This is a genomic window from Helicobacter pametensis ATCC 51478 (assembly GCF_000518225.1).
In the GTDB taxonomy this organism is placed as follows: Bacteria; Campylobacterota; Campylobacteria; order Campylobacterales; family Helicobacteraceae; genus Helicobacter_G; species Helicobacter_G pametensis.
The window spans coordinates 1-190,121 of the sequence record NZ_JADE01000006.1 but is presented as its reverse complement, the minus strand read 5'-3'; the positions used below and the strand labels follow the sequence as shown (position 1 = coordinate 190,121).

General features: G+C 40.5%; 175 protein-coding genes, 9 tRNA genes and 3 rRNA genes. 59 read left to right on the top strand and 128 right to left on the bottom strand.

Annotated features, from left to right (window positions below):
• Positions 1–311: 311 nt before the first annotated feature.
• The 10 genes from rrf to T391_RS0100965 all read right to left on the bottom strand — a co-directional run bounded on the left by rrf (position 312) and on the right by T391_RS0100965 (position 10,732).
• Positions 312–427 (bottom strand): 5S ribosomal RNA (gene rrf, locus T391_RS0101010).
• Between the two features lie 213 nt (positions 428–640).
• Positions 641–3,679 (bottom strand): 23S ribosomal RNA (locus T391_RS0101005).
• Positions 3,680–4,018: 339 nt separating this feature from the next.
• Positions 4,019–4,094, bottom strand: a tRNA-Ala gene (locus T391_RS0101000).
• A gap of 3 nt (positions 4,095–4,097) precedes the next feature.
• Positions 4,098–4,174 (bottom strand) — tRNA-Ile (locus T391_RS0100995).
• An 88-nt stretch (positions 4,175–4,262) separates the two neighbouring features.
• Positions 4,263–5,762 (bottom strand): 16S ribosomal RNA (locus T391_RS07515).
• The 16S, 23S and 5S rRNA genes sit together here with 2 tRNA genes alongside, the layout of an rRNA operon.
• Positions 5,763–6,906: 1,144 nt before the next feature.
• Positions 6,907–7,452 (bottom strand): 2-oxoacid:acceptor oxidoreductase family protein, encoded by a 546-nt coding sequence (locus tag T391_RS0100985; protein WP_027326777.1) that lies wholly within the window; start codon positions 7,450–7,452, stop codon positions 6,907–6,909.
• The gene (locus T391_RS0100980) at positions 7,449–8,270 is read right to left on the bottom strand and encodes a 2-oxoglutarate ferredoxin oxidoreductase subunit beta (protein ID WP_027326776.1); all 822 of its coding nucleotides are present in this window, start codon (positions 8,268–8,270) and stop codon (positions 7,449–7,451) included. The genes T391_RS0100985 and T391_RS0100980 overlap by 4 nt, the downstream gene beginning before the upstream one ends.
• A gap of 10 nt (positions 8,271–8,280) precedes the next feature.
• Entirely contained in the window at positions 8,281–9,402 is a 1,122-nt protein-coding gene (locus T391_RS0100975) for a 2-oxoglutarate synthase subunit alpha (RefSeq protein ID WP_027326775.1), read from the bottom strand.
• A complete protein-coding gene (locus tag T391_RS0100970; RefSeq protein ID WP_034583300.1) occupies positions 9,399–9,713 on the bottom strand; it encodes a 4Fe-4S binding protein in 315 nt (104 codons plus the stop codon). Before T391_RS0100970 ends, T391_RS0100975 begins: the two co-directional genes overlap by 4 nt.
• Positions 9,714–9,793: 80 nt before the next feature.
• Complete coding sequence (locus T391_RS0100965; protein WP_158654540.1) at positions 9,794–10,732, bottom strand: endolytic transglycosylase MltG; 939 nt, start codon at positions 10,730–10,732, stop codon at positions 9,794–9,796.
• Here T391_RS0100965 and T391_RS0100960 point away from each other — a divergent pair.
• Genes T391_RS0100960 through T391_RS0100930 form a run of 7 tightly spaced genes read left to right on the top strand, consistent with a single transcriptional unit; the run spans position 10,665 to position 16,406 of the window.
• The gene (locus T391_RS0100960) at positions 10,665–13,361 is read left to right on the top strand and encodes a YhdP family protein (protein ID WP_051420502.1); all 2,697 of its coding nucleotides are present in this window, start codon (positions 10,665–10,667) and stop codon (positions 13,359–13,361) included. The genes T391_RS0100965 and T391_RS0100960 overlap by 68 nt on opposite strands.
• A gap of 10 nt (positions 13,362–13,371) precedes the next feature.
• Positions 13,372–13,599, top strand: a complete 228-nt coding sequence (locus T391_RS0100955) for a FeoA family protein (RefSeq protein ID WP_027326771.1) — start codon at positions 13,372–13,374, stop codon at positions 13,597–13,599.
• Positions 13,596–14,234, top strand: coding sequence for an endonuclease III (gene nth / locus T391_RS0100950; protein ID WP_027326770.1), 639 nt, complete (start codon positions 13,596–13,598; stop codon positions 14,232–14,234). The genes T391_RS0100955 and nth overlap by 4 nt, the downstream gene beginning before the upstream one ends.
• An 11-nt stretch (positions 14,235–14,245) precedes the next feature.
• Positions 14,246–14,632: a chemotaxis protein CheX gene (locus T391_RS0100945; protein ID WP_027326769.1), complete on the top strand. Its 387-nt coding sequence runs from the start codon at positions 14,246–14,248 to the stop codon at positions 14,630–14,632.
• Between the two features lie 2 nt (positions 14,633–14,634).
• Complete coding sequence (gene fliN / locus T391_RS0100940) at positions 14,635–14,991, top strand: flagellar motor switch protein FliN (RefSeq protein ID WP_027326768.1); 357 nt, start codon at positions 14,635–14,637, stop codon at positions 14,989–14,991.
• Positions 14,988–15,593, top strand: coding sequence for a hypothetical protein (locus tag T391_RS0100935; protein ID WP_027326767.1), 606 nt, complete (start codon positions 14,988–14,990; stop codon positions 15,591–15,593). The genes fliN and T391_RS0100935 overlap by 4 nt, the downstream gene beginning before the upstream one ends.
• Positions 15,594–16,406 (top strand): energy transducer TonB, encoded by an 813-nt coding sequence (locus T391_RS0100930; protein ID WP_027326766.1) that lies wholly within the window; start codon positions 15,594–15,596, stop codon positions 16,404–16,406.
• Here the strand turns inward: T391_RS0100930 and T391_RS0100925 are convergent.
• The 8 genes from T391_RS0100925 to T391_RS0100890 are packed head-to-tail and all read right to left on the bottom strand — an operon-like array spanning position 16,403 to position 24,650.
• Complete coding sequence (locus T391_RS0100925; RefSeq protein ID WP_027326765.1) at positions 16,403–19,759, bottom strand: autotransporter outer membrane beta-barrel domain-containing protein; 3,357 nt, start codon at positions 19,757–19,759, stop codon at positions 16,403–16,405. The genes T391_RS0100930 and T391_RS0100925 overlap by 4 nt on opposite strands.
• Entirely contained in the window at positions 19,759–20,004 is a 246-nt protein-coding gene (locus T391_RS0100920; RefSeq protein ID WP_084340075.1) for a 4Fe-4S dicluster domain-containing protein, read from the bottom strand. Before T391_RS0100920 ends, T391_RS0100925 begins: the two co-directional genes overlap by 1 nt.
• Positions 20,004–21,371, bottom strand: a complete 1,368-nt coding sequence (gene hemN / locus T391_RS0100915; RefSeq protein WP_027326763.1) for an oxygen-independent coproporphyrinogen III oxidase — start codon at positions 21,369–21,371, stop codon at positions 20,004–20,006. Before hemN ends, T391_RS0100920 begins: the two co-directional genes overlap by 1 nt.
• 3 nt (positions 21,372–21,374) lie before the next feature.
• Positions 21,375–21,773: a DUF2603 domain-containing protein gene (locus tag T391_RS0100910; protein WP_027326762.1), complete on the bottom strand. Its 399-nt coding sequence runs from the start codon at positions 21,771–21,773 to the stop codon at positions 21,375–21,377.
• Positions 21,767–22,711, bottom strand: coding sequence for an ornithine carbamoyltransferase (argF, locus tag T391_RS0100905; RefSeq protein ID WP_027326761.1), 945 nt, complete (start codon positions 22,709–22,711; stop codon positions 21,767–21,769). The genes T391_RS0100910 and argF overlap by 7 nt, the downstream gene beginning before the upstream one ends.
• A gap of 21 nt (positions 22,712–22,732) precedes the next feature.
• Positions 22,733–23,338: a hypothetical protein gene (locus T391_RS07510; RefSeq protein WP_051420501.1), complete on the bottom strand. Its 606-nt coding sequence runs from the start codon at positions 23,336–23,338 to the stop codon at positions 22,733–22,735.
• 26 nt (positions 23,339–23,364) lie between these two features.
• Complete coding sequence (locus tag T391_RS0100895) at positions 23,365–24,066, bottom strand: LPP20 family lipoprotein (protein WP_027326760.1); 702 nt, start codon at positions 24,064–24,066, stop codon at positions 23,365–23,367.
• A 56-nt stretch (positions 24,067–24,122) separates the two neighbouring features.
• Entirely contained in the window at positions 24,123–24,650 is a 528-nt protein-coding gene (locus T391_RS0100890) for a hypothetical protein (RefSeq protein WP_027326759.1), read from the bottom strand.
• Positions 24,651–24,713: 63 nt separating this feature from the next.
• On the opposite strand from T391_RS0100890, the gene der reads away from it, so the two are divergent.
• A complete protein-coding gene (gene der / locus T391_RS0100885; RefSeq protein ID WP_027326758.1) occupies positions 24,714–26,099 on the top strand; it encodes a ribosome biogenesis GTPase Der in 1,386 nt (461 codons plus the stop codon).
• A gap of 24 nt (positions 26,100–26,123) precedes the next feature.
• Here der and T391_RS0100880 read toward each other — a convergent pair.
• From T391_RS0100880 to T391_RS08560, 3 genes are all read right to left on the bottom strand, one after another.
• Positions 26,124–26,200: transfer RNA gene (locus T391_RS0100880), tRNA-Met, on the bottom strand.
• Between the two features lie 30 nt (positions 26,201–26,230).
• A tRNA-Gln gene (locus T391_RS0100875) sits at positions 26,231–26,305 on the bottom strand.
• 95 nt (positions 26,306–26,400) lie between these two features.
• Positions 26,401–26,498, bottom strand: a tRNA-Sec gene (locus tag T391_RS08560).
• A gap of 59 nt (positions 26,499–26,557) precedes the next feature.
• On the opposite strand from T391_RS08560, the gene selA reads away from it, so the two are divergent.
• The 8 genes from selA (at position 26,558) to hsrA (ending at position 38,864) form a co-directional block, all read left to right on the top strand.
• Entirely contained in the window at positions 26,558–27,922 is a 1,365-nt protein-coding gene (gene selA / locus T391_RS0100870) for an L-seryl-tRNA(Sec) selenium transferase (RefSeq protein ID WP_027326757.1), read from the top strand.
• Positions 27,912–29,747: a selenocysteine-specific translation elongation factor gene (gene selB, locus T391_RS0100865; RefSeq protein ID WP_027326756.1), complete on the top strand. Its 1,836-nt coding sequence runs from the start codon at positions 27,912–27,914 to the stop codon at positions 29,745–29,747. Before selA ends, selB begins: the two co-directional genes overlap by 11 nt.
• A complete protein-coding gene (locus T391_RS07505) occupies positions 29,748–30,770 on the top strand; it encodes a hypothetical protein (protein ID WP_051420500.1) in 1,023 nt (340 codons plus the stop codon). It abuts the gene before it with no gap.
• Positions 30,771–30,772: 2 nt separating this feature from the next.
• Entirely contained in the window at positions 30,773–31,999 is a 1,227-nt protein-coding gene (locus tag T391_RS07500; protein ID WP_051420499.1) for a molybdopterin molybdotransferase MoeA, read from the top strand.
• 34 nt (positions 32,000–32,033) lie between these two features.
• Positions 32,034–33,152: a conjugal transfer protein TraF gene (gene traF / locus T391_RS0100850; RefSeq protein WP_027326755.1), complete on the top strand. Its 1,119-nt coding sequence runs from the start codon at positions 32,034–32,036 to the stop codon at positions 33,150–33,152.
• A 105-nt stretch (positions 33,153–33,257) separates the two neighbouring features.
• Positions 33,258–35,582 (top strand): tetratricopeptide repeat protein, encoded by a 2,325-nt coding sequence (locus T391_RS0100845; protein ID WP_027326754.1) that lies wholly within the window; start codon positions 33,258–33,260, stop codon positions 35,580–35,582.
• Between the two features lie 61 nt (positions 35,583–35,643).
• Positions 35,644–38,169: a flagellar hook-associated protein FlgL gene (flgL, locus tag T391_RS0100840; RefSeq protein ID WP_027326753.1), complete on the top strand. Its 2,526-nt coding sequence runs from the start codon at positions 35,644–35,646 to the stop codon at positions 38,167–38,169.
• 23 nt (positions 38,170–38,192) lie between these two features.
• Positions 38,193–38,864, top strand: a complete 672-nt coding sequence (gene hsrA / locus T391_RS0100835; protein WP_027326752.1) for a homeostatic response regulator transcription factor HsrA — start codon at positions 38,193–38,195, stop codon at positions 38,862–38,864.
• Here hsrA and T391_RS0100830 read toward each other — a convergent pair.
• Positions 38,846–40,168 carry a M99 family carboxypeptidase catalytic domain-containing protein gene (locus tag T391_RS0100830; RefSeq protein ID WP_084340073.1) on the bottom strand — a complete coding sequence of 441 codons (1,323 nt, stop codon included), beginning with the start codon at positions 40,166–40,168 and terminating at the stop codon, positions 38,846–38,848. The genes hsrA and T391_RS0100830 overlap by 19 nt on opposite strands.
• Positions 40,169–40,270: 102 nt before the next feature.
• Between T391_RS0100830 and T391_RS0100825 the strand changes: the two genes are divergently transcribed.
• Positions 40,271–40,708 carry a flagellar FLiS export co-chaperone gene (locus T391_RS0100825; protein WP_027326750.1) on the top strand — a complete coding sequence of 146 codons (438 nt, stop codon included), beginning with the start codon at positions 40,271–40,273 and terminating at the stop codon, positions 40,706–40,708.
• A 24-nt stretch (positions 40,709–40,732) separates the two neighbouring features.
• Here T391_RS0100825 and T391_RS0100820 read toward each other — a convergent pair whose 3' ends face one another.
• From T391_RS0100820 to T391_RS07495, 3 genes are read right to left on the bottom strand one after another with little or no spacing between them, the layout of a single operon-like run.
• Entirely contained in the window at positions 40,733–41,278 is a 546-nt protein-coding gene (locus T391_RS0100820) for a Fe-S-containing hydro-lyase (RefSeq protein WP_420806123.1), read from the bottom strand.
• 10 nt (positions 41,279–41,288) lie between these two features.
• A complete protein-coding gene (locus tag T391_RS0100815; RefSeq protein ID WP_027326748.1) occupies positions 41,289–42,134 on the bottom strand; it encodes a fumarate hydratase in 846 nt (281 codons plus the stop codon).
• A 2-nt stretch (positions 42,135–42,136) separates the two neighbouring features.
• Positions 42,137–42,541: a Fur family transcriptional regulator gene (locus T391_RS07495; protein ID WP_051420498.1), complete on the bottom strand. Its 405-nt coding sequence runs from the start codon at positions 42,539–42,541 to the stop codon at positions 42,137–42,139.
• 159 nt (positions 42,542–42,700) lie between these two features.
• Here T391_RS07495 and ffh point away from each other — a divergent pair, with 159 nt between their 5' ends.
• Genes ffh through T391_RS0100790 form a run of 4 tightly spaced genes read left to right on the top strand, consistent with a single transcriptional unit; the run spans position 42,701 to position 47,168 of the window.
• Complete coding sequence (gene ffh, locus T391_RS0100805) at positions 42,701–44,038, top strand: signal recognition particle protein (protein WP_027326747.1); 1,338 nt, start codon at positions 42,701–42,703, stop codon at positions 44,036–44,038.
• Between the two features lie 56 nt (positions 44,039–44,094).
• A complete protein-coding gene (gene gltS, locus T391_RS0100800; protein WP_027326746.1) occupies positions 44,095–45,294 on the top strand; it encodes a sodium/glutamate symporter in 1,200 nt (399 codons plus the stop codon).
• Positions 45,294–46,346 carry an undecaprenyldiphospho-muramoylpentapeptide beta-N-acetylglucosaminyltransferase gene (gene murG / locus T391_RS0100795; protein ID WP_034583289.1) on the top strand — a complete coding sequence of 351 codons (1,053 nt, stop codon included), beginning with the start codon at positions 45,294–45,296 and terminating at the stop codon, positions 46,344–46,346. Before gltS ends, murG begins: the two co-directional genes overlap by 1 nt.
• 3 nt (positions 46,347–46,349) lie before the next feature.
• On the top strand, positions 46,350–47,168 hold the full coding sequence (locus T391_RS0100790; RefSeq protein WP_027326744.1) for a helix-turn-helix transcriptional regulator: 819 nt from the start codon (positions 46,350–46,352) through the stop codon (positions 47,166–47,168).
• Positions 47,169–47,173: 5 nt separating this feature from the next.
• Here T391_RS0100790 and T391_RS07490 read toward each other — a convergent pair whose 3' ends face one another.
• From T391_RS07490 to recG, 5 genes are all read right to left on the bottom strand, one after another.
• The gene (locus T391_RS07490; protein WP_051420497.1) at positions 47,174–49,159 is read right to left on the bottom strand and encodes an LTA synthase family protein; all 1,986 of its coding nucleotides are present in this window, start codon (positions 49,157–49,159) and stop codon (positions 47,174–47,176) included.
• Between the two features lie 116 nt (positions 49,160–49,275).
• Positions 49,276–50,559 carry a M16 family metallopeptidase gene (locus tag T391_RS0100780; protein WP_027326743.1) on the bottom strand — a complete coding sequence of 428 codons (1,284 nt, stop codon included), beginning with the start codon at positions 50,557–50,559 and terminating at the stop codon, positions 49,276–49,278.
• A complete protein-coding gene (locus T391_RS0100775) occupies positions 50,556–51,605 on the bottom strand; it encodes a dehypoxanthine futalosine cyclase (RefSeq protein WP_034583286.1) in 1,050 nt (349 codons plus the stop codon). The genes T391_RS0100780 and T391_RS0100775 overlap by 4 nt, the downstream gene beginning before the upstream one ends.
• Positions 51,605–53,899 (bottom strand): outer membrane protein assembly factor BamA, encoded by a 2,295-nt coding sequence (gene bamA / locus T391_RS0100770; protein ID WP_233709521.1) that lies wholly within the window; start codon positions 53,897–53,899, stop codon positions 51,605–51,607. The genes T391_RS0100775 and bamA overlap by 1 nt, the downstream gene beginning before the upstream one ends.
• A gap of 45 nt (positions 53,900–53,944) precedes the next feature.
• Positions 53,945–55,750 (bottom strand): ATP-dependent DNA helicase RecG, encoded by a 1,806-nt coding sequence (gene recG, locus T391_RS0100765; RefSeq protein ID WP_027326740.1) that lies wholly within the window; start codon positions 55,748–55,750, stop codon positions 53,945–53,947.
• Positions 55,751–55,858: 108 nt separating this feature from the next.
• On the opposite strand from recG, the gene flgE reads away from it, so the two are divergent.
• Together flgE and T391_RS0100755 are read left to right on the top strand one after the other, a co-directional pair.
• On the top strand, positions 55,859–58,003 hold the full coding sequence (flgE, locus tag T391_RS0100760) for a flagellar hook protein FlgE (RefSeq protein ID WP_027326739.1): 2,145 nt from the start codon (positions 55,859–55,861) through the stop codon (positions 58,001–58,003).
• A gap of 139 nt (positions 58,004–58,142) precedes the next feature.
• Positions 58,143–58,886, top strand: coding sequence for an extracellular solute-binding protein (locus T391_RS0100755; protein ID WP_027326738.1), 744 nt, complete (start codon positions 58,143–58,145; stop codon positions 58,884–58,886).
• 97 nt (positions 58,887–58,983) lie between these two features.
• On the opposite strand, the gene T391_RS08640 is transcribed toward T391_RS0100755, so the two are convergent.
• From T391_RS08640 to T391_RS0100605, 29 genes are all read right to left on the bottom strand, one after another.
• Positions 58,984–59,334 carry a hypothetical protein gene (locus T391_RS08640; protein WP_027326737.1) on the bottom strand — a complete coding sequence of 117 codons (351 nt, stop codon included), beginning with the start codon at positions 59,332–59,334 and terminating at the stop codon, positions 58,984–58,986.
• Between the two features lie 21 nt (positions 59,335–59,355).
• Complete coding sequence (locus T391_RS0100745) at positions 59,356–59,634, bottom strand: cupin domain-containing protein (protein ID WP_051420496.1); 279 nt, start codon at positions 59,632–59,634, stop codon at positions 59,356–59,358.
• Between the two features lie 187 nt (positions 59,635–59,821).
• A complete protein-coding gene (locus tag T391_RS0100740) occupies positions 59,822–61,609 on the bottom strand; it encodes a mechanosensitive ion channel family protein (RefSeq protein ID WP_027326735.1) in 1,788 nt (595 codons plus the stop codon).
• Positions 61,610–61,629: 20 nt separating this feature from the next.
• Complete coding sequence (locus tag T391_RS0100735) at positions 61,630–67,362, bottom strand: autotransporter outer membrane beta-barrel domain-containing protein (protein WP_027326734.1); 5,733 nt, start codon at positions 67,360–67,362, stop codon at positions 61,630–61,632.
• Complete coding sequence (locus T391_RS0100730; RefSeq protein WP_027326733.1) at positions 67,359–74,768, bottom strand: hypothetical protein; 7,410 nt, start codon at positions 74,766–74,768, stop codon at positions 67,359–67,361. Before T391_RS0100730 ends, T391_RS0100735 begins: the two co-directional genes overlap by 4 nt.
• A complete protein-coding gene (locus T391_RS0100725) occupies positions 74,765–77,374 on the bottom strand; it encodes a pertactin-like passenger domain-containing protein (RefSeq protein WP_027326732.1) in 2,610 nt (869 codons plus the stop codon). Before T391_RS0100725 ends, T391_RS0100730 begins: the two co-directional genes overlap by 4 nt.
• Complete coding sequence (locus tag T391_RS0100720; protein WP_027326731.1) at positions 77,364–78,587, bottom strand: autotransporter outer membrane beta-barrel domain-containing protein; 1,224 nt, start codon at positions 78,585–78,587, stop codon at positions 77,364–77,366. The genes T391_RS0100725 and T391_RS0100720 overlap by 11 nt, the downstream gene beginning before the upstream one ends.
• Positions 78,584–81,553, bottom strand: a complete 2,970-nt coding sequence (locus T391_RS0100715) for an autotransporter outer membrane beta-barrel domain-containing protein (protein ID WP_027326730.1) — start codon at positions 81,551–81,553, stop codon at positions 78,584–78,586. Before T391_RS0100715 ends, T391_RS0100720 begins: the two co-directional genes overlap by 4 nt.
• Positions 81,553–82,482, bottom strand: coding sequence for an NAD(P)H-dependent glycerol-3-phosphate dehydrogenase (locus T391_RS0100710; protein WP_027326729.1), 930 nt, complete (start codon positions 82,480–82,482; stop codon positions 81,553–81,555). The genes T391_RS0100715 and T391_RS0100710 overlap by 1 nt, the downstream gene beginning before the upstream one ends.
• 236 nt (positions 82,483–82,718) lie before the next feature.
• Positions 82,719–84,467 (bottom strand): ammonia-forming cytochrome c nitrite reductase subunit c552, encoded by a 1,749-nt coding sequence (locus T391_RS07480; protein ID WP_051420495.1) that lies wholly within the window; start codon positions 84,465–84,467, stop codon positions 82,719–82,721.
• A gap of 9 nt (positions 84,468–84,476) precedes the next feature.
• A complete protein-coding gene (gene nrfH / locus T391_RS0100695) occupies positions 84,477–84,983 on the bottom strand; it encodes a cytochrome c nitrite reductase small subunit (protein ID WP_027326728.1) in 507 nt (168 codons plus the stop codon).
• 196 nt (positions 84,984–85,179) lie between these two features.
• Positions 85,180–86,124: a thiamine pyrophosphate-dependent enzyme gene (locus tag T391_RS0100690; RefSeq protein ID WP_027326727.1), complete on the bottom strand. Its 945-nt coding sequence runs from the start codon at positions 86,122–86,124 to the stop codon at positions 85,180–85,182.
• An 11-nt stretch (positions 86,125–86,135) separates the two neighbouring features.
• A complete protein-coding gene (locus T391_RS0100685; protein WP_027326726.1) occupies positions 86,136–87,356 on the bottom strand; it encodes a 2-oxoacid:ferredoxin oxidoreductase subunit alpha in 1,221 nt (406 codons plus the stop codon).
• A gap of 10 nt (positions 87,357–87,366) precedes the next feature.
• Positions 87,367–87,753 (bottom strand): 4Fe-4S dicluster-binding protein, encoded by a 387-nt coding sequence (locus tag T391_RS0100680; RefSeq protein ID WP_027326725.1) that lies wholly within the window; start codon positions 87,751–87,753, stop codon positions 87,367–87,369.
• 10 nt (positions 87,754–87,763) lie between these two features.
• Complete coding sequence (locus T391_RS0100675; protein WP_027326724.1) at positions 87,764–88,324, bottom strand: pyruvate flavodoxin oxidoreductase subunit gamma; 561 nt, start codon at positions 88,322–88,324, stop codon at positions 87,764–87,766.
• Positions 88,325–88,380: 56 nt separating this feature from the next.
• Positions 88,381–89,022 carry an HAD family hydrolase gene (locus tag T391_RS0100670; RefSeq protein WP_027326723.1) on the bottom strand — a complete coding sequence of 214 codons (642 nt, stop codon included), beginning with the start codon at positions 89,020–89,022 and terminating at the stop codon, positions 88,381–88,383.
• Positions 89,019–90,374, bottom strand: a complete 1,356-nt coding sequence (locus T391_RS0100665) for an MATE family efflux transporter (protein WP_027326722.1) — start codon at positions 90,372–90,374, stop codon at positions 89,019–89,021. The genes T391_RS0100670 and T391_RS0100665 overlap by 4 nt, the downstream gene beginning before the upstream one ends.
• Positions 90,374–91,093 carry a 3-deoxy-manno-octulosonate cytidylyltransferase gene (gene kdsB / locus T391_RS0100660; protein WP_027326721.1) on the bottom strand — a complete coding sequence of 240 codons (720 nt, stop codon included), beginning with the start codon at positions 91,091–91,093 and terminating at the stop codon, positions 90,374–90,376. Before kdsB ends, T391_RS0100665 begins: the two co-directional genes overlap by 1 nt.
• Positions 91,094–91,157: 64 nt before the next feature.
• A tRNA-Leu gene (locus T391_RS0100655) sits at positions 91,158–91,244 on the bottom strand.
• An 18-nt stretch (positions 91,245–91,262) separates the two neighbouring features.
• Positions 91,263–91,347 (bottom strand) — tRNA-Leu (locus T391_RS0100650).
• 35 nt (positions 91,348–91,382) lie between these two features.
• The gene (locus tag T391_RS0100645; protein ID WP_027326720.1) at positions 91,383–91,685 is read right to left on the bottom strand and encodes a F0F1 ATP synthase subunit C; all 303 of its coding nucleotides are present in this window, start codon (positions 91,683–91,685) and stop codon (positions 91,383–91,385) included.
• A 98-nt stretch (positions 91,686–91,783) separates the two neighbouring features.
• A complete protein-coding gene (locus tag T391_RS0100640; protein WP_034583281.1) occupies positions 91,784–93,862 on the bottom strand; it encodes a polyribonucleotide nucleotidyltransferase in 2,079 nt (692 codons plus the stop codon).
• A gap of 27 nt (positions 93,863–93,889) precedes the next feature.
• Entirely contained in the window at positions 93,890–94,540 is a 651-nt protein-coding gene (locus T391_RS0100635) for a hypothetical protein (protein WP_027326718.1), read from the bottom strand.
• Between the two features lie 14 nt (positions 94,541–94,554).
• Complete coding sequence (locus T391_RS0100630; RefSeq protein ID WP_051420494.1) at positions 94,555–96,747, bottom strand: LPS-assembly protein LptD; 2,193 nt, start codon at positions 96,745–96,747, stop codon at positions 94,555–94,557.
• Positions 96,740–97,192, bottom strand: a complete 453-nt coding sequence (locus tag T391_RS0100625; protein WP_084340072.1) for an RDD family protein — start codon at positions 97,190–97,192, stop codon at positions 96,740–96,742. The genes T391_RS0100630 and T391_RS0100625 overlap by 8 nt, the downstream gene beginning before the upstream one ends.
• A gap of 223 nt (positions 97,193–97,415) precedes the next feature.
• On the bottom strand, positions 97,416–98,435 hold the full coding sequence (locus tag T391_RS0100620) for an LptF/LptG family permease (RefSeq protein WP_027326715.1): 1,020 nt from the start codon (positions 98,433–98,435) through the stop codon (positions 97,416–97,418).
• Positions 98,428–99,141, bottom strand: coding sequence for a prepilin peptidase (locus T391_RS0100615; protein WP_027326714.1), 714 nt, complete (start codon positions 99,139–99,141; stop codon positions 98,428–98,430). Before T391_RS0100615 ends, T391_RS0100620 begins: the two co-directional genes overlap by 8 nt.
• On the bottom strand, positions 99,138–99,896 hold the full coding sequence (locus tag T391_RS0100610) for a carbon-nitrogen hydrolase family protein (RefSeq protein WP_233709523.1): 759 nt from the start codon (positions 99,894–99,896) through the stop codon (positions 99,138–99,140). Before T391_RS0100610 ends, T391_RS0100615 begins: the two co-directional genes overlap by 4 nt.
• The gene (locus tag T391_RS0100605) at positions 99,862–100,890 is read right to left on the bottom strand and encodes a ribonucleotide-diphosphate reductase subunit beta (RefSeq protein WP_027326712.1); all 1,029 of its coding nucleotides are present in this window, start codon (positions 100,888–100,890) and stop codon (positions 99,862–99,864) included. Before T391_RS0100605 ends, T391_RS0100610 begins: the two co-directional genes overlap by 35 nt.
• 190 nt (positions 100,891–101,080) lie before the next feature.
• Here T391_RS0100605 and T391_RS0100600 point away from each other — a divergent pair.
• The 7 genes from T391_RS0100600 to T391_RS0100570 all read left to right on the top strand — a co-directional run bounded on the left by T391_RS0100600 (position 101,081) and on the right by T391_RS0100570 (position 105,717).
• Positions 101,081–101,165, top strand: a tRNA-Leu gene (locus T391_RS0100600).
• Positions 101,166–101,225: 60 nt separating this feature from the next.
• Positions 101,226–102,308 carry a glycosyltransferase family 10 domain-containing protein gene (locus tag T391_RS08345; protein ID WP_051420492.1) on the top strand — a complete coding sequence of 361 codons (1,083 nt, stop codon included), beginning with the start codon at positions 101,226–101,228 and terminating at the stop codon, positions 102,306–102,308.
• Between the two features lies 1 nt (position 102,309).
• Positions 102,310–103,083, top strand: a complete 774-nt coding sequence (gene surE, locus T391_RS0100590) for a 5'/3'-nucleotidase SurE (RefSeq protein ID WP_027326711.1) — start codon at positions 102,310–102,312, stop codon at positions 103,081–103,083.
• Entirely contained in the window at positions 103,080–103,754 is a 675-nt protein-coding gene (locus tag T391_RS0100585; protein ID WP_027326710.1) for a tRNA threonylcarbamoyladenosine dehydratase, read from the top strand. The genes surE and T391_RS0100585 overlap by 4 nt, the downstream gene beginning before the upstream one ends.
• 2 nt (positions 103,755–103,756) lie before the next feature.
• A complete protein-coding gene (locus T391_RS08620) occupies positions 103,757–103,912 on the top strand; it encodes a hypothetical protein (RefSeq protein WP_169728200.1) in 156 nt (51 codons plus the stop codon).
• Complete coding sequence (locus tag T391_RS0100575) at positions 103,912–104,793, top strand: carbon-nitrogen hydrolase (protein WP_027326709.1); 882 nt, start codon at positions 103,912–103,914, stop codon at positions 104,791–104,793. The genes T391_RS08620 and T391_RS0100575 overlap by 1 nt, the downstream gene beginning before the upstream one ends.
• A gap of 243 nt (positions 104,794–105,036) precedes the next feature.
• Positions 105,037–105,717, top strand: a complete 681-nt coding sequence (locus tag T391_RS0100570; protein ID WP_027326708.1) for a F0F1 ATP synthase subunit A — start codon at positions 105,037–105,039, stop codon at positions 105,715–105,717.
• Here the strand turns inward: T391_RS0100570 and T391_RS0100565 are convergent.
• The 5 genes from T391_RS0100565 to recA are packed head-to-tail and all read right to left on the bottom strand — an operon-like array spanning position 105,695 to position 109,390.
• Positions 105,695–106,162 (bottom strand): shikimate kinase, encoded by a 468-nt coding sequence (locus tag T391_RS0100565; protein WP_267891633.1) that lies wholly within the window; start codon positions 106,160–106,162, stop codon positions 105,695–105,697. The genes T391_RS0100570 and T391_RS0100565 overlap by 23 nt on opposite strands.
• 23 nt (positions 106,163–106,185) lie before the next feature.
• The gene (locus tag T391_RS0100560; protein WP_027326706.1) at positions 106,186–106,782 is read right to left on the bottom strand and encodes an AMIN domain-containing protein; all 597 of its coding nucleotides are present in this window, start codon (positions 106,780–106,782) and stop codon (positions 106,186–106,188) included.
• The gene (locus T391_RS07470; protein ID WP_051420491.1) at positions 106,779–107,072 is read right to left on the bottom strand and encodes a hypothetical protein; all 294 of its coding nucleotides are present in this window, start codon (positions 107,070–107,072) and stop codon (positions 106,779–106,781) included. The genes T391_RS0100560 and T391_RS07470 overlap by 4 nt, the downstream gene beginning before the upstream one ends.
• Positions 107,072–108,346: a phosphopyruvate hydratase gene (gene eno, locus T391_RS0100550; RefSeq protein ID WP_027326705.1), complete on the bottom strand. Its 1,275-nt coding sequence runs from the start codon at positions 108,344–108,346 to the stop codon at positions 107,072–107,074. The genes T391_RS07470 and eno overlap by 1 nt, the downstream gene beginning before the upstream one ends.
• Positions 108,347–108,355: 9 nt before the next feature.
• The gene (gene recA / locus T391_RS0100545; RefSeq protein WP_027326704.1) at positions 108,356–109,390 is read right to left on the bottom strand and encodes a recombinase RecA; all 1,035 of its coding nucleotides are present in this window, start codon (positions 109,388–109,390) and stop codon (positions 108,356–108,358) included.
• A gap of 105 nt (positions 109,391–109,495) precedes the next feature.
• On the opposite strand from recA, the gene T391_RS0100540 reads away from it, so the two are divergent.
• The gene (locus T391_RS0100540) at positions 109,496–110,356 is read left to right on the top strand and encodes a menaquinone biosynthesis family protein (protein ID WP_027326703.1); all 861 of its coding nucleotides are present in this window, start codon (positions 109,496–109,498) and stop codon (positions 110,354–110,356) included.
• 75 nt (positions 110,357–110,431) lie between these two features.
• Here the strand turns inward: T391_RS0100540 and T391_RS0100535 are convergent, their stop codons facing one another.
• Together T391_RS0100535 and T391_RS0100530 are read right to left on the bottom strand one after the other, a co-directional pair.
• Positions 110,432–112,996 (bottom strand): molybdopterin guanine dinucleotide-containing S/N-oxide reductase, encoded by a 2,565-nt coding sequence (locus tag T391_RS0100535; RefSeq protein WP_034583274.1) that lies wholly within the window; start codon positions 112,994–112,996, stop codon positions 110,432–110,434.
• A gap of 11 nt (positions 112,997–113,007) precedes the next feature.
• The gene (locus T391_RS0100530) at positions 113,008–113,580 is read right to left on the bottom strand and encodes a hypothetical protein (protein ID WP_027326701.1); all 573 of its coding nucleotides are present in this window, start codon (positions 113,578–113,580) and stop codon (positions 113,008–113,010) included.
• 436 nt (positions 113,581–114,016) lie between these two features.
• Between T391_RS0100530 and T391_RS0100520 the strand changes: the two genes are divergently transcribed.
• The 5 genes from T391_RS0100520 (at position 114,017) to T391_RS0100500 (ending at position 120,310) form a co-directional block, all read left to right on the top strand.
• On the top strand, positions 114,017–116,644 hold the full coding sequence (locus T391_RS0100520; protein ID WP_084340071.1) for an FtsK/SpoIIIE family DNA translocase: 2,628 nt from the start codon (positions 114,017–114,019) through the stop codon (positions 116,642–116,644).
• A gap of 89 nt (positions 116,645–116,733) precedes the next feature.
• Positions 116,734–118,419, top strand: coding sequence for a carbon starvation CstA family protein (locus T391_RS0100515; RefSeq protein WP_027326699.1), 1,686 nt, complete (start codon positions 116,734–116,736; stop codon positions 118,417–118,419).
• On the top strand, positions 118,412–118,675 hold the full coding sequence (locus T391_RS0100510; protein ID WP_233709524.1) for a cory-CC-star protein: 264 nt from the start codon (positions 118,412–118,414) through the stop codon (positions 118,673–118,675). Before T391_RS0100515 ends, T391_RS0100510 begins: the two co-directional genes overlap by 8 nt.
• Positions 118,666–119,586 (top strand): ArsA family ATPase, encoded by a 921-nt coding sequence (locus T391_RS0100505; protein ID WP_027326697.1) that lies wholly within the window; start codon positions 118,666–118,668, stop codon positions 119,584–119,586. The genes T391_RS0100510 and T391_RS0100505 overlap by 10 nt, the downstream gene beginning before the upstream one ends.
• 31 nt (positions 119,587–119,617) lie before the next feature.
• Positions 119,618–120,310, top strand: a complete 693-nt coding sequence (locus T391_RS0100500) for a hypothetical protein (RefSeq protein ID WP_027326696.1) — start codon at positions 119,618–119,620, stop codon at positions 120,308–120,310.
• Positions 120,311–120,314: 4 nt separating this feature from the next.
• Here T391_RS0100500 and T391_RS0100495 read toward each other — a convergent pair whose 3' ends face one another.
• The 7 genes from T391_RS0100495 to T391_RS0100465 all read right to left on the bottom strand — a co-directional run bounded on the left by T391_RS0100495 (position 120,315) and on the right by T391_RS0100465 (position 126,826).
• Positions 120,315–121,508, bottom strand: a complete 1,194-nt coding sequence (locus T391_RS0100495) for an NAD(P)/FAD-dependent oxidoreductase (RefSeq protein WP_027326695.1) — start codon at positions 121,506–121,508, stop codon at positions 120,315–120,317.
• 65 nt (positions 121,509–121,573) lie between these two features.
• Entirely contained in the window at positions 121,574–122,419 is an 846-nt protein-coding gene (locus T391_RS0100490) for a damage-control phosphatase ARMT1 family protein (protein WP_027326694.1), read from the bottom strand.
• A 9-nt stretch (positions 122,420–122,428) separates the two neighbouring features.
• On the bottom strand, positions 122,429–122,872 hold the full coding sequence (locus T391_RS08340) for a DUF3972 domain-containing protein (protein ID WP_051420490.1): 444 nt from the start codon (positions 122,870–122,872) through the stop codon (positions 122,429–122,431).
• Positions 122,873–122,875: 3 nt separating this feature from the next.
• Positions 122,876–123,853, bottom strand: a complete 978-nt coding sequence (locus tag T391_RS0100480) for an HTH domain-containing protein (protein WP_027326693.1) — start codon at positions 123,851–123,853, stop codon at positions 122,876–122,878.
• On the bottom strand, positions 123,854–125,128 hold the full coding sequence (locus T391_RS0100475) for a peptidase U32 family protein (protein ID WP_027326692.1): 1,275 nt from the start codon (positions 125,126–125,128) through the stop codon (positions 123,854–123,856).
• Between the two features lie 22 nt (positions 125,129–125,150).
• The gene (gene prfB, locus T391_RS0100470) at positions 125,151–126,239 is read right to left on the bottom strand and encodes a peptide chain release factor 2 (protein ID WP_027326691.1); all 1,089 of its coding nucleotides are present in this window, start codon (positions 126,237–126,239) and stop codon (positions 125,151–125,153) included.
• Positions 126,240–126,325: 86 nt separating this feature from the next.
• Complete coding sequence (locus T391_RS0100465; protein ID WP_027326690.1) at positions 126,326–126,826, bottom strand: flavodoxin; 501 nt, start codon at positions 126,824–126,826, stop codon at positions 126,326–126,328.
• 502 nt (positions 126,827–127,328) lie between these two features.
• Between T391_RS0100465 and thrC the strand changes: the two genes are divergently transcribed.
• Entirely contained in the window at positions 127,329–128,777 is a 1,449-nt protein-coding gene (gene thrC / locus T391_RS07460; protein WP_084340078.1) for a threonine synthase, read from the top strand.
• Here thrC and T391_RS07455 read toward each other — a convergent pair.
• From T391_RS07455 to argB, 6 genes are all read right to left on the bottom strand, one after another.
• Entirely contained in the window at positions 128,752–128,985 is a 234-nt protein-coding gene (locus T391_RS07455) for a hypothetical protein (RefSeq protein ID WP_034583264.1), read from the bottom strand. The two genes, thrC and T391_RS07455, sit on opposite strands and share 26 nt — an antisense overlap.
• Positions 128,986–128,994: 9 nt before the next feature.
• Complete coding sequence (locus T391_RS0100445; protein ID WP_034583261.1) at positions 128,995–129,834, bottom strand: TIGR00282 family metallophosphoesterase; 840 nt, start codon at positions 129,832–129,834, stop codon at positions 128,995–128,997.
• Positions 129,835–129,865: 31 nt separating this feature from the next.
• The gene (gene rpsI / locus T391_RS0100440) at positions 129,866–130,255 is read right to left on the bottom strand and encodes a 30S ribosomal protein S9 (protein WP_027326688.1); all 390 of its coding nucleotides are present in this window, start codon (positions 130,253–130,255) and stop codon (positions 129,866–129,868) included.
• A 10-nt stretch (positions 130,256–130,265) separates the two neighbouring features.
• A complete protein-coding gene (rplM, locus tag T391_RS0100435) occupies positions 130,266–130,691 on the bottom strand; it encodes a 50S ribosomal protein L13 (protein WP_027326687.1) in 426 nt (141 codons plus the stop codon).
• An 80-nt stretch (positions 130,692–130,771) separates the two neighbouring features.
• Positions 130,772–131,251 (bottom strand): hypothetical protein, encoded by a 480-nt coding sequence (locus T391_RS0100430; protein WP_027326686.1) that lies wholly within the window; start codon positions 131,249–131,251, stop codon positions 130,772–130,774.
• Positions 131,245–132,093, bottom strand: a complete 849-nt coding sequence (gene argB, locus T391_RS0100425) for an acetylglutamate kinase (protein WP_027326685.1) — start codon at positions 132,091–132,093, stop codon at positions 131,245–131,247. The genes T391_RS0100430 and argB overlap by 7 nt, the downstream gene beginning before the upstream one ends.
• A 57-nt stretch (positions 132,094–132,150) precedes the next feature.
• Between argB and T391_RS0100420 the strand changes: the two genes are divergently transcribed.
• Positions 132,151–133,083 (top strand): D-2-hydroxyacid dehydrogenase, encoded by a 933-nt coding sequence (locus T391_RS0100420; protein ID WP_027326684.1) that lies wholly within the window; start codon positions 132,151–132,153, stop codon positions 133,081–133,083.
• Positions 133,084–133,173: 90 nt separating this feature from the next.
• Here the strand turns inward: T391_RS0100420 and rplQ are convergent, their stop codons facing one another.
• The 6 genes from rplQ to rpmJ are packed head-to-tail and all read right to left on the bottom strand — an operon-like array spanning position 133,174 to position 136,076.
• Positions 133,174–133,524 (bottom strand): 50S ribosomal protein L17, encoded by a 351-nt coding sequence (rplQ, locus tag T391_RS0100415; RefSeq protein WP_027326683.1) that lies wholly within the window; start codon positions 133,522–133,524, stop codon positions 133,174–133,176.
• An 11-nt stretch (positions 133,525–133,535) separates the two neighbouring features.
• Entirely contained in the window at positions 133,536–134,540 is a 1,005-nt protein-coding gene (locus T391_RS0100410; protein WP_027326682.1) for a DNA-directed RNA polymerase subunit alpha, read from the bottom strand.
• Positions 134,541–134,555: 15 nt separating this feature from the next.
• Positions 134,556–135,182 (bottom strand): 30S ribosomal protein S4, encoded by a 627-nt coding sequence (rpsD, locus tag T391_RS0100405; protein WP_027326681.1) that lies wholly within the window; start codon positions 135,180–135,182, stop codon positions 134,556–134,558.
• 10 nt (positions 135,183–135,192) lie between these two features.
• Positions 135,193–135,585, bottom strand: coding sequence for a 30S ribosomal protein S11 (gene rpsK / locus T391_RS0100400; protein ID WP_027326680.1), 393 nt, complete (start codon positions 135,583–135,585; stop codon positions 135,193–135,195).
• Positions 135,586–135,596: 11 nt separating this feature from the next.
• Positions 135,597–135,959 carry a 30S ribosomal protein S13 gene (gene rpsM / locus T391_RS0100395; protein ID WP_027326679.1) on the bottom strand — a complete coding sequence of 121 codons (363 nt, stop codon included), beginning with the start codon at positions 135,957–135,959 and terminating at the stop codon, positions 135,597–135,599.
• Between the two features lie 3 nt (positions 135,960–135,962).
• Positions 135,963–136,076, bottom strand: coding sequence for a 50S ribosomal protein L36 (gene rpmJ, locus T391_RS0100390; RefSeq protein ID WP_027326678.1), 114 nt, complete (start codon positions 136,074–136,076; stop codon positions 135,963–135,965).
• Between the two features lie 279 nt (positions 136,077–136,355).
• Here rpmJ and T391_RS0100385 point away from each other — a divergent pair, with 279 nt between their 5' ends.
• Positions 136,356–137,180 (top strand): hypothetical protein, encoded by an 825-nt coding sequence (locus T391_RS0100385; protein ID WP_027326677.1) that lies wholly within the window; start codon positions 136,356–136,358, stop codon positions 137,178–137,180.
• Positions 137,181–137,217: 37 nt separating this feature from the next.
• Here the strand turns inward: T391_RS0100385 and infA are convergent, their stop codons facing one another.
• From infA to rpsJ, 23 genes are read right to left on the bottom strand one after another with little or no spacing between them, the layout of a single operon-like run.
• On the bottom strand, positions 137,218–137,436 hold the full coding sequence (infA, locus tag T391_RS0100380) for a translation initiation factor IF-1 (RefSeq protein WP_027326676.1): 219 nt from the start codon (positions 137,434–137,436) through the stop codon (positions 137,218–137,220).
• 3 nt (positions 137,437–137,439) lie between these two features.
• Positions 137,440–138,198 (bottom strand): type I methionyl aminopeptidase, encoded by a 759-nt coding sequence (gene map, locus T391_RS0100375; protein ID WP_027326675.1) that lies wholly within the window; start codon positions 138,196–138,198, stop codon positions 137,440–137,442.
• Positions 138,198–139,451 (bottom strand): preprotein translocase subunit SecY, encoded by a 1,254-nt coding sequence (secY, locus tag T391_RS0100370; RefSeq protein WP_027326674.1) that lies wholly within the window; start codon positions 139,449–139,451, stop codon positions 138,198–138,200. Before secY ends, map begins: the two co-directional genes overlap by 1 nt.
• On the bottom strand, positions 139,451–139,849 hold the full coding sequence (gene rplO, locus T391_RS0100365) for a 50S ribosomal protein L15 (protein ID WP_034583256.1): 399 nt from the start codon (positions 139,847–139,849) through the stop codon (positions 139,451–139,453). Before rplO ends, secY begins: the two co-directional genes overlap by 1 nt.
• A gap of 11 nt (positions 139,850–139,860) precedes the next feature.
• A complete protein-coding gene (gene rpsE, locus T391_RS0100360; protein WP_084340070.1) occupies positions 139,861–140,301 on the bottom strand; it encodes a 30S ribosomal protein S5 in 441 nt (146 codons plus the stop codon).
• Positions 140,302–140,310: 9 nt separating this feature from the next.
• Positions 140,311–140,667: a 50S ribosomal protein L18 gene (gene rplR / locus T391_RS0100355; protein WP_027326671.1), complete on the bottom strand. Its 357-nt coding sequence runs from the start codon at positions 140,665–140,667 to the stop codon at positions 140,311–140,313.
• A 10-nt stretch (positions 140,668–140,677) separates the two neighbouring features.
• A complete protein-coding gene (gene rplF / locus T391_RS0100350) occupies positions 140,678–141,214 on the bottom strand; it encodes a 50S ribosomal protein L6 (protein WP_027326670.1) in 537 nt (178 codons plus the stop codon).
• Between the two features lie 9 nt (positions 141,215–141,223).
• Positions 141,224–141,619, bottom strand: a complete 396-nt coding sequence (gene rpsH / locus T391_RS0100345) for a 30S ribosomal protein S8 (protein ID WP_027326669.1) — start codon at positions 141,617–141,619, stop codon at positions 141,224–141,226.
• An 11-nt stretch (positions 141,620–141,630) separates the two neighbouring features.
• On the bottom strand, positions 141,631–141,816 hold the full coding sequence (locus T391_RS0100340) for a type Z 30S ribosomal protein S14 (RefSeq protein ID WP_027326668.1): 186 nt from the start codon (positions 141,814–141,816) through the stop codon (positions 141,631–141,633).
• 1 nt (position 141,817) lies between these two features.
• The gene (gene rplE, locus T391_RS0100335) at positions 141,818–142,363 is read right to left on the bottom strand and encodes a 50S ribosomal protein L5 (RefSeq protein ID WP_027326667.1); all 546 of its coding nucleotides are present in this window, start codon (positions 142,361–142,363) and stop codon (positions 141,818–141,820) included.
• 1 nt (position 142,364) lies between these two features.
• Complete coding sequence (gene rplX / locus T391_RS0100330) at positions 142,365–142,595, bottom strand: 50S ribosomal protein L24 (RefSeq protein ID WP_027326666.1); 231 nt, start codon at positions 142,593–142,595, stop codon at positions 142,365–142,367.
• Positions 142,595–142,963 carry a 50S ribosomal protein L14 gene (gene rplN / locus T391_RS0100325; protein ID WP_027326665.1) on the bottom strand — a complete coding sequence of 123 codons (369 nt, stop codon included), beginning with the start codon at positions 142,961–142,963 and terminating at the stop codon, positions 142,595–142,597. Before rplN ends, rplX begins: the two co-directional genes overlap by 1 nt.
• A gap of 1 nt (position 142,964) precedes the next feature.
• Complete coding sequence (gene rpsQ, locus T391_RS0100320; RefSeq protein WP_027326664.1) at positions 142,965–143,225, bottom strand: 30S ribosomal protein S17; 261 nt, start codon at positions 143,223–143,225, stop codon at positions 142,965–142,967.
• Positions 143,226–143,228: 3 nt separating this feature from the next.
• A complete protein-coding gene (gene rpmC / locus T391_RS0100315) occupies positions 143,229–143,417 on the bottom strand; it encodes a 50S ribosomal protein L29 (protein WP_027326663.1) in 189 nt (62 codons plus the stop codon).
• A complete protein-coding gene (rplP, locus tag T391_RS0100310) occupies positions 143,404–143,829 on the bottom strand; it encodes a 50S ribosomal protein L16 (RefSeq protein ID WP_027326662.1) in 426 nt (141 codons plus the stop codon). Before rplP ends, rpmC begins: the two co-directional genes overlap by 14 nt.
• 3 nt (positions 143,830–143,832) lie before the next feature.
• Positions 143,833–144,537 (bottom strand): 30S ribosomal protein S3, encoded by a 705-nt coding sequence (gene rpsC / locus T391_RS0100305; RefSeq protein ID WP_027326661.1) that lies wholly within the window; start codon positions 144,535–144,537, stop codon positions 143,833–143,835.
• A 2-nt stretch (positions 144,538–144,539) separates the two neighbouring features.
• On the bottom strand, positions 144,540–144,890 hold the full coding sequence (gene rplV / locus T391_RS0100300) for a 50S ribosomal protein L22 (protein WP_027326660.1): 351 nt from the start codon (positions 144,888–144,890) through the stop codon (positions 144,540–144,542).
• 11 nt (positions 144,891–144,901) lie between these two features.
• The gene (rpsS, locus tag T391_RS0100295; RefSeq protein WP_027326659.1) at positions 144,902–145,183 is read right to left on the bottom strand and encodes a 30S ribosomal protein S19; all 282 of its coding nucleotides are present in this window, start codon (positions 145,181–145,183) and stop codon (positions 144,902–144,904) included.
• A 9-nt stretch (positions 145,184–145,192) separates the two neighbouring features.
• The gene (gene rplB / locus T391_RS0100290; RefSeq protein WP_027326658.1) at positions 145,193–146,020 is read right to left on the bottom strand and encodes a 50S ribosomal protein L2; all 828 of its coding nucleotides are present in this window, start codon (positions 146,018–146,020) and stop codon (positions 145,193–145,195) included.
• Between the two features lie 11 nt (positions 146,021–146,031).
• Complete coding sequence (locus T391_RS0100285; protein ID WP_027326657.1) at positions 146,032–146,313, bottom strand: 50S ribosomal protein L23; 282 nt, start codon at positions 146,311–146,313, stop codon at positions 146,032–146,034.
• Between the two features lie 4 nt (positions 146,314–146,317).
• The gene (gene rplD / locus T391_RS0100280) at positions 146,318–146,932 is read right to left on the bottom strand and encodes a 50S ribosomal protein L4 (protein WP_027326656.1); all 615 of its coding nucleotides are present in this window, start codon (positions 146,930–146,932) and stop codon (positions 146,318–146,320) included.
• Positions 146,933–146,936: 4 nt separating this feature from the next.
• Positions 146,937–147,515 carry a 50S ribosomal protein L3 gene (gene rplC, locus T391_RS0100275; protein WP_027326655.1) on the bottom strand — a complete coding sequence of 193 codons (579 nt, stop codon included), beginning with the start codon at positions 147,513–147,515 and terminating at the stop codon, positions 146,937–146,939.
• Between the two features lie 19 nt (positions 147,516–147,534).
• Positions 147,535–147,849, bottom strand: a complete 315-nt coding sequence (gene rpsJ / locus T391_RS0100270) for a 30S ribosomal protein S10 (RefSeq protein ID WP_027326654.1) — start codon at positions 147,847–147,849, stop codon at positions 147,535–147,537.
• A 177-nt stretch (positions 147,850–148,026) separates the two neighbouring features.
• On the opposite strand from rpsJ, the gene T391_RS0100265 reads away from it, so the two are divergent.
• The gene (locus T391_RS0100265; RefSeq protein WP_027326653.1) at positions 148,027–149,088 is read left to right on the top strand and encodes an ATP-binding protein; all 1,062 of its coding nucleotides are present in this window, start codon (positions 148,027–148,029) and stop codon (positions 149,086–149,088) included.
• Between the two features lies 1 nt (position 149,089).
• On the opposite strand, the gene T391_RS0100260 is transcribed toward T391_RS0100265, so the two are convergent.
• Positions 149,090–150,322: a GNAT family N-acetyltransferase gene (locus T391_RS0100260; protein ID WP_233709526.1), complete on the bottom strand. Its 1,233-nt coding sequence runs from the start codon at positions 150,320–150,322 to the stop codon at positions 149,090–149,092.
• A gap of 44 nt (positions 150,323–150,366) precedes the next feature.
• On the opposite strand from T391_RS0100260, the gene T391_RS0100255 reads away from it, so the two are divergent.
• A complete protein-coding gene (locus T391_RS0100255) occupies positions 150,367–150,939 on the top strand; it encodes a ribonuclease HII (protein WP_027326651.1) in 573 nt (190 codons plus the stop codon).
• A gap of 189 nt (positions 150,940–151,128) precedes the next feature.
• On the opposite strand, the gene trmA is transcribed toward T391_RS0100255, so the two are convergent.
• The 3 genes from trmA to fliP all read right to left on the bottom strand — a co-directional run bounded on the left by trmA (position 151,129) and on the right by fliP (position 154,543).
• Positions 151,129–152,229 (bottom strand): tRNA (uridine(54)-C5)-methyltransferase TrmA, encoded by a 1,101-nt coding sequence (gene trmA / locus T391_RS0100245; protein ID WP_027326650.1) that lies wholly within the window; start codon positions 152,227–152,229, stop codon positions 151,129–151,131.
• Entirely contained in the window at positions 152,226–153,767 is a 1,542-nt protein-coding gene (locus tag T391_RS0100240; RefSeq protein WP_233709527.1) for an AbgT family transporter, read from the bottom strand. Before T391_RS0100240 ends, trmA begins: the two co-directional genes overlap by 4 nt.
• Before the next feature lie 65 nt (positions 153,768–153,832).
• Positions 153,833–154,543 carry a flagellar type III secretion system pore protein FliP gene (gene fliP, locus T391_RS0100235; RefSeq protein WP_027326648.1) on the bottom strand — a complete coding sequence of 237 codons (711 nt, stop codon included), beginning with the start codon at positions 154,541–154,543 and terminating at the stop codon, positions 153,833–153,835.
• A gap of 142 nt (positions 154,544–154,685) precedes the next feature.
• Here fliP and glmU point away from each other — a divergent pair, with 142 nt between their 5' ends.
• Genes glmU through T391_RS0100210 form a run of 5 tightly spaced genes read left to right on the top strand, consistent with a single transcriptional unit; the run spans position 154,686 to position 160,482 of the window.
• Positions 154,686–155,993 carry a bifunctional UDP-N-acetylglucosamine diphosphorylase/glucosamine-1-phosphate N-acetyltransferase GlmU gene (gene glmU, locus T391_RS0100230; RefSeq protein ID WP_027326647.1) on the top strand — a complete coding sequence of 436 codons (1,308 nt, stop codon included), beginning with the start codon at positions 154,686–154,688 and terminating at the stop codon, positions 155,991–155,993.
• Positions 155,990–156,997 carry an N-acetyl-gamma-glutamyl-phosphate reductase gene (gene argC, locus T391_RS0100225; protein ID WP_027326646.1) on the top strand — a complete coding sequence of 336 codons (1,008 nt, stop codon included), beginning with the start codon at positions 155,990–155,992 and terminating at the stop codon, positions 156,995–156,997. The genes glmU and argC overlap by 4 nt, the downstream gene beginning before the upstream one ends.
• Positions 156,987–157,700, top strand: coding sequence for a metallophosphoesterase (locus tag T391_RS07450; RefSeq protein WP_051420489.1), 714 nt, complete (start codon positions 156,987–156,989; stop codon positions 157,698–157,700). Before argC ends, T391_RS07450 begins: the two co-directional genes overlap by 11 nt.
• A gap of 42 nt (positions 157,701–157,742) precedes the next feature.
• Positions 157,743–159,983 (top strand): chemotaxis protein CheW, encoded by a 2,241-nt coding sequence (locus T391_RS0100215; protein WP_027326645.1) that lies wholly within the window; start codon positions 157,743–157,745, stop codon positions 159,981–159,983.
• A 10-nt stretch (positions 159,984–159,993) separates the two neighbouring features.
• Positions 159,994–160,482: a chemotaxis protein CheW gene (locus T391_RS0100210; RefSeq protein ID WP_027326644.1), complete on the top strand. Its 489-nt coding sequence runs from the start codon at positions 159,994–159,996 to the stop codon at positions 160,480–160,482.
• A 25-nt stretch (positions 160,483–160,507) separates the two neighbouring features.
• Here T391_RS0100210 and T391_RS0100205 read toward each other — a convergent pair whose 3' ends face one another.
• From T391_RS0100205 to mraY, 5 genes are all read right to left on the bottom strand, one after another.
• The gene (locus tag T391_RS0100205; RefSeq protein WP_027326643.1) at positions 160,508–160,828 is read right to left on the bottom strand and encodes a thioredoxin family protein; all 321 of its coding nucleotides are present in this window, start codon (positions 160,826–160,828) and stop codon (positions 160,508–160,510) included.
• Positions 160,822–161,961 (bottom strand): YeiH family protein, encoded by a 1,140-nt coding sequence (locus T391_RS0100200; RefSeq protein WP_051420488.1) that lies wholly within the window; start codon positions 161,959–161,961, stop codon positions 160,822–160,824. Before T391_RS0100200 ends, T391_RS0100205 begins: the two co-directional genes overlap by 7 nt.
• 57 nt (positions 161,962–162,018) lie before the next feature.
• Positions 162,019–162,094: transfer RNA gene (locus T391_RS0100195), tRNA-Phe, on the bottom strand.
• A 26-nt stretch (positions 162,095–162,120) separates the two neighbouring features.
• Positions 162,121–163,350, bottom strand: a complete 1,230-nt coding sequence (gene murD, locus T391_RS0100190) for a UDP-N-acetylmuramoyl-L-alanine--D-glutamate ligase (protein WP_027326641.1) — start codon at positions 163,348–163,350, stop codon at positions 162,121–162,123.
• Positions 163,347–164,405 carry a phospho-N-acetylmuramoyl-pentapeptide-transferase gene (mraY, locus tag T391_RS0100185; protein WP_027326640.1) on the bottom strand — a complete coding sequence of 353 codons (1,059 nt, stop codon included), beginning with the start codon at positions 164,403–164,405 and terminating at the stop codon, positions 163,347–163,349. Before mraY ends, murD begins: the two co-directional genes overlap by 4 nt.
• A gap of 256 nt (positions 164,406–164,661) precedes the next feature.
• Between mraY and gpmI the strand changes: the two genes are divergently transcribed.
• Together gpmI and T391_RS0100170 are read left to right on the top strand one after the other, a co-directional pair.
• A complete protein-coding gene (gpmI, locus tag T391_RS0100175; RefSeq protein ID WP_027326639.1) occupies positions 164,662–166,128 on the top strand; it encodes a 2,3-bisphosphoglycerate-independent phosphoglycerate mutase in 1,467 nt (488 codons plus the stop codon).
• 133 nt (positions 166,129–166,261) lie between these two features.
• Positions 166,262–167,974, top strand: a complete 1,713-nt coding sequence (locus T391_RS0100170) for an ATP-binding protein (RefSeq protein ID WP_027326638.1) — start codon at positions 166,262–166,264, stop codon at positions 167,972–167,974.
• A gap of 6 nt (positions 167,975–167,980) precedes the next feature.
• On the opposite strand, the gene T391_RS0100165 is transcribed toward T391_RS0100170, so the two are convergent.
• From T391_RS0100165 to T391_RS0100120, 10 genes are all read right to left on the bottom strand, one after another.
• Positions 167,981–168,415 carry a Dps family protein gene (locus tag T391_RS0100165; protein WP_027326637.1) on the bottom strand — a complete coding sequence of 145 codons (435 nt, stop codon included), beginning with the start codon at positions 168,413–168,415 and terminating at the stop codon, positions 167,981–167,983.
• 62 nt (positions 168,416–168,477) lie between these two features.
• Entirely contained in the window at positions 168,478–169,494 is a 1,017-nt protein-coding gene (locus tag T391_RS0100160; RefSeq protein ID WP_338041827.1) for a sensor histidine kinase, read from the bottom strand.
• Positions 169,494–169,763 (bottom strand): Rod binding protein, encoded by a 270-nt coding sequence (locus tag T391_RS0100155; RefSeq protein ID WP_420806125.1) that lies wholly within the window; start codon positions 169,761–169,763, stop codon positions 169,494–169,496. The genes T391_RS0100160 and T391_RS0100155 overlap by 1 nt, the downstream gene beginning before the upstream one ends.
• A gap of 34 nt (positions 169,764–169,797) precedes the next feature.
• The gene (locus T391_RS0100150; RefSeq protein ID WP_420806124.1) at positions 169,798–170,814 is read right to left on the bottom strand and encodes a flagellar basal body P-ring protein FlgI; all 1,017 of its coding nucleotides are present in this window, start codon (positions 170,812–170,814) and stop codon (positions 169,798–169,800) included.
• A gap of 65 nt (positions 170,815–170,879) precedes the next feature.
• Positions 170,880–171,857, bottom strand: a complete 978-nt coding sequence (gene selD / locus T391_RS0100145) for a selenide, water dikinase SelD (protein WP_051420487.1) — start codon at positions 171,855–171,857, stop codon at positions 170,880–170,882.
• 56 nt (positions 171,858–171,913) lie between these two features.
• A complete protein-coding gene (gene yedF, locus T391_RS0100140) occupies positions 171,914–172,519 on the bottom strand; it encodes a sulfurtransferase-like selenium metabolism protein YedF (RefSeq protein ID WP_027326632.1) in 606 nt (201 codons plus the stop codon).
• Positions 172,519–173,640 (bottom strand): succinyl-diaminopimelate desuccinylase, encoded by a 1,122-nt coding sequence (gene dapE, locus T391_RS0100135; protein ID WP_027326631.1) that lies wholly within the window; start codon positions 173,638–173,640, stop codon positions 172,519–172,521. Before dapE ends, yedF begins: the two co-directional genes overlap by 1 nt.
• Positions 173,640–174,350, bottom strand: a complete 711-nt coding sequence (gene cmoA, locus T391_RS0100130) for a carboxy-S-adenosyl-L-methionine synthase CmoA (protein WP_027326630.1) — start codon at positions 174,348–174,350, stop codon at positions 173,640–173,642. The genes dapE and cmoA overlap by 1 nt, the downstream gene beginning before the upstream one ends.
• Positions 174,347–175,732 (bottom strand): bifunctional ADP-dependent NAD(P)H-hydrate dehydratase/NAD(P)H-hydrate epimerase, encoded by a 1,386-nt coding sequence (locus tag T391_RS0100125; protein ID WP_027326629.1) that lies wholly within the window; start codon positions 175,730–175,732, stop codon positions 174,347–174,349. The genes cmoA and T391_RS0100125 overlap by 4 nt, the downstream gene beginning before the upstream one ends.
• On the bottom strand, positions 175,732–177,162 hold the full coding sequence (locus tag T391_RS0100120) for an acetyl-CoA carboxylase subunit A (RefSeq protein ID WP_027326628.1): 1,431 nt from the start codon (positions 177,160–177,162) through the stop codon (positions 175,732–175,734). The genes T391_RS0100125 and T391_RS0100120 overlap by 1 nt, the downstream gene beginning before the upstream one ends.
• 89 nt (positions 177,163–177,251) lie before the next feature.
• Between T391_RS0100120 and T391_RS0100115 the strand changes: the two genes are divergently transcribed.
• The 5 genes from T391_RS0100115 to rsfS are packed head-to-tail and all read left to right on the top strand — an operon-like array spanning position 177,252 to position 179,618.
• Positions 177,252–178,013, top strand: a complete 762-nt coding sequence (locus T391_RS0100115; RefSeq protein ID WP_027326627.1) for an undecaprenyl-diphosphate phosphatase — start codon at positions 177,252–177,254, stop codon at positions 178,011–178,013.
• 33 nt (positions 178,014–178,046) lie between these two features.
• Entirely contained in the window at positions 178,047–178,217 is a 171-nt protein-coding gene (locus T391_RS08615; RefSeq protein WP_169728199.1) for a hypothetical protein, read from the top strand.
• The gene (locus tag T391_RS07445) at positions 178,186–178,674 is read left to right on the top strand and encodes an ATP-binding protein (protein WP_051420486.1); all 489 of its coding nucleotides are present in this window, start codon (positions 178,186–178,188) and stop codon (positions 178,672–178,674) included. Before T391_RS08615 ends, T391_RS07445 begins: the two co-directional genes overlap by 32 nt.
• A gap of 8 nt (positions 178,675–178,682) precedes the next feature.
• Complete coding sequence (locus tag T391_RS07440) at positions 178,683–179,249, top strand: nicotinate-nicotinamide nucleotide adenylyltransferase (RefSeq protein ID WP_051420485.1); 567 nt, start codon at positions 178,683–178,685, stop codon at positions 179,247–179,249.
• Positions 179,250–179,288: 39 nt separating this feature from the next.
• Positions 179,289–179,618 (top strand): ribosome silencing factor, encoded by a 330-nt coding sequence (gene rsfS, locus T391_RS0100100; RefSeq protein WP_027326626.1) that lies wholly within the window; start codon positions 179,289–179,291, stop codon positions 179,616–179,618.
• A gap of 45 nt (positions 179,619–179,663) precedes the next feature.
• Here the strand turns inward: rsfS and T391_RS0100095 are convergent, their stop codons facing one another.
• Positions 179,664–179,942, bottom strand: a complete 279-nt coding sequence (locus T391_RS0100095) for a TFIIB-type zinc ribbon-containing protein (RefSeq protein WP_027326625.1) — start codon at positions 179,940–179,942, stop codon at positions 179,664–179,666.
• 64 nt (positions 179,943–180,006) lie between these two features.
• Here T391_RS0100095 and T391_RS0100090 point away from each other — a divergent pair, with 64 nt between their 5' ends.
• From T391_RS0100090 to T391_RS0100065, 6 genes are all read left to right on the top strand, one after another.
• Positions 180,007–181,212, top strand: a complete 1,206-nt coding sequence (locus T391_RS0100090; RefSeq protein ID WP_027326624.1) for a tetrahydrodipicolinate N-succinyltransferase N-terminal domain-containing protein — start codon at positions 180,007–180,009, stop codon at positions 181,210–181,212.
• Between the two features lie 53 nt (positions 181,213–181,265).
• Positions 181,266–182,351: a tetratricopeptide repeat protein gene (locus T391_RS08725; protein WP_051420484.1), complete on the top strand. Its 1,086-nt coding sequence runs from the start codon at positions 181,266–181,268 to the stop codon at positions 182,349–182,351.
• 154 nt (positions 182,352–182,505) lie between these two features.
• Positions 182,506–186,123 carry a DNA polymerase III subunit alpha gene (gene dnaE, locus T391_RS0100080; RefSeq protein WP_027326623.1) on the top strand — a complete coding sequence of 1,206 codons (3,618 nt, stop codon included), beginning with the start codon at positions 182,506–182,508 and terminating at the stop codon, positions 186,121–186,123.
• Complete coding sequence (locus tag T391_RS0100075; RefSeq protein WP_027326622.1) at positions 186,120–186,890, top strand: pseudouridine synthase; 771 nt, start codon at positions 186,120–186,122, stop codon at positions 186,888–186,890. The genes dnaE and T391_RS0100075 overlap by 4 nt, the downstream gene beginning before the upstream one ends.
• Entirely contained in the window at positions 186,877–188,145 is a 1,269-nt protein-coding gene (murA, locus tag T391_RS0100070) for a UDP-N-acetylglucosamine 1-carboxyvinyltransferase (RefSeq protein ID WP_027326621.1), read from the top strand. Before T391_RS0100075 ends, murA begins: the two co-directional genes overlap by 14 nt.
• Before the next feature lie 73 nt (positions 188,146–188,218).
• Positions 188,219–190,121, top strand: a 1,903-nt coding sequence (locus T391_RS0100065) for a heavy metal translocating P-type ATPase (RefSeq protein ID WP_027326620.1), incomplete at its 3' end; no start/stop codon positions are given.

Here is a 190,121-nt window from a genome sequence, read left to right as displayed (position 1 = left end):
AATCTAGATGCCCTCGATGCATCCACGGAAGCATCAATAGCACCGCTCCGCAAAGAATAATACCAAGATAGCTCAAGACAAGAATCTGTATGCTTTTTAGGCGAATCTCAAACATCTAATCCTCTCATCAAAAGATCAATTATACTCCCTTTTCAAGACACACTAAAACAAGCTAGATCCACTCAACTCAATAAGCAGAAGCAAGACAAGACAAGACAAGACAAGACAAGACAAGACAAGACAAGACAAGACAAGAATTAAAGCATAAATTAAAAGATAAAAAATCATAGAAGAAAAAAGAAGTAATCCCAACCCTGCATCGACCTACATTCCCACACTTGAAAAGTGCAGTATCATCAGCGATGAGGAGCTTAACTTCCAGGTTCGGAATGGAGCTGGGTGTGACCTCCTCTCTATAGACACAGGGAAAAGGGAGAAGAAGATAAGATCTTATCCTCTACTCCCTTTTCTAGGGATTAGAATTGTATCTTGTTTATAGCCCAATCTAAGAAAAATACAAACTAGTTTTTAAGCAAAAATTTAAAAACTTCATTTTCACTTTTCCTTTTTTAGTAATAAGCATACACTCAATAAGGCAGTGAAGACATCATTGACTAGCAATTCATATGCTTCTTTGAATAAAAATAAGCCAAACGGTCTATTAGTATTGGTCAGCTAAATGTATTACTACACTTACACATCCAACCTATCAAGCAAGTAGTCTTCTTGCGACCTTCAGGGAAAGTTTATCTTGGAGTTGGCTTCCCGCTTAGATGCTTTCAGCGGTTATCACATCCATGCGTAGCTACCCAGCGATGCTCTTGGCAGAACAACTGGTACACTAGTGGCATGTCCATCCCGGTCCTCTCGTACTAGGGACAGCTCTCCTCAACTTTCCTACGCCCACGGCAGATAGGGACCGAACTGTCTCACGACGTTCTGAACCCAGCTCGCGTACCGCTTTAAATGGCGAACAGCCATACCCTTGGGACCTGCTCCAGCCCCAGGATGCGATGAGCCGACATCGAGGTGCCAAACCTCCCCGTCGATGTGAGCTCTTGGGGGAGATCAGCCTGTTATCCCCGGGGTACCTTTTATCCTTTGAGCGATGGCCCTTCCACACAGAACCACCGGATCACTATGACCGACTTTCGTCTCTGCTCGACTTGTTTGTCTTACAGTCAGGCTGGCTTATGCCATTACACTCAACTTGCGATTTCCAACCGCAATGAGCCAACCTTTGCAAGCCTCCGTTACTTTTTAGGAGGCGACCGCCCCAGTCAAACTACCCACCAGACATTGTCCTGCTTGAGGATAACTCAAGCCAGTTAGCAGACAGAAACATTAAGGGTGGTATCTCAAGGATGGCTCCATCTCCACCGGAGTGAAGATTTCAAAGCCTCCCACCTATCCTGCGCATAATGCTCCCATCGGCAGTGTCAAGCTGTAGTAAAGGTCCACGGGGTCTTTCCGTCTTGCCGCGGGTAGGAGGAATTTTCACCTCCACTACAATTTCACTGAATCCCTGGTTGAGACAGCTCCCATCTCGTTACGCCATTCATGCAGGTCGGTATTTAACCGACAAGGAATTTCGCTACCTTAGGACCGTTATAGTTACGGCCGCCGTTTACTCGGGCTTCAATTCAAAGCTTCACCTTGCGGCTGACTAATCCTCTTAACCTTCGAGCACCGGGCAGGCGTCACACCTTATACTTCCTCTTACGAGTTTGCAAAGTGCTGTGTTTTTGGTAAACAGTCGGGAGGGACTCTTTGCTGAGACCACATTGCTGTGGCACACCTTATCGCGAACTTACGGTGCTAGTTTGCAGAGTTCCTTAACCAGAGTTCTTTCACGCGCCTTAGAATACTCATCTCATCTACCTGTGTCGGTTTGCGGTACGGGCAACATTAGCTAAACTTAGAAGCTTTTCTTGGCACGACGGTATCAGTGATTCTCTCTTCCATCCGAAGACTTCAAAGAGCCTGTCAGGTTTGTGATACAGGAGCGGATTTGCCTCTCTCCCAACTTACACCTTTCGACCAACTATTCCATCAGTTGGCTCACCTAACCCTATGCGTCCCTCCATCGCACACTAATGTTGGTATAGGAATATTAACCTATTTGCCATCGCCTACCCCTTTCGGACTCGGCTTAGGACCCGACTAACCCTACGATGACGAGCATCGCGTAGGAAACCTTAGACTTACGGCGAATATGATTCTCACATATTTTATCGCTACTCATTCCTGCATGCTCACTTCGCATCGCTCCAGCACTCCTTGCCGGTATACCTTCAACGCTGATACGAACGCTCTCCTACCACTACACGGCACAATTTAAACTATCTTGAGCATCAAATTTTTATTTGATTTTTTACTGATCCTTTTTCTTTGACTTCTTTTGAACAAGAAAAAGATTTCAAAATCAAATAAAAATAAAACTCTAAATTTTTTAAGTTTGACACAACTAGATAATCTAAATTGTGCCGTGTAATCTACAACTTCGGTGTCTATCTTAGCCCCGTTATATTTTCAGCGCGCAATCACTAGACCAGTGAGCTGTTACGCTTTCTTTAAAGGATGGCTGCTTCTAAGCCAACCTCCTGGTTGTCTAAGTAACTGTACATCTTTTTCCACTCAGAATAGAACTTTGGGACCTTAGTTGGTAGTCTGGGTTGTTCCCCTCTTGACGATTGATTTTATCACCCACCGCCTGACTCCCAAGATACGGTAATAGGTATTCGAAGTTTGACAGGGTTTGGTACCGCGGTGAGCAGCCCTAGCCCAATCAGAGCTCTACCCCCTATTACTATCACTTGAGGCTATACCTAAATATATTTCGGAGAGAACCAGCTATCACTGAGTTTGTTTGGCCTTTCACCCCTATCCACAGCTCATCCCAACCCGTTTCAATGGGTACGAGTTCAGTCCTCCATAAGCTATTACACTTACTTCAACTTGGCCATGGATAGATCACTCAGCTTCGGGTCTGCAGCATCTGACTAAGCGCCCTTTCAGACTCGCTTTCGCTACGGCTTCGCGTTTGCTTAACCTCGCCAGATACCACAACTCGCAGGATCATTATGCAAAAGGCAGTCCGTCACCCTGATATAAATCATAGGGCTCCGAATGATTGTAGGCAGATGGTTTCAGGTTCTATTTCACTCCGCTCACTGCGGTTCTTTTCACCTTTCCCTCACGGTACTTGTTCGCTATCGGTCAAAGAGTAGTATTTAGGGTTGGAGAGTGGTCTCCCCTGCTTCAGCCCGGATTTCACGTGTCCTGGCCTACTCTGGATCCTGCTACCTAGAAATAATCTTTCGTATACGGGGCTATCACCCTGTGTCGCCAAACTTTCCAGATTGTTCTACTAGATTATTTCAGTGGATGTTGCAGTCCTCAACCCCGAATGCAAGCATTCGGTTTGCCCTCTTCCCCGTTCGCTCGCCGCTACTAGGAGAATCTCGTTTGATTTCTTTTCCTCTAGGTACTGAGATGTTTCACTTCCCTAGGTTCGCTCCATTTAAGGTAATGCATATCTCTATGCATTGGGTTGCCCCATTCGGAAATCTACGGATCAAAGCTTCTTGACAGCTCCCCGTAGCTTATCGCAGTCTAGTACGTCCTTCATCGCCTCTCTTTGCCAAGGCATCCACCATCTGCCCTTAAAAGCTTATTTTCATATGCTTTCAAAGTCTCAATAAAACTGCTTATGAATCAATGATTTTCTAAGTCTCACTGCCTTATTGAATGTATGGACAATTTCATCTAAGAATTCCTTCCTAAATGTCTTCATTCTTACTTTCAATAAGATCAGAGTTATTGTAGTCTTATTACTATAGGCTATTAACAATGATAATTCAAATAACACTTAGACTTAAAGTCTAATTTAAATCTTTAATCTCCTAAGATTTAAAGAATCTCTTAGCTTTTTTCTAATCTTTTCTGAAATTTCTAAGATTCTTTATCTAAGATCAAAAACTTAAATTAGACTTCTTGAGATTAGATCCTCATCAAATGGTGGAGAATAGCGGGATCGAACCGCTGACCTCCTGCGTGCAAAGCAGGCGCTCTCCCAGCTGAGCTAATTCCCCTAATGGTGGGCTTAGGAGGACTCGAACCTCCGACCTCACCCTTATCAGGGGTGCGCTCTAACCACCTGAGCTATAAGCCCGCATGCACTAAAGATAAATAATCTCTGAAGACTAAGCAAAAGATGTCAAGCTGAAGCAAGATAAATGAATATCTGCTTATTTCTCTTGAAAGGAGGTGATCCAACCGCAGGTTCACCTACGGTTACCTTGTTACGACTTCACCCCAGTCGCTGCATCCGCCGTGGACGGTAGCCAGTTTAGCATCCCGGCTTAAGGCGAATACAACTCCCATGGTGTGACGGGCGGTGAGTACAAGACCCGGGAACGTATTCACCGTGACATGGCTGATTCACGATTACTAGCGATTCCAGCTTCATGTAGTCGAGTTGCAGACTACAATCCGAACTGAGAGATGTTTTTGAGATTTGCTCCACCTCGCGGTATTGCGTCTCTTTGTACATCCCATTGTAGCACGTGTGTAGCCCTAGGCGTAAGGGCCATGATGACTTGACGTCGTCCTCACCTTCCTCCTCCTTACGAAGGCAGTCTCCCTAGAGTGCTCAGCCGAACTGTTAGCAACTAAGGACGAGGGTTGCGCTCGTTGCGGGACTTAACCCAACATCTCACGACACGAGCTGACGACAGCCGTGCAGCACCTGTTTTCAAGCTCTGGCAAGCCAGCACTCCGCTATCTCTAGCAGATTCTATCAATGTCAAGCCTAGGTAAGGTTCTTCGCGTATCTTCGAATTAAACCACATGCTCCACCGCTTGTGCGGGTCCCCGTCTATTCCTTTGAGTTTTAATCTTGCGACCGTACTCCCCAGGCGGAATGCTTAATGCGTTAGCTGCATTACTGCAGAGACAAGCTCCACAACAACTAGCATTCATCGTTTAGGGCGTGGACTACCAGGGTATCTAATCCTGTTTGCTCCCCACGCTTTCGCGCATCAGCGTCAGTAATGTTCCAGCAGGTCGCCTTCGCAATGAGTATTCCTCTTGATCTCTACGGATTTTACCCCTACACCAAGAATTCCACCTACCTCTCCCATACTCTAGAGTAGTAGTTTCAAATGCAGTTCTATGGTTAAGCCATAGGATTTCACATCTGACTTACTACCCCGCCTACGCGCTCTTTACGCCCAGTGATTCCGAGTAACGCTTGCACCCTCCGTATTACCGCGGCTGCTGGCACGGAGTTAGCCGGTGCTTATTCGTTAGATACCGTCATAATCTTCTCTAACAAAAGGAGTTTACAATCCTAAAACCTTCATCCTCCACGCGGCGTTGCTGCTTCAGGCTTTCGCCCATTGAGCAATATTCCCTACTGCTGCCTCCCGTAGGAGTCTGGACCGTGTCTCAGTTCCAGTGTGTCCGTTCACCCTCTCAGGCCGGATACCCGTCATAGCCTTGGTGAGCCATTACCTCACCAACAAGCTGATAGGACATAGGCTGATCCCATAGCGAAAAACTTTCCCTCGTAAGGAGTATCTAGTATTAATCACCGTTTCCAGTGGCTATCCCAGACTATGGGGCACATAACCTATGCATTACTCACCCGTGCGCCACTAATCCACTCTCTAGCAAGCTAGAGAGCTTCATCGTTCGACTTGCATGTATTAGGCACGCCGCCAGCGTTCACTCTGAGCCAGGATCAAACTCTCCATAAAAACTTTTATGGAGTTTGTCCAAAGAAAAATCAATGGCTAAACTCTCCATAAAAATAGAATTGTTTGTCCTAAAACTCTGTTATGTCAAAAATCACAAGTTATAACTTCAATATAGAATAAATCTATACGGGTTATAAGAGTTGTAAATATATTAGACATCAGAATATTAAGTTTGTTTCTTTTAGTTTTAAGTCATAAAAGAAGACTTTACACTCAACATTCTTTTGCTTAGTTGTCAAAGATCATTATCTAAAGTTATTTGATTAAAGGTTTAAAATGAAAACTAAACTTAAGTCAATTTAGCTCTATAATAATTAGAGAGCAAACTAACATAAATGAAGAAGTTTCATTTATTTATCTAAAATCACAATAAAAATAAATAGAACACACCAACAAGGCAAAACAAAACAATCTTTCTAAAAAAGACAATAAGACTTTTAACCCTTAGAGTTAAAAGGTTACCGTCAAATCTTAGGGAGATTAAAGCGTCTCACCGACTTGGGAAGTGGAATAATACACTAAAAAAAATGAAAATGAGCAAGAAATTTTCAAAAAAATGAATTTTTTTAGAAAAGAGGGGGAAATGGGGAGGGGGAAGGGATATATAATTGGAGTTGATTGCGATATTTACAATATACATAGCGAATCATTAAAGTTGATTGCAAATCATTGAAATTGATTGCAATAAATATACATATGAAGTTTTCTCTAGATAGATATAGGACAAAAGATTCAAATCAAACAATAGCGCTCAAAATTTGAATGTGAGAATCAAAGAATATTAAAAGCTTGATCACCAAATCTAGAAATCAAAAGTTTTCTTAAAACAAGCTTTTGATATTTTGGAGAAATTTTGGCAAAACACTATGTGTATCACATACTTTGCGCATAAAAAATTAAAATAAACCTAACGGGGAAATACAAATGAGACCAAGTCCACCAATAATCACAGAATCACAAGTGGACTTGGGAAAAACACATGAAAAATAATAAATCTCGCAAGACTTTTGATGCCTCCTGCAATAAGGAGGCATCATAAAATCTTCCTGTTCTTTTTCTTGCTTTTAAATTTTTTTCAATTTTTCAAATCAAAAAATAAGGTGACCCACGAGATAAATACTCATGGGCCACCAATCTCACAATATCACTGAGCCTTGGCGTATTTTTCACCCACTTCAAAGGCTTTGATATTGAGATCCAAAACCTTGCTTGGGACCTTTTTCTTCATCATTTCAAAAACAAGATCTCGATCGATTGCTTTTGAAAGTTCTACAGCAATTCCTAGCGCGACAACAGATTGTGTCACCACATTGCCAATTTCATTTTTGGCAATAGAAATCATAGGAATCTCAATGACTCGAAATCTCTCCCTATCTTCATCGCTTGGCTTCACGAGATTGGAATCAATCACAATCAATCCCCCTTGTTTAATCCCGCTTTTAAATTGATCATAACCAATCTGAGCAGTTGAAAGCATAAAATCAATACTTCCTTCCATGGCATAAGGATAGAAGATTTCTTTTTCATCAAGCAAGATATCTACTTTTGTCGGACCACCGCGCACTTGACTTGTGTAACTCGATGCTTTTACTGCAAATCCACCACTCTCAATCTTGGCTTGAGCCAAAATCTCACCAGCGAGCAAAACACCTTGTCCCCCTACTCCACTAAAACGAAGCTGCTTTCTCATTTTCCACCCCCTTGAGCCTTAAGTCGCACCCCTTCATAGGCCTGAGTATATTCCATCCGTTCCTCTTGGTGCAAAACACCCATGGGAAATTTACCGACCTTCTCTTCTTCGCTCAATTGATCAAACTTTGTTTTTGAAAGCGTAATGGATTCAATCCATTTAAGATTTTGCACAGCCTCACCCATTTTGTTTTTGCGTCCAAGGTTGATGTGGCAGTTACTAAAAACTTCCATAAAACTAAAACCATTATGTGCAAACCCCTCACTCAAAATCTTTTCAATTCTCTTAGGATTGAGCACATTTTCACGCGCGACAAATGTCGCTCCAGCAGATTTGGCTAGAGAACAAGCATCAAAATTGGGGTCGATATTGCCATATTCAGCAGTCGCAGTCCAAAAACCTTGAGGAGTTGTAGGTGAAGTCTGAGAATTTGTCAGACCATAGATAAAGTTATTGACCAACACAAGATTGAGGTCAATATTTCGCCGACAAGCATGGATGGTGTGATTCCCACCAATTGCCAAAGCATCGCCATCTCCACAAACAACAATTACTTTTTTATCTGGATTTGCAAGCTTGATTCCTGTCGCATAAGCAAGAGCCCTTCCATGTGTTGTATGCACAGTATTGCAGTTGATATATGAACTCATTCTTCCGCTGCATCCAATTCCACTGACAACACATACATCTTTCATATTCCAACCATTCTCAGCAATCGCACGAATGATAGACTTCAAAATCACTCCATCCCCACATCCCCAACACCAAAGTGTAGGAAGCTTATCTGTCCGCAAATATTGATCATAATTAAATGCCATTTCTTCCTCCTTACATTTTCTTCAAAATCTCTTTAGCCATCACATCAGGATCAATCGGTCGCCCATCAAACTGACCAATAAACTCGACCTTTCGTCCTAGCATATGTTCTACTTCATAAACATATTGACCACGATTAAGCTCCACAACAATAACTTTTTGTTGAGCTCCAATCATTGAAGCAAAGCTTTCTTTAGGGAGTGGATAGAGAATCTTTGGAGAGAGGATTCCGACTTTTTTACCCATCTGACGCAAAATCTGAATAGCTTCCAATGCGGCAAGACAAACTGAACCATAAGCGACAATCACACACTCTGCATCCTCTAATGAATATTGCTTAAATTCTGCGATACGCTCAGCCTGACTTTCAATCTTCCCACACAGCCTCTCAACAAGGGATTGAGCCAAATGTCGATCCTCTGTAGGGAATCCAGCCTTGCCATGATGCAGCCCAGTCACATGATAGAAATACCCCTCAAAAAATGGATTTAAAACAGCAGGAGTATTTTCCTCGACACCATAGGGCATATAATCCTTTGGCTCTCCGACAAAACGCTTACGATTGACAATCTCCACATCCTTAGCATCAGGTAAGACAACTTTTCCATACATATGCCCAACGGTTTCATCAAGCACCAAAAATACAGGTGTCATCAATTCCTCAGCAAGATTAAATGCTTTGATTGTTTGAAAATAAACTTCCTCAAGACTTGATGGAGTTACAACCACAGCTTTAAAATCTCCATGTGTTGGATGTTTCAAAAACTCAATATCTCCTTGAGAAACACGCGTAGGAAGACCTGTAGATGGACCACCTCTCATCACATCTACAATGACAAGAGGAATCTCAGCCATAAAGCCATAGCCAATCTGCTCGGTTTTGAGTGAAATTCCTGGTCCAGAGCTTGCCGTCATCGCTTTTGTCCCACTCATGGATGCACCAAGAGCAACGCAAATCCCTCCAATCTCATCCTCCATTTGGATAAAAGTCCCATTATGTTTAGGAAGAAGATTACTCATAGAATGTGCAATTTCGCTTGAAGGAGTGATTGGATATCCCCCAAAAAACTTACATCCCGCATCAATTGCAGCAATTGCAACTAACTCATTTCCATTGATCACCAACTCTCTCATTTATTCTCCTTATACTCTTGAGGCATCAAAAAGCCATTTGCCTTGATTTGCTCACCTCGCATTTTTGCCTCTTGATTAATTTTTGCAAATTTGAAAGCATCTTTCTCAGCCACAAAAATCGCAAAATCTGGGCAATGCAACTCACACTCTTTGCATCCAATACAACTCTCAGGAAAAGAAACCTCAGCAACTTTTCCTAGAACCATCTTAGAATCCAAGCGCATTACAAGGACACCAGCAGGGCATACAGACACACAAATATCGCACCCCTTACATCGCTTCTCATCGACCCATACAGGAACATTCTCCATCTCTTCTCCTTGATTAAAATCAACCATTTTAAGGTTCACTAATATACAATAGGATTCAGATCCAAATAAATCTAAATTTATTACTTTGTAAAATTATTCTTATGATCTTGATAGGTTTCTGAAAAAGCATGTTTGCCATCGCGTGTCCTGACAAAATATAAATAAGGGACATTGGCAGGTTTTAGGGCAGCCTCTAGTGCCTCAAAACTCACGCTTCCTGAAGGCACTGGGGGGATTCCTTTGTATCGATAGGTATTAAATAAACTCATATCTTCTCTGATACGCTTAGGGGTGACCTTATCATGGGAATATTTGCCATAATTGAGTGATCCATCCATCTGCAAAGGCATGCCACGCTTGATGCGATTCTCAATCACTGCTGAGATGAGAGGCATTTCCTTGAGATCTGCTGCTTCTTTTTGAATAATGGCTGCCTTACTAAGAATCTGTCTCCACTTCTGACTCCCATACACAATCCCATGTTGTTTGGCAAAATCCCTATGCTTTTTCTGAGAATAATCAAGGAGAAACCAAATAATATCCTCAGGCATTGCACCATAGGGAATCCTATAAGTTTGAGGGATAAAGCTTCCTTCAATACACCGAGGGGATTTAGCACATGCATCCCACAGGGCTTGCTCTTCCACTTCAAAAACCTGTGCGATATCTTTGAAGAAAAAGTACATTGTTTCTCCAGGAATAAGTTTGATCTCCTTGAGCGCTGCTTTGGATTTGGTAAGCTTATAAAACAAATCACCCTTTGAGAGAGCTAGAGATCCAAGATCAATCCATCCGCTTTGAGGAGATCCAAAAAATCTCAAAATAAACGAATCCAAACGATTGGCATCAATGCTCTGAGCTGCGATGTATGTTACAATCTGATTGATTGTCCCCTTTGGGAGCATAATCACCTCTTTGGGGGTTTTAATATTGAGATTAAGATAGAAAAGAATGACCACACAACCAAAAAAGAAAAGAATCAAAAAACGATACATCATCCTAGCAGCTTTTCTTAGCATCATTCTTGCACTACTCATTGGGTGTTTTTATACTCTTTCAAAAGGGATTAGTGTTCAGCGATTTAAGGTCGCCAATATCGAATTCTTGGGATTGTATCTAAAACTCGACAATAAACTCACGCTAACCCTTGACTCCATCAAGATCAAGAAACAAGAAAGCAAAACTTCACTCAATATTCCAAAGACGATCAAATGGTTTCAAAATAGCCTAGTTGCAATTTCATACTTTGAAAGGATTGAAGTCAAAAACATTACTCTCCCAGACTCAACCAAAGCATCAATTTTTTATGATGGCAAGCGTTATCATCTTGATTTTCCTAGACTTCAAGCACTCTTTCAGATTCAGCAAAATCCTCAAAACATCTATCTCAAGATTCAAAAACTTATCGCACAAGATCTCAAAACACAGATCAATGGGCATATCCAATACAACATTCCACATGGAAAAATCACATTCTCTCTCATCGCACAAAACAACAACAATCTAAAACGCAATCAAGAAAAACTCATCATCAAAGGGGATTCCAATCTCAAAACCCTCAACATAAGTGCCTTTAGCACACCCTTCAAAGATCTCAAACCCTATGAAGAAGAACTTCAAAAAATCCCTACTCTTCATAAATGGCTTATCCAAAAAGCCTCTTTTGATTCTGTGCGAATTAAAAATCTTTTTTTTAGTGCGCCACTTGATGAAAATTTTGTCCCAAGGATGCTCAAAAGCCTCTATGCTGAAGTGGATCTTGAAAATGTGGCTCTCAAACTCGAACCAGAGCTTGCTCCCATCACAACCCCCTTTCTTAAGGTTAAATTTCAAAATGAAACACTAGGATTTGATCTCCAAAATCCTCTGTATGAAGGCATTGACCTGCAAGGAAGCTCTGTCGAACTCCACAATCTCACCAAACCCAACCTCGGTGTCAAAACACTAGTCTTTTTGAAATCCAAAAATGCCACATTAGATCAACGAATCCATCGTATCCTTCAAACTTATGATATTGATTTTGATGTCAATCAAAATGATTCTGTGCTTGACCTTGATCTCAAGCTCTCTTTCCTTGCTAAGCCAGATCACCATCTAGATGTAGAGGCACAAGGAGTATTTCAGGGGCAACAAACTCATCTTGAACTCTTTGGGATGCCCATCTATGCTGAGACGCTCAATGTCGTATTGGATCTCAAGCCAGATGCGCGTCATATCTTCATCAATAATACAATGGCAAAACTTGAAAATCCCCTAATTGAAGGACTAATCAATTGTGATATCGATCTTTTGGAGAAAAAACTCTATGGCCAAATTCACCCAAATTCAATCAAAATCCAAACCAAAACAGACACTCAATCTCCATTAGATCAAATTTTTATCCTTGATTCCAATGACTTATCTCAGTTTCAAATTGATGTGGATTTTTCTCATGCTCCCCTCATTACAATTCCAGAGTTTGATCTTACACTTCTTTTGGATGACACCAAAGAAATCATCATCCAAAACATTGCCAAACTCTACCCATACTCTCCACTCCTCAAACACCTTATGATCACAGATGGACATACCAAGATTGAGACAAAAGACTTCAAAAACTTTCTCATTAAGGGAGAGGTATCAGATCTCAAATATCCTATTTTTGACAAAACATGGAAGCCTATCAAGACATTGGGGATTCAAGCAAAGATTTCAGATCAATCTATCTCTCTTCAATCATCTGATCAAAGTATCGCTATAGATTATCAAGACCATGCCCTCAAGGTAATCTTCCAAAATAAAAACTTCGACCTCCTCGCACTCAAAAACAACAAAATCCCAGCACTTTCCATCAACTCTCTTCAAACACAACCCCAAGATTCCAAATCTAAGGATTTGCAATCTACAGCGCCCAAAGATCAATCCTTCTCTCTTTATTTAGAATCAAAAAATTCAGCTATTCGCTATCAAAACTTCACGATCCCTACAGATGAAATCATCACCAATATCAAAGATCAAAAAACCACACTTGATGCCACTTATAAAAACGGCATCCTCAATTTGGATCTTTATGATGATGTGATTCGCTTCAGAGCCAATAATTTCAGTGGAAATTTCATCAATCTCATCGCAGGCAAAGAACTTATCCAAGGTGGGCTTTTTAGCGGAAAGGGTCTCTACAAAAATAAAATTCTTCGTGCAGATATTGAGATGCAAAACACAATCTTTAAAAATTTCGCCACACTCCAAAATATCGTCGCCCTCATTGATACCATCCCCTCACTGATTGTTTTCAAAAAACCAGGTTTTAGTACAGAGGGTTATCAAGTCAAACATGGGCGTGTGGTTTTGGAACTCAAAGATCATTACCTTGGGCTTAAAAAAATCGATCTTATAGGGGATACAATCGATGTTTCTGGTGGTGGGATCATCGATCTTGACACCCAAGATCTCAATGTCTCCCTCACCATCTCAACCATCAAAGGACTTTCTGAGGTTCTAAGCAAAATCCCCATTGTTGGCTATCTTTTGCTAGGCAAAGAGGGTAAAATATCCACAAGCTTGATTCTGAAAGGAACACTGCAAAATCCACGCTCTGAAGTCACTCTAGCAGAAGATATCATCAGTGCTCCATTTAAAATTATTGAGCGTATTTTTATCCCAGATTAAGGAGAGACATATGACACTTTTTGATGGATGTGAAAATCAAACTTATAAAATCACTGCCATTAAGACCGAGGATGAAGCATTGAGACATAGATTATTTTCTCTAGGAATCACAAAGGATTGTCATATCTTTCTTGAGCGCTTTTCATCCAATAAAGCAACCCTAGCCATTCAAGTCAATCAAACAAAAATCGCCCTGCGAGATTCTGAAGCCCAACACATCTTTGTCGAGACGATATGACAAAGGCTCAAAAAACACAAATCATTAAGCGCAAGTTTCTTATGCATTATGGGGATGCCAAAACCGAACTCCAATACTCTAATCTTTATGAATTGCTTGTGGCTGTGATGCTATCAGCTCAATGCACAGACAAGCGCGTCAATCTCATAACACCTGCTCTTTTTGAAGCCTTTCCCTCCATTCATCTTCTTGCACAAGCCAATCTCTCTGATGTTAAAGCATTGATCAAGAGTTGTTCATTTTTCAACAACAAAGCCACACATCTTATTGCCATGGCACAAAAAGTAGTACAAGAATTTCAAGGAATCATCCCCTCTACTCAACAAGAACTCAAATCCCTCCCTGGAGTTGGACAAAAAACAGCCAATGTAGTCTTGATCGAATATTTTGGTGCAAATTTTATGGCTGTAGATACACATGTATTCCGCGTCTCTCATCGCCTAGGGCTCACTCAAGCCAAAACTGCTCAAAAAACAGAAGAAGAGCTAGTAAAATTATTCCAAGACAATCTGCATGCACTTCATCAAGGATTTGTTTTATTTGGGCGATATATTTGCAAGGCAGTTACACCAAATTGTAAAGATTGCTTTGTGAGTGATCTTTGCAAAACGAAGAAAAACTTCAAACCACAATAGTCGAGGAAAGAATGAAACTGATTATTCAAAGTTTTATCAATACTATTCAAACGATTGCAAATCTCACTCCCACATCCACTGAAACCCACGCTCATCAAGAATACTGCTCAAAGATTTCAATCCAAGATGAAACATATTATTTTGCATGTGACAAGGATTTTATGCTACTTTTGGCTCAGACTCTTTTGACTGAAAGCAATCCAAGTCAAGAAGAGATCCAAGATCTCTCTCAAGAGCTTGCCAATCTTGTCATCGGTCAAGCCAAAATGATGCATACTGATCCAAAAATCAAAGTCAGTCTTCCTATCTTTGTGTTGCCTCAAGAGATTCCGACAAATCTCACACAAAGCGCACATTTTCAAATCCAAAAAGGAACATGCAGCATCTATAAGGAGTAAAAATGCAGACAACCCCCATCCTTGATCAAAGCCAAGAACACAGCGAAAGAGAACTTCAACTTGCCCAAAGCTTTGAAAAAATGATGCAAGATTACACAGGTTTGCTAGATATGGATGTGATTTTTGATGCACAGCTTGCCTCAATCAAACTTACCCTAAGAGACATTTTACGATTAGAAAAAGGATCGGTGATTGACTTGCAAAAGCCAGCAGGAGAAGGGATCGAAGCATTTGTCAATGGTCGTGTTATCGGCAAGGGTGAGGTTATGGTTTATGAAAAGAATCTTGCAATCCGCATCAACGAGATCCTTGATTCTGATGCAATCATGTATTACATCACACGCGAGCAATTCTCTTGAGATTCTTGCTTATCCTCACTTGCTTCATCGCTCAAGTGTGGGCAGCTTTTGCTTCCAGTGATATCACCCTCTCTTTGACCAAAGATCATCTTCGATTTTCACTTCCCACTCAAGCTAAATTTACTATTCAAACCACTGCTCAAGGATTAGAAATTTTAATCCAAGATGATTTTAAGGAAAAAGAATGGAGCAAGGCTCTGATGCCTCCTTTTTCTCTTTTGCAGCTTCGCTCCATTCATCCCAATCAAACACTTCTTCTTATCCAAGCACAAAATCAAACCCTCTCCTATTCTTACTCCAAAGATTCAGATGCAATTCATTTTTCTGTTTGGGCAATCCCTTCAATTTCATGGTGGCGATACTTTGCCGTCCTTGCACTCCTCATTGTATTGATTGGTTTTTTACTCTTTCTCAAAAAGCGACAAAGGATCAAAAATCTACCTCAAACATTTCAATTTCATGAGTTTTATCTCAATAAATCTTCAAAAATCATTACACTCCAAAATCAAAATAAAGTCTTTACTATTTTTTCCAATGAGCAAGGCTGTGTCCTCCTTGAAAGCAAAGATCTTGGCAAGGAATTTACACTTAAAGAGGATTAGGTGAAGAGATATCGACTTGCTCTTACTTTTGTTGTCTCACTTCTCCTCCATGCCCTCCTCCTTGCTTTTTTGATCCACTCCAATACAAAAGGATTCAAAAAAGGAACAGGCGATAATCCCAAAATCAAAATTTCCTCATTTGAGTTTGCTCAATTTGATTCCAAAGCACAACTTCCATCCAATCCACTTCCTCAGCAACAACAAAAATCCTCATCCAAACAGACAAAAAACAAACCCAAAAACAAAGAAGATAAAAAACCAAAACCACCCAAAGAAACCCCATCCAAAACCACTCAAGCACCCAAACAAGATGCCAAAGATTCAGAACTCAAAGAGAATCAGCAAGAAAGCCTGCAAGAATCTTCTCCACAAGATATTCCCAATCAAACACAAGATTTGATGACACAGACCACCCCACAAATTCCTATTGAGCAAACTTTTAGCTACCAACTAGCAGACACACAAACCAAAAAAATCATTAGCGAATTTTATGGAGCAGAATTTGGTCAGCTTGGACGAGAGGAGCAAGAATATATTCTCAACAATCTTGCCTATATCGGAAGAATCACACAAAGCTATTTACGCTATCCCCCAAATGCTGGGATGCTGGCTCAAAGTGGGGGCAATGTTGTAGAGTTTTATCTACATCCCAATGGAGACATCAGCGATCTTAAGATTATCAAACCTAGTGGTTTCATTCTCCTAGATCGCAATAGCATTAAAACCATTGAGATTGCCTACAAAGACTATCCTCACCCCAAAAGCAAAACACTGATTCGCTTTTATATCAATTATTATTTGATTCGTCGTTAGGGAGCATAGATCATTGGAAAACTTTGTGGCACTTTGGATGTAATTTTTCCAAACAAAAACCTCATACCCACACTTAGATTCAAAAGTGGCTGAATCTTTCCTCCAAATCGCGTATCCATCCCAAAATACATCCTCATCACATCATTGATCAAGAGATTCCCCCCAGCTCTAATTTTCAAATTAAAATTATCATCATTATCAATATGAACTTGATTGAATGATGTGGAAATCATCTTGCCTCCACCAGCATGAAAAGTATATTCAATCCCAGCTCCCACAAATACATCACCCTTGATTTGATCACCATCAAATCTCCGTCCAAAATCCACACTCAATGAAGTATATAAAGGGAGAGAATCATCAACAAATCCCCAAAAATTATAATTTGCAATAGAGGCAAATTCCATTTTAAAAGATGGCAAATATCCAAGCGTGATTTTTCCCTCAGGCTTGAGATAATAAAAGCTTCTTTGAAAATCAGGTGTCATAATAGGCAAGCGAAATTTTTTCCCAGCCTCAATAGACATAATCAATCCATGGGTATTGAAGCTTTTTTTGTTTCCCTCAAGCTCCATATAAAACAAATCAAATGCATTTTGAGAGAAATAATATTTCAAATATGCATCGATATATAACCCATGATCAAACAAAAAGCTATCATAAACACTCAATCCATACAGGACAGAATCTCCTTTGAAATATGGCACTTGGATTCCCCCTCCAAAATCCCAAAAATTCATCACTTCAAAAGATAAACCCAAAAAGTTTCTTCCAGATGGAGTAAAAAAATTATAGTCAGACCCCAAGGCGATACTTGAATACATCTCAAGAGAATCCGTAGAGTGCAAGGTTTCTAAAGACAACATCAAACCATAGCGATACTTTAGCCATGCGCCGCTTAGGGCGTTGAAACTCCTCAGATCTCCCAATCTTGTATGCAAATTCTCCTCTTGTGCCAAAAATAGCTTAAATTGTGAAGACAAAAGAGAATTGATCACTCTAGCAGATGTCGACAAATTTGGCTTGACTGGTTGGATAGGTGGATCTGGTGGCACAGGATCTGGCGGAATAGGATCTGGGGGTGGTGGATCTGGAGGTGGAGGGTCTGGTGGGATAGGGGGATCTGGTGGGAGTGGATCCTCTTTTTTTACACCCAAAATCCAATCATACCCCACCACTTCTCCCGCTTCATTTTTGAGCTCAATCTTAGTCAGCTTGGTATCATATTCAAAAACTCCAAGAGAACTCTTAGCTCCGACAAATTCTCCTCCCCCAGCTGTGCTTGATTGAGATGCCACGACGATATAGTCATCATAAAGATTGGCTTGAAGCAGGGTTTGATCCAAATTGTTGGGATTCCAAAAAATTTGAATATGATGCCTTCCCTCCAAACTTCTAGTTTGGATTTGATCTGTTGCAAGTGTTTTGCCTCTTTCATCTTTCCCCCATGATGCGCGATTTAAAACGCCATGAAGCTTGAATATCCCTCCATCTCCCTTGATAGAATCTACTTTCAACAAAATGCGATTGTTTAGATTGATCTGATCGAGTGCTCTTTTGGTCTCAGAAAAAGGCTCAAACTGAAAATCTACGATATTTTGATTGGCAATTTCTAAAGTTTTAAGTGTTGAATTTTCTCCTATCAACCACTGAGATTGATTGTTCAAAGAAAGTGTTCCGCCTATGGGATTTTCTTGTATAAAAGTTCCATAAATTTTAGAATTTTCAAGCGAGAAATGGATCTTTTGCTCTTGAGTTTTTGAGAAATGCACCTTTGCCTTAAGGGTCGAATCTTGAGTAGCACTCAAAGACATTTTGGGAAAATCACTGACAAACATTTCAAAATTTGCCTTCATTCCACTCCATTCAATTTTATTTTCAGATCCCCCTCTCATTAAATTGATTTTTCCCTCAAATAGGCCTTGTTTTCCATAATATTCAAGCTTTTCTCCACTATCCCTCATAATCAAATCAGCCTTAATCGTGGAATACTCTTGTGTGATTTTTACTTTTGCAGAATCTTCAACATCAATTTTTCCCTGAAACAATGAATTGTGTTTCAAAGACATAGTGGTTTGAGCATTATTAACAAGCTTGATCTCTCCCTTCAGGCTTCCTTCAAGCAAGTCATAAACACCTTTTGCAAAATTTTTACCCTCCAAATTTCCATGCAAGATTGCCCCACTTGTGATCTTAAATTCCACCCTTGCTTCATCACTCAAAGATGTATCAAACTCTCCCTTGGCTCTTTGAGTGAAAGTAAGTTTAGATTCAGTGTTTAAATTTGCCTTAAGCCATCCTTTCAATAATGAATTCTCATCTATGATACTTGCCTGCACACTTCCCTTATTCTGCAGAGTGATTTCTGCCTCATAACTTGATCCACCAGAAACATTGATGATCGTATTTCCACTTGTTTGAATTGTGCTTTTGAGCTGACTTTGGGTAGACAGTGTGATGAAATTGGCATTTTGCTCACTCATAATATTAAATTCTCCACTAGAGTGATTAGCCAATTTTAGATCCAAAATCGCATTATCTCTTGATTGAAGAGATCCTTGAAGGGTGCTAGAATCCAAAGATAGATCGATACTTGATTGTCCGCTTGCCTCAATTTCTGAAGACATTTTTGAAGAAAAAAACTGCAAAGTTGTAATGGAATCATTCTCTAAGCGCATTTTCCCCTCAAAGAGCGAAGCTGTACTTTTGAAATTTCCCTCGAGAGTTCCTTGAGAAAAAATATCACCTTTCAAATAAATTGCATTAGAGGTTTGGTCAGGATTGATTTGGACATTTCCTCCAGCATTGAGATCAAAAATGCTTCTATATTTCCCACCCAAGCTCCCTTTTGCATGTGAAACATCGATGTTCAAATCATTATTAAACACTAGCCTCCCCCCACCAGCAATTCTAAAAATAGAAAATAATGAGGCACCAACTGGAATCATGACTGCCATTTTTGTATCAATGCTTAACTGCCCTCTCCCTCGTATATCAAAAAGACTCTTGATGTATTCTGTAGATATATTTCGAATATTGACAGAAAATGTGCCATTACCCTCAATACTTCTATTTTTTGATCCCTCTAAAATATATAGAGAAGTTGCACTTTCGTTGATAACTCCAGTAATAGATAGGATATCCACCCACAATCCACTTTCTAAAACCAAGCTCCCCCCATAACGAGAAGTACCTAAATCTGTAGCACTATTTAAATTAACACGCAAGACCGTATCTTTGGCACTGACATTGATCAAGTCCAATGATCCTTGTCCAGTTTTATCCAATTCCAGCCAGCTTGATGCTCCATACATCATCAATGCACAACAAGGAATTAAGATGATTTTTTTCATTATTTTAAAGCACTAGCAATCATTTGCACAATAGGCAAATCAATAGGACACAAAGGCTCACAATCTCCACACTGCGTGCAAGAAGAAAGGATTTGGACCACCTCATCCCTTAGCTGTATTTTTTGAGATTCTAAAAGAGTGCATAGATGAAGATATCCCCTTGGAGAATAAACCTCATCCAAACTCTCCATAAAAGTCGGACAGCTTGGATTGCATCGTGCACATTTTACGCAAACTGCATTCATCAAAGTGTTTTACTAAATCGATTCTGATCAGTGATCTTTGGAAGATAAGCATCAAATTCCATTGCAATATTGCGTATAAGCATCCCTCCTGTAGGAGTAGCCCAAAACCCATCTTCATTCATCTCCAAAAGACCAATCTCTTGATACTCCTTCAATGCCTCCAAAGCTTGAGCAAAATGGCTCTTGCAATCAATCCCAAAACGCTCATCAAACTTGGCATATTCAAGACGCATATTATTCATTATCTCCATAATCACCTCTTTTCTGAGGCGATCTTCACTGGAGAGCCAGATCCCCTTATGCACAGGAAGTTTCTCCAAATCAAGACTAGCCATATAATCTTTAAGATCTTTTTGGTTTTGGACATAATAATCCCTTCCCTCACCAATACTTGTCACACCAATCCCAATAGTTTGCGAGAATCCACGCGTTGTATATCCTTGAAAGTTGCGTCTCAATTCTCCATTTTGCATCGCCAAAAAGAGCTCATCATCACGCTTAGCAAAATGATCCATACCTATGAGTTCATAACCATTTTCTTTCAGAAATTCAATGCTTGATTTTAAGATCTTAATTTTTTCCTGAGGGGTTGGTAGGGCTTCTTGGGGAATCATTTGCATGGTTTTTTTGATCCAAGGCATATGTGCATAATTAAAAATTGCCAAACGATCTGGATCAAGAGAAATCACTGTATCCAAAGTTTCCAAAAAGCTCTTTTGATTCTGATAGGGAAGTCCAGAGATTAAATCAAAATTGATTGACTTAATCCCTGCATCTCTAGCAATCTTCACAGCATTTGAAACAAGCTCAACACTTTGGAATCGATTGATTGCTTTTTGCACGATTGGATTGAAATCTTGCACACCAAAGCTTACACGGTTAAATCCACCCTCTTTGAGCACCTTCATCTGCTCTGCATTGAAAAATCTAGGATCAATTTCGCAACTTGCCTCAATATTGGGAGCAAAATTAGGGAAAGCCTGATGCAAAAGTGAAATCACATATTCCAAATGCTTGGCCTGAAAAAATGTGGGCGTCCCTCCACCAAAGTGAAGCTGAATCACTTCTCGCTTGGTATCTAGATACCTAGCAAGCAACTCAAGCTCTTTTTTGATATAGGGGAGATAGCCCTGCTTCTTCTCTTCACTGCTTGTATAAATCACATTACAACCACAGAAATAACAAGCACTCTTACAAAATGGAAGATGGACATAAAGAGAGAGTGGAATATCTGTCTGATTGGATGCTTGCAAGGCACGAATATAGTCTGTCTCTTGGAATCCCTCATGAAACTCAACGGCAGTCGGGTAACTTGTATAACGAGGACCAGACTTAGAATACTTGGCTATTTTGTCAAAATCTATCATTTTTTATTTCCTTAGATATTCATCGATATTAAAAAACAAATTAGAGTGCTCACGCTTAATCTCCTCAATCAGCTCAGCAGAATCAACCTCTCCAAGCTCAAGATTGCGCTCTTTAAGCTTTGCTTTAGCAACACTCAACACATCCTCAAAATCTAAAGGCATTTGATTGGCAATATCGCGCTCAAGAGAAATAGCAAACCTCTCCTCTTGTGCCTTTTTCATCCCATCAAGGAGTTTTTGAAGGATGCTTGTGGAAATCAACACATACTCTTCTCCATTTTCATCACTGACAAAGCAAGGCTTTCCCAGACTAAGATCCCCATCCTCAAGTTTAATACTGATACACCCCCCTTCTAGTCGTTTGAGATTCCCGCTTGTTATGTTTTTATTGAGCTCTAGCATCCATTCCCTTTATAGTTTTGGTGCAAATATACCATTATTCCTTTTTGGGCATGCAAACGATTCTCTGCCTCCAAAAACACTCTACTCTGCCCGCCCTCCAGCACTTCTTCGCTCACTTCATATCCACGATATGCGGGCAAACAGTGCAAAAAGATTGCATCTTTTTGAGCCAAACTCATCATCTTGCAATCAACTTGATATCCATCAAATGCCTTTACTCTAGCTTCCTTCTCATCTTCTTGCCCCATTGAAGCCCAAGTATCTGTAGTGACAACATTGGCTCCACTAACGGCCTCTTTGGGATCTTCTAAGAGTGTGATTTTAGCTCCACTATCTTGAGCAAAACCTTGGGCAAGACTCATAATCGCCAAATCCACACCATAGCCTTTAGGAGAAGCGATTCTGAGTTCAAATCCAAGCTTGCTTGCAAGCATAAGCCAAGAGTGCGCCATATTATTGCCATCTCCCACATAGGCCACAATGGGTTTTTGATCATCAAGAGAGATTCCGCACTCTATCATCGTCAGATAATCTGCTAAGAGTTGCACAGGATGAAAACTATCACTCAAGCCATTGATAACTGGCACAGGGCAATAGGCAGCAAATTCTTCAAGGCGACTATGTTCAAATGTGCGAATCATTACCATATCCACCATTGACCCAATCACTCTTGCCGTATCTTTAATAGGTTCTCCTCGACTAAGCTGAATCTCATTGGCTGAGAGAAACAACCCAATACCCCCAAGTTGATAAATCCCTGTCTCAAAACTCACTCGTGTCCGAGTCGAATTTTTTTCAAAAATCATTGCCAAAGTGCAATCTTTCATTAAAGGAGTAGGAATAGAGGACTTATGTTGCTGTTTGATGTTTTGAGCTATGGCGATGATTTGGAGGATTTCTTCCTTACTGTAGTCTTTGAGACTCAAAAAATCTTTCATGGATTCTCCTAATAAATGAGTTTATCTGCTTCTGGGATTTGGAGGATTATTATTGGGTAAGACATAGGGTTGAATAGAAATCACAACACCATTACTAAGATTCTTAAAAACTGTGTAATCCGCTGTTCTCTCATAAAGTATCTCTTGGTTATTCATCACAAAACGCTGAGTCAAAACTCCTTGCTTACTGATGCGCATTCCTCGACCTTGAAAAATATCATTTCCCAAAAAGATATCATCAAACAAATCCCCATAGCTCACAACACCAAAAATTTTCCGTGCTGCAAGAGACTTTGGAGCGCATTCCCCTTGAAAACAAACATCACTCTTTGTAATTTCAAGGGTTCCAATAGGCACTCCTGTCTGGAATAGATCTACATGAATTGCATAGTAACTGATACGCACTACAGCCAAATCATAAAATTTGATCATTGGCGTATTGAGTAAAACTAACTTTGTCCCTGAGATATGTTCTAATAATTCAAGTGAATTGGGATCTATCTCTGGCTGGCTTCCAAAAAATGATAGAAAATTCTCCCACCCTTGCTGGGTTTGAGTTGAAGAGCAGGCACCTAGACCAAGCATGATTGACAATCCCATAATCAATCTGCAAATCGAATTTTTCATGCCTACCCTTTCTCTGGCTTAAATTCTTAGAATTTTCCACTCAAAACTTTATGCCATACTTTTCCATCTAATTTGAGCTCCATGCTCACTTGACACAATCCATCTTTATAAACAGTCTCTGTGATTTCAGCATTACGGATCAGTGCTTGAACCTTTGTCTTAACAACAGAGTTTTGAAGCATCATATCCTTCACTGTATCCTGACCATTAACTCTGATTCCATACATTTTCTCGCCAATCTGTCTATAAGCATCCACAATCGCTGCTCTCTTAGCCAATGCTAGCGCCTGAGATGGAGAGACTGATGTTTCTGGTGCTACACCCATTCCCACAGCACTCAGCTCAATCGTATTATTTGCTGTGAGCATTGGAGAGTTTGGAATCATTGGCTCACCAGAATCTGCTTCTTCTTCAGGCTTTGCCATTTGTGTGGGAGCTTTTTGACTTGGTGGAGGAGTCTGAATCTCTGGAAGGGCAGGTAGTTCGATGCTATCTATAACCATCTTATTAACACGCTGAACCTGTGGCTCCATACTTTCTTGAGGCATCATATTCCCACTAGGCTGGCTATACACCATTGGGGGTTGCAATGGCACATAATTGGCCTGATAGTTTGCAGATGGAGGGATTAGTGCTGTATCACTAACACCATCGCTAAATGCACCACACCCGCTCAATCCCAAAGCCGCAATGCCAATCATACCTGAGTAAATTACCTTACTTCTCATGTATCTAATCCTTTATTTTGATTTAATGCCAAGATTAAAGCAAGATGTGTTCCACTTTATTTTGTGCTACATCTCAAATATCGATAAGTGGCCAAAACCTTTCCTAGATAGTATTGATTATCTAGATTGATCACAAAGTCTTTGCGACTATCGATCAAACTTGTCATTGTTTTTTGAATCAAGAAACGACATTTTGTGACATCATCAATCAATTCAATGGCATTTTTGACTCGATAAGTTGCATCTCCGATATATTCAAGCTCATAAATCATTTGCGTGAAATTAAACTTTAACTTTGAAGTAGATGAATTGGAATAAGTATGGATCATCTGATGTGAAGCCTTAAACTCAGTGTAAGCATCATTGAAGCGCACAACCTGTCGCTCCATCCTCCCCTCCAATTCATTGGAATTTAAAAAATCTAGGAGTGGCTTGGACTGGATCTGAATCTCCACACCACCATCCCTTAGTCTTTGCTTAAAATCTGTATATTCTGCTTGATAAGTATAGGTTTGAATGATCTGGGCCTTTTGTGCTCCACCATACATATACATCATCAAAGCACAAAGCCACACAAAACGCATTTCTCTTGCCTTAAAATCACAAAGTTTTGATTATCATTTTACAAAACAATCAAAGCGAGCAGAATGAAAAAAATAGCAATTTTGGGAAAACCAAATGTAGGCAAAAGTTCCCTTTTTAATCGTTTCCTAAAACAAAGAAAAGCCATTACATCAGATATTGCTGGAACTACACGAGATGTCAATTCATCGATTATGGATTTTGATGGACATTTTTTGGAGATTCTTGATACCGGAGGGATTGACACAAGCAATGCTCTCTTCTCCAAGGTCAAAGAACTAAGTCTTAAGAGTGCAAAAAATGCAGATATTGTCCTATATATGGTAGATGGCAAACTCCTTCCCCAAGAAGAAGATCGGGAGCTCTTTTTTACACTCCAAAAAATATGCAAACACTGTATTTTGGTCATCAACAAAATCGATAATGATAAAGAAAAACAGATGGGATGGGAGTTTGCAAATTTTGGAGCCAAAGAAAGCTTTATGATCTCAGTCAGTCACAATCGAGGAATCTTGGCTCTCAAAAACCATATCATCTCCTCTCTCAATCTCCCCCCTATTCAAGTCCTATCGCATTCTCAAGAAGATGAAAGCTTGGAAGATTTCTTATCTCAGCCATCCGATGAAGCAACTCTCCAGATTCCTCAAATCAATGTTGGGATCATTGGCCGTGTCAATGTGGGCAAAAGCTCTTTGCTCAATGCACTTCTTGGCAGCGAGAGAAGCGTCGTCAGCGATGTGGCTGGAACGACAATTGATCCAGTAGATGAGGAAATCACTTTCTTAGATCATCGTGTTTGTTTTGTAGATACAGCAGGGATTCGACGCAGAAGCAAGATTGAGGGGATCGAAAAATATGCACTTGATCGAACACAAAAGGTGCTAGAAAAAAGTGATATTGCTCTCCTTGTGCTTGATGTGAGTGAGGGCTTTGTCGAGCTTGATGAACGCATCAGCTCTCTTGTCAATAAATTCTCTCTTGGCGTGATTGTTGTGCTAAACAAGTGGGATATCAGAAATGGAGATTTTGAGATCATCACCAAAGAATACAAAAGAAAGTTTAAATTCTTAGAGTATGCCCCCTTTATCACAGCAAGTGCCAAATCCGGTCGCCATATCCATGAGATCAAAGCAAAAATCTTAGAAGTTTATGCCAACTACTCAAAACGCATCCCTACAGCCAAGCTCAATGAAATAATTTCAGAAGCCACAAAGCGTCATCAACTGCCAAGCGACCATGGAAAGATCGTCAGGATCTACTATGCCACACAATATGAGACATGTCCGCCTCAAATCGCTCTTGTCATGAATCGCCCAAAAGCTTTGCATTTTAGCTATAGACGCTATTTGGTGAATTATCTACGAGATCATTTTGATTTTGCTGGGACACCAATTCTTATCACAGCCAAAAACAAAGCAAACAAAAAAGATCAAGATTCTCAAGAAGAATAAAATCATAAAAAAGATAGGGGGATTTGGTTGCGGGAGACGGATTTGAACCATCGACCTTTGGGTTATGAGCCCAACGAGCTACCGGACTGCTCTATCCCGCGATAAAAAATATTGGGTTTTAAAAAGAAGAATGGCTGGGGTACAAGGATTCGAACCTCGGAATGCCTGGACCAAAACCAGGTGCCTTACCGCTTGGCGATACCCCAATGCAAACTGAAGTCGGCATTGTATAGAAAAGTTTTTCTCTTGTCAAGTAAATCTTCAAATTTTCTAAAACAAAGATCAAAAATTTAAAAAATTATGGCGAGAAGGCGAGAGAATCGAACTCCCCAGCAACTAGACACCTAGCCACTCAATGGGTTTGAAGCCCAAGGCGAACACCAGAATCGCTTGCCCTCCAAAACAAAATTTATTAAGTTAGAATTATATATCAAATCCCAACTTCATTGGAGAATTCCGTGACTGAATTGCTACAAGGCTTGCCAAAAGTTGATCTTCTACTTAAAGATTCGATGTTTTCTCACTGCACCCCATCCATCCTCAAAGTTTGCATCCAAAATACACTCTCTCAAAAGCGCCAAGAAATCCTCTCAGGCAAACAATCCACCCTTCATCTCAAAGAGCTCAAAGAAGAAATCTATGCACTCTATCTCTCCCAAACTCAAAGCACCATCAAACCTCTCATAAACGCCACAGGCATTGTCCTTCAGACCAACCTTGGCAGAAGCCTCTTGCATCCAAAGATCCTAGAGGAAATTACCCCTCTCCTCTCAAACTACAACAATCTTGAATATGACATTGCAAATGGAGAGCGCAGTGAACGCTACATTCATATCACCCACCTTCTAAAAACTCTCTTACATTGCGAAGATGCAATCGTAGTCAATAACAATGCAAGTGCCGTGCTTTTGGTATTGGATACATTTGGCAAAAATTATGAAGCAATCATTTCGCGTGGTGAGCTTGTAGAAATTGGAGGGGCTTTTAGAATCCCAGAGGTTATGAAAATCTCAGGGACAGACTTGATAGAAGTGGGAACAACCAACAAAACCCACATTTGGGATTATGCCAATGCAATCACAGAGCGCACAACCATCTTAATGAAAGTCCATCAATCCAACTTCAAACAAATCGGATTCTGTTCAAGTGTCGATTTTGCCGATCTCTCCAAACTTGCTCAAGAGCATAATCTGATCGATTATTATGATCTAGGAAGTGGCTATATGCAGGGACTTCAGATCCATGAGGAGCCAAGCATCCTAGAGCTCTCCAAACTCTCACCTTCTCTTTTGAGTTTTAGCGGAGACAAACTCTTTGGTGGCCCGCAGGCTGGGATCATCATTGGCAAAGCTCACCTCATCGCCAAATTGAAGCAAAATCATCTTTTGCGAGCTTTAAGAGTTGATAAATTTACAATTTTGGCTCTTGAAGCGACACTCCGAGCCTATATCCATCAAGAATATGACAAAATCCCTACAATCACGATGCTCAACGCCACTCTAGAAGAGCTTCATACAAAGGCTCAAAAACTTCATAATCGTTTGCAATCCATCCCTTATCTCAAACTCAGCATTGAGAGAGTAGATTCTCTAGCTGGAGGGGGGAGCCTACCTCAGACTCCCTTTCCATCTTATGGAATCTTGTGTCAAAGTTCACTTCTTAAAACACTAGCTTTTGAGCAAGCTCTAAGAAAAAAGGGGGTGATTAGCAGAATCATTCAAGATCATATTTGCTTAGATATACGATGTATCTTTGAACAAGATTTTGACAAAATCCATTTGATTTTCCAAAATCTCATGAAAGATTTTAGCAATGCACAATGATTTACTTATCGCTCTTGGAGGGCATATCGATCATGGCAAAACATCTTTTATCAAAGCACTCAATGGATTTGATGGGGATGAGCGCGATGAAGAGAAGCAGCGAGGAATCACACTAGATATTAGCTTCTCCAATCTCACTCTTCCAAAGCGCAACATCGCATTCATCGATGTCCCAGGACATGAGAAGCTTATCAAACATATGGTGGCTGGAGCCTTTGGTGTGGATTTATTTTGTCTCATCATCGCAGGAGATGATGGGATCATGCCCCAAACTCTTGAACATCTTCAGATCGCCAACTTTTTAGGGATTCCCCGCTGTATTTGCATCATCACCAAAACAGACAAAATCACCTCACAAAAACAACAAGAGCTCTCTCAAGATATCACCAAACTCTTTCAATCGCTACAGATTCACCTAGATCAAATTTTCCCCTTTAGCCTCATCTCCCAAAACGATGACAAACTAGCAATCATTGATTACCTTGCACACACTCCCAAGCCTCCCAAAAAAAATCTTGGATTTTTTCGCTACTACATTGATCGCTCTTTTAGCATTAGTGGAGCAGGATGTGTTGTCAGCGGAAGTGTGCTAAGCGGTGAAGTCAAAAAGGGGGATAAACTCTTAGTCTATGATTTGGGAAGAGAAGTCACTGTGCGCTCTCTTAAAATTCATTCTCATTTTGCTCAATCTGCTCTCCCATCCCAGCGTGCTGCACTCAATCTACATGGAATCTCCTCCAAAGAACTCAAACGCGGATATTTGCTAGCACCCAAGGGATATCTAAGGGGTTTTGATACTTTGGAGGTGATCTTGCATGAAGCACAAACTCTCCCCTCTTATGCAACCCTTCACATTGGAGCCAAAAAGATAAATGTCAAGATCACAATTCTCTCCAGACTTGCTCCCTCTTTATGTTTAGCGCGACTAAAAAGTGATGAAAAAATCTTTGCAATTTTTAAGGAAAGATTTATTTTGCGAAGCGATCATCAAACCCTATGTGGAGGGGAGATCCTCTCCCCCATCACAGACCCAATCAAAAAGTCTCAAAAACTCTCACTCCTTCAATCTTTGTATCATGAGGATTTTTTACATGCCTTTGAGATTCTCACTCAAGCACACCCTAGAGGATTTGGACTGATCTCAAGCACTCAACGCTTTGGACTTTCACACACTCAAGCGCTTCAAATCGCACACAATCTCAAAAATACCTTTGTTGATGATAAGAATCTTATTCTCTATCACAAAGAGACACAACACACCCTCCAATCCCTAATCTTGCAAACACTCCAAAAAAATCCAAAAGCTCTTCTCTCTGCCTCAAGCTTGCATATCAAATATCCTTGGGCTAGTGAAATCTATCTTCAACACATTCTTGATTCTATGCTTTGTGAGCGTCTCATCTGCAACAAAAATGGCTTATACACAAGTCCAAATAATTTCACACAAAATCCTCAAGATTTCATCACCCATAAAATCTATGAGATTTTAGATACTCAAGGATATGCGCCCCTTGCCCCATACAACATCTATGATGAACTAGGAATCGATCGCAAAGCCGGAGATCAATCACTCAAAAAACTCTGTGCATCCCAAAAAGTTGTCCGCCTTGAGCACAATCTCTTTGTAACCTCCAAACATCTCAATACGATTTTAAAACTTATGCGCCAAATCATTACTCAACAAGGCTATATCGACTTAATGCTCCTCAAAGCCAAGATGCCACTTTCACGAAAATATCTCATTGCATATCTAGATTACTTAGATCGCTTTGAAGATATTCAAAAAAATGATACAAAGCGTTACTTCAAACATCAAAGGAGTTAAATGTATCTCGATCTTCTTGCCAACCCTCCACTAATTGCATCCAATCACACACAGCTTCTCTCAAGAAGAAGTCAGAATCTCCCTCCCATCTCTCAAGACCTTTTCAAAAAAAACCAGCGCGAGCTTTGTGCTCTTGGAGAATATTTTGGACTACAGGGTGGAGAAAATTTTTCATTTTTGAGTGGTGATTTTGTAGAGCTCTTTGTGCATCTTAGAGACAAAAAAATTGGTTTTGCCATTAGTAATCACCAACAAGCCTATCAAGCCTATAAGCTCACTCAAAATCTCTGTGATTTCACCCCCATCATTCCAGATCAAGAAAGTGGCATCATCAGCGCTCTTCCTGACTGCGATGTTTATATTCTTCCTCTTATCAATCAAGACCTGCTCACCCTAAACCCTATCTCTCAACTCAAAGCCAACATTCTCAACAAGAATCCAAATGCAATTTTTGTGATTGATATTAGTTATGCAGTGGCAAGAGGAGAGAAATTGGGGTTTGATCCTTGCCTGCAAACTATTTTGCTATGCGATGGGGAGAGCTTGGGATTTTTAAGAGGATATGGGATATATCTAACAACAGATCAACACTTCTCTCTCTTTCCACCCACAAGATATATCGATGGTCTCTACTCTGCAATCTTAGAAGAGATTCAAAGACGCGCAACACCAAACAAACAAGACTACAAAGATCAAGTCTTTGAGCTACTTCAAAAGGAACTTGGAGATGATATGATGCTTTTTGCACCTCTTACCTCCTCACTTCCCAACACATTGGCTCTACGCCTAAGACATATCAAAGCCAGAAGTCTTTTGCAAAGCCTTTTTCTTGAAGAAATTTTTGCTATCAATGGGCAAGAATGCTTATTTGGGTTTGCCTCCCCTTCATTTGTTTTGCAAGAAATGGGATACACTCAAGATCAAGCAAGAGAGCTTTTAAGTTTAAGTTTTGATGAGTTTTCACCTCATGTATTCAAAACTCTTGCTTCTCACTACAAAAATCTTAGAATCTTGGAGATATGACTATGATTTCACTTCGCGCTGCACTCGATCTTTTGTTTGCTCAGTCTCTTCCACTCTCAAGCCAATACACTCCACTTTTTGAATCCTATGGCAAGATCCTCTCTCAACCCATCCTAGCATCACGCAATCTCCCTGCATTTAGCAATTCTGCTATGGATGGCTATGCGATTGCTTCTATAGAATCTGAATATGAACTTGGAGGAAGCGTGCTGGCAGGTGAAATTGGGATTGATTTCATTCCCCCTCATCAGTGCATCAAAATTATGACTGGGGCCAAGATTCCATCTAATGCAATTGCAGTGATTCCCTTTGAGCACGCCACGATTTTAGATCACAAAGTCATCCCTACTCATCCCATCAAACAAAATCAAAACATCAAACTTTGTGGAGAAGATTATGCGCAAGGAAGTGCACTTTTGCGACAAGGAGAGAGATTGGATTATGCTGCTTTGGCACTTTTGGCCTCACAAGGCATCCACACAATTCCAACTTACAAAAAACACAAAATTGCAATTTTTGCAAGCGGTGATGAACTCAAAGAGCCTTGGGAAAGTGCCCAAGAGCATCAAATCTACAATACCAACGCAATCGCATATCACGCACTCCTACAAGAAGCAGGTTTTGAGAGTCAATATCTTGGAATCCTTCCTGATGATAAGGAGATTTTGCAAAATAGACTTAGCTCATTGGATGAATACGATGTTCTCATCACAAGTGGAGGGGCAAGCGTAGGAGAGGCAGATTTTTTTGAAGAAATACTCAAAGCCAAAAAGGCAGAGATCCTCTTCCATGGCATCAATATCAAACCTGGTCGCCCCATGCTTTGTGCTAGATTGAATCACACTCTGATTTTTTCTCTCCCTGGCAATCCACTCAGTGGAGCGCTCAACCTCATCACTCTTGTTCTCCCAACACTCCAAAAACTCAGCGGATCATCACAATATTTTCTTTCCACAGTTCGTGCCAAACATCAAGGAATGCTCAAACTCAAAAAAGGTAGAGCTCATATGATTTTGGGGATCTTTGATGGCTACTCATTTAGTCCTTTTATGGAAGGGAAATATGGATCTGGTTCGCTCAAGCCTCTTCAAGCCTGCAACGCAATCGCAATCTTTGATGAAGAAATCTCTAGTGTGCAAGATGGAAGAGAAATTGACATCATTCCCCTCCCATGTCGCTTTTCAAATCGGGTTTCTAAAATCATCAATTTGGATATAATCCAACATTAACTTATTTTAGTTTTTAACAAACAAAGGAAGTCAAATGAAACAGATTTTCAAAGCTTTTGCTCTCTCATCTATCGTGTTTTCTTCAGTTGTAGGGATGGAATTTGGAACAATGGGAAGCCAATCTTTTGGGATGGCCGGAGCTGGTGTGGCAGTCAAAAAATCCCCATGGGGGCTTTACTACAATCCTGCATTGATCGCTGCAGATAGTAGCTTTAAGCTTGGACTATTTGCCGAAGCACACTCAAGGAGCAAGAATTTCTGGAGTATTTTTAATCGTAATTTTAAAAATCTCAATGCAAAAGATATCCAAGATCTACAATCGCTACTCCAAGACAATAGCATTGGATTAGGCAGTCAAGATGGTGCGGTTTTGCAACTTCCTGATTTTGGTATTGGTGCCTTTGCTGTGGGAGGATTCCTTAAAATTGCCGCACAAGGTTCCGCTCATGCCAACTTGTCAGATCTAAGCCACAAAACAACAATCGAAGATCTTGGCCTAGGAGCAAAATTCTCAGCACTCACTTTGATTGAAGTCCCTGTTGGCTATGCATATGAATTTAAAACACCAGTTGGGGAATTAAGTATCGGTGTCGCAGCCAAATATATGAATTTCTCAGGCACAAGCGGTAATTTCAGATTCTCAAACAATGCCAACATTACAGATCCTTTCAAAAATCTTCTAAAGATCGATTTGGGCAAAAGTGTTTCAAATATCGGTGTAGATGTTGGTGTCGTTTATGAGCCAGTCAAATACATCACTTTAGGAGTTGTAGGCAAGAATCTCAATGCCCCATCATTTGATTTGGGATTTGATAAGATCAAAATCGATCCTCAAGCAAGAGCTGGGCTTGCTCTCAATATCGGATTTTGGACGCTGGCTGTAGATGGAGATCTAACCAAAAATAAATTCTTGGGTTCTGAGATCAACAATCAAATGATCAGCGTCGGATCAACTCTAGATTTCAAATATATTGCTCTCCGTGGAGGGATCGCAACAGATCTTCAAAACAAAGATGATCTAATTTTCTCTCTTGGACTTGGGCTTGCCTTCTTTGATGTGGGTGTTCAATTTGGAAAGAAAACAAACCCTCTCAATGGATTCCCGATGCCTGATTATTTGGCTGTCCAAGTTGGTGCTGGTTTCTCATTCTAACACCCCTCAAAAAGGGGGAGGATGTAAAAAACTTCAAAATTTTGTATAAAATCTCCTCTTTAAATCATCAAACTAGGGTTTTGCAAGCCTCCAAAAGGATATCAAGTGCGCCTCCTTTTTCTGCTGATTCCAATCTTTTATCTTCATGCCTTGGAAATCCAAGTCAATTTTGGTAAAGAGCAAAATCAAGATTTCTCTATCTTAAATCTCAAGCACAAAACCGCATTTGAATGTCTTGAAAACAAAGATGTATATGGGAAGATCACCTCTATCACATGCACTATTCCCAAAACCCCCATCAATAATTTTGTACCAACAAACACAGCCTTATTCAATCTCTCCAATGCAATCATCAATGGAAATCTAGTCCTTACCATCACTCCCAAATATCAGCTCAGACTTTTTGCAACTTTCCTTGATCTCAAAGCTCAAAATAGGATCCCAAAAGAGCGTCCCAAAAAATCCAAACAATGGCAAATCGTTGGCTTTAAGGACAAAATCCCCTTCTTATCCGATCACTCTAGCACAGGATTAAATTTCCCTATCCAAATCCCAAGCAACAACGATCTCTATATCACTCAACTTGACATCAACCTAAATCCACTTCACTATGAAGAAGGTTTGGACTTCAAACAGCTTCAAGGGATCAAGAATCTCTATGAACAAAAAAATTATAAACAAGCTATCAAGCAAGCATCAATAGCGCTCAAAACATATCCTGGCAGTATCTTTGAAAAAGATTTCTTGCTCTATAAAATCAAAGCAACCTCACACCTTCTCTCCAAAGAAAATCTTGATGATTTCATCTCATCCTCAATTGAATGGATCAAACAATCACCTTCAGACAAAAATATGCCTGAAATTCTCTATCATCTTGCCAATGCTTACATTCTCAATACATCAGATAAAGAAGCTTATTACAACTATAGGCGCATCATTGATGAATATCCACAAACAGAATGGAATGCGCTAGCCAAGATGCAACTAGCCAAACATTTCTCCGATCAATCCACACTCAAAGTCGCTCCCAATCTGTTTGCTGAAGCTTATGCACAAGCCCACTCCAAACAAATCAAAAATGAGATTCTGCTTGAGTGGGGACTTGCTTTGATATCGCGTGACAAAAAAGAAGCAAACAATCTCATCCAAACCATCATCAAAGATGATCCACAGTTTTTTCTTACAGATCCCAATCAAACCTCTCTCACTCTCAAAAAACTTGTAGCACACGATATGTATCATCTAGCATCACAGATCGGATCCCTTCTCTTTCCGCAAATTTCCAAAGAAGATTCATATCAAGAACAGCTTCTTTTTGATTTGGGCGATTGGTATGAGCAAGCAGATGATACAAAAGAAGCTCATCACTACAATCAACTCTATCTCAAATCTTTCCCAAACTCCAAACGGATAAAGACTGTTGCTGCACGAGATGATCGACTTCTTTTTAAAATGGGCAAAAATCTAAGCAATGATGAAAAAATTGCCCTCTATGATCAAATCATCCAAAAATATCCAAACACAGATGCTGCGCATGAGGCTTATCTCAAAAAAGCACAACTCCTTTTTGACCTCAAACAATACCCAGAGGTTTTAAAACTTCAAGAGTTTATCCCCCAATCTCCACTTATTGCACAAAGTAAAACACAAATCATCCTTGATCTCCTCAAAAACAAACAATGCAAGCAAATTCCCCATTTTTTCAAAGGAAGCAATACTCAAGATCTATCACACGAATCCAGAATTGAGCTCTTTGATTGCCTATATTCAATCGCTTATTATTCTGATGCCAAAAGCTTGATCCCTAATCTTGACCAGCAAGAAGCACAAAGCAATCTACCCTGGATCTATCGAACAAGCAAGGTTTTAAATAAACTTGGTGATTTTATTCAATCAAGAAAAGCTGGAGAAGATGCTCTAAGCCTTGCTCAAGCACTCAATGACAAACAATATCTTGATATTGGCTTCACACTCTTTGATGATCTTACTAAGCTCAATCTCATCTCACAAGCACAAAAACTTTTGCCTTTTTTGGAAAAAAATTTCAATCAAGATTCAAGGATGCTTGAAGTATGGTATGCATTGCTCAAAAATGCACAAACACTAGGAGATCAAAATGCTGTCCAAATCTATGCAAAAGAAATCCTTTCACTTCAACAAAAAATTAAATTTTTTGATTACACTCCCAATGTAGACTTTATCTTGATCTATTCACTGATGCAGAGCAAACAGTATGATCAAGCAAATACATATCTTGAATCCTTGCTCAAGCAAAAGATTCAGTCCAAAGATTTACAAAAAGCATTTTATATGCAAGGTGCACTCCTTAAGGCAATGGGTAAGGACTACAAAGCAAGCTTTGAGAAGTGTTTGCAAATCCAAGAACAGACAAATTGGCAAAATCTATGCAAAAAATCCCTACAAGATTAAAGGAATCTTTTTTGCTGACGATAGTTGCAAGTAGCAAAAGTGGTGTAGGAGCGAGGGCGTAATGAGAATTACATTTGGTTCAAAATATAATCAGATTCAAAACTCACAAGATTCGTTACAAACTAAACTCAATAGACTCAACGCACAAATTGCTTCAGGGAAAAAAATCCAAAATCCCTATGAAAATAGCCACATTTATGAAAGAGATCTACAGCTTGGTTACCAAGAATCAACCCTTACACAAGGGATTGATGTCGCTCAAAACGCCTACAATATGACCATCAATACAGATAAAGCTCTCAATGAATTCAATAAGGCTGTTTTGCAATTCAAAACAAAGCTCATTCAAGTTGCCAACCAACCCCAAAACGCCTCCTCAAGAGTAGCTATCGCCAGTGAACTCTCCGCACTTAGAAACCATATGGTCAATATCGCCAACACCTCAATTGGTGGCGATTATCTTTTTAGTGGAACCAAAGTCAAAACTCAGCCTATTGCCCAAGATGGAAAATATCGGGGTAATAGCCAGAAGCTTGAAGCCCTCATCGGATCTAATGTGCGTGTCCCATACAATATCCCTGGGAGTGATCTGTTTTTTGGTCACAATTCAGACTCTCTAGCAATGGTGACAGGCAATGTCAAAAAATACAATCTCAGCAAACTTCACCCAGAAGTGATGGATAAACTCAACAAAAATGAACCCTCACAAGAGGTATTTATCAAAGCAACAGACACCCTAAGAGATCTCATTGGAGATAATGATGATGATCCCAGCAATGATGGAAAAGTTTATTTTTATTTGCGCGGAATAAGACCAGATGGTTCAAGATTTAAATCAAAATTTGAATTTGATAAGGGCTACAACAATCCTGACAATGCCACAAAAGTCAGTGATTTGCTTGAAAAAATTGGACGAGAATTTGGCAATAATCAAGCCACAAAAGTCGTCGATGTACAACTCAATCCTTGGGGTGAAATAGAAATCAGATCCCTTGTGACAGGAAGCTCCAATCTAGACTTCAATCTCCTAGCAAGCTCAGCAGATGTTGAGAATCTTGATGATCTTGAAAAAAGCGGAGCCCCCATCATTAGCTTCCAAAAAAGTCCATATCTCAGCAGCCACATGGTCTCATCCATCCAAGCCATCCAAAATCCCTACCAAAAGGATCAAATCGCTCTCCCCTCATCTCTGATTTCACAAAAAACAAAATCTCCTGCAAATGTCAATACAAAACTTGATGAGATTTTTAATTCAGAAGTTGTTTCGATTCGTTTTGATGGTGGTTTTTCCAAAAATCAAGATTCTGAGAAAATTCCTCAAATTTTGAGCTTCTCCACAAAAAATACAAAAATTTATGATGTCCTCAAGGATATCGAAGTGTTTTATAGCCAAAATGGACACGATGTCCAAGCCGAGATTGCAGATGGCAAAATCATCCTCACAGATCTTGATGCCAAAAAAACTGGGAAACCCACGACACTAACTCTCACATTGAGCACACACGATCAGATAGGTAATCCCACCAATGGAGTCCCCACAGATTATAAAAACACTTATGATTCTGTCTTTTTTGAAAAAAATGGATCGAAGCTCACCTCAAATATTTCTCAAATTCTGCTTTCTAAAGATGGATTTGCAACAGATCAAACAAAACTTTATGAGGTGGCTGGAGATATTGGAGGACAAGTCTATAATCTATCTCTCAAAGATCACAATGGCAAAGCCATCCAAGCAAAAATAGTCTTTAATCCCAAAGGTGCATATTTTGAACTCCCACGACAACAAATCAACGATGGTCAATCTCCCATCATCAAGATTCCCATCGTCAATCTCAATGAAAAAGGCGCACTCAATCTAGCAACACCACAAGATATGACCTATCGCCAATTTATGGATGCCTTGGCAGTAGTTTTAAATTACTCAAACTTTGATGACAAAGTATATGAAGCACTATCTCAAAATCCTGACAATTACACGCTTGAGCAAAAAGAACTCTATGAAAAGGTTCTTTTGCAATCACAAGGCAAAGTCGAGCTCTCACTCAATCAAAATGGGCAGATTGAAATCAGCGATCGTATGCGATCTCCAAGCCAAATGGAGTTTTCGATGTCCAATACAAATAGCAATGATTTTTCTGCTCAAGCCCTGCGCGACACTCAAACAGGTCTATTACTCCATGCCAATACTGCTCTAAGTGTCAATCGACCACAACTTAACCTTTTTGATTCTCTAGATCAAGCCATCAAAGCTGTCCAAGAAGGGATTTATAGACCAGATGAATTTCCTCATTCTTTCAACCCAAATATGCGCAATATTGGGATTCAAAATAGCCTTGAGGCAATCCAAAATGTTGAAGAACATCTCAACAAAATCATCGCTCTCAATGGATCCTATGGTAAAAGCTTTGAACACTCAATTACCAAAAATGAGATTCTCAAAACTCAAGTGCAATCCTTGCGTGCAGAAAATATGGGAGCAGATGTTGCCGAAGCGTATAACAAATTTCAAAATCTCAGCGCCAATTACAACGCCGTGTTAAACTCAGCAGGCAAAATCAACAAGATGTCGATCCTTGATTATGTCTAATCCTCCTCACATTCCTTAAAACCATGAGAGTTTTACTTATCCTCAATCATCATTCTTTTGTCAAATCACTCAAAGAAAGACTTGAGCAATTTCACTTTCAAGTTGATCTTGCAGAAAGCATCAAAGATGGAAAATACCTCATTGAGATGCGTCATTATGGACTCATCATCGCTCATCAAAATCTCACAGAAGGATCTCTCTTAGAACTTAGCACCTGGATCAAAACCACTTCTATGCAAACATCTATCATCTTTCTTGCATCCAAGTATCGCAAAGAGCTTGAGATTCAATCCCTAAGAAGTGGGGCTGATGATTTTTTGGCAGAACCTATTGATCTAGATATTCTTCTAGCACGGATTGAGGCGCGTTTACGGCTATGGGGATCAAACTCCATCCAAATTCACCAGCTCATCATTCAGCCCAAAGATGAAAAAATCTTCTTTGATGGACACAAAATTGAGATCAAAGGAAAGGCTTTTCAAATTCTTGTGCATTTGGCAAAACATAGGAATCAAATCATCTCCAAAGAAGAGCTTCTAGACTGGATTTGGGAAGAGCCAGAGCTAGTCACTCCCAATGTCATCGAAGTAGCAATCAATCAAATCCGTCAGAAACTTGACAAAACTTTTGGAATCAAAACTATCGATACCATCAGAAAAAGAGGCTATCGTTTCTGTTATTTAGAAGAAGACTGAGAGAAATCCGCAATCAACATCCCCAAAAAACGCCCTGCTTTGTCATAGAACTCGATTCGATATTTTTTACCAAACTTATCGATTGAGTATTGCTTCATCAAATTCTTAAGTTCCACCCTTTCATTGATTTCATTATCATACTTTCCATGAAACCCAATGATATTCACACGCTTGTCTGTATCTTCCAAATATACTTCAAAATAGTGTCTAACCTCAAAGATATCGCCCATCTTCAATCGTTGCTTTTTTCCATCAACTTCGATTTCGACCTCTGGCAAGGCATTGGAAAATTCAAGATATAGAGGAGATAAAGAGCTCAAAACTCGATTCCCATATTTCATCACGATCTGATCTCCTCTAGGCAAAAAGCCTACGATATATTGGTTGGATCGAAACTGCACAGAATCCAATGCTTTATCTTTGGGAAAAGGAAAAAATGCAAGCCTTGGACGCAAGTCAAAAAGTGGAAGCTTGATACGATTCTCAATCTCAATAAATGAGTTACGATTATAAAGTAAGCTATAGATTGTCTGAGGAGTTAGCTTAAAATCTCTTTCAAATTGTACTCCAAGCTCACTTAAAACGCCCTCAATCCCAAGAAGATGGTAATACACGCGCTCATTGAGTGGTAGATTTTTGCTTGCCTCATTGGCAAGAGCAGTTTTTTGGTGTGTAATGGCAAAGTAGGTTAAGCTTTTTTCCATCTCTTTATCATGAAGACGCGTTTGAGTATTGCGCGTATGATAAAGATGCACATCATTGAGTATCTTTTGATTGATCTTTTGTGTGATTTTCTGAGAGAGTTTTAGAAGATCTTCATAATACGCTCCCTGCAACATCTCTTGATCAATGATAGAGCAATTCCCCCAACGATTGGGATTTCTCAAAGAATCAATATAGGTCTGACGATAAAATCCACCTCCATCATGAAGATGATAAATGACTTGAACCTGAGGATTTAAAATAATTGTTTTGATTTTTTGAATCAGCTCATATTCTTTGTCTGCTTGACTTAGAGTGCTAAATTTGCGATTCATATCTCCATAAATTCCGCGGTGATTTCTAAGAATACTATGACGATTGAGATTGGGAACGACCCATACTTCACCCAAGAGAATCTTGTAATGCTGCAAAAATAAATTAGTCGCATTAAATCCTCCAGGTTCATCCCCCTGAATTCCACTAATGATCAATACAAGAGGCTTGGCTTGTTTTTGCGTTGGCATCTTAATGAGATCAAAATCCAAAACATCGCTCCCCATCAAGCAAAGCAAACTAAGAAAAAATCCAACAAATAGCCTCATAGATTTCCTTCATCTTTCTGGGAATATTAGCTTGAAAAATTCAACATAAAGAGGAACAAAAAATGCTTTTGTAAATCATAATTTCCTCACAAAGGACAAAATATGAGTGCTCTTTCCATCTTTGAGAAGCATTTGGGCAAGCAAGAGATTCACACATCTAAGCTCACGCGCAACATCACAGACACCAATCAGCTCATTGGCATTTTACAAACTCTCAATAAGTGCTTAAAGCAATGTCTAGAAGAGTTAAATCATCATGAAAAAGTCAAAGAACTTATTAAAAATTGCACTTTTATGGGAGAAAATTTATTTGAAAGGGAATTTGCACTTCCCAACACAAATCGTCATTTTTATATCGATGATCTCTCATCTCTGATTGAGATCAATTCCAAAGAAGATATCACTTCATTTATCCAAGACAAACAACAAGAAATTTCCATTATCCTAGATGAGATATTTGCCTCTCTTGATCAAGAAGATGATCTAGATTCTCATTACAATCTAGGCTCTCATAAATACTCAACACTATCTCTAGCCTAAAACATAAAAAAAAAGGGGGGGGGGCTAACCCTCCATCAGCTTTCTTCCTTGTTTGTAGAAATTATTCCCTCTTGAATCAATAGCAACAATACATGGAAATCCCTCAACCTCTATGCGAGCAATTGCTTCTGGACCAAGATCAGGATAAGCGATCACTTCATACTTTTTGATACTTTGTGCGATCAAAGCACCAGCACCACCAATACATACAAAATACACAGCCTGATGCTTAAGAATTGCTTCAATCACTTCAGGAGAGCGATACCCTTTTCCTATCATCGCAATTAAGCCACAATCCAGAAGAGCAGGAGTATAAGCATCCATTCTTCCACTTGTTGTCGGGCCAGCCGATCCGATCACTTCTCCTTCCTTAGCAGGACTTGGCCCCATATAATAAACACTCTCTCCACGCAATGAAACAGGAAGTTCTCTTCCTTCTTGAATACTTTGATAAAGACGCTTATGCGCTGCATCCCTAGCGACCAAAAAACTACCATTGATTTGAATATGATCTCCAGCATTTAGCCCTATAAGCTCTTGATGATCAAAAGGAGCTTGTAAAATCTTCATCATCTATCCTTCAAAGTTCGATACTTGCATGACGCGTAGCATTGCAGTTGATATTGATCGCCACAGGTAGCCCAGCAATATGAGTTGGATACCACTCAATATTTACACCAAAAACAGTTGTGCTACCTCCTAGTCCCTGTGGACCGATTCCCAACGCATTGGCCGTATCTGCCAATTCTTTTTCAAGCTTAGCATATCGCTCATCTGGATTTGAGCTTCCAATCTCCCTTACAGCAGCCTTTTTGGCCAAGAGAGCAGCTTTCTCCATCGTCCCTCCAATCCCCACACCTACAAGAAGTGGAGGGCAAGAATTGGGACCTGCCATCTCAAGAGTTTCGACAAAAAAGCGCTTAAGCCCCTCTAATCCTTGAGCTGGCGTAAGCATCTGCAAAGCACTTTTATTTTCACTACCAAACCCCTTGGGAGCGACAATGATTTTCAGCCCATCTCCCTCAACGATATCATAGTGAATGACTGCAGGCGTATTGTCTTGAGTATTTTTTCGATCAAACACAGGATCGCTCACGATCGATTTACGCAAATACCCCTCCTGATATCCCATAGCTACACCTTTTTGGATCGCTTCTTCAAGTGATCCACCCTCAATCCTCACATCTTGACCAATTTCAACAAACACCACACATAGACCAGTATCTTGACAGATAGGGATCTTTTTTTGGCGTGCGATCTCAGAGTTTGTAATCAATTGTGAGAGAATCTCCCTCCCCAAGGGAGATTTTTCAGTGGCATGAGCCTCCCTAAAGGCTCTCAATACATCAGGACTCATATCCCTACAAGCCTGAATACAAAGCTTAGCTACCTCAAATGAGATTTTAGATACTTCAATTGTTTTGATGGTCACTCCTTTAAACACTGATTACATTTTCCATAAATAGTCATAGAGACAAAAGACGGCTGAATATACCGCGTGATCATAGCATTATGGTAAAAAGATTCCATACCAAACTCAATATCTTCAAGTTTTCCACATTCTGTACAAACGATATGTGCATGCTCTCCGCAGTTGATTTCATATCTCTGCTTTTGCAAACTCACCTTGACTTCTTTGACTAGATCTGCTTCACACAAAGAAATGATGTTTTTGTAAATCGTTGCCAAAGAGATCGATGGGTATTCCTTCAAAATATCCTCATAGATCTCCTCAATCGTCGCATGTCCTCGTCGTTGGATTTCTTTTAGAATCGCAACTCTCTGAGGAGTGATTTTCAGTCCGTTTTGTTTTAATCCTTCTTCAAAATTCATAATTACATTCTCCTTTTATCAAAACAAATCCCAAAATTTAATATCTAAAATACGCATCTTAAATGAGAACATATGAGATAATGTTACCCTTTCACTACATATTTTATGGTTTTCATGTCATCTAGGCTAGAATAGCTATTTATTGTCCAAGGAAAGTAAATGTTTGAAATTTTTAGTGAATCTTTTCAAAGTATCGCCAACAAAATCCGTTTTAATGATGATGAGAAGTCTCTTGCGCGCGCCATTGACGAACTCAAAAAAGTTCTTCTAAAAAATGATGTTTATCATAAGGCAGTCAAGGAATTGTTGCAAAAAATTGAACTTCAAACCAAAGCCCAAGGCATAGGCAAACAAAATTTTCTTCAAGCTCTCAAAGATAGTCTTCAAGCATTGCTTGACACCAAGGGAAATCAAGGCTTTGTATTTGCCTCAAGACCACCTACATCTATCCTAATGGTCGGACTTCAAGGAAGTGGAAAAACCACAACGACTGCTAAACTCGCTTATTATCTAAAGAACAAAAACAAAAAAGTTTTACTTATCCCTTGTGATCTCCAGAGAATGGCAGCGGTGGAACAACTTCGACAGCTCGCACAACAAATTGAAGTTGATTTCTTTGAATCATCGGCACAATCTCCCCAACAAGTGGCACAAGAAGCCCTTATCTTTGCTCAAGATAAACACTATGATGTTTTGCTTTTTGACACAGCAGGTCGCCTTGCTATTGATGAGCATCTTATGCAAGAACTTCAAGAAGTAAAAACGATCATTCAACCCTTTGAAACCTTCTATGTGGCTGATAGCTTGAGTGGCCAAGAAGGAGTTCGCAATGCTGAAATCTTCCATCAAAAAATCAAAATCGATGGCGTCATTCTAAGTAAGTTTGATAGCGATAGCAAAGGAGGTATCGCACTCTCAATCGCCTATCAATTAGGGCTTCCTTTGCGTTTTATTGGAAGTGGAGAGAAGGTGGCAGATTTGGATGTTTTCTTACCTGATCGCATCATCTCTCGTCTCATGGGTGCTGGAGATATCGCAACTTTGGCAGAAAAAACTTCAAGCGTCTTTAGTGAAAAAGAAACAAAGGCAATCACCAAAAAAATCAAGAAAGGGCAATTTAATTTTGAAGATTTTCTTGCCCAAATTGAAAATGTCAAAAAACTTGGCAATCTTGGCAATCTTGTAGGGATGATTCCAGGGCTTGGCAATATGGCAGGAGCACTTAAAAATGTCGATCTAGACAATTCCCAAGAAATCAAATCCATCAAATCTATGGTGAATTCGATGACAAAAAAAGAGCGCGAAAATCCAGATCTTCTCAATGGTTCTAGACGCAAAAGAATCGCTCAAGGTGCGGGGCTAGATATCGCTGATGTGAATCGCATCATCAAACAATTTGACAATGCTTCAAAAATGGCCAAAAAGCTCAGTAGCAAAGGGGGGATGCAAAACCTCATGGGAATGATGCAACAAATGAAGGGTAAATTTCCAAGGTAAAAAAATTTTTTTCTTGTAGAATCTAGAGCTAAACTCAAAAAATCAAGGAGGAAGTCATGGAATTTGATTTTTATGCCACGCTTGTGAGCATGGTTGCTGTTTTGCTTCTAGGGCGATTCATCATCAATCGTGTGAAATTTTTGGCTGATTACAATATTCCCGAATCAGTAGTCGGAGGTCTTTTTGTAGCGCTTATGATCACTATTGCCTACAAAACATTCAATTTTCAGATCAACTTTGATAGGTCGCTCCAAGGCCCACTAATGCTTGCATTTTTTGCCTCGATTGGACTCAATGCAGATTTTGCCTCACTCAAAAAAGGAGGGAAAACCCTCATCAAATTTTTGGCAGTCGTTGCAGTTTTACTCATCATGCAAAACCTTGTAGGCATCAGTCTCACCTCAGCAATTGGAGAAAATCCCCTTATTGGTCTATTGGGAGGATCAATCACAATGAGTGGAGGGCATGGGACTGGAGCAGCATGGGCAGCAACTTTCAAAGAAGCTCCATTCTTTTTTAGCAATGGCTTAGAGATTGCCGTAGCATGTGCAACCTTTGGACTTGTTATGGGAGGATTGATCGGAGGTCCTGTCGCTCGCTTTTTGATCAAAAGACACAATCTCCAACTTCCAGAAACTCAAGATAATGAGGATGGAGCATTTGAATCTCCTCAAAAACAACGCCTCATCACAACAACGAGTTTCATCGAATCTTTAGCACTCATTGCTTTTGCACTCTTTGTGGGTATCAAGATTGAAGGGTGGCTTAAGGGAACTGCATTTGCACTTCCTACTTTTGTTTGGTGTTTGTTTGTGGGTGTTATTCTCAGAAATCTCCTCTCACTTTTTAAGATTCATCAAGTTTTTGAACGCGAAGTTTCTGTTATTGGAAATGTCAGTCTCTCACTCTTCCTAGCTTCTGCCCTCATGACGCTCAAACTCTGGGAGCTTGCCAATCTTGCACTTCCACTATTTATCTTGCTCTCATTGCAAGCCATTGCGATGATCTTATATGCTGTGTTTGTGACTTTTCCTGTTATGGGCAAAGATTATGATGCGGCAGTTTTGGCAGCCGGACATTGTGGCTTTGGACTTGGAGCGACTCCTACAGCCATTGTCAATATGCAGGCCGTCACACAGCGCTATGGTCCAAGCCATGTAGCATTTTTGGTTGTTCCGATGGTTGGAGCATTTTTCATCGATATCTTTAATGCCTTTGTGATCAAATTTTTTCTCTCTCTTCCCTTATTTGGATGATGAAAAGAACGATTGCAATTAGTGGCGGAGGGACTGGCGGGCATCTTGCCATCGCCAGAGCCCTCATGCTAGAGTGTCAAAAACAGGGGATTCCATGCATTTTCATCGGATCCCAGTCTGGTCAAGATAAACTCTGGTTTGAGCACGAAAATGGCTTTGAAGCAGTCTATTTTCTCAAAACAAGTGGGGTCGTCAATCAACGAGGACTTGGGCTTTTTAAGACTCTTTCTTCACAATTTTCTGCCTTTATTGAAGCTCAAAAGATTCTCAAAAAACACAATACCTCTTGCGTTTTTAGTGTCGGTGGCTATAGTTCTGCTCCCGCTTCCTTTGCATCTCTTAGGCTTAAAATCCCTCTCTTTATCCATGAGCAAAATGCGATCAAAGGCACACTCAACAAGCTTCTCTCACCATTTGCTCAAACAATCTTTGGAAGCTTTGCAGATAAACACAGGAATTTTGTCCAGACCCCCTACCCCATTCAAGATATCTTCTTCCAATACAAAAGAATCCGCCAAAACATCAAATGCGTTCTCTTTATCGGTGGAAGTCAGGGAGCTGTTGCGATCAACAATTTTGCTCTACAAATCGCCCCTCTCCTTCATCAAAGAGGAATCCACATCATCCACCAAAGTGGTGAGAGAGACTATGAGCGCTTAAGGGCAGAATATGCAAAGCTTCAGATTCCAATCACACTTTTTGCCTTTACAAAAGACTTGGCTTCACAGATGCAAGAGGCTGATCTCTGTTTTGCTCGTGCAGGAGCTTCAAGTGTATGGGAAATGTGTGCCAATGCTCTCCCTTGCGTTTATATTCCCTATCCCTATGCTGCGGGAAATCACCAATATCACAATGCACTTTTTTTCACACAAAAAAAACTTGGACTTCTCGCTCCACAAGAACAGCTCAGTCTTGAAACCCTAAATCAAGCTCTCAGTCTTGATATCCACTCCATCTCCCAAAGACTTCAAGAAGAAATTTCACAAGGCGGAGCCAAGATCATTTTGGATCATATCCTCGAGCATATTCACTCCCACACAATAAAACATTAGTCCATGAGCACTCAACATACACGCCTAGCTAAAATTTTGGAGAAGCTATATCTGGGTGAAACATTGAGAATCTCTTCTCTAGCCAAAGAATTCAACACAAGCACCAAAACAATCCAGCGTGATTTAAAAGAAAGATTGGGGGGTGATATCCTTCTTCGTGAGAAAAATCAATTCAAGCTCAATCCCCTCTATCAATCCCAAAAAGATCGTATCGTTCTTTGCATCCTAGAAAACTTGATCAATCAAGTTGAAGGAAATCTCCACATAGAGCTACTAGGGATTTTAAATAAGCTCAATACTTATCCCAATCCATTTCAAGCTCCACTCACATCCATCATCCACAAAACAAAAGAAATAGAGCAAATCCAAAAAGCCATCAAAAACAAGCTTTTGATCTCTTTTAGTTACAAAAATCAAAAACTCTCACGCATCGCCCCCATCAATCTCTATGTCATTTGTCACACAGTTTATTTAGAAGCCCTAGTTGATCAAGAGAGACACTATTTCACCCTAGATTCAATCTCTGAGTGCAAAATCAGCAGGCAAAAACACTACACACACACCACACCACATCAAGGTGAAAGAATCTCGCTCTTTATCTATCCTCAAGCTCGCAATTATGCACAATCCATCATATGGGGAGAAAATCAAGAAACTTGGCTAGACAAAGATGGCAGTCTAGTTGTGGAGTTTATTTGTGCCAATGAAGATGCATTGATCCAAGCAATTTTGTGCCAAATCCCCCACATCATCGTCTTAGAACCTCAACACATCAAAAATCGAATTGAACAAAAAATCTTAGCCTACATCAAAAAGCAATAATAATTTTAGCGATGCAAACCCACGCTTCTAGCCCGAATCTGCCACCATTGAAATTCCCTATAAGCCCTCACTTGATCTTTTAAAGATTGGGGTGCTTTTTGAGATTTATCCAAAATCTCAACACTCGATGGACCTGCCCATGGAAAATACTCTTCTCCTCCCATATAGATTCCTAGATGGTTTGCAAATATCGTCTCATTGTAAGCAAAGCGCTCAATTTCATCCAAACTCAACATATTTTTCCCTCCATTGCTAAAATATCTAACATCTGAAAGCGAATAAGCCAATAGTGTAGGAAAAATATCTTTATGTGATCCAAGCCTAGCAGAATCAAACCTAAAGCCCACAGCCTCAAGATAAGGCTTGGGGATATAAAGATAAAGCGGGACAGAATAATTGATCAATTCTTTCTTTGGAGGTAAGGGAACCAAACTTCTCATTTTGTGATCCCCAGTGGCTGCGATAATGATTCTCTCTCTCATTGTTGAAGATTTCACAAAATCCAAAAATCTCCCAAAACTATCATTGGCATATTGATATGCCTGTGCAATCAGCTCCCGCTTAGGATTAGGCAGGGCTTGCGTGATGTCCTTTTTGAGAGGAAATAGCTCATAATGGTCTGGGATAATTTCTGGAGGATGATTAGAGATTGTCAAAATGCACACAAAAAGAGGTTTTTTGCTCTCTTGAAGCAAGGTTTGCAACAATTTATAAACATACTCATCAGGGATTCCATAAGCTGTTTGATATTTTTTAGCCTCAGGATAGAGATCAATGATTTTATTGGCATCATAAATCTTATGTCCTCCTTGAGTCACAATATAATCCCCATATCCTGCCCAACTTGCATTCCCAGCAGTCAAAAAGATGACTTCATACCCCCTCTTAGCATACAATTCAAAAGCATTGCCTTCTAAAATCTTCTTTTTGACCTTGCTCAAACCAATATGAGCCACAGGAGATCCGAAAAACAGACCCGAGAAAGAAGCTGCCGTCCCATTAGCATAGGGCAAAAAACGAGTAAATACAAAATCCTCATCAAAGTGTTTGCGCAAACTCCCTAGCAAATCAAAATTTTTCACATCATCAAGTTCCAAAAAATTATTTCCAAAACTTTCCATGAGATTAAGAATCACATGAGGGGGATTGGTCTGTAAAAATTCATTTTTGGGAGTTGTGTCAAAAAATGAAATCTGTGCTTTTGAGAGAAGCTCTTCACCCACTTTTGGATCCACTGGCTCAAAACGATCGCTATTTTTATAATCTCTAATCGCCCATGCAAATGCCATGATGGGATGTGGAACAAGGTGATTGATTTGCTGGATTGAGGAAACATTGCTTTGAGACCTTAAAAGAGGCTCAGAAAAAAACGCACCCCTAACCCCAGCAATAAAAAAGAAAAGAAAAACAAGATTAAATACAATCAGTGCTACTAATTGCTGTATGTGGGAAGGGGGGTTAAAGAGAGATTCTATGCTAGAAGACTTAGCAATTTTTCTAGAAAGAAAATAGCTCAAATATCCAACAGCTAAAGAAAATAAAATCCCCCAAATCAATGGATAGTCCTTCAAAGCAATCTCAAGGATGGCTTTTGTATTATCATCGACAAGACCAAAAATAAAAATATCAATCTGCGTGCGATAAATTTGAAAATAAAAATAATTGATCAGATAAAAAAATGCAAAAACTACCCCAAAAATCCCCATCAAATATGCAAAAAAGCCAAAAAATTTCTCTCTTCCCCACTTGCTTAAGTGACAGATATAACCCAGCAAAAAAGGCAAAACAAGCGCACTGGTCACAATCCGCAGATCATACGCCAAGCCATATTGATAGAGACGGAAAATTGAGCTTAGATTCTCTTGTGTGATCTTCCAATCAAGATAACTGATATGCATCACAAGTCTTGCAATCAAAGCAAAACCCATAAAAATCATAATAAAAGCAAAAATATTAAAAAGTAATTTTTGATTGAAATAAGAAACCTTCATTTTTTCTCCAGATTCAACACAATCAGCACATAGATGAGATCACGCTATAGCCAAGCAAATATCAATAAAGTGACTTGATTCTGATTTTACCCCCCATCCCCCCCATTTCTGTGTCTCTACTTCGTCACGATACTAAAACTCAAATCAAGAATCTCTTTATGAGATTTGATGAAATCATTCAACTCTTCCAGGCTCAATGCTTCAATTTTTTGAAGTTCTTGCTTTTGATAATCCAAATCCAGTCCAAGATAATAATTCCCAAAAGCTGTGCTTAAGCGCTGAGAGAGCGTTTCACTGCGTAATGGCTCGCTTCCCAAAAGAAATTTCTTGGCACTATCCAACTCTTCTTGTGTCACCCCATCTTCCACAAACTCTTTGACCACTTGCTTGACAAGCTTGATGCTTTGATCTTGATTGGCAATTTTTGTCTGAAGATAGCCACTGGCGTATGTAGCGAGTTTGGAGAGATTGATTCTCATATATGCAGAATAAGCCAAACCATTTTTGACCCTGATCTCTTCCATCATTCTTGAACCAAAACCACTCGCCCCCAAAATAAAGCTCATCACCTTGGCCTTATATGCCTCACTCTTATAATCTTTGAGCATAAATGGAGCACCAAAGTAGATATAGGCCTGCTCTGTAGGCTTATATTGGACTTTGCTTTGTGTTTGAGCATTGGCACTATAGGATTTGAACTCACTTTGCTCACCCAAAGGAAGCTTGGATAGCAATGGGTTGAGCTTGGATAGTGTTGATTGGATATCTAGATCTCCTCCCACAACAAGAGTCAAGCGCTTAAGAGAAATTGCATGTGCGATATAAGATTTGACTTGATTCAAAGAGATCGCTTTGATGGCAGCAGGATTTCCATTGGATGGGAATTGCAAAGGTGTGTTTTTAAACAAAAGTTGAGACAATCCCACACTTGCAAGATAATCATAATCATTTTTCTTCGCCAACAAAGATGAGATCGCTTGTTGCTTGACTTTTGAGAGAGCTTTTTCTGTGAGATTTGGGGATTGCAACAGCATTGCTAGCAATTTCAACGCCTCCTCCTCTTGCTCTTTCAAAAAAGAAAGATCAATCTCAAGAAATTCCTGAGAACTAGAAACATGAAGAGAAATCGCTTTCTCCTCCAAAAGAGAGGCAAATTTCACACCGCCAAGTTCCTTTGTCCCCTCATTGAGAAGCAATGATGAAAGATAGGAAAGTCCTTGAATCTCTCCATTGTAAGCACTACCAGATCGAGAAAAAATAAGCTGAATCGCCCCTGTTGGAATGATCGAGCTTTGCTCATAAATCACAGGAACTTCTACCCCATTGACTTCCATCTTACTTAAATCTGCACCGAACATCACGCCTCCTATAAACAAGAAAAATAAACAAAGTTTTTTCATACAAATTCCTCCAAGATATGATAGGCCGTGTCCCTTTTGGCAGGCACGAATCCCAAATCCTTAATCAATGTAATCATCTCTTGTGTATTCATTCTATGGCTTACTCCAGCACTTGAGACGACATTCTCCTCCATCATCACACTTCCCAAGTCATTTGCACCAAACAAGAGGGCAATCTGCCCGATATGACTACCTTGTGTGACCCAAGAACTCTGAATATTTTTGACATTATCCAAAAAAAGCCTAGAGGTAGCCAAGATTCTCAAATAACGATTGGAACTCGCTGCATAAAGATGAGGAAACTCATCATGAAGTGGTGTATGCTTGGGCTGAAAACTCCATGCAATAAAGGCTCTAAAACCACCATATTCATCTTGAAGATTGCGAATATGTTCTAAATGCTCAATAATATCTTCATCTTTTTCTACACTGCCAAACATCATCGTAGCTGTAGTTTTCATACCTATTTTATGAGCTTCTCTATGTACTTCAAGCCACTCACTCACAGAGAGTTTTTTAGGAGCGATCACATCGCGCACACGATCACTCAAGATTTCTGCTCCAGCTCCTGGAATAGAGCTTAATCCCGCAGCTTGAAGACGCAAAAGCACTTCAGAGATGGGGAGTTTGGAAATTTTGGCAATATAATTGATCTCAATTGCAGAAAATCCATGGATTGTGATCATTGGATATTTCTTGTGAATATGAGCTACAAGATCTTCATACCACTCAATCTTAAGTTGTGGATGCACACCACCCTGAAAAAGAATCTGTGTCCCACCGATTGCCAAAAGCTCATCGATCTTGGCATCAATTTCTTCAAAACTCAAAATATACACACCTTCTTCATTGATCCGTCGCTTAAAGGCACAAAACTTGCAATCCACCCAGCAAATATTGGTGTAGTTGATATTGCGATCGATGATAAAAGTTGTGATGTTTTGAGGATGGAGATTTGCCCTTACCTCATTAGCCATTTTTCCTAAAGTCTTCAAAGGAGTTTTTTGCAAAAATTCTAATGCTTCTTGTGTGCTATAGCGCTTCATCAAAATCGTGTCCCCATTGTAAATTCAAAATTTGATGTCTTATCATTTGGGTGAGGCTTGATCGCCCATGGGAAAACAAGCACAATTGGCCCAATCGGTGAAACCCACTCAAGTGCAAGTCCAGCAGACTGACGCATAATAGGATCTGTACTCAATGCATAAGGGAAGTTACGCTTATGATTCCCAATGATCCCAAAATCATAAAAGACAGACAGACGCATCTGCAATGATTCCAAAATCCCATAACTCAACTCAACAGAATTGGTAAACATATAGTTTCCACCCACATATAGTCCATCAGCTCCGATCGGTGCAGGAGAAAGTGAGCCACTCTGATACCCTCTCACTGTGCTAATTCCACCCATTGAGAAAAGATTGTTAATCGGTGTATAGCCTTCTTCAAACACATATCCAGCTTGTGCTTTATAGCGCGCAATCAAATCGATTGGAATCCACTTTTTGAGATAGTGATAAAAGGCAAATTTTCCATAGAGCTTGGTGTAGTTTTCATCTCCCCCAAGTCCAGCATATTCTAGATAAGTGGAAGCGATGATTCCATTTTTGGGGAAATAATAGTCATCTGTGTTGTCAAAGCTCAGACTTGGTGTGAGAGAGATTTTCCATGGATTTGGATTGGTAAAAATCGTGCGATAAAAACTCTCTGTCCCTCCAGCAAAATCTGCAATATTAGTCCGCCCCACACCTAGTGCAAGCGAGAAACGCAATGTATTGGTCAGCAATCGCCCCACAGAAGTTGAGAATCCTGTGTTGTTTTCTGTGTAATTCCAATCCACATAAGAACTTCTAAAAACTTCAAAAGAGAAACTGAAGCGACTATCAAAGATCCTTGGATTTGTCAGACCGATATTATACATTTGACGCGTCTTAGAGATATCCATATAGACCTGACCGCTATTCCCTGTCCCAAAGAGATTTCTCTCTCTGACAGATGCATTGACGGTGATCTTGTCATAGCTTCCATAGCCAAGACCAAACATCAGCTCTCCAGTTCGTGTCTCCACAACACTGACTAAGAGATCCATCGAATCTTCACTGATACGACGCGTATCAATCCTTACAGATTCAAAAAACCCAAGTCTCCTGAGTGCATTTTCAGATTCTCTGACCTTGGTGAGATTATAAAGATCTCCTGGAGCTAGGGCGATTTCACGCCTAATGATTCGATCGCTTGTGCGTGTATTTCCTGAGATGATCACATCGTTGATATAAACCTTCTTACCCACACTCACATAATAAATGACCTTCACCTCTCCATCACTTTTATCTAAATCTGGATTGACATTGGCAAAGGGATAACCGATATCTGCGACTTTTGTTTTGATCGCATCCATATCAGCCCTCAAGGCTTGGACATCAAAATATTCTCCTTTTTTGATTTTGAGGCCTGTATAGAGCTGATCTTCAGAGATGACTGGTGTCTCTAGCACGATCTCTACGCCAGAAACCTTGTAGCGAGTCCCCTCAGTGATCTTGTAGAAAAGCTTGGCGTTGTAGTCATTGAAATTAACACTTAAAAATGGAGAGGACACCTGTGCATCTAAAAATCCTTTGCGCATATATGCATCCTGAATCCTCAAAGGATCATATTCAAGTTCTCCAAGATGAAGTTTTCCATCATTAAGACCCCACATCCACCCCATAAAATCACGCTCTTTGTTCGCACTCAAAGCCTCGATATCACGCACAGAGAGTTCTTTTCTCCCTTCATAGATCGCCTTTTGGATTGTGATTTCATTCCCTTGATTGATATTAATCTTGAGATTGTAGGCATTGCTTTGTGCAATGGACTCAGATTGAAACTCCACCACACTTCCATAATATCCCTTTTGCTCCAAAACAGCCTTGATGGTCTGCTTAGCCTTATCAAGCTTGAGTGAGTCAAACATATCTCCGCGCTTCAAGCCAAGCTGCTCAATAAGAGCTGTGCGATCAGATTCGCTTCCATAACCCTTGACTTCGATACTTCCAATCCTTGGCTTTTCTTTGAAATAAAAGTTCAAAACTCCAGAATCAAAGCTTACCCACACATCTTCAAAATACCCTTGATTATAAAAAGCTCGGATTGCTTTGTCCAATCTTTTGTAATCAAGTTTTTCACCTGTTGGGATATTGGCGATCTCATTAGCGATCACCTCAGAAATATAGATGATATTGTGATATTTGATACTTTTGACGACATCACCTTTTTGAGACTGTGAGAGTTTGGGAGGGATGGGAACTGTGTTAGCGCACACAAACCCCAAAAGCAAGAAAAAAAGAAAGATTTTTTTCAAAATAATTCCTACAATAAAAAGATGATCGATGTCCAAAGGTGCGCATTATATCGAGATTCTGATTTGGAGTTCCTTAGCTTTTTGCAACACATAAAGGTCACACACAGGATCAAAAAACACAAATTCATCGCCACTCTGATTTTTCCCCTCCAAAAGATCTCCAGACTTTCGATAACGCAAGTCTAGCTCAGCGATCTCAAAGCCACTCTTGGTTTGAGCAAACTCTTGGAGTCTTTGGGATTGCTTTTGATGGGTAAATAAAAAACAATATCCCCTCAACCCATTTCTACTCACACGCCCACGCAATTGATGCAAAGTCGCAAACCCCATCCTCTCAGCCCCGACAATCACGATTGTGCTCAATCTTGGAAGCGAGATTCCCACCTCAATCACAGTTGTCGCAAGCAAAATAGATCCTCTATCCCTAAACTCTGCTAGCACCTCATCCTTATTTTTATCTCCTCCATTTGTGCTATAGACTCCCTCAAAATGCTTCATCCAAAACCCTTGAGCTTGACTTAAAGACATATAATCCAAACGCTCGCTCTCCTCCACTAGGGGATAAACAATCGCGATTTGATGATCTTGAGCAATCTCGGCTTGGATATGTCTCAAAAGAGAGGTGAAATCTTCATTTCTAATAATCTGTGTTGAAATATCTTTGCTAAAGGGTGTGTCTTGGATCAAGGTGTGTGCGATCAGCTCTGATTGCAGCATCGCCATCGTTCTTGGAATCGGAGTGGCTGAGAACTGCAAGATATGAGGCTTTTTCCCGCTTTTGCTTGCAAGCTTTTCAAGCGTGTGTCGCTGCATCGTCCCAAACCGATGCTGCTCATCACTCATCACAAGTGCAAAATCACTCAAATCCTCATTTTGATAGAGCAAAGCCTGCGTCCCAATCACAAAATCAAACTCTTCAAAATTCTGCCGCTTAGAATCTCCTACAAACAAACCAATACGCACAAAATCTGGCAAAAACTTTTGAGCCTCACTATAGATCTGATGAGCCAAGATGGTCGTTGGAACCATCAAAATCGATTTGTAAGGATAAGCCATCATCACACTAGCAAGGATCACAATCGTCTTCCCACATCCTACATCCCCCATCACCACACGCCTTGCAGCGATATTTTGTCGCAGATCCAGAGCGATCTGCTCAATGGCTTGCTTCTGTCCTTGAGTGAGTGCAAAAGGCAGAGAATCCACAAAAGGCTGATGATCTCCATCGCATTGAAATTTTGCAGGGAATTCTATTTTTTTTCTTTTTAATTTTTGCAGATGCCAATACACCTCAAGCATCTTGAGTGCCTCAAGAGATGCAGGAGGAAAAGCCTTGTTTTTTTCAAAAAAAGTCACAAAATCCAAAGTTGGATAAAACACCTCCCATAATGCATCAATCATCTCTTGAGGAAAGCCAAGCCTCTCTAGATTCTCGCGTGTGATGAGATGATGCACTTGATTGAGAATCTTGGTATTTTTGGCCTTGTGCTTTGAAAAAATGGGAAGGATTTTTCCAAACTCTTTGACCACCTTTGGCTGAATCATCTCATAACCAAATCGTTTTTGCACAACTCCATATACATATATCACCTCATCAACAGGAAATAATGCTCGATGAAAGGGCTTGGGATGAAAAATGACCATCTCAAGAATCTCATCAAAATCAAGCATTGCAGCCCTTATCTTCAAAGCTTTGGGGGATTTATCATAAGTGATGGGTCTAATTCTAAGCACGCCATAAATGGGAGTTTTGAGAGTTGGAATCAAGGAGAGATTTTGATAAGTTTTGGGAGGATTGAGCAAAGCTTCAATGACCATTTGCGCCTGATTGGGAAAAATCTCTTCTTTCATAAGATCCTAACTTTCATTAATTGATGCTGGAATTTATGCTGGATTGTATCTATTTTGGAATAACTTTTGCTTCTTTGAAGTCAAAATTCATTGAAGAAGGATTAAGAAATGTTACGATCATTGTGGTCAGGTGTAGGCGGAATGCAAGCCCATCAAGTTGCTTTGGATGTAGAATCAAACAACATTGCCAATGTCAATACGGTGGGTTTTAAGTATTCAAGGGCTTCTTTTGAAGATATGCTCTCTCAAGTAGGAAATGCAGCGACTTCTCCACTCAACTCTGGGCTTGGAGGACAAAATGGAAAATCTGTCGGACTTGGTGTAGGGATAGGAGCTACGACTAGGGTTTTCTCACAAGGAAGTCTTCAAAACACAGATGTCAAATCTGACCTTGCGATTGAGGGAGATGGGTTTTTTGTCGTGAGTCCAGACAAGGGTGTGACTCAGAAATTTACAAGAAATGGAGAATTTCTCTTCGATGCCAATGGAAATCTCGTCACCACAGGAGGACAAGTCGTCCAAGGATGGGTCAGAGACAAAAATCTAGAAAACCTCACAGAAAAAACAATGTTCAAAATCGACAACTCCGGTCCAGTTGGCGGAATCCAAGTCGATCCTTCTATGGTTATGCCCGCACACTCCTCTTCTTCAATTTCTTTGCGCGCTAATCTGAATTCTGGAAGAAAAATTGAGCAGATGGAAAGTATCTCTGTCCTTGATTCTGCTGTAAGAACCAAAGCAGATGGAACAGATCCTATCTATGATTCCAACTTCAAACTTCAGCAGAGTGCTGAGGATATGGGTGTGCTTTTCAATGCTGATGGAGATGCAATCGCACTCACAGAAGATCAGGGAATCTGGGTCAGCTATAAAAACTCTCAAATGCTCAGAGAAATCAAAGATGCTCAAGGTGTGAGCACTCTTGGCCTCAATGGTGCACTCATTAGCTTTAGCAATGATTCCAATACCAGCGGGATCACATCCCTCACAGCAGCCAAAGATGCCATCAATGCTGCGACCAAACAAACAGGTGTTACAGCCTATATCGAAAATGGTGTGCTCAAACTTGAAAACAAAAACGATCTTGATGGAAATGAAAATCTCAAAAACATCATCATCACAGATTCTGGAACGGGTGTTTTTGCCAACTTTGCCAATGGAGATGCTGATATCACCTCATTCCGCTACAAATACACCACAAGCAATGAGCCAGATTTCACCACAGGACAATTCAAAACCACAGAACAACTACGCGAACTCATGCAACATGATGCCAATATGGTCAAAAATCCAGATGGCCCATACAAAGACAGCACATCAAGCATATCCGTCACAGTCAACCAAAATGGAATGTTTGAAATCCTCAACAAAGATAATGGAAATGGACAAGATGATATCTTGAGCGTGCTTGTCACAGGATATTCTTCTGATAATGTAGCAAGCAATATTATGTTCAAAGATGCAATGGCAACTCTCAACACATCTGCCCTCATTGAGGGAGGAAGATCCACGACAAGTGAGCGATTCACCAAGGCTGTTCATAATGCAAGTATTGATGTGTTTGATTCTCTAGGTTCCAAACACAATGTCAGAATCGAGTTTTACAAAAGTGGTCCATTGGAGTGGAAATTCCGAGCAATCGTGCCAACTCCAGCACGACTTGTAGGAGCAAGTGAAACATATCCCAACATCTTAGAGGGTGGAAGAGTGACATTCAATGGTGATGGGAGTCTAGCAGGTGTATATCCTCCAATGATTGAGTTTGAGCCCCAAAATGGAGCCAAATCTCCCCAGAGAATCGATCTAGCCTTTGGATCCAATAAAGCATTTGATGGACTCACAAGTGTAGATAAGATCTCTGAAACCTATGCGATTGATCAAAATGGCTATCAGGCAGGGGATCTAGCCGATATTCGATTTGACAACAACGGAACACTTTTGGGAGCTTTTAGCAATGGAAAAACCCTAGCACTCGCTCAAGTAGCTCTTGCAAATTTTGCTAACAATGCAGGACTCCAGCCAGATGGAGGCAATCTCTTCTCTCAAAGCTCCAACTCTGGAGCCCCGATGATTGGAGCTCCCAACACGGGTAAACGAGGTGGAGTAGCAGGAAGCAAACTAGAGATGAGCAATGTCGACCTTAGCCGAAGCCTCACTCAACTCATCGTCACTCAAAGAGGATTCCAAGCAAACTCCAAAGCTGTCACAACTTCTGATCAAATCCTCAACACCCTCCTAGCCCTCAAGCAATAAGCTTGGGGCCTCATCTCATATCAATCCCACCGATTTCAATTCCTCTATTTTAAAAAATTTTTTATCATCAAAGATTATTTAAACTTTATTTATCGATTCTCTCAATACTTTCAAGCCCACAAAAATTAAAGGAGTAAAAATGAAAAAAATTTCATTGATAATTATGATGCTTGGTGCTTTTTTGTATGCAGAGGTCAATCTCTATGGACCTGGAGGACCACACACAGCACTCAAAGAAGTAGCGAAAGTCTATGAAGAAAAAACAGGTGTGAAGGTCAATGTCAATTTTGGCCCACAAAAAACATGGCAAGAGAAGGCAGAGCAAAATGCAGATATTCTCTTTGGTGCCTCTGATCAATCTGCCGTTGCAATCGCAACAGATTTTGGAGATAAATTTGATCCTAAAACAATCAAGCCTCTTTATTTCAGAGAAGCAATCATTCTCACACAAAAAGGCAATCCACTCAAGATTAAAGGACTCAAAGATCTAGCTAAGAAAAAAGTTCGTATCGTCGTGCCAGAGGGTGCTGGCAAAAGCAATACTTCAGGGACTGGCGTATGGGAAGATATGATCGGTCGCACAAAAGATCTCAAAACCATTGCAGACTTTAGATCCAATATCATCGCCTATGTCCCAAACAGTGGAAGTGCCAAAAAACTCTTTTTGGAAAAACAAGCTGATGTATGGATCACTTGGCTAGATTGGGCTAAGAGCAATCCAGATTTTGGTGATGTTGTCAGAATCGAGAAAGATCTAGTAATCTATCGATCGTTCAATATCGCTCTAATCAAAAATGCCTCAAAAGAAGCACAAGATTTTGCAGAATTTCTCTCTAGCCAAGATGCTGAAAAAATCTTCAAAAAATTTGGATGGCTTAGATGATCCTACCCCCTCTCCCTCTCTTTTAGGGTGAGGGGCACAATCCCAAGATCGAAAATCCCCCATATTTCCTACCCCCTCTTTTTTTTATAAAGAAAAATTACTTTTTGATCAAAGTGAAATAAAACTCGCTCTTTTTGTTGTATTTGGCTGAGATGAAATTCTCTCCATCAAAGCTAAGCACCTGTCCTGATTTGAGATCAAAAGTCTGATCACCTATCATCACCGTGATATCTCCTCTCACCATAGTGAGCAAAATAGAATATCCAGGATGATTGTGCTTCTTGATCTCATCACCCTTCACGCCCACTTTTTTGACAAGCATAAATTGCTCATTTTGGATCTGTGTCCCAGCATCTTGAAAAACCTTAGTCTCTACAAGTTGACTAGGATCAGCATAAACACTTGCACAAAATGCCAAAACACCCAAACATATATTTCTAAATTTCATCTTTGATCTCCTTTGAGTAGATTACTGCTTGATTAGTGTGATGAAGACTTGACTATCTTGTGCAAATTTGGCTGAGATGAAATTCTCTCCATCAAAGCTAAGCACCTCTCCAGGCTTGAGATCAAAATCTTCTTGATCATTGAGTGTAGCAATCACATGGCCAGATACGACTGTAAAAAGGATGGAATACCCAGGGTGATTATGTCGCTGGATCGCCTCACCTTGCGCACCTGATTTTTTGACAAGCATAAATTGCTCATTTTTGATCTGCATCCCGTTTTCATGAATGACTTTAGTCATAGTTAGCTCCTTAAAATAAGATAGGAGCTAGATATATCCAAAAAGAGAAGAATTTTTGTTTAATTTTAAATTTAATTCTCCTCAATGCATTTGAGCTCTTTTGAGGACAGACACATCACCATCTACTGCAATATCCTACATATGATGAAACTGCACATCAGAGAATCTATTGAGCTTGGATTCTTTTCTAAGCTTGAGTTGGCATCTTCTCAATATAGAGGCTTTGGCTTGGGAATGCAAATCCTAAGCCATGCTTATCCAAAATCTCCATAATTTTTAGCATCACATCTTGACGCACCTCAAGCCATTCTCCCCAAATCGTAGTCTTAGAAAAGCAATATACCAAGATATTGATCGAGCTTCCTGCAAACTCATCAAGCACGACAAAAAGATTACTTTTGTATCCCAAAAGATCATCGATAGAGATGATATTGCTTTTGAGATCAAGCTCATAATGACTCAAAGGATGTTTCTCATCATCAGCCTTGGCGATCTTTGGATGAGAGAGAAGCATCAGCTGGATATCCCTCACACACGCTCTGATTTGCTCAGGTGTCGAGCTGTAGGTGATTCCAATCTGCATCCTAATGCGTCGCCCCATCTTGCGTCTACTCCAGTTTTTGACACTGCCATTGGCTAGGAGTGAATTAGGCACAAACAACATAGCATTATCAAATGTCCGAATTGTTGTGCGTCGCAATCCCACTTCCACCACGGTCCCCTCGATATCTCCACACACGATCCAATCCCCTTGGTTGAATGAGTTGTCAAACAAAAGCACCACAGAGGCAAAAAAGTTTGCCAAGACATCTTTGACAGCAAATGCCACAGCAAGCCCTCCGATCCCAAGAGAAGCGATCAATGCCGAGACATTGAATCCAAAGTTTTTCAAAAGCACAAGAATGGCGATCACCACGATAAAAAAGTAAATCACTTTGAGCAAAAGATTGATCACTTCGCGGCGGAAAGAATTATTGCGCTGAGCGATATTTCCCAAAATAGCGATCCCATAACCCTTAAAAAGCAAAATAGTCAGCCAAGAAAGACTAATGATCAAAGAAGCATTGATCCATACTTTGATCTTGGGAGAGACAGGATTGGGGAATGCCAAAATATCTAGTGCCAAACTTGAACTCACAATCAAAATGATCCACAAAATCGGAGATGCGATCTGCTCTTTGATCTGCTCTTGGATAGTCTTATTTTCCAAAAATCTTGAAAGCATACTGATGGATTTGATCAAGATGCGCGCAAGCAAATGTCTAAGCAAAAAGAAAAAGATAAAAATCCCTAGAGAAAAAGCACCCTTAGTCACGGCAGGATACTGGATCTGAGAGGGAAGAATCTTAGTCGTTTGATCCAAAATAGTAGCAAAGTCAAAGCTACTCCATAGGCTATCTGGGAGCAAGAGATCAAGATTGCTTTTGAGATAGTTCAAAATCTCTGCATAACTCCCCACGATGATCTCAAATTCTTGTTGCTTTGTTTTGTAGTTTGCCAACTCTTGAGGGTTTAGTCCGCCAATCTCACTCTCTTGGGGATTTTTTGATCCTTGGATAATTTTTGAGAGAGCACGATTGATCTCCCCTCTCACCTGTACATGAGTGGTAAAAAAATGATTGCGCTCTGCAAGAGTCTGAGCGCATTGGATCAGCGTTTGTTTGGCAATCAGTTCCTGAAGTTTGAGGGAATTAAGTGCTGAGGAATAGGGGTTTTGGATCGTATCAGAGAGGATATCTTCAAGTTCGCTAATAGCTACATTGAGATTCTCCAAAGATTCGATTTCTTTTTTTAGGATGCTTTGGATGATCTCAGCCATGAGCTTGTCTTTTTTTTGTGAGGCTTTGATGAGGGCTTGTGTGGAAGTTTGATTCCTAGAGGCTTTATTGATCTTGATCACTTCTTGGGTCAAAATATAAAAATCTTTTGCCCCCAAGCACACCATGAAATAAAAAAGCAATAATAATTTCTTCATCTTTTCCCCTTATTGATTTGTCATCTTTTGATGCTTGTTGAATCTCTGAAATTTTTCCGTGTATTGATGAAGTAATCACTGCTATAAGCAGGAGTCTTTTTGACCTCATTGTTGTTTCTAATATCTGTTTTTGTATTGTCAGTGATGACTGGAATATTTCTAGGATCATATTCTGGCTTAGGTGGAGGTGGAGGAGGCGGCATTGATGAGGGGACTTTGAGTCTTCGTGTATTTTTAGGACCAAAATTAAATCTCACACCTGCATTGATCGCATAAGCTGTGTTGGTATCACCAAAGAATCCTGTAGAAGCCTCCAAATACACTCTTGAGGAATCATTGAGGATGAAGTTGGCTCCAGCTTGCAAAAGCAAGTGAAAATCTCCCCCATATTTGTAGCTCACAATACTATGACCATCATCAAGATCGACACTTCCTCCAGTCCCTACTTCATATACAAATGAAGCACCCAAGCGAATATCGCCTTTAAATGAAAAATACTCCATAGCATACGCACCAATCAATCCCGCTCGCATAATCACTGGGAATGTATCACCCAAAATGGCATGAATATTGGTGTTGGATGCATCGATGAAATCAAGCTCATTGCCCAAAATATATCCACTTGTGATTTGAGCCTCGGGCTGAAGATAGAAATAATTTCTTCTTTTTTGTCCAAGCTTGAATTTCTTGCCAATCTCGGCATTGACCATAAATTTGTGATTGTAATATTTGGGAGAGTTTTTAGCCAAAGAGTAATAACTAATATCATACATCCCATAGCTCAAAATATACTTAGCTACGATATCTACATAGAAATCATTCTTAGCCACAAACACATCATAGAAATTAAATCCGATATTATGAATGCTTCCAGTATAGTCTTTGCTATTGGGATTCACAAGTGCATAGCTCAAGGCAAATCCCAAGAAATTTTGTCCCCTAAGAGAGAGGGAATTTTGATCATATCCTAGCCATCCAGAATAATAGCTATCATCGACCTTGATGTGATTGTTGGTCTCTCTTGTGCTATTGACCCCCATGTAATATCTTGCCCACAATCCATCGATTCGCTTAAGATCTTTGAGTTCGCCTAAGCGCTGATTGAGTGTCTCAGTCTGAATTGCAAAGGAGCGATACTGGCTTTGTAAAATCGAGGCGATCACCTTCGTCCCATAAGAAGGACCAGTATTTTTTATGTTGCCCAAAATCCAGTCCCATCCCCCCGTTCCACCTCTTGTGGGAACTTTTGCAAGCTCTGTTTCATATCGATGATTTCCCATCTCAGTGGGACCACCTACAAAGTTTGCTGTCGTGCCCTCATCATCAATATGAGCGACAACGATGTATTTTCCATCAAGATTGGTTGTATAGGTCGCTGGATTGTAATACACTTGGATGATATGCTCACCCACGCCTGATTGTGCAGCAATCTTATCTGAAAGCTCTGCTCCAATATCTGTATAGACTCTAAACACCCCATTCAATCCCCCAAGACTTCCAAGATGGAGTGTCCTAGCATTGGTCTGTCCATCTTGTGGGGTGATCCCAGGAGTGATCATTGATTTGCCTATCCTTCTCCCCACCACAGCTTCATTTCTATCTCTAGTCATATCCACCATGCTGATAGGAGAATCTTCTACGCTCATAAACATCACTGTTTCATCTTGGACGATCGAGGGAGAATTGCTGACACTCAATGATTTGAGTGCAGAATCCCCAGTCATGATCCAGCGACCACCAAAGCCACCACTTGATCCAAGTGTCGCCTCTCCAAGTTTAGGATCTCCCTGAATAATCCTTCCCATCAGTTTTCCGCCATTGAGGGCAATTTTGAGTATTGATTGATCTTCTGGGGTGATATCAAAATTGATCGTCGCATTGCCTAGGGAAACCAATGTCGCTGAGGAACTTTCTTTTGTAAATAAACTTCCTGAGATTCTCGCTCCTGTATTTGCCACAAGTGTGAGTGTGGCTCGATCTGAAATCGTTAAATTCTCAATCACACTATCTGAGAAATTGGTCGTGGAGATATTGATGGCATTAACTCCACCTGATGTCATACTTTTGATCACACCATCAGAGCGATTATCCAAAGACAATTCAAAGCGCCCATGTGCGAGATTAATCGAATCAGAATTGATCGTAGAGTTATTAGAAAGGATTTGCATCGCTCCATTGATTGTTGTCGTTGTATTTTGCAAAGTAGATTTGCCCGTAAAGTTCATCTTGAAGTTAAACTCATTTCCCTTGGCTGCTCCAGCATGTGTGATAGAACCCGCCAAAATCGAGCCATTGTGAGCATTGACATTGATCAGAGGTGTTGCAGTTGAGGTGATATTGGAGTGCATCTCTGAGGCATTATTGAGAGTGATATTGACTGTGCTTTTATTTGCGGTGAGATCTCCAAAAATCTTAGAGCGATTATTGAGATTGATTGTAGCTTGCACATTGCTGATGTTGATATTCCCCTTGACTTCAGAAAAATTCTGACCATCTAGGAGAAAGGTCCCACTGCTTTGAGTAATATTTCCTGCGAGTTGAGATCGGTTATCAAGATAGATCTTTGTATCTGAAAGAAAGTTATTATTTGAGACAACCTTGACATCACTTGTGAAAGAGGATCCATTGAAACCTTTCAGCACGACTTTGGAATCAATCAGAGTGATACCACTCTGACCCCCATCTCCTCCAGCTTTTTGAGAAGATCCATGGTCAAGGAAAATCAAAGCATCACTGACATTATCGATAGTTATTTTTCCAAGAGTGGAGGCATTATCCATCTTTAGATGTGAAAACTTAGAATTGCTTAAGCTTGTCTCTCCGATGATGCCAGATTTATTGGTCATCACAAAGTCCAATGTCCCGCCCTCTTGCTTGAAATCTCCTTCAATCGTGAGACCTGAGGCGGGGAGAGGGAATGTCGGCTCTTTGCCAGGATGGAGATCTTCGATCTTTACAGGCTTGGTATTGATTAGATTTGTATTGGTTGAGATTAGATTTCCTTGGATGACACTCCCCTCTCCCATCCCACCTAGATAGACATCTGTCTCGCTAAAATTTACATCCCCAGTGATCGTGCTTCCATTACTGATCGTTAGGACAAGGCTAGGATTCTTTTCTCCCTTACCCGTCATCTCAAACCCCTTGCCAATGCTTGTACGATCAAGGGTCATCACTGTATTGCCGCGTGTGATATTGACACTTCCACCGATTGTCGAATCTTTGAAGTGAAAATGCGATGTGGCATCCACCAGCTTGATATCTCCTCCGATATTTCCTCCATTGATATCTGCTTCAGCCTTGCCCCCAGTTATCTCAATATTTCCCCCAATCGATCCACCCCCTCCGATCTCGATGTCAATCTCATTTTCTTTGTCCTTAGAAATCACATTTCCTGTGATTCTAGATCTATTAATCACAGTAAGCTTAGAGCTTGAGCGAATGAGAGTGAAATTACCATGGAGAGTTGTTGAACGATCTAGCTTAAGATGATTGGTGCTTTTTCCATTTCCATCTTTTTTGTTACTATCTGTGATCGTAAAACTTTTGAGATTTGAACCATGATCAAAAGTGATTTTTGTACTATCTGCTTGATCAATAAAAGTTGGTTGAGCAAAGGATGATTCGGCATAAGTGATATTTGAAGTCCCTCCTTTTTGTCTATAAGTTCCATTGAGCTTAAGTCCTGCTATCCACCCACCTAGACTTCCTCCATTTTGGGTGAAATTTCCCTTGATCGTCTCATCCCAAGAGGGGATGTTTCCATTGCTCATCGTTGTTATGACATTATTTAGAGTGACACTTCCATTGATTGTCGCACCTCCTCCCATCTCAAATCTGAGTGATCCACCATTCTGCGTATAAGATCCTGTGATACGCGATCCCCTCCTAGCATAAAAGCGTGTATCTGTATTGCGATTATTTACACCCCCAAAAATGTGTCCATTATCTAGCCTCAAATCTTGTCGCCCCCCCTCTTGAGTGACACTTCCATGAAGTTGAGTCCCGCTATAGAGAAGGATTTTGGACTGCGTGGTATTGCGCGATGTTATACTGCCATTGATTTTTGAGTTCCCATCCCCTCGCACCACGAGATCCCCTCCTGTCGCACTGATACCTCCATTTCCCGTTGAGCGATCAAAGCGCAACCACAAAGCATGATTTTCAGAAATCGCTCCACCATTGAGAGTAGAACCACTTTCAAACTCAAGTGCAGTGATATAGTCTGCTGAAATCCACTCATCGACTTTGCGTCCATTGCCATCTTTGACACGCACCCCTCCATTGAGACTAGATCTAATAAACCTTAGCTGGACCTTACCTTCCCTTTGTTTCGCTGGATCATTGACTTGCTCATACCCCCCATTGATCGTCGAATCAGACACAGTCCCTCGCAAAACAGGTCCCACACCATTGGTGATCTTGACTCCATTATTGATCACAGATCCATTAGAAAGCCTAAAGATTTCTTCATTACCAAATTGAGTAGGAGTCACGCCTGTGAGCAAAACTCCTTGAGCGATAGTTGAACCGCTTAAATGAAATTTCGAGAAATTCCCCCCACTTTGTGAAAACATTCCTCCAATTTTGGTTGATGTGGCTTCCAAATACAAAGTTCCATTGGTTTGCATGACATTATCTCGGATGGTAGAACTCTTGAAATTAAAGTTTCCAGTCCCTTCAGAGTTTGTGATCCCACCGTTTAAATTGCTATTGTTATTGAGTGTCACAGTCAGATAGCTTGAATTTGCCGAGATCGATCCATTGACTGTGGAAGCATCCACGCTCAGCGTGAAATCTCCTCCATTTTGAGTAGCCCCGCTCATCGAGGATCCTTGAGTGAGTGAAAGCGTCACCTTGGAATTATTTCCTGCAAAACTATCCATCTTGGATCCCTCATATAGGGAGATAGAGCTCCTTCCAAGAGAAAAATTATATCCCGTGACAGAAATTGCTTGAAGCGTGCTATTTCTGAAATCCATCTCTGTCACAGCATTAGAAATCGTAATACTTGAATCAAACTTAGATCCTTTAAACTCGACATCAGATTCCCCCCCTGTTTGCATCCAAGTGCCTTTCAAGTGAAGTCCGCCCATTTGCATATTGAGCTTGCCATCACTTTGAGAAACATTGCCTGTGATTGTGATTGTTTGATTGGTGGGAGATTGATTTTCATTCCCCAAAATATTGGCTCGTGTATTACCAGAGATTTGAATCCCTCCAGTCAATATCCCCTCTATCCTTGCCTCAAGTGTCCCAGCAGTTTGTATGATATTTCCTTGCATCTGGGCATCTTTTGTAAGAACGATATTGGTGCTCCCATCATTTGATAAACTTCCGACAAGCGTCCCTTTGATCTGAGCATCCAAATCTGTGCCAACTCCACTAAAAATCCCAAGCTTTCCATTGTTTTTCCCACTTGTGAGTGTCAGTGTCGCACCATTTTTTATGTCAAACTTCACATGATTTTTCACATGACTCATATTTGCAATGCTTAGATCAAGATCCAAACTCCCACTATTGACATTGAAAGTCGCTCCAGCTCCCTCTTGAAAAAATGCCATTATCATTTTGTTGATTGTGTTTGTCCCACTGCTCTCAACGGTCAGTTTTCCACTACCCGTTAAACTCACACTATCAATTGTTTGACCGGTAATGGTCTTTGTTTGTGTATCTGTAATACTCCAATCTTCTCCATAGCTCAAGCCTACAAGCAGTGCTGAGAGAGTGAGTGCGGGCATCAGTCTCTTCATGGATTGCCACCATTGTTAGGATTGATCACATCAACCTCATCACGATAATTTTTCCGCATCATGGGCTGAGGGGTGTATCTCTGAGCTGGATAGCTGACATTTCCTCTATTATAGCTTGGCACTTCTCTTCTCTTGCCTCTGTAATTGGTATTGATATCTTGTGTCGTGAAGCCTTTGATCACAGGGACAGTCCGACGATCATCAATGGGTGGGGGAGTTGGTTCATAGGGGTTATACACCATCGGCACATCAGCGACGATATCATTGCGTCTCCCAAAGACAAAGCGCAATCCCAAATTGATATTAAACACCGTATTATAACTCCCAAAAAAACTTGCATCAAACGAAGTATACATCCTCAAACTATCGGCAAACTTAAAATCTGCATGAGCGCTCAAAAGCATTCTAAAATCTCCACCTTGAGCTTTTTTGAGCACATTGGAACTATCGCTGAAATTAAGCTCTCCTCCACTATTGACATCATAAGCAATAGAAGTTCCTGCCTTGATATTTGCACTAATTTTATCTCCAAATGATCTTCCTACAAATGTTCCCAAGCGCATCAATACTGGTGCATTATGCCCAACAGATGCAAAAATCCTCTCTCCACCTACATCGACAAACTCTGTATTGTAGCCTTGAATGTAACCACTGGTGATCTGAAACTGTGGCTCGATGTATAGGCTCTTTCTTTTTTCACCTAGATAAAATGTATGTCCCATCTCAAAGTTTGCCAAAAATTTATGATTGGAAATTTTAGGATGATTTGTCTCCAAAGAGTAGTTAGAAATCTCAAATTTACTTGAAGTATAGATGTATTTGGCAAGCAAATCAAAATAAAATCCACTATAGGCTTTAAACACATTATAAAACCCAAAACCAAAGTTAGAAGAATTTCCCACATAATCCTTGCTTTCTGTATTCATCCCCGTATAGTTGAAAAACACTCCCAAGAAATTATGCCCCCTCAATCCCTTAGCATTATAATCAGCTCCACTCCAAATCGAATAATACTTATCCGTCGCACTCGTGCTATAGTCTGTGGCTTCCTTGTTTGCCTGACCGATAAAAGACCTCACCCAAAACCCACTATCTCTCTGGATCTTTTCAAGTCCACCAAGTCTGCGATCCAGACTATCTGTCTCAAGTGCGAAAGCACGGTATTGGCTTTGCAAAATAGAGGCGATGATCTTGGAGCTATAGCTGATGCCTACTGGAGTCGTCTGTCCGATGATCCACTCAAACCCAGTTCCACCTTGTGCATTTTCTTTGATGATCTCTGTGTCATATCTTTTGAGTCCGATCTCAGTCTGTGTCCCCGAAAAACTCACTTGAGTTGTGGGATCATCGACTCTGGCTACGACGATGCGTCCATCAGGACTTCCGATCTTAAATGTTTGCGGGCGATAGATCACTTGGATGATATGATCCCCACTTGCCTTATTGGCGACCACGCGATCGGCAAGATTGGTGCCAAGATCTGTATAAACTCTAAACAATCCATTATTTCCAGAAAGATTCTCAAGAGAAAGTGTGCGTGCATAAGTCTGATGAGGTCGTGGTGGAGGGATCGTCCCATCTTCAAGTGGTTTTGGCCTAGCGACCAACTCTTTGCCCACTCTTGAGGATTGCCTGTGATCATCAAAATTGAGTGTAAAATCCACAAGGCTAGCTGGAGTATCAAAAGAAGGCCTAAAGATTGCTCCATCATGCAACGCCCCATTTTGATTTTTGATCTCCAAATTTTTGACCTTAGAATCATCGCTCACTGCCCACCTTCCCCCTAGCCCACCATTTTGTCTCAAGATCACATCTCCTGAAGCAAAATTATCTTGCACGATGCTTCCTAGCAAGATCCCCCCCTCAAGATTGACTGTCAATGTGTTTGCATTGCCCTGGATCAAGGTATTGACATTGATCATTCCATTGCTTGAGGCTGTGTATGTTGCCTTTGAAGTCCCCTTGAGTGTGAAAGCATCTCCCTCAAAACGCGAACCCCCAGTAGAGATAAGTGTAAGCCCTGTACTGATAAAATCTGCCTTTGTGATCTTTGCGTGGCTTTGATCTTGGGCTGTGATCTTGATCGTTGTATTTGAAGCCTCAAGAGATTGGACTACTTCTGGATTCTCCTCACGATGTGTGTCATGACGAGCGTTTTTGTATGTGAGATCTAGGCTTCCTTGCGTGATCTTGACTTCAGGAGAGAGGAATTTGGAATCATCAAAGAGCATGGTGGCTTTGATATTTTTAAGATCGATACTGCCATTGAAGGTCGAAGAATTGCTGAAAGCAAAGTTAAGTGTGTGATCACCCCCATTATCAGAGCTTTGATCCAAATTTAGCCCCACATTTGAGGAGCTTGAAGTGATTGTGAGAGAGGAGTTTTCTAAAAGTGCGGACTGTGGGGTTTGGATGGAGTTGAGACTAGATTGATTGCTAAGTGAGATGCTAAGAGTAGAATCACTAGCATTTAGTGAAGTCTCATAAGTGCTTTGAGTGAGGCTAATCTTAGCTTTGACTTTTGAAAGATTTAATCCATAGGGATCTTTTGTCACACTTGAATTGATCTGAGAGTTTCTAGCACTAAGATTAAATTCCCCATCATTTTGAGAGATATTGCCTTGCAGAGTCGAGCCTTCAAGTGCGATCACTGTTTTGATGGCATCAGTGGCAGTGATATCCCCGATGATAGATGATCCCTCTTGAGCGGTGATGGTCGTGGTGCTTTTATTTTGGGTGGTGATATTTCCTTGGATGAAAGACTTTCCGACTAGATCGATCTGATTGCTTGCTCCGCCTATGATTTGGACAGTGCTATTGATCCCAGATCTATCGATAAACTTCAAGTGAGATGAGTTTGCCTCATTGATTGTCACTTCTTCTTTGAAAAGTGAATCTTGTCTGAAGATAATGTCTGATATCCCAAAGTTTTGAGTGAAAGTGCCATGGAGCGTGAGGCTTGAGATATCTCCTGTCAGAAAAGACATCGATCTTGAAGTTGTCCCTTGTGTGGTGAAGTTTCCCATGATCTCATTGCCCGCAGGGCTTCCTGTGAGATGTGCCTTGGTATCGATAAACATCACATCTTTGCCCACCTTTGATCCATTGCTCAAGTCAAGTTTGATGACCCCACCATTGGCTGTGATCCCCCCCTCAATTTGAGAGCCATTAAACTTGATCGTATTGTTGCCATTCTCTGTCGAGAGATCACCTCCGATGATACTGCCATTGGTAAAAGAAATATTGGACTGCGTGTCTTTTAATTTAATGTCTCCATTGATCTTTGTATTGCTTGTTTGCCCTGTGATCCCCCCTGTATCAAAGTTGATATTTCCTGTGATGGTTGAATTGAGTGTGTTGAAATTCAGTGTCGAATCTCCGCTTCCTTTGATATTCCCTCTGATCGTGGAGTTTTCCATCTTCAGCCATGCTTTTGCTTGGTTCTTAAGTATGAGATCCCCAGTCATGGTTGTGCCATCAAGGAGTTTTAGAGTATTATCATTTCCTCCGCTGATGGTGTAGTTTTTGAGCGTGGAGTTGATAAAAGTCAGGCTTGAGCTTGTTGCATTTGTGATCGTTGTATTGCTCTGAAAGGCAGAGTTTGTGAAACTCACTGAGGAAGTCCCACCAGTTTGTGTATAGGTTCCCCTCAAAGTCAGTCCATTCATCGCACCGGTGAGGGTTCCATTAGCCTGAGTGAAATTGCCTCCGATCTGATTCCCAGTCCCACTTCCTGAGAGATTGGTGTTGGCACCCTCAAGTGTGACATTGCCCCCCACGATCCCATTATTGGAAATATTTAGTCCAAGCTTCCCGCCAGTTTGGGTGATATTGCCTGTCAAAGTGGCATTATTGATCGTGATGGTCCCTGTTGTATCTGTGTTTGTGATGCTTCCTTTAAATATTGAATTTTGTTTGACTGCCACTTCTTGATTCTTACCTGTCTGGGTGAGATCCCCGATAAATTGTGAGCTTGTATCCACGATAAGCTTCAGATCTGCATTCGTTACTTTCAACTGAGGACTTTTGATCGTGGAACGATTCTGTGCGGTGAGATGGAGGAATTTCCCTGTCACTGTGATATTTCCCTCAATCTCAGAGTTATCCACCAAGATCGTTGTCTCATTATTGGTGGCATTGATGTCTCCAGAGATCTTGGACTTGTTATACAGTGAAAGATTGGTCGCTCCATTTTTCAACTCAAGCCCATCGCGTATTTGTGAAGCCTGATTGAGTGTGCCGGTGATCCTTCCTCCATCTTGTGTGATCCCTTTAGTTGCCGTTCCATTGCCAGAGATAGAAGACTCGTTGAAAAGCACAAAATTGATATTGCTATTGGTGGATTTCAGTCCTTGAAGGATAGAGGATTTATCATTCAGCGTCATGGATCCTTCTCGGACATCTTCCAAGATCATCCCCTGCTTGATCGAAGATTTTGTCAAGCTGATTGGATTAAATCTTCCTTTCTTTTGAGTATATGATCCCTCGACACTTGAATTGATCGCTGTGAAATTCATATCTCCATCATCTTGCTCCACATTCCCTTTGATCACAGAATCCTGCATAGAGATTGTGGTATTGCCCACATTTTTGACATTTTCAGTCACTTCTGAGTTGCTCAAAGAAAGCACAAGCTTAGAATACTTACTTCCGGTCACGCTCTTGATCTTAGACTGTGAAGATGCAAAAAGGCTAAGCGATCCACCTATTTGAGTGAAATCCCCAGCCTCCGATCCGACCAAATTTACAGAGTGCTCTCCATTGCGTCCAGTGAAATTTTTCATCTTGCTCTCAGTAAAAGAAAGAGAAGTTTTGCCATTTGTAGCTTCAACATTTTGGATTTCAGATTTTGTGAAGACCAAATTTGCATTGGTCGTATTGCTAAACTTTGTCACTCCATTAAACTTGCTATCTGAAAAGCCAAGATTACTTGTCCCGCCTGTTTGAGTGAAATCCCCTTTGAGGATAAACTCTCCAGACAGTCCTGTGGAGGTAGAGTTTATTAACTCAAGATTTTTCTCAAAAATAGCAGAATTGGCATATAGCCCAAATGTCGCATTACTAGATTTCACATCACCTGAGACTGTGGAGTTGGTCAGACGAAGCTCCATACTCCCAGTATCTTGCGTGATCTCTCCATTGACATTGGCTCCAGTGACAGAGATTTGATTATTGCTAGCATTGCTCCCTATGATATTTCCCTCTACTAGAGCATCAGTTCGAAACTCCAGACTCCCCCCACTTTGTGTGACATTGTGAACTTTTGTGTCCAAAAAATGCACAATGTTTTGAGAATCTTGCCCCAAAAAATCTCTGACATTCTCTAGCCCAACTATCTCTGCCTTGAGTGTTCCTCTAATTTGAGTAATATCACCCTCATTAAAATTCCCACGCAAAATTTGCAAAGTATTTGTAGAATTGGTCCCAGTGAAACCTCCAGTGATACTTGTCCCCATCGATTTGAAGTCTAATTGTCCAGTATTTTGCCTGATCCCACCTTCAAGCTTTCCACTTGTCATCGTGACTTTATTGATAGAATGACTTGTCCCCTCAAAGCCTCCCTTGATCTCACTTTTGTCAGCAGTGAGTGTCAAGGAACCCGAATCTTGCTTCACACCTTTATAGATACCACTATTGTCCATTTCGACTTCATTGATAGAAGCTTGATTTCCCATAAATCCACTTTCAATCAATGATTTTGTCATTGTGAGCTTGAGTGCATCTGTGCTTTGATGGAAGTGTCCGCCTACCTGAGTTTCGGTAAGTTTTACAGTGGAATTTCCTGCGCTATTTACATCTTTTGTGATTTTGCTTCCTGTGAAGGTAGCCTTGCTATCACCATCAAGCCTAAGATTCCCCTCTAGCTCAGTGCCATTTGTGAAAGTCACTGTGTTGTTTGCCCCTTTTGCATTGACATCTCCAGTGATTTTGGCTGTTCCACCAAAATTGATCGTGGTCGTGCTTCCTCCAGAGACATCGATATCTCCAGTCATTTTTGAAGTTTCTTTGAAGTCGATCTTGGAAAGACCTCCGGTTTGAGTGATGTTTCCTGTAAAGCTTGCACTATTTGAAAAACCTACATTCATATGTCCGCCACTATGAGTGATCACATTACTCAAGCTAGCAGAATCTTGAGCAGTAATATTTGTTTCTCCACCATTAGCATTGATCGTCCCATTATTCATCTGTGCACTACTTTTAAAAGTAATATTAGCCGTGCCATTTTGGTTATTGATCGATCCATTATTCATCTTGGCGTTATCTTGAAAAGTAATGCTTGTCGTTCCTCCATTGAGGTTGAAGGTTTCCTTCTCAGCTTGTGCATTGCCTTGGAATAAAACTGTCGTGCTAGCATTAAAATTTGAGGTTCCATCTTGGAGTTTAGAACTATCTTTGAAGGTGATCGTTGTTCCCTGTGCGCCTGCTTCTGTCGTGATCCCTCCCTGCACGATAGAGTTTCCATTTGCACTCAAAGTTCCTTTTTGGGCAAAAGTAATATTTCCTTTGATTTTGGAGTTTTCTTGCATATCAATAGTATTTGTATTGGCATCAGCTCTGACATTCCCTACAATTTCCCCTCCCTTCATTTTCAGATCAAATGTTGTCCCACTTGCACTGATGTCACCCTTGATTTTTACACTCTCTTTTAGATCGATGTTGGTTTTTCCAGCATTTGTGATGCTACCATTGAAATTCCCACTAGAGCCATCAAGATTCAAAATCGTTCCATTTGTTCCAGTGAAGTTACCCGCTATTGTCCCTCCACTGAGATCTAGATTGATCGTTGAACTCTCTGCAGTAGTATGGCCTTCTATCTTTGATCCATTAGAAAGCTTGATGTTTGCCGTTGACTGTTTTTCAAATTTCAAATTTGCCGTGATGTCTATTTTTTTGCCACTATTGAGATTGATCTTTGAAGATTGAGCATTGATACCATAAAGTGCTCCAGTTATAGTCAAAGCTCCTTTGACATCTAATGTGCTTTCTATGACCTGAAATGCATCTTTTCTTGTATTCATCGTAAGCTTAATATCAGAAGCAAGAGTTAGATTTGCTTTGTTACTAATCTTAAAAGCCCCAAGCCATTGATTGTCCCCAGTCGGATACCCATTCAAAGTGAAGTCGATCGTGCTTCCTTCAGAGCCGATCGTATAAGGTCCTCTACTGTCATAGCAAGCGATAAGTCCGCATTGTGCTTTCATTCCATCTGCATTGACAGTGACTGTGAGCTTTCCATCCGTAAGACCGATATTTTTATTTTGAAGTACTGTGGGGGGCTTGCTGTCCTTATCAATCGTGACTGTATCCCCATCGTTAAAGTCAGTTTTACCCCAATTTGTATAATCAACTCCAGCAAGCAAGTTACATACAACAAGGCTCAAAGTCGCATATCTTCCAAAATTCACTGCTTGCTATCCCTCTTATACATCCTACCTGAGCTTACGCCGACACTATCTCTATACTGCGGGATATATGTATCCCTTCTATTCCCACGATTATACTCTTTTTGAGATTCTCTTGGGTAACTGGGTCGATATCCATCCTGTGGATAGAAGCGAATCTCATTCCTCTCTGGAGCAGAATTTGGAAGCAAGGGCTCAGATCGTGCTGGAGGTTTGCGATACTCCCTCTCTACTTCATCGAGCCTGATGCCATGATGCTTCATATTACTCACCTCATCTTCTTGGATGACTGGGATGGTGCGTTGGGGCTGTTTATACTGATAGCGCAGTTTGAATCTTGTGATATCTTTGGGAGGCACAGCAGGTCTAGGGAGAGATGATCTCCTCTCTTCCAAACGCTCCCCAAAGCTCCATCTCACCCCCATATTAAATGCCACATTGGATGCATAATCCCCCAAAAATTCCGAATCAAGCTGCATATACACTCTCAAAAATTTTTCTACCTCGATGCTCCCCATCATCGATACTCCCACATCCAAATCCCCATCAAAGCTTTTGCTTAGCTCACTTTTGGAATCTTTGAGAAAGATATCTCCACCATTGCTCAAAGCATACTCCACGAAGCTCCCAAGCTTCAAATCCCCTCTAAATCCTTGATTCCACTCATATCCAAAATACAAAGAAGCACGAGTGATGAGAGGGATTTGCATCTTGAGTTTGCCCTCAATGCGCTCTTGATACACATCTCTGATCTCAAAGCCTGTGGGCAAAATCACTCCACTTGTGAGTTTCCCCTGAGGCTCAAGATAAAAAAAGTTCTTGGATTGACTAAATCTGATCTTTTGACCCACTTCCAATCCAAGCGTGATCAAATGTGCATCAAATGAGGCTTTGCCCGCGAGATTGTAAAGATTGTTAAATTCAAATGCATTGGGTGAAAAGGCATATTTCAAAATCACATCATAGTAGAAGCGATTATGAAAGATTGAGGTGTAGTAGAGGTTGGCACCATAGGCTTGGGTTTGAGAATCATAAGCCACATTCTTAGAATCCATCATGCTCACCTCAAATCCGATTCCAAAAAAGTCTGTGTGATTTCTATACGGTTTATTGACATCATACCCCCCTGCAAAACTCATCCAAACATCTTGAGTTTGCAAGGTGTTTTTCCCCTCTTTGAGATCTCCAAGCCCCACGATATAGCGCGCATAAAGTCCATGATTTCTAGGATAATCCCTCAAATCCCCTAGCCTTAGAGCGAGTGTCGAGCTAGTCACATCAAATAAGCGATAAGAAGTGTTCAAAGCCGTGCTTAGCACTCTAGAAAGTGGGCTATCTCCATCAGGAGTGATGCTAGAGATCAGCCATTGGATGCTTCCATTTTGAAAGCGTGATACAAGATTGGTTTTGTAGCTTGTGATCCCCATATCAGTCGATAAGCCCTCAAAGGTAGCTTGAGAATCAGCAGTATTGATCGTGGCGACCACCATATTGTCTCGCTCTGTGATGGCAGCTGCCTTCTCTTGTGTGAAAGTATGAGGGTTATAAAACACTTTGACTTTATGATGACCAGAGGCTTGGGCGAAAGTGGATGTATCGATTTGCTTATCTTGCACATCAGCATAGAGGATAAATGTGCCAGCTCCACTCAAGGCATTGGCTTTCAGGGTTTTTTGAAAAAATGGCTGGCCAAAGCGCCCAAGCATAAAATCAATCGATGAAGATTGGATCGTGAGATTTCTGATATCACTATTGCCCTGCATTTTCCAAGTAGAGCCAGAGTGCATCAAAAGATCAGTTTGCTTAGCAGTGCCAAGTGTGGCTTCAAGAGTGGAGGAGTGAAGCTCAATCTTTCCATCGGAGCGCTCACTTTGTTTGTAGTTCAAAATAACTGCCCTTGAATTTAAAAGATAGAGATCTAGTTTGGCGCTATCAGAGAGATTGATATTGCCTTCATAATAAGAGTTTTGATTCCCAAGTTTCAATCCAAATTCTGTATTTCCACCCAAACTCATATCTCCATATAGACGGATGGTTTGATTTTGATAATTCCCCCCTTGATTGATTGAGATTTTGGAGGCTCCCACTCCTTTAAACAAAGTCTTCCCCCAAGCATCGACACTTAAGTTTACATCTTCGATATTCAAACTTGATCCATCCATCCTAAACACCCCATCCAAAGATGCGCTTCCAGGCCAAAAATTGATCAAAAGATTGCTATTGATTGTTACCTCAGAGCCATTAGTGAGTGCAAAATATCCAAGACCATGTGCTGTGAGATTTGAAGAATTGATATTAAAAACCACATTTCCTTTGTTGAATGAAATGATTTTCTGATCCCCCTTGTTGCCATCAGCGCAAAATACCACCCCACAAGACTCATTTGTCCAATTCCCAGAGATATTGGCATTGATCCTCAAAGTTACTGTAGGGTCAATGAAGAAAAGCTGCTTATTTAAGACATATTTGCTCACCCCAGTTTGATCATACTTGAAATTCCCCACAGTATCACCTGTAATCCCTATTGGGGGAAGCTCGCTCCAATCCTTGATCTCCATCCCCCAAAGCCATACAGCACTCAAACAGAGCAGAAGTTTTTTACTTGCCATACTTTCTCTCTATCTCGCGTCGATAGTAGGATTTCATACGCTCCATATCCCGCTGGTGGATGGAGGAAAAATCCCGTTTAAGATAATTTTGCTCATTTTGCCTTGTGTCAATCCAGCGCGAACGCTCTCGAATCTCTCTTTGGCGCTTGTCATACTTGATCTCATCTTGCACAAATGGTGAATCTCGACGATCTTGTGTCTCATAGCGCTCTTGCAATTCATAGGGCTTGAGATATGTTCGCTCCTGTACACGCTGACGCGATAGCTGTGCTTGATGTAGCATCTCTTGCTGGATGCTCTTGAGATTCCTTGCATCACTTGGAGATCTTTTGATAGTGTGAGGTTTTTGACCAAACAAAAACCTCATCCCCACACTTGCCCCATAATCCACATTGCTAACACCAAAAAACTCCATATATCCCCCAAGGAAGAGACGGAAGTTTTTGTGGATATGGATATTGCTTCCCAAGGTGAGCAAAAGACGCAGATTCTTGCGCTCAATCAAAGCATCTTGAGAGATAAACAAATCAGAATTCAAAAATCCTCCAATCGCCAAATCTCCATGCACATTACCAAAAAAATTTAACCCAAAAAACCCTCCAGCTCTTGCAAAAATCGGATAATGATTCCCTAGATCCAAAACACTTGAGGCAAATCCCCCACCCACACTCACCAAGGGCTGAAAAAAAAGAAAAGATGCAAAATTTGCCCTATAGCCAAACTCTAGATTCCCAATGATTGAGTGGGCATTCAATGAGAGAGTTTGATAATCCTGCATAGCAAAGGTATATTTCATCACAGAATGAATATAAAAATGACTGTGATGCACAAAGGTATCATAAAGCATCAGTGAGATGGCATTGGCTCGCCCTTGCAAAGATCCACTTTCCAAAAAAGAATGACTATAATCCACCCCAAATCCCAAAAAATTCTGTGCTCCCCTCAAGACAAAGGCATGGTCATATCCCCCTTGAGCCAAAATGCTATGCATCTTTGAGCCAAGCAAATCCTTAGATGCTTTGGTGCTCTGTTTGGCATAATGCACACCCCCCCAGATACCATGATCAAACCGATACATCCTCAAATCCCCTGTATAGAGGGCATTGGAATGCAAGGCAAAGAGACTGAAAGTCTGATCTTGGATCGTTTTATCAAGCGAGCTAGCACTCAAGGACAAACAACACGATAGATAAAGAATGAGTGTTTTTTTCACTTTTGATAGCCCTTATTTAGTCCTTCTCTGATGCTTTGCATATCACGCGTATTTTGAGGAATCACACTTGGAGATATCGGCGTCGTCGCATCTCTTTTGTAATTTTTCTCAGGTGCTTGGATAGAGGTTGGGTTATCGATGAAAACAGGCTCATTTTTGGGCACTTCTTTGACCTGAGGAGTGATTCCATATTGGATGGGCTCATTGGGGCGAACTCCTCCATAGGGTCTTTGTTTGATTTTGACTGGAGGCTTGTAGAAATTCCTTTTCTTTCTCACTCCACTATAATTATCCAAAATCCCTTGAGTTTCATAGTTTTGCACCTCTGGAATCGTTCTGCGATCTTTGCGATACATTTCAGGATCAAATACCTCTCGATCTGGAGTGACATAGGGCATCACTGGATGAAGTCGCCCAAAATTGATCCTCACTCCTCCATTGAGTGTGAAAGTAGAGCTAATCTGCCCAAAAAATGAAGTATCGATATCAAAATAGATCCTCCAATATTCATTGAGGATGAGGTTGGTTCCAGCATTGATCCTCCAAGTGAAGTTGTCTTTGTGCACCAAAGTCATCTTATCCAAGAAATCCTCTAGCCTCAAATCCCCCCCTGTGTTGATGTCATACTCCACACTAGTCCCAAAATAAATATCTCCTTTAAGAAAAGTTTTGTTGAATTCGCGTCCAAACATCAATCCCGCTCTAAAATTGGCAGGGATGTCATAATCTAGGCGTGCCTTTACTGCTTGGTTGGTCCAATCATGAAATGTCCAATCTGTGCCACTAATGAAACCAAATGTAAATTGAAGCTCTGGCCTCAAATAATAAAAGCTATTGGCAAAATCTGGGGTTCTGATAGGTAGTCTAAACTTTTTGCCAACCTCCAAAGATCCCACAAGTCCATGGGTCAAAAACTTAGGATAGTTATCAGCAAGCACCTCTGAGCGGATTGCTATGTCATTATTGGTCAGATAATACTTAAGCAAGGAATCAATATAAAATCCATTATCAAAGATATAGGTGTCATACACAGAGATTCCATAACTTCTAGAGCTTGCATAATAGCTCTCTCCACTAAAATCATCCCCCTCAGCAATCCCATGATTTCTGAATGCTGTGGTATTGAGTGCGATTCCTAGGAAGTTTTTCCCACCAAGCACGGTGAAGTTTTGATCATATCCTGCCCAGATGGATGTGAACTCATCCCATGAGGCAGTGGTTTGGGGTGTGGATTTGGAACTAAAACGACCATATTTTGTCCTAAGCCATACTCCATGCACCCTCACCATATCACGCAATTCTCCCATACGCTGATTGAATGTATCACTCTCCATTTTGAAGATGCGGTATTGGGATTGGAAAAGAGAATCAAGCAATCTTGAGAGATAGGAGTTATCTGCCCTCTGAACATTGGAGACAATCCATTGCCACCCCATACCCAATGTCCCATCATCTGTCGTATATTGCATGGATTCTTTTTTGAGATTTGTGATGTAGTTATAGAGGCCAATGGGTGTCACAGCGCCAATGAGCTCTGATGTAGGGTCATTATTATTTTGCTTGGCTACGACGATCTTGTAATGCTCAAGATTTTGATTGAGCATGCTTTTATCTAGATTGTTTGCATTCCAAAACACCTGCATATAATGTGTGTCAAAAAATTGCCCAGCAACGATTTGATCTGTGGCGATTGTCTCAAAGTTATCTTCTCCCATATTACCTTGAGGTGTCCATCCCTCACGATTAAACACACCATAGATTCTAAACACCCCATTTGATCCCCTGATTTGACCTGCCTTTAACACATAGCGATTATCTGCTGTGATCCTAAGATCATCTCTCAATTCTCTACCCTGATCTCTAAACCTCATATCAACAGCAGAGAGGCCATCGATGGCTTTGAGATTCTCGCGCGTGATCTTGGAAATATCATTATTAACCTCTAGATAATCAATCGTATTGCTCTGGCTTAGATACCAAACCGCTCCATTATCCAAAGTGATTTTCCCCTGAGCTCTAAATTCAGCAGGAAGATTGTTTGGATTCTCATAAACAAAATCAGCATACAGCAAAGAATCATTTGCCCTGATTTCATAATGACTATTTGGACTTTGAAAGGTGGTTTTAAGCCTGGCAATAGATTTTGAGTGTAAGCCTAGGTCAAACCTAGTCCCATTTGCACCTGGAGTGAAGAGAATTTCACTCTCCATGCGTGCTCCATTTTGCAGAGTAAAGGTCCCCGATGAATTAGCACTAGAGACATCATAATGCCCTCTAAAAAATGACTGAGAGTTCAAAAGCTTAAGAGAAAAATGCCCGCTATTAAAGATATCACCATTGAGCTGAATAAGTGCTGTTGTGGAATTTCGCGTATTGATATTAGTAAACCCTGAATTATCAAAAATCGCCCTTCGCCCCCGAATCGAAGTACCATCAACCCCAAATACCCCTTGTGTGTTGGACAAATCAACGATCAAGTCTGATTCTGTCTCAAGTGTAGCCATTTGACCATTGGTGTTGCCCATTCTAAAAATTGAGAAAATTTGGCTTTGATTTCTAGCTGAGATATGTGTCTTATTGCTGATCACCAAAGTCGAGTTATCAAAATTAAAAACACTCTTTGCATAGTTTCCTCCAGTGGCATCAATCACAACTTGCAATAATCCCGAACCACTAAAAGAATTGCGCTGATTATTGCTAAGCTGATAAATTGGAGTCGTTTGGTTTGCCCCCTGCAGATTAACAATGAGATGAATCAATAAATTACGATTAAAAGTAATATTTTGATCAAAGAATTGACCTCTTCGATCAGGGGCAGCAACTGATGTAATTGTGAGTGTGCTATTTTCATTGATCGTCAAATCTCTATCTATTAGATCCAAATCACTCCATTGGGTTCCATCAATTGCATAAAGAGATTGTGCAAGCACAGAACTCAAAAAACATAACCTCAAAGTTTTCTTCATTATCTCATCAATGCCTTCAAGCTCTCTTGTGGATTCTTACCCTCGATGATTTTTTGCACCTCAGAGGCAATGGGGGTGTAAATCCCCTCTTTTTTGCCAATCTGAGAAATAGCTCTAGCACTTCTTACCCCCTCAGCCACTTCTCCAAGCTCTCTAAGAATCTGCTCTATTTGCTTCCCTTGAGCTAGTCCTAACCCCACGCGATAATTTCTTGAAAGCGTCGAACTTGAAGTCAAAAACAAATCTCCAGCCCCACTAAGCCCCAAAAATGTCTCCATTTTGGCTCCAAAATGCTCTCCAAATCGACACATCTCCACCAATCCTCGTGCCAAAAGAGAAGCCTTGGCATTGCCCCCAAGCCCAAGACCATCGCTGATCCCTCCAGCGATTGCTATGACATTTTTGTAAGCTCCAGAGACCTCTCCCCCCACGATATCAGGACTCACATAGGTTTTGATAAAACTTGGCATCAATTCCCTAAACTCTCTTGCTAGAGGGATATTGAGCGAGTTGATCACAAGTGCACAGGGAAGTCCCTGCAAAATCTCAGAGGCAAAGCTAGGACCTGAAAGAAAACAGAGTGAGAGAGAGGGGAAAAAATGCTGAAAAATATCACTGACAAATGCCCCACTCTCCTCTTCAACCCCCTTGCTGGCACACAAGATCTTGGGTTCTCTTGTGGGATTTTGTGTGGCAAAAGTTGGCACAAAGATATGCTCAAGCCATTCTCTAAGTGCAAAGGATGCGATCGCCACGACATAATAATCGCACTCCATCATCTCTTGCAGGGGAGCTTGAATGATGGGATTTGGACTTTTTGGAAGCTCAAGGGGACGGCGCGAACAGATTCTGACTTCATTCTCAATGGAAAGGGCAAATGCCAAAGCCCTCCCCCAAGACCCCCCTCCAAATACACCAATTTTCTTCATACGACATCATCCATTTTGTTTTTTAGAGTGGATACAAACAAAAATAATTCCCTTTTTCAGCACTTCTATATTTTTCAGACAGAATCCTCGCAAGAGACAGGATATTTGCTTGCATCAAAATAATCCTAAAGATTTAAAGATCAAGACTAAATCAAACTTTTATTTCTAAAACAAAAAGAGAGAATCCCCCCAAAGGATTGGGGGAGGGTAAGCATCACCTAAGAAGGAGAGCAAAATCAGTGTTTTGCTTGATAAAAAGGATCTTGAGCACTTTTGCCTTTGATTGTTGCATTGATTTTTTCATAATTGAAAGGCACAAGATTTTTATCAAGTTCTAAAAGCTCTTTTGGTGTGTCATCTTGCAATGGAGCTTCATAATATCGCTTTCCATTGATTGTGACAGGACTTGGAGCGATCTTTCTCATATCCTCAAACCCAAGATTGCTTGGGGTAATTTTGATTCCATATTTGGCACCAATGCTTACGACAAGCTCTTGACCTTGCTTGGCATACTGCACACCTTGAAGAGAGATCCTAGCTGCCTCTCTTGGATTGTGGAATCCTGAAGAATTCTCTGCATTCATAAAATCCGCCCTAATCTGGCTTTTGCGATGCATCTCTAGTGCGGGTTTAATCGCATCAGTGATCGCTTGATCTCTTTTGTTTGCATCTTTGATCTTGGCAAATTTTGGAAGTTTTGCAAGCTCTGCTCGCAATGTCGTGATGTCTTTGATCAAGCTTGCCACAGCATATTCTGCACTTCTGATGTTGTAAGCACTTGCTGTCTGAATATCAAGCACTTGTTTTTTGAGATAATCCTCACTTTGTGTATGGCAAGACTTACAAGATGCATTGACATCAAGCAAGGGAGAGGCGATAAAGTGATTGCTGACCTTTTTGCTTCCACTTCTGATATAGGGCATATGACAATCTGCACAGCTCACACCATTACTCGCATGCACACTGCCTGAATAGAGCTCAGTCTCAGGATGCTGAATCTTGATGATTGGAGCCTTTGTGCTTGCATGGACAAAATCTTGTGGGAAAATATCTCTCACACTCTCATAATACTCATCTAGCATCTCGATTCTAAAAGGCTCACCCTTTTTCCACATCGCCCATGGGAAAGCAAGCTCGATTCCATTTGCTTCTTTTTCTACAAGTCGATTGCCATCTTTGAGCTCATTGATTTCTTGATAGTTTGTTTCGACTTTGATCTTGACTTTTTGTCCAGTTGGCTTGTTGTAATACTCGACATGACATTGTGCGCAAACCAAAGTTCTCATTTCTTGACGACTTGCCTTGATGCCATGCTTTTCATCCTTTTCATATCCCCTACTCACAAGTGCATTGATCGCAGCTGGTCGTGTGAGGCGCAAACTCATATCATCTGGACTATGGCAGTCTGCACAGGTGCTCCCCATTTTTTTGCCATGCACATCATTTGGACCTTCCATCATCTTGGTGATAGTCCAATACTTTGTCGTGTTGAACTCAACCCATCCTAGCTTTTTGACAAGCTTTGGAACATTTCCTGAGTGACAATTCAAACAAGCTCCAGGCTGTCCATCAAACTTGGTCAAACCATGAGCATTTAAGAATTTTTTATTGTTTCTCAAAGTCTCTAATTGATCGATTTGAGAGTAATAATGGCTTCTATTTTGATTGTAGTCAAACTTAAAAGCATATCCATCCCAAAACATTGTGAGCTGGGGATAGCGATTGATTTTGCTATAGGGATAACTTCCTGCAAAATTTGTCGCAGTATATGTCGAGTCTTTCATCTTCATATACATATCTAGATGCTCTGGGAAATTTTTCCCCCATTCGGCAAAATCTGGATTCTCATCACTCATCTTGGCCAAATTGGCTGAAGTTGTAAAACTTTGAGCCTTTTTGGCACTGATGTCTGAATTGAGCCAAAATAATCCAACAGCAACACATGCTGAAATCAAAATCAAAAAAACGACCTTTGTCTTATGCATATTCTCTCCTTAAAAACTTCTTCTATGTCCTACATCTTTGTGACAAGAAACACAACTGAGCGCGTCTCTGCCTCCATGCTGGGGAATGGCTGTTGCATTGATTGCATTCTCTGAAAAATCAGAATGACAATTGATGCAAGCTTGCTGAATCATCTCTTTACTTTTTGGTGTCGCACTTAAATTTGTAGGCAAATCTTCAAGCTTGAAAGTAAAGGCATACGCATGACTTAAACCACTCTGAGCCTTGGCAATCCATTTGGGAATAAAATCATGGGGAAGATGACACTCAGCACAAGTTGCCCTAGGTTTCCCATCAATCTCTTTGCTATGAGGTCCGCTCATATAATCTGCATACACTTCATTCATGATATGGCAATTATTGCAAGCCTTAGAATCATTGCTAAAGTAGGAAAATCCTTGTGCGTTATAAAAGGTATAAATCCCTCCAGCTACGATAAAAACAGCAAAAATGACAAAAATGGAATAAAGTGTAGAGAGAGACTTCTTATCTGACATTAAAGCCTCCTATTCCTTTGTATTCATCGATCATTTTAGATACGACACTAAGATTGTATCCCTTATTCAAAAAAGCAAACAAAAAATAAATATTTTTATATGAGAATTAGGCTAGCAGTGTTTCAAAAATTAACATTTTGTATTTTATTTTCTCCCCCCTTTTTATTTAACCCTTTTTTGACCCCCTTTTGAAAGATCAGACCCCAGCTTCCTCTCTTCTTTGGAGAAGTTCCCACTTTTTATCTACATCCTTTTGGAATTGCTCGATGATATGCTCATTTTCTGGCTTGAACAAATGCTTAAATCGCCCTTGCACTCCAAGATAATCTCTCACGGGAATGACATTTTTGGGACGATATGTGATGTGAAGCTCATGACCATTGATGATCTCATAGAGAGGGAAAACCAAAGAATCCACAGCCAAATCCATCATCTCAACAGTGTTATTGCAATCAAATCTCCATTCTGTCGTACAAGCACTGAGAGCGTTGATAAAAGTAGGCCCTTCAGTATCAAGTGCAGTTTTGATTTTTTTATTCATATCTTTCCATTTGTTTGGAGCGACCTGTGCTACATATGGAGCGCCATGGGCTGCCATAATGGCCAAAAGATCTTTTTTCTTCTCTTTTTTTCCATAGCTTACGCGTCCAGAAGGAGTTGTCGAAGTGCTAGATCCCAAAGGAGTTGAACCGCTTCTCTGTCCACCTGTATTGGCATATACTTCATTGTCAAGACAAATATAAGTCAGATCATGACCTCTTTCAAAACATCCACTAATCCACTGAAAACCGATATCATAAGTCGCTCCATCTCCACCAAAGGCTACGAATCTTGGCTTTTCACCCTTGTATCGACCCTTTCTAGCAAGCGCTTTATACATCGCCTCAGCTCCAGCAACTGCTGTAGATCCATTTTCAAATCCGATATGAATCCAAGGCACATCCCAAGATGTATAAGGATAAACGGCAGTTGAAACCTCAAGACATCCTGTCGAATTCCCAATCAAAATATGTCCATCTACAGAGTTTAGAACCTCACGAATAATCATTCCATGAGCACATCCTGGACAAAGAAGATTGGCTCCTTCAAATTTTTCTGCTGATCTTGAAAATTGCTTTAAGTTCTTGATATCTTTTGTCATCTCGCCTCTCCTTAATTAAACGCCATTTTTGCGCCGCGAAGTCCAACAAATTGTTGGGTTGGATGCGTGAGCTTTCCAGCTTTTGCATTCTCGCTCAATTCTTGATAAATATCCAAAAGGATGTTTTGTGTCATATCTCTTCCACCAAGTCCATAAATATAGTTGGACAAAATAGGTCTATTCTGAGCATTTTGACACAATGCAGCACCCACTTCATTGAACAACATTCCCATAGCACCAGCAGGAAGACTGCGATCCAACATAGCAATCGCTTTGCAGTTTTTAAGAGCTTCAGCGATTTGCTTATAAGGGAATGGTCGCAATGAGCGAATAGAGACAACTCCTGCACGAATACCTTTTTCGCGCGCATTCTTGGCTGCAATTCTTGCTGATTCTACAGTCGTTCCAAGCGCAACGATCGCCACATCAGCATCACTCATATCATAAGTCTCGACTAGAGAATATTTGCGTCCAGTCAGCTTTGCAAACTCCCCAAACACCTCTTCAATCACCTCAGATGATTTCATCAGATCATGATGGAGCTGTGCTTTGTGTTCAAAATGCCAATCTTCCTCAGTTTGTGCTCCATAAGTTGCAGGCTTAGAAAAATCTAGCAATGCATTTTTTGTTTTGTATTCTCCGATAAATGCATATGCCTCATCATCACTAAGTGGCTGGACATTTTGAGCAGTATGAGAGCAAATAAATCCATCTTGATTCACAATGACTGGGATCCTCACTCTCAAATCCTCAGAAATCCTAAATGCCATCAAATTGAAATCATAAGCCTCTTGAGGATTATAGGTGCAAAGATTGATCCAGCCACAATCTCTACTTAGATACATATCTGAGTGATCCCCATTGACATTGAGTGGTGCTGCAAGGGCACGATTGACAAGATTTAAGACGATTGGAACCCTCATTCCTGAAGCTTGATACATCACCTCAATCATCAAAGCAAAACCTTGCGAACTTGTAGCAGTCGCAACTCTTCCTCCAGCAGCTGCTGCACCTACACAAGCACTCATCGCCGCATGCTCAGACTCCACCATAACAAACTCACCATCGATATAGCCATCACTCAAAAATTTCCCATAATTTTGAACAATTGGAGTAGATGGCGTGATTGGATAAGCAGCGACAACATCAATCTGAGCTTGACGCAAAGCATGGCTTGCTGCCATGTTCCCATCCCAAACTTCTATTTTTGATAATTCATACTTTAAAGCCATTCAATCCTCCTTATTTCTTTGCTTCTTTTTGCGGCCATTTATTTAATGCATCTTGCTCTTCTTCAACCTCATCAAACATCAATAGAGATTTAGGATTTGTCGGACATACAGCAACACAAACCCCACATCCCTTGCAATGCATATAGTCAATCCCACTCATCTGATCATCTTTGGCCAAAATCGATGCATCAGGACAATACACCCAGCAGAAAAAGCAATTGATACAATGATCATGATTATGAATGGGTTTTTGAACCCTCCAATGCGCAACACTCGCACTTCTTGAGCTATTCTCTGTATAGCTTCGATCTTGTGGCATTTTCTCTTGTGCACCGATTCCATCTTCATTAAGAGGAAACAATACAGACCCTATTTCAAATTCATTCCAACCTTTCATATTTTCCTCCTTATTTCACTTCATTATATGCTCGCATAATCGCCTCACGATTGGCATCAATGATCTTTTGTGGAAGTTTCTTACCAAGCAATTTGATAAACGCATCCAAAAAGTAATCAAGCTCAAGCATTCCAGACACTTTCATAAGTGCTCCAAGCATTGGTGCATTTGGGATAGGCTTACCAATGGTTTCTAAAGAAATCTTGATGCAATCTAGTACATACACCTCTTTGCCCTTCAATTCTGGCTTCTTGGCAATCAATTCTTCCTTGCTAAGATGCGTTGTGATAATGTACTTTGTCCCAGCCTTTTCATTTGCACAAATATCAGCAATGAAAGTCAATCCCGGATCGATCACCAACACATAATCAGGCCACATAAATTTCTCATGATTCAAAATTGGATCCTCATCGATTCGATTATATGCCGTCATCGCTGCACCTCTCTTGGCTGAACCATAAAATGCAAAAGCCTGAACCTGTTTCCCAGTCCCTGCAATTACATCTGCCAATCCTTTTGCTCCAGTCACAGCACCCTGACCAGCGCGACTATGCCATCTTATTTCTAGCATCTATGCCTCCTAAATAAATTGTTCTAAAAGATAATAATAATTTTACAATAACAAAACTAGGGCAATGCCTCAATGTAGCGCAGTGCCTGCTCCATATCAGCAAAGACAAGCGAAGTGTATTTTGCCAAATCTTTTTGATATTTTCCATTCACCCCAATCCCCACAACGCTCGCATTTTTGGCAGCTTCCATATCAAAACGCGTATCTCCAATCATAAAAACACGACTTGAATCATACTCTAGATTGTGAAGAGCCTTCAAGATGGGTTCTGCACTTGGTTTTGGCTCCATCACATCATCAATTCCTACAATGGTGTAGAAAAATTTCAATACCCCAAGATTCTCCAATATCTTCTCAGAAAAATAATGTGATTTTGAAGTCACAACAGCCATTTGATAGGTGCTTGGAAGTGTCTGAAGCAATTCTTTTACATTTGGTAACAAGAAAGTTTTCTGTAAAAAAACCTCGCGATAATAGCTTCGATATTTTGCAACACATTCTTGAATAGTTTCAGAAGGGATTCCAATACGCAAAAACATATCTGCCAATGTCATTCCAATCATAGAGCAAATCTCTCCCTCACGCCCTTCAAGGGTAATATCATAATCACTAGCTGTCTGCAAAAATGCTTCCAAAATTGCCTCTGTTGAATCAATCAATGTCCCATCTAAGTCAAATAATAAAATCTTGTCACTCATCGTGCAAGCACTCCTTTTTTGAATTCATAAACCAGCACAGCACCCACCACCAAAACAGTCAAAATAGATGCCAATGGATAAGCCCCCCAAATCCCAATTTCTCCAAAAAATCGATACAGGATGGGAAGCAATATGGGTGTGAGGATCAAAGTGTAGCAGAGCGTAATCAACAACGCTCCCCATGGACGCTGGATAGATTGTAAAAAAATCGAACTCACCATATTGATCCCAAGTGCTAAATAAGCAACAAACCAGATTTTAATCACAAAAGCAATCTCTGAAATCAAACCCACATCACTGAGTGCCACTCGCTTAGAATCCAAAAATGTGCGCGCAAATCCTTCACCCCAATAATAAAAAGCGATATAAAGCACACTGCTTACCAAGCAAGAGATCAATAAACCAAAAAAATAGATACTGCGCACACGATCACGCTGATTGGCTCCGTAATTAAAGCTTGTGATAGGCTGGATTCCATGAGCAATTGAAAGCAGAATGGTAAAAAATATAATCCCCCCATACATCACAACAGTATAGATCACAACACCTCTCTCCCCCATTTCACGCATCAATGTGAGATTATAAAATAGCATCATAATCCCCGCACTTGCTTCAGCAATCGATGAGGGGATTCCATTTCTAGCAGAGCGCAATACAGCTCTCCAATCAAAAATCTTGACAAAAAACAAATCTCCGCGCTTACTCCAAAAGTGCATCAGCAAAATCAAAATCGCAAAGCTATTGCCCAAAATCGTCGCCAAAGCGCTAGCGCACATCCCCAAATCCATCACAAAGAGAAACAAATAATTAAATCCCACATTCCCCAAAGCAGCGACAATCATCGAAACCATTGCTAGTATCGGACGCTTATCATTGACAGCAAACATATCCAAAACGGGATGCAAAAAAATCAAAAAAGCACCTGCAAAAATAATCTGCAAATAATCCACAACCAAAGTTTCAATTTTTGGGCTTGATCCAAGCAAAATAGCAATCTCTTTCGTCCACCAAAAGAGCAGACAACTTATCCCTATCCCCACAACAAAAACAAAATAAATAATCGAGCTAAAAACTTGTCTAGCCTTGTGTGCCTCTCCTTTTCCCAAATAATACGAAATCAAAGATGATCCACCCACAGCAAACAAAAGCTCAAATGCCATCAAAGCAGGAAAAACAGGCCATGTAATTCCAAGGGCTGCAACGGCATCTTCACCCAAAACATGCGCGATAAAAAATCCATCTACAATAGCATAAGTGCTAAGAGCCAGCATAGAGAGCAGAGCTGGAAAAAAATAATAAAAAAATAATCGAGGAATAGAATCTGATCCAAGATCAATCTCTTTGCTTGTCATTACATCCCCTTTGATTGAAATAGTGCAATTGCTCTTTCTTTGTCTTCTGGAGTATCAATCCCAATACTTTGAGTTTCAACTAAAAGCGTTTGGATTGTCTTTTGATTCCATAATGCTCTTAATTGCTCAAGCTTCTCGATCTCTTCAAGAGGTGATTTGGGCATCGTGCAAAATTGCTGCAAATTTTGGTTTCTAAAAGCATAAATACCCAGATGGCCATAATATGAAGTGTTTGCAAAACCCTCACGATCAAAGGGAATCAATGCTCTTGAAAAATACAGAGCTCTATCTTCCGCATCTAATACAACTTTGACTATATTGGGATCTTGAGCCTGAGTAGAAGAGATAGAGCGGATACATGTCCCCATAAAGGCATCACTAGTGTGCATCATATCCTGTAGTTTTTTCAAAATCTCTGATTCAAGAAATGGCTCATCTCCCTGCATATTGATCACAATCTCATCAGCATCTAGCCCCATTTTTCTAGCAGCTTCAGCGCATCGATCTGTACCACTAGAGTGTCTAGAATCTGTCAGCACTGTTTGGATTCCATAGGATTTGCATACATCAGCGATAACCTCAGAATCTGTTGCAACAACTGCTACATCGACCTCGTTTGCCATCAGTGCTGTGCGCACAACCATAGGATAACCTAGGATATCAGTTAGCATTTTTTGAGAAAAGCGTGTTGAATGTAGTCTTGCTGGAATGATAATCATATCAATAACCTTCACATCTTAAAAATCCAAAACAAAAAGGAGAAGTATATAGAAATTCGAAGAATGGTGCCGAAGGTCGGACTCGAACCGACACAGGGTTGCCCCTACCAGATTTTGAGTCTAGCGCGTCTACCAGTTTCACCACTCCGGCACAAATGATCAAGATATATGGTGCGCTGAGCGAGACTCGAACTCGCACGAGTTTCCTCACTACCCCCTCAAGATAGCGTGTCTACCAGTTCCACCACCAGCGCATAACCCCCTCCCCCTTTTTACCCCCTATTTTGTTTTAAGCGATAAAAGGATTGGCATAAAATGCGATGATTGCCAAAACAAGAGTATAAATAACTTGTGCTTCAATCAAAGCTAGAGCGATAAACATCGTTCCGGTTAGTTTTCCACCAACGCTTGGATTTCTAGCAATCCCAGAAATTGTCGCAGAAGCTGTATAACCCATTCCAAGAGCACCACCAAAAGCTGCGATACCAAGACCAACAACAGCACCCAAAACAGAGTATGCCTTGACCATTGTCATATCATCAGCAAAAGCAAAACCTAAACAAACAAACATCAAAAGAGCAATCTTTTTCATCTTTTTCCTTAAATCATAAATCTGGCGTTCGGATCAGTCCCCTACTAGCTCAAATGAAGTCGAAATTCTATCAAAAAAACCAAGCTTTCAGCCATAAATTAGACTAAATCAAGCTCAATTTTGTTTTGACTGACAGAAAGCACCCTGCAACCCAAGATCTCTCCCTCTCTCAGATTCTCTCTCTTTCCTCGAATCTTACTAATATGAAGCAATCCATCCCCACCATTTGGCATCTCAATAAAAGCTCCAAAATCAACAATCTTCTTGATCTTTCCATCAAAACACATCCCCACCTCATAATCCGCAAAATCTCTTACCTTTCCCTTTGCCAAGAGACTCAAAATATATTCTTTGGCATTTTTGAGACGCTCTGCGCCCAAACCATTGATTCTAACTTCACCCTTGGTGCGATCCAGATCAATATTGACCCCAAAACGCTCAATAATCTCTTTGATCACCTTGCCCCCAGTCCCGATGATTTCAACAATGCGCTCCACAGGCACATCAAAAGTAATCACAGATGGCACAATCTCTTCATTGATCTCTATCTTCGCACATGCTTCTTCCATCAGTCCTAAAATATGCAAGCGTGCCTCTCTTGCCTGCTCGATAGCCCCCTTTAAGATCTCAGACTTCATTCCTCCAAGCTTGATATCCATCTGTAAAGCTGTAATCCCTCTTTTGGTCCCAGCCACCTTAAAATCCATATCTCCACAATGATCTTCCAATCCCATGATATCTGTCAAGACTGCATAAGACTCATTTTCTTTGACAAGTCCCATAGCCACACCTGCAACAAGCTCATGTGTTTCCACTCCACTTGCTGCCAATGCAAGAGATCCTCCACAAACTGTCGCCATCGAACTTGAGCCATTAGATTCCAAAATTTCAGAGACCAATCTCACAACTCTTCGATCCTTAAGACTTGCTTCAAGTGCTCTTTTGGCAAGATTTCCATGTCCTAGCTCTCGACGCCCAGGAGCTCCGATCATACTTGCCTCCCCCACGCTAAATCCAGGGAAGTTGTAATGCACCATAAAGCGTTCTTTTGAAGTGGTTTTATCTCCAAGTAACTCATAGCTTTGAGCATCATTATCTGATCCAATCGTTGCAACAACAAGCGCTTGAGTTTGCCCTCTTTTAAACAAACAAGAACCATGTGCACATGGCAGTATATTGGTCTCAATCCAAATCTCTCGCACCTCATCAAGTGCTCGTCCATCTGCGCGTTTTTGATCTTTGAGGATCATCTCTCGCAACATTCGCTTCTTACAGATCTCAAGTGCCTTCAAGACTTCAGAGAATTCCCAAGAAACTTGCTCTTGGATTCTTAGAGCAAGATTTTTGAGCTCACTTGCACGCTCACTTTTTGCCATCTTTCCAAGAGTCAAAGCAAGCTCTTTGTGATAATGCATCCAAATCCACTCCACAGCCTCATCTCTTGCTTGATCTATTTTGATTTGAAGCTTGATCGGCTCTTTCTTTGCTCCCTCAAAGCTCTCTTCATATCTCCTAGATCGCTCTGAGATCACACGCTTGGCTAGCTCAACAGCTTCAAAAAATTCAGCCTCACTTAATTCGCACAAATCATCATTGGGCAAACTTCTCATCTCAATCATCAATACATGATCCAAATATCCAGAAATATAAAGATCGAGTGTGCTCCCTTGCATCTCTTGCATACTTGGATTGATCAGAAAACCTGATTGATTTTTTCCGATCCGCACCGCATTGACTGGGACAAAAATAGGCAAATCAGAGACATAAAGGGCACTTGAGGCTGCATTGAGAGCGCATACTTGAAGATCACTCACCCCATCATAACTCAACACCATCACGCTAATTTGAGTTGGATGAGCATAGCCTTTGGGGAAAAGTGGACGCAATGTGCGATCAATCAACCTTGAAGTCAAGGTTTCAAAATCACTAGGCTTACTCTCGCGCTTGATAAACCCTGAAGGGAATTTGGCATTTGCATAGGTTTTTTCAATATATTGCACAGTTAGCGGTAGGAAATCTTCCTCTAGCACTGTGTCATAATCCACAGCGACACTTGCCAAAATCACAGTTTTTCCACAACAATACCACACTGATCCCGAGGCCTGTTGTGCGGCTTTTGTAAAATCAAAATTCTCAATCATTGAATCCAAATGGACAGTCATCTCACCCACAATCATACTCCGCATAAAAATTTTGTGATTCTATTACAAATTAGATCGACTCAAGGATAAAAGCGCCTCGCTTTCAACACTCAATAAATCTTTGTAGTAATAAGGCATAGAGACAAAGTATTGAGGGCTTAGCACACTATACACACAATCACATTGTGCTAGCAAAAGCTCCAAGATATCTGAGGGCACCACAGGAGTAGCAAGAGAGAGGCTTCGGCATTTGTCCTTAAGACACATTTTGATGGCAAGCTCAACCTCAAATCCAAGCTCTACCCCTTCATTGACAATCAATACATCTCTATCTTTGAAGTCCATCATGGCATTTTCTCCCCGCAACCTCTTAACTCTTGGCAAAATCACTCGCTCAGCCACCCTCGTGGCTTGGGCATAGATTTGATCATAAGAGATATCAAATGATTCTGCAAGCTGAGCATCTAGCACAACATCCATTTTTTCGCTCACAAGAGCAATGATACAATCTCGATTCTCTGGTGCACGAATGGGGGCTGTCAATAAATATTCCAAAGGCAAACCATAATACTGAGCCACCCGCTTTGCCAAAAGTGTTTTTTCTCCAAAAAGCCCAAGAATCACGGTATTGCCAAGATCAGTCAATTCGATACGATCGACAAGCTGTTTGAGTGCATCGTCAATATCTTTGAAATAACCCTTCCAATTCTCCATGCTTTCTCCTTCAATTATTTCTTAAAGCGATAAGAGGCTCCAACTCCGCCAAGGGGAATCACCCTAAACTCGATTTTGACATAGTTATTGGTCACAGTTTTGATGGGCTGATTTGGAAGGTCTGTCAATATGGGTGCAAATTCTTGACCAAATACAAATGAAATTCCAAAACATCGAATATCTGTGGATAGGGTCAGTGTCCAATCCTTGACATTCATATTGATAAAGTCATAATTCATATCTCCACCCAAAGCAAAATATCCAAAATCATTTTTGAGAGAGAAATTTAAAAAATTTGCATCCGTATTGACATTGTTAGAAGTAAATACATTTTTGTAATAGTAGCCAAATGAGCTTGTTAGTCTCCAACGCGAGAAATTCATATTGGCAGATGCTGATTCGATTGCATCATGCAAAAATGAATACCGCAAGGTTCCCTTAAGATTTAATCCTTCAATAGGTGAGGAACCTATCTCATTTTGCATACTTGAGGAAAATAGCAAATCTCTAGATTCTAGATTAAGTCTTTGTGAGACATTGTAATAAAACGCCGTTCGTCCATCGCGCGTATAAAAATACTGCGATAAACTCGCCTCAAACACAGGTTTATTGCTTTCAAAATCGACAATTGATAAAGGATTCCATAGGTTGTAGATCTGCTTTGTTTGATTGATCTCTTGAGCATAAGCTTTATAAACCTCTGTATCAAACATAGAGCTATTGTAGCGATAATAGGGTCCAGAGACGCGTGTCTCAAACTGCATAACATGCAAGAAATTCCCATAATCTCTAGCGATATCTGAAGTCAAGCTCGCCTTGTAATTGGCGGTGAAAAAGTTAGCTGTATTTGAAGAGGGGAATCCTCCAGGGATTCTCATACCTTGGGTGCGATATAGATTGACATTGCTGAAGTCCAAATCTGTTCCAATCCCCAAAGACACATAATCCCCAAACAATGGAAACTCTACACTCAAGGGAAGAGAGATGCTATTTTCAACATAGCCATATCCCCTGTAGCGCACCACATTGTTACTTTGGACATCAATGGCATAGATTAGATTCCTCCAATACAGCGAATCAATAAATTTATGATATTGCACGCCTGGAAGCAGTTGAAGCGTCTCTTGATTATCCGAGCTTGTAAAATCAAAAAAATATTTGTTGTAGATTCCAAAGTAGTGATCTTGGGAGCGGAGGAAGTAATTGAGCTTTGAGATCCGAGTCCGATCAGTGATTTTTTTACCCACATCATCAATCCTCAAATAATCAATATCATTCATATAAGATAAATCTGCAAAAAAACCATCATATAAGGTCGGAAATCTCTGCAACATCCCTGTTCCACTACTTGTCTTGAAAAACAAATCAAATCCATAGATATGATTATTTTTGGCAGAAAATTTCTTGACATAATTATTGAGGTTATAAAAATATTTCATCTTAAGAAAAAAAAGATTATTGTTGGGAGTTGCCAACCTAAACTCTCCTGAAACTCCAGCTCCCCTTGAGGTTCTAATCTGGGGACTGATTGTCATATCCCAAAATTCTTCCGGAGCAATATAGATAGGCTGCCTATAATAAAGCCCCTCTTGATCAACATAGGCAAGCTGTGGATAGAGCAAACCACTTTTTCTTTCATTGCCTGTACTAAATCTTAGATATGGAATATACAAAAATGGCATCTTTCCCAAATATGCACGCGCATTCCATAGCGTCAAAACACTGTCATTTTGATCAAAACTCCCAGAGCTTACATCCAAATGCCATACAGGAGATTGAATGTCACAGCCTGAAATAGTCCCCTCTCTAAAATAATAAACTCCCTCTTTTGAATCTGCTTGAGTAGCACTAATCCATAATCCCGTCTTTGTGTTTTGCAAATACAAAGAATCAAGTGAGAACTGATCTTGACTAAAATCAAGCTTCATCTTTTCACCTGATAATAAAAGCGTGCTGCCCTGATAGATTCTCGCTTCACCTTCGATGATAGCAATTTTTGTTTTTTGATTGTATTTGAGATCTTGAGCCGAGATATAATAATCCCCACTCACAAGCACAACATTACCACGAGCAATAATCTCATCTCCCTTTCGCTCCATCTTGTTAGCAGTGATCTCACCAATCTGGGATTCTCTAGATTTGAGACCCAAATTTTTAGCTAATAGCGAAGTGGCTAGGAGAAAAATCAGAAGAGATTTTTTAGGCATTTCTGATCACAATTGTCTTGGCCATATAATCATGAAGGGCTTGTTTGAATGGAGAGAAGAGAGAAAACAAATAAGGAAAATAAAACAAATTTTCACTCAAAATTTTCATCACAGTGCGGATCAAAGCATGCAACACACTTGGCGAATCCAAAAGCATAACTCCCAACACACGGATCTTTAAAAATATCTTGCCCAGAGTCGCGCCATACAAAACCAAGAAAATAACTTCATAGGCGATACTCAAACAAATAAACTGCCAAATCACATTGGAAATCAAACCAATCATCATCGCATAGTCTCCATTGGTTTGTGAAAAGTCATTCCAATAAATAATAAAAAAAACAAAGGAGATCAAAAATTTATCAATCAAAAACGCGCAGAAACGGCTTCCAACTGAAGCCAACTGAAGATTCTCACGATATAGTTTTTCTTCTAAATTCATCATATTTACCCTATAAAAAACCCAAACGACGCTTCTCTGATGCGTAGCCTAACAACGCTACAACTAGGATTAAGAGAGACTTATTAGGTAATAAATCCTCGTCTATTGACTGCAAGCGGAAAAATCGCACACAAAGCCCGCTACTCAATCCAAAAAAAAGATCTTTCAACAGACTAGCATATTGAGAATCGCGTATCGTTTGAGCATTGAAATTATAAACAAAATCCTAGTAAATCGGCTTAATTTTCCATCTATACAAAAAATAACATCCCACAAACCATAGAATAGGAATCAAAGCAAGTGCGACAAATGGAGCAGCATCAGCCATTACCTGCGTGATAACAAAATACAATACAACAGAACTCAAAATATAAAAGGCTGAAAAGTTCTTATGATAACGGGGATTGGCAACCCCAATCAATGGAATCAAAAACAAACTTACAAGAGGAAAAATAGCGATCAAAATAGCCTTCACAAATTTTCTTTGCTTACTATGGCTTTCTCCACTCAATCCATCCTTCCAGTATTCCATCAAATCATATCCACTCAATGGTGCCTCTCCAACGCGAGTCTTGATCCTAGCCTCTTGAAAAATAACCTTTTTAAACTCTTCTTGTTGTGCAATATAGGATTTTCCACGATACAAATTGAGAGCAAAGACACCACCCTCATTTGTAATCTTCCCCTCTTGGGCACTGATAAAATTCTCAAATGCCATCCCCCTAATTGAAAACAATACAAGATCCCGATAGGTCCGATCTTGAACACCTCCTACATAAACAAGCCAATCCCCAATCTTTTGACCAAATTCTCCAGCCTTTAAGTTGATATCTACATCAACTTTCTTACGCTCTATGAAATTATCAAAGGCTCTTTTGGAGACAGGAACCGCACCAAGAGAAAAAACAAGCGAAGTTAAAGAAACAATTAGTGTCAAGGGCACAAAAACCCTGATGACTTCCAAGGGTCGAACCCCAAGAGAGAAAAAAACGAGCATCTCATAGTCATATGACAATCTTGAGATAGCTAGAGTGCATGAAGCAAAAAAAGTGATAGGAATGATAAAAAACACAGTATTAGGCAAAGAATACACAAAAAGATAAGTCAGATCCACAAAGCTTAGCTTAATAGCATAGCTTGATCCAGCAATCGTAATGAGCAAAATCACCGAAGACACGAAAAAAAGCACAATAAAAAAGGGGAAAAAGATTTGAGAAAAAGCCCAAAGAAAATATTTTTTATACAAAAGACTCTCCATATTGGAGATAAATCAACATCAACACAAAAGCTATAGTCAAAAATACAACAAATGGCACTTTGATCCCAGATAGTGCGATTTCCTTTCCCTTAAGAGAAAAAAGACTCACACAGAGAATATAGCCCATTGCAAGCACACAGGCCAATACGATCAAATATAGACTTGGATAAATCATAACCAAAGATCCCATTGAGGCAAAAACGATAATATCTGCTTCTCCCAAAATTTCTTTTCTAAACACAAAGCTCCCAAAGATTCGCAATACCGCAAGCCCTCCAGCGACACAAAAAGCAGCAATAAAATGCTCACTTTCTAGCATTTCTAAATAATACAAGCCTCCAAAGATTCCAAAAAAACACACAAAATTGATCCAATCAGGCACGGCAAGCAAAACAGCATCAATATAAGACATCACAAAAAACAAAAACAAAACACATGCCATAAACAAAGCATAAAGACTCATTCCATAAAGCATCACAACAAGCAACAAATCAAACACACAAAAAGCAAAACACCAAAGCAAACTTTTGGAATAAAAGAGACGGATCATAAAGTTTAGAAAACCCATCTTATTCTGTGTTATGTGTATAAGAATCAATCCATTTCCCAAAACGCTCCCCCCAGCAATCAACAAACACAGCCAAAGCCACATCTCTCCATCCAAAGACAGAAACTGATTCCATAGCTCCATCATTGCTGCAATCCTGTTTTGAGATAATTTCTCATTTTACAAATCTCACCAAGATCAATCTGACGATGCACCACTCCTCTTTTGCCATCTTGATACACATCTCCAAAGGGTGAAATAATCGCACTTCCTTTGGAAAATCCCTCATTGGCCCAATCACTTGAGACAACAAAGGCTTGATTAAGAATTGCAAGAGATTGAGAGAGAATCTCAAAATGCCTTTTGCGTTCCTTGTCCCACTGAGTTAAGACAAAAATAATCTCAGCTCCCTGAATCTTTTTCCAAATATCCAAAAACCTCAGCTCAAAGCAATTGATCGCAGCACACTTGATCTCCCCAATATAAAAAAACCCCACATCTTCCAAATCCCCTTGTGTCAAAAACTTTTCCTCATGATTGAGAGGAAAGGCTTGAGTTTTTGCCTGAGAATAGATAATCTCCCCATTGCAAATCACCTTAATATTATTGAAAAAATTTCCATTCATTTTTTCAATCACTGATGTAATTAGCGTGCAATCCTTGATCGCCTGACAATATTGCGCAAGTGCATACTGAGAAAACTCACTTGCTTCCTCAAGACGATCAAATGCAAAGCCTGTCAAACTCAAATTTGGAGTGCAAATAATAGAATCTTTGATACAGCGCTTAGCAAAATCCAAAACTCGATCTAAATTGGCTTGAAAGCAATCTTGAACCCTAAATTGCAAAACATAAATCTTTTGATTCTTAGAAGTCATCAAAATTGATGCTTCCCTTAGCATAGTTTGTCACCTTGGCTTCAAAGAAATTTGTTTTTTGATCATTAAAACTTGAGAACTGATCCACCCATTTGATTGGATTTTTGGATCCATAAATCTTTGGCATACCAACATGAGCTAGACGATCATCAGCAAGATATTGAATATACTCACGAATAATCTCACTCGTCAAGCCCAGAATCTGCCCTTGTGTGATGTATTCTCCCCAAGCTACTTCGACCTCGACTGCCCTTTTAAACATCTCCACCACTTCCTCTTCAAGATTCTTTGTAAATAAATCAGGTCGTTCTTTTTTGACAGAATTGATCATATTTTGAAAAAGCAAAAGATGTGTCACTTCATCTCTTTGGATAAAGCGAATCATTTGAGCACTTCCTAGCATTTTCCCAGATCGTGCTAATGTATAAAAATAACTAAAACCACTATAAAAATAAATCCCCTCTAAGATCTGATTGGCAAACATAGCTTTGACTAGATTTTCTTCAGTCGGATTTGAAGCAAGCTCCATATAAACTTCGGCAATATGGTCATTTTTGGATCTTAGTTGCATATCCACTCTCCACATATCATAGATCTCTTCAGTGTTTGCAGAGATTGATTCAACCATCACAGCATAACTTTGGGAATGCAAAGCCTCTTCATAAGCCTGACGCACCAAGATAAGATTAATCTCTGGGCTAGTCATATAGGGATTGACATTATCAATCAGGTTATTTGTCTGCAATGAATCCATAAAGATAAGCTGCGCCAATGCCCGATCATAACCGAGCTTTTCTTGAGTTGTGAGGCCACCATTGTAGTCGCGTTTATCAGCATTCATATTGACTTCTTCGGGAAACCAAGTATTAGCAAGCATCACTTTCCAAAGATTATATGCCCATTGATATTTGATCTTATTGAGGTCAAACATACTTGTAGGATTCCCACCAAAGATCTTGCGATCACTGACGCTCTCTGTTGAATTTGGGTTATAAATTTTTTTTCTCTCTACTTCCATCGCCAATCCTTTGAACTGATGTATTTTGTGCAAGTGTAAATCTTTAATAAACACCAAAAGCTGTATCAAATAAATTAAATTTTTTTGATTCCTTTTATAAACTCTAACTATATCAAATTTATATTTTCTACCACGCAAGATTCTGATATAATCCCACCTTCAAAAGTAGTTTTGTTACTTTTGAAGATATGCGGGAGTGGCGAAATTGGCAGACGCACCAGACTTAGGATCTGGCGCCGCAAGGCGTGGAGGTTCAAGTCCTCTCTTCCGCACCACATTTTCTTTTCTGTATTTATCTCCCTCATCTATCACATTTACATCAAGCAAGGAAAACGATGCGAGAAATTAAAGTGCGAATTATTAGTGATTATCAGAATGCATCGGTTGAATCATGGCTCAAACAACAATCAAAAAACAATGACTGCTCTTATACAAAAGGACAATTTAAAGTCATTTATACAACAGAAAATATCCCCACAGACTACACAATTATGATCAATAAAGTCGATCAAGATACAGCCATTGATTGCCCTCTGCAAAATATCTGGGGAATCCAGCAAGAACCTTTTATCGAGGGAAATTTAGAATACGCAATTCCATTCAAAAATGAGTTTGCAAAAACACCACAAACCTACGCACAATGCTCACAAGTTTTTGCTTTTGTCCCAAAACTTCTTGAGCAAAAAGGTAAATTTATCACCTCACCCCCATATATCTACTGGCTTTTAGAACACAATAGAACACAAAGTTTTCAAGATATTGCTTCTTTTGATTTTTTCCCCAACAAGCATAAAGAAATTTCTTGCATTGCAAATCTTGACAAAAAGGCATTTGCAGGACATATCAATCGTGCAAATTTTGTAAAATTTCTCAAGAATACTTCCTTGCCTATTCATTATTTTGGCGGTGAGAAATCTCATAACTTTATTCAAACCAAACTTGAAGCCCTCAAAGACTATCGCTACTCTATTGCGATTGAAAACAGCTCGATTCCTTTTTATTTTTCAGAAAAAATTACAGATTGCTTCTTGGCAGGCTGTATGCCCTTTTATTATGGCGCGAACAATATCGCTGACTTTTTCCCAAAAGAATCTTTTGTCTGGATTGATATTCATAACCCCAAAGAATCAGTCAAAATCATCAAAGATACGCTAAAAGAAAAAAAATGGGAAAAAAATCTAGACTATATTATAGAGGCACGAAGGAGAGTATTAGAGGATTATAATTTTTTACAAATTATGGGAGAAAAAATCATTGAAGATGCCTTAATCTCTGATTCTCTTCCTCAAAGAACACCCTCAATCATCAAAGGCTATAAGAGATCATTCTCTACACATCTTTTGAGGAATCTTCAAAGAGTGTATTTTCTGATTTTAAAACCAATGGTTTATCTACAAAAATTCATAAGGAGCAATTGATATGAAAACAATACTTTTAACCAATGATGATGGATTCTTATCCAATGGGCTTTTGGCGCTTAAAGAAGCTTTGAGCGATCTAGCACGCGTTGTGATCGTCGCACCTGCATGTGAAAAATCAGCCTGTGGCCACGGACTTACCCTCAACAAACCTCTCAAGCTCATCCAAATCCAAGAGGACTATTACAAAATCGATAATGGCACGCCAGCAGACTGCATCTATCTTGCTATGCATTCATTATTCTCTTCCCAAAAGCCCGACCTCGTCATCTCTGGCATCAATCTGGGCTCCAATATGGGTGAAGATATCACATACTCTGGGACTGTGGCAGGTGCGATGGAGGGAGTGATCTATGGAATCCCCTCCATTGCCATCTCTCAAGTGCTCAAAGATTCAAACAAAAATCACAATGATTTCTCTCTTGCCAAGCAAACCATCAGGGCGATTGTTTCTCAAATTTTTAGTTCTTCTTTTCCCCTAGGAGATCGCAAACTTCTAAATATCAACATCCCCAATGCCAAGGAATCCAAAGGATATAAAATCACTCAGATGGGCTATCGCCTTTATGAGCATTCAGCACAAAAGAGTAAAAACCCCAGAGGAGAAGAGTATTTTTGGCTTGGATTGCATCCACTCAGATGGAAAAATCGTGATAATGCCATCACACTATCAGATTTTGATGCTATTGAGCAGGGCTATATCTCAATCACCCCCATCACTCTAGATCTCACAAGTTTTGATGATCTACACACTTTGCAAGGATGGATCCAATGAGTACTCCCATCATCGATCGCTACACTCGCTCAAGAATTATTTTTGGCCCCCATTTTGAGACAATGCAAAACATAAAAGTACTTATTTTTGGAGTTGGGGGCGTGGGTGGATATGCCCTAGATGCACTCTATCGAAGCGGAATCACGCAAATCACAATTATCGATAAAGATGTTTTTGATATCACCAATCAAAATCGCCAAATCGGCTCTGAAGCAGTGGGTGAAGTCAAAGTCCAAGCTCTCTCAAAACTCTATCAAGGAATCACTCCAATCCATGCACAAGTCACAAGTGAATTTTTGCAAACTCTTGATTTTGATCAGTTTGATTACATTGTGGATGCCATCGATGACATCAATGCCAAGATTCTCCTAGCTCAAAAAGCACAAGGTAGAAGATTTGGATCCTATATCAGCTCAACAGGAAGTGCGAAAAAACTCAACCCTCTCCTCATTAAGGTCTCAAATATTTGGAAAAGCCATGGGGATCGGTTTGCTAAAAAGTTTCGAGACAATCTCAAAAAACAGCGCTTTAGAGGGAATTTTAAAGTAATATTTTCTGATGAAGTGCCTCACTGCAAGGCTCTTGGGAGCTGCAATGTCGTGACTGGAAGCTTTGGGTTACAAATCGCGAGTGAAATCTTGCGTGATATTCAAGCTAAATATAAGGAGTGATTATGAGTGAGAAAATCTATTGCTATCAAGAAGATGAAGACATCCTTGATTATGAAGAAGAATACATTGAAGATGAGGAAGATGGGGGAAATGATTATTACCAAGGATATGATGATGATGATTATCAGAATCCAGATAGTGAATATGAGGATGAATGATGGACATCCTTAGAGCAGCACTTATTCAACATGCCTTTAAGGGCACAAAGCATAAAACTCTAGAATTTACAAAAGAGCAAGTTTTACAAGCCTCAAAGCTTGGGGCTAAGCTTGTGATACTGCAAGAATTGCACACTCAAGAATATTTTTGTCAAAGTGAAGATGTGCATTTTTTTGATTATGCTCTGGATTTCCAAGATGATGTGAAATTCTTTGCTCAAGTTGCCAAAGAAGCTTCCGTTGTGCTTGTCACTTCACTCTTTGAGCGTCGAAGTGCTGGGCTTTATCATAATACTGCTGTCGTTTTTGAAAGTGATGGAAGCATCGCTGGCAAATATCGCAAAATGCACATTCCTGATGATCCTGGCTTTTATGAAAAGTTCTACTTTACACCAGGAGATCTAGGGTTTGAGCCGATCAAAACAAGTCTGGGCAAACTAGGAGTGATGGTGTGTTGGGATCAATGGTATCCTGAAGGTGCGAGAATCATGGCACTAAAAGGTGCTGATCTCCTCATCTATCCCACAGCGATTGGATGGTTTCCAAGCGATTCTCAAGAAGAAAAAGATCGTCAAAGAGAGGCTTGGATTGGGATTCAAAGAGGGCATGCGATCGCCAATGGAATCCCCACAATTGCCGTCAATCGTGTTGGATTTGAGAGTGATGCAAGTGGGGTGATGGAGGGGATTTGCTTCTGGGGATCAAGCTTTGCCTTTGGAGCACAGGGTGAAGAACTCATCATGGGAAGCACAGATCAAGAAGAAATCCTACAAGTCCAGATTGATTTGAAGAGAAGTGAAGAAGTCAGGCGTATATGGCCATTTTTGCGTGACCGTCGAATCGAATCCTACCAAGACATCCTCAAAAGATATTGCGACTAATATCATCTCTTTTGAGGAGTTGATCATCCTATCCAAATCTCTGCTTTTTATCTTGCTCTAGCACCCAATATTTCTAAGCCATCACAATCTTTTTCTTAAAATCTTGATCAAGATATTTTCAGTCCCCAATCTTTCATCCCACTTCCCTCAAAAGACCCTCTATCGGTCACAAATCTAAAATCTTCTTATGAAGTTTTTGGCATAATTAGCCGTTTATTTTTCATCAATTGAAAGGTTTCTTGTATGGAAGGAAGATTATTTACTTTTGTGGGCTTAATCAACTCAGATCATGATTTTATCATCGGGTTTTATACGATTCTTGTTGCATTTTTGATTCTTATCTTGGCCAAACTTGCGACAAACAATCTCAAAATTATCCCCCAAGGGTTACAAAATATTTTTGAATGGTTTGTTGAGGGGATTTTAAATGTAGCTAGCGATGTAGTCAGTCGAGAGATTGCTGTGAAATATCTCCCCCTCACAGCGACAATTGCTCTTTTTGTCTTTTTCTCCAATGCTATTGGGATCATCCCAGGTTTTGAGTCTCCTACTTCAAGCTGGAGTTTTACTATTGTTCTAGCCCTAGTTGTGTTTGTTTATTATCATTATGAGGGCATCAAAGCCAAAGGATTTGTGAAGTATTTTTCCCACTTTATGGGACCTGTCCCCTTGCTTGCACCTCTTATGCTTCCAGTAGAAATCATCTCGCACTTTTCTAGAATCATCTCACTATCATTCCGTTTGTTTGGAAATATCAAAGGGGATGATATGTTTTTGCTTGTGATGCTGATGCTTGCCCCATGGCTTGCTCCGCTTCCAGCATTTGCCATTCTTACATTGATGGCTTTTTTGCAAGCTTTTGTTTTTATGATTCTAACTTATGTCTATATTGCTGGAGCAATTATGGAAGAAGAGGGGCATTAAGCGCCCTCTCCCAGACAAAGCGATCAATCTCACAATCATTCTCTAGCACGCAATCAGCTTTCTGCATATAGAGTTTAGATCGTTTATGAAATAATTCTTTTAGATCACTTTGATGCAATAGCGGGCGTTTGGAATATTCATCTTGATCTAGTCTTGCCAAAATCTCTTCCAATCTAAAATTCAAAAACACAACTTCCCCCAACTTTTTTACATCTTGATAAGCTCCAAAGCCTCCTCCACAGTCAATAATATGAGGGATTTGAAGAGAGCAAAGCTTGGTAAATACTTCGCTTTCTTTGAGGCGAAACACTTCTTCTCCAAATCCATCAAAAATTTCTGGGATTGATCGCTGCATCATCTCTTCAATCATTTTATCTGTAGAGATCAAAGGGATACCAAGAGTTAGAGATAATCTCATACTTAAAGTTGATTTTCCACTCCCCATAAAACCAATCAAGACCAAATGTCTCATTTGAGGGTGATGGTATATCCCTTTTGATTCTGCTCAAGATCATAAGCATATTGCCCATCTAGCTCAAGAGAAATGCGATAGTAGTTCTTATGCGTTGCCACAGAAAAAGCGTGGAAAAACATACGATTGAGTGCCAAAGTTTGATCGATCACTTTGTCTTTTCGTTTGAGATCAAGAATGATTCTAAATGGCTTTGGCAAAACAAAGATTTGCTCTAATTTATAAGGAGAGCTAATCTGAATCTTTTTACCCATAATAGTCAGCTCAAAGTCATCAAGCTTATAGGTTACAGGCTTTTTTAGCTCTGCTTCTTGAAGATTCTCAATTTGGGAGATGCTGATAGGATAATGCCAATCAATATCTGAATCAATCTTCACGCTCTCCTCAGCGATCGATCCATCTAGCTTCTGATAGACAAACTTGACTTCTTTGAGGATTCTAGTCGTTGTTGGCAGTGTGACTTTAATATTATCTAGGGGCTTACTGATCGCTCCCTCTATACTCTGTGGACTTGTCTTGGGTGATATTTTCAGCTCAAATGGATCTTCCCGTGCAAACAAAACTAACGCAACCATCACTAGCATTTTTTTCATTTTTGCTCCTCACTTGAGGGTTCCAATCCTCTTAGTTCAAAAATCGTTTTTTGCAAATCCACATTTTCTTTTCTAAGCCGTTCTGTTCGTGTCTCAAGTTCACTTTTTTCTTTTTTGAGCATCAGCAAAACACTCCAAGAATTGCTCCCAAATAAAAGAAAAAATAAATATATCCCAACTCCCAAAACACATAGTGATAAAGTAATCACGCGCTTAGCATTTGATTGTCTAGCTCCATCCCCCTCTTGGAGCTCTACAAACATCTCATCTAATTGCTCTTTTTCCTGCATTAACGAAAGATATTCCACCCCAAATATTCTCCGCCCCCTAGTTCTCTTTCAATCTCAAGCAAACGATTATATTTTGCCATCCTTTCGCTGCGTGCTGTGGATCCTGTCTTGATTTCTCCACAATTTAAAGCTACTGCAAAATCAGCGATAAAACTATCTTCACTCTCTCCACTTCTATGACTCATCACACAGCGATAGCGATTTCTTTGTGCTAGCCTCATTGCCTGCATGCTTTGTGAAACACTCCCGATTTGATTGGGTTTGACCAAAATCGCATTTCCCACACCCTGTGCAATTCCCTCAGCCAAAATTTGTGCATTTGTCACAAACAAATCATCTCCCACAAGCTGAATACGATCTCCAAGTCTTTGAGTAAGGATTTTCCACCCCTCCCAATCATCCTCACTCAAACCATCCTCAATCGATACGATAGGATATTTGCTCACAAGATTCTCATAATACTCAACAAGCTCAAGCGAGCTAAGCTTGCGTCCCTCACCCTCAAGATGATATAACCCATCCTCACCGACTAATTCACTGCTTGCCACATCTAAAGCGATCGCGATCTCATCTCCAGCCTTGTATCCTGCCGCTTCAATAGCTTTCAAAATCACCTCAATGGGTTCTTGATTGTTTTTGAGATTAGGAGCGAATCCACCCTCATCGCCAATAGCTGTCACATCCCCCCTCTCATTGAGAATCTTTTTGAGATTCTGATAGACCTCTGCTGAGGCTCGCAATCCTTCAGAAAAACACTCAAACCCCAAAGGCATAATCATATACTCTTGAAAATCCACAGTATTATCAGCATGGCTTCCACCATTGATGATATTGAGCATAGGCACAGGCAGCACACAAGCATTTGCACCACCAAGATAGCGATACAAGGGAATCCCCAAAGATCTTGCACTTGCTCGCGCATACGCCATACTAACACCCAAGATCGCATTTGCACCAAGAGAAGAATAATTCTCTGTCCCATCCAATGCCCTCATCACAGAATCTACATCATTTTGACGACCAGATTCTGTGCCCATCAAAGCTTCTTTGATGATTTCATTCACATGCTTGCATGCCTTTTGAACACCTTTGCCCATATATCTTGTGCGATCATTATCACGAAGCTCTAGAGCTTCTCTTTTTCCTGTGCTTGCCCCACTTGGGACGATCGCACTCTCACACACACCATCACTTAGCTCAAGAGTCACGCGAACTGTTGGATTACCTCGACTATCCAAAACCTCCATCGCATCAATTTGTGTAATCACTGACATACTTTCTCCTTAAAATTCTGCTTCTTCAGGCAATGGCATAATCTCATCCTGCCCACCAATTTGCTCTTTAATTTTCCCCACGATCTCATCACTCACCTCTGGATTATCTCTCAAAAAAAGCTTGGCATTTTCACGCCCCTGACCAAGCTTCATCGCCCCATAACTAAGCCATGCTCCGCTTTTATCAATAATATCTAGCTTCACGCCATAATCGATAATCTCACCCTCTTTACTAATCCCCTCACCAAACATGATGTCAAACTCAGCCTCTCTAAAAGGTGGAGCAACTTTATTTTTGACGACCTTGGCTTTGGCACGATTTCCGATTTGTTGCTCATTTTGCTTGAGTGTTGCGATGCGCCTGATATCAATCCTCACACTTGCATAAAACTTAAGTGCATTTCCACCCGTTGTCGTCTCTGGACTTCCATACCCCATCATCCCAATCTTCATCCGAATCTGATTGATAAAAATCAAAGTCGTGTTCATTTTATGAAGCACACCTGTGATTTTGCGGAGTGCATGACTCATCAATCTTGCTTGAAGTCCGACATGCTGATCTCCCATATCTCCATCAATCTCAGCCTTAGGCGTGAGAGCTGCAACTGAATCAATAACAACCAAATCCACAGCGCCACTTCGTGTCAGCGTCTCCAAGATTTCTAGTGCTTGCTCACCATTATCTGGCTGAGACACCAAGAGATTCTCAATATCTACACCAAGTTTTTTTGCATAATACACATCCAATGCATGTTCAGCATCGATAAATGCGCAGATTCCGCCATTTTTTTGACATTCTGCAATGATTTGCAAACTCAAAGTCGTTTTTCCAGAACTCTCTGGTCCATAAATTTCTATAATCCTCCCCTTTGGAATCCCCCCAATCCCCAAAGCCATATCAAGCCCGAGCGAACCTGTTGAAATACATTCAATCTTCTCGACCTGCTTATCTCCCAAACGCACCAAGGCTCCTTTTCCAAATGCCTTATCTACTTGTTTGAGGGCAAGCTCGATGGCCTTTTTCTTTTGTTCATCGATACTCATTTGATTCCTTCTTGATATTTTAGTGAAGTGATTTTATCTCAAAGAAAGCTTGCGATTTTGATTTTGGTAGAATCTTTGATCTATTTTAGCTATGAAGGTTGGTGTATGAGAGAGATTTGTATCGCGCATAGTCCAGATGCTGATGATTTGTTTATGTATTATGCGATTGTCTTTGGGTGGGTAGATACTCCATGCCCCTTCTCCAATCTTGCACTAGATATCCAAACACTCAATGCTCTAGCACTCCAAAAACGCTATGAAGTAAGCGCGATCTCCTTTGGGGTGTATCCTCTGATTGTGCAAGATTATGCTTTACTTACCACGGGATTGAGTTTTGGTGATGGATATGGTCCAAAACTCATCAAAAAATCAACAACTACACTTAAGAAAAATTTCAAAGTTGCACTCAGTGGAGAACATACAAGCAATGCTCTTCTCTTTAGGCTCAAATACCCAAATGCACGCATCGTGTATAAAAATTTCTTAGAAATTGAAGGAGCTGTTTTGAGTGGAGAAGTCGATGCTGGGGTTTTGATTCATGAATCAATTCTCAATTTTGATCCTTCTCTTGTTGTTGAAGCATTTTTGTGGGATATTTGGCTAGAGATGACGCACAAAGAATTACCCTTACCTCTTGGTGGTATGGCCATCTCACGCTCTATCCCACTCAATCAAGCAATCACAATCCAAGATGTCTTGACCAAAGCAGTCACAATTGCCACAAAATACAAACCCCTGCTCTCCAAAATGCTCCTTGAGCGCAATCTAGTGCGTGTAAATGAGGAAGATTTAAACACTTATCTCAATCTATATGCCAACACACAATCCATCTCTCTAAGTCCAATCCAACTTGAAGCACTTGAGATGCTTTTCGCTCTAGGATACAACAAAGGATTCTACTCTTCCAAAATTGATCCCAAAGACTGCCTCATCCCCACAGAATACACAGGATTGAGATACAGCTAACCTCACAAGATCCAAACATTAAATACAAGGGATTCTATTCAACCCCCTCCCTCCCCCTTTTAGAGTTTTGATGAGTTACTTTGCACCTTTTGGTGGTTCAAAGGCTGTAAGCTTGGGTGCTTTGCCTTTAAATTTCTCGATATTGACAAGTGCAGTGCTTGCGATATTGGCATCTGCCAGCTCACTTGTTGGGATATCAAGTGTGAGCATATTGGGGCATCCATTTTTGCACATACTGCCCTCTTTGCCCGCATCTTCTGGATCATACCAAGCCCCCTCAAAGATTCTCACTACCCCTCTTGGCATCACATCGCTCACCACAGCTCCTGCCAAAGCCTGACCTCGCGCATTGAATACTCTTACCAAGTCTCCACTTTTGATTCCCTTTTTCTTGGCATCGACTGGATTGATCCAAATAGGCTCACGATCAGCCACTGCATATTGATCTCTAAGACTTGTATTGCTAAGCTGAGAGTGAAGACGATTGATTGGGTGGGGACTAATGAGTGCAAATTCTGCTGGTTTATTTTTCATCCCTAGCCACTCAATTGGCTCAAACCACATTGGATGAGCTTTGCAATCCTGATAGTTCATCTTAGCAATCGTTTCAGAATAGATCTCGATCTTTCCACTTGGCGTGCCCAAAGGATTGAGGATCGGATCTTCTCTAAACTCTGCATGGCGCACATAAGTTTCACCCTCTGGAGTTGGGGCAAATGTAAGAGGTTTATTATTTTTCCAAAAGGTTGCAAAATCAGGCATTTCATTGCCATCTGCCATCAAAACTCCAGCTTTTTGTGCTTGATTATAGGCCTGAGTATAAAAGCCCTCTAGCCATTGCATTTCACTTTTTCCACCCTCACTGAACTCTTGACCAAACCCACAAGCATTTGCCAAATCTGCAAATACCTCATAATCAGTTTTGGACTTTGGCATTCTCTCAACAACTTGCTTCATAGGACAAATATTGAGATTACTATAGTCTCCAGTCATTGTGAGATCGTTTCGCTCATAAGGTGTTGCGATAGGGAAGACGATGTCTGCCATCTTGGCACTTGGTGTCCAATACATATCATGCACAACTACAGTGCTAGGTTTCTTCCAAGCTTTGACATATTTATTGAGATTTTGTTGATGCACCATAGGATTCCCACCTACCCAATAAATCATATCAATCTCAGGATAAGTGATTTCACGGCCATTGTATTGGAGTTTCGCTCCAGGATTAAGAAGACAATCAGCAATTCTTGCTACAGGAATTGCCCCACTTTTTTCTTTCTCTTCTTGATTTTTCCAATTCTCACCATTGATGGGCTTTCCTACATTGATCCCGCCAAGAACGGGGGCATTGGTCGTAGGGCTTCCGCCATTGCTATAGTGATAGCTGATCCCAAATCCTCCACCAGCAAGTCCGATTTGCCCAATCATAGAAGCCAAAGTCACAGCCATCCAGTGTGCCTGCTCTCCATGATGCTGGCGTTGGATATTCCATCCCATCATAAGCATTGTGCGATTTTCAAAGAAAAGCTTTGCTAATTCTTTGATTTTCTTCTCACTCACTCCTGAGATTTTAGAAGCCCATTTGGCATCTTTTGGAGTTTTATCTGTTTTGCCTAGGACATATTCTGCAAATTTTTCAAATCCCTCTGTATAAGTTTCGATAAATTCCTTGTCATATTTTCCACTTGTAAGCATTGTGTGAATGATTCCAAGCATCAAAGCAACATCGGTGTTGGGAGTGAGGGAAATTTGCTCTGCTGAGTCTTCAAAAAACTGAATCGTCTCGCTCTTCATAGGATCGATGCATAGAACTTTGATTTTTTTGGCTTTGGCTGCCTTTTTGAGCTCTTCAAAATATTTCAAACCTTTACTATCTCCTGCTGTATAAGCAAGTTTGAGAGTTGCAAGCGGGTTGGCTCCCCAGATCACTACTACCTTTGAATTCTCAAGCACTAAGGGCCAAGAGGTTTGTTGCTCATATACCTCCAAAGTTCCCATCACATGAGGCATAATCACTTGAGCAGCACCAGTAGAATAATCTCCAAGCCCCCCTACAAACCCACCGCCCATTGTAAGGAATCGATGAAGCAAGGTTCTAGCACTATGGAGCTTTCCACTACTCTGCCACCCATAAGAACCTCCATAGATTCCACTTGCTCCTTTTTCTTTCCTTATTCTTTTCACCTCATCACTGACTAGTTTGATGGCTTGCTCATAGCTAATTTCTACCCACTCATCATTTCCTCTGAGCTCTCTATGATTGGACTTTTTCTCAAGATAGCTTTTTCTCACCATTGGGGCTTTGATTCTGTTTGCTCTTTTGCCATCGATAAGGTCAGGCACACTTGTTCTCATATCAAGAGAATTCAAAGCTTTGCCATCAGACATATAAATCGAATCTGAATTACTCAAAGCATCAGAGCTCACCACGGCTTTTCCATTTTTAACCTTGACCTTGATGATCCCCCAATGCGCTGCTGTATAGACCTCACCATTGAGCACAAGATCGGTGCTAAATTTATTGGCTCCTGCGGCTAGAAGCGTGCTTTTGTCTGTCAGTTGGCTCACAAATGGGATAGAGGCAAAGAGTCCTGCATATTTGAGTAAATTCCTTCTATTGTGATTGATTTGTGTTTTCATGTTTTTTCTCCTTATTGCATATCTTTTGCATTCTTTTGAAGATATTGAATCACTAGAAAATAATCTTTTTTCTCAATCCCTGTTCTTCCTGCCATCGCTTTAAACATACTTGGCCATTGATTGGCTGTGAATTCCTTAACTGGATGAAGACCATGGCACATAGAGCAGTTTTGCTCATACATATCTTTGGCTTGTGCATACAAGGCCTCGACATCATTGACCAAATCTGCATTATCTGTCCAAACTTGAACCTTGACTTTGTTGTATATTTTTTCATCTATTTCTTGAGAATCAAGTTTTTCAAATTTGACTCCTGCCTTCCCATCAAATCCAGCATTTAAGATTCGTTTACCTGCTACAAAATAAATGGCTGGCTTTGCTTCTTCTTGGAAACCTTCAATAGAAATCAAAACTCTCTTTCCATCGGTTTTTAGCACTTCAACTTTTGCCGTTGGAAGCAATTTCCCAATCACTTTTTCACTCTTTGCATCAGCATAAAGTGGTTTGACTGTGGTTGCATATTGGGTTTGAGCAAAGGCTAGAGAGCCCATTGCTGCAATAAATGCAAATATTCTAGAGAACATTAAAAACTCCTTTGGGGGGTAGATTTGGTGGATTTGACTTTCATCAAATCTTTAAAATGAGATTCTATAAAACGCACATAAAATGCAAAACGATGTCGCTATACAAATCTAAACATAACGAAACAGTAGATAAGTAAAAAATTTACTTTTTAATGAAAAATCTCTTTTGTTAAATTTTAGAATCTCGATTTTATGGGGACTTTGGCTCTTTGATACTTTTTGAAGCACTTCCCCATAAGCCTCCATCAAAACCTGCTCAATGATCACATATCAAGATATTGCTATGCATAGACGAAATAGATCACAAACTGTATAATGACCAATTCAAAATCTTTCATCCCAACACAAAGGCCAGATCATCAAACAGCTTTTCCTACTCTTTGCTATTGTTATTCTTTTTATGGAATCTGTTCTGATCTTTGGAACTTTTGGTTTGATGGGTTCTTTTGGCAATGCCTTTTTTAATATCAACTTTACACTTTTTGGAATCCTCTCCTACTTTTATCCCCCGTGTTTTTTATATCTTGGCTACATCCTTTATAAGACCAAAAAATTGACATGGCGCTATGCCGAGCTTTGTTTGGCTTGGACTTTATTTTTTTTGCTCCTTTTAGTTTTGCAAACCTCAATATTTGGGCTTGGAATCTTTGGTCAAGCCATTATTGAGTATCTCAAACCTTATTTGGGACTTTTTGGCATCTGGGTTCTCTCTCTGCTTGGGATAGGGATGTGTCTGATCTCTATCAGTAATGCTGATATTTTTCAGATTCTTCAAATGATCAATTTTTCTCATCGATTTGCTCAACTCATCCTCTCTCTCAAGTCCATCACTTCAAAGCTAACTTGCCATCTTGCTAGATTTTCCAAATCTTTCTTTGCATCTCTCCAGCGCCAAATCACCACCATCAAAACCAAAATATACACCAAAGAAAAATCCCCACTTGAAGAACTTCCTAGACACATCGATCTCAAGGATCTCTTGCCAGAGCAATCCACAGCAGCTCATCAAACCCAACATACACTTCCATTCATCCCAGAGATTCCCAAAACCACTCAAGCAAAAAAGGAGAAATTTGTGTTTAAAAAAGATGACAAAATCAATATTCAAGAATATATCGTTGCTACACGAAATGAAGAAAAGCGCTCTCATATCCGCGTCGTTGATGAAATCAAACCTATCAAAGAAAATCCATTTCTCAAGGACAACTTTCCTATTCATTCCCAAGGAATCAGCACAAGTGCAGAGCTACTCAAAAGGATCAAAAACCAAGATCTCCACCCCTCTCTAGCCCAACACAACATCAAATCTACTCCCTCACAACAAGAGACATCAACCCCTCCTTCTCATCTAGCACAAACGACCCAACCCCCTCAAGAAACCACTATCTCACAATCCCTCAAGCCACTGGAGTCGCCAGAGTCGCTGGATTTGACATCCACAGAGCCCATCCATCCCTCACCCCTCAAAGCAGAGCTACCTCCATTTGAAACTCCACAAGAACTCAATATACCCCAAATTTTGATGACTGAGACTCTCTCACACCCTTCTAGCACCTATCCATCGACCCCTCCTCATTTGAGCAAATCAAAAATCACACACATCAAAACACTAGAAGAAAATGAAGCATTATTGAAAGAAATTGATCAGGGAGATATCTTTGTGCCAAAAGATTACAAACTTCCTCCAATCTCTCTTCTTTCTGAAGCACCAAGGCAAAACAATGAGATTGATGAAAATGAGATTGATTCCAAGATTCAAAGCCTGCTTGAAAAGCTCTCTGTCTTCAAAATTGAAGGAGATGTGATACGCACATATTCTGGTCCCATCATCACAACCCTTGAATTTCGTCCTGCACCCAATGTCAAAGTCAGCAGAATCCAAAGCTTGGAAAATGACATCGCAATGGCATTGGAGGCCAAATCCATCCGCATCCAAGCCCCAATCCCTGGGAAAAATGTCGTAGGCATTGAGATCCCAAACTCAAGTACGCAAACTATTTATCTAAGAGAGATCTTTGAATCTGAAATTTTTCAAAACTCCTCCTCACCCCTCACACTTGCTCTTGGCAAAGATGTAGTGGGCAATCCCTTCATCACAGATCTCAAAAAACTCCCCCATCTTTTGATCGCTGGAACCACAGGAAGTGGAAAAAGTGTGGGAGTGAATGCGATGATTCTCTCCCTCCTCTATCGCAACTCTCCTGATGATTTGAAACTTATGATGGTGGATCCTAAAATGGTGGAATTTATGCCCTATAGTGATCTACCTCATCTTATCACACCCATCATCACAGATCCCAAAAAAGCAGTGATTGGACTAGCAAATGCTGTGCGCGAGATGGAGCGTCGCTATACTTTGATGAGTCAATCACGCACCAAAGAAATCATCAGCTACAATCAAAAAGCAGAAGAGCTAGGGCTAGAAAAATTCCCCTACTTTGTCATCATCATCGATGAATTGGCAGATTTGATTGTCACAGCTGGTAAAGAAGTCGAATATTCTTTGGGCAGAATCAGTGCTATGGGGAGAGCTTCTGGGATGCATCTCATTGTGGCCACCCAAAGTCCAAGAGCAGACATTCTAATCGGTCAAATCAAAACCAATCTTCCTGCTCATCTTAGTTTCAAAGTTGGATCTAAGATTGATGCGGGAATCATTGGCTGTGCGGGGGCTGAGACATTGCTTGGAAGGGGGGATATGCTTTTTACTCCCCCAGGGGTTAGCGGACTTGTGAGACTTCATGCCCCATGGAGCAGTGAAGATGAAGTCAATGAGATCGTAAGCTACATCAAAGATCAGCGAGGGACGATGTATGATGTCAGCTTTTTGCCTGAAGACAAAGAGAGCTTTGGGGCGATGGATTGCCAAGATCTCGATCCTGAAACAGCACAACTCCTTGAGAAAGCAAAACAAATCATCATCCAAGATGGCAAAACCTCAATCAGCTATCTCCAAAGAAGATTGAGTATCGGCTACAACAAAGCAGCCACCTTGATTGAAACTCTTGAGCAAATTGGCTTTTTATCTGAACCTGATGCCAAAGGAAACCGCCAGATTCTCTAAACCCTCATCTATAGCCCCCAGGTTCAGAGAGGCAAGACATCGCAAAATTTGCTAATATATAAAAATTTTTAACTAAAAGGTAAATGGTCATGAATGCTCTTGTTCTTCTGCTTATTGGAATCATTGCTTTTTGCTTTGGATGGTTTGTGTATTCTAGGTTTGTTGCCCAAAAGATTCTCAAACTCTCCTCAAGTTTTCAAACCCCCGCACATACCATGCGTGATGACATCGACTATATCCCTACCAACAAATTTGTCCTATGGGGTCATCATTTTACAGCTGTTGCTGGAGCTGCTCCAATCGTCGGGCCAGCAATCGCTGTGCAATGGGGATGGATGCCTGCTTTCTTCTGGGTTGTGCTTGGGACAGTTTTCTTTGCAGGAATCCATGATATGAGTGCACTTTGGGCAAGTGTGCGACATCGAGGTCAATCCATCGGAGGTGTTTGTCGCATGATTGTTGGATCCAAAGTTGGCCAACTTTTTATGATTGTGATTTTTTTAGTTTTGCTGATGGTGAATAGTGCCTTTGGTGTCATTATCGCCAATGAATCTGTTTCTTATCCATCCACGATCATTCCTGCTTGGGGTGCTGTGTTTGTCGCTGTTTTTATGGGAATTGCAATCTATCGATTCAAACTCAATCTTGGGATTGTCACTCTCATTGGCGTTGTCGCCCTCTATGCACTCATCCCTCTAGGAAGTATCATTCCCATCAACTTACCCTCAGAATTTCTAGGCCTAAATGCCTATCAGCAGTGGATCATCATCCTCTTCATCTATGCGGGCGTTGCCTCTATCATGCCTGTTTGGCTTCTTTTGCAACCACGCGACTATATCAATGGAATCCAGCTCTTTATCGGACTAGCTCTTCTATATGGATCCATCTTCCTAGTCGCCCCAGCTGTCGTCGCTCCAGAAGTTATCCCAGCGGTCAGCGAAGAGGGAGGATGGAAGATTTTGATTCCTGTGCTGTTTATTACTGTGGCTTGTGGAGCTATTAGTGGTTTTCATGGAATTGTTGCTTCAGGGACAACATCTAAGCAAATTGATAATGAAAAAGATGTAAGGTTTGTAGGCTATCTTGGAGCACTTGGAGAGGGCTCTCTTGCGCTTGCCACCATCATTGCCTGTATTGCAGGACTTGGACTTATCAATGCCGATCTCTCACCAGAAACTTGGGCATCACTTTATAAAGGAGGTGCATCAAATTTCTCCACAGGAGGAGCTGCGATTTTGCACTCTGGGCTTGGAATCCCTCAAAATATAGGGCAAACTCTCTTGTCTCTTATGATCATTCTTTTTGCAGCCACGACGATGGATGCAGGGATCAGACTCCAACGCTATATCGTGCAAGAGTGGGGAGAACTCTATCAAATCCATCCACTCAAAAACAAATGGATTTCGACCCTCATCGCTGTGGGTCTCTGCTTCGCACTCTCTTGGAGCGGTTTGGGTGAAGGAGGAAAAAATGAAGTTGTGATCTGGCCACTCTTTGGTGCTACAAACCAGATCCTAGCCTCACTCACTCTTTTGACAATTGCTGTGATTTTGATTCAAAATAATAGGATCAAAGGCTCTTTAGTTGTGCTCATTCCTATGACTTTTATTCTCACGATGTCTTTTTGGGGTGCATTGATCAAACTAGGTGATTACTTCAAAGCAGAAAATTATCTTTTGTTTGGAATCAGCTTTGTTGTCATTATTGTCACGATTGCTGTTGTGCTTTCAGCTCTCTCTTGCATTTCAAAGATTCTCAGACAACATCGTGCTTAATTTTTTGAAAAAATCTAGCTCACTTCTTCAAAGCTATTATGAAGTGAGCTACAAGCACACACTCAAAAAAGAACAAGAAGATCTTGAAGCATTTTTTATGCTTTTGGCTTTCTCTGAAACAATGGGGATAGCCAATCCCTATGAGTTCTATATGCTTGAGCTCATCCCTGATCTGATGCCCAAATTTCATCAATGGCACAAAAAAGCTGGATTTGAGAAATCTCCATTTGATTTTTTCCCTTGCGCATGCTGTTAAATCAAATCATCTTTGTCGGTGGAAAAGGAGGGGTGGGTAAAAGCACGATTTCTAGCTCACTTGCCCTACACCTCTCACTCAAAAATAAAAAAACTCTACTAATCTCCACAGATCCCGCACACAACCTAAGCGATATTTTCAATCTTCCCTATTCTCAATCTAGCATTTGGATCAATCCTTGTTTATTTTTGCGTCAAATCGATCCCAAGCAAGAAGTCATCACCTACACTCAAAACATCGCTAAAGATGCTAAAAAGCTCATCGGCGCACATCACTATGAGATGATTGATCGATACTACAAAAGTGCTTCAGAAAATGGAATGACACAGGAATCTGCTCTTTTTGATTCTCTTGTTAGAATCATTGCTCTAGATCAAGATCAGTGGGATCATATTGTAATAGATACAGCTCCAACTGGCCATACATTGAGATTTTTCACTCTAGCTCAAACGCTCAAAACTTGGAGCAAAACTCTCCTAGGCTATCAGAAGAAAAACTCTTATTTGTATGACATTTTAGGATCCCCCTCACTTGAAAATCACTCAATCATTCAGCGCCTAGAAGAGCGCTATAAGCTTTACCATCAATTTCAATCCATCCTTACAAATCCACAAAAGACCTCTATTATTTTTACACTCAACCCCGATCTTCTATCAATCAATGAAACAAAACGAGCACTTCTTGAACTTCAACGAGACAAGATTCATATTTATGCCCTTGCGATCAACAAAATCTTCCCATCAAGTTCTGATTCTTTTTTGCAAAAACGCTACGCTATTCAAGCCCATTATCTTGAAAAAATTTATCAAGACTTCTCAGCTTTTATTCACTGGAAAATCCCCTATCTTGATAAAGATATCACCAAGGAAGAGCAAATCCTCTCTCTTCTCTCTCATATCTCTATAAGCTAATGCTAAAATTTTTATTTTTAAGGATTAAAATATGAAAAAAACTCTATGGATTATACTTGCTTTGCTTTCTTCTATGATTGCCCAAGAAGAGCAAACTCCTAAAGAAGAAAATCAACAAACACAGCAGTCATTAAGCAAGGCTCAAATCAAATCTGGCTTTCTTATAGGGATTGAAGCACTTATTGGCTCATCAAGTACTCATGAGGAAAATCACAGCCAAACCTCATCTATCTTTTCTTTGATGGGTGGGCTTTATGGAGGATATCAGCATTATTTTGATGATGATTTTGGGATCAGAGCACTATTGAGCATCCATGATGGGACGCCCATCACTGGAGAACTCACAGTAGCAAACCAAATGATCCAAACTTTTGCACTTCCTTTTTGGGTAGGGACAGAGCTAGATATCTTGTGGGATTTTTGGCAAGAGGGAGAGCATGTCTTGGGAATCAGTGCTGGACTTGGATACAACTTTGAAATCTATCATGCACGAGAAGCAAAGATCAATGACACAGCCTATTCTATCCCCAATCTTTTTCAACACAATCTCTATCCAATCCTTGGAATCCACTACTATTATGGACATCACCAGATGAGTTTAAACTATCGATTTATCGGATCTTTCAACTCATCTCTTGAAGAATACTTCATCGCCAATATCCCCTTCAAGACAAAATATACTTTCAAAGATTATTTGAATTTTTCCTACACTTATCGCTTCTAGTGACCTAGTCACTACTGCGATAACGAAATTGCCCCTTTTTGAAGACCATTTTCAATCCCCCAATTCCAAACAACCATCGATTTTCAATCAGATTCTTAAAAAATGCGCTCACACCATCGCTGATTTTGTATCCAAAAACTACACCCACACCATCTAGGTGACCGATAGAGCAGACAGATCCACGATTGATAAATTCAAAATCTTTGTGATCGATTTTGCCTTCAGCCATATCAGCAAGCAGATTCCCCACATATTCTCCCATTTGTGTCGCAAGCTGTGCTGTGGGGACATAGACCACATCTCGTTGAGCATAAATCGCACAATCTCCCACCACATAAATATTGGAATAATCCTCACTCTTGAGTTTAGAATCAACTTTAAGTCGCCCCTTGTGACTTGTCATTTTGGAGAAATACTCGATACTATCATTACCCTTCACTCCCGCACTCCAAAGCACGGTATTGGCAAAAATCTTTCTCTCCTCTCCATTTTCGACAACGATCACTCCATCTTTTTGACATTCTTTCACACTCACACCATTTAAAACATTCACACCCAAATCTTCTAATTTCTTTTGTGCTTTTTGACTGAGCTTAGGATCAAAAACAGGCAAAACCTGAGCCGATCTTCCAATACAAGTCACACTGACTTCTTCTCTTCTGATACCATAGATACGGCAAAGCCTTTTGAGATCATGAGCGAGCTCTGCTGTAAATTCAATCCCCGTCAAACCACTCCCACAAATGACAAATGAAAGATCATGGGGATTTTTAGTGAGGTGATAATCTTTGAATTTCCACTCGATATGCTTACTCAAAACCAAAGAAGCATTGAGAGATGAAAGCTTAAACGCATGCTCCCTCACTCCTTTGATTCCAAAATCATCAGGCTTGAATCCAAGTGCGATCACCAAAATATCATAATGATATTCTTGAAGCTTCCCCACTACCTTATTTTGCTCAGGGCAAATCTCCATCACCTTATCTTTGATAAATTCGACGCGATCAAGCAAAGTGCGATAATAAATCTTTGCCTTTCGCTCACTTAGCGTCCCCACAGCAACCTTATGCAACAATGTCGTCTGATAATGATAGTCATGCTTGCTCAAAAGAGTTACTTTGGCATTTGTATGTCTTTTCTGAAGAGTGAGAGCAGCCTTAAGCCCTCCATATCCTCCTCCAACAATCAAAATATTCATTTGAATTTCCTCAGAATTGAAATGAAAAAGTAAATAATATTTTTATCACAAAAGAAGATCAAATTTTATCGAAAAACCATCTTTCCTAAAGGCAAATTTAAACAATGAGCAACAACTTGGCATTTGATTTTTAAGAGATACATCACTCTTTTATCTGTGCGTTCATTTAGGCATTCAAAGTTCCCCATTCCTTTGCTCAAAATCACATCAGCCTCATCAAAGAGTCTTCTAGCCTCCAAACTTGCATCCTCATACACAAATCCAGGACTTCTCACTCCACTATCCACGACACTTGCAACTTCAAAGATCCCCGCACATTGCTTATATTCCCTGAGATCTTTTAGGGTGATGTCATTGATGATGGGTCCTCCTCTCACAAAATAATAAAGTACAAGTTGAGGAAAATCTCTTGACAAAACTCTTAACAAAATTTCATCAAAAAGATTTTCACCTGCATTATCTCCAAGCATGACAAATATCCTAGCCTCTTGAAGTTTTGTGATAAAAGCTTCTAGCTCAAAGCAAGCAAAATCAAGCTTTTTAAATTCTTGGGCAAAATCAAAATCATGGATACAAAACTGACTTGCTGAGCCATAGTCAATCACATTGCCAAAAGCACTCAATCTAAGCGCTTCCTGAAGATCCAAATCTCTCCATTCAAGCCCCTCAAGCATCTGATGCGCCTTATGGATACTATGTCTCTTGATCTCTGCAAAAGGATCACTCACTCCAAGATCGCAAGCCATCTTGGCATAAAGATCAATAGCAATTTGTGGGGGTGTGAGATCTAGACTTGCTCCTTTTGAGTCTTTAGGAATCAAATCGAGTCGTTGTTGATACCAAGCAAGTGGCACTCCTTTGGCCATGACTTGATTTTGTAAGCAAGTAAAGCATTCTTGTTGGGCTTTCATGATTCACACTTATTGGGACTGACGCACCCTATCCCACATAAGTTTGTATTTTTTCTTCATCTCTTCAAGCTCTTGCTTGCTAGCCTGCACTTCTTGACGCAAAAAGTCCAACATCTGCTTATCTTGCATATAGGCCTCCTGCATCGCCAAAATCGTGCTTTTAAGGAATTCATTCTCACTCTTTAGACTTGCAATCATCTCATCTTTAGCAAGAGCAAATTTGGAGTGAATATCAAGCACTTTTTGAAGCACTTCTTGCATCATCAAAGAAGGATCTTTGGATGGGGTGACCTCCATTTGAGTGGCAATGGAGGGGAGAGATTCTCTATGGCGGAGATAGAGCATCCCTTCTTCATTTTTCACCTCAATCTCACCACTTTTGACAAGTCGTGCGATCTGAGCTTTGGTATATGAAGTATCTGCAATAAAACTCTCTAAATCCTGCCACTGCATACGCTATCCAATCTTTTTATCCTTGATATACTTCTTCATCTTTGTATCATCCAATACTTCATCAAAATTATGTTTGTCAATCTTGAAATCATACTTGGAATTTGAAAGCTCAATGTTGCGATTGATAGATTCAACAAAATCTTTAAAATTTCGATTTTCCCCTACAAGCAAATCAATGGTTTCAAAATCCAAATGTTCTTTTTCATCAGCGGGGATTAAAATTTCAGAATCAAGCAAATTATTAGCACTAAGTTTAATCACTCCAATTCCAAAAGTATGATTCAATCTCCAAAGCTCATCTATAAACTCTTTACTCTCATCGCATTCCAAAACCACCAAATACCCCTCATTTGCCCAACTTGAATTACTCACTGCTTGGAAATAACACTCTCTTAAGTTTGAAAAATCGATTCGGATTTTTAGCTCAAAACTATAAAGCTCATAGGGTGTTTGGGCAAAATTTTTGAGCAACTCTATCGTTTGCTTTTGAAATCCAAAAGGAAAATGTACCCCCACAATATCAGGGTGAATCCAGCGATTTTTCCCACTTTTTTGTTTTTTACTTTCTTCGTGATAAATTGTTTTGCAATACAAATCAAATTCTTCACTTTCTTTTAAAAATTTCACAAGCAAGGGATGCAAATCACGCTCATGATAATTTTTTTCTTTTACTTTTTCTTCTTTTTGGATTTGGATTTGGATATTTTTCTGAAGTTCTTTAGAATCTAACTCCTCTTTGCGTGATTTGAGCCAAAAAACTCTAGGCTGCTTTGAAACAATTGCGACTCTAGAGTTTAATTTTTTAGCATCGTTGCCTAATGCAGCACTTAATGATCGTTCAGGAGTTTTTCCAATACTTTGAAGTTTTTTATCTAACCCAAGCTCACAAGCCTTTTTCCAAATCTCTCCGTAAGTTAAAGGAAATTTCGCTTCTTTTAAAACCTCTTCTGCCAAATCCAAAAATGTATATTCTTTTGCCATTTACCCTCCAATCTCTTCCCTTAAAAAGCTAAAGGGCGGGAGTGGTGCAGGGAGGGCGACTCGATTGAGATTGCCACTATGGATTTCATCCAATTCCTCTCCATGTTCAAGCTCAAGTTTTTTAAATCTCACAAAATATTTTCCATCTTGCATATAGATTCTACCCCTCTCATTGTCCACACATTCCACCTTACTCTCTAGGGGCATCACAAGCTCTTTGCTCTCTCCCACCCTAATGGTATGGCGACAAGAAAAATATCGCCCACACTCACTCACTTCAGCATTGACCTGATAACTTCCCTCGCTGATGGCTGTTTGATGGTTTTGTGTATCTCCCCTCTCATAGGGTCTATGCATAATGTATCCATCTGTAAATCCACGATTTTTGAGCGTATTGAGCTCCTCTTGATATTTGAGTGAATTGTAACGCTTGGCATAAAAGTCATCGACTGCCATTCTATAAGTGCGTGCCGTGATTCCAGCATAGTAGTTTGATTTGGTGCGTCCCTCAATTTTAAGCGCATCAATAGCCCCACTTGAGAGAATCTCAGAGAGATGAGAAGCAAGATTGAGATCTTTGGCATTGAAAATATGTGTCCCCACTCCTTCTTCTTCATGTAATCGCATCATCACGCCATTATCAGGATTCCTCACATAATACTCATAATCAAACCTGCAATCATTGGCACAACTCCCACGATTAGGAACGCGTCCATTTTGAAGGGCAGAGATCAGACATCGCCCAGAAAATGCAAAGCACATGCTCCCATGCACAAAGATTTCAAGTTCCAAATCAGGCAAATGCTTTTTGACCTCAATCGCATCAGAGAGGCTCATCTCTCTTGCTGCTACGATTCTTTTCACTCCAAGCTCATAAAACACCTCTGCATCAAGTACATTGAGCACATTGGCTTGAGTGGAGAGATGGATGGGGATATGAGGAGCTAGTTTCCTTGCTAGTCGCACCACCCCTGGGGTAGCGATGATAAAAGCATCAGGCTCAAGTTGAGCCATTTTGATGATGTGATTTTCTAGAAGCTTTAGTTGGGAGTTGAAAGGGAATCCATTGATGGTGGCATAGACTTTTTTCCCCCGCTCATGCGCATAATCAATCCCTTCTTTGAAACTCTCTAGCGTAAATTCTTTCCCTGCTCGATTCCTTAGTGAAAAATGACTCACCCCTCCATACACCGCATCTGCTCCATAAGAAAGGGCGATTTTGAGCTTTGTAAGATTCCCCGCTGGAGAGAGAAGTTGGGCTTTTTGCATTTTGATCCTTTAAAATAATTTAGATTTTTTACTGTGCTCCACTGACCAATACTCCCTCAATCATCTCATCCAAATCCCCATCTAAAATCGCCTCTACATTACTGAAAGCTTGATTGCTTCGCAAATCTTTGATTTGCTGATAGGGAGCTAGCACATAGCTTCTGATCTGATGTCCCCAGCCAATTTCACTTTTTTCTTGACTTGTGCTTGAGGCATTTTGTTTCTCTTTTTCTAATTCATAGAGTTTGCTTTTGAGCATTTTGAGGGCTGTGGCTTTGTTTTTGTGTTGGCTTCGATCATTTTGACACTGCACCACGATCCCTGTAGGAAGATGGGTGATCCTGATGGCTGATTCTGTTTTATTGACATGTTGCCCCCCTGCCCCACTGGCTCGATAGGTATCGATTCTGATATCTTTGTCCTCAATGACGATGTCGATATTGTCATCAAGCTCAGGGCTCACTTGCACACTTGAGAAACTTGTGTGTCTTTTGGCATTGGCATCAAAGGGTGAGATTCTCACCAAACGATGCACACCATTCTCACTCTTCATATACCCATAGGCATTTTCGCCTTTGATGATAAACGCCACCCCCTTGATTCCCGCCTCTTCTCCATCCTGATAATCAAGCAATTCCACCTTAAATCCCCGTCTCTCTGCCCATCTTAAATACATCCGATAGAGCATACTACCCCAATCCTGACTTTCTGTCCCCCCAGCCCCTGGCTGGATTGTGATGATGGCGTTGGAAGCATCATGCTCATCACTAAGCATCACTTCAATCTCGACCTTCTTGATCGCACTCTCCAGCTCTTTGCTTTGAGAAAAGAGTTGATTGAGGATCTCCTCATCATTCTCAGCAAGCTCAAAGAGTTCTTTGGCATCATTGAGCATTTGCCACGCATTTTGATAGGTCTGAAGCATCCTTGAAAGCTTTGATTTTTGTTTGCCAATCTCTCCTGCCTTTTTGACATCATTCCAAAAATTTGGATCTTGCTCGATTGCGGCGATTTGCTGAAGTTCTTTTTCTATTTCTTGAGGTTTGATGATTTTTTCTATGTTGAGGCATTTGCCATCAAGTTCTTTTAAAAGCTCTGAATATTCATAATTATCCATAAATCCCAATCCAATCTTAAAATCAAATTGGGATTTTAGCAAGATTTAAAAACTTGATTGTTTGTGTCTTGAAGCTTAGAGAGTGATTAGGCAAAAAGAGGTTTGATCATCTCTACCCATTTTTGGATTCTCTCATCTGTCAAATCATCTTGATTGTCTTCATCCAATGCCAATCCGATGAATTTACCATCGACTAAAGCCTTGCTATCACTAAACTCATAGCCCTCAACCTCTGTTTGACCGATGATTTTTGCCTGCTTTGTCTTCTCATACAAAAAATACAAGCTATCACAGAATGTATCACTATAGGTATCTTGATCTCCTACTCCCACAAGTGCGACAACCTTTGATGCGAAATCACTCTCTTGCAATTGATCAAGCATTCCATCCCAATCATCCTGCAATTCTCCGCTTCCATAAGTTGAACTTGCAAGAATCAAGTTATCAAAACCTAAAATTTCCTCTTTGCTCGTTTTGGCAACATCAAAGAGTGCCACATTTTCTTCTCCAAACTCTTTGGCAATCTTTTGGCATACGCTTTGAGTATTACCTCCATCACTTCCATAAAAAATCCCAATTTTTTTCATCATAACTCCTTTGATCATTGACCCCCCATCGCTTTCTATTTACCAAAAAATATCTTGATTTTTATTTATTTTTCAAGCAAATTCATACAAGGAGAGGCAGGAGAAACTCTCCACTCAATCTAGCTTCCATTCTTGGACTTTCTTCCTTGTATGATTGTGAGTGTCAAAGTATTTATTAAACTTTGGCTAGATTGAGTATAATGCCTCTAATCAAAGTTTTTAATAGAGCTTGATTAGCTCAAGAAAGGCTCTTAGCAGTTCTAGTAAAACTACTAAGAGCTTTATGATATGGATAATCAAATCCATATCACCACCTCCTTTCACAAGGAAGCGTCCTTCTTCAACACTCGCTTAAATTATCTCATATTTTTGTGTTTTGCAGCTATTTTGTGAGCCAAAGGATCGCGGTTTGGATCCAGTTGAGACTCTTTCTCTTCCATTCCCTTGTCAGAAAATGAATGCAATCGGTTATCATTTCGATTATTTTAAGCAAGGATTTTTGATGCGGATTTTTACTCAGACACGCGGAGGTGATATGCCATCCATTGGCTTTGGTGATGTGATCTTGAATCCCAAGGCAAACCATGGGGGACTCTATACTCTAGCTCATTTTCCTCCTCTCCCATCTTTGGATACTCTTCTTGTGCTTAGCTACACTCAGCTTACAGAAACCATCTTTGCCCATCTTGGCTTAAGTCTTGATGGAGTCAGTGATGCACTCAAAAGCTATGCAAGCTTTGATGATCCCCTAGATCCAGCACCTGTGACACACCTACATGATCATTTCTATCTTCAAGAGCTTTATCATGGTCCATCTAGAGCTTTCAAGGATATGGCACTCCAACCCCTTGGACGCTTGTTTGCCACCTATGCTCAAGATAAAAAATATCTTTTGCTCACAGCCACAAGCGGGGATACGGGTCCAGCAACTCTTGAAAGCTTCAGAAGTTTGAATAATATTTTTGTCGTTTGTCTTTATCCAGCGAAAGGGACGAGTGATGTGCAACGCCTTCAGATGAGCACTCAAGATGCGCCAAATCTCAAAGTCATCCCCATCATTGGCAATTTTGATGATGCCCAATACACGCTCAAATCTCTCCTCCAAGACCAAGATTTTCTAGATCATCTCACTTCAAGAGGTTTTCATGTCTCAGCAAGCAATTCTGTCAATTTTGGGCGTATCGCATTTCAGATCATCTATCATATTTGGGGATATTTAAGCCTTGTGCGACGCCAAGTGATCACACTTGGGGAAGAGATCTATAGTGTCATCCCTAGTGGAAACTTTGGGAATGCGTTGGGAGCATTTTATGCCAAGCTGATGGGAATCCCATTGCATAAAATCATCATCGCAAGCAATCCCAACAACATCCTCACAGAATTCATCCAAAGCGGTGTATATGATATTTCTCATCGCTCACTGCTCAAAACCTACTCTCCAGCCATGGATATCCTCAAAAGCTCCAATATCGAGCGAGTGCTTTTTGCACTTTTTGGAGAAGAGCGCACTAGATCTTGGATGCATTCTCTTGACACATCTAAGCATTATGCACTCACACAGGTTGAGCTTACTCAACTCAAAAAGCACTTTGATGCGGGCTTTTGCAGTGATGAGCAATGCCTAGAGATGATCCGATCTCTCTCTCACATAGGGAAGATCATCGATCCACACACTGCCAATGCCTATGCAATCGCACAAACACTTCCAAAAGATTCTCCAATCCTCATCAACTCTACTGCTGAATGGAGCAAGTTTAGTCCAACGATCACCTATGCCCTCAGTGATCAGACCCTAGATGATGCACAATCACTTGAGTGGATTTCTTCAAGATTCCATTTGCCCATCCACCCTCAGATCCGATCTCTTTTTGATAAATATGAGCGTGTGGGAGAACCTGCTATGCCAGATACCATCTCAGCTCTTATCACTCAATGGCTTTTTGATCAGTGATTGAGGGGGGGGGGGCTTGGAGCCTCTGATCTTTTGACTCCATTGATCTTGCTTTGTCTTGTGTCACATTGGTTGTTTGTGCTAAGTCAATTTGGCGCATTTGATACTGATTCACCCAATACATCACCAAGCACATCAATACAATCAAAAGTAAGTTGATCTTGTTGAGCTTAAATTTGATACAAAAAATACATGGCTTTTTGCTCATCGTTGCTCCTTATGAAGGGATACAAATCGCCTCAAGAGTGGGCAGCCAACCCAAAGTCTGCACATAGCGGATCTTATAGGCCTCTATTGCCCTTCCCTGCTCTAAGCTTATAATGATCATCTGAAAAATCGTCCTCTCACTCTTGCTCACCTCAAATCTTATATGACCCATCCCACTCAATCCCCTCTTGATCGGAGCATCACTCTCCATCCCAATCACACTATCCAAAGCCCCACACATCCCCACATCGCTCACATAAGCACTTCCATTTTCGATCATCAAATCATCTGTGCCAATATGGGTATGTGTCCCACATATCGCGCTTACATCTCCTTTGAGCATCTCAAAAAGTGTGCGTTTTTCGCTTGTGGCTTCTGCATGGATGTCAATCACAATATTAGACACACCACGCTCATGCAGTCTCTGCACTTCATCTCGTGCACATACAAATACATTATCACAATGAGGCATACCAAAATGCCCCATGAGGTTGAGGATAGCAAGTCTCTCTCCTCTCACTTCACTGATATATAAGCCGCTCCCCTCTAGCTCTTTGGAGCAATTATGAGGGCGCAAAATTGGATTTTGTTCTTGCAAATGAGAATCTGCTAAAAGAGAACAGATCTCCTTTTTGTCAAAACTATGATTCCCTCCAGTCAAGACATCAATCCCTCCACAAAGCAAGTCCTTAGCATGAGCGATACTCAATCCAAATCCATGGGAGGCATTTTCTGCATTTGCAACAACAAAATCAAGTTTATGTTCTTTTCTGACCTGAGGTAGGATTCTAAGAATCAACTGACGGGCATTTCTCCCGACGATATCACCAATGATTCCAATTTTTAGCATAGGGGAGATCCCCAAAAGGGGATAGAGAAGATTATCTTTTTGAGAATTGAGGACTTCTTCGTGCTTTGCGTTTTCCGTATTTTTTACGCTCAACCACTCTTGAATCTCTAGTCAAAAGTCCTTTTGGTTTCAAAATCGCACGAAAAGCAATGTCATAACTATTGAGAGCTTTTGAAATCCCATGTCTCAATGCTTCAGCCTGAGCAGAATATCCTCCACCCAATGTCACCGCGACGATATCGACAGATTTCTCTTGCTTGGTCAAAACTAGAGGCTGCATCACTTTCATCTTGATAGCCTCATGTCCTCCAAGCCAAGCATCCAAGCTCTCACCATTGACACTTAGTTTTCCACTTCCGCTTGTTAGCCACACCTTTGCAATCGCTGTTTTTCTCTTTCCTGTTGCATAAACTTTCGCCATGATCTATCCTTTATTTCGCTTTTGAAATCTGTGCTGTATGAGGATGCTCACTTCCTCTATAAACTTTGAGCTTTTTAAGCATTGCGCGTCCAAGCTTGTTTTTGGGAAGCATTCCGCGAACCGCTAAGTGATAGAGCTTCTCTGGACTCTTCTCTAGCATTTCCTTCAGCGTCTTGCTCTTGGTGCTTCCAAAATAGCCAGAATGCGTGAAGTATTCTTTATCTTCAAGCTTAAGACCTGAGAACTTCACCTCTGTGGCATTGATGATCACCACATAATCTCCACAATCTAGATGAGGAGTAAAGCAAGGCTTGTGTTTTCCTCTCAAGTATGTTGCCACCTCTGTAATCAAACGCCCAAAGACTTTATCCTTGGCATCTAGCACGATCCACTTGCGCTCAATTTGAGCCTCATTTGCAATTTTTGTTAGTTCCATCGCTTGCCCTTCTTGAAAAATATAAACAAAGCGGGTATTCTAATCAAATAAACTTAAATTTTTCTTAATTTAAGGTAAATTTAAGTTAGAGATTCTTCAAGTTCAAAATATCTTCGCTCTTGATATTTCAACAAGCGCCTAGTCTCTGATGTCATCTCAAAAGCTTCTTCATAATTTCTTTTGACAATCATCATCGAGCGTCCAAGCTCACGATCAATCCCCTCAAGTGCATCCAATACCAAAGAAAACATCTGGATATTTTGGGTGATCATTTCATAGACTTTTTGTTTAGCTTCATAGAAACTCTCTTCATTGTCATAATATTTTTTGGCTCTAAACATAATCCGACGAAACACCATCACAGCAACGCGCCTAGATTTGATATGAGTAAAAATAATCCTTCTGACATTTTGCACACAGCGCTCCAAATTTTCATTGCCCCCAATCCTCACAAATACGGGGAGCAAAATGATCATTTTTTCAAACTTTGGGCCCAAAGCACGCGTCTGCCACTTGATCAATGTGCGCTCAAGAAATCCAAGATTATATTGATCTAACACTTGATGATCTCACTTCCTACACCATCGCTTGTAAAAAGCTCCAAAAGTAAAGAATGCTCAAGTCTGCCATCGATGATATGCACTTTTTTGACACCACTCTCAAGACACTCCACACAAGATCGAATCTTGGGAATCATCCCTCCACTGATCACTCCTTGAGCGATCAAGTCTTCTGTTTGTTCTGTTTTGATGCTCTCAAGCAGCTCTCCTCTAGCATCCAAAACTCCTGCTGTATCTGTCAGAAAGATCACCTTATCTGCACAGATTGCCTTAGCTACAGCACATGCCACATCATCAGCATTGATATTGTATGAGTTACCCTCATCATCTCCAGAGACTGGAGAGATGATAGGAATCACTCCACTTTGAATAAGTGCCTCAAGCATCTCAGGATGACACTGCACAATCTCTCCTGTCAAGCCAAATTTTCCACCATCTTTTGGCTTGGCAACGATAAAATGAGAATCTTTCCCGCTAATCCCTACAGCCCTCACTCCATTGAGTCCCATAAAATAAGCTAGCTCTTTGTTGATCTCCCCACTCAGGACCATCTCGACTACTTTCATCGCCTCTTGACTTGTGATGCGATGACCATCCACAAAATGGCTTGGGATCTGCATCCTATCCAATACCTCGCTGATCCTCTTCCCACCCCCATGCACAATCACAGGGCGGATTCCAAGCATATACATCATCACAATATCTTGGATAAATTTCTCACGCAATAGAGGATTGATCTGTGCGGATCCTCCATATTTGATCACAATTTTATAACCTTGAAATTTTTTGATAAAGGGAAGCGCATCTAGCAAAATCTCAGCAGTGTTGAAATTGGTGCTCATCAAAAATACCTTGGTGTAAAATAATCCGGAATTATAATATTTTGATAAAGGAATGAGATGAAACTTGTGATTTTAGACACTCTCACACTTGGTGATGTAAATCTTGAGCAATTCAAAGATTTTGGCTTGGTTGAAACCTATGCGACGACAAAAGAAAACGAGATCTTAGAGCGATGCAAGGAGGCAGATATCATCATCACTTGCAAAGTGCGCTTTAGCGCAGAAATCCTCCAATCTTTGCCCAATCTCAAACTCATCGCCCTAACTTCTACAGGTATGGACATCATCGATCTGGAAGCTGCCAAATCTTTGGGGATCCAAGTCAAAAATGTGGTGGGCTATAGCACCTTTGCTGTCGCACAACATGCCTTGATGCTTGCCCTTGCCCTTCTTGGAAATCTTGCTAGCTATGATGGCTATTGCAAAAATGGAAAGTGGTGCGATTCGCCGATCTTCACACATATCACACATGGGTTGCATGAACTCCACAGCAAGCAATGGGGGATCATCGGACTTGGCAATATCGGCAAACAAACAGCCAAACTCGCTCAAGCTTTTGGTGCAGAGGTTAGCTACACCTCTACCTCTGGAGCCAATACAAACTCTGAATATCCACAAAAATCTCTCCAAGAACTTCTAAGCTCAAGTGATATCATCAGCATCCACGCTCCTCTCAATACTTCCACCTATCATTTGCTCAATCAAGCAAATCTCAAACTCCTCAAAGATCATGCTCTTCTAATCAATGTCGGGCGAGGAGGGATCATCGATGAGGAAGCACTGGCTTTGAGGATGCAAGAGAGTCAGATCAAGTTTGGAAGCGATGTTTTAGAAAAAGAGCCAATGATGGCCAATCATCCACTCCTCAACCCCTCAATCCAAGATCGACTTCTGCTCACTCCGCACACAGCGTGGGCATATACAGAGACACGCGAAAGACTGATCCAAAAAGTATATGAAAATATCCAGACCTTTTTAAATCAGAAATAATCAATATCCAATCAATAAAATAGGAGGTGGGATAAAATGGGGGGATAATAATAAGAGAATAAATAAAAAAAAAGGGGGGGGGACCCCTTGCTATACAAGCTCGATAAGAGCCATCATCGAAGCATCACCTCTTCGGATTCTAGTTCGATGAATCTTTGTATATCCTCCATTGCGCTCTTTGTAGCGTGGAGCAATCTCATTGATCAATTTCTTCGTCGCATTTTTGTCCTGCAAATGAGCGAAAACTGCGCGATGAGAGTTAAAATCTCCAACTCTTGCAGTTGTAATGAGCTTCTCGATATAGGATTGAAGCTCCTTTGCCTTAAATACACCAGTCTCGATCTTCTCATGGGTGATCAAAGCAATTGAAAGATTTTTCAACAATGCTTTTCTGTGAGAAGAAGTGCGACCAAGTTTTCTATAACCGTGCTTATGTCTCATTCTTATTCTCCTTATTTTTTATTGATCTTTTTCTCAAACAATGCAATTAAATTATCAGAAAGTTTGGTTCCTACTGGATAGCCCAATTCTTCCATTTTTTCAGTGATCTCATCATAGGATTTCTTGCCAAGATTTTTGATGTTTTTGAGCACGCTCTCTTCCATCATCACAAGCTCTCCAATGTAGCGAATCTCTGCTCGATCTAGACAGTTGAAACATCTCGCACTTAGATTCAAAGAATCAATTCTAATAAGAAGATTCTTGAGCTCTGCGCTATCCTCTGTTCCAGTCTTAGAAGAGAAAGCGGGCGCTTCAAGAGAAAGATCGGCGCCAAAGACAGACATTTGCTTATGCATAATCATAATGGCATTTCTAAATGCTTCCATAGGATTGATCTGTCCATTGGTCTCAATGTCAAAAACGATTTTTTCAAAATTTGGATTATCTTCGACTAAAACACTCTCGATATCATAGGTCACGCGTTTCACTGGCGTAAAGAATGCATCAAGAGGGATAAATCCTTCAGGCAATGTTCCTCGAATATCTTCACTTGGGACATAACCGATTCCATTTTGAATCAAAAGTGTCAAATTGAGTTCTGCACCCTCATTGATCGTTGCGATATGCAACTCAGGATTTGTCACTTCCACACCATCGCTCATAAAATGTTCAGCTTGGAGATTTTTGGGACCTTTGAAGCTATAAGAAAGCTTGATTGGCTCATCACTCTCTTTGTTTTTGATCAAAAACTGAATATTTTTGAGATTGACAACAAGCTGAGAAACATCCTCTACTATTCCACGGATAGAATCAAACTCATGTGTCACGCCATCGATTTGAAAACCAATAGGAGCAAATCCCACAGAGCTTGACATCAAAAGTCTTCTGATGGGGTGAGCAAAAGTGATGGCATATCCTGATTCAAAAGGATATGCATTGATTTTGATACGATTTTTTCCTACCTCCTCGACAGAAATATCTGTCGGAACATAGGGAGCTACTTTGATAGTCTTCATTTTCGCCACCTCACATTACTTTGAATACAACTCAACAATCAAACGCTCTTCAATAGGGATCACAACCTCTTCTCTAAGCGGATAGCGCGTAAAGATTCCAAACTTTTTATCTTTATCGACATCAATCCAAGGCACAGCTACAACTTGAGAAGAAAGCTCGATTGCTCGATTGATTTGGACATTATTCTTGCTCTTCTCACGAATTTCAATCTTCTGTCCTGGTTGCACCATATAAGATGGGATATCAACTCTCTTTCCATCTACCAAGATGTGACCATGTGTCACAAGCTGGCGTGCAAATCGTCTAGTAGTCGCAAATCCCATACGATATACCACATTGTCTAGCCTTTGCTCAATCAAGCGGATGAGATTCTCTCCAGTATTTCCCTCGATTCGATTTGCTTCTGCAAAAAGGCTGCGGAATTGCTTCTCACTTACGCCATACATCATCTTTGCTTTTTGTTTCTCACGCAATTGCAAACCATACTCAGAAATTTTGCCTCTTCTTTGTCCATGCTGTCCTGGTCCATATGGTCGCTTATCTAGTGCGCTTTTTCCTGCAAGCCTTCGCTCGCCCTTGAGCGCCAAAGAAACACCGAATCTTCTCTCGATTTTCTCAACAGGTCCTCTATATCTTGCCATCTATTGCTCCTTATACTCTTCTTCTTTTTGGTGGCCTACAGCCATTGTGAGGAAGTGGAGTGATGTCTTTGAACCACAAGACTTTGATTCCTTCGATTGCACCCACACTCTTAACAGCAGTCTCTCTACCGCTTCCAGGTCCTTGAACCTTGATACCAACTTCTTTGATCCCGTGTTCTTTGGCTTTTGCCATTGCACTCTCAACAGCTTGTTGCGCAGCATAAGGGGTTGACTTTTTGGATCCTTTGAATCCCAAACCTCCAGCAGTGGCCCAACAAATAACATTTCCCACTTCATCAGTTACAGTGATATTTGTGTTGTTGAAAGTAGCAGAGATATACACAATCCCTCTTGCTATATTTTTCTTAACAACTTTTTTCTTTGTCATCGTTCTTTTTGCCATACTGCTATCCTTTACTTGCTACCTACAGTTTTCTTCTTGCCTTTGCGTGTTCGGGCATTATTTTTTGTTGTTTGTCCGCGAACAGGCAAGCCTTTTCTATGTCTAAGACCTCTATAATTTCCTAAATCCATCAATGCCTTGATGTCCATAGTCACTTTTTTACGCAAATCACCCTCAACCATGTAGCTTTCTTGAATCTTTTTGGCAATCAAAGAAACTTCATCTTCGCTGAGATCATTAACTCGCTTATCAAAAGAAATATTTACGGAATTCAAAATATCTCTGGAACTTTTAAGCCCAATACCATAAATGTAAGTGAGAGCATACTCCACTCTTTTCTTTTTTGGCAAATCTACACCAGCAATTCTCGCCATGTTTTATCCTTGTCTTTGTTTATGTTTAGGTGTCACACAGATCACTCTGATCACGCCTTTTCGCTTGATAACTTTGCACTTATCGCACATTTTTTTGACCGATGGTCTAACTTTCATTTACATCCTCCTTAAAATTTTGTGATGCAAAAAGTGATTTTATAGAGCCTAGAATCTAAGCAATATAAACTTTAGATTTTATCCAAAAAATGGGTGATTGCAAGCATAATTTCAAACCCTTGGCTATGTTTCACCTCTTTCTATGCTCTCTCCAAAAAAAATAGCAAAAGATAAATATTGAAAATCATTGATCGTTTTTAATAATTTTTATAAATTAGGTTTCTCTTTCGTTTGTTTTTGATTAAAATTCATTAAAAATCTATCAATTAAGGAATCAAAATGAAACTATCGAGATCCATCTTTCTCTCTTCATTGATTGTCGCAAATCTTTGGGCTTTAGAAGCAGATCAAAAACAGCAAACGATTGATTTTGCAGCAGACAAAATCGATGAGGAAATTCAAGGTGCAATCCAAAAATCAAAATCAACATCACTTGATAATCTTAGTGGATTCATACTTGGAGCCTCAATGTCTCTCAAGAAGTTTGATGGTGAGCAAATTATCAAAACCTTTTCTATGCTCACTACAAGCACTCCATCTCTCAATGCTGGATTAACCCTTGGATATCAATACTTTTTTAATCAATATGCAGGACTGCGAATCTCAGCAATGGCCAATGTCGGCACACAAGCACGCATCCAATCACAAACCCTTGTGCCAGCAACTCAAGCTGGTAAAACAGCAACAGTGACAGATGTCTTGCAAGAGTATTTACCTATTCAGGCAAATATTGATTTGAAATTTCTCTCGACTTTTTTTCGCAATGATAGCCATGCCTTTGGTGTAAGTGCAGGAATAGGCTATGAAGCAGAATGGTATGTCGTCAAAAATGCAAGTGCCACAGTCGGAACATCTGGTGCCCTCACACAACTTATCCAACAGCCAAACGATCTGCTCAATCATGGACTTTACCCAGAGTTTGGAATCTACTATTACTACAAGGGAAATCAATTTGAGCTCAACTATCGCTTCGGGCAATTTGCCTTTTCTGATGCACATTTCAAATCTTGGAATCTCAATCTTGGGGATGGAACATCGCTTCCTGTCGGGACTCGTTTCTTATTTACGGGGGATATTATTTTGAGCTATTTGTATCGATTTTGATTGGGTAGGGTTTATAAATGATTTTGATTCTTCAAAATCATTTATAGCGGAAAGTAATGCGCCCTTTATCAAGACTGTAGGGTGTAAGTTCAATTTTCACACGATCTCCCAAGAGAATCTTAATGTAGTGCATTCTCATCTTGCCTGCAATATGGCAAAGAACCACATGTCCATTATCAAGCTCCACTCTAAAGGTCGCATTGGGTAAGACCTCGATGACCTTCCCATCAATCTCAATCACATCATCTTTTGCCACTTTTTACTCCTTTGATAAAATCTCTGCTCGTCCATTGATGAGAGCAATTGTGTGTTCATAGTGACTTGTATTGAGTCCATCTTCTGAAATGACAGACCATCCATCTGCCAAAATCTTTGGTTTTCCACTCTTTTGACAAAGCATAGGCTCAATGCAAAACACCATTCCATTTTTGATCTTCTCTCCACTTTTTGCTTTGCCATATGTAAGATAGTTTGGGATCTGGGGATCTTCATGGGGTTTTCGACCTATGCCATGCCCACAATAATCAAGCAAAGGAACAAATCCATAACTTTTGATCAATGATTCCAAAAGAGCACTTAACTCCTTGAAATGCATTCCCTCTTCTATCTGCTCGATTGCCCCCAAAAGCACTTCTTTGGATGCACTGATTAGCTCTTGATCTTTGGATGTGATCTTCCCTACACCTACAGTAATCGCAGCATCTCCATACCATCCATTCTTTTCCACTCCCACATCAATCCCCACGATATCCCCTTCTTGCAATCTATAGTCTGTAGGAACTCCATGAATCACAACAGAATTGAGGGAAATACAAGCAGAATGAGAGAATCCATAAAGCCCCTTAAAAGCTGGTCTAGCATCACAAGAGCGAATATAATCTTCAACGATTTGATCAATCTCAAGTAAAGAGAGGCCGATCTTAATCGCAGATCTTGCTCGATTTAGAGCTTGAGCGACTATCTGGCTAGAAACCCTGATCGCTTCAATCTCAGCAGGTCTTCTAATCGCAATCGCCATTAGAGTCCTGTCGCGCTTAGCATTTGATATTTATTCATATAGATCTGTGCCTCAATTTTTCTCATCGTATCCACAGCAACTTGGACGACAATCAAGACCGCAGTCCCTCCAAAATGAAATGGAACACCCATGCCTTTCAAGATCACCCAAGGCAAGGTTGAGATAATGGCCAAATAAAGAGCACCCCAAAATGTCAAATTACTTGCAACAGTATTTAAGAAGCTCACTGTTCCCTCTCCAGGTCTTAGTCCTGGGACAAAACCGCCTTGTTTTTTGAGATTCTCAGCGATATCTTTGGCATTAAACACAATCGATGCATAAAAATAAGCAAAGAAAATAATAAAAAGAAACATCAAAACATTATAAAGATAGCCACTTGGATTGATCAAATCAGCGATCTTTAGCAAATATGGATTTTGCGAGCTTTGAAGAATTGTCGATGGAAATACAATCAATGCTGATGCAAAGATCGATGGGATCACACCACTCAAATTGACTTTGATTGGGATGTAATTAACAATTTTTCTATGCTGATTTTGCATCACAACTTTTCTCGCATAGGAGACAGGAATCCTTCTCTCTGCTAGCTCCATATACAAAATCACAAATACAGTCAGCAAAATCAAAGCCACGATCACAATGAGCGTTAAGATATTGATCTCGCCTGTATTGACAAGATTAAATGTCCCAGCGATTGCTGATGGAATAGCTGAAACAATTCCAGCAAAGATGATCAAGCTCACACCATTTCCAACTCCTCGCTGAGTAATCTGCTCACCAATCCATAGCAACAACATCGTCCCAGCAAGCATCGAGAAAGTTGAAATAACGACAAAACTTGTCATATCAATCAAAATCGCCCCATTATTCCCCATACTTCTTAGACCAAAAGAGACGCTGATTGCTTGAATGATTGTGATTCCAATTGTCACATACTTAATGATTTGCATATATTTTTGCAAACCATCTCGTTCTTTTTTGAGTTTCCCTAGAGTAGGAAATGTAGCAGCCAAAAGCTCCATAATAATAGAAGCCGTAATATAAGGCATAACACCAAGAGAAATGATACTCAAACGCTCAACAGCACTCCCACTAAACATATTAAATAATCCCAACGCATTATTGGCATTTTGATCAAAAAATCTCTTGATTTCAGCAAGATCAACACCTGGCACAGGAATATATGCCAGGAGTCGATACAAGAAAAGAAAAAGAAGTGTGATAAGAATCTTGTCAACAATTTTCTTATTCATTATTTCGCCCTAGTTGCCTTTACTCTCTCATCTTTAATCTTTGATGCGAGTGCATGTGCCTTGCTTCCGATGAGCTTCACATTTGCTGTGTAAAGTGGAAATCCATAAAGTTCTCTCAAGTTCTCCCAAGTGATTTCAGAGAGCTGAGCGATTGCTTCACTTTTATCGACATTGATTACATAGGGCTTTTGCACTCTTGAATTAAATCCGACTTTTGGCAATCTTCTTTGAAGTGGTTGTTGCCCTCCTTCAAATCCTCTCTTGGCCTTGTAGCCTGTCCGTGCAGTCTGTCCCTTTCCGCCTCGAGTAGAAGTTTTTCCCATTCCACTCCCCTGTCCTCTTCCGACACGCTTGATGTCTCTTACACTTCCATTAGCTGGCTTAATTTGTTCCAACATCTCTCCACTCCTTAAGCTTTAATCTTTGCCAATGCATCAATTGTCGCTCTCACGACATTATAAGGATTATTAGATCCCAAAGATTTAGTCAAAATATCCTTAATCCCAGCAAGTTCAATCACTGGTCTTGCACTTCCGCCGGCGATAACTCCAGTTCCCTCACTTGCAGGCTTGAGCAAAATTTTGCTTGCATTATACTTATGCTCAATATCATGGGCAATTGTTGTGCCCTTAATATTGACTTGCACGATATTTTTAAATGCATCATCGATTGCTTTTTTGATCGCATCGGGCACTTCTTTGGCTTTTCCTAGACCAAATCCTACAAGACCATTTTTATTGCCCACAACAACAAGAGCGTTAAATCGGAATCTGCGCCCACCCTTCACAACCTTTGTAACGCGTCCAATATTTACAACAACTTCACTAAATTCTTCTCGATTGATTTCCATACTCATCCTTTATAGAGTGATTCCATTTTCACGCAAAGAATCCGCAAACGCAGCCACAACACCATGATAGAGATATCCATTGCGATCAAAAACAACTTCAGAGATTCCATTTTGCTTCAAACTCTCAGCAAACACCTTGGCAATCTCCTTGGCATTGTCTTTATTGTTGCCAAAGCCCAATTTTTTCCCATCTACACTTGCAAGCGTTACACCATTTTGATCATCAATTGCTTGTGCATAAAGATAGCGATTGGATCTAAAAACACTTACACGCGGCTTAGATGCAATTCCAAAAATAGAACCTCGGACTCTCAACTTCCTTTTTGCTCTTAGTTTCTTTTTTTGCTCTAGTACTTTATTTGTCATAACTCACACCTTATTTCTTAGCAGTTTTACCAGCTTTTCTGATAATCACTTCATCGCTATACTTGATTCCCTTACCTTTGTAGGGCTCAGGTGGTCTAAACTCCCGAATCTCTGCAGCAATCTGTCCAATTTGTTGCTTATCGCTTCCCTTGATTGTGATCGTATTTTTATCTACGCTCATCTCTACACCCTCGGGGATATCATATTTCACAGGATGTGAAAATCCAAGTGCAAGCTCCAAAACTTTTCCAGATACACTTGCCTTATAACCAACACCATTGATTTCAAGAACTTTTGTAAAACCTTGGCTCAAACCAATCACAATATTGTTTGCCAAAGCTCTGTAAGTACCCCAATAAGCTCTTGATTGAGCCTCTTGATTGATGGGAGAAAAGCTCAATTCTTCTGCCGAGCTTTCAATCACAACGCGCCCATAAGTCTCGAGCTCTTTTGAGATTTTAGAATTTTTAAACACAATTTTGCTCCCCTCTACAGTGACACTGACACCAGAGGGAATGCTAATAGGTTTTTTTCCAACTCTTGACATAATTGCTCCTTACCAAATACTGCACAGTGCTTCGCCACCTACATTGGCTTTGTAAGCATCCTCATTGGCAATCACTCCCTTAGAAGTGCTCACCACAATCGTTCCATAACCATTTTTAAATCTTTTGAGTTCATTTCGACTCTTATAAACTCTTCGTCCAGGCTTACTGATACGCTTGATCTCACTAATCACGCTATAGCCACGCTCGTCATAGGCAAGCTGAACACTGATGGATTGTTTGCCATCTTTGTCATTGACTTTATAATCCTTGATAAAGCCCTTTGTCTTAAAAACTTCCAAAATTGAAACAACAATTTTTGCATAATACAAAGTCGTATATTCAAGTCGTCTCATAGATGCATTTCTAATTCTTGTCAGAGAATCCGCAATAATATCATTTACCATCTCTTATCTCCTTACCAACTTGCCTTACGAAGACCAGGAATTAGTCCTTCGTTGCCCATTTTTCTTAGACATACTCTACACAAACCAAAATCTCTATAAACAGAATGTGGTCTTCCGCATACTTGACATCTTGTATAGGCTCTTGCACTAAACTTTGCTTTTCTGCTCGCTTTTGCGATCATTGATTTTTTCGCCATATTATTTTCCTTTTGCAAAAGGCATACCAAGCAGTTCTAACAACTTGAATGCTTCTTTGTCATTTTCTGTTGAAGTTACAAATGAGATATTCATCCCATGGCTCACCATAATGTCATCATAAACAACTTCAGGGAACATGAGCTGCTCATTGAGTCCAAAGCTGTAGTTTCCTCTTCCATCAAAACCATTTCTTGATACACCTCTAAAATCCTTCACTCTTGGCAAAGAAATCACAATGAGCTTTTCAAGGAAGTTATACATCATATTGCCACGCAATGTGACTTTGACACCCATTGGCATCCCTTCTCTCATCTTAAAGCCAGCAACAGATTTTTTGGCTTTTGTGATCACAGCTTTTTGTCCAGCAATGATTGAAATGGTATCTGCAATATTTTGCATAATCTTCATATCTTTTGCATACTCACCAGCACCTACACTGATCACAATTTTTTCAAGTCGTGGTGTTAGCATTGGATTTTTGATATCCAACTCTTGAATCAATTTCTGCTTGATTTCATTTTGATATAAACTTTTCAAACCATACATCTTACTGCTCCTCTTTCTTTACATTTGAAATACTCATCGGAGCTTCTTTTGAGATAAATCCACCTTTTGGATTCTCTTCTGTTGGCTTCACTGTTTTCTTCACCATTTTGCATCCCTCGACTACAACTTGTGCAGTTTTTGGATATACAAAAAGCACTCTTCCGCTCTTTCCTTTGTCATCACCGGCGATTACTTTAACCATATCGCCTTTTTTAATTTTAAACTTTGCCACTACACTACCTCCGGAGCTAACGATACGATCTTCATAAAATTGGCATATCGCACTTCTCTACTAACTGGACCAAAAATCCTTGTTCCAACTGGCTCTCTCTTCGCATCCAAGATAACAGCAGCGTTATCATCAAATCGCACAAGAGATCCATCTTCTCTTTGGATTTCTTTTTTGGTTCTTACAACAACAGCCTTGACAACTTGACCTTTTTTGACCTTTCCATTTGGAATGGCTTTTTTCACTGATGCCACAATGACATCACCAACTGTTGCATAGCGTCTATGACTTCCGCCCAAGACCTTGATACACATAATCTCTTTTGCGCCACTATTGTCTGCGACATTTAATCGAGTAAAGCTTTGGATCATATTACACTCCTACAGAAACAATATTTTGCAAATTAAAGGTCTTTGTCTTAGAAATTGGTCGACACTCAATCGCACTGATTACATCGCCCACCTTTACACTATTGCTCTCATCATGAATAGTGTATTTCTTAAACCTTTTTACAATCTTGCGATACTTGGGATGAACCACTTTTCTCTCTACCAAAATCACAACACTCTTGTCGCCAGCTTTGCTTACGACCTTCCCTTGAATAATCCTTTTGTGGGGTTGCTTTTTCTCCATCTCTTAATCCTTTTTTGCACTGATGGCTGTATTGATTCTAGCGATATCTTTGCGAACACCTCGGATCTCACTAGGATTAGTCAATTGCATTGTTTTTAGTTTGAGTTTAAGCTCAAACAACGCTGATTTCTTTTCCTTAAGGAGGCTTTGAAGCTCCTTAGTATCCTTATCTTTCAAATCAATAAATTTCATTTTCACTCTCACTCGTTACAATTTTTGTCTTAAATGGCAATTTGCTTTGAGCCAAAGCCAATGCATCTCTAGCAGTCGATTCATCAATCCCAATCATTTCATAAATGATTCTTCCAGGCTTGATATTCATCACCCACTTATCTACTGCACCCTTACCTTTACCCATCCTTGTCTCAAGTGGTTTAGCAGTCAAAGGCTTGTCTGGAAAAACACGGATCCAAACCTTACCTGCTCTCTTAATATGACGAGTCATCGCAATCCTTGCCGCCTCAATCTGACGAGAATCAATTCTCCCATGTTCAACAGCTTTGATTCCGATATTTCCAAATGCGAGGCTTGCTCCTCTAAAGGACTTCCCTCGATTGCGTCCTTTTTGCTGCTTTCTGTATTTTGTTCGTTTTGGCATCAACATGATTTATTGCCTCCCTTTTCTACTAGTTTTAGGGCGCTCTTCTCTGCTTTGCTCTTCTTTCTTTTCAGCCTGGATTCCTTTATGTAAAACTTCACCTTTGAAGATCCAAACTTTGACACCAATGATTCCATAGGTTGTCATCGCCTCTGCAAAGCCATAGTCAATCTTAGCCCTTAGTGTATGAAGAGGAACTCTTCCCTCCATATACCACTCTGTTCTTGCCATTTCAGCCCCAGCAAGTCGTCCTGAAACCTTGACTTTGATCCCTTTGGCACCTGATTTCATCGCAGATTGCATAACTTTCTTCATCGCACGACGGAAAGCCACACGGCGCTCAAGCTGAGTAGCAACACTCTCTGCTGCAAGTTGGGCATCTGCTTGTGGGCGCTTAACTTCTTTGATATTGATCGCGATATCTTTTTGAACAATTTTTTTCAAAGATTCTTTGACCTTCTCGATATCTGCACCTTTTTTTCCGATGATTAAACCTGGTCTTGCTGCCACAACAGTGACTCTTAGTTTCTTGGCTGCTTTTTCAATAATGATTTCACTCACACCAGCATAATAAAGTTCTTTTTTGAGGAACTTTCGAATCTTGTGATCTTCTAAGATATTGTTAGGGGTAACCTGAGAACCAGGAAACCATCTTGAAGTCCAGTTTCTATTAATTCCTAATCTCAAACCAATTGGATTAACTTTTTGTCCCATGATTACTTGCCCTCTTTCTTAGTTTTTTGCTGGCTAGAAGCCATAGCTACTTCTACAAAAATGTGAGAAGTTGGTTTGCGAATCGGTGTTGCACGACCTCTTGCTCTTGGCATAAAGCGTCTCAACACTGGACCAGCATCAACGCGACAAGATTTCACAATCACAGACTGAGGCTCATATCCTCCATTTGCAACAGCTGAAGCAATCACTTTTGAAATTACTTTTGCTGCCTTATTTGGAGTGAATTCAAGAGAAGCCAATGCAAGCTCAGCATTCATCCCTTGCACCTCTCTTGCTACAAGTCTAGCCTTGGTTGGAGAAAGTCTGATGTATCTCAATAATGCTTTACTCATTTGCCTTCTCCTTACTTACCAATTTTTTTCTGGACACTACCCTTGTGTCCTTTAAAAGTTCGCGTTGGAGCAAATTCTCCAAGCTTGTATCCCACATGATTCTCTGTCACATATACAGGCACAAATGCACGACCATTATGTACATTGAAAGTCAAGCCAATCATATCAGGCAAAATCATACTTCTGCGTGACCAAGTCTTGATGGGCTTATTGTCTTTTGCTTCCTTTGCCTTTTGAACCTTCTTAAATAAGCTTTCATCTACAAAAGGACCCTTTTTTACTGATCTAGCCATATCTTATCCTTACTTCTTTCTTCTTGAAATAATCAAGCGATCACTTGCTTTTTTGCGTCTAGTCTTGTATCCCTTAGCTGGTGTTCCCCATGGAGAAACAGGATGACCACTTGAACCTGTTTTTCCTTCACCTCCACCATGTGGGTGATCAACTGGGTTCATAGCACTTCCTCTAGTTTGAGGACGGATTCCTCTATGACGATTGCGTCCTGCTTTACCAATTGAAATATTGATAAAATCTTCATTTCCAACAACACCAATGCTTGCCATACATTCATCCAAGATGTATCTCATCTCGCCACTTGGCATTCTAAGCGTTGTATATTTTCCTTCTCTACCCATAATTTGCGCACTTGCACCAGCACTTCTAGCAAGCTGACCTCCAGCTCCTGGATGCATCTCGATGTTATGCACGATTGTTCCGATAGGGATATTTTTGAGTTTCATCGCAAAACCAACCTTGATATCCAAACCACCCTCTGCTGAGATCACAGCATCACCCACATTCAAACCACTTGGACGAATAATGTATCTTTTCTCTCCATCAGGATAAACAATCAACGCAATGCGACAGTTTCTATATGGATCGTATTCAATCGCTGCAACTCTTCCTTCGATATTAAACTTATTGCGTTTAAAATCAATGATTCGATAAAGCTTCTTTGCTCCACCTTCTTTGTGTCGACTTGTGATTCGACCATTATTGTTTCTTCCTGCACTTACGGGAAGTTTGATAAGCAAACTTCTAACACTTGGCTTAGATGTAATATCTTTTGAGCTAAGGTTAGACATAAATCGCCTACTAGGCGTATAAGGTTTGTAAGTTTTAATCGCCATCTAATCCTCCTCTACACTGCCAAAGAATCGATCTTTGCACCCTCTGGCATCTTCACATAAAATTTCTTATAAGATGCTCTCTTGCCCTCTCGACCCTTAAATCTTTTGACTTTTCCATTTTGTTTCAAAGAGTTGATTCGCTCTGGGACAAAACCAAAATACTCTTTGAATACCTGCTTGAGCTGATTCTTGCTTACTTTTGTAGAAGTTTGCACCACAAGCACGCCACTCTCTTGGAGTGAAAGAGACTTCTCTGTGTACAAAATTGATTTGATATCTGTAATATCTGCCATTGCCTTAGCCCTCCTTCACAATCTCATCAAAGACTGCTTTCTCGATCACAACAGATCTAAACGCAGCAACTAAATACGCATTAAGCTCATTGGAATCTGCCAAATAGCAACTTCTCAAATTTCTATAAGCCAAGAATGTTGGCTCATCACTCATTTGAGAGACAAAAAGCGTACTTCTTTCATTAAGGCTTTTAAATGCTTTGAAAGCATCTTTTGTCTTTCCACTAGCGATTGCCACAGAATCTACGACATAAAGCTTTCCAGCCTCAGCCTTTTGCTTCAATGCAAACTCCAAAGCCAATCTCTTTTGTTTTTTGTTGATTTTGAGATTGTAGTTCTTATTGTTGCTTGGTCCATGAGAAACCCCTCCGCCTACAAATACTGGAGAAGTGATACTTCCTGCTCTCGCGCGACCGCCACCTTTTTGAGCCCAAGGTTTTTTGCCTCCTCCACTCACATCTCCTCTAGTCTTAGCATGCGCACTATTTGCACGCAAAGAAGCAAGATAAGACTTGACATAGAGATAGAGATTGTGCTCATTGATCTCTTTGTATCTTTCAGGCAACGCAATTTCGCTTGTTTTTTTCATTTGAGAATCTAAAACTAATGCTTTCATCACTCACCTATCCTATTACTTTGATTTTTCCGTATGCATTGTTAAACCCTGCAACAGAACCCTTAAGAACCAAAATCCCGCTTTCGCTATCAAAAGACATGATCTCATTTCTTACACTGACTTGCTCATTTCCATAGTGTCCTGCCATCTTCTTCCCTGGCTGAACGCGTCCTGGCCATTCGCGGTTACCAATAGATCCAAGTCTTCTGTGGAATCGACTACCATGAGCTGCTGGACCACCTTGGAAATTCCATCGCTTCATCGCACCGCTAAATCCTCGACCCTTTGTTTTGAAAGTGCTTTTGACCACTTTTCCTGCACTCAAAGACTCAGTTTGCAAATCACCCACTTCTTGATTGCTAACTTCAAGTGTTGCAAAACGATTGAACTCTTTGCTGAGTCCATACTTTTTTTGTTGCCCCTCAATGGCTTTATTGATTTCTTTTCCTTGAGCATAGGCAACCAACGCTTTTCCATCTTCACGCAAGCTGCATACTTTTGCATTCAAAACTTTCAAAAGTGTTACAGCAGTGCTTGAAGTTCCGACTGTTCGGCTCATACCAATTTTTTGAACGATAAATTCCATTTAAACACCCTTAAAACACTTAATTTTTACCCATAGAAATGACTTCTACATCAACTTCTGGAGCCAAATCCAAACTCATTAGACTATCCACAGTATCAGGAGTTGCAGACATAATGTCTATGATTCTGCTGTGGATTCTAATTTCAAATTGCTCTCTAGAATCTTTGTTGATGTGTGGCGATCGAAGCACTGTATATCTTCTCTTTTTGGTTGGTAGAGGAATAGGTCCTTTGATCTCTGAACCCGTTCTTTTGACCGCATCAACGATAGACACGACAGATCTATCAAGCACTCTATGATCATAAGCTTTGAGCTTTAGTCTAATTTTTTCCATTCATTTTCCTTTGTAAAGAACTCATCAATTTTAGAAATCGATGTTATTTTTGGAAGCTGTGATTATAAGAAAACGCCCTTAAGCTGTCAATGTTTTTGCTCATTTCTAAGATAAAATCAGAAGAATTTATTTCCTTTTTAAAAAGGAAACTTAAAAATAAAATCTTTTGGAGCAAAAATGCACTTTTTCTCACAATTTTTAAGTGAAAAAACTTTTCACACCCTACCTAGAAAAAACCCCATTTTACATCCCAAAACTCTCATCTATGGAGCCCCTAAAAGTGGGAAAACCTCTCTTGCTCTAGATTTTGCACAAAACTCAAATCTTCACCACAAATCCATCATCTACCTTGATCTAAATGACCTACGCATATCACTTGATGAGGCCAAACAAGAGCTTCTTAAACTCTATCTTGAGAAAAAAATCAAACTTCTCATCATAGATCATTTCTCTCCTTCTTTCCCACTTCCCAATATTGACTCTATTCTTCTTATCTCTCATGAACAGATCACACTGCCTGATTTCAAGTCCTACTTTTGCCCACCTCTAACATTTGTAGAATACATTAGCTTTCATTCCAAAAATATCTCCACTGATTCGATGCTCAAAAACTTCATCAAAGATGGCAATCTCCCCCAAATGCCCTCACTCAATGAACATCAAAAAATACAAACCAAGCAAGAGATTCTCAAACTCCATCTCTCTTCAGATCTTTCCCTTTTGATCAAACTCATTCCCTTTCAATCTCAAAAACTCACTATTTTTCAATTCTATACTTTGCTTAAAAAAAATGAAAAAATCTCAAAAGACAAAACCTATCTCTTCATCGAGAAACTACAAAAACAAAGCATTATTTTTTTCATCCCACACATTCTCCCAAATAAGCCCAAAAAGCTCTATTTCTATGATTTTTCCATCCCCAAAACCCTCTCACTCAACCCAATGATTCTCCCAATCCTTGAAAATATGTTTGTGCTTGAGCTGATGGCTTTGGGGAAGGATGTGTATTATGATGATTTTGATTGTTTTGTGCTTCCTGATGTAGGACGATTTCTCTTTGCACCATTTGCTCAAAGAGAAGTCATTCAAAAAAAGCTCTCTAAAATGGCTCAAAAAAACTCCAATGATCTTCAAAATCTCAAAATCATCACACTGGATTTTTCAGATTCTAGCATCACTCATGGGATCAACTGGGAGGCACTAAGCTTTGTAGAATTTGTGCTAGGAGGAGTGGAATAGATCAAAAATAATCACTAAAATAAGCCTTGCCCTCAGGCAGAAGTTCCTCCAAAATCTCAATCACTTCAAGATCAGTCTCAAGGCGTCCGATGTTTTTCAAATACATGGGTCTCTTATATCCCAAAAGCATTGTTGTGAGGGTTTGGATATCTAAAGAGACCTCTTTTTCTACACAAGAGAGATCATCGCTTATCGATAGTTTTTTGCAATCAAAGACAAAAGATTTGTGATTCCACTCAAGAAGCGGATCTCGCACATGAAAAAGGATCTTGCCCTGATAATTTGTGCGATCAAAAGGGTATTTCTCAAAAAACATAGACACATCAACGATTCTAGCCATAATATATGGAGTGATCATCTCTTGTATATCCCCATCTTCTAGCAAAAAACTCAAGCTTTCATTTGTGTAGTTTGATCCCCTCAACTCATCAAACATACTTCTATGAGCTTTGATGTATTCCCACAATCCCATATGCGCCTCTGTATCAAGATACACCATTTCTTTAAGCCAAAAGACATCATTCTCTATGAGATACACGATATATCCTCTAGCGCGATTGTGCAAATCATAATAAATCGCAACACTCTCATCCTCACTATCCCATCTCCAATACTCATCCCAAGCCAATTGATCTCGTATCAAACATCCATGAGTTTGTCTAGCAAAAAGATTATGTAATACCAATAAATCAGGATGAGTTTGAGCAACTCTCCTGATGCGTCCATGTGTGGGTATGGTTTTTGGCAATTGCGTATCTTTGAGTTTGAAAGTCATTTTATCTGATGCGATTTCCCATCCCCTAGATCGATAATATGGGATTGAGTAAGGATACAGACATGAAATACTTTGTTGATTTTTTCGCATATGATTGAGGGCTTCTTGCATCAATCTTTTCATCAACCCAAGATTAGAATACTCAGGATAAGTCGCAACTCCAGTGATCCCACACATAGAATAAATTTTTCCATAGATATTCATACGCATAGGATAGAGGGCGATCTGTGAGACAAGATTGTTGTTGTCAAAAAATCCTAATACCTTCGCTTTTTCTAAGATTGGAGTTTTGGACTGCTTGATTTCTTCGCTATTCCAACCGCTTTTGAACAAATCATTTTTGCTCACTTGAAAGGCATATTTGAGAAGCTTGTTGAACTCTTCTAGATCCCGAATCGTCAATAATTTCAATTGCAAATTTTCGATTATTTTTTCTCTCTTCATCTGAGCATCTCTCATAAAAAATCATAAAATTTTACAAAATAAACCAATTTGGAAAGAAAATGATCTGTGGAATCGATGAGGCTGGGAGAGGATGTGTGGGTGGAAGTCTTTTTGTCTGCGGGATTGCCTATGAAGATGAGCTGATCCCATCACTCTCACATCTCCCCATCAAAGATAGTAAAAAGCTCTCAAAATCTCAAAGAGAACAGATTGCTCTATTCCTCTTATCCAGCAATCAGCTCATCTATCATATCGCCAAAAAAGAAGCTCAAGAAATCGATGCAAAAGGCCTCAGTCAATGCCTCAAAGAAGCCCTTGAAGAGGTGATGGAATCAGTCTTTCAAAAATACAATATCACAAAATTCATCTATGATGGCAACTCGACATTCAAAGCCCAGCCTCCCCTCTTTGTCCCACTTGAGACACTCATCAAAGGAGATGCTCTCATCCATCAAATCTCATCAGCCTCAATCTTAGCTAAATATGCCAAAGACCAAGAATGCCAAGAGATTCACACACTCTATCCTCAATATGGCTTTTTAAATCACAGCGGATACTGCACCCAAGAACACAAGATCAAAATCAAAGAACTCGGCTACACCCCCTTTCATCGCAAGAGTTTTAGAATCTAATCCTATCCCCCCCCCCCTCTTTTTTCATCTTTTCTTCCATCATCACATCCACAAGATAAGTTTTCTTGTTGCTCGCATATTCCTCGCAATCTCGATACGATTTTTAGATCTTTGATCTGCATCAAGTCTTCGATGATAGATTTAAGAACACAGAGGGGATTAAGCAAGAATCAAATGCGACACAGCAGATCAAAAGCTATGCTTCACAAGATAAACCCCACATTCCAAGTGATGAGTATAAGGAAACTGATCAAAAAGAGTGATTTTTGAGATTCTGTGAGTTTTGCCCAAGATCTCTAGATCCTGCTTAAGACTCAGAGGATTGCATGAAATATAGATGATATGCTCATATTGCCCCATAAATTCAAGCATTTTTTTATCTCCCACTCCACTTCTAGGAGGATCAATCAGTAGATGAGTGAAATGATAGTCTCCTAGATCCACACCCCTAAGTCGATTAAACTCTCGCTTCAAGCTCAATGCCTCGATACTCTCTTCCCCACTAAGCCTTGCACAAAAGACATTTTTGATGCCATTGAGCTCAAGGTTTTGATGGAGGGCTTTGATGGAAGACTTAGCCACTTCGGTGGCAAAGACTTTTTCAAATTTATGACTTAATGGGATCGTGAAATTCCCCCCACCACAATAAAGCTCCAGCAAATCTTTTGCATCCTCTCCCACACAAGAGAGTGCAAATTCGATCATTTTGGCATTCACATAAGGATTGGGCTGAGAAAATCCATTGTCATATCTAAGGAAATGATATGTTTGTCCCCCTGCATTCACCTCATCTCTTAGCCCATCTTCTCCCAAAAGGATCTTTTGTCCCCTTGATCGCCCAATGATTTGCACACCTAATCTTTGAGCCAATCCTCTTGCCCCTTCTTCCCATACTTCATCAAGTCTGCGATGATAAATCAATGTCAGCAAACACTCATCATTAACACCCCCCATGATCTCCACACCAAAAAGCTTTTGAGCAAATTCAGGGCAAAGATTCAAATCCTCCATCAAAGATGACAGCACCCTTTGTAATGAAGGCAAAAGAATGGGGCAATTTTGGATAATGATGGGCTTTTTGGATGCAAACATTGCCAAATGAAGCCCATGTTCATCTCTAAAAATTCTAAATTCCCCCCTTGAGCGATAACCATTCACAGGGCTTGTCGCAATTTCTTGATATTGCGGTAGATCAAGGTTTTGAAATGCTCGAATCTTCAAAGCAAGCTGATCTTGATAATCTATGGGGAGAGAACATCCTCCACATACCCCCCAATGCTCACACTTCAAATGCCCTCCTTATAAAAAGTCGCTGCCCCAGGCCCAAGCGGTAAGCCCAATACAAAGACCCAAATATAGAGCAACGCACACCATCCAATCAAAAAAGTCACAGAATAAGGAAACATCATAGAGATCATCGTTCCCATCTTAATGTCTTTTTTATACTTCATCGCTGCCACCAAAATCACGGGGAGATAAGCAAGGAGTGGCGTGATGATATTGGTCACAGAATCACCGATTCTATAGGCTGCTTGAATGACCTCTGGAGAATAACCCAAAAGCATAAGCATGGGCACAAAAATGGGTGCTAGTAGTGCCCATTGGGCTGATGCTGAAGCGATCATGAGATTGATAGAAGCGCTAATGAGTACAAATCCTATGAGCAACAATCCTGCATTTAAATCCAATTCTTTCAAAAAGCTTGCTCCCTTGATTGCCAAAAATGGCCCAAACTGACTCCATGAAAAAAGAGCGATAAATTGAGCAGCAAAGAAAATGATCACCAAATACATCCCCATAGATTTCATACTCTCTGCCATAGCCTTGAGCACATCTTCTGATCGCCTAAATGCTTTCAAGACATATCCATACACAATCCCAGGAATTGCAAAACCAAAGAATACAAAGAAAATAATGCCTTGAAAAAATGGCGATCCGATCAGAGATCCTGTCGTTGGGTTTCTAAGGGGACTTGAGGCAGGCAAGATCAGAGCCAAAATCACTCCAACAAAAAGCAATAGACTCAAAAAGGCAAAAAATAAGGCTCTTTTTTCCTCTTTTCTTAGATCTTTGCTTGGATTGTCCTCTGCTCCATAGCCTTCATATTTTCCCACTTCATATTTTCCCAATCTTGGCTCAATAATTTTTTCAGTCACCAAATATCCCAAAAAAGTGATCACAAAAGTACTCACAAACATAAAATACCAATTTGCCTCAACTCCAACTACATAAGAAGGATCGATGATCCTTGCTGCCTGCTGAGTGATCCCTGAGATGATTGGATCTAGTGTTCCGATCAATAAATTAGCACTATATCCACCACTCACGCCAGCAAAGGCAGCAGCAATTCCTGCCAAAGGATGTCGCCCAAGGGAGTGAAAAATCATCGCAGCAAGAGGGATGAGGATCACATATCCCACATCTGAGGCAAGGTTAGACATAATGCCTGCAAAAACCACAATAGGAGTGATGAGCTTCTTGGGAGAATTCAGGACGACAATGCGAATGGCTGCTGATAAGAATCCAGAAGCTTCAGCGATCCCCACACCAAGCATCGCAATCAAAACAGATCCAAGCGGAGGAAAATTTGAAAAATTTTTGACTAGATTTGTGGCGATATACACAAGTCCATCCCAACTCAAAAGACTTACAATCGCAATTTGTTTGGTCAAATCTCTAGGATCAGTGACTGAAAGCCCCAGATGATGAGCAATGGCTGATGCGAAAATCAAAGCAAGGATCAACAGCACAAACAATATTGCAGGATGTGGCAGAACATTGCCAATTTTTTCCAAAAAATCTAGGAATCCAAAACGCTTTCTTGTCACAATCTCTCCTTATTCAAAACCTTTAGTCTTTGCAATTCTGCGAATGCCAAATCAAATTCTCAAAGCTATCTAAAACCAGCGACGAGATTCCCTACAAGCAGATTAAATCCATCCACAAGCACAAACACCAAAATTTTAAAAGGGAGTGAAATCATCACAGGAGGCAACATCATCATCCCCATCGCCATCAAAATAGAGCTCACCACCATATCAATCACCAAAAACGGCAGATAGAGCAAAAATCCGATCTGAAAAGCAGTCTTAAGCTCACTAATCAAAAAAGCAGGAATCAAAGTCGTCAAAGGCACATCATCCACGCTATTTGGATTCTCAATCCCACGGATTCTATAAAACAATGCCAAATCCTTCTCGCGCGTATTTTGCAGCATAAATTCCTTAAATGGTTTGACACCTCTCTCAAATGCCACCTCATAGGAGATTTGTTTCTCAATATAGGGACTGATCCCCTCTTCATAAGCCTTCCTTGCTGTTGGCTCCATGATGAAGAAAGTCAGAATCAGCGCAAGGCTTACAAGCACTTGAGCGGGGGGAGTTTGTTGTGTTCCCAGTGCTGTTCTCAAAAAAGCAAAGACAATCACGATGCGCGTAAAGCTTGTCATCACTAAGATAAGCGATGGCGCAAGCACAAGCAAAGTCATCACGATCACAACATTGAGCGTATTGACCAGTTCTTGAGGCTCATTAGGCGCACTCAAAGAGAGATTCACTGTAGGAATCTGCGTTTGTGCATAAACAAAAACTCCAAAAACAAGCATGAAGAATAGTTTTTTCAAGCCTAGTATCCTGTGTGCTAAGATAAGAATCAAATTTCAAATCTTTGATTATAGCTTCCTTTTTCCCTCAAAAAGGAGTTTGTGATAGAATCTTTTATAATGAAATCATCGCTTAAGGAATGATATGAATCTCTCAGTAGTTATCCTAGCTGCCGGAAGTGGCACTAGAATGAAATCTGATACACCCAAGGTACTTCACAAAATTTGTGGTGAAGAGTTATTGTTTTATAGCATTGAGTGTGCATTGGAGCTTAGCGATGATGTGCATATCATCCTCTATCATCAGGCTGATAAGATTCGACAGGTCTGTGAGCAGCGTTTCCCTAGCACACTCTCATTTCACATCCAAGATCATGCCAATTTTCCTGGCACAGGAGGGGCACTTCTTCAAGATAAAAAACTTCTTTCAACAAAATACCCCAAGCTTCTTATTCTAAATGGAGATATGCCACTGATCACTCCCTCCTCACTTACGCCTTTTTTCTCCAACTCACCCATTAGCATGGGTGTGATTCACAGCTCAAACCCCTTTGGCTATGGACGCGTGATCCTCAAGGAAGGAAGGGTGCAAAAAATCATAGAAGAAAAAGATGCCACCCAAGATGAGAAAGAAGTCTGCACAATCAATTCTGGCATATATTGCTTTGATCGTGATGTTTTAGAATCCTATCTTCCCAAACTCAGCAATCAAAATGCCCAAAAAGAATACTATCTTACCGATGTGATTAAATTTGCCTCACAAGATGAGATCTCCATCTCAAGCATTGATGTGAGCGAAGAAGAGTTTAGTGGAATCAATGACAAATCTCAACTTGCTCAAGCCCAAGAGATTATGCTTAATCGCTTAAGAAAAAAAGCCATGAAAGATGGGGTGATTATGCACTTACCTCACACAATCTATCTTGAAAAAAGCGTGAGATTTGAGGGAGAGTGTGAAATCGAGCAAGGTGTGCAACTTTTGGGTAAAACTTTGATTCAAAATTCTCACATCAAAGCTCATAGTGTCATCAGAGATTCTCAAATCATCTCAAGCGATATTGGACCCATGGCACATATCCGCCCAAAGTGCAGAATAGAAAATTCCCATATTGGCAACTTTGTAGAAGTCAAAAATTCCCATCTTAGTGGTATAAAAGCAGGGCATTTGAGCTACCTTGGAGATAGTGAAATTGGTGAAGGAAGCAATATTGGTGCTGGAGTCATCACTTGCAATTATGATGGCAAGACTAAGCACAAAACACTCATTGGCAAAAATGTATTTGTAGGCTCTGATTGTCAGCTCATCGCTCCACTCAAACTTGCTGATCACACGCTCATTGGGGCAGGAAGCACAGTGAGAAAAGACTCTAAAGAAGGAGATCTAGTCATCTCAAGAAGTGATCAAAAAAATATCGCAGATGGATTTTTTATGTTTTTTAAGGAGAAAAAATGAACAAAATTCCTGTTGGAATCATTGGAGTCAGTGGATACACGGGTTTGGAGCTTATCAAGCTCTTACTCTCTCATCCCATCTTTGAAATCGCCTATCTTGGAGGATCTTCAGAAGAAGAGATTCACTCTATCCATCCCTCGCTTTTGGGTGTTTTTTCTCAAGAAGTTCAAGAAAGCGATTGTAAAAGCATTGCATCCAGATGCAAGCTTGTATTTTTGGCACTACCTCACAAAAGTGCCATGGAATATGCCCAAAAACTCCTTGAACTTGGAGTAAAGGTTGTTGATCTATCTGCTGATTACCGTTTGAGTTTGGAAAACTATGAGACCAATTACTGCCCCCATCTTGATCCCAAAAATCTAGCACATGCTATCTATGGACTTCCTGAGTGGAATGTCCAGCAAATCAAACAAGCCTCTTTGGTTGCCAATCCTGGATGTTATCCCACAGCCACACTTTTGGGAATCCTGCCTTTTATCTCAAAAATCGATGGAGAAAGCATTTTTGTAGATGCCAAAAGTGGAGTGAGCGGTGCGGGCAAAAATCCAAGCCCAACAAGCCATTACAGCAGAATCAATGAAAATCTTTTTGCCTACTCTCCACTCAATCATCGCCATCAAATTGAAATAGAAGAAAAGATTCAGCACTTTGGCAATCATTCTCTGCAAGTCAATTTTGTCCCCCATCTTTGCCCTTTCACTCGCGGGATGCTCGTGAGTATCTATGCTAAACTCAAAGCTCCACTTGATCCCATAGAAGTCCTCACACAAGCCTATGATTCTCACCCTTTTATCCGTATTCGATCCACGCCACCAGAAGTCAAATATGTCAGTGGCACACATTTTTGTGATATTTTTGCCAAGGTTTTGGGAAGAGATTTATTTATCAGTAGTAGCATTGACAATCTCTTAAGAGGTGCAAGCTCCCAAGCCCTAGTCAATGCCAATCTCATGTTTGATCTCCCTCAAGAACTTGGAATCCCAAAGATTGCCTATGTCCCTTGATCTCAATCCTGATGCGATTTTGATTGCCGATTCTCACTTTAGTGCAAAAGCTAGAGGAATTTTGGATTATTTAGACCTACTTTTAGATTCCCCTCCAAGCCAACTTATTCTTATGGGAGATATCGCTCAAGTTCTTTTGGGCAATCTCAAAAGTAGCATCAAAAGTAACCTATCTCTCCTCACAGCCCTAAATCGACTTGAAACAAAAGGCGTGCAAATCATTTGGTTTGAGGGAAATCATGACTTTTTCCTCCATCACATCAAGCAAACCAAACTTCTCAAACAAACTATATTTATCCCACGCACAAAGCAGCCCACTCTTTGCGCCTATCAAAACAAATCCTATCTCCTTGCACATGGAGATCTCTTCCTCTCATCCAAATACGAGCTCTATATCAAAACTCTCACAAATATTCCAAAACTATTGCAAGTCATCGATTATTTAAGTGCTGGAGAGATTTATCTTGAAATTGAGAGCAAACTTACCAACAAACCCATCAAACAGCATCCTTTTCATTTTTTTGAATTTGCATCAAGCCGTATTGAAGCCTACAAAGAATATAGCCCGACCCCCTTTGATGGCATCATAGAAGGACACTTTCATATAGGTAAAAAACTTGAACTCTATGGAATCCAATACATCTCCCTTCCCTCCTTCTATTTTGAACCCAAGGGAATTGAAATCCAAACAGTTTTGAAATAAATCTATAATTACCCAAAAACTACAATGATCAGAGGTCAGTCTATGGATGAAATGCAAGAAATTCTTGAAGATTTTTTAGTTGAAAGTTTTGAGCTAGTTGAACAGCTTGATCAAGATCTCATCGAACTAGAAGCACATCCAAGAGATTTAGAACTCCTCAATCGTATTTTTAGAATCGCACATACAATCAAAGGCTCAAGTTCCTTTTTGGGATTTGAATTTCTTACACGCCTCACACACAATATGGAGGATGTCCTCAATCAAGCCAGAAAAGGAGATCTGGCCATCACCCATCAAGTGATGGATATTATCTTGGAATCCACTGATTGTATGAAAATGCTTCTTGAAGAGATCAAACAAAGCGGCAAAGACAATCACAGCTCTGATATCCAGCCCATCATCACAAAACTTCAAGCCATCTCTAATCAATCTATCCAAGAAATAAATCTCACTCAAGAAATCCCACAATCAATCCAAGCAGAGGAAGAAGACTATTCTCATCTATCTGAAGAAGAAGTTGAAGCAGAGATAGAGCGACTACTTAAAGAGCGTCAAGAGCTGGATCGTCAAAAGCGCCAAAACAAACAAAAAATCCAACAACCCCCAACCACAACACCTCACATAGAACAATCAGATGACAAAATGCCAAGCACTATGATTGAGCAAACTGTGCGCGTTGATGTCAAGAGATTAGATCACCTCATGAATCTAATTGGAGAGCTTGTGCTAAGCAAAAATCGCCTTTTGAGAATCCATGGCGATATCAATGATAGGCGCAATAATGCAACACTGAGTGATGAACTCAATCAAATCGTAAGCTCCATCTCCACAGTCACCACAGATCTTCAACTTGCTGTGATGAAGACAAGAATGCTTCCCATTGTCAAAGTATTTAGCAAATTTCCCCGTATGGTGAGGGATTTGGCACGAGAACTCAACAAACAGATTGAATTGGTCATAAGTGGAGAAGAAACAGAGCTTGATAAATCCATCATTGAAGAGATTGGGGATCCCTTGGTGCATATCATCAGAAACTCTTGTGATCATGGCATCGAACCCCCCAAAGAACGATTGCAAAATGGCAAAAGCGAGATGGGCAAGATTCAACTCAAAGCCTACAACGAAGGTAATCATATCGTCATTGAAATTCAAGATGATGGAAAAGGACTAGATCCTGAAATACTCAAATCCAAAGCTCTTGAAAAAGATTTGATTAACAAACACGATGCAGCCAATATGACAGATCAGGATGCCTTCTCACTGATTTTCAAAGCAGGCTTCTCTACAGCATCTACTCTGACCAATATCTCTGGGCGAGGAGTAGGAATGGATGTCGTCAAATCCAACATCGAAAAACTCAATGGAATCATCGATATCGAATCAAAACCCAAACTTGGCACGACACTCAAGCTCAAAATCCCTCTCACACTAGCCATCATTCAAGCTCTCATCATCAGTCTTCAAGATGAATTTTATGCCATCCCACTTTCTTCTGTTCTTGAAACCATCAAAATTTCTCAAGTAGAGATTTATACCATCGATGGCAAAAGCGTTTTAAAGCTTAGAAATGAAGTTCTCCCGCTGGTGCATATGGCAGATCTCTTTCAGATTGAAAATGATTTTGGAAGAGCAAGGGAATTCTATGTCGTCATCATCGGCCTAGCCAACCAAAAGATGGGAATCATCGTCGATCATCTCATAGGACAAGAAGAAGTCGTGATTAAATCCTTGGGAGAATATCTCAAAAATATCCAAGGGATTGCTGGAGCAACTGTGCGTGGTGATGGAAAGATTACTTTGATTGTTGATGTAGTGGCAATCATGCAAATGGGGCGAGATACAAAAATCAATCTCTACAAAAAAATTGAAATCAAACAACAAGAACTTTTGCAAAAAAAGCCAAGTGATTTTAAGATTTTGATTGTAGATGACAGCGTGACTTATCGCCATATTGCAAGAGATACTCTCAAAGCTATTGGGATCTCTATCCATGAAGCTAGCGATGGGCTGGAAGCACTTCAAATACTCAAAAAGAATCAAAGTCATTTTGATGCGATTTTGATTGATATTGAGATGCCCAATATGGATGGCTACACCCTTGCCAACCAAATCAGAAAAATCAATCGCTTTAGACACACGCCATTGATTGCCATCACAAATCTAAACTCACGCCATAGCCGTATCAAAGGTGCAGAATCTGGAATGACTGAATACATCACCAAGCCCTATTCCAAAGAATTTCTACTTAAAGTTGTTTGCAAAAGCCTTGAGCTAGATCAGTGAGGAGATCAATATGAATCAAAAAACAATGCAAGAAATTTTTCATCAACAAACCCAACGCCAATCTCAAAAAGAAATCCAAAATCAAACCCTACAGGTCATTGGATTTATCATAGGACATGAAGAATTTGCAATCCCCATTCTCAATATCCAAGAAATCGTCAAGCCATTAGAATACACACGCATTCCTTTTGTGCCTCGCTATGTTTTGGGTGTTTTTAATCTAAGGGGCAATATTCTCCCTCTCATTGATCTGGGTCAAAAATTTGGATTGGAACAAAAAAGCCTTGATGAAGATATGCGTATTTTGGTGATCAAGCATCAGGAGCAAACCATTGGCTTTTTGATTGACAAGCTTACAGAAGCCATTCATCTCAAAGATGATGAGATTGATTATGGTATCACTCAGGGCGATGATCCGATGATTTATGGAATCGGAAAATACAAAGATCGATTGATCACGATTTTAAAAGCAGAGGAATTACTCAAAAGAGACTTTTAGTCTCCCCCTCCCCCTATTTTAAAGCTTAGCTTTTGAAATTTTTATCAATTTCATCAGCAATGATTTGCTTTGTCTTTGGTTCTATGATTCTTGTGCCAACCTCAAGACCATCACGATAAAAAATCAATGTAGGGATCGAGCGAATATTGAGCGCTGCACTCAATTCTTCCTCTATACTAGAATCTACCTTGTAGATCTTAAGCACTCCATCCATTTCTTCACTCAATTCTTTCAAAAATGGCTCAACACGCACGCAATCACGACACCAGCTCGCACCAAAAACAATCAAGCAATTTTCACTCTTGCTCACCTCTTGATAGCGCAATGCATCAATCATCTCTACCATAAAACTCCTTTAAAAGCCAAAGTTAGCAGATATCCCCCAAAGACTAGAACTATACACAATAAGAGAGCCAATCCAAATGCTTTCCCTCCAGACTTGATAAATTTTTTGAAATCAATCTGAAGGCCAAGGGCAGCCATCGCAAAAACAATACAAAGCATGCACAAAAACTTCCCATAAGCAATCAGATCCCCAAAAGTCAATGCCCCAAATAAACTCTGTTCTGAAACTTGGCTCAAATAGGTATTGATGACAATCATTCCAAGAAATGCAAAAGCAAACCAAGGGATTTGAATGGTCTTCTGTGTTTTTCCATACTCATGTGGTTTGTGAGCTTGATCTTTGACAAACAAATAAGTCACAATGAGCAAAAAAGGGACAAGCAAAATCACGCGTGTCATTTTGATAATAATTGCAATATTTGCCGCACTTTGAGAAAACTCACCATTCGCCATATCTTTAGCCATTTCTGCCGCACCAGCGACATTTGCGACCTCATGAAGCACAGCCCCCATCATCACGCCCATTCCATTTGCATCTAGAGCGGGAATCAAACCCATAGCATAAAGGATAGGAAAAAGAAACATTAGGATTAGTCCAAAGATCACAACACTTCCAACAGCAACAACGCCCTTAAAAGAATCTGATTTTAGACTTGATTCCAATGCCAAAACAGCAGCAGCACCACAAATCGCACTTCCAGCTCCCACGAGCATCGAAGTTTCTTTATCCAATCCAAAGAGTCTGGGACCAGCAAATACAGCAAGACTAAAGATTACAACAATCACAATAAGTGAAATCAAAACCCCCCAAATCCCCACCCCAGCAAGCTCAGTCAAAGTCACATTGAATCCATATAAGATAATCCCAAGACGCAGGAGCTTCTTGGCACTAAAATGCACTCCAGCCTGAAGAGTATGCTGATATTTGAAAAAAATGGGAGACAAAAAAGCACCGATGAGAATCGCAAAGGCTGTCGCAGCCAAATGCGTACTATCATGGATAGCTTGATTGCCAGCAAGCAAAATCGAAAGCAAAACAATGGCACCTACAAAGACCAATCCTCTAAAATTAGATGAAATGATGTTGGACCAATGTCTAAAAAATCCCGTTTTTTGATGTGTATGATGTTTCATGTTTATTTCCTCAATTAAAGTAAATGATGATTGGGTAAGACGCGGAGATAATAGAAGTGGTGGCTTGAGGCGGAATCGAACCACCGACACGAAGATTTTCAGTCTTCTGCTCTACCGACTGAGCTATCAAGCCAAATGAAGATGAAATTGTATCAAATTTTATAAGCTTTTTCCCAAAACTTGTGCCATTTTCTGAAATAACTCTCCTCGCTCTTTGTAAGATGAAAATTGATCAAGACTTGCTGCGGCAGGAGAGAGCAAAGCCACACTTTCCAAAGAATGTCTCAATGAAATCTCTTGCACCGCACACTCAAGCTGAAAGCATGGATGAAAGGGGATCTCAAAATCTACCGAGAGCTTTTGTAGCTTGGACACATTGCTTCCGATTCCAAAAATCTCAACATCATAATTTATCAATTCTTCAAAGAGAGGATGAAGATCTGCCCCCTTATCATCCCCTCCCAAAATCAGATAGATTTTCTTCTCTCTATAAGCCCTCAAAGCCCAAATCGTCGCATCCACATTGGTTCCCTTAGAATCATCAACCCAAAGTCGCCCACCTTGATCATAAAATTCCTCGATTTTATGAGCACCGATTCTGTAATCTGCAAGCTTCTCGCTCAAATCTCGTCCCACAAGCACCTTAGCACCACATAGCGCAAGCAAAGCATCGAGCAAAAAAGGCTCACTCAATGAAATCTTGGATAATTCAAAACCAAATGCTCTCGCCAAATCAAGACTTGACTCATAGGTGATGATCTTGGCTTGGGATTGGAGAACCTCATCATATGTTTCAAACTCTCGTGGGATCAAGGCTGTGCAAGCTGATGACATACGCACAAGCGGACTAAGTTTGGCCTTTTGATATGCCTCAAAACTACCATGCCAAGAGATATGATCTTCTCGCACAGGCAATAGAAGATAGACATTGGGAAAAACAGAGTGTGTATAATGCAAACTAAAAGAACTTGTCTCCAAAATCCAAATTTTTGGCTCTTGAGCGACCAAAGAAGCAAGAGGAGTCCCGATATTTCCTCCACTTGCCCCTCCAAAATCCCTCAAAATCCACTCAAGCATCTCAGTTGTTGTCGTTTTGCCATTTGTTCCACTAATCCAGATTTGCTTCTGATCTTTGAGCAAAAAGTCATACTCACTCACCAAATTTTGAGAATCCAAAATCATCGGATGAGAAGGTGGGATACCAGGAGAGGGAATCTCAAGAGATGGAGAGATTTTAGAGCGTTGGACACTTGGCAAAAATACATTCCCCCTCTCATCCTTCTTCTCCTCCACAATGCAATCATCAAGCACGATACACTGCGTTTTTTGTTCATTAAGAAGTTTTAAAAGAGCTTGATTTGTTTTGCCATAACCAAGGAGAGCAATCATCTGATCTTAAGACTCAAAAGAGCGATTAGATTACTCAATATCGCAATAATCCAGAAGCGGATAATGATTTTATTCTCAGCCCATCCTTTCATCTCATAGTGATGATGAATGGGTGCCATCAAAAAGATTTTCTTTTTTCTGATCTTATAACTTCCAACCTGTATAATTACAGAAATCGTTTCCCAAACAAAAACAGATCCAATCAAAAATAAAAGCACTTCATTGTTGGACACAATCGCCATATAGGCGATAAATGATCCAAGCGCCAAGCTCCCGCTATCCCCCATAAACACTTGTGCTGGATGGCAGTTATACCAAAGAAAGCCAAAAAGCGCCCCAATAAGTGCTACAGAAACAATCACAAGCTCACCACTATGACTAACTTTGGGCCACAGCAAGTATTGTGAGAGAGCAGCATGCCCTCCAATATAAACAAAAATTGATAATGAAATCAATGCACTAATACTTGGCACAGTCGCCAATCCATCAAGTCCATCTGTGATATTCACAGCATTTGAAGTAGCTAAAAACACAAGACTCCAAAACACAATCGAGAGGACTGCACCCATATCAAACAAAGGTTCTTTAATAAATGGAAGATAAAATTTCCCCTGATGACCAAGTGAAACAAGTGCATAAGAAATCATCAAAGCAAATACTCCAAGGAGTAGAAACTTCATCCTTGCGCTCATCCCAGCATTGCTTTTAGCAGAAATCTTCATAAAGTCATCTCGCGCACCAACAAAGCAGAACAAACCCAATGCCAAGAGACCAAAAAGCGCATAAAGATTACTCAAATCAATGCACAAAAAACTTGCAAACAGTGTGCTAGATACAAAAACAATTCCGCCCATTGTGGGGGTATCTTTTTTGCCCTCATGGGTGGGCACATAGGTAGAGATAGGCTGATTGGCCTTCTTGGCTTTAGCCCATCTGATAAACCAAGGCATCAAAAATACGCTCAAAAGAAAAGCGATGAAAAAACTAACACCAGCTCTGAAAGTAATGTATTGGAAAATATTGATATTGAAATGAGAGTAAAGAAAGTAAAGCATCAAAACCTTTGGAAAGACAGGGGATTCTTCTAGGGGCTCCAGGATAGGGGGTGGGGGAACCTGGAGCCCCTACAAAAATCCCTCTTTCAAACTTAAGAGGAGGGAATTCTATCACAGAAATCAAAATTTTTGTTTATTTTTTTCAAAAATTCAAAACAATCCAGCCAAAATATCTTCAAAACCCTAGACTCTCGGCTTAAAAATCATTTTGGAACACTAAAATAAAGAATCAAAATTCCACTTTAAAGAGTTATAAATGAAAAAAACACTTTTAGTCATCACCGATGGTATCGGACACTCAGAGCGTCAAGAATACAATGCTTTTTATCACGCCAAAACACCAACCTATGATTGGTTATTTCAAAATACTCCTCATGCCCTGATTCGCACCTTTGGAGAATCAGTTGGGCTTCCAGAAGGTCAAATGGGAAACTCTGAGGTAGGACATACAACCCTTGGACTTGGTAGGGTTCTTTATCAGGATCTGCTCAAACTCTCTCAAGGATTACAAAACAAAACCTTATTTCAATCACAAGTCTTTCAAACTCTAAGTCAGCGCAATAAGATTCATATCATCATTCTTTTAAGCGATGGAGGAGTACATTCTCACATCTCACACCTTATCGAAACACTTCATGAACTCAATCATCAAGAAGTCGCCCTTCATCTCATCGGAGATGGCAGAGATGTCTCACCTCAAAGCATTCAAACCTATCTTGATCTTCTCACCCCATATCTCAATCAACGCATCCAAATCGCCACATTAAGCGGAAGATATTATGCGATGGATCGAGATCGAAGATGGGAGAGAACCAAGCTTGCCTATGATGCGATCATCTCTGCTTATCCGACCACATCACTCTCTCCCCAAGATTACATCAGCCAAAGTTATCAAAATGGTATTTTTGATGAGTTTTTGGAACCTGTGGCATTTCAAGGATATTCTGGGGTTTTAGAGGGTGAGGGTATCTTATTTCTTAATTTCAGATCAGATCGCATGAGACAACTCACCAAAGCCATTGCCTCTCAAGAATTTCCTCACTTTGAGCATCTTGCCTTTAAGAATCTCTATTGTCTATGTGCCAATCTCTATGATGAAAACTTTCCACTCCCCTCTCTACTTACCAAAGAGATTCCATCTCAAAGTCTAGCCTCTATCCTTTCTGCTCATCATCTCAGACAAGCCCATATTGCTGAGACAGAAAAATATGCACATGTGACTTTCTTTTTCAATGGAGGGATTGAGGCAGCTTATGAGGGCGAAGAGAGATTCTTGATCCCAAGTCCAAAGGTAGCCACTTATGATCTTTGTCCTGAGATGAGTGCTCATGAAGTCGGAGATCAAACCCTTCAGTGTATGCGTGATGGATTTGATTTTATTGTTGTGAATTTCGCCAATGGAGATATGGTCGGACATACTGGAGTATTTGAAGCAGGCATCAAAGCTGTAGAAGCTGTAGATTATGAGCTTGGAAGACTTCTCAAGCTTGCTCAAGAGCTAGATTATGCCCTTATCCTTGTCAGTGATCATGGAAATTGTGAAGAGATGAAAGATCCTGATGGCAACACACTGACCAATCACACAGTTGGCGATGTTTGGTGCTTTGTCTTTAATTCTGGTGTTCTTTCTATCAAAGAAGGGACTTTAGCCAATATTGCCCCAAGCATACTCAAACTTATGAATCTTCCTATTCCTGAATGTATGCATGATCCCCTCTTCTAACCCTAATCCATTTATCTCTCTAGCTCAAATCACTCTCAGACATTTGAGCTAGAAAACAAAAAACAATTCTAAAATACCTTTTGCACAAAGCCGCTACAATACCCCCCTCTAATCCCATCATCAGAGAGAAAAGATGCAGTATTTTTTTGATTTCATCCACTCCCCATCCCAAAGCACAATTTTTGCTCTCCTCAAATGCACAGATGAGCAAGCCAAGATTCTTCAACATATGGCCAAAGCACTCCTAGAAGGAGAAAATGAGTTCAACACCCTAGCCCTATTAGAATCTCTGCTAGGCGAAGATAAAAAACAAATCCTACTTTATCTACCACACATTCGATCTCTCCTTGAGCTTGGCTGGATCACCCAATCCTCTCCATCTTCTAGGGCATTACTTGAGCTCTTAGGAGACACCATCTATCTTAGCCACAGCTTTCTCAAGCTTTTAGAGGATGGGCACTTAGAAATCAATCCCCCAGAAAACAAGCCCTATGAAGATCATCTTGAATATCTCAAGGATCAATTTCTAAGGATTGATCTGCTCGTGCAACTTGCCAATCTTAAGTTTTCATACAAAGCTGATTCTCCATCATTTTCACGAACCGCATATCGCCTCAATATGCTCGAGCAGCAAATCACTCAGCGGCTTGCACTCACCCAACACAACTTTGACATTATCGCGATGATCAAAGAAGCTGAGCTCACATCCAAGGAGCAAATCATCTTTTTTGCCCTATTGCGTGAAGAATATTATGGGGGAGAAAGCAATCTTAGAGAGATGAATGCACTCATCGAACTCATCAGTCAAAATGAATATGATCGCATCAAGAATCGCTCGCTACTTGATGAAAAAGGAGCTTTACTTGAAAAAAATCTTATTGATTATGATGAATATCTAAGCCCATTTGGTGGCATCAATCGAACTTATTTCATCACAGAAGATATCCTCCAAAAAATCATCCATCCCACCAAGCATAAAGCCAAAGCCAAAGCCATTCTCTCAAACCTCATTCAAGAACAAGAAATATTTGAGCTGCTTGAACCCAAAAAAAATCTCTCAGAAATCATTCTCCCCAAAGATGTGCGCCAGACCCTAGAACATCTGCTCAAACAGATGGATCCAAAAGTGGCTTCTCGTCTTAAGTCTTGGGGAATCAAGGACAAAAAAACACTTGAAGCAAAAATTATTTTTTATGGCAGTGCTGGGACTGGCAAAACTCTAACAGCTCTTGCTCTAGCAAAAAGTCTTAAAAAACCTCTTTTGCACCTTGATTGCTCCAAGATTCTCTCTATGTATGTAGGAGAGAGTGAAAAAAATGTACGCAAGATTTTTGATTCTTACAAAGAGATTGCGCAAAAAAGCAAAAATGAACCTATCCTTTTGCTCAATGAGGCAGATCAATTTTTGAGTACACGCACCACAGGTGGAGGAGGTGCGGAAAAAATGCACAACCAAATGCAAAATATTTTTTTAGAACAAATCGAAAAATTTGAAGGAATCTTGATTGCAACAACTAATCTTTTGGAAACTCTTGATCCTGCTTTTTCGAGACGATTTAATTACAAAATCGAATTCAAACGCCCAACCCAAGAACAAAGACTAGCAATCTGGGATCTTCATCTCCCCAAAAATGCAAACTTTTCCATCCCTCAAGACCAGATGCTTGCAGAATTATCCCAATATGATTTGAGTGGAGGGCAAATTGCTCTAGTGATCAAAAATACAGCCTACAAAGTCGCTACACGCGAGAATCCTACTTTTTTGATTGATGATTTTCTTGAAGAAATCCAGAAAGAAAAAGATAGCAATTTTGATGGAGAAAAAAATGTAGGGTTTATCCCCTAAAGGGGATTAGGCTTTTTGAGCCTTAAGCATCCAGATACCTTTTTGGAGAGATCCTGTCTTTTCATCAGCAAATCCAGCAGTGACATTATCTCCCTCTTCTCCCGCAAGTTTAGAGAGCTCTCTAAAGGATGCTTCAAAATACTCATAATCTTTTAATACACCCTCAAGCACATCACTAGCACAAAAACTCTGCTTGCTCTCTTCAGCGATTTTTGATGCTTTGAGTGCATCAGCAAGAGTTACATGAGGGATACCACCAAGCTGAATGATTCTCTCTGCCAAATCATCAAAGATTTCTGCAAATTCTTCATAAATAGCCTGAGTCGTAGAGTGAATTTGAGGAAAATTTACACCTTTGACATTCCAGTGATAATTATGTGTCTTCATAAAAAACACAATACTGTCTGCTTGAAGTTGTTTTAACATCTCAACTGTTTTCATCTGTTTCTCCTTAATAATAATTTTTATCGATATAGCTATCCTAACTCAATAATCCCAATCTTTCATTTACGCTTTGCAATTCTCAAAACAAAAGTTTTCAAATCAGGCATTAGACTAATCTCTCCATCATGAGCTCTAATAATTTGTCTAGAGAGAGTTAATCCTAAGCCAGTCCCCTTGAGCTTGGTTGTTTTAAATGGTTCAAATAGAGCCTTTGGATCTTGAATTGGTCTTCCATTGTCATTGATAGAAAAAAAGTAACACTCACCATCCTCAGAAAAACCAATCTTGATTTTTCCCTCCTCGCATTCTCCTTCCTCAATCGCATCAATTGCATTGGAGAGGAAATTTTGTAGCACAATGACTAAGAGATTCAAATCACACCACACAAATGCCTCATCTGGAGCATCAAACTCAATTGCATAAGGCTTGCTCGAAGAAATATAATTTAGAATCTCCTGAGTTTGATCTTTGATCTCAGACATCAAATAATCATCTCTTTGAGCACTCACACCTTTTGAAAACATCAGAGTTGTTTTGATGATATTTTCCACACGCCAGATTGCTTTTTTAATCTCATAAACAATCCCCTTACTCCCCACATCCACACGCTTTAAAAGGCTGGAAGCTAGAAGAGAAATAGATCCCACAGGATTTCTGATCTCATGGGCAAGATGTGCAGAAATCTGACCCATGGTCACCAATCTTTCTTGTCTTTTTTGATGAGTGATATCTGTTGCTGTAAGGATTCTTTTATCACCAATAAGTGAGCCTTGAAGCAAATAAAAACTTCCCTCAAACTCTACTTCCATCGAATCATCAAGAGGTAGATTCTCTTCTAAAATCTTTGAAATCGCATAAGCCTTGGAATTAAAATAAAAAAACTCTCCATTCTCCTGAAGAACCCACACAGCTTGAGGCAGCATCTCAAGCACACCTTCAAATAAACTCTTGAGTGCTGAAAATTCTTGCTGGGCACCATCAATCTGTCCGATCAGCTCCCCCAAAGTCGTCAGCAAAACTTCTTTATCATCACTTGTCAAAGTATCAAGTAAATTAGATGAAAGGATTTTTTGCACTATCGTTTTCCCATTTGCTGCTCTTTGAGATACCCCAACAAAAGCTCACTGTATCCAAAGCTTCCACTCAAACTCTCAGAGAGAGTATCCAAATACATCGAATGATAAATATCACTTCCTGCTTCTTTGGGATAGAGAGGATCTTCATTTTTGATCGCTACTGAAAGCATCGTTTTGACAATCAATGCCTCAAATGCATCTGTTTGCTCTTTGAGTTTGGCTTCATCATCTTCTTTTGCTCTGATTTTTGGCATCCCTGCTTGCATCATCGCCACACTTGTATCAATCTTCATCATCATCTCCTCACACGATCTCAAGATCAGCACTGATCGCACCACTTTGCTTCATCGTGCTCAAAATAGAAATAATGCTCTTTGGATTGGCACCTAGTTTCTGCAATGCTCGCACAATGCTTGCTACAGTGGGCTTTTTCCCACTTGTAGAAATCATATTTTGTGCTGGACTGATTTTGGTTCCATCACCAATATCAGTTGCCTTGGGATCATTGAGTGGATTTTGTGTGATCTTGATTGTGATGTCTCCATGCGTGATAACAATAGGCTCAATGGTGATTCCTACACCAGCGATAATCGTCCCACTGCGCTCATCCACGACGATCTTATCTCGCACCGAATAATCCACCTCAACCTCTTGCACCAAAGCCAAAAACTCAATCATGCTCAAATTTTGTGGCTTCTGTAGTTTGATCGTGCGTGAATCTACAGCTTTTGCAATGCCCTCTCCAAATACACCATTGAGAACTTTTTGCACACGAATTGCATTTTGAAAATCCGATCCCTTGAGACTCAAAGTGGCTGTGGTCTTATTGTAAAGATCATAGGGCACCTCGCGCTCAACTGTTGCTCCATTGAGCACACTTCCTGCCAAGACATTACCACTCTCACCGATACTCAAAGCCCCTTGTGCAAGTGCATAAATATTGCCATCAACAGCACTCAAAGGAGTAAGCAAAAGCGTCCCACCAGCTATTGATTTGGCATCTCCGATAGAAGAAACAGTGATATTGAGCTTATCTCCTTGTTTGGCAAATGGAGGAAGAGTCGCTGTCACCATCACTGCTGCGATATTTTTGGATTTGATGTCATTGGGAGAGACTTTTACATTCACACTCTCAAGCATATTGGCAATACTTTGCATTGTAAATTTTGAAGCTGATTTGTCCCCACTTCCATTGAGTCCTACAACAAGCCCATATCCTATCAGCTGATTATCTCTTACCCCCACAATATTGGCCAAATCTCCAATCTTTTGACCCATCAAAGATGCACAAAATAGACAAAGCAAGATCATTGCCTTCAGAGATTCCTTTCTCATCATACGCACTCCTAGCATTTTTGGGACTAAAGAAAGCAATTTTGATTCCATCAAAGCAAAGTGATGGGTTTATCTCCTCTTGGGATCATCTCTCCAATCACGACACTTCGCTCATAGCCACATATTTTTAGCTGTTCTACAAGCATATGAGCTTGGGATTTGGGCAAAGCAAATAAAAGCCCTCCAGAAGTTTGCGAATCAAAACATGCAATACATGCATCAAACTCAAGAGAGGTTTGGATTTTTTCATTTAAAAAGTGAAAATTCTCACGACTTCCAGAGGGAATCACACCCTGCATGATCCATTTCTCAACGCCCTCAAAAAGTGGGATTCTCTCAGTCAATATTTCTGCTCCAAGTCTCTCTCCACACATCTCAAGCAAATGTCCTACAAGCCCAAATCCCGTGATATCTGTACAGGCATGAATCTTAAAATTTCTAGCAATCTCACTTGCCTTTTGATTGAGCTGACACATACTCACAATCGCTTCATGATCGGCACGCAAAGCAAGTTTATCGCTCTTAAAAGCAGTGGCAATCACCCCACTTCCGATCGGTTTGCTCAAAACAAGTGCATCTCCAATTTGTGCTGTGCAATTTCTCCAAATATGCTTAGGATGGACAATCCCACTCACACTTAGACCATATTTTTGCTCACGATCAATGACGCTATGCCCTCCAAGAAGCGTGACTTTGGCTTCATTTAGCTTATGAGCCCCTCCTTTTAAAATCTCTTCAAGCACCTCTTTGGACACATGTTCCTTATCCCACATCAAAAGATTGAGTGCTGTTTTTGGGATCGCACCCATTGCATAAATATCGCTTAATGCATTGCTTGCAGCAATCTGTCCATACAAATAAGGATCATCCACAATAGGCGTGATAAAATCAACACTCTCAACCAATGCCAGCTCATCACTTAAAGCATACACCCCACAATCATCGCTTTGCTCATACCCTACAAGCAGATTCTCATCTCTATAAGTTTGCAATCCTGCCATCACTTGTCCTAGGTCTTCCAGACCCACTTTGGCAGCTCAACCTACACAGCGCACAAAAGAAGTCAATTTTTGCATCTTTTTTCCTAAAGACTAATCACAGCAGATGTGTTCATCATTTTTTGCATGATAATGGATGCGGAGGATACTTCACCCACTTGCATACGATTGAGGATTCCATAATGCTCTAGACATGTTCTGCATGCCAAGATCTTCACACCTTTGCGCTGCATATATTGAAGCTCTTCCATTGCTTCTCGATTGGTATCTGAACACAACAACACAGCACGATTAAGAAGCAAAATCTCTTTGGGAAATACACCACCCTCTGCAAGTGCAACAATCATACGATCTAAAAGCTTTTTGCCAAACTCACCATCTCCAATACGATCTTCTTTGAGGAACAATACCTTATCCTCTAAGCTAATAGCCTTCTCCTCCAAAAATTCAAGTACCTCAACCTCTTCTTTTCCCTTAAGAGTGATGCTAAATTTATGCTCATCCCCCACTGTTTCGATGATATAGCCATTATTGATCAAAAAATTCTCAATGGCTTCTAATGCATGATCTCCAAAAATCTCAACCCTACTCACAGCAATATTTTGATCTCGAATTTGCTCCAAAACAGCCTTGACTTTCGCCACAGGATCTGCACAAACAGCCTGATTGACATCAATCCTTGCTTCTTTCATCACTTGCCTCCTTGCACACTAAATAAAAAATCCAAAAAAATCTTTTGCAATATTTCCAAATCTGCAATCTTTACGCGCTCATTTTTAGCATGGATTCTATCATTTAATCCCCCTAGCTCCAAGACCTCCACACCATAGGCTGCGAAATAACGCGCATCACTTGTCCCACCACTTGTGCTTGATGAGGGGGAATATCCTGTGATTTTTTTTGCACTTTGAGAGAGAATCTCAAAAAAACGACTTTGAGTCAAAAATGGCCTAGAGCTTGTTGTGAGTTTCAGCGTATAAGAAAGACCCTCTAAAACCCGCTCAAGATATGATCGCAAAGTCTGCTCATCACTCTGTGTAGAGTTTCTCACATTAAACATCAAACGAAGATGACTTGGAGTCACATTACATACTTCAAGCCCTCCTCTAATATCTGTCACAACGATTTTGCTTGGCTCAAAATGCTCATCTCCCTCATCTAGATTCACACCAGCGATCTCCCCCAATCTAGCCCCCAAAAGCTCGATGGGATTTAAGCATTTCTGAGGATAAGCCACATGCCCTTGAATCCCCTCAATCTCCAAGATTCCATTGATTGATCCACGACGACCGACCTTGATAGCATCAGCGATCTTAGACTGGCTTGTCGGCTCAGCCACAATCGCAATATCAGGCAAAAAATCTCTCTTCTTCAGCTCTTCAAGCACAAATCTTGTCCCATTGATCGCTTCCCCCTCCTCATCACTTGTCAGCAAAACCGACACAATCAAATCACAATTTTGCAAATCACACTCAGAAATTGCACTCAAAAATGCTGCAATCCCCCCCTTCATATCCTGAGTCCCCCTCCCATAGAGATAGCCTTCCTTTACAATCGCCTCAAATGGATCACTCTCCCATCCATCTCCAGCAGGCACCACATCGATATGTCCTGCAAAACATAAATGGATTTTTTTTGATGATGTTGGGGCGAAATCTTTGTAACCAAAGAGATTTTTTACCTCTCCACAATCCATCCGCTCCCACACAAACTGATCTCCCAAAAAATCCATGATCCACGCATAGATCCCACATTCATTTGGCGTCACAGTTTGAAAACTAACTAGTTTTTTTAAAATTTCCTCAACCCTCATCAATGTCCCTTTTTGGCAAAAATTAAAGCAAAATTCACCCATCTAAAGAGAATCTCAATATGAGAAAATCCAGCATTTTTGAGCATCGCAAAATTTTCTTCTTGAGTGTAGGGGATCAGCACATTCTCAAGGGCTTCCCTTTTTTGGGCAATTTCAATCTGTGAGTAACCTTGTGAGCTTTTATAAGAATAATAATAATCAATCATTGCCCGATCAAGCACTTTTTCATGGCTAATCACCTTCTCCCCCATCAAAAACACTCCTCCCATCTCAAGTGCATCAAAGATTCTTTTGATCATTTTTTCTCTCTGAAGAGGACGCACGAATTGCATCGTGTAATTGGCAATCATCACTTTTGAGGGCAAAAACTCATAATCCAAGAAATTTGCCTCCTCAAAATGCACATTCCCTCCATAGGCAAGTGATTTGAGCATAGAGCGTGCAATCATGGCATACGAACTATCAAGCCCAATACATTCTGCCTTGGGTGCAAGCTTAGAGAGTGCAAACAAAACATTACCTGTCGAACTCCCCAGATCATACACCCTACCACCCTCACAGAGCTCAAGAGAAGCAAAATGCGCAAGTAATTTGATCTGTTCCTCATAAAATGGGATGGAACGATTTAGCATATCATCAAAAACACTTGCCACACTCTCATCAAATTCAAACTGCTTGGTAGGTTTTTGCATAAAAAGTGAATCTTTCATAAAAATTTAATCGCCTCGATCAAATCTTGAGGATTCAACCCATAGGAAGTTGGGATCTTTTCTGATGCAAGAGCATGAGCCAATACTCCATTGATCGCAGCTTCCATGGGCTGATATCCTTGGGCTAGCAATGCAGCAATCATCCCAGATAACACATCTCCACTCCCACCTTTGGCTAGATTATTGCTCCCAAATGGACAGATATAGATCTGCTTATCTTTTGCAATGATTGTATTAGCACCTTTGAGCACAAGCACGAGTTCTGGATAGCGCATACAAAACTCTTCCACCAAAATCACTCGATCTATCTTGACATCAGTCACTTCCATATCCGCAATTCCACACAAACGCAAAAGATTGGCAAACTCTTTGATGTGAGGGGTGAGCACAACATGCCTCATCTCTGCAAGCTCACTAGATAGTCCTTCATAACCAAACACATCAGCATCCAAAACACAAGGCAAGCGTTTGCACTGCTCCAAATCTGCCTTCTCTACCTCCCCAGCACCCATACCAAAGGCTATAGCGCATGCATCTTGAGGGATTTTTGTATCACACATCACACTATAGGGCGGATTTTGAATCTCCCCTATAAGCGAGACCAGTCCAGCCCCAAAAGCAAGACCACCAAGCGCACTAAGCACACCAGCTCCCTGCTTGCTTGAAGGATGGTTTTTGCACAATACCGCTAGATGCCCATATTCACCCTTATGTGTATCTAGTCTAGATCGATGTGGCAAGCACAAATCTGATCTCTCCAAAAGCTTAATTTTGGAGCTTGTCTCATATTGTTTTCTTGAGATTCCCAAATCTGCCACAGAAATCTTTCCGACATAATCTTTGGCTCTCTCTCCAAACAAATCAAGCTTCAAAGCCCCCATTGCCACAGTATGATGAGCTTTGAATGCGACTTTGAGATCTCTTTGTGCGATTCCACTTGGAAGATCGCATGCGATTCTAAGCTTTGCCATCTTATTCATTGCCTCAATAAGTCTGCTCATCTCCACACAAAGCTCCCCCCTAAATCCACTCCCATAAAGACAATCCACAACCACATCACATGCATAAAGCTTATTGACAAAATCGATCCCCATCGCCTTAGCGCGCATAAATTCCCTCTGACATAGTGAAGTCTTGGGCTCATCTGCCATATAAACTTTGATGACATAATCCCCATCAAGTTTCCTAGCCAATGCCAGTCCATCAGCACCATTATTCCCCCCACCACACACAATATAGATCAGACTTTTTTTATGCACAAGCTGCGAAATGAGATGTTTAAGTCCCACGGAGGCATTTTCGACCAAAATCTCCTCACTAAGCAGAAATTTATCAATCGCTCGCTTATCCAAAAGTCGTGTCTCTTTGTAGATGTTTTGCATTATTTATCTCGTTCCTGATTTTTCCATGCTATCACTGCAGCAATCGCTGAGATTTCATCAAGTTCATCTTCTTCCTCTTGAGGGATCAGATCTTGGAGTCTAGATGCAAGATAGGATGTGCTAAAGATCCCTCTTCTAAACACAGAATCTTGACAAATATTTTTCAAAAAAGGGATCGTTGTTTTAACACCCTTGATTGTAAATTCGCTCAATGCACGCGATAGCTTATTGATCGCCAAATCATAGCTTGTGGCTCTCACAATCAGTTTTGCGACCATAGAATCATAAAAGGGTGGGATCTCATAGCCTTTATAAATACAGCTATCCACTCTCACTGAAGGCCCGAGTGCTGGATAATACACCTCAATCTTTCCAGAACTTGGTGCAAACTCTGCCCTTGCATCCTCAGCATTGATTCTTGCCTCAATCGCATATCCTTGAAATTGAATATCTTGCTGCTGGAGTTCCAAAATCTCACCATAAGCAATCCTCAACTGACGCACCACCAAATCTATCCCAGTGATCTCCTCTGTCACACCATGTTCCACTTGGATTCGTGTATTCATCTCCATGAAATAAAACTGATTGCGCTCATCAAGCAAAAACTCAACGGTTCCTATATTGGTATAGCCAACTGCTTTTGCTGCAGCTACAGCCACCGCACCCATCCTTCTGCGCAATCCCTCATCAATACTTGGACTAGGTGCGATCTCGATGAGTTTTTGATGGCGCCTTTGGATTGAACAATCTCTCTCACCTAGATGAATCACATTGCCATACAAATCCGCAACAATCTGAAATTCAATATGCCGTGGAGATGAGACATATTTCTCCATAAACACATCATCATTTCCAAAAAAAGCTTTGGATTCTCTCTTGCATGCCTCAAATCCCTCAAGCAATGAAAGCTCATCATCAATCACCCTAATCCCTCTTCCACCACCTCCAGCGCTTGCTTTGAGAATCACTGGATAGCCAATCTTGGAAGCGATCTTAAAAATTTCTTCTGGAGTTTTATCATTGAGCGGATCTGTCCCCTCAACGATAGGTATGCCACTTTGCTTCATCAAAGCTCTTGCTGTATTTTTATCTCCCATTTTCTCGATAATCTCAGCACTTGGTCCAATCCACACCAAACCACTCTCTTGCACCTGGCGTGCAAAGTCTGCATTTTCTGACAAAAACCCATATCCAGGATGGATAGCTTCTACCTCACTAAGTTTTGCGATCTTTAAAATTTGCTGCTTATCAAGATAGACACCGATTGGATCCCCCTCTAGTTCATAGGCATAATCAGCCATCTTGACATGTAATGATTCTTTATCTGCTTCAGAATAAATCACAACAGACTTGATTCCCAAGTCTTTGCATGCCCGAATCACTCGCACGGCAATCTCACCACGATTGGCAATCAAAATCTTTTTAAACATTGATATAAGGCTCCACTTGTATTGAAATTTCATTATTTTATCACTTGCTATAATGAAAGCACTTCAAAAACCACAACCCAAGGATTTTCATGGATACCATTCATGCAGTCATTTTAGGCATCGTTGAAGGAATCACAGAATTCTTGCCCGTTTCTTCTACAGGACATATGATCTTGGCTTCAAAACTTATGGGATTAGCACAAAGCGATTTTCTCAAAACCTTTGAAGTAGCCATCCAGCTAGGCTCTATCCTAGCTGTTCTTGTTTTGTTTTGGCGCAAACTCACTCAAGGGCTTGATATTTGGTTTAAACTCGCCGTAGGCTTTGTCCCTACAGGGATTTTGGGACTCACACTCTATAAATTTGTCAAAGATTTTTTTGATCCTCTCACGGTGGCATATATGCTGATCTTTGGAGGAGTGGTTTTCATCGTGATTGAATACTTCTATAAACCCCAGCACAAACTTGAGCACCTCAGTGAAATCAGCTACAAAAAAGCATTTTTGATCGGTCTTTTTCAATCTTTGGCGATGATCCCAGGGACATCACGCAGTGGTGCGACGATTGTGGGAGGATTGCTTCTTGGACTTAGTCGCAAATGCGCTGCAGAATTTAGCTTTTTGCTCGCCATTCCGACTATGTTTGCAGCCACAGGCTATGATCTTTATAAAAATTCAGGAATCCTTGATGCTCAACATCTTCAGATTCTTCTGATTGGGGGATTTGTCGCCTTTATTACAGCTCTTGGTGTGATCAAGATTTTTGTGCGATTTGTCTCTCATTTTGGCTATGGAATCTTTGGAATCTACCGCATCATCCTAGGAAGCGTGTTTTTGATCTTTGTGCTTTAAAAGACAAATATAGTAAATAGAAATGGAGACAAAGTGACACTTAGAGAGCAAATCAAGCTTGGGGAAAGCAAAATCCTAGAACTCAAGCGTGAGTTGCCCAAATACATTGCTTATCTTGCTTGGGAAGTTTGCTCACTGTATGCTCAAATGCGCGAGATTCAAAGGCACAACGATGAATATTTTTATCGACAAGAAAGAATATAGTGGAGATATTTTCTCAATCCTACAAAACGCACAAAACTTTGTCCTCAACCATCTCAATCTCTCCTCACACTTTGAAGGACTATATCGCAAAGATAGTTATGAAATCCCTCAAATTGCCTTGCGTGAGGCTCTTATCAATGCACTGATCCACAGAGATTACACAAATTCAGGTAGAGACATAAAGGTGGGAATCTATGATGACATTCTCAATATTGTCTCCCCAGGAGGGTTGCCCAATACAATCACACTAAGCGATATTCAAAATGGACGAAGTGAGGCAAGAAATAAAGTCATAGCAAGAGTGTTTAGAGAGCTTGGACTGATAGAGCAATGGGGAAGCGGGATAGGGAGGATCATCAACTCTTGTACCCAAGCAGGGCTTCAAGCCCCTATAATCACAGAGAAAAACGATTTGGAAAATCATCAACAAGCCAAAATCATCACGAAAGATCACTAAACAAGCAAATGATTCAAAGTAAATTATCCAAACATCGCCCCAAAATCCAAACCCTAGTCGTCTATGGTGGAAGCTTTGATCCTGTGCATTTAGGACACATTAGAGCAATCCAAATCACTCTAAAAGCACTCAATCCTTCACTATTCCTCATCACCCCAGCCTTTCGCAACCCATTCAAAGATTCCATCAGATACAGCACACAAAAGCGCACAAAATGGCTAAAGAGATCTCTTCGATCCTACATCAAAGATTCTAGAGTCAAACTCTGCCTCTTTGAAATCAAACGCAATTCCCCCACCCCCACAATCACGACTATCCAGTATCTCCGAAAGATTTTGAATATCTCCAAAATCTACTTTCTCTTAGGAGCTGATAATCTAGAGCATCTACATACTTGGGATGATTATCCCCTGCTTTCTCAACTTGTAGAATTTGTCTTTCTTGAGCGAGATGGATTCCCTGCTATACCTCACTCCTATCAGATACTCCCATTCGATGTTCCCGCATCATCCACACAGATTCGAGCAGGGGGAGCAAGGGAATTTTTGCCTCATTTTTTGAAGGGCTTAAGATAAAATCGCTCTCTTGAAATATCCCACCACATAGGACATTTAATGATAGAAAATCGCATTCAAAACATCGTGCAACTTTTAGAAGACAAAAAGGGTGAAAACATCGAAGTCATTGATCTAAGAGGCAAAGACTATATCACAGATTTTGTGGTGATTGTCACAGCACTTGTGGGCAAACATTCCTTTGCATTGCTAGATACACTCAAAACAGAACTAAAAGCCAAAGGAGAGCAATTCTTTGGTACAGAGGAAGAAAGCGAGGATTGGATCATTGCAGATTTGGGAGATATTATGATCCATATCTTCACAGAATCACACCGTCAAAAATTTAATCTTGAAGAATTCCTAAACACTTTGGGAAAACCCAACTAACCTCCCCCTCTCCCCAAACCAGTGGGAGAGCCATCCTAAAATCTATCAAAAATCAAACAACTCGCTCAAAAAAGATTCTCTCTTCTTGGGCTTATGATAATACCCTCCCTTCTCATATCTTCTATCTTGCTCATATCCACGATCATCTCTTCTCACTCGATCATAGACACTAGAAGGTGATTGAGGTGCTTCGGAATTGGCAATGATTTTATCCAACTCCCCACGATCAAGCCATACTCCACGACATTTGGGACAATAATCAATCTCCACTCCACTCCTCTCACTCATCAACAAATCAACTTCGACACACACTGGGCATTTCATTTCGCCTCCTTTAGTTTTAATTCAGGCATTATAATTTGAGAATCACAATTAAAAAGGATCGCTTATGACAAAAGAAGAATTTAAAAGTTTTGTTTCTCAGACAGAAAGTGCATCAGGCTATCAAAAGCCTCTAGGATTTGGTATCTGTCGTGCCGATCTTGGCAAAAAAAGTGGAAAAACACTTTGTGCCACATATCCTATTTTGAATTGGGGTGAGAATTTTGGCTCTTTTGCTGTTTTTAGCAAAGCAAGCGAGCAGGCAATCCTCATCCAAAAAAGTCAAAATGAAGTCCTCTTTGGGATCAATAAGGAATTCATCGATATAGCTTTGGAACTTTTTGCTCCATTTATGGCAGAAGCACAAAAGGACGCTTCATCTCATAAAAATATCCAAGTCTTGCTCGAACTCAAAAAAGCCTATGATGCAGGAGAGCTCTACACCAAGGGAGGGAAACCTCGCTTTAGATTCTGTGCCATTTTTGCTGATACCCAATGTGAGAGCGTAGAGAGTGCATATATGAAACTTCTTGCTCTCTCTCTTGGCAAAGCCCCTTTGCGCTCTTTGGTGCTTGATGGAATCTTTGGACTTTTAAGCAATGTAGCTTGGAGTGGAAACAAACCCTATGAGCTTGAATACCTCAGAGAAAGAGAGATCGAGCTCAAAATGAAGGGCAAATTCCCATCTATTGATTTTGTGGATAAATTCCCTCGCTATTTGATGCAAGTCATTCCCCAATATGACAATATTCGCCTACTTGATACAGCCAAAACCCGCTTTGGAGCCTATCTTGGAAGCGGAGGCTACACTCAAATGCCTGGAGCCTCTTATGTGAATTTCAATGCTGGAGCGATGGGTGCTTGTATGAATGAGGGGAGAATCTCAAGCTCTGTAATTATTGGAGAGGGGACTGATGTGGGTGGCGGAGCAAGTATCCTAGGTGTTCTGAGTGGAGGTAATAGTGATCCCATCAGCATCGGTAAAAATTGCCTTTTGGGCGTCAATAGCTCCACAGGCATTAGCCTAGGGGATGGATGCATCGTTGATGGTGGGATTGCAGTTTTGGCTGGGACGATTTTTGCCATCAAACCCGAAGAAGCTCAAAAGATCAAAGACATCAATCCTGATTTTATCATCAATGAAAGCGGACTTTACAAAGGACGCGAGCTAAGCAAAAAAAATGGAATCCACTTCCGTCAAGATTCCAAAACAGGTGCAATGATCGCCTTTAGAAGCAATCGAGAAATCAAGCTCAATGATGCATTGCACTAAATGGAACTACTTTTGCTTCTACCTTGCCAAATCCGAAGAAGGAGCGTAGGGAAATGTTGAATAAAGTTTTAGGAAGTATGATTTTGGGCATAGGGCTCCTCTATGGAGCTCAAGGGAATGGGATGCAACCTGCTCAAGGGGCACCACAGCAACCTCAGGCGACTCCTCAAACCTCACAGCAAATCGCCCAAGCTCCAAGCGCATCAAGACAGAGAGACCCCTCTACGGCTCTTCCCCCAAACGCACCTACACCCAATGTCACGCGTGATATAGCACCTACTTATGCTGACAACTTCGCACGCGATAAATTCCAAGCTCAACCCACTCTCAATGCAGCAATCGCTCTAGCCAAAAAAGGGGATATGGAGCAAGCACTCAAACTTTTCTCACAATCTTGCAATGAAGGAAATCCTGCTGGATGTTTTGGTGCAGGACTTATGCATATGTATGGTCAGGGCACCATCAATGATCAACAAAAAGCAGTAGGATATTATCAAGAAGCCTGCTCTGGTGGGGATGCTGTAGCTTGCACCAATCTAGCCATTGCTTATGATGATGGTGTGGGAGTGCAAATGGACAAAGAGAAGGCACTCCAATATTATCTTGTCGGATGTGAGGGAGGAGATAATATCGGATGCACCAATGCTGGATGGATGTATGCCAATGGTGTCGGAACTCCCAAAAACTACTACCAATCCCTCAATGCCTACAACAAAGCATGTAATTTGGGAAGCGAACTAGGATGTTACAACTTAGGGCTTATGAGCAATACCTACAATGTGTATGGAGTCGATAAGGATCGTTTGGGAGCACTAGATATGAACTACATCGCTTGCTCACAAGGCGATATGGTGGGATGTGCTAATCTTGGCTATCTCTATTCTACAGGTGAAGCAGGTGCTCCCCTCAACTATTACAATGCAGCCAAGTATTTCGATCTTGCCTGTCAAAATGGCGTGCTAAGTGCGTGCAACAACCTTGGAGTGCTCTATGACAATGGTCGTGGAGTTTTGCAAGACAAACTGCGCGCAATGGAACTCTTTGCTTTTGCCTGTCAAAATGGCTTTGAAACTTCATGCCAAAACTATCGCATCATCAATAGCAACAGTAGAGGCACCACTCGTATGCTTGGATGGTAATCCAAGCATCTGCCTGATTGTTTTATTTTTGTCTTATTCACCTCAGGGTGGCTCAACTCCAGCCTCTAGCCACTTTTAAACGCATTGATTCCTTGTTTGCGATGCTTTTAGATTATAATCCATACCAAAAACCACCCCAAATAATTGGAATATCATGAGCTTTACACATTTGCACTTACACACAGAATATTCTCTCCTTGATGGAGCCAACAAAATCAAAATCTTGGCCAAAAAAATCAAAGAGCTAGGTATGAGTAGCGTTGCCATGACAGATCATGGCAATATGTTTGGAGCAATGGAGTTTTATAAAACCATGCTTGAGGAAGGCATCAAGCCAATTATTGGGATTGAAACCTATCTTCACAATCATGAAAATTTGAGTGATAAAAGCTCCAAAGCACGATTTCATCTCTGTCTTTATGCCAAGGATTATGAGGGTTATCAAAACCTTATGTATCTAAGCTCTAGAGCCTTCATTGATGGATTTTATTATTATGCAAGAATCAACAAAAAACTCCTAAGAGAACATAGCAAAGGGCTTATCTGCTCCTCAGCTTGTCTTGCTGGAGAAATAAGCTATCACCTAGATTCTACCAATCCCATCTATCGCGATAGTAGTAACAAAAAGTTTAAAAAACCCTACAATCCACAGGGATATGAAGCTGCCAAAGAAGCGGCATTGGAATATCAAGATATTTTTGGTGATGATTTTTACATCGAGATTATGAGACATGGGATCGACAAACAGCTCTATATCGATGATTTATTGATCAAACTCTCACTTGAGACAGGGATCAAGCTTGTCGCTACAAATGACACACACTACACACTTAAAGAAGATGCACAAGCCCAAGATGTCGCGATGTGTGTCGCAACTGGACGCACGATGAATGACCCCAATCGCCTCAATCACACCGTGCATGAATTCTTTGTCAAATCCCCAGAAGAGATGGCAAAAATCTTTGCTGATATCCCTGAAGCTCTGCGCCACACCCAAGAGATTGCAGATAAATGCAACCTCATCCTCCCTCTCAAAAACACAGACATTATCGATAAAAACAGCGGAGAACAAAAACTCAAATTCACACCCGCAACACCACCGACTTTTAGATTCACCCAAGAATATGCACAGCAAGAGGGATTACATGGGATTTCAAGCGATGCAGATTATTTTGCTTATAAATGTCAAGAAGGACTTAAAGAGCGTCTAGAAATCATTCCCCAAGAACTACACGCAACCTATCAAGAACGCCTCAATCAAGAGATTGAAATCATTACCAAGATGAATTTCCCAGGTTATATGCTCATTGTGTGGGATTTTGTCAATTTTGCCAAACGCAATGGAATCCCAGTCGGACCAGGGCGTGGAAGTGCTGCGGGTAGTCTTGTGGCTTTTTGTCTCAAGATCACCAATATCGATCCACTCAAATACGATCTACTCTTTGAGCGTTTTTTGAATCCAGAGCGCGTCAGCATGCCTGATATCGATATGGATTTTTGCCAGAGACGACGAGGGGAGATCATCGAATATGTCACACAGCGCTATGGGAAATTCAATGTCGCACAAGTGATCACCTTTGGTGAACTCAAAGCCAAAGGGGTGATTCGCGATGTGGCAAGGGTATTTGATATGCCCTACAATGAAGCTGATGCGATGGCCAAACTCATCCCAGATGATTTGGGAATCACTCTTAAAATGGCTTATGATAAAGAGCCAAAGATCAAAGAACTCATTGAAAAAAATGAATTAGCTGCCAAAATATGGGATTTTTCACTCAAACTTGAAAATCTCAAACGCAATGCCGGAACTCACGCCGCGGCTGTAGTGATCGATTCTGAAAAAGAACTCTGGCACAAAACCCCACTTTATACAAGTGAGCGCCTAGGAGGAGCCACAGTCACCCAGTATTCTATGAAGTGGCTTGAACCTGTTGATCTCATCAAATTTGATTTCTTGGGACTCAAAACCCTCACAGTAATCGATGATGCACTCAAGCTCATCAAAAAGCGTTACAACAAAGAGATCGATTTCTTGCGTGTCAATATCGAGGATCCAAAAGTCTATGAAACGATGCAGAGCGGAGATACTTTGGGATTATTCCAAATCGAATCAGGAGGTATGCAAGATCTCAATAAACGCCTGAAACCAACGACATTTGAAGATGTGATCGCGGTTTTGGCTCTCTATCGTCCAGGACCGATGGAATCAGGTATGCTTGATGACTTCATCGATCGCAAACATGGACGCAAACCCATCACTTATATGTTTCCCGAACTTGAACCCATCCTCAAACCCACCTATGGTGTCATCGTCTATCAAGAGCAAGTGATGCAGATTGTTCAAACCATTGGAGGATTTAGCCTTGGTGGAGCAGACCTAGTGCGCCGAGCAATGGGGAAAAAGATCAAAGAAGAGATGGATCGCCTCAAAGATACTTTTGCAAATGGAGCAGAACAAAAAGGATTTGATCGCTCTAAGGCTGAGGAACTTTGGGAGCTTATCGTGAAATTTGCTGGCTATGGATTCAACAAATCTCACTCTGCAGCCTATGCCATGATCACATTCCAAACTGCCTATCTCAAAACTTATTACAAACATGAGTTTATGGCAGCGATGCTTACAAGCGAGACAAGTAAGATTGAGGCTGTTGCACACTATCTTGATGAAGTCAAGGCGATGGAGATTGATGTCATCCCTCCACATATCAATATCTCTGAGCATGATTTTGGTGTCAATGAATTTGATGGTGAGCGCAAGATTGTATTTGGCTTAAGTGCGATCAAGGGTGTTGGAGATGGTCCGATTGAGGCAATTATCGAGGAGCGAATCACAAATGGGGAGTTTAAAAACCTAGAAGATTTTATCGCGCGCATTGACTGGAGCAAGATCTCAAAGCGCGTCCTAGAACCCCTGATCAAGTCTGGAAGTCTTGATGGGTTAGGCTATAGTCGCAAATGTATGCTCACACATATTGATGCAATTTGTGAGGCTGGGCGCAACAAAGACAAAGCCAATGCTATGATGGCTAACTCTCTTTTTGGTGAGCTAGAAAACGAACCCTCCACCATTTCTCTTCATTTCTCAGATATAAATGAAGATGATGAATTGGTTTTGTTGGAAAATGAATATGAATGTATGGGGATCTATATCTCTGGCCATCCCCTCGATAGCTTCAAAAAAGAAATCAATGAGATCAAAAAAGTGGCCAAAAGCGCTGAACTTGAAAAATATGGAGATGGATCAAGTGTCCTGCTAGTTGGGAAGATTCTTGACATCCAAAGAAAAATCAGCAAAAAATCAGGCAAACCCTATGGGATCCTATCCCTCCTTGATTATTCTGGAAAATTTGATCTGATGATTTTTGAGCAAACTCTCAATGATTTAGAACAACGAGAAGACAAAGAAAAACCCCTAGCCATCAAATGCAAAGTCGAATACAAAGAAGATAAGCCCTCCTTACGCCTTCTTGAGATTCTCTCCCTAGAAGAAGCCAAAGAAGTCAAAACAACCACAAAAAAGAGAGAACACAAAGACGAAAAACCTGCTGAAACCACAGAGGATTCTACTACCCCCATTGCTCTTATTTTGCCTCTTGATGCCCAAGAAAGCCTTCTAGAACAGATCGCTACACTTGCTCAAAGCCATCAAGGAGAGCGGGAGTTCAAAATCATCTTGCAAGATCAAGATGAGTGCTATATCTTCTCAACACCCCTCAAGGTTCACAGCTCGATCAAAACCACACTCAATACAATGCAATGGAGAGATTTATGAGACTAAACAAATTCATCTCCCATCACAGCAAATACTCTAGGCGCGAAGCAGATGCCCTCATCGCACAAGGCCGTGTCAATATCGAGAAAAAGAAGGCAACCCCCACTTCTATCCTCAAAGAAGATCAAAGAGTTTTTATCGATGGGAAACAGCTTCGCCCCAAAAAAGATGATCACTTCACTCTCATCATCTATCACAAACCCAAAGGAGAACTTGTCAGCAAAAAAGATGATCGCGGACGCAAAACGATCTATCACTCTCTAAGCTCTCAATTCTCCCATTTTCTGCCTGTTGGGCGTCTTGATTATGCATCTGAGGGGCTTTTGATCCTAAGTGATAGCAAAGAGGTTGTAAGCAAACTTATGCAAAGCAATCTAGAGCGCGTCTATCTTCTCAAGCTCAATGGCTCCATTACTCAAAAAATGCAAGAAGCTATGGAAAATGGATTAGAGCTAGAAGATGCACGCGCTGGAGCTCATACCCACAGCACCATCACTTCCATGAACTTCTCTCCTTTTGCTGATTTTACGATTATCAAAAACTCACGCAATTATTCCAAGATCAAAGTCTCTATCACAGAGGGGAAAAATCGAGAGCTGAGGCGATTTTTTGCTCATTTTGGGCGTGAGGTGCTTGATCTTAGAAGGATTAGCTATGGATTTGCCTCACTCAATGCCCTCCCTTGCGGAAAAACGCGTTTTTTTAGCAAAGAAGAATACAAAGCCCTCCATCAATTTCTAACAAAGGATCACAATGGACTTTCTTAAAATTCACCACACACCAAAACTTAGCGGAAGTATCAATATCTCTGGTGCCAAAAACTCAGCACTCCCCATCCTCACAGCCACTCTTTTGAGCAAAAATCCGATCACCATCTCCAATCTCCCCAATGTCGCAGATGTCAATACTTTGCTAAAACTTCTAGAAATCCTTGGAGCAAGCTATCAGCACATCCAAAACAACCAAATCCATATCGATACTTCTAGCGTCCATGAGACTAGAGCAAACTATGATATCGTGCGCAAGATGCGCGCATCTATCCTTGTTTTGGGACCACTTTTGGCGCGCTTTAGACACTGTGAAGTCTCTTTGCCTGGAGGATGCGCTATCGGAGCTAGGCCCGTAGATCTCCACATCAAAGCACTAGAGAAAATGGGGGCTCAGATTGAGATTCAACATGGCTACATCGTCGCGACAGCTCCACAAGGGCTTAGAGGTGCCAACATTATGTTTGACAAAATCACAGTCACAGGCACAGAAAATCTTCTCATGGCAGCAGCACTTGCCAAAGGTAAAACAAAGATCATCAATGCCGCCAAAGAACCAGAAGTAGTGCAGCTCTGTGAGATTTTAAAGGATGCTGGGGTAGAGATCGAGGGGATTGGGACTAGTGAGCTTGAAATCCAAGGAAGTGATGGGGAACTTTTGGATATGCAAGATATTTGCGTGATTGCAGATCGAATCGAGGCTGGGACCTATCTTTGTGCTGGTGCGATCACCAACTCTTCCATCACCCTCCACCATGTGATCCCCCACCATCTTGAAGCGATCACAGATAAGCTTGAAGAGATTGGCTTTGGCTTTGAAATCTCTCAAGATTCACTCACTCTTCTTCCTGCTACAAAACGCAAGGCATTTGAGCTCATCACGACAGAATATCCAGGATTTCCAACAGATATGCAAGCACAATTTATGGCTCTAGCCTTGGTTTGTGAGGGCACTTCAACGATTGAAGAGAGATTATTTGAAAATCGCTTTATGCATGTCAATGAGCTTCAAAGAATGGGAGCAAATATCACACTCAAAGGGCACACAGCGACAATCATTGGAGAAGAAGAGCTCAAAGGAGCAGATGTGATGGCAACAGATCTAAGAGCCTCTTCAGCCCTCATCCTTGCAGGACTTGTCGCTCAAGATTGCACACAAATACACAGAATCTACCATCTAGATCGCGGATATGAAGGACTAGAAGAGAAACTACGCTCTCTTGGAGCATCTGTCCAACGCCTCAAAGAAAAATAACAGGAGTTGTGGTATTTATCCATCCAGATGATTTTCATTCACAAAAACATAGCCCATTGTGCAAAGGAAATAGATGAAGAAATACAAAATCCTCAACCTAGATTGTCCAAATTGTGCGCAATCTCTTCAAAAAGAACTTCAAAAACAACCCTTCATCCAAGATGTCATGATCGACTTTGCAAATGGGGCAATTTTTTTGGATACACAAGATCTGGAGCGCACTAAACAAACCATCAAAGAAGTAGAAAAAAATATAGAGATTTTGGAATGGCGAGAAGCAAGCAAAGAGCCATCAACCAAAGTTGAATTGTTTTTTCTCTTTTCTCTTCTTGGATGCTTTGCCCTAGCCTTCATCTTGACTTCTCCCCTATCTCAAATACTGCTTTATGGAATCTATCTCATCGCTGGGATCCCTGTATTCAAAGGAGCATATAAACGCCTAAAAAACAAAGAATTTTTTGATGAAAATTTCTTGATGTTTTTTGCCACAATTGCCGCATTTTTCATCGGTGCAGACTTTGAGGCTGTCGCTGTGATGCTGTTTTATCGTATCGGAGAGTTTTTTGAGAATCTTGCTGTGCGCAAAAGTCGCAAAAATATCCAATCCCTCATCGATCTAAGCCCATCTTATGCTTGGAAAAAGCAATCTGATGGCACACTCCTCAAAGTATTTCCATGGGAGTTACAAATCGATGACATCGTCATCATCAAGGCTGGAGAAAAGATCCCAAGCGATGGAGTCATCATCAAAGGTGAAAGCGAGCTTGAAGAAAAAATGCTCAATGGAGAATCAATGCCTCGCTTTTGTCATCCAGATGATGAAGTGTTTGGTGGGAGTATCAATCTTTTGGGCGTTTTGGAAGTCAAAATCACCAAAACCTATGATCAAAGTGGGATCTCACAGATCATCACTCTCATCGAACAAGCCAGCACACAAAAATCTCAAAGCGAGAAGAGAATCACCTCATTTGCCAAGATTTACACACCCTGTGTGTTTGCGCTATCTTTTCTTATCGCGATTCTTCCACCACTTTTGGGATATGGCACATGGGATGAATGGATCTATAGGGCTTTGGTTGTGCTTATGGTGAGCTGCCCATGTGCTCTTGTTTTGAGCACTCCTTTGGGATACTTTGGAGGGATCGGTGGAGCAAGCAAGAAGGGTATTTTGATCAAAGGAGCCAATTTCCTTGAAGCGCTAGCACAGCTCAAAATGATCGCCTTTGATAAGACAGGGACATTGACAAATGGAGAATTTGAAGTTGATCAGATCATCTCACTTAGCTCATATTCCAAGGAAGAGATTCTTGGATTTGCCATGTGTGCAGAACATCTCTCAAGTCACCCCATCGCAAAATCCCTCCAAAAACAAGCCCAAAATCTCTCCATCACACACACGCCAATTTCTCACGATCAGATCGCGGGTAAAGGTATGGATGCCCAATGCTGTGGAAATCGCATCCTTGTAGGCAATAAAGCATTGCTAGATACATTTGGCATCCAATATCCCCAAATCCACACCCAAGAAACGCTTGTCTATGTCGCACTAGGATCTGAATGTATCGGATACATCACACTCAGAGATGCTCCCAAACCCAATGCCAAAGCCTGTATCCAAAAACTCCACGGTATGGGAATTGAGACGATGATTTTGAGCGGAGATCAGCAAGCAAATGTCCAAAAAGTCGCCCAAGAGCTTGGGATCTCCAAAGCCTATGGCGGACTTCTTCCTCAAGATAAGCTCACCCTTTTTCAATCGCACAAACAAGAAAAATCAGCCTTTGTAGGAGATGGGATCAATGATGCTCCAGTGCTCTCAAGTGCTGATGTCGGGATCTCTATGGGCTTAGGAGGGAGTGATCTAAGCAAGGAAACCTCTGATGTGATTTTGACCAATGATGACTTGGATAAACTCATCATAGCCATCAATATCGCCCAAAAGACGCGTGCAATTACAGCTCAAAACATTGCTTTGG

Bases quoted from the DNA above. Each gene is read 5' to 3' on its own strand.
- rpsJ (WP_027326654.1), bottom strand. From the start codon at position 147,849: ATGGAAAAAATTAGACTAAAGCTCAAAGCTTATGATCATAGAGTGCTT.
- T391_RS0100560 (WP_027326706.1), bottom strand. From the start codon at position 106,782: ATGAAAAAAATGCTAGTGATGGTTGCGTTAGTTTTGTTTGCACGGGAA.
- nrfH (WP_027326728.1), bottom strand. From the start codon at position 84,983: ATGTCAGATAAGAAGTCTCTCTCTACACTTTATTCCATTTTTGTCATT.
- T391_RS0100955 (WP_027326771.1), top strand. From the start codon at position 13,372: ATGACACTTTTTGATGGATGTGAAAATCAAACTTATAAAATCACTGCC.
- gltS (WP_027326746.1), top strand. From the start codon at position 44,095: ATGGAATTTGATTTTTATGCCACGCTTGTGAGCATGGTTGCTGTTTTG.
- T391_RS0100645 (WP_027326720.1), bottom strand. From the start codon at position 91,685: ATGAAAAAGATTGCTCTTTTGATGTTTGTTTGTTTAGGTTTTGCTTTT.
- T391_RS0100665 (WP_027326722.1), bottom strand. From the start codon at position 90,374: ATGACAAGCAAAGAGATTGATCTTGGATCAGATTCTATTCCTCGATTA.
- T391_RS0100825 (WP_027326750.1), top strand. From the start codon at position 40,271: ATGAGTGCTCTTTCCATCTTTGAGAAGCATTTGGGCAAGCAAGAGATT.
- T391_RS0100410 (WP_027326682.1), bottom strand. From the start codon at position 134,540: ATGAAGACTATCAAAGTAGCTCCCTATGTTCCGACAGATATTTCTGTC.
- T391_RS0100625 (WP_084340072.1), bottom strand. From the start codon at position 97,192: ATGATGAATTTAGAAGAAAAACTATATCGTGAGAATCTTCAGTTGGCT.
- rsfS (WP_027326626.1), top strand. From the start codon at position 179,289: ATGATAGAAAATCGCATTCAAAACATCGTGCAACTTTTAGAAGACAAA.
- T391_RS0100515 (WP_027326699.1), top strand. From the start codon at position 116,734: ATGAATGCTCTTGTTCTTCTGCTTATTGGAATCATTGCTTTTTGCTTT.
- murA (WP_027326621.1), top strand. From the start codon at position 186,877: ATGGACTTTCTTAAAATTCACCACACACCAAAACTTAGCGGAAGTATC.
- rplB (WP_027326658.1), bottom strand. From the start codon at position 146,020: ATGGCGATTAAAACTTACAAACCTTATACGCCTAGTAGGCGATTTATG.
- T391_RS0100115 (WP_027326627.1), top strand. From the start codon at position 177,252: ATGGATACCATTCATGCAGTCATTTTAGGCATCGTTGAAGGAATCACA.
- yedF (WP_027326632.1), bottom strand. From the start codon at position 172,519: ATGAAAGAAGCAAGGATTGATGTCAATCAGGCTGTTTGTGCAGATCCT.
- gpmI (WP_027326639.1), top strand. From the start codon at position 164,662: ATGAAAAAAACACTTTTAGTCATCACCGATGGTATCGGACACTCAGAG.
- T391_RS0100540 (WP_027326703.1), top strand. From the start codon at position 109,496: ATGAGAGAGATTTGTATCGCGCATAGTCCAGATGCTGATGATTTGTTT.
- rpmC (WP_027326663.1), bottom strand. From the start codon at position 143,417: ATGAAATTTATTGATTTGAAAGATAAGGATACTAAGGAGCTTCAAAGC.
- argB (WP_027326685.1), bottom strand. From the start codon at position 132,093: ATGAGCACCAATTTCAACACTGCTGAGATTTTGCTAGATGCGCTTCCC.
- rplQ (WP_027326683.1), bottom strand. From the start codon at position 133,524: ATGAGACATAAGCACGGTTATAGAAAACTTGGTCGCACTTCTTCTCAC.
- rplF (WP_027326670.1), bottom strand. From the start codon at position 141,214: ATGTCAAGAGTTGGAAAAAAACCTATTAGCATTCCCTCTGGTGTCAGT.
- T391_RS07490 (WP_051420497.1), bottom strand. From the start codon at position 49,159: ATGAAGGTTTCTTATTTCAATCAAAAATTACTTTTTAATATTTTTGCT.
- T391_RS0100255 (WP_027326651.1), top strand. From the start codon at position 150,367: ATGATCTGTGGAATCGATGAGGCTGGGAGAGGATGTGTGGGTGGAAGT.
- T391_RS0100925 (WP_027326765.1), bottom strand. From the start codon at position 19,759: ATGAAAAAAATCATCTTAATTCCTTGTTGTGCATTGATGATGTATGGA.
- T391_RS0100285 (WP_027326657.1), bottom strand. From the start codon at position 146,313: ATGGCAGATATTACAGATATCAAATCAATTTTGTACACAGAGAAGTCT.
- T391_RS0100165 (WP_027326637.1), bottom strand. From the start codon at position 168,415: ATGAAAACAGTTGAGATGTTAAAACAACTTCAAGCAGACAGTATTGTG.
- T391_RS0100780 (WP_027326743.1), bottom strand. From the start codon at position 50,559: ATGAAAAAACTTTGTTTATTTTTCTTGTTTATAGGAGGCGTGATGTTC.
- T391_RS0100710 (WP_027326729.1), bottom strand. From the start codon at position 82,482: ATGAAGAAAATTGGTGTATTTGGAGGGGGGTCTTGGGGGAGGGCTTTG.
- T391_RS0100210 (WP_027326644.1), top strand. From the start codon at position 159,994: ATGAATCAAAAAACAATGCAAGAAATTTTTCATCAACAAACCCAACGC.
- T391_RS0100565 (WP_267891633.1), bottom strand. From the start codon at position 106,162: ATGGGGAGTGGAAAATCAACTTTAAGTATGAGATTATCTCTAACTCTT.
- T391_RS0100585 (WP_027326710.1), top strand. From the start codon at position 103,080: ATGAGTACTCCCATCATCGATCGCTACACTCGCTCAAGAATTATTTTT.
- T391_RS0100755 (WP_027326738.1), top strand. From the start codon at position 58,143: ATGAAAAAAATTTCATTGATAATTATGATGCTTGGTGCTTTTTTGTAT.
- T391_RS0100120 (WP_027326628.1), bottom strand. From the start codon at position 177,162: ATGTTTAAAAAGATTTTGATTGCCAATCGTGGTGAGATTGCCGTGCGA.
- ffh (WP_027326747.1), top strand. From the start codon at position 42,701: ATGTTTGAAATTTTTAGTGAATCTTTTCAAAGTATCGCCAACAAAATC.
- T391_RS0100790 (WP_027326744.1), top strand. From the start codon at position 46,350: ATGAGCACTCAACATACACGCCTAGCTAAAATTTTGGAGAAGCTATAT.
- T391_RS0100715 (WP_027326730.1), bottom strand. From the start codon at position 81,553: ATGAAGAAAACTTTGAGGTTATGTTTTTTGAGTTCTGTGCTTGCACAA.
- T391_RS0100830 (WP_084340073.1), bottom strand. From the start codon at position 40,168: ATGAGGCTATTTGTTGGATTTTTTCTTAGTTTGCTTTGCTTGATGGGG.
- T391_RS0100725 (WP_027326732.1), bottom strand. From the start codon at position 77,374: ATGGCAAGTAAAAAACTTCTGCTCTGTTTGAGTGCTGTATGGCTTTGG.
- T391_RS07440 (WP_051420485.1), top strand. From the start codon at position 178,683: ATGATTCAAAGTAAATTATCCAAACATCGCCCCAAAATCCAAACCCTA.
- hemN (WP_027326763.1), bottom strand. From the start codon at position 21,371: ATGATAGATTTTGACAAAATAGCCAAGTATTCTAAGTCTGGTCCTCGT.
- rplN (WP_027326665.1), bottom strand. From the start codon at position 142,963: ATGATCCAAAGCTTTACTCGATTAAATGTCGCAGACAATAGTGGCGCA.
- T391_RS0100505 (WP_027326697.1), top strand. From the start codon at position 118,666: ATGCTGTTAAATCAAATCATCTTTGTCGGTGGAAAAGGAGGGGTGGGT.
- T391_RS0100495 (WP_027326695.1), bottom strand. From the start codon at position 121,508: ATGAATATTTTGATTGTTGGAGGAGGATATGGAGGGCTTAAGGCTGCT.
- rplP (WP_027326662.1), bottom strand. From the start codon at position 143,829: ATGTTGATGCCAAAACGAACAAAATACAGAAAGCAGCAAAAAGGACGC.
- T391_RS07500 (WP_051420499.1), top strand. From the start codon at position 30,773: ATGATTTCACTTCGCGCTGCACTCGATCTTTTGTTTGCTCAGTCTCTT.
- T391_RS08345 (WP_051420492.1), top strand. From the start codon at position 101,226: ATGCGAGAAATTAAAGTGCGAATTATTAGTGATTATCAGAATGCATCG.
- T391_RS0100205 (WP_027326643.1), bottom strand. From the start codon at position 160,828: ATGGTAGAGATGATTGATGCATTGCGCTATCAAGAGGTGAGCAAGAGT.
- T391_RS0100265 (WP_027326653.1), top strand. From the start codon at position 148,027: ATGCACTTTTTCTCACAATTTTTAAGTGAAAAAACTTTTCACACCCTA.
- T391_RS0100090 (WP_027326624.1), top strand. From the start codon at position 180,007: ATGACAAAAGAAGAATTTAAAAGTTTTGTTTCTCAGACAGAAAGTGCA.
- surE (WP_027326711.1), top strand. From the start codon at position 102,310: ATGAAAACAATACTTTTAACCAATGATGATGGATTCTTATCCAATGGG.
- T391_RS0100890 (WP_027326759.1), bottom strand. From the start codon at position 24,650: ATGCGTTTTGTGTGGCTTTGTGCTTTGATGATGTATATGTATGGTGGA.
- thrC (WP_084340078.1), top strand. From the start codon at position 127,329: ATGCGGATTTTTACTCAGACACGCGGAGGTGATATGCCATCCATTGGC.
- T391_RS0100775 (WP_034583286.1), bottom strand. From the start codon at position 51,605: ATGAAGCGCTATAGCACACAAGAAGCATTAGAATTTTTGCAAAAAACT.
- T391_RS0100965 (WP_158654540.1), bottom strand. From the start codon at position 10,732: ATGCTAAGAAAAGCTGCTAGGATGATGTATCGTTTTTTGATTCTTTTC.
- T391_RS0100670 (WP_027326723.1), bottom strand. From the start codon at position 89,022: ATGAGTGACAAGATTTTATTATTTGACTTAGATGGGACATTGATTGAT.
- T391_RS0100385 (WP_027326677.1), top strand. From the start codon at position 136,356: ATGAAACTATCGAGATCCATCTTTCTCTCTTCATTGATTGTCGCAAAT.
- T391_RS0100200 (WP_051420488.1), bottom strand. From the start codon at position 161,961: ATGAAACATCATACACATCAAAAAACGGGATTTTTTAGACATTGGTCC.
- flgE (WP_027326739.1), top strand. From the start codon at position 55,859: ATGTTACGATCATTGTGGTCAGGTGTAGGCGGAATGCAAGCCCATCAA.
- glmU (WP_027326647.1), top strand. From the start codon at position 154,686: ATGAATCTCTCAGTAGTTATCCTAGCTGCCGGAAGTGGCACTAGAATG.
- T391_RS0100680 (WP_027326725.1), bottom strand. From the start codon at position 87,753: ATGAAAGGTTGGAATGAATTTGAAATAGGGTCTGTATTGTTTCCTCTT.
- selB (WP_027326756.1), top strand. From the start codon at position 27,912: ATGCACAATGATTTACTTATCGCTCTTGGAGGGCATATCGATCATGGC.
- T391_RS07480 (WP_051420495.1), bottom strand. From the start codon at position 84,467: ATGCATAAGACAAAGGTCGTTTTTTTGATTTTGATTTCAGCATGTGTT.
- rpsD (WP_027326681.1), bottom strand. From the start codon at position 135,182: ATGGCAAGATATAGAGGACCTGTTGAGAAAATCGAGAGAAGATTCGGT.
- rpsS (WP_027326659.1), bottom strand. From the start codon at position 145,183: ATGGCTAGATCAGTAAAAAAGGGTCCTTTTGTAGATGAAAGCTTATTT.
- T391_RS0100535 (WP_034583274.1), bottom strand. From the start codon at position 112,996: ATGAAAACACAAATCAATCACAATAGAAGGAATTTACTCAAATATGCA.
- T391_RS0100960 (WP_051420502.1), top strand. From the start codon at position 10,665: ATGACCACACAACCAAAAAAGAAAAGAATCAAAAAACGATACATCATC.
- rpsQ (WP_027326664.1), bottom strand. From the start codon at position 143,225: ATGGAGAAAAAGCAACCCCACAAAAGGATTATTCAAGGGAAGGTCGTA.
- murG (WP_034583289.1), top strand. From the start codon at position 45,294: ATGAAAAGAACGATTGCAATTAGTGGCGGAGGGACTGGCGGGCATCTT.
- T391_RS0100975 (WP_027326775.1), bottom strand. From the start codon at position 9,402: ATGAGAGAGTTGGTGATCAATGGAAATGAGTTAGTTGCAATTGCTGCA.
- T391_RS0100170 (WP_027326638.1), top strand. From the start codon at position 166,262: ATGCAGTATTTTTTTGATTTCATCCACTCCCCATCCCAAAGCACAATT.
- T391_RS0100980 (WP_027326776.1), bottom strand. From the start codon at position 8,270: ATGGCATTTAATTATGATCAATATTTGCGGACAGATAAGCTTCCTACA.
- rpsM (WP_027326679.1), bottom strand. From the start codon at position 135,959: ATGGCGAGAATTGCTGGTGTAGATTTGCCAAAAAAGAAAAGAGTGGAG.
- T391_RS07445 (WP_051420486.1), top strand. From the start codon at position 178,186: ATGAATATTTTTATCGACAAGAAAGAATATAGTGGAGATATTTTCTCA.
- map (WP_027326675.1), bottom strand. From the start codon at position 138,198: ATGGCGATTGCGATTAGAAGACCTGCTGAGATTGAAGCGATCAGGGTT.
- T391_RS0100215 (WP_027326645.1), top strand. From the start codon at position 157,743: ATGGATGAAATGCAAGAAATTCTTGAAGATTTTTTAGTTGAAAGTTTT.
- T391_RS0100340 (WP_027326668.1), bottom strand. From the start codon at position 141,816: ATGGCGAAAAAATCAATGATCGCAAAAGCGAGCAGAAAAGCAAAGTTT.
- T391_RS07495 (WP_051420498.1), bottom strand. From the start codon at position 42,541: ATGAATTTTGAAGAAGGATTAAAACAAAACGGACTGAAAATCACTCCT.
- argC (WP_027326646.1), top strand. From the start codon at position 155,990: ATGAACAAAATTCCTGTTGGAATCATTGGAGTCAGTGGATACACGGGT.
- T391_RS0100490 (WP_027326694.1), bottom strand. From the start codon at position 122,419: ATGAAAGCCCAACAAGAATGCTTTACTTGCTTACAAAATCAAGTCATG.
- T391_RS07450 (WP_051420489.1), top strand. From the start codon at position 156,987: ATGTCCCTTGATCTCAATCCTGATGCGATTTTGATTGCCGATTCTCAC.
- T391_RS0100420 (WP_027326684.1), top strand. From the start codon at position 132,151: ATGAAACTTGTGATTTTAGACACTCTCACACTTGGTGATGTAAATCTT.
- T391_RS0100260 (WP_233709526.1), bottom strand. From the start codon at position 150,322: ATGAGAGATGCTCAGATGAAGAGAGAAAAAATAATCGAAAATTTGCAA.
- T391_RS0100685 (WP_027326726.1), bottom strand. From the start codon at position 87,356: ATGGCTTTAAAGTATGAATTATCAAAAATAGAAGTTTGGGATGGGAAC.
- T391_RS0100630 (WP_051420494.1), bottom strand. From the start codon at position 96,747: ATGCCTAAAAAATCTCTTCTGATTTTTCTCCTAGCCACTTCGCTATTA.
- rpsH (WP_027326669.1), bottom strand. From the start codon at position 141,619: ATGGTAAATGATATTATTGCGGATTCTCTGACAAGAATTAGAAATGCA.
- rplM (WP_027326687.1), bottom strand. From the start codon at position 130,691: ATGGAACTAACAAAAATTGCAAATGAGGCTCAAATTGAGCGCAAGTGG.
- T391_RS0100465 (WP_027326690.1), bottom strand. From the start codon at position 126,826: ATGAAAAAAATTGGGATTTTTTATGGAAGTGATGGAGGTAATACTCAA.
- dapE (WP_027326631.1), bottom strand. From the start codon at position 173,640: ATGAGGGTTGAGGAAATTTTAAAAAAACTAGTTAGTTTTCAAACTGTG.
- T391_RS0100480 (WP_027326693.1), bottom strand. From the start codon at position 123,853: ATGGCAAAAGAATATACATTTTTGGATTTGGCAGAAGAGGTTTTAAAA.
- T391_RS0100985 (WP_027326777.1), bottom strand. From the start codon at position 7,452: ATGAGAAAGCAGCTTCGTTTTAGTGGAGTAGGGGGACAAGGTGTTTTG.
- T391_RS07505 (WP_051420500.1), top strand. From the start codon at position 29,748: ATGTATCTCGATCTTCTTGCCAACCCTCCACTAATTGCATCCAATCAC.
- T391_RS07510 (WP_051420501.1), bottom strand. From the start codon at position 23,338: ATGAAAAATTCGATTTGCAGATTGATTATGGGATTGTCAATCATGCTT.
- argF (WP_027326761.1), bottom strand. From the start codon at position 22,711: ATGAAAGATTTTTTGAGTCTCAAAGACTACAGTAAGGAAGAAATCCTC.
- rpsC (WP_027326661.1), bottom strand. From the start codon at position 144,537: ATGGGACAAAAAGTTAATCCAATTGGTTTGAGATTAGGAATTAATAGA.
- T391_RS0100640 (WP_034583281.1), bottom strand. From the start codon at position 93,862: ATGATTGTGGGTGAGATGACTGTCCATTTGGATTCAATGATTGAGAAT.
- rplV (WP_027326660.1), bottom strand. From the start codon at position 144,890: ATGAGTAAAGCATTATTGAGATACATCAGACTTTCTCCAACCAAGGCT.
- hsrA (WP_027326752.1), top strand. From the start codon at position 38,193: ATGAGAGTTTTACTTATCCTCAATCATCATTCTTTTGTCAAATCACTC.
- kdsB (WP_027326721.1), bottom strand. From the start codon at position 91,093: ATGATTATCATTCCAGCAAGACTACATTCAACACGCTTTTCTCAAAAA.
- mraY (WP_027326640.1), bottom strand. From the start codon at position 164,405: ATGCTTTACTTTCTTTACTCTCATTTCAATATCAATATTTTCCAATAC.
- T391_RS0100945 (WP_027326769.1), top strand. From the start codon at position 14,246: ATGAAACTGATTATTCAAAGTTTTATCAATACTATTCAAACGATTGCA.
- T391_RS0100895 (WP_027326760.1), bottom strand. From the start codon at position 24,066: ATGAGAAGTAAGGTAATTTACTCAGGTATGATTGGCATTGCGGCTTTG.
- T391_RS0100605 (WP_027326712.1), bottom strand. From the start codon at position 100,890: ATGGAAGTAGAGAGAAAAAAAATTTATAACCCAAATTCAACAGAGAGC.
- T391_RS0100635 (WP_027326718.1), bottom strand. From the start codon at position 94,540: ATGGAGAATTGGAAGGGTTATTTCAAAGATATTGACGATGCACTCAAA.
- T391_RS0100520 (WP_084340071.1), top strand. From the start codon at position 114,017: ATGGGTTCTTTTGGCAATGCCTTTTTTAATATCAACTTTACACTTTTT.
- T391_RS0100155 (WP_420806125.1), bottom strand. From the start codon at position 169,763: ATGATGCAAGCAGGGATGCCAAAAATCAGAGCAAAAGAAGATGATGAA.
- T391_RS08340 (WP_051420490.1), bottom strand. From the start codon at position 122,872: ATGCAGTGGCAGGATTTAGAGAGTTTTATTGCAGATACTTCATATACC.
- T391_RS0100530 (WP_027326701.1), bottom strand. From the start codon at position 113,580: ATGTTCTCTAGAATATTTGCATTTATTGCAGCAATGGGCTCTCTAGCC.
- cmoA (WP_027326630.1), bottom strand. From the start codon at position 174,350: ATGAAAGATTCACTTTTTATGCAAAAACCTACCAAGCAGTTTGAATTT.
- eno (WP_027326705.1), bottom strand. From the start codon at position 108,346: ATGTCAGTGATTACACAAATTGATGCGATGGAGGTTTTGGATAGTCGA.
- rplR (WP_027326671.1), bottom strand. From the start codon at position 140,667: ATGACAAATAAAGTACTAGAGCAAAAAAAGAAACTAAGAGCAAAAAGG.
- T391_RS0100615 (WP_027326714.1), bottom strand. From the start codon at position 99,141: ATGATGGAGCTATGGAATCAGTTTCTGTCTTTGGATGGAGAGATGTGG.
- T391_RS0100910 (WP_027326762.1), bottom strand. From the start codon at position 21,773: ATGCTAGAGCTCAATAAAAACATAACAAGCGGGAATCTCAAACGACTA.
- recA (WP_027326704.1), bottom strand. From the start codon at position 109,390: ATGAGTATCGATGAACAAAAGAAAAAGGCCATCGAGCTTGCCCTCAAA.
- rplC (WP_027326655.1), bottom strand. From the start codon at position 147,515: ATGGAATTTATCGTTCAAAAAATTGGTATGAGCCGAACAGTCGGAACT.
- T391_RS0100075 (WP_027326622.1), top strand. From the start codon at position 186,120: ATGAGACTAAACAAATTCATCTCCCATCACAGCAAATACTCTAGGCGC.
- T391_RS0100675 (WP_027326724.1), bottom strand. From the start codon at position 88,324: ATGCTAGAAATAAGATGGCATAGTCGCGCTGGTCAGGGTGCTGTGACT.
- der (WP_027326758.1), top strand. From the start codon at position 24,714: ATGAAAAAAATAGCAATTTTGGGAAAACCAAATGTAGGCAAAAGTTCC.
- T391_RS0100745 (WP_051420496.1), bottom strand. From the start codon at position 59,634: ATGACTAAAGTCATTCATGAAAACGGGATGCAGATCAAAAATGAGCAA.
- T391_RS0100970 (WP_034583300.1), bottom strand. From the start codon at position 9,713: ATGGAGAATGTTCCTGTATGGGTCGATGAGAAGCGATGTAAGGGGTGC.
- rplO (WP_034583256.1), bottom strand. From the start codon at position 139,849: ATGTTGGAACAAATTAAGCCAGCTAATGGAAGTGTAAGAGACATCAAG.
- T391_RS08620 (WP_169728200.1), top strand. From the start codon at position 103,757: ATGAGTGAGAAAATCTATTGCTATCAAGAAGATGAAGACATCCTTGAT.
- T391_RS0100500 (WP_027326696.1), top strand. From the start codon at position 119,618: ATGAAAAAAACTCTATGGATTATACTTGCTTTGCTTTCTTCTATGATT.
- fliN (WP_027326768.1), top strand. From the start codon at position 14,635: ATGCAGACAACCCCCATCCTTGATCAAAGCCAAGAACACAGCGAAAGA.
- rpsK (WP_027326680.1), bottom strand. From the start codon at position 135,585: ATGGCAAAAAGAACGATGACAAAGAAAAAAGTTGTTAAGAAAAATATA.
- T391_RS07455 (WP_034583264.1), bottom strand. From the start codon at position 128,985: ATGAGCAAAAAGCCATGTATTTTTTGTATCAAATTTAAGCTCAACAAG.
- murD (WP_027326641.1), bottom strand. From the start codon at position 163,350: ATGATTGCTCTCCTTGGTTATGGCAAAACAAATCAAGCTCTTTTAAAA.
- rpsE (WP_084340070.1), bottom strand. From the start codon at position 140,301: ATGGAAATCAATCGAGAAGAATTTAGTGAAGTTGTTGTAAATATTGGA.
- T391_RS0100095 (WP_027326625.1), bottom strand. From the start codon at position 179,942: ATGAAATGCCCAGTGTGTGTCGAAGTTGATTTGTTGATGAGTGAGAGG.
- T391_RS0100920 (WP_084340075.1), bottom strand. From the start codon at position 20,004: ATGAATGCAGTTTGCGTAAAATGTGCACGATGCAATCCAAGCTGTCCG.
- rplE (WP_027326667.1), bottom strand. From the start codon at position 142,363: ATGTATGGTTTGAAAAGTTTATATCAAAATGAAATCAAGCAGAAATTG.
- fliP (WP_027326648.1), bottom strand. From the start codon at position 154,543: ATGCTTGTTTTTGGAGTTTTTGTTTATGCACAAACGCAGATTCCTACA.
- T391_RS07470 (WP_051420491.1), bottom strand. From the start codon at position 107,072: ATGCAGGAAAAAGAGCAATTAGATGAGATGTTTGTAGAGCTCCAAGAG.
- T391_RS0100735 (WP_027326734.1), bottom strand. From the start codon at position 67,362: ATGAAGAGACTGATGCCCGCACTCACTCTCTCAGCACTGCTTGTAGGC.
- T391_RS08725 (WP_051420484.1), top strand. From the start codon at position 181,266: ATGTTGAATAAAGTTTTAGGAAGTATGATTTTGGGCATAGGGCTCCTC.
- dnaE (WP_027326623.1), top strand. From the start codon at position 182,506: ATGAGCTTTACACATTTGCACTTACACACAGAATATTCTCTCCTTGAT.
- T391_RS08640 (WP_027326737.1), bottom strand. From the start codon at position 59,334: ATGAAATTTAGAAATATATGTTTGGGTGTTTTGGCATTTTGTGCAAGT.
- T391_RS0100445 (WP_034583261.1), bottom strand. From the start codon at position 129,834: ATGCTAAAAATTGGAATCATTGGTGATATCGTCGGGAGAAATGCCCGT.
- recG (WP_027326740.1), bottom strand. From the start codon at position 55,750: ATGAAAGAAGAGATTTTTCCCAATCAGGCGCAAATGGTCATTGAAGCT.
- T391_RS0100610 (WP_233709523.1), bottom strand. From the start codon at position 99,896: ATGCTAAGGGAAGCATCAATTTTGATGACTTCTAAGAATCAAAAGATT.
- T391_RS0100820 (WP_420806123.1), bottom strand. From the start codon at position 41,278: ATGAAGATTTTACAAGCTCCTTTTGATCATCAAGAGCTTATAGGGCTA.
- T391_RS0100740 (WP_027326735.1), bottom strand. From the start codon at position 61,609: ATGAAGAAATTATTATTGCTTTTTTATTTCATGGTGTGCTTGGGGGCA.
- traF (WP_027326755.1), top strand. From the start codon at position 32,034: ATGAAACAGATTTTCAAAGCTTTTGCTCTCTCATCTATCGTGTTTTCT.
- secY (WP_027326674.1), bottom strand. From the start codon at position 139,451: ATGAATAAGAAAATTGTTGACAAGATTCTTATCACACTTCTTTTTCTT.
- nth (WP_027326770.1), top strand. From the start codon at position 13,596: ATGACAAAGGCTCAAAAAACACAAATCATTAAGCGCAAGTTTCTTATG.
- flgL (WP_027326753.1), top strand. From the start codon at position 35,644: ATGAGAATTACATTTGGTTCAAAATATAATCAGATTCAAAACTCACAA.
- T391_RS0100125 (WP_027326629.1), bottom strand. From the start codon at position 175,732: ATGCAAAACATCTACAAAGAGACACGACTTTTGGATAAGCGAGCGATT.
- rpsI (WP_027326688.1), bottom strand. From the start codon at position 130,255: ATGGCGAAAGTTTATGCAACAGGAAAGAGAAAAACAGCGATTGCAAAG.
- T391_RS0100575 (WP_027326709.1), top strand. From the start codon at position 103,912: ATGGACATCCTTAGAGCAGCACTTATTCAACATGCCTTTAAGGGCACA.
- T391_RS0100570 (WP_027326708.1), top strand. From the start codon at position 105,037: ATGGAAGGAAGATTATTTACTTTTGTGGGCTTAATCAACTCAGATCAT.
- rpmJ (WP_027326678.1), bottom strand. From the start codon at position 136,076: ATGAAAGTTAGACCATCGGTCAAAAAAATGTGCGATAAGTGCAAAGTT.
- prfB (WP_027326691.1), bottom strand. From the start codon at position 126,239: ATGGATAATTATGAATATTCAGAGCTTTTAAAAGAACTTGATGGCAAA.
- T391_RS0100690 (WP_027326727.1), bottom strand. From the start codon at position 86,124: ATGACAAAAGATATCAAGAACTTAAAGCAATTTTCAAGATCAGCAGAA.